General features: G+C 51.3%; 190 protein-coding genes, 6 tRNA genes, 1 other RNA gene, 4 pseudogenes and 1 riboswitch (1 of these 202 cut by a window edge). Of the genes and pseudogenes, 99 read left to right on the top strand and 102 right to left on the bottom strand.

Going from position 1 to position 230,686, the window contains the following annotated elements:
• Positions 1 to 104 precede the first annotated feature (104 nt).
• The 14 genes from PJU73_RS02600 to PJU73_RS02665 form a co-directional block, all read right to left on the bottom strand.
• Positions 105 to 1,451 carry an MFS transporter gene (locus tag PJU73_RS02600; protein WP_237090886.1) on the bottom strand — a complete coding sequence of 449 codons (1,347 nt, stop codon included), beginning with the start codon at positions 1,449 to 1,451 and terminating at the stop codon, positions 105 to 107.
• A gap of 84 nt (positions 1,452 to 1,535) precedes the next feature.
• Positions 1,536 to 2,372 (bottom strand): shikimate dehydrogenase family protein, encoded by an 837-nt coding sequence (locus PJU73_RS02605; protein ID WP_237090887.1) that lies wholly within the window; start codon positions 2,370 to 2,372, stop codon positions 1,536 to 1,538.
• A 282-nt stretch (positions 2,373 to 2,654) separates the two neighbouring features.
• On the bottom strand, positions 2,655 to 4,919 hold the full coding sequence (locus PJU73_RS02610; RefSeq protein WP_237090888.1) for an MMPL family transporter: 2,265 nt from the start codon (positions 4,917 to 4,919) through the stop codon (positions 2,655 to 2,657).
• A 4-nt stretch (positions 4,920 to 4,923) separates the two neighbouring features.
• Complete coding sequence (locus PJU73_RS02615; RefSeq protein ID WP_237090889.1) at positions 4,924 to 6,534, bottom strand: ApeI family dehydratase; 1,611 nt, start codon at positions 6,532 to 6,534, stop codon at positions 4,924 to 4,926.
• 1 nt (position 6,535) lies between these two features.
• Positions 6,536 to 7,132: a LolA family protein gene (locus PJU73_RS02620; protein ID WP_237090890.1), complete on the bottom strand. Its 597-nt coding sequence runs from the start codon at positions 7,130 to 7,132 to the stop codon at positions 6,536 to 6,538.
• A gap of 68 nt (positions 7,133 to 7,200) precedes the next feature.
• On the bottom strand, positions 7,201 to 7,647 hold the full coding sequence (locus PJU73_RS02625; protein WP_237090891.1) for an acyl-CoA thioesterase: 447 nt from the start codon (positions 7,645 to 7,647) through the stop codon (positions 7,201 to 7,203).
• 106 nt (positions 7,648 to 7,753) lie between these two features.
• Positions 7,754 to 8,680, bottom strand: a complete 927-nt coding sequence (locus tag PJU73_RS02630; protein ID WP_272607550.1) for a lysophospholipid acyltransferase family protein — start codon at positions 8,678 to 8,680, stop codon at positions 7,754 to 7,756.
• Positions 8,677 to 9,393, bottom strand: a complete 717-nt coding sequence (locus PJU73_RS02635; protein ID WP_237090893.1) for a glycosyltransferase family 2 protein — start codon at positions 9,391 to 9,393, stop codon at positions 8,677 to 8,679. Before PJU73_RS02635 ends, PJU73_RS02630 begins: the two co-directional genes overlap by 4 nt.
• Entirely contained in the window at positions 9,390 to 9,935 is a 546-nt protein-coding gene (locus PJU73_RS02640) for a COG4648 family protein (protein ID WP_237090894.1), read from the bottom strand. The genes PJU73_RS02635 and PJU73_RS02640 overlap by 4 nt, the downstream gene beginning before the upstream one ends.
• Entirely contained in the window at positions 9,928 to 10,185 is a 258-nt protein-coding gene (locus PJU73_RS02645; protein ID WP_237090895.1) for an acyl carrier protein, read from the bottom strand. Before PJU73_RS02645 ends, PJU73_RS02640 begins: the two co-directional genes overlap by 8 nt.
• A 4-nt stretch (positions 10,186 to 10,189) precedes the next feature.
• The gene (locus PJU73_RS02650; protein ID WP_237090896.1) at positions 10,190 to 10,450 is read right to left on the bottom strand and encodes a phosphopantetheine-binding protein; all 261 of its coding nucleotides are present in this window, start codon (positions 10,448 to 10,450) and stop codon (positions 10,190 to 10,192) included.
• Positions 10,451 to 10,520: 70 nt separating this feature from the next.
• On the bottom strand, positions 10,521 to 11,294 hold the full coding sequence (locus PJU73_RS02655) for a lysophospholipid acyltransferase family protein (RefSeq protein WP_371871491.1): 774 nt from the start codon (positions 11,292 to 11,294) through the stop codon (positions 10,521 to 10,523).
• Positions 11,276 to 11,992 (bottom strand): beta-ketoacyl synthase chain length factor, encoded by a 717-nt coding sequence (locus PJU73_RS02660; protein WP_237090898.1) that lies wholly within the window; start codon positions 11,990 to 11,992, stop codon positions 11,276 to 11,278. Before PJU73_RS02660 ends, PJU73_RS02655 begins: the two co-directional genes overlap by 19 nt.
• A gap of 112 nt (positions 11,993 to 12,104) precedes the next feature.
• A complete protein-coding gene (locus tag PJU73_RS02665; protein WP_237090899.1) occupies positions 12,105 to 12,755 on the bottom strand; it encodes a 4'-phosphopantetheinyl transferase family protein in 651 nt (216 codons plus the stop codon).
• 330 nt (positions 12,756 to 13,085) lie between these two features.
• Here PJU73_RS02665 and PJU73_RS02670 point away from each other — a divergent pair, with 330 nt between their 5' ends.
• From PJU73_RS02670 to PJU73_RS02750, 18 genes and pseudogenes are all read left to right on the top strand, one after another.
• On the top strand, positions 13,086 to 13,628 hold the full coding sequence (locus PJU73_RS02670; RefSeq protein WP_237090900.1) for an excinuclease: 543 nt from the start codon (positions 13,086 to 13,088) through the stop codon (positions 13,626 to 13,628).
• A gap of 180 nt (positions 13,629 to 13,808) precedes the next feature.
• Positions 13,809 to 13,991 (top strand): pentapeptide repeat-containing protein, encoded by a 183-nt coding sequence (locus PJU73_RS09575; RefSeq protein WP_371871490.1) that lies wholly within the window; start codon positions 13,809 to 13,811, stop codon positions 13,989 to 13,991.
• On the top strand, positions 13,988 to 14,401 hold the full coding sequence (locus tag PJU73_RS02675; protein WP_237090901.1) for a hypothetical protein: 414 nt from the start codon (positions 13,988 to 13,990) through the stop codon (positions 14,399 to 14,401). The genes PJU73_RS09575 and PJU73_RS02675 overlap by 4 nt, the downstream gene beginning before the upstream one ends.
• The gene (locus PJU73_RS02680) at positions 14,402 to 15,607 is read left to right on the top strand and encodes a beta-ketoacyl-ACP synthase (protein WP_237090902.1); all 1,206 of its coding nucleotides are present in this window, start codon (positions 14,402 to 14,404) and stop codon (positions 15,605 to 15,607) included.
• Positions 15,600 to 16,091 (top strand): hotdog family protein, encoded by a 492-nt coding sequence (locus tag PJU73_RS02685; RefSeq protein WP_237090903.1) that lies wholly within the window; start codon positions 15,600 to 15,602, stop codon positions 16,089 to 16,091. Before PJU73_RS02680 ends, PJU73_RS02685 begins: the two co-directional genes overlap by 8 nt.
• A gap of 86 nt (positions 16,092 to 16,177) precedes the next feature.
• A complete protein-coding gene (gene fabG / locus PJU73_RS02690; protein ID WP_237090904.1) occupies positions 16,178 to 16,915 on the top strand; it encodes a 3-oxoacyl-ACP reductase FabG in 738 nt (245 codons plus the stop codon).
• Between the two features lie 35 nt (positions 16,916 to 16,950).
• Positions 16,951 to 18,186, top strand: a complete 1,236-nt coding sequence (locus PJU73_RS02695; RefSeq protein WP_237090905.1) for a beta-ketoacyl-ACP synthase — start codon at positions 16,951 to 16,953, stop codon at positions 18,184 to 18,186.
• 1 nt (position 18,187) lies between these two features.
• Positions 18,188 to 19,099 (top strand): dialkylrecorsinol condensing enzyme, encoded by a 912-nt coding sequence (locus PJU73_RS02700; RefSeq protein ID WP_237090906.1) that lies wholly within the window; start codon positions 18,188 to 18,190, stop codon positions 19,097 to 19,099.
• Positions 19,100 to 19,122: 23 nt separating this feature from the next.
• On the top strand, positions 19,123 to 20,967 hold the full coding sequence (locus PJU73_RS02705) for a tetratricopeptide repeat protein (protein ID WP_272607553.1): 1,845 nt from the start codon (positions 19,123 to 19,125) through the stop codon (positions 20,965 to 20,967).
• A 5-nt stretch (positions 20,968 to 20,972) separates the two neighbouring features.
• Complete coding sequence (locus PJU73_RS02710) at positions 20,973 to 22,130, top strand: beta-ketoacyl-ACP synthase III (protein ID WP_237090908.1); 1,158 nt, start codon at positions 20,973 to 20,975, stop codon at positions 22,128 to 22,130.
• A gap of 123 nt (positions 22,131 to 22,253) precedes the next feature.
• Positions 22,254 to 22,793 (top strand): REP-associated tyrosine transposase, encoded by a 540-nt coding sequence (locus PJU73_RS02715; protein WP_237090909.1) that lies wholly within the window; start codon positions 22,254 to 22,256, stop codon positions 22,791 to 22,793.
• Positions 22,794 to 22,836: 43 nt separating this feature from the next.
• Entirely contained in the window at positions 22,837 to 23,223 is a 387-nt protein-coding gene (locus tag PJU73_RS02720) for a DarG family dialkylresorcinol biosynthesis protein (protein WP_237090910.1), read from the top strand.
• A complete protein-coding gene (gene darH, locus PJU73_RS02725; RefSeq protein ID WP_237090911.1) occupies positions 23,216 to 24,217 on the top strand; it encodes a BtrH-related acyltransferase DarH in 1,002 nt (333 codons plus the stop codon). Before PJU73_RS02720 ends, darH begins: the two co-directional genes overlap by 8 nt.
• Positions 24,204 to 24,854, top strand: a pseudogene (locus PJU73_RS02730) (ABC transporter ATP-binding protein); the annotation flags it as partial. The gene darH and the pseudogene PJU73_RS02730, both read left to right, overlap by 14 nt.
• A complete protein-coding gene (locus PJU73_RS02735; RefSeq protein ID WP_307727554.1) occupies positions 24,788 to 26,167 on the top strand; it encodes an ABC transporter permease in 1,380 nt (459 codons plus the stop codon). The pseudogene PJU73_RS02730 and the gene PJU73_RS02735, both read left to right, overlap by 67 nt.
• Positions 26,167 to 26,457 carry an acyl carrier protein gene (locus PJU73_RS02740; protein ID WP_237090912.1) on the top strand — a complete coding sequence of 97 codons (291 nt, stop codon included), beginning with the start codon at positions 26,167 to 26,169 and terminating at the stop codon, positions 26,455 to 26,457. The genes PJU73_RS02735 and PJU73_RS02740 overlap by 1 nt, the downstream gene beginning before the upstream one ends.
• Positions 26,454 to 27,503 carry a beta-ketoacyl synthase N-terminal-like domain-containing protein gene (locus PJU73_RS02745; RefSeq protein WP_237090913.1) on the top strand — a complete coding sequence of 350 codons (1,050 nt, stop codon included), beginning with the start codon at positions 26,454 to 26,456 and terminating at the stop codon, positions 27,501 to 27,503. Before PJU73_RS02740 ends, PJU73_RS02745 begins: the two co-directional genes overlap by 4 nt.
• Before the next feature lie 8 nt (positions 27,504 to 27,511).
• Complete coding sequence (locus PJU73_RS02750) at positions 27,512 to 28,174, top strand: hypothetical protein (protein ID WP_237090914.1); 663 nt, start codon at positions 27,512 to 27,514, stop codon at positions 28,172 to 28,174.
• A gap of 100 nt (positions 28,175 to 28,274) precedes the next feature.
• On the opposite strand, the gene rep is transcribed toward PJU73_RS02750, so the two are convergent.
• The 6 genes from rep to pmbA all read right to left on the bottom strand — a co-directional run bounded on the left by rep (position 28,275) and on the right by pmbA (position 38,472).
• On the bottom strand, positions 28,275 to 30,287 hold the full coding sequence (gene rep, locus PJU73_RS02755; protein ID WP_237090915.1) for a DNA helicase Rep: 2,013 nt from the start codon (positions 30,285 to 30,287) through the stop codon (positions 28,275 to 28,277).
• A gap of 128 nt (positions 30,288 to 30,415) precedes the next feature.
• Positions 30,416 to 31,780 (bottom strand): sodium-dependent transporter, encoded by a 1,365-nt coding sequence (locus PJU73_RS02760; protein WP_237090916.1) that lies wholly within the window; start codon positions 31,778 to 31,780, stop codon positions 30,416 to 30,418.
• 310 nt (positions 31,781 to 32,090) lie between these two features.
• A complete protein-coding gene (locus PJU73_RS02765; protein WP_237090917.1) occupies positions 32,091 to 33,656 on the bottom strand; it encodes a YdgA family protein in 1,566 nt (521 codons plus the stop codon).
• Between the two features lie 148 nt (positions 33,657 to 33,804).
• Positions 33,805 to 35,784, bottom strand: coding sequence for a transketolase (tkt, locus tag PJU73_RS02770; protein WP_237090919.1), 1,980 nt, complete (start codon positions 35,782 to 35,784; stop codon positions 33,805 to 33,807).
• 107 nt (positions 35,785 to 35,891) lie between these two features.
• On the bottom strand, positions 35,892 to 37,067 hold the full coding sequence (locus tag PJU73_RS02775; RefSeq protein WP_237090920.1) for a glycosyltransferase: 1,176 nt from the start codon (positions 37,065 to 37,067) through the stop codon (positions 35,892 to 35,894).
• Positions 37,068 to 37,143: 76 nt separating this feature from the next.
• A complete protein-coding gene (pmbA, locus tag PJU73_RS02780) occupies positions 37,144 to 38,472 on the bottom strand; it encodes a metalloprotease PmbA (protein ID WP_237090921.1) in 1,329 nt (442 codons plus the stop codon).
• A 97-nt stretch (positions 38,473 to 38,569) separates the two neighbouring features.
• Between pmbA and yjgA the strand changes: the two genes are divergently transcribed.
• The 8 genes from yjgA (at position 38,570) to PJU73_RS02820 (ending at position 46,302) form a co-directional block, all read left to right on the top strand.
• A complete protein-coding gene (gene yjgA, locus PJU73_RS02785) occupies positions 38,570 to 39,079 on the top strand; it encodes a ribosome biogenesis factor YjgA (protein ID WP_237090922.1) in 510 nt (169 codons plus the stop codon).
• 90 nt (positions 39,080 to 39,169) lie between these two features.
• Positions 39,170 to 40,870 (top strand): single-stranded-DNA-specific exonuclease RecJ, encoded by a 1,701-nt coding sequence (recJ, locus tag PJU73_RS02790; protein ID WP_237090923.1) that lies wholly within the window; start codon positions 39,170 to 39,172, stop codon positions 40,868 to 40,870.
• Positions 40,867 to 41,181: a hypothetical protein gene (locus PJU73_RS02795; protein ID WP_237090924.1), complete on the top strand. Its 315-nt coding sequence runs from the start codon at positions 40,867 to 40,869 to the stop codon at positions 41,179 to 41,181. Before recJ ends, PJU73_RS02795 begins: the two co-directional genes overlap by 4 nt.
• Before the next feature lie 50 nt (positions 41,182 to 41,231).
• Entirely contained in the window at positions 41,232 to 42,209 is a 978-nt protein-coding gene (locus PJU73_RS02800; RefSeq protein WP_237090925.1) for a DNA polymerase III subunit delta', read from the top strand.
• Positions 42,210 to 42,270: 61 nt separating this feature from the next.
• On the top strand, positions 42,271 to 43,056 hold the full coding sequence (locus PJU73_RS02805; protein WP_237090926.1) for a TatD family hydrolase: 786 nt from the start codon (positions 42,271 to 42,273) through the stop codon (positions 43,054 to 43,056).
• Positions 43,057 to 43,762: 706 nt separating this feature from the next.
• The gene (locus PJU73_RS02810) at positions 43,763 to 44,776 is read left to right on the top strand and encodes an IS110 family RNA-guided transposase (RefSeq protein WP_237090927.1); all 1,014 of its coding nucleotides are present in this window, start codon (positions 43,763 to 43,765) and stop codon (positions 44,774 to 44,776) included.
• A 99-nt stretch (positions 44,777 to 44,875) separates the two neighbouring features.
• Positions 44,876 to 46,042: an O-succinylhomoserine sulfhydrylase gene (gene metZ / locus PJU73_RS02815; RefSeq protein WP_237090928.1), complete on the top strand. Its 1,167-nt coding sequence runs from the start codon at positions 44,876 to 44,878 to the stop codon at positions 46,040 to 46,042.
• Between the two features lie 53 nt (positions 46,043 to 46,095).
• Entirely contained in the window at positions 46,096 to 46,302 is a 207-nt protein-coding gene (locus PJU73_RS02820; RefSeq protein WP_237090929.1) for a DUF2788 domain-containing protein, read from the top strand.
• An 88-nt stretch (positions 46,303 to 46,390) separates the two neighbouring features.
• Here the strand turns inward: PJU73_RS02820 and PJU73_RS02825 are convergent, their stop codons facing one another.
• Entirely contained in the window at positions 46,391 to 46,615 is a 225-nt protein-coding gene (locus PJU73_RS02825) for a tautomerase family protein (RefSeq protein WP_237090930.1), read from the bottom strand.
• A gap of 121 nt (positions 46,616 to 46,736) precedes the next feature.
• Positions 46,737 to 46,812, bottom strand: a tRNA-Glu gene (locus PJU73_RS02830).
• A 228-nt stretch (positions 46,813 to 47,040) separates the two neighbouring features.
• Between PJU73_RS02830 and PJU73_RS02835 the strand changes: the two genes are divergently transcribed.
• From PJU73_RS02835 to PJU73_RS02845, 3 genes are all read left to right on the top strand, one after another.
• On the top strand, positions 47,041 to 47,940 hold the full coding sequence (locus PJU73_RS02835) for a recombination-associated protein RdgC (RefSeq protein ID WP_237090931.1): 900 nt from the start codon (positions 47,041 to 47,043) through the stop codon (positions 47,938 to 47,940).
• A gap of 94 nt (positions 47,941 to 48,034) precedes the next feature.
• On the top strand, positions 48,035 to 48,601 hold the full coding sequence (dcd, locus tag PJU73_RS02840) for a dCTP deaminase (RefSeq protein WP_237090932.1): 567 nt from the start codon (positions 48,035 to 48,037) through the stop codon (positions 48,599 to 48,601).
• Between the two features lie 214 nt (positions 48,602 to 48,815).
• Positions 48,816 to 49,397, top strand: a complete 582-nt coding sequence (locus PJU73_RS02845) for a superoxide dismutase (RefSeq protein WP_237090933.1) — start codon at positions 48,816 to 48,818, stop codon at positions 49,395 to 49,397.
• A 77-nt stretch (positions 49,398 to 49,474) separates the two neighbouring features.
• Here PJU73_RS02845 and yfaE read toward each other — a convergent pair whose 3' ends face one another.
• From yfaE to nrdA, 3 genes are all read right to left on the bottom strand, one after another.
• Positions 49,475 to 49,786, bottom strand: coding sequence for a class I ribonucleotide reductase maintenance protein YfaE (gene yfaE, locus PJU73_RS02850; RefSeq protein ID WP_237090946.1), 312 nt, complete (start codon positions 49,784 to 49,786; stop codon positions 49,475 to 49,477).
• A gap of 87 nt (positions 49,787 to 49,873) precedes the next feature.
• Positions 49,874 to 51,007: a class Ia ribonucleoside-diphosphate reductase subunit beta gene (gene nrdB / locus PJU73_RS02855; RefSeq protein ID WP_237090947.1), complete on the bottom strand. Its 1,134-nt coding sequence runs from the start codon at positions 51,005 to 51,007 to the stop codon at positions 49,874 to 49,876.
• Positions 51,008 to 51,090: 83 nt separating this feature from the next.
• Positions 51,091 to 53,370 (bottom strand): class 1a ribonucleoside-diphosphate reductase subunit alpha, encoded by a 2,280-nt coding sequence (gene nrdA, locus PJU73_RS02860; protein WP_237090934.1) that lies wholly within the window; start codon positions 53,368 to 53,370, stop codon positions 51,091 to 51,093.
• Between the two features lie 287 nt (positions 53,371 to 53,657).
• Between nrdA and PJU73_RS02865 the strand changes: the two genes are divergently transcribed.
• Positions 53,658 to 53,852 (top strand): hypothetical protein, encoded by a 195-nt coding sequence (locus PJU73_RS02865; RefSeq protein WP_237090935.1) that lies wholly within the window; start codon positions 53,658 to 53,660, stop codon positions 53,850 to 53,852.
• Positions 53,853 to 53,879: 27 nt separating this feature from the next.
• Here the strand turns inward: PJU73_RS02865 and PJU73_RS02870 are convergent, their stop codons facing one another.
• Positions 53,880 to 54,848: a peptidoglycan DD-metalloendopeptidase family protein gene (locus PJU73_RS02870; protein ID WP_237090936.1), complete on the bottom strand. Its 969-nt coding sequence runs from the start codon at positions 54,846 to 54,848 to the stop codon at positions 53,880 to 53,882.
• A gap of 309 nt (positions 54,849 to 55,157) precedes the next feature.
• Entirely contained in the window at positions 55,158 to 55,913 is a 756-nt protein-coding gene (gene surE / locus PJU73_RS02875) for a 5'/3'-nucleotidase SurE (protein WP_237090937.1), read from the bottom strand.
• Positions 55,914 to 55,976: 63 nt separating this feature from the next.
• Between surE and PJU73_RS02880 the strand changes: the two genes are divergently transcribed.
• Entirely contained in the window at positions 55,977 to 56,216 is a 240-nt protein-coding gene (locus PJU73_RS02880; RefSeq protein ID WP_237090938.1) for a hypothetical protein, read from the top strand.
• 51 nt (positions 56,217 to 56,267) lie between these two features.
• Positions 56,268 to 57,659: a UDP-N-acetylmuramate:L-alanyl-gamma-D-glutamyl-meso-diaminopimelate ligase gene (mpl, locus tag PJU73_RS02885; protein ID WP_237090939.1), complete on the top strand. Its 1,392-nt coding sequence runs from the start codon at positions 56,268 to 56,270 to the stop codon at positions 57,657 to 57,659.
• 295 nt (positions 57,660 to 57,954) lie between these two features.
• Here mpl and PJU73_RS02890 read toward each other — a convergent pair whose 3' ends face one another.
• The 3 genes from PJU73_RS02890 to PJU73_RS02900 all read right to left on the bottom strand — a co-directional run bounded on the left by PJU73_RS02890 (position 57,955) and on the right by PJU73_RS02900 (position 61,578).
• Positions 57,955 to 60,117, bottom strand: a complete 2,163-nt coding sequence (locus tag PJU73_RS02890) for a heavy metal translocating P-type ATPase (RefSeq protein ID WP_237090940.1) — start codon at positions 60,115 to 60,117, stop codon at positions 57,955 to 57,957.
• Positions 60,118 to 60,481: 364 nt separating this feature from the next.
• Positions 60,482 to 61,147: a nitroreductase family protein gene (locus tag PJU73_RS02895; protein WP_237090948.1), complete on the bottom strand. Its 666-nt coding sequence runs from the start codon at positions 61,145 to 61,147 to the stop codon at positions 60,482 to 60,484.
• Between the two features lie 203 nt (positions 61,148 to 61,350).
• Positions 61,351 to 61,578, bottom strand: coding sequence for a heavy-metal-associated domain-containing protein (locus PJU73_RS02900; protein ID WP_237090941.1), 228 nt, complete (start codon positions 61,576 to 61,578; stop codon positions 61,351 to 61,353).
• A gap of 619 nt (positions 61,579 to 62,197) precedes the next feature.
• Here PJU73_RS02900 and PJU73_RS02905 point away from each other — a divergent pair.
• The gene (locus PJU73_RS02905) at positions 62,198 to 71,716 is read left to right on the top strand and encodes a YadA-like family protein (RefSeq protein WP_237090942.1); all 9,519 of its coding nucleotides are present in this window, start codon (positions 62,198 to 62,200) and stop codon (positions 71,714 to 71,716) included.
• 366 nt (positions 71,717 to 72,082) lie between these two features.
• On the opposite strand, the pseudogene PJU73_RS02910 reads toward PJU73_RS02905, so the two are convergent.
• A pseudogene (locus PJU73_RS02910) lies at positions 72,083 to 72,339 on the bottom strand (transposase); the annotation flags it as partial.
• 343 nt (positions 72,340 to 72,682) lie between these two features.
• Positions 72,683 to 74,554, bottom strand: coding sequence for a phosphomethylpyrimidine synthase ThiC (gene thiC / locus PJU73_RS02915; RefSeq protein ID WP_272607563.1), 1,872 nt, complete (start codon positions 74,552 to 74,554; stop codon positions 72,683 to 72,685).
• A gap of 135 nt (positions 74,555 to 74,689) precedes the next feature.
• Positions 74,690 to 74,782, bottom strand: a riboswitch (TPP riboswitch).
• 494 nt (positions 74,783 to 75,276) lie between these two features.
• On the opposite strand from thiC, the gene PJU73_RS02920 reads away from it, so the two are divergent.
• Positions 75,277 to 76,239 carry an IS110 family RNA-guided transposase gene (locus PJU73_RS02920; protein ID WP_443094076.1) on the top strand — a complete coding sequence of 321 codons (963 nt, stop codon included), beginning with the start codon at positions 75,277 to 75,279 and terminating at the stop codon, positions 76,237 to 76,239.
• Positions 76,240 to 76,789: 550 nt separating this feature from the next.
• Here the strand turns inward: PJU73_RS02920 and uvrB are convergent.
• Positions 76,790 to 78,814, bottom strand: a complete 2,025-nt coding sequence (gene uvrB / locus PJU73_RS02925; protein ID WP_237091132.1) for an excinuclease ABC subunit UvrB — start codon at positions 78,812 to 78,814, stop codon at positions 76,790 to 76,792.
• Positions 78,815 to 79,048: 234 nt separating this feature from the next.
• Positions 79,049 to 79,639: an MlaC/ttg2D family ABC transporter substrate-binding protein gene (locus PJU73_RS02930; protein ID WP_237091063.1), complete on the bottom strand. Its 591-nt coding sequence runs from the start codon at positions 79,637 to 79,639 to the stop codon at positions 79,049 to 79,051.
• Positions 79,640 to 79,785: 146 nt separating this feature from the next.
• On the opposite strand from PJU73_RS02930, the gene PJU73_RS02935 reads away from it, so the two are divergent.
• Both PJU73_RS02935 and PJU73_RS02940 read left to right on the top strand, forming a co-directional pair.
• Positions 79,786 to 79,870, top strand: a tRNA-Leu gene (locus PJU73_RS02935).
• 703 nt (positions 79,871 to 80,573) lie between these two features.
• Positions 80,574 to 88,154, top strand: a complete 7,581-nt coding sequence (locus PJU73_RS02940) for an ADP-ribosyltransferase-containing protein (RefSeq protein ID WP_237091064.1) — start codon at positions 80,574 to 80,576, stop codon at positions 88,152 to 88,154.
• A 546-nt stretch (positions 88,155 to 88,700) separates the two neighbouring features.
• On the opposite strand, the gene PJU73_RS02945 is transcribed toward PJU73_RS02940, so the two are convergent.
• Together PJU73_RS02945 and PJU73_RS02950 are read right to left on the bottom strand one after the other, a co-directional pair.
• A complete protein-coding gene (locus PJU73_RS02945) occupies positions 88,701 to 90,044 on the bottom strand; it encodes an aldehyde dehydrogenase family protein (protein ID WP_237091065.1) in 1,344 nt (447 codons plus the stop codon).
• A gap of 120 nt (positions 90,045 to 90,164) precedes the next feature.
• Positions 90,165 to 90,827, bottom strand: a complete 663-nt coding sequence (locus tag PJU73_RS02950) for a MarC family protein (RefSeq protein ID WP_237091066.1) — start codon at positions 90,825 to 90,827, stop codon at positions 90,165 to 90,167.
• A 126-nt stretch (positions 90,828 to 90,953) separates the two neighbouring features.
• Here PJU73_RS02950 and gatC point away from each other — a divergent pair, with 126 nt between their 5' ends.
• The 11 genes from gatC (at position 90,954) to PJU73_RS03000 (ending at position 104,898) form a co-directional block, all read left to right on the top strand.
• Positions 90,954 to 91,244, top strand: a complete 291-nt coding sequence (gene gatC, locus PJU73_RS02955) for an Asp-tRNA(Asn)/Glu-tRNA(Gln) amidotransferase subunit GatC (protein ID WP_237091067.1) — start codon at positions 90,954 to 90,956, stop codon at positions 91,242 to 91,244.
• A 46-nt stretch (positions 91,245 to 91,290) separates the two neighbouring features.
• Positions 91,291 to 92,739, top strand: a complete 1,449-nt coding sequence (gene gatA, locus PJU73_RS02960) for an Asp-tRNA(Asn)/Glu-tRNA(Gln) amidotransferase subunit GatA (protein WP_237091133.1) — start codon at positions 91,291 to 91,293, stop codon at positions 92,737 to 92,739.
• Between the two features lie 3 nt (positions 92,740 to 92,742).
• On the top strand, positions 92,743 to 93,654 hold the full coding sequence (locus PJU73_RS02965; RefSeq protein WP_237091068.1) for a VirK/YbjX family protein: 912 nt from the start codon (positions 92,743 to 92,745) through the stop codon (positions 93,652 to 93,654).
• 34 nt (positions 93,655 to 93,688) lie between these two features.
• A complete protein-coding gene (gatB, locus tag PJU73_RS02970) occupies positions 93,689 to 95,134 on the top strand; it encodes an Asp-tRNA(Asn)/Glu-tRNA(Gln) amidotransferase subunit GatB (protein ID WP_307727555.1) in 1,446 nt (481 codons plus the stop codon).
• 176 nt (positions 95,135 to 95,310) lie between these two features.
• Positions 95,311 to 95,493, top strand: coding sequence for a transposase (locus tag PJU73_RS09580; protein WP_371871497.1), 183 nt, complete (start codon positions 95,311 to 95,313; stop codon positions 95,491 to 95,493).
• A 133-nt stretch (positions 95,494 to 95,626) separates the two neighbouring features.
• Positions 95,627 to 97,957: a TonB-dependent hemoglobin/transferrin/lactoferrin family receptor gene (locus PJU73_RS02975; protein ID WP_237091070.1), complete on the top strand. Its 2,331-nt coding sequence runs from the start codon at positions 95,627 to 95,629 to the stop codon at positions 97,955 to 97,957.
• Between the two features lie 49 nt (positions 97,958 to 98,006).
• Positions 98,007 to 98,630 carry a biliverdin-producing heme oxygenase gene (locus PJU73_RS02980; protein ID WP_237091071.1) on the top strand — a complete coding sequence of 208 codons (624 nt, stop codon included), beginning with the start codon at positions 98,007 to 98,009 and terminating at the stop codon, positions 98,628 to 98,630.
• A gap of 261 nt (positions 98,631 to 98,891) precedes the next feature.
• Positions 98,892 to 99,782: a methylenetetrahydrofolate reductase gene (gene metF, locus PJU73_RS02985; protein WP_237091072.1), complete on the top strand. Its 891-nt coding sequence runs from the start codon at positions 98,892 to 98,894 to the stop codon at positions 99,780 to 99,782.
• A 53-nt stretch (positions 99,783 to 99,835) separates the two neighbouring features.
• Positions 99,836 to 102,112, top strand: a complete 2,277-nt coding sequence (gene metE, locus PJU73_RS02990) for a 5-methyltetrahydropteroyltriglutamate--homocysteine S-methyltransferase (RefSeq protein ID WP_237091073.1) — start codon at positions 99,836 to 99,838, stop codon at positions 102,110 to 102,112.
• 287 nt (positions 102,113 to 102,399) lie between these two features.
• Positions 102,400 to 103,551 (top strand): ATP phosphoribosyltransferase regulatory subunit, encoded by a 1,152-nt coding sequence (locus tag PJU73_RS02995; protein ID WP_237091074.1) that lies wholly within the window; start codon positions 102,400 to 102,402, stop codon positions 103,549 to 103,551.
• A 48-nt stretch (positions 103,552 to 103,599) separates the two neighbouring features.
• Entirely contained in the window at positions 103,600 to 104,898 is a 1,299-nt protein-coding gene (locus PJU73_RS03000) for an adenylosuccinate synthase (RefSeq protein ID WP_237091075.1), read from the top strand.
• Between the two features lie 168 nt (positions 104,899 to 105,066).
• Here PJU73_RS03000 and PJU73_RS03005 read toward each other — a convergent pair whose 3' ends face one another.
• Together PJU73_RS03005 and PJU73_RS03010 are read right to left on the bottom strand one after the other, a co-directional pair.
• Complete coding sequence (locus PJU73_RS03005) at positions 105,067 to 105,732, bottom strand: response regulator (RefSeq protein WP_237091076.1); 666 nt, start codon at positions 105,730 to 105,732, stop codon at positions 105,067 to 105,069.
• The gene (locus tag PJU73_RS03010) at positions 105,729 to 107,624 is read right to left on the bottom strand and encodes a histidine kinase (protein ID WP_237091077.1); all 1,896 of its coding nucleotides are present in this window, start codon (positions 107,622 to 107,624) and stop codon (positions 105,729 to 105,731) included. Before PJU73_RS03010 ends, PJU73_RS03005 begins: the two co-directional genes overlap by 4 nt.
• Positions 107,625 to 107,831: 207 nt before the next feature.
• Between PJU73_RS03010 and PJU73_RS03015 the strand changes: the two genes are divergently transcribed.
• The 4 genes from PJU73_RS03015 to PJU73_RS03030 are packed head-to-tail and all read left to right on the top strand — an operon-like array spanning position 107,832 to position 110,317.
• On the top strand, positions 107,832 to 108,080 hold the full coding sequence (locus PJU73_RS03015) for a MoaD/ThiS family protein (protein ID WP_237091078.1): 249 nt from the start codon (positions 107,832 to 107,834) through the stop codon (positions 108,078 to 108,080).
• Position 108,081: 1 nt separating this feature from the next.
• The gene (locus PJU73_RS03020) at positions 108,082 to 108,546 is read left to right on the top strand and encodes a molybdenum cofactor biosynthesis protein MoaE (RefSeq protein ID WP_237091079.1); all 465 of its coding nucleotides are present in this window, start codon (positions 108,082 to 108,084) and stop codon (positions 108,544 to 108,546) included.
• Positions 108,543 to 109,124 carry a molybdenum cofactor guanylyltransferase MobA gene (mobA, locus tag PJU73_RS03025; protein ID WP_237091080.1) on the top strand — a complete coding sequence of 194 codons (582 nt, stop codon included), beginning with the start codon at positions 108,543 to 108,545 and terminating at the stop codon, positions 109,122 to 109,124. Before PJU73_RS03020 ends, mobA begins: the two co-directional genes overlap by 4 nt.
• Positions 109,121 to 110,317 (top strand): molybdopterin molybdotransferase MoeA, encoded by a 1,197-nt coding sequence (locus tag PJU73_RS03030; protein WP_237091081.1) that lies wholly within the window; start codon positions 109,121 to 109,123, stop codon positions 110,315 to 110,317. The genes mobA and PJU73_RS03030 overlap by 4 nt, the downstream gene beginning before the upstream one ends.
• A gap of 134 nt (positions 110,318 to 110,451) precedes the next feature.
• Here PJU73_RS03030 and serS read toward each other — a convergent pair whose 3' ends face one another.
• The 3 genes from serS to PJU73_RS03045 all read right to left on the bottom strand — a co-directional run bounded on the left by serS (position 110,452) and on the right by PJU73_RS03045 (position 113,351).
• Positions 110,452 to 111,747 carry a serine--tRNA ligase gene (gene serS, locus PJU73_RS03035; protein ID WP_237091082.1) on the bottom strand — a complete coding sequence of 432 codons (1,296 nt, stop codon included), beginning with the start codon at positions 111,745 to 111,747 and terminating at the stop codon, positions 110,452 to 110,454.
• A 135-nt stretch (positions 111,748 to 111,882) separates the two neighbouring features.
• Positions 111,883 to 112,521 carry an alpha/beta hydrolase gene (locus tag PJU73_RS03040; protein WP_237091083.1) on the bottom strand — a complete coding sequence of 213 codons (639 nt, stop codon included), beginning with the start codon at positions 112,519 to 112,521 and terminating at the stop codon, positions 111,883 to 111,885.
• 38 nt (positions 112,522 to 112,559) lie between these two features.
• On the bottom strand, positions 112,560 to 113,351 hold the full coding sequence (locus PJU73_RS03045; protein ID WP_237091134.1) for a polyamine aminopropyltransferase: 792 nt from the start codon (positions 113,349 to 113,351) through the stop codon (positions 112,560 to 112,562).
• Between the two features lie 285 nt (positions 113,352 to 113,636).
• Here PJU73_RS03045 and PJU73_RS03050 point away from each other — a divergent pair.
• From PJU73_RS03050 to glnD, 3 genes are all read left to right on the top strand, one after another.
• Positions 113,637 to 113,712: transfer RNA gene (locus tag PJU73_RS03050), tRNA-Thr, on the top strand.
• 383 nt (positions 113,713 to 114,095) lie between these two features.
• Positions 114,096 to 114,383 carry a helix-turn-helix domain-containing protein gene (locus tag PJU73_RS03055; protein ID WP_237091084.1) on the top strand — a complete coding sequence of 96 codons (288 nt, stop codon included), beginning with the start codon at positions 114,096 to 114,098 and terminating at the stop codon, positions 114,381 to 114,383.
• 30 nt (positions 114,384 to 114,413) lie between these two features.
• Positions 114,414 to 116,975, top strand: a complete 2,562-nt coding sequence (gene glnD / locus PJU73_RS03060) for a [protein-PII] uridylyltransferase (protein WP_237091085.1) — start codon at positions 114,414 to 114,416, stop codon at positions 116,973 to 116,975.
• Between the two features lie 84 nt (positions 116,976 to 117,059).
• On the opposite strand, the gene PJU73_RS03065 is transcribed toward glnD, so the two are convergent.
• Together PJU73_RS03065 and PJU73_RS03070 are read right to left on the bottom strand one after the other, a co-directional pair.
• Positions 117,060 to 117,359, bottom strand: coding sequence for an AzlD family protein (locus PJU73_RS03065; protein WP_237091086.1), 300 nt, complete (start codon positions 117,357 to 117,359; stop codon positions 117,060 to 117,062).
• Positions 117,356 to 118,066, bottom strand: a complete 711-nt coding sequence (locus PJU73_RS03070) for an AzlC family ABC transporter permease (RefSeq protein WP_237091087.1) — start codon at positions 118,064 to 118,066, stop codon at positions 117,356 to 117,358. Before PJU73_RS03070 ends, PJU73_RS03065 begins: the two co-directional genes overlap by 4 nt.
• A 264-nt stretch (positions 118,067 to 118,330) precedes the next feature.
• Between PJU73_RS03070 and modA the strand changes: the two genes are divergently transcribed.
• From modA to guaB, 3 genes and pseudogenes are all read left to right on the top strand, one after another.
• A complete protein-coding gene (gene modA / locus PJU73_RS03075) occupies positions 118,331 to 119,074 on the top strand; it encodes a molybdate ABC transporter substrate-binding protein (protein ID WP_237091088.1) in 744 nt (247 codons plus the stop codon).
• Positions 119,075 to 119,199: 125 nt separating this feature from the next.
• Positions 119,200 to 119,313: pseudogene (locus PJU73_RS09635) on the top strand (IS481 family transposase); the annotation flags it as partial.
• A 209-nt stretch (positions 119,314 to 119,522) separates the two neighbouring features.
• Positions 119,523 to 120,986 carry an IMP dehydrogenase gene (guaB, locus tag PJU73_RS03080; protein ID WP_237091089.1) on the top strand — a complete coding sequence of 488 codons (1,464 nt, stop codon included), beginning with the start codon at positions 119,523 to 119,525 and terminating at the stop codon, positions 120,984 to 120,986.
• A gap of 545 nt (positions 120,987 to 121,531) precedes the next feature.
• Here the strand turns inward: guaB and PJU73_RS03085 are convergent.
• From PJU73_RS03085 to leuC, 7 genes are all read right to left on the bottom strand, one after another.
• Positions 121,532 to 122,755, bottom strand: a complete 1,224-nt coding sequence (locus tag PJU73_RS03085) for an NADH:flavin oxidoreductase/NADH oxidase family protein (RefSeq protein WP_237091090.1) — start codon at positions 122,753 to 122,755, stop codon at positions 121,532 to 121,534.
• 117 nt (positions 122,756 to 122,872) lie between these two features.
• Positions 122,873 to 123,208 (bottom strand): ArsR/SmtB family transcription factor, encoded by a 336-nt coding sequence (locus PJU73_RS03090; RefSeq protein WP_237091091.1) that lies wholly within the window; start codon positions 123,206 to 123,208, stop codon positions 122,873 to 122,875.
• Between the two features lie 219 nt (positions 123,209 to 123,427).
• Positions 123,428 to 124,498, bottom strand: coding sequence for a 3-isopropylmalate dehydrogenase (leuB, locus tag PJU73_RS03095; protein ID WP_237091092.1), 1,071 nt, complete (start codon positions 124,496 to 124,498; stop codon positions 123,428 to 123,430).
• A gap of 17 nt (positions 124,499 to 124,515) precedes the next feature.
• Positions 124,516 to 125,604 (bottom strand): site-specific DNA-methyltransferase, encoded by a 1,089-nt coding sequence (locus PJU73_RS03100; RefSeq protein ID WP_237091093.1) that lies wholly within the window; start codon positions 125,602 to 125,604, stop codon positions 124,516 to 124,518.
• A 6-nt stretch (positions 125,605 to 125,610) separates the two neighbouring features.
• Positions 125,611 to 126,423 carry a restriction endonuclease gene (locus tag PJU73_RS03105; protein ID WP_237091094.1) on the bottom strand — a complete coding sequence of 271 codons (813 nt, stop codon included), beginning with the start codon at positions 126,421 to 126,423 and terminating at the stop codon, positions 125,611 to 125,613.
• A gap of 63 nt (positions 126,424 to 126,486) precedes the next feature.
• A complete protein-coding gene (gene leuD, locus PJU73_RS03110) occupies positions 126,487 to 127,128 on the bottom strand; it encodes a 3-isopropylmalate dehydratase small subunit (protein ID WP_237091095.1) in 642 nt (213 codons plus the stop codon).
• A gap of 153 nt (positions 127,129 to 127,281) precedes the next feature.
• A complete protein-coding gene (leuC, locus tag PJU73_RS03115; protein ID WP_237091096.1) occupies positions 127,282 to 128,691 on the bottom strand; it encodes a 3-isopropylmalate dehydratase large subunit in 1,410 nt (469 codons plus the stop codon).
• 335 nt (positions 128,692 to 129,026) lie between these two features.
• On the opposite strand from leuC, the gene gshA reads away from it, so the two are divergent.
• The 11 genes from gshA to PJU73_RS03170 all read left to right on the top strand — a co-directional run bounded on the left by gshA (position 129,027) and on the right by PJU73_RS03170 (position 139,036).
• Positions 129,027 to 130,376 carry a glutamate--cysteine ligase gene (gshA, locus tag PJU73_RS03120; protein ID WP_237091097.1) on the top strand — a complete coding sequence of 450 codons (1,350 nt, stop codon included), beginning with the start codon at positions 129,027 to 129,029 and terminating at the stop codon, positions 130,374 to 130,376.
• A gap of 174 nt (positions 130,377 to 130,550) precedes the next feature.
• A complete protein-coding gene (gene gyrA, locus PJU73_RS03125) occupies positions 130,551 to 133,325 on the top strand; it encodes a DNA gyrase subunit A (protein WP_237091098.1) in 2,775 nt (924 codons plus the stop codon).
• Positions 133,326 to 133,358: 33 nt separating this feature from the next.
• Complete coding sequence (locus tag PJU73_RS03130; protein WP_237091099.1) at positions 133,359 to 133,541, top strand: hypothetical protein; 183 nt, start codon at positions 133,359 to 133,361, stop codon at positions 133,539 to 133,541.
• Between the two features lie 38 nt (positions 133,542 to 133,579).
• A complete protein-coding gene (locus PJU73_RS03135; protein WP_237091100.1) occupies positions 133,580 to 135,439 on the top strand; it encodes a tetratricopeptide repeat protein in 1,860 nt (619 codons plus the stop codon).
• Between the two features lie 99 nt (positions 135,440 to 135,538).
• On the top strand, positions 135,539 to 136,138 hold the full coding sequence (gene lolB / locus PJU73_RS03140; RefSeq protein ID WP_237091101.1) for a lipoprotein insertase outer membrane protein LolB: 600 nt from the start codon (positions 135,539 to 135,541) through the stop codon (positions 136,136 to 136,138).
• Positions 136,135 to 136,980 carry a 4-(cytidine 5'-diphospho)-2-C-methyl-D-erythritol kinase gene (ispE, locus tag PJU73_RS03145; protein ID WP_237091102.1) on the top strand — a complete coding sequence of 282 codons (846 nt, stop codon included), beginning with the start codon at positions 136,135 to 136,137 and terminating at the stop codon, positions 136,978 to 136,980. The genes lolB and ispE overlap by 4 nt, the downstream gene beginning before the upstream one ends.
• Before the next feature lie 9 nt (positions 136,981 to 136,989).
• Positions 136,990 to 137,065 (top strand) — tRNA-Gln (locus PJU73_RS03150).
• A 13-nt stretch (positions 137,066 to 137,078) separates the two neighbouring features.
• Positions 137,079 to 137,154: transfer RNA gene (locus PJU73_RS03155), tRNA-Gln, on the top strand.
• Positions 137,155 to 137,164: 10 nt separating this feature from the next.
• Positions 137,165 to 137,240: transfer RNA gene (locus tag PJU73_RS03160), tRNA-Gln, on the top strand.
• A 173-nt stretch (positions 137,241 to 137,413) separates the two neighbouring features.
• The gene (locus PJU73_RS03165) at positions 137,414 to 138,400 is read left to right on the top strand and encodes a ribose-phosphate pyrophosphokinase (RefSeq protein WP_237091103.1); all 987 of its coding nucleotides are present in this window, start codon (positions 137,414 to 137,416) and stop codon (positions 138,398 to 138,400) included.
• A gap of 63 nt (positions 138,401 to 138,463) precedes the next feature.
• A complete protein-coding gene (locus PJU73_RS03170) occupies positions 138,464 to 139,036 on the top strand; it encodes a 50S ribosomal protein L25/general stress protein Ctc (protein ID WP_237091104.1) in 573 nt (190 codons plus the stop codon).
• A gap of 105 nt (positions 139,037 to 139,141) precedes the next feature.
• On the opposite strand, the gene PJU73_RS03175 is transcribed toward PJU73_RS03170, so the two are convergent.
• The 7 genes from PJU73_RS03175 to PJU73_RS03205 all read right to left on the bottom strand — a co-directional run bounded on the left by PJU73_RS03175 (position 139,142) and on the right by PJU73_RS03205 (position 145,218).
• Positions 139,142 to 140,023: an NAD(P)H-hydrate dehydratase gene (locus PJU73_RS03175; RefSeq protein ID WP_237091105.1), complete on the bottom strand. Its 882-nt coding sequence runs from the start codon at positions 140,021 to 140,023 to the stop codon at positions 139,142 to 139,144.
• Between the two features lie 87 nt (positions 140,024 to 140,110).
• Positions 140,111 to 140,941: a symmetrical bis(5'-nucleosyl)-tetraphosphatase gene (locus PJU73_RS03180; protein ID WP_237091106.1), complete on the bottom strand. Its 831-nt coding sequence runs from the start codon at positions 140,939 to 140,941 to the stop codon at positions 140,111 to 140,113.
• Between the two features lie 84 nt (positions 140,942 to 141,025).
• A complete protein-coding gene (gene ridA / locus PJU73_RS03185; RefSeq protein ID WP_237091107.1) occupies positions 141,026 to 141,412 on the bottom strand; it encodes a deaminase RidA in 387 nt (128 codons plus the stop codon).
• A gap of 186 nt (positions 141,413 to 141,598) precedes the next feature.
• Positions 141,599 to 142,774, bottom strand: coding sequence for a radical SAM family heme chaperone HemW (hemW, locus tag PJU73_RS03190; protein ID WP_237091108.1), 1,176 nt, complete (start codon positions 142,772 to 142,774; stop codon positions 141,599 to 141,601).
• Between the two features lie 98 nt (positions 142,775 to 142,872).
• Entirely contained in the window at positions 142,873 to 143,472 is a 600-nt protein-coding gene (gene rdgB, locus PJU73_RS03195) for an RdgB/HAM1 family non-canonical purine NTP pyrophosphatase (RefSeq protein WP_237091109.1), read from the bottom strand.
• Positions 143,472 to 143,678, bottom strand: a complete 207-nt coding sequence (locus PJU73_RS03200) for an NGO_0222 family membrane protein (protein ID WP_237091110.1) — start codon at positions 143,676 to 143,678, stop codon at positions 143,472 to 143,474. Before PJU73_RS03200 ends, rdgB begins: the two co-directional genes overlap by 1 nt.
• Positions 143,679 to 143,826: 148 nt before the next feature.
• Positions 143,827 to 145,218 (bottom strand): nucleobase:cation symporter-2 family protein, encoded by a 1,392-nt coding sequence (locus PJU73_RS03205; protein WP_237091111.1) that lies wholly within the window; start codon positions 145,216 to 145,218, stop codon positions 143,827 to 143,829.
• A gap of 319 nt (positions 145,219 to 145,537) precedes the next feature.
• On the opposite strand from PJU73_RS03205, the gene dapA reads away from it, so the two are divergent.
• From dapA to PJU73_RS03220, 3 genes are all read left to right on the top strand, one after another.
• A complete protein-coding gene (gene dapA / locus PJU73_RS03210) occupies positions 145,538 to 146,413 on the top strand; it encodes a 4-hydroxy-tetrahydrodipicolinate synthase (RefSeq protein WP_237091112.1) in 876 nt (291 codons plus the stop codon).
• 23 nt (positions 146,414 to 146,436) lie between these two features.
• Positions 146,437 to 147,576, top strand: a complete 1,140-nt coding sequence (locus PJU73_RS03215; RefSeq protein WP_237091113.1) for an NlpB/DapX family lipoprotein — start codon at positions 146,437 to 146,439, stop codon at positions 147,574 to 147,576.
• Positions 147,577 to 147,714: 138 nt separating this feature from the next.
• Positions 147,715 to 148,419: a fumarylacetoacetate hydrolase family protein gene (locus PJU73_RS03220; RefSeq protein ID WP_237091114.1), complete on the top strand. Its 705-nt coding sequence runs from the start codon at positions 147,715 to 147,717 to the stop codon at positions 148,417 to 148,419.
• A gap of 109 nt (positions 148,420 to 148,528) precedes the next feature.
• On the opposite strand, the gene PJU73_RS03225 is transcribed toward PJU73_RS03220, so the two are convergent.
• From PJU73_RS03225 to PJU73_RS03240, 4 genes are all read right to left on the bottom strand, one after another.
• Positions 148,529 to 149,260 (bottom strand): phosphoadenylyl-sulfate reductase, encoded by a 732-nt coding sequence (locus tag PJU73_RS03225; RefSeq protein WP_237091115.1) that lies wholly within the window; start codon positions 149,258 to 149,260, stop codon positions 148,529 to 148,531.
• A gap of 128 nt (positions 149,261 to 149,388) precedes the next feature.
• A complete protein-coding gene (gene dinB, locus PJU73_RS03230; RefSeq protein ID WP_237091116.1) occupies positions 149,389 to 150,450 on the bottom strand; it encodes a DNA polymerase IV in 1,062 nt (353 codons plus the stop codon).
• Between the two features lie 114 nt (positions 150,451 to 150,564).
• Positions 150,565 to 151,614, bottom strand: a complete 1,050-nt coding sequence (locus tag PJU73_RS03235; RefSeq protein WP_237091117.1) for a sulfate ABC transporter substrate-binding protein — start codon at positions 151,612 to 151,614, stop codon at positions 150,565 to 150,567.
• A gap of 156 nt (positions 151,615 to 151,770) precedes the next feature.
• Positions 151,771 to 152,715 (bottom strand): GlxA family transcriptional regulator, encoded by a 945-nt coding sequence (locus PJU73_RS03240; RefSeq protein WP_237091118.1) that lies wholly within the window; start codon positions 152,713 to 152,715, stop codon positions 151,771 to 151,773.
• A 135-nt stretch (positions 152,716 to 152,850) separates the two neighbouring features.
• Here PJU73_RS03240 and PJU73_RS03245 point away from each other — a divergent pair, with 135 nt between their 5' ends.
• Positions 152,851 to 153,702 (top strand): MBL fold metallo-hydrolase, encoded by an 852-nt coding sequence (locus PJU73_RS03245; protein WP_237091119.1) that lies wholly within the window; start codon positions 152,851 to 152,853, stop codon positions 153,700 to 153,702.
• 63 nt (positions 153,703 to 153,765) lie between these two features.
• Here the strand turns inward: PJU73_RS03245 and PJU73_RS03250 are convergent, their stop codons facing one another.
• From PJU73_RS03250 to PJU73_RS03275, 6 genes are all read right to left on the bottom strand, one after another.
• Positions 153,766 to 154,248 (bottom strand): GNAT family N-acetyltransferase, encoded by a 483-nt coding sequence (locus tag PJU73_RS03250; RefSeq protein WP_237091120.1) that lies wholly within the window; start codon positions 154,246 to 154,248, stop codon positions 153,766 to 153,768.
• 100 nt (positions 154,249 to 154,348) lie between these two features.
• Complete coding sequence (locus tag PJU73_RS03255) at positions 154,349 to 155,497, bottom strand: 5-(carboxyamino)imidazole ribonucleotide synthase (RefSeq protein WP_237091121.1); 1,149 nt, start codon at positions 155,495 to 155,497, stop codon at positions 154,349 to 154,351.
• A gap of 24 nt (positions 155,498 to 155,521) precedes the next feature.
• Entirely contained in the window at positions 155,522 to 156,376 is an 855-nt protein-coding gene (locus tag PJU73_RS03260; RefSeq protein ID WP_237091122.1) for an NgoMIV family type II restriction endonuclease, read from the bottom strand.
• 1 nt (position 156,377) lies between these two features.
• Positions 156,378 to 157,316: a DNA cytosine methyltransferase gene (locus PJU73_RS03265; RefSeq protein WP_237091123.1), complete on the bottom strand. Its 939-nt coding sequence runs from the start codon at positions 157,314 to 157,316 to the stop codon at positions 156,378 to 156,380.
• Positions 157,317 to 157,381: 65 nt separating this feature from the next.
• Positions 157,382 to 158,857, bottom strand: a complete 1,476-nt coding sequence (gene trpE, locus PJU73_RS03270) for an anthranilate synthase component I (protein WP_237091124.1) — start codon at positions 158,855 to 158,857, stop codon at positions 157,382 to 157,384.
• 157 nt (positions 158,858 to 159,014) lie between these two features.
• On the bottom strand, positions 159,015 to 159,404 hold the full coding sequence (locus tag PJU73_RS03275) for a hypothetical protein (RefSeq protein WP_237091125.1): 390 nt from the start codon (positions 159,402 to 159,404) through the stop codon (positions 159,015 to 159,017).
• A gap of 157 nt (positions 159,405 to 159,561) precedes the next feature.
• Between PJU73_RS03275 and PJU73_RS03280 the strand changes: the two genes are divergently transcribed.
• The 5 genes from PJU73_RS03280 (at position 159,562) to lpdA (ending at position 167,870) form a co-directional block, all read left to right on the top strand.
• Positions 159,562 to 160,338 (top strand): SDR family NAD(P)-dependent oxidoreductase, encoded by a 777-nt coding sequence (locus PJU73_RS03280; RefSeq protein ID WP_237091126.1) that lies wholly within the window; start codon positions 159,562 to 159,564, stop codon positions 160,336 to 160,338.
• Positions 160,339 to 160,369: 31 nt separating this feature from the next.
• Positions 160,370 to 160,987 (top strand): Smr/MutS family protein, encoded by a 618-nt coding sequence (locus tag PJU73_RS03285; RefSeq protein WP_237091127.1) that lies wholly within the window; start codon positions 160,370 to 160,372, stop codon positions 160,985 to 160,987.
• 567 nt (positions 160,988 to 161,554) lie between these two features.
• Positions 161,555 to 164,224, top strand: coding sequence for a pyruvate dehydrogenase (acetyl-transferring), homodimeric type (aceE, locus tag PJU73_RS03290; protein ID WP_237091128.1), 2,670 nt, complete (start codon positions 161,555 to 161,557; stop codon positions 164,222 to 164,224).
• A 142-nt stretch (positions 164,225 to 164,366) separates the two neighbouring features.
• Positions 164,367 to 166,013, top strand: coding sequence for a dihydrolipoyllysine-residue acetyltransferase (gene aceF / locus PJU73_RS03295; RefSeq protein ID WP_237091129.1), 1,647 nt, complete (start codon positions 164,367 to 164,369; stop codon positions 166,011 to 166,013).
• A 66-nt stretch (positions 166,014 to 166,079) separates the two neighbouring features.
• Complete coding sequence (gene lpdA / locus PJU73_RS03300; protein WP_237091130.1) at positions 166,080 to 167,870, top strand: dihydrolipoyl dehydrogenase; 1,791 nt, start codon at positions 166,080 to 166,082, stop codon at positions 167,868 to 167,870.
• A 155-nt stretch (positions 167,871 to 168,025) separates the two neighbouring features.
• Here the strand turns inward: lpdA and PJU73_RS03305 are convergent, their stop codons facing one another.
• The 4 genes from PJU73_RS03305 to PJU73_RS03320 form a co-directional block, all read right to left on the bottom strand.
• Complete coding sequence (locus PJU73_RS03305) at positions 168,026 to 169,039, bottom strand: IS110 family RNA-guided transposase (protein WP_272607582.1); 1,014 nt, start codon at positions 169,037 to 169,039, stop codon at positions 168,026 to 168,028.
• Positions 169,040 to 169,395: 356 nt separating this feature from the next.
• Positions 169,396 to 170,769 carry a DNA repair protein RadA gene (radA, locus tag PJU73_RS03310; RefSeq protein WP_237091855.1) on the bottom strand — a complete coding sequence of 458 codons (1,374 nt, stop codon included), beginning with the start codon at positions 170,767 to 170,769 and terminating at the stop codon, positions 169,396 to 169,398.
• Positions 170,770 to 170,852: 83 nt separating this feature from the next.
• Entirely contained in the window at positions 170,853 to 171,212 is a 360-nt protein-coding gene (gene crcB / locus PJU73_RS03315; RefSeq protein ID WP_237091857.1) for a fluoride efflux transporter CrcB, read from the bottom strand.
• Between the two features lie 43 nt (positions 171,213 to 171,255).
• On the bottom strand, positions 171,256 to 171,933 hold the full coding sequence (locus tag PJU73_RS03320) for an energy-coupling factor ABC transporter permease (protein ID WP_237091854.1): 678 nt from the start codon (positions 171,931 to 171,933) through the stop codon (positions 171,256 to 171,258).
• Positions 171,934 to 172,085: 152 nt separating this feature from the next.
• On the opposite strand from PJU73_RS03320, the gene PJU73_RS03325 reads away from it, so the two are divergent.
• Together PJU73_RS03325 and PJU73_RS03330 are read left to right on the top strand one after the other, a co-directional pair.
• Positions 172,086 to 175,238 (top strand): DNA translocase FtsK, encoded by a 3,153-nt coding sequence (locus PJU73_RS03325; RefSeq protein WP_237091853.1) that lies wholly within the window; start codon positions 172,086 to 172,088, stop codon positions 175,236 to 175,238.
• 196 nt (positions 175,239 to 175,434) lie between these two features.
• Complete coding sequence (locus PJU73_RS03330; RefSeq protein ID WP_237091852.1) at positions 175,435 to 177,447, top strand: UDP-glucose:protein N-beta-glucosyltransferase; 2,013 nt, start codon at positions 175,435 to 175,437, stop codon at positions 177,445 to 177,447.
• A 301-nt stretch (positions 177,448 to 177,748) separates the two neighbouring features.
• Here PJU73_RS03330 and PJU73_RS03335 read toward each other — a convergent pair whose 3' ends face one another.
• The 3 genes from PJU73_RS03335 to PJU73_RS03345 all read right to left on the bottom strand — a co-directional run bounded on the left by PJU73_RS03335 (position 177,749) and on the right by PJU73_RS03345 (position 180,182).
• Positions 177,749 to 178,861, bottom strand: coding sequence for an NADH-dependent flavin oxidoreductase (locus PJU73_RS03335; protein ID WP_237091851.1), 1,113 nt, complete (start codon positions 178,859 to 178,861; stop codon positions 177,749 to 177,751).
• 92 nt (positions 178,862 to 178,953) lie between these two features.
• Positions 178,954 to 179,739, bottom strand: a complete 786-nt coding sequence (locus tag PJU73_RS03340) for an HpcH/HpaI aldolase family protein (RefSeq protein WP_237091850.1) — start codon at positions 179,737 to 179,739, stop codon at positions 178,954 to 178,956.
• Between the two features lie 11 nt (positions 179,740 to 179,750).
• Positions 179,751 to 180,182, bottom strand: coding sequence for an organic hydroperoxide resistance protein (locus PJU73_RS03345; protein ID WP_237091849.1), 432 nt, complete (start codon positions 180,180 to 180,182; stop codon positions 179,751 to 179,753).
• 106 nt (positions 180,183 to 180,288) lie between these two features.
• Here PJU73_RS03345 and PJU73_RS03350 point away from each other — a divergent pair, with 106 nt between their 5' ends.
• Entirely contained in the window at positions 180,289 to 181,191 is a 903-nt protein-coding gene (locus tag PJU73_RS03350; RefSeq protein WP_237091848.1) for an AraC family transcriptional regulator, read from the top strand.
• Between the two features lie 346 nt (positions 181,192 to 181,537).
• Here PJU73_RS03350 and PJU73_RS03355 read toward each other — a convergent pair whose 3' ends face one another.
• The 13 genes from PJU73_RS03355 to iscR form a co-directional block, all read right to left on the bottom strand.
• Complete coding sequence (locus tag PJU73_RS03355; RefSeq protein ID WP_237091847.1) at positions 181,538 to 182,413, bottom strand: DMT family transporter; 876 nt, start codon at positions 182,411 to 182,413, stop codon at positions 181,538 to 181,540.
• Between the two features lie 136 nt (positions 182,414 to 182,549).
• Positions 182,550 to 183,275: a tRNA-specific adenosine deaminase gene (locus tag PJU73_RS03360; RefSeq protein ID WP_237091856.1), complete on the bottom strand. Its 726-nt coding sequence runs from the start codon at positions 183,273 to 183,275 to the stop codon at positions 182,550 to 182,552.
• A 420-nt stretch (positions 183,276 to 183,695) separates the two neighbouring features.
• Entirely contained in the window at positions 183,696 to 184,646 is a 951-nt protein-coding gene (gene miaA / locus PJU73_RS03365; protein ID WP_237091846.1) for a tRNA (adenosine(37)-N6)-dimethylallyltransferase MiaA, read from the bottom strand.
• Positions 184,647 to 184,653: 7 nt separating this feature from the next.
• Positions 184,654 to 185,958, bottom strand: coding sequence for a 3-phosphoshikimate 1-carboxyvinyltransferase (gene aroA, locus PJU73_RS03370; RefSeq protein ID WP_237091845.1), 1,305 nt, complete (start codon positions 185,956 to 185,958; stop codon positions 184,654 to 184,656).
• A 128-nt stretch (positions 185,959 to 186,086) separates the two neighbouring features.
• Positions 186,087 to 187,091 (bottom strand): porphobilinogen synthase, encoded by a 1,005-nt coding sequence (gene hemB, locus PJU73_RS03375; protein WP_237091844.1) that lies wholly within the window; start codon positions 187,089 to 187,091, stop codon positions 186,087 to 186,089.
• Positions 187,092 to 187,340: 249 nt separating this feature from the next.
• The gene (locus PJU73_RS03380; RefSeq protein ID WP_272607586.1) at positions 187,341 to 188,078 is read right to left on the bottom strand and encodes a DUF6973 domain-containing protein; all 738 of its coding nucleotides are present in this window, start codon (positions 188,076 to 188,078) and stop codon (positions 187,341 to 187,343) included.
• A 250-nt stretch (positions 188,079 to 188,328) separates the two neighbouring features.
• Positions 188,329 to 188,829 (bottom strand): Fe-S protein assembly co-chaperone HscB, encoded by a 501-nt coding sequence (gene hscB / locus PJU73_RS03385; RefSeq protein ID WP_237091842.1) that lies wholly within the window; start codon positions 188,827 to 188,829, stop codon positions 188,329 to 188,331.
• A 17-nt stretch (positions 188,830 to 188,846) separates the two neighbouring features.
• Positions 188,847 to 189,167: an iron-sulfur cluster assembly protein IscA gene (iscA, locus tag PJU73_RS03390; protein ID WP_237091841.1), complete on the bottom strand. Its 321-nt coding sequence runs from the start codon at positions 189,165 to 189,167 to the stop codon at positions 188,847 to 188,849.
• Positions 189,168 to 189,276: 109 nt separating this feature from the next.
• A complete protein-coding gene (gene iscU, locus PJU73_RS03395) occupies positions 189,277 to 189,663 on the bottom strand; it encodes a Fe-S cluster assembly scaffold IscU (RefSeq protein ID WP_237091840.1) in 387 nt (128 codons plus the stop codon).
• A 101-nt stretch (positions 189,664 to 189,764) separates the two neighbouring features.
• Positions 189,765 to 190,031: a hypothetical protein gene (locus PJU73_RS03400; RefSeq protein ID WP_237091839.1), complete on the bottom strand. Its 267-nt coding sequence runs from the start codon at positions 190,029 to 190,031 to the stop codon at positions 189,765 to 189,767.
• A gap of 74 nt (positions 190,032 to 190,105) precedes the next feature.
• Complete coding sequence (locus PJU73_RS03405) at positions 190,106 to 190,234, bottom strand: hypothetical protein (protein ID WP_272607587.1); 129 nt, start codon at positions 190,232 to 190,234, stop codon at positions 190,106 to 190,108.
• Positions 190,235 to 190,306: 72 nt separating this feature from the next.
• Positions 190,307 to 191,521: an IscS subfamily cysteine desulfurase gene (locus tag PJU73_RS03410; RefSeq protein WP_237091838.1), complete on the bottom strand. Its 1,215-nt coding sequence runs from the start codon at positions 191,519 to 191,521 to the stop codon at positions 190,307 to 190,309.
• Between the two features lie 30 nt (positions 191,522 to 191,551).
• Complete coding sequence (gene iscR, locus PJU73_RS03415) at positions 191,552 to 191,998, bottom strand: Fe-S cluster assembly transcriptional regulator IscR (protein WP_237091837.1); 447 nt, start codon at positions 191,996 to 191,998, stop codon at positions 191,552 to 191,554.
• Between the two features lie 353 nt (positions 191,999 to 192,351).
• Between iscR and PJU73_RS03420 the strand changes: the two are divergent.
• A pseudogene (locus PJU73_RS03420) lies at positions 192,352 to 193,341 on the top strand (IS30 family transposase).
• A gap of 19 nt (positions 193,342 to 193,360) precedes the next feature.
• On the opposite strand, the gene PJU73_RS03425 reads toward PJU73_RS03420, so the two are convergent.
• Together PJU73_RS03425 and PJU73_RS03430 are read right to left on the bottom strand one after the other, a co-directional pair.
• Positions 193,361 to 194,338 (bottom strand): class 1 fructose-bisphosphatase, encoded by a 978-nt coding sequence (locus PJU73_RS03425; RefSeq protein WP_237091578.1) that lies wholly within the window; start codon positions 194,336 to 194,338, stop codon positions 193,361 to 193,363.
• A 154-nt stretch (positions 194,339 to 194,492) separates the two neighbouring features.
• On the bottom strand, positions 194,493 to 195,338 hold the full coding sequence (locus PJU73_RS03430; RefSeq protein ID WP_237091579.1) for a 23S rRNA (adenine(2030)-N(6))-methyltransferase RlmJ: 846 nt from the start codon (positions 195,336 to 195,338) through the stop codon (positions 194,493 to 194,495).
• A gap of 544 nt (positions 195,339 to 195,882) precedes the next feature.
• On the opposite strand from PJU73_RS03430, the gene PJU73_RS03435 reads away from it, so the two are divergent.
• A complete protein-coding gene (locus tag PJU73_RS03435; RefSeq protein ID WP_237091580.1) occupies positions 195,883 to 196,362 on the top strand; it encodes a DUF4189 domain-containing protein in 480 nt (159 codons plus the stop codon).
• An 80-nt stretch (positions 196,363 to 196,442) separates the two neighbouring features.
• Here PJU73_RS03435 and ung read toward each other — a convergent pair whose 3' ends face one another.
• Positions 196,443 to 197,114: a uracil-DNA glycosylase gene (gene ung, locus PJU73_RS03440; RefSeq protein WP_272607588.1), complete on the bottom strand. Its 672-nt coding sequence runs from the start codon at positions 197,112 to 197,114 to the stop codon at positions 196,443 to 196,445.
• 94 nt (positions 197,115 to 197,208) lie between these two features.
• Positions 197,209 to 198,219 carry a tryptophan--tRNA ligase gene (gene trpS, locus PJU73_RS03445; protein ID WP_237091581.1) on the bottom strand — a complete coding sequence of 337 codons (1,011 nt, stop codon included), beginning with the start codon at positions 198,217 to 198,219 and terminating at the stop codon, positions 197,209 to 197,211.
• A 255-nt stretch (positions 198,220 to 198,474) separates the two neighbouring features.
• Between trpS and clpB the strand changes: the two genes are divergently transcribed.
• The gene (gene clpB, locus PJU73_RS03450) at positions 198,475 to 201,048 is read left to right on the top strand and encodes an ATP-dependent chaperone ClpB (RefSeq protein WP_237091583.1); all 2,574 of its coding nucleotides are present in this window, start codon (positions 198,475 to 198,477) and stop codon (positions 201,046 to 201,048) included.
• Positions 201,049 to 201,257: 209 nt separating this feature from the next.
• Here clpB and glyA read toward each other — a convergent pair whose 3' ends face one another.
• A complete protein-coding gene (gene glyA, locus PJU73_RS03455) occupies positions 201,258 to 202,508 on the bottom strand; it encodes a serine hydroxymethyltransferase (RefSeq protein ID WP_237091585.1) in 1,251 nt (416 codons plus the stop codon).
• A gap of 278 nt (positions 202,509 to 202,786) precedes the next feature.
• Here glyA and PJU73_RS03460 point away from each other — a divergent pair, with 278 nt between their 5' ends.
• The 4 genes from PJU73_RS03460 (at position 202,787) to PJU73_RS09585 (ending at position 206,157) form a co-directional block, all read left to right on the top strand.
• Positions 202,787 to 203,011, top strand: coding sequence for an HP1242/YdcH family protein (locus tag PJU73_RS03460; protein WP_237091587.1), 225 nt, complete (start codon positions 202,787 to 202,789; stop codon positions 203,009 to 203,011).
• A gap of 319 nt (positions 203,012 to 203,330) precedes the next feature.
• Positions 203,331 to 204,611, top strand: a complete 1,281-nt coding sequence (locus tag PJU73_RS03465; protein WP_237091589.1) for a malic enzyme-like NAD(P)-binding protein — start codon at positions 203,331 to 203,333, stop codon at positions 204,609 to 204,611.
• 237 nt (positions 204,612 to 204,848) lie between these two features.
• Positions 204,849 to 205,844, top strand: a complete 996-nt coding sequence (bioB, locus tag PJU73_RS03470) for a biotin synthase BioB (protein ID WP_237091590.1) — start codon at positions 204,849 to 204,851, stop codon at positions 205,842 to 205,844.
• Positions 205,845 to 205,974: 130 nt separating this feature from the next.
• Entirely contained in the window at positions 205,975 to 206,157 is a 183-nt protein-coding gene (locus PJU73_RS09585) for an IS3 family transposase (protein ID WP_371871510.1), read from the top strand.
• A 55-nt stretch (positions 206,158 to 206,212) separates the two neighbouring features.
• Here PJU73_RS09585 and gloB read toward each other — a convergent pair whose 3' ends face one another.
• Both gloB and PJU73_RS03480 read right to left on the bottom strand, forming a co-directional pair.
• Entirely contained in the window at positions 206,213 to 206,962 is a 750-nt protein-coding gene (gloB, locus tag PJU73_RS03475) for a hydroxyacylglutathione hydrolase (RefSeq protein WP_237091592.1), read from the bottom strand.
• 112 nt (positions 206,963 to 207,074) lie between these two features.
• Positions 207,075 to 210,902: a DUF3683 domain-containing protein gene (locus tag PJU73_RS03480; protein ID WP_237091594.1), complete on the bottom strand. Its 3,828-nt coding sequence runs from the start codon at positions 210,900 to 210,902 to the stop codon at positions 207,075 to 207,077.
• Between the two features lie 289 nt (positions 210,903 to 211,191).
• Here PJU73_RS03480 and ffs point away from each other — a divergent pair.
• From ffs to PJU73_RS03495, 3 genes are all read left to right on the top strand, one after another.
• An RNA gene (ffs, locus tag PJU73_RS03485) (signal recognition particle sRNA small type) lies at positions 211,192 to 211,288 on the top strand.
• Between the two features lie 146 nt (positions 211,289 to 211,434).
• Positions 211,435 to 213,126, top strand: a complete 1,692-nt coding sequence (gene dld, locus PJU73_RS03490; RefSeq protein WP_237091596.1) for a D-lactate dehydrogenase — start codon at positions 211,435 to 211,437, stop codon at positions 213,124 to 213,126.
• 146 nt (positions 213,127 to 213,272) lie between these two features.
• Complete coding sequence (locus tag PJU73_RS03495; RefSeq protein WP_237091598.1) at positions 213,273 to 213,782, top strand: peptidylprolyl isomerase; 510 nt, start codon at positions 213,273 to 213,275, stop codon at positions 213,780 to 213,782.
• Between the two features lie 158 nt (positions 213,783 to 213,940).
• On the opposite strand, the gene PJU73_RS03500 is transcribed toward PJU73_RS03495, so the two are convergent.
• From PJU73_RS03500 to plsY, 3 genes are all read right to left on the bottom strand, one after another.
• Positions 213,941 to 214,651: an epoxyqueuosine reductase QueH gene (locus PJU73_RS03500; protein WP_237091599.1), complete on the bottom strand. Its 711-nt coding sequence runs from the start codon at positions 214,649 to 214,651 to the stop codon at positions 213,941 to 213,943.
• Between the two features lie 147 nt (positions 214,652 to 214,798).
• Positions 214,799 to 216,313: a patatin-like phospholipase family protein gene (locus PJU73_RS03505; RefSeq protein WP_237091600.1), complete on the bottom strand. Its 1,515-nt coding sequence runs from the start codon at positions 216,311 to 216,313 to the stop codon at positions 214,799 to 214,801.
• Positions 216,314 to 216,388: 75 nt separating this feature from the next.
• Entirely contained in the window at positions 216,389 to 216,994 is a 606-nt protein-coding gene (plsY, locus tag PJU73_RS03510; RefSeq protein WP_237091601.1) for a glycerol-3-phosphate 1-O-acyltransferase PlsY, read from the bottom strand.
• Between the two features lie 58 nt (positions 216,995 to 217,052).
• Here plsY and folB point away from each other — a divergent pair, with 58 nt between their 5' ends.
• Positions 217,053 to 217,403 (top strand): dihydroneopterin aldolase, encoded by a 351-nt coding sequence (folB, locus tag PJU73_RS03515; protein WP_237091602.1) that lies wholly within the window; start codon positions 217,053 to 217,055, stop codon positions 217,401 to 217,403.
• Positions 217,404 to 217,486: 83 nt separating this feature from the next.
• A complete protein-coding gene (locus PJU73_RS03520; RefSeq protein WP_237091603.1) occupies positions 217,487 to 218,020 on the top strand; it encodes an NUDIX hydrolase in 534 nt (177 codons plus the stop codon).
• Between the two features lie 97 nt (positions 218,021 to 218,117).
• Here PJU73_RS03520 and dut read toward each other — a convergent pair whose 3' ends face one another.
• On the bottom strand, positions 218,118 to 218,570 hold the full coding sequence (gene dut / locus PJU73_RS03525) for a dUTP diphosphatase (RefSeq protein WP_237091604.1): 453 nt from the start codon (positions 218,568 to 218,570) through the stop codon (positions 218,118 to 218,120).
• A 129-nt stretch (positions 218,571 to 218,699) separates the two neighbouring features.
• On the opposite strand from dut, the gene pdxH reads away from it, so the two are divergent.
• The 5 genes from pdxH (at position 218,700) to PJU73_RS03550 (ending at position 224,304) form a co-directional block, all read left to right on the top strand.
• A complete protein-coding gene (pdxH, locus tag PJU73_RS03530) occupies positions 218,700 to 219,332 on the top strand; it encodes a pyridoxamine 5'-phosphate oxidase (RefSeq protein WP_237091606.1) in 633 nt (210 codons plus the stop codon).
• Between the two features lie 188 nt (positions 219,333 to 219,520).
• Positions 219,521 to 220,585: a pseudouridine synthase gene (locus tag PJU73_RS03535; protein ID WP_237091607.1), complete on the top strand. Its 1,065-nt coding sequence runs from the start codon at positions 219,521 to 219,523 to the stop codon at positions 220,583 to 220,585.
• 225 nt (positions 220,586 to 220,810) lie between these two features.
• Positions 220,811 to 221,749, top strand: a complete 939-nt coding sequence (locus tag PJU73_RS03540; protein WP_237091608.1) for an aldose 1-epimerase — start codon at positions 220,811 to 220,813, stop codon at positions 221,747 to 221,749.
• Positions 221,750 to 221,909: 160 nt separating this feature from the next.
• Entirely contained in the window at positions 221,910 to 222,743 is an 834-nt protein-coding gene (gene ypfJ / locus PJU73_RS03545; RefSeq protein WP_237091621.1) for a KPN_02809 family neutral zinc metallopeptidase, read from the top strand.
• A gap of 178 nt (positions 222,744 to 222,921) precedes the next feature.
• Positions 222,922 to 224,304 (top strand): phosphomannomutase/phosphoglucomutase, encoded by a 1,383-nt coding sequence (locus PJU73_RS03550; RefSeq protein WP_237091609.1) that lies wholly within the window; start codon positions 222,922 to 222,924, stop codon positions 224,302 to 224,304.
• 41 nt (positions 224,305 to 224,345) lie between these two features.
• On the opposite strand, the gene cysG is transcribed toward PJU73_RS03550, so the two are convergent.
• From cysG to PJU73_RS03565, 3 genes are all read right to left on the bottom strand, one after another.
• The gene (gene cysG, locus PJU73_RS03555; RefSeq protein ID WP_237091610.1) at positions 224,346 to 225,728 is read right to left on the bottom strand and encodes a siroheme synthase CysG; all 1,383 of its coding nucleotides are present in this window, start codon (positions 225,726 to 225,728) and stop codon (positions 224,346 to 224,348) included.
• A gap of 210 nt (positions 225,729 to 225,938) precedes the next feature.
• Entirely contained in the window at positions 225,939 to 226,751 is an 813-nt protein-coding gene (locus PJU73_RS03560; RefSeq protein ID WP_237091611.1) for an endonuclease/exonuclease/phosphatase family protein, read from the bottom strand.
• A 30-nt stretch (positions 226,752 to 226,781) separates the two neighbouring features.
• Positions 226,782 to 227,576, bottom strand: coding sequence for a glycosyltransferase family 2 protein (locus tag PJU73_RS03565; protein ID WP_237091612.1), 795 nt, complete (start codon positions 227,574 to 227,576; stop codon positions 226,782 to 226,784).
• Positions 227,577 to 227,768: 192 nt separating this feature from the next.
• On the opposite strand from PJU73_RS03565, the gene aspA reads away from it, so the two are divergent.
• Both aspA and mutY read left to right on the top strand, forming a co-directional pair.
• Positions 227,769 to 229,166, top strand: coding sequence for an aspartate ammonia-lyase (aspA, locus tag PJU73_RS03570; protein WP_237091613.1), 1,398 nt, complete (start codon positions 227,769 to 227,771; stop codon positions 229,164 to 229,166).
• An 85-nt stretch (positions 229,167 to 229,251) separates the two neighbouring features.
• Positions 229,252 to 230,295: an A/G-specific adenine glycosylase gene (gene mutY / locus PJU73_RS03575; RefSeq protein ID WP_237091614.1), complete on the top strand. Its 1,044-nt coding sequence runs from the start codon at positions 229,252 to 229,254 to the stop codon at positions 230,293 to 230,295.
• Between the two features lie 83 nt (positions 230,296 to 230,378).
• Here the strand turns inward: mutY and PJU73_RS03580 are convergent, their stop codons facing one another.
• A protein-coding gene (locus PJU73_RS03580) for a universal stress protein (RefSeq protein ID WP_237091615.1) crosses the window boundary here: on the bottom strand, positions 230,379 to 230,686 show its 3' portion. It continues 154 nt past the right edge of the window; only the last 308 of its 462 coding nucleotides appear in the window; its start codon lies beyond the right edge, outside the window; it ends in the stop codon at positions 230,379 to 230,381.

A 230,686-nucleotide genomic window follows, 5' to 3' on the forward strand; every position in this document is an offset into this window, starting at 1 on the left:
GAGAAGCGGTTTAATCTTTATGCTAAACAGGGAAACAGGACTTTCGGTTACATTAAGGCCGTCTGAAAATCGGTTGTTTGATTTTCAGACGGCCTGTTTTCACCTTAAACCGAGGCTTCGGCTTTGTTGCGGTAAAGGAAATATTTCGCAGTCAGACATGCGGCGATGATGAGTGCGGGGACGGTCAGGGCGGTGGCGACGGTGGAGAAGTTCCAGCCTGCGTTGAGCATCCATGCACCGGCGAAGGCGGAGAGAATAGCGCCGGTGCGGCCGATGCCGTGCATCCAGCTGTTGCCGGTGGCTCGGGCGCTTAGGGGGAAGAAGTTGCTGGACAGGGCGTTCATGCCGGTGCCGCCGCCGTTGAATGCAGCGCCGATGTAGAACGAGGTCAGACACAGCAGCATGTATTCGGGACCCAAGCTGCTCATGAATACCAGCACGACAGCGCCGCTGAGGTATGAAAGTGCCAAGACGCGGTGCGGTTCGAAGCGGTCCATAAACCAGCCCAGCATAATCGAACCCAATGGGCCGCCGAGTTGGAACATTGCCGAGATAATCGATGCCTGCGCTGCAGTCATGCCTGATTCTTTAATCATGGTCGGCATCCAGCTGCCCAGTAGATACACTAAAAACAGGTGGCTGAAATAAATTGCCCACAGCAGCAGCGTACCGCCCCGATAGTGTGTGCTTAACACGGTTTTAATCGGGTTTTCGCCGGTATTTTTTACCGTAACCGCTGCGGGAATGGTGAAGGTGCTGTGTTCGGTGGTGCTGCCGGGGGCGCACCATTCGACGATTTTGCGGATTTGGGTGCGGTCGCCGCCTTTATGTACCATAAACGCCAGCGATTCGGGCAATTTGAACACCATAAATATGCTCAATAAAATCGGGATAATGCCGCCGAAATAAAACACGCTCGGCCAGCCGAATTGCGGAATCATCCACGCCGCCAAAAAGCCGCCGCCCGCTGCGCCGACGGTAAAACCGGCAAATACAATGGTGACCAGCAGGGCGCTGCGGCGTTCGGGGGAATATTCTTTTGCCAAGGTGGCCACCATCGGCATAATGCCGCCCATTGCAAATCCGGCGATAAAGCGGAAGGCAATCATGTGCCAGATTTGGCTGGCAAAGGCAACCAACAGGGTAAAAGTGCCGAATGTCAATACGCTTGCAATCAATATCTTGCGCCGACCGAAGCGGTCGCCCAGTGGACCTGCAGCCAGTGCGCCGAAGGTTAAGCCAAACAGAGCGGCGCTCAAAACCGGTGCCAAATCGTTGTTGGATAACTGCCAGGCTTCTTTCAGGCTCGGGCCGACAAAGCCCATAATCACCACATCGAAGCCGTCCATCACCACAATCAGAAAACAGAGGAAAATCACCAGTTTCTGATAGGTGCTGACGCTGCGGCTGTCAAGCAGTTCCCGTACGTTGATTTCATGTTGTTGCGACATTGTATTCTCCCGTGTAGCCGTGGATTATGATGTTTTCAGACGGCCTGCGAAATGGCCTAGGCCGTCTGAAATTCTTTGGAACAATCAATATTGGATTTTTGCCACTTGGCGCAAGTGTTCGGCGGTGGTGGTCGGCAAGCCGAAATATTCCAGATAAACCGGAATCTGTTCAAACAGCATATCGGTACCGATTTGTACTGTGCAGCCTTTGGCTTTGACAGCAGCTAAAAAAGCCGTGGTTTCGCCCTGCAGCACCACATCGCCGACATAAGCCTGCGGCGAAATGCGGGCAACATCCATCGGCATCGGATCATGTTCATACATGCCCAGCGGCGTGGCATTGACCACCAAATCGAAACCGTCAGGATCGTTGCTGCCAGTCTCGACAATCAAATCGGGATAATGGTTTTTCAGACGGCCTGCCAAGGCTTCGGCGGAAGCAGCATTTAAATCGCAAACGGCCAAGCGTGCCACACCGGCTTCGGCCAACGAAGCAGCAATGGCGCAGCCGACCCCGCCGCAGCCGACCACCAAAGCAGCCTTGCCTTGCGGCGTAAAACCTTTGCGGCGCACGCTGCGTACAAAGCCTTCGCCATCGAACATATCGCCTTCGAGTTTGCCGTCAGCACCCAGTCGCACTGCGTTGCAAGAACCGGCGATTTGTGCAGTCGGCGAGAGACGTTCGACCAAACCGATGGTGGTAACCTTGTGCGGCATGGTAATCAATGCGCCGATCACGTTGCCGCAACTGAATATGCTGCGTAAAAATTCGGGATAAACAGTCGCTTGTGAAGAAAACGGTACCACTAGCGCATTGATACCGGCGGCTTCAAAATAGGGGTTGTAAATCATCGGCGATTTGAACGTTTGCGTCGGGTAGCCGATATGGGCAATCACTTTGGTCGAGCCGTTGATGTTCATGAAGATTCTCCTGTGAAGCGTGTGTTTTCAGACGGCATGGAATAGCCAAGCGCCGGAAAGTGTAATGCAGGGTTACATTTATTTACAAGTTTTTGAAATAACCTTGCCGGATTTTAGCAGAGTGTGTCTGGTTTTATGGTGGTTTTGCTGATTTATACTGAAATAATGGCATATTCTGCTATGAAATCAATGCAGCGGAAGAGAGTTTCTGCTGAAAAAAGTGATTCATGCCGTCTGAAAAATTTCAGACGGCATGAAAATAATCCGCTTATAAAGCAGTGTTTAATCGTGCGGGAATTTTTGTATCAGCCAGACGGCGGCGAGCCAGTTGAACACTACGCCGCAAGATACGCTGATGCCGAAGGCGGCGACGGCGGGGGTGGCGCTGCCTGCGAGCAGGATAAAGGAAATGCCGGTGGTCAGGGCGGCGAGGGTGATGCCGGCAATGCGGGCGGCGGTGTGTTCGGGGGCGGTTACGGCATAGACGGCGTAGTCTGCGCCTATGGCGGCGGCCAGCAGCATGCCGAATACGGCAAACAGGCTGACGGGAATCTGCAGCCAGCCCAGCAGCCCCAGTGTGCCGATAACGGCCAGAGTCGGTACAGCAAGCATGAGTGTTCCCCGACGTTTGCCGAAGATGTACCACAATACCGCCCATGCGAAGACAAATGATGCCAGTTTCAGCCATGCGGCCTGATTGCGGGTTTGGGCAAATTGGCGGTTGAGCTGCGCCGGTTTGTCGAGTAATACGGCACCGTCAGGCAAGGCTGCGGCGAGGGCGGCGGGGTTGCGGACATGATGCAGGCGGGCAAGTGAGGCATGGCGGCCGTTGATGTTGCCCAAATACAGGCTGCGGAAGGCTTCGCCCTGCGGCGTGTTTAGGCTCTCTGCCAGAGAGACGGGGGCGGCTTGGGCGGCGGCGGTTAAGGCCGTCTGAATTTCGTGTTTGGGCACACCGATGTCGGTCAGCGGGGCATAGATTTCGGGTTGCGCCGCCAGTTCGGCGAAACGTTGCCGCAGCTGGATTTGTTCGTCTGTCGGCAAAATCCATTGGTTGAGCGATTGGATTTCGGCGAGATTGTGTTGCCGTAGCCGGGTTTCCAACTGTCTGTTTTGTTTCAGCAGGGTATCGGTATCGGGTGCGGTGAGCAGTACGGTTTGGCTGTGTTCCATGCCGCTGAGGCGGGCGATTTGGCGGCTGTCGGCGAGCAAATCGGGACGCAGCACCATCCAGCTGCGGATGTCGTCCTGCCATTGCAGTTTGAATATTCCCGACAGGCTCAAGCAGGCAAGCGGTAGCAGGATATAACGCCATTTTAACGCAGGAAGCCTGTCGGCAAAGCGTGCCGTCAGGCGGGCAAACGGTACGGGTTTGGCACGGTAACGGTGAAACAGTGCCGGTAGCAGAAAAACGGTTGCCGAAAACGAACCGGCGAGCGCTGCTACTGAAAAGACGGCGGTTTGCTGCAGAATCGGCAACGGGGTGAACCACAGCAGCAGATAGCCCAGCGCCGTAATGCCGAAGCTGACGGCAAAACCGGGCAAAACCTGCCGCATGGTGTGTCTGCCGTTCCACGGTTGAGAATTGGGAAACAGCGAGGGGGCGAGCCAATGCAGCGGGAAGTCGACCAAAACACCGATCAGGCTGGTACCGATCACCAAAGTCAGGGCGTGGATTTCGCCGCATACGGCAATCGTGGCCGCCAGTCCCCACAATATGCCCAAGCCCAGCGGTAGCAGCAGGGCGGCGGTTTTGACGGAACGGAATACCGTTCCTAGCAGCAGAAACGTTAATATCAGTCCGGCTGCCGACATCCATGAGCTTTCCCGTTCTGCCGACTGTTTGGCATCGGCGGCAAACAGTGCGCCGCCTGCGGCGGCAAAGTGGTAACCGTTTTGTTCGGCGGCGGTCTTGCTTTCCTGCCAGAGTGTCAACAGGGCGGGATTGGGGGCATTATCGGCCAGTTTGGCACGTAGCCAAACCCAAGTGATGCCGTTTTCTTCGCTGTACAGCATGGCGTGTCCGCTGTGCCATTGCGGCGAACCCGGCGGCTGTTTGTTGATAAAGCGGGAAAAGCCCAGCCAGTCTGCTTCCAAGGGCAAAAGTTGCGCAGCAAACGGATTTAATACCGCTTCGGCACGTTCGGCAAAATAGTGTTGCGGCTGCTGCCTGATTTGCTTGAGTTGGGCCTCCGGTAAGACGGCTGCGCCCAATAAACGGACGGATTGGCGCAGTTGTGCCAAATCCGGTTCGATTTTGCTGTCGATTTTTTGAAACAGGCCGCTTTGCTGCCAAGTGTCGGCAAGCTGCGAGGCCGTCTGAAAAGCGGTTTCGCTGTCAGACGAACCGACGGCAATCACAATATTCTGATTCAGTTCGGCTTCCTGCGCCTGCTCTGCTGCCTGAAAGACGGGGTCGGCGGCGGTTTCCTGCGGTAACAGCGCAGTCAGCTGCGTTTGCAGCGGGGCGTGTTGCGTAAACTGTATGCCCAAAAACACGGCCATCAGCAAACAGATGGAGAGATAAAGTGCCGTCCGCAGGTTCATGATGTCAGCCCAATACCATGCGTCCGGAAGCGCATTTACGCTCGGAAACGCTCAGAGAAAAATAGATTTTCCGTTTATCGGCATCCCATCGCAGTTGCAGCGACACTTCATCATTGGGACGGATAAAGTGCTGGTATTTCAGGTTTTCCACCTGAATCACCGGCGCTGTTGCCCAGTCAAATTGTGCCGCCAGCGACATTACCCATTGAATTTGTACCACGCCGGGAACTAAGGGAAAACGGGCAAAGTGTCCGTTGAAATAGCGCAAATCCAGCGGCACTGTGCCGGTAAAATGCCATTCGTTGTCTTGGTGAGCCGTCTGTTGCCAGTCGGGGCTGTGTGGCAATGCCGCCAAAACGGCTTCGACATCGGCGGCACGGATTTTGGCCTGTGCATTACGGGGAAGTGTGTGGGCGGCAAAGCGCCAATATCTCGGTAGGGCGGTTTTTTCCAGAGCGTCTGCCAGTGTTTGGCGCAGCAGTGCGGTCAGCGCCGTGCGGCCGTGTTCGCATAAATAGTGGATACCGACTTCGTTGAGTGCCGCCCAAACGGCAATCCGCCCCCGGTGCAGCGTGCAGTGGGCATCGGCAATGTATTCGTGCGCCAATAACAGGTGTTCGGGCGTGTGCAGCGAAATGCGTTTGTCGGCCAGCTTGACGATACGGTCGGCTCTGCCGTGCAATACCAAACGGTTGCCTTCTACATCGGCGGTATCGGCAAGTGCCTGCTCGCCGCTGCTCCACGGCGAAAGAATATGCAGGCGTTTGTCTTCATCGCAGCGGGCGGCGACGTTCGGAAACAGGGTGTGCGTTTTTCCGCCGCTGCGCCAAGCGGTTACACCGGTTTCGCTGCTGCCGTACACATCGAAAATGCTCAAACCGTGTGCTTCAAACAGGGCTTGGGTTTGCGGCGGAAGCATACCGCCGGCGCTGATGATGCCTTTAACGTTTTGCTGAAGCTGCGGCCAGTTGCGGGGGCCGTCGAAACGGTTTAAAACGGTCGGACTGGTCAGCCACACACAGGGTGTTTGTGCGGCGGCGGTAAATTCTTCGGGATATGTGCAGTTGCCCCGGTCTTGCCACGCCATTTTCAGGGCAACGAAAATCCGGAAGGTCAGCCCGTAAAGGTGTTGCGGCGAAACGCCGGCATAAACGGGCAAGTTTTGCCATTCCTGCGGCAATATGGCGGCCACGGTTTCGGCTTCGCAACACATTTGCGCACAGGTTTTGACCACGGTTTTGGCTTCACCACCCGAACCGGAAGTCTGCAGCAGCAGGCGGGCGTGTTCGGGAAGATGCAGCGGGGTGTCGTGGCGTTTGTCAGGTTCGGGAAGGTGGTCGAACAAACGATGATTGCGGTTTTCAGACGGCCTTTCGGGTAGACAGTCAGACAGCCACACATCGGCCTGTTGCGCCCAATGCTGCGCTTTGGGGCCGGGAATCAGCCACACTTCGGCACCGGCTTGCCATGCGGCAAACAGGGCGGCGGTAAATTTGCGGCTGTCTTGAAACCATAATGCCACGCTGCGGCAGCCTTGCAAGGTTTCGGCGCAGGCGTTGATCCGGCGGCGTAGGGCATGGTGTCCGGCTTGGTTGAGCAGGGTATTGATCCACATATTATTTGAAAGCGTTGCCGGCGGCGGCAGAAAGGGGTTGGTCGGTTTGGGTTTGGCTGAAGATCATCACCGTGCGGTCGCCCTGTTTTTCACGCAATTCGATTTGCTGCACGACTGCGCCGCCCTGAATGGTGATGTCTTGGAAAATCTGTTTCATCACGGCAGTTTTCGGGGTCAGCTGCATACGCCATTGGTTGGGATTGCCGTTGGCGCTGATGGTGAACTGTTTGCCCAATTCGCCGGTGTCGCCGCCCAATACCGCCATAAACAGTTTGACTTGGGCGGCTTGCCCGCTTTGGCTGCTGTTGCGCCAGATACGGGCGGCAGCGTCCCATTGGGCGATGCCCTGTTCGCGGACACGCAGCTGCAGGTCGAGCGGTTTTTGAATGTGCCAAAACAGGCCGGTGCGTTTTTTCAGGGCAAAACGGCCTTGGGTCTGCATCGGTTTGGCAAGGGATTTGATGAAACGTTGTTGGACAAATTGCCCCTGTACGGTTTCGGGGCCTTGCAGACGGGCGGTGATTTCCGCCGGTGTCAGCGCCCATGCCGGCATGGCGGCAAGCAGCAGGGACAGGGCGGCGGTTCGGATATTCGGCATGATGGTTCTCCAATCGGTAAGACGGCGTTGCAGAAACTTGCTTCACTCGTTTTTCAGACGGCCTGAATTCAGGCGGAGGCCGTCTGAAAACCGGGGTATTGCCGTATGGCGTTTTGGAAAGCGTCCGGCGTTTGAAACTGCATTTCGCCGTTGTCGATACGCACGGCAACCTGCGTGGTGGACGCACGGGTTAAGGTTGCGCCGCTGCGCTCATCGGTAATGGTGTATTCTATCCGCAGGCAGCTTTCAAATTCTACCACGGCAAGATTGACGCAGATGTGTTGTCCGAAGGTGGCGGGTTTGACATATTTGATGTCGAGCTTGACCACGGGATAGGCAAAACCGGTTTCCCGCATCACGGTGTAATCGTGGCCGAGGGCGGATAAAAAGGCGCAGCGTGCCTGCTCGAAATATTTGACGTAGTGGCCGTGCCAGACAATCATCAGGCTGTCCACATCGAAAAACGGAATCTCCAGATTCAGGCTGTGGCGGCAATAGATGTGTTTTTTCTTCATAGGGTTTCGATGGGTTTATCGTGGGTTCACGCTATTATAGCCGAGCGTGGCGCAGGCCGTCTGAAAAGCGGCAATGCTTGAGCCAATTAGATATTTTCAGACGGCCTTAAGTTTCGGAATCCGCCCAAAAATCATAAAAATTAAACCATTGCAGCGGCACATCGGCAGCACGGGCGGCAAGTTCGTCGGCATAACGCTGCACCTGCAGGGCAATCTGCTCGTTGCGTTCGCTGCGTTTCCAGTTCGGTACATCGGCAAAACGCCGCAAAATCAAATGGTAGCGTCCCTGTTTTTTGAGTACGAAAACAGTGTTGGTTTTGGCTTTCAGCAAATGCGCCATCAACCATGCACCCTGCGGCAGGCGGGCGGGGTGTCCTAAAAAATCGACAGACACGGTTTTTTCGCCTCGGACGGGAACACGGTCGGCGGCAACGGCGAGCCATTCACCGGCATCGAGACGGTTGGCGAGCGACAGCATGGCGGCTGCGTCCAAATCTTCCACCTGAATCAGATTGATGTCGCTCGCACCGGCTTCTTTCAAGGCTTGATTGAAGGCTTGGGCGTGGCGGCTGTGTACCAACACATTCATTTTAAAGCCGGTATGGTGGCCGACCAGCGCTCGACAGATTTCGATATTGCCCAAGTGCGAACAGATTAAAATCTGGCCTCGGGCGTGGTGTGTGCGGATGTCCTGATACAGATTGTCGCTGTCGTCCAACACCAAATCGCTGTAACGGATTTTGTGTTGCCAAACGGCAAAACGGTCGGCAATCGCTTCGCCAAAGGCAAGAAATTGCCGGTAAACAGGTAGGAAAGACGGCATGGCGGCATTGGGAAAAGCAGCGGCCAAACGCTGTTGGTAGTTGCGGATACAGCGGCGTTGCCGGGCGGCGGTGAGGTAGAAATAGCTGCAGACTGCGGCGGTGGCAATCCGCATCAGCGGGGGCGGCAAAAAGCGCACCATCCATGCGGTGAGCTTCAGGAAAAATTTATGCCCCCGCTCGTTTTGGCTGGCCCAGTGTTCCGCATTCATGGCTTCAATCCCAGCCGCCATTTGAGCATTTTGAAAAACAGGCGGGTGTGCATTTTGCTGATCATCAGATTGTCTTTCCATGCACGGAAATGGGAAATGCCGTCTGCTTGATAGCAAACGGGCGTGTCGTGCCAGATAATCGGCACATTGCGCCAATAAAGGTGGATTAAAATTTCGTTGTCAAAATCCATGCGATCGCCGATATGGCTGTCCCGGATAATGCCGCAGCTTTCGGCAAGCGGGTAGATTCTGAAGCCGCACATGCCGTCTTTGATGTGGAACGACCAAGTATGGACAACGTTCCAAAAATCGGTAATTTTCCGGCCGTACAAACGGGCTTTGGGCGCATCGTTGCCGTAAATCGGGCGGCCGCAGACGGTAGCGGCGGGCGTTGTGGCGCTGAGGCGGATTAATTCGGGAATATCGGTGAAACAGTGTTGGGCATCGGCATCGATTTGCAGGACGTGGCTGAAGCCTTGGGCGGCGGCTTCCTGCATACCGTATTTCATGGCATGGCCTTTGCCGCCGTTGCTCGGAAGGGCGAAAAGCTGCACATCTTCCTGCGCACAAATCTGCTGCAGCGTGCTTTGGAACGATTCGCCCGAGCCGTCGTCCACCACCATCACCGGCAAACCATGCTGCTTCAGGGCGGCAATCACTTGCGGTAATGTGGTGATGTGGCGGTAATGCGGCACAACGGCGACCAGTTTCATGTTTCGACTTTCAGTAAAAATTTCCGATACAGCCATTCGCCGCCCAGCAGTATGCCCATCAGAATATAGGCAATCACACCGGTGTAGAGCGCCCACCAGCCGTATTGGCCGGATATTGCCAAAAGGGCGGCGGTTGTGCCGTTGGCGGCGAAAAAAATGCACCAGATAACGGTTACTTTGCGGGTATAGGCAACGGCCGAGGGCGGTAGGTCGGGCGTTTGCAGACGGGCGAGTCGCTCGATGGCGGATTGTCGGGCAAACAGACTGCCACCGAATACCGCCAACATCATGCCGTTGATCCAAACCGGATACCAATACAAGCTGTCAGGCCGTCTGAAAATCAGTATGCAGACGAAAAATGCCGATAAAGCGGCGGCAATCCGGCGCTGCAGCCCTTGCTGCAACACGGCACGCAGCGCCCACAAAACAGCCATCGCCGCTGCGAGCCAAACCGCCCAGCCTCGATTGCTGCCGAAATACCACAGCAGCGGATAGCCGATGCTGGCAAGGGTCAGCAGCAGATTGGCGGTCTGTTTATTCATCAGCCTGTTGCTGTACTTTTTTCAATACGGCCTGAACGACATCGTCCACCGTGCGCACGTTGCGGAAATCTTCGGCTTGAAGTTTGTGGCCGGTGGTGCGTTTGATATGGTCGATCAAATCGATGGCATCGATGCTGTCGATTTCCAAATCTTCATACAGATTGGTATTGCCGGAAACACGGCTGATGTCGATTTCAAACAGGTTTTCCAAAGCATCGAATAAAACTTGGCGGATTTGTTGTTCGGTCATAGCGTTATCCTTTGATTTTTTGAATGAAACCGGCCAATGTGGCAACATTGGCAAAGTGTTCGCGCAATTCTTGGTTTTCCTTGTCCATTTGGAAACCGAAGTGTTTTTGTACGGCCAGACCCAGTTCCAGCGCATCTACGCTGTCCAGCCCCAAGCCGTCGTCGCCGAACAGCGGCGCTTCGTCGGCAATGTCTTCGGGGCTTAAGTCTTCCAAGTCCAGACTGTTGATGATGAGTTTTTTCAGTTCGAGTTTCAGTTCTTCCATAACGGGCTTTCTTTTTTAGGTGTGGTTATTAAGTATCAGATGTAACCGGTAATTCATCACACAGGCATTTTCAGACGGCCTCGTGTTCCGAAGTATGCCGGTTGAAATAGGCCTGCAATTCGTCGTTCAGGCGGCGGGCGGCAATCGGCAACGGTTTTTCGTTCAGGCGGCTTTGCGGGTCGATGTCGTCGCCGACGATAAAGTGATACACCGGCTTTTGTTTGGGGATTTTATACCAAGGCTGGCCTTTTTTATAATTGGGCGGCGACATTTTGACCACCACCGGCGTAATTACTTTTGCGCTGCGCAGGCCGAGGGAGACAGCGCCTCGGTGAAAGGTGATTTTGCCGTCTGCGCCGGTGCGTGTGCCTTCGGGAAAAATCAGCAGACACTCTTTGCGCAAAATGCCGTCTATCACATCGACAAAATCCAGATTTTCCTGATTGGGAACATAGCCGCAGGCACGAATCTGGCTGCTCATGGCGGGGTTGTGCTGCAAATCGGTTTTGACTACGCAGTTGGCTTCCGGAACCCGGCTGAGGATAAACACCACGTCAAGCAATGAAGGGTGGTTGGCCAAAATCAGCTGGCCCGGTTTGCCCAAACGTTCAAAACCGTGGAAATGGGCTTCGACAATGCCGGCTCCGGTCAGATAGCGGGTAAACCAACGCCATGAGGCGGTAACCAAGCGGCGGGCGGCGAGTTGGCTTTTCAGGCTGCCGTCTGAAAAGCGGATATAGGGCAACAGAATGATTTTGAACAATACGCCGAATACGCCGAACAGGGCAAAGCCTACGGCGGTGGCCAGCAGTCTGCGGTATTGGTCTAAGGTGTAGTGTGCCATTGCCATGCGTGATCGGTATAAGGGTTGCAAAAATCGGTCTGACCTGCCCACATCTGTTTTGCCCACTGCAATGCGCCCCAATAATCGCCGTTTTGTCCGGCGGGGTTGCGGCGTTCGAGCGTCCAACCGTTGCCTGCTTCAATCAGAGCGGCGACGGCATAGGGAAACGGCGCACGGCGGCAAGCGACGGGAATATCGTTTGCCAAAGGGTAATCGACCGCCAATACCAACACCCGGTCGCAGCCTTCTTCCAGCATGGCTGCGGCTTCGAGAAATGCCAGTTCCCAGCCGCTTTCACGGGCGGCAAGGGCGGTGTGTTCGCTGGTGTCGCCCTGCAGCATCGACCATTGGCCGACCAGCGCATTATGCACCGACAGCCCGAACGAGGTCGGCGACACGCTGTGTTCTTTCAGCAGGGTTTGCCATAAATCGAAACTGCGGTTGAGTTCGCCGTCGTGCGACACCAAAACAGTCGGACAATGCACGCCTTCCGTTACCTGATGGGCTGCATCAAACATCAGGCGTGCCGCCGGACTCAAACGCCGCCGCTGGATAGCGGGTAAAAACGCCAAATCGGGGCGGCTTTCGGGCAAGGTGGCGGCATCAAGTTCACCCTTCGCCCAAGCCTGCCAGTGTTCGGGCGTATTCAGGCGGGCGGAAGCGGCATGCCAGCGGGTAATTCGGAAAGAAATGCTCATTGTGCTAATAAAAGTGATAAACGGTTAGGATTATACCAGTTTGGTTAATTTTGTTTAAGTATAGCGGATTCAATCCAAACCGGTACAGCCTTGCTGCATGAATCTGCATGATTTATGGTTGAGCGGCATTGGGAAAACAGACAAGGCCGTCTGAAAACGTGCAATATTGTTGCGGCAACTGCTCTGCCCATGCGCCGAAGCCGTGGAAACGGTAGTCGGCGGCATCTTTGTGAACGCAGGCAAGCAGAAAACAATCGAGCAGCCAAACACTTCCCTGCCAATCCGTTTGCCCGCCCGCCTGCAGCAGCCAGCGGCGCTTGCGGTAACGCAGACCGACTGCGGCCAAGTCCGCCCATTCGCCGTTGGCGGCTTTAATCAGTGCTTCTTTCAAACACCACAATACATGATAATTTTCAGGGCTGTTGCTGTGCAGTTGCAGCCAGTGTTGCTCGTCGGCGTGCAGAATATCGTGCCATGCGGCAAAATTTCTCGGTTTGACTTGTTCCAAGTCCACACCGATTTGATTTGGAACATTGCAGGTAAGGTAAACGGCGCAGCCGTTGCTGTGGCTCAACACGCCGTCTGAAAGTGTGTGCTGTTGCCGTATGGCGGCTTTCAGCGCACGGCTGACCAGCCAGTCGGTTTGTCGGGATAATATTGGATGTTGCTGCAGGCGCAGCAAATCGTTGCCATCGAGCGTATCGGGGCGGTAGCGGCCGGCGAGGTCGGGACCGGCATAATAAAAATCTAAAATATTCCGCATATTTTTACCATATCGGTAAGTGATACGATTATAATGAAGTGTCTTATTTGAGAAGGCAACAGAATTTACAGCAAAAACCGAGTGGAACAACACAGAAATCTACAGCACCGCCTTGTGTCTTTCTGTGTTATAGCGGGTTCACTTCAAAAGATTACGGCGTTGGCTCACCTTGCCGTACTACCTGTACTGTCTGCGGCTCGCCGCCTTGTCCTCTTTTGAATTAAACCCACTGATTTTATGCCTCTTCCATGCGGCTCTGTTGCGCCGCTTGATTGGGAAAAACAACGTTTTTGCTGTATGTGAAACTATTTTGATTATAGGAGAGAAACCATGTTGATCCAAAAAATGCTTCCGTTGGCGGCCGTTGCCGTTTTGGGTTTGAGCGCCTGTCAGAGCAATTCACAACCGTCTCAAGCGGATAATGCTTCCGCTCAACCTGCTGCAAAAACTGCTGCGGGCAAATCTTCCGCAGGTGTTGGCAACTGTACCCTGATTCAGGGCGATACCGCCGGTGCCGGCCGCAAAGTGGTGTACCGCTGCAACGGCCAAGCCGTATTGCGTTCTTCCCAAGCTCAAGCGCTGCTCGACAGCAACGTACCGATTTCGTTCGGCGCTTCAGGCGCAGCCCTGAAGGCCGGTCTGATTACCCGTCAGGCGGCCAACCGTGTCGGCCATACTGATGAAGAGACCTGCGAACGTGCCTTCATCAATGCAGCGAAAAAATTCCAAGCCGTTACCCTGCAACACGGCGGCCGTCGAGTGAGCAATTTCTACAGCTATTACGACCGTAAACCGTTGCGCGGCGGCCAATACGAATGTGAAGTCGGCACATTCCACGGCCGTGTCGTGATGAAAGGCGACATCGCCCGCTGATTCTGCATATAGCGAAAGCTGCTTTTTTCTGAAAAACGGGCTGCGCTATATGGGAAATCTGGCATTTCCGCCATACAGCCCGAACCACTTTGCCTCCGTTTTATCTTCGGCGGCGATTGGTTCGGGCTGTCCGCCATATTTCAAAGAAATTGCAGACAAACCGCCTGATGCCGTCTGAAAATGAACGAAGTGAATTTCAGCGAAGCTAAAATGAGTAAAGCGAGTTTCAGCGAAGCTAAAATGAGCGAAGTGAATTTCAGCAAAGCTAAAACAATAAAAAGTAAGTTTCAGCGAAGCGAAAACCGCAGATTTCGTTCAAACAAATCAGGCCGGAGTGGGACAGTCAAATCATGCAAATCATGAACAAACCTTTTCTATATGCACTGTGTCTGTGTGTCTTGAGCGCCTGTGCCGGATTTCGTGCGCAGGATTTGCCCGAATTGCCGCCGCAGCAGGCGCTGTGGTTTCAAGTGGACAAATTAGACACTCAGGGCAATACCGTGCAAACCAGCCTGTTGAGCGTACAGGGCAGTGAAGACGGCTCAAGCCGCTGGGTGATGACCGATGCGTTCGGTGCGCCGCAGGCAAGGCTGTCGGCAAACAGTCGGGGCTGGCAGGCAGACGGTTTTGCACCGCCGAACCGGGCGGCGAAAAAACTGTTTACGGCAATGTTCCCGCTGTTGAAACAGGATTTCAGACGGCCTCAAACCATACATTCCGATCCGAACCACAGCTGGCGGATTACGCCGATTGCCGATCCGGAAGGAGCATAAATGCCGATTTATCTACAACAACCTGCGATGATTTCCGCCGCCGGCTGCGGTATGGAAGCGCATATCCGGGCCTTGCTCAATCCGCCGGCGCAGACGCTGCTGCAAACCAACGATACGTGGGTGCAGGGAAAAAATTTTGCCTTTGGCGCAGTACGGGAAACCTTGCGCCCGTTTGCCGAACACACCGCCGCCGCCCACCGCAGCCGCAACAACCAATTATTGTGGCACGCCTTGGAACAAATCGAGCCGCAGATTATGCAGGCGAAACAGGTTTACGGAGCGGAACGCATTGCCGTGATTATCGGTACATCGGTCAGCGGCGCAGATGAAAATATTCCGCTTTTCCGGCAGCTTGCCTACGGTGAAACGCCTACTGTTGCGTTTAACCAACAGGCGCAGCTGCATTCCGATCCTGCTGATTTTATCCGGCAGGTGTACGGTCTGTCAGGCTTGGCATATGGCGTTTCAACGGCGTGTACTTCGGGCGCACGGGCGTTAATCAGTGCCGCCAGATTGTTGAACGCAGGCGTATGCGATGCCGTGATTTGCGGCGGGGTCGATACCCTGTCGCCACTGACGATTAACGGTTTTCATGCTTTGGAAGTACTTTCAGACGGCCTAGCCAATCCGTTTTCCGCCAACCGCAACGGCATCAATATCGGCGAAGCGGCGGCGGTGTTTGTGGCGACACGGGACAAGCAGCCCGACAGTTTGCCGCTCTTGGGCTATGGCGCAAGCAGCGACGCTTATCATATGTCGTCGCCGCACCCTGACGGCGTGGGCGCAATCGCCGCCTTCAAACAGTCTTTACAGCACGCCGCTTTAAACCCCGATCAAATCGCTTGGATTAATGCCCACGGCACGGGAACTCGCCATAACGACCGCATGGAGAGCCGTGCTGTTGCCGAAGTATTCGGTATGCAGACGGCGGTAACTTCAACCAAACCGCTGACCGGACATACGCTAGGTGCAGCGGGGGCGTTGGAGGCGGCATTTTTATGGGCGGTGGTGTCCCGAAAATGGAATGAGGGCGGAATATTGCCGCCGCAGTTGTGGGACGGCGTTCGTGACGAAGAATTGCCTGAAATCATGTTGAGCGACACCGGCAGCTGCTGGCCCGCAGGCCGGCGTATCGGTGCCAGCAGTTCGTTTGCTTTCGGCGGCAACAATGCCGTGTTGATTATAGGAGAAGAGGCCGATGCCTGAATGCCCGATTATATCGCCCGAACGCCTGTTGCCGCACAGCGGAAAAATGATGCTGTTGGAGCGGGTGGTGTCGTATGACGAACACAGCCTGCTCGCCCATGCCGAGATTACGTCCGACCATATTCTGTTGCCCGACGGTGCGCAGGCCTTGCCTGCTTATCTGGCGGCGGAAATCATGGCGCAGGGCATAGGCGCATGGGCGGGGGCGCACGCTTTGGATAAGGGCGAAGCAGTGCGTTTGGGCTTTTTGCTCGGTTCGAGAAAACTGATTTTCAGACGGCCTGATATTCCGGTCGGCACCAAGCTCGCAGTTTGGGTGCAACAATCGTGGCAGGACGATTCGGGCATGGGCGTATTCGATTGCGAACTGCGCTGCAGAGAGCCGTTGGACGATTTGGCGGCGGATACTGTATTGGTCAGCGGCGCAATGAATGTGTATGCGCCCAAGCATGAAGCAGATTTAAATCAATTATTGGCATCATAAAACCGGCCTGCAGTGTGGCAGGCAAAGTGAAATCGAATGCCGTCTGAAAACCGTATTTTCAGACGGCATCGGCAGAGGACAAGGATATGACAAGCAGCAAACCAAGCATTTTAATCACCGGCTCAAACCGGGGCATCGGTAAAGCAGCGGCGCTGGCGCTGGCGGAAGACGGTTACGATATCGTGGTGCATTGCCGCAGCCGCCGTGACGAAGCAGAAGCAGTTGCCGAAACGCTGAAAGCCTTGGGCAGCAACAGCCGGATTTTGCAGTTTGACGTTGCCGACCGTGCCGCCTGTCGTGAAATTCTCACCGCAGACATCGAGCAGCACGGCGCTTATTACGGCGTGGTGCTGAATGCGGGATTGACACGGGACAACGCCTTTCCCGCTTTGAGCGATGAAGATTGGGACGGCGTATTGCGTACCAATCTCGACGGTTTTTACAATGTATTGCACCCGGTAATGATGCCGATGATCCGCCGCCGTGCGGCAGGGCGGATTGTGTGCGTGGCATCGGTGTCGGGGCTGATCGGCAATCGGGGGCAGGTGAATTACAGCGCTTCCAAAGCCGGTATTATCGGTGCCGCAAAAGCCTTGGCGCTGGAGTTGGCAAAACGCAAAATCACGGTAAACTGCGTTGCCCCCGGTTTAATTGATACCGATATGATTGACGACAATATTCCGGTGGAAGAAATCCTGAAAATGATACCGGCGCAGCGTATGGGCAAACCCGAAGAAGTGGCGCACGCCATACGCTTTCTGATGAGTGAACAGGCAGCGTATATCACCCGCCAAGTGCTGGCCGTTAATGGCGGATTGTGCTGAATCAGGCCGTCTGAAAATCAAGATAAAGGGAAAATATGCAGACAAAACGAGTTGTGATTACCGGCGTGGGCGCATTATCGGCATTCGGCCGGACATGGGCAGAGGTCAAAACCGCTTTGGCGGCCAAACAAAGTGCCGTCCGCTTTATGCCCGAATATCAGGCATTCGGCGAATTGGAAGCCTATCTTGCCGCCCCGTTGGCCGAAGAATATACCGCCCCGAAGCATTGGACGCGCAAACAGCTGCGCAGCATGGGTAAAGTGGCGCAATACTGCGTGGATGCCGCCGAACAGGCTTTGCAGCAGGCAGGATTATTAAACGACGAGTCGATTAAAGACGGCAGAATAGGCGTGGCGGCAGGCTCGTCCAGCGGCAGCCCGGCGGATATTTTAGATGTCGGCTTGCTGATGTCGCAGTTGCCCAACCGTTTTAATGCCAACACTTATGTGCGCATGATGCCGCATACCACCGCCGCCAACGTCGCCATTTTCTTCGGCCTAACCGGCCGGGTGATCCCCACATCTAGCGCCTGCACATCGGGCAGCCAAGGCATCGGCTATGCCTATGAAGCGATTAAATACGGCAAAATCCCCATGATGCTGGCAGGCGGTTCAGAAGAATTAAACGCTTCGCAAGTGGTGGTGTTTGACAGCCTGTATGCCGCCAGCCGACGCAATGAGCAGCCTGAAACCACGCCCCGCCCATACGACAGCAGTCGGGACGGCTTGGTCATCGGCGAGGGAGCGTGCATGATGGTTCTGGAAGAACTAGAACACGCCCTTGCCCGTGGGGCAAATATCATTGCCGAAATCGTGGGCTATGGTGCAAATTCAGACGGTAGCCACGTTACCCGCCCGCAAAAAGAAACGATGCAACGCTGTATGGAATTAGCGATCCAAGATGCGGGCATTCAGCCTGAACAAATCGGCTATGTCAACGGACACGGCACAGCAACGGAACAGGGCGATATTGCCGAAACCCAAGCGACTGAAGCGGTATTTGGTTCATCAATGCCGATCAGCTCGCAAAAAAGTTATTTAGGGCATACGCTCGGGGCGTGCGGGGCGTTGGAAAGTTGGTTCAGCATTGAAATGATGCGGGACGGCTGGTTCGCCCCAACCTTGAATTTGGATAACATTGACGAACGTTGTGGCAAGCTGGACTACATTCGTGGCGACGGCAAACAGATTCAGACCGATTATGTGATGAATAACAACTTCGCTTTTGGCGGGGTAAATACGTCATTGATTTTCAAACGTTGGCAGGGCTAAGATGAAAAAAATTCTGCTGGTGTCTTATTCTCAAACAGGGCAACTGACCCGCCTTGCACAATCGTTTATTTCGCCCCTGCAAAACAGAGCGGATATTTTGCTGGAACATTTGCCACTTAAACCACAGCAAGATTATCCGTTTCCGTGGTCGTTTCAACGATTTTTCAACACCTTTCCTGAAACCGTGCATTTACAGCCTGAGCCATTGGCAGAGTTTGCTTTAGCACAGGAACAATACGATCTGGTTGTAATCGCCTACAGCGTTTGGTTTTTATCGCCATCGCAACCGATCACCGCTTTTTTACAAAGTGGGCAGGCTAAAAAAATCCTGAAAAATACGCCCGTTATCACCCTGATCGGGTGTCGTAATATGTGGCTACAAGCCCAAGAAAAAATGAAAAAATTGCTGACGGACTGTCAGGCAAACCTGATCGGCAATGTGGTGAAAGTGGATCAATGCAACGACTGGGCGAGCTTTATCACCACGCCTTTATGGATGCTCACTGGCAAAAAACAGGCGGTGAATTGGTTACCAACTGCGGGCATTGCGGAAGAAGACATCGCCGATATGCAACGTTTCGGCAAACAATTATTGCAATTTTTTGCACAAAACCGACCGCTTGATCGCACCTTATTTCAAGGAATGGGGGCGGTTAAAATTGATGAAAAACTGATGATGAGCGAAAAAGTCGGGGCAAGAAGTTTTCATATTTGGGGCAAAATCCTGATAAAGAGCGGGCGATTTTTTCCGAGTTTTCGCACCATAATGCTTTATGTGTATGTGGTGTTTTTAATTGCAATGATTTTAACCGTCGTGCCGATTTCAGCCTTGCTTAAACGCCTATTAAAACCCTTGATACAGCATAAACTGGACAAGCAAAAACGTTATTTTGCCGAGCCAAGTGGGGAATAAAGTATTTTAGGAGTAAATAAAAAATGAGTATTTTTCAAGAAGCCAAGAAACAATTTGAACAAAAAAATTATGATAAGGCTATAGGACTATTCCAGCAATATCAAGCATATTTAGAAAAAGAACAAAATAAACAAGAACATATTATAAACTTAAATATCGCAACTCACTGGTTAGGGCGGTGTTATCTTAGAAAAGAAAAATTTGATGAAGCAATAAAACATTTTGAGAAATCGGAAGCATATGCACAACAAATTCAAGATAATAAAAAACGTATAGATGAATTACGCATAGCTGCTCATTGGTTAGGTAACTGTTATTTTAGAAAAGAAAAATTTGATGAAGCAATAAAACATTTTGAGAAATCGGAAGCATATGCACAACAAATTCAAGATAATAAAAAACGTATAGATAAATTATGTATAGCTGAAAACTGGTTAGGTAACTGTTATTTTAGAAAAGAAAAATTTGATGAAGCAATAAAACATTTTGAGAAATCGGAAGCATATGCACAACAAATTCAAGATAATAAAAAACGTATAGATGAATTACGCATAGCTGCTCATTGGTTAGGTAACTGTTATTTTAGAAAAGAAAAATTTGATGAAGCAATAAAACATTTTGAGAAATCGGAAGCATATGCACAACAAATTCAAGATAATAAAAAACGTATAGATAAATTATGTATAGCTGAAAACTGGTTAGGTGTCTGTTATTTTAGAAAAGAAAATTTTGATGAGGCAAGAAAATATTTTAAAAAGTCGGAAGAATATGCAAAAGAAATAAATAATATCAAGAGGGTAATTTTTAGCAAACGTCTTATTGGGCATACTTTTTATAAAAGTTACAAAAATAAAAATGAGCTAGGGGATAAAAATAAACTAGAGGAATATTTAAAGAACAAAAAAGAAATCATAAAAATTTCTATGGGGAACATAAGTAATGAAAGTATTATTGATATATTATCAATATTAACCATTGATCCTATTGAATTAGATGAAAGTATTTCTCACTATACTAATAGTAATGTTGTTAATATATTATTGGGAATAAATGGTAAGGAAAAAAGCAAAATGCGTTTAAATAGTAGTACGTATATGAATGATATCTCAGAAGGAAAAGTTTTATATAAACATTTAGATATAAATACTAATTCCTTTGAAAAAAAATATGAAATATCCAGTAGTAGTGTTGCATTTTTCACTTGTTTTTCTAAGCGAAGCAATAATCTCAATCAATTTAGATTATATGGAAAAGAGAATAATATAGAAGCTTCAGGATGCTGTATTGTAATGAAAAAATTGAGTAAGTGGGTTACTGAACTAGATCCTAGCAAGTCTTTTTTAAATGATAACTTAGAAGGTTCTATACAGAATTCGGAAGTTAAAGAATTAGAATTACCTTTATATCAGGTTGCTTATATATCAGATTTTGGAGATAAACCTATTAAGTTACCGAGTTTAGGTGATGACGATAATATCTCACAATTTAGAATTGAAAAGCTCAATGAATTCTTTAATAAACTAAAAAATGAGATGAAAAATGAGATGAAAAATGAGATGAAATATAAAAGAGAATTAGAATATATACGTTATTTATTCAAAGATATTTCATTTATAGATGAAGAAGAGTTTAGAATACTAAAAGTAGAAAAAATTACTTCTAAAAATGTTAAATTCTGTGAAGAATATAATGCTTTATATCTAGAGTATAAAGATATTTCACAATACATTGGAGAAATTATTTTAGGTACAAATTTTGAGAAAACACCTAATAAGCATAAAAATGAAACGTTTGCTCATAAAATTAATAAAGAGTACTCTGGAATTAAAGTATCTCAATCTACTTTACCAATTAATTGTCCAAAATAAAATTTATGTTATTTGAAGTTTATTTAAACCGAATTTCAACCTTCTTACCGAATAACCCTGTTTCCAACGACGAAATGGAAGGCGTATTGGGTATGGTCGGCGATGTGCCGTCCCGTGTGCGGAAAATGATTTTGCGTTCCAACGGCATTCAGCACCGCTATTACGCCATCAATCCCGACAACCGCCAAGCAACCCATACCAGTACCGAGCTTGCGGTAGAAGCCATTAAAGGGCTGATTGCACAAGGGCTGGATCCGCAACAAATTGATTTTTTAGCCTGCGGTACGTCTTACCCCGACCAAATTTTGCCGGGGCAGGGCGTGATGGTGCAAGGGCTTATTCCGAACGCCCCGTCGTGCGAAGTAATCAGCGTGGCGGGCGTGTGCGTGGCAGGAATGGGGGCGATGAAACAAGCCTTTAATGCCATTCGTACTGGCGAGCATCAAACCGCCGTAGCCGTGGCATCCGAATGTGCGTCCGCCATTATGCGGAGCGAAAATTTCCGTTCAGAAGTGGCACAAAAACAGCTGGATAACGCCAAACCAGAAATTGCCTTTGAAAAAGATTTTCTGCGTTGGATGCTTTCAGACGGTGCAGGTGCGGTGCAACTGAGCAACCGCCCGAATGCCACGGGGTTCAGTTTTAAAATTCACTGGATTGAACTGATTTCCTATGCCAACGAAATGCCAGTGTGTATGTACGCTGGGGCGGAAATTGAAGACGGGCAGTTTATCAGTTGGAAAGCAATGCCGTCTGAAAAACGGGAACAGCGTAGTGCTATGGCGATTAAACAAGATGTCAAATTATTGAACGAAAATATCGTCCGCTACACCGTAGAAAAAGCCTTGCAACGGCTTGTGCAAAAATACGATCTTAAGCCACAAGAAATTGATTATTTCTTACCGCACTATTCTTCTGAATTTTTCCGAGATAAGCTATTGTCAGGGTTGGAAAACATTGATTTTGTCATTCCGCAAAGCAAATGGTTTACCAACTTGCGTGAAAAAGGCAACACAGGTTCAGCGTCCATTTACATTATTTTGGACGAATTTAGTCGCACATTCCCACTGCAAACAGGGCAAAAAGTGCTGTGCTATGTACCAGAAAGCGGACGTTTTTCTTCCTGCTTTATGTTGTTAGAGGTAGTGAATGGACAGTCTTAATCGGTAGGGTGCGTGTAAACGCACCATAAAATTGATGATACAAACGGTGCGTTTACATTCACCCTACGAATTAGGAAAATTAATCATTTCAATAATGAACGATATTACGTTACGGAGGAAATAATGCCAAATTATCGGCGTGATTTTGTGCAAGGTGGTGTATATTTTTTTACTATCGCATTACAAGATCGCACTAAAGATTTCCTTGTCCGCTATATTGATAAATTGCGTGAAGCCTATCAAGAAACGCTATATCATTATCCTTTTGAAACCATAGCAATTTGCATTTTACCCGAACACCTTCATTTAATAATGCAACTTCCTGAAAAGGATAATAATTTTTCTCGTCGAATTCAGGTGCTAAAAACAAATTTCAGTAAAAGGTTGCCCAAAGAATGTCAGGGTAATTTTAACCAAAGTAGAGAAAAACGAGGTGAATTAGGTATTTGGCAAAGAAGATTTTGGGAGCATCGAATTAAAGATGACGAAGATTTATCCAAACATATTGATTATATTTATTATAATCCTGTGAAACATGGTTATGTTCAGAATGTAAAAAGTTGGTTGTATTCTTCATTTCATCGAGATGTTGAAAAAGGTATTTTTGAAAAAGATTGGGGAAGTAATATTCCCATTAGAATACAAAATTTATATCAAGAGTAGAGTAGAAAAATGGTGCGTTTACACGCACCCTACGGAAAAATTTATGGAAATTGACGATATTCCGCAAGACAACAGTAAAACCTATCACGGACATCAAAAAGTGATTTACGCCACCCAAAACGGACAATACCAAACCGCCACCAGTAGCGGTTGGCAAGATGAGGCATTTGCCACCGAACAAGCGGTCGCCGAGTTGGACGCTCAAACTGAGAACGCCTTACAAGCGGTCAAAAACGGCGAAAAATCGGTAATTTATTATTTAATGTACAAATACCGCTACGATGAAACCAGCCTTGCCCAAACCACTGGGCTATGGAAATGGCAAATCAGACGGCATTTCCGCCCCGAAATATTCGCTAAATTACCAGAAAAAACGCTGGCGAAATATCGGGAGGCGTTTGGTTGCAAGTTGGAAATAAACGATGAATAAGGCAAACTTCCCTCACCAACACACCGCCCATTGCGAAAGCGGGGTGATGTCCACGATGTTGAAAGCACAGGGTATTGAGCTAAATGAGGCGATGGTTTTCGGTTTGGCTCACGCCCTGACTTTTGTCTATTTACCGATCATTAAGATCAGCGGTATGCCGTTGATTTCTTACCGTATGCCACCCCGATCCATTATCAAAAATGTGTGCAAGGCGTTGGGGATCAAATTAAAAATTCAAAAATTTTCCACCGCTCTTTTGGGGCAACAAGCCTTAGATCAGGCGTTAGCGGAACAAAAATTAGTCGGTTTGCAAACGTCTGTTTTCTGGTTGCCCTATTTCCCGCCCGAAATGCGGTTTCATTTTAATGCCCATAATTTGTTGGTTTACGGTAAACAACAGCACGAGTATTTGATTAGCGATCCCGTATTTGAGAGCGTGCAACGTTGCAATGAAGACGATTTGCAAAAAGCCCGCTTTGCCAAAGGGGCGTTAGCGTCAAAGGGCTTGATGTACTACCTTGACAGTAAACCCGAACAACCGCCCGAATTGGCAACGCTCATTCATCAAGCCATTCGCAAAAATGCCAAACAGATGTTAGCCCCACTATTTTTTGTGGGCGTAAAAGGCATTTGTTCGGTTGCCAAATCCATTGAAAAACTGGCAACCAGTAAAAAATCGGAAAAATATAAAAAACTCTATCTCGGACATATTGTGCGGATGCAGGAAGAAATCGGCACAGGCGGTGCAGGGTTCCGCTATCTGTATGCCTATTTTTTAGAACAGGCAGCGGACATTTGCCAACAACCTGCATACCAACAAGCATCGGAACAAATGACCGCAATCGGCGATCAATGGCGACAATTTGCCAGTTTATGCGTAAAACAATGCCGTAAACCGACAGAACAAGGCTATGGTGAAATTGCCGTGTTTTTACGCAAGATTGCTGAGCAGGAAGAATTGTTATGGCGAAGTTTAAAAAATGTTTCAAATTAACGCATTAAACCATTTTTATCAGCAATATCAAGCATTAAGCAATATTGAATTGACTATTACACAGGGCGAATGTGTCGGTTTATTAGGCCCGAATGGGGCAGGCAAAACCACCTTGATGTCCTTGCTCGCTGGTTTGCAAAGCGTACAATCCGGGCAGATTTTATTTGACGGCGTACCCTTTGCCCGCCTGAGCGAAAAGCAACGCCAGCAAATCTCCCTTGTGCCACAGGATTTTGCGTTTTATCCCTTGCTTTCAGTGTGGGAAAATATGAAATTTTTTGCCGCACTTTATGGGATTAGCGATAAAAAATGGCTGTTGCAATTATTGGAGCAAACAGGTTTAACCGCACATAAAGCCAAATTGGCAAAACATCTTTCCGGCGGTTTGAAACGCCGTCTGAATTTTGCGATTGGTTTGATTAACCGCCCTTCGGTGATTTTTTTAGATGAAATTACCGTGGGGATTGATCCCAAATCCAGACAATTTATTTTAGATGCCGTTGCAGATTTGACCCGCCAAGGGGTAACCGTGATTTATACATCCCATTACTTGCAGGAAATTGAGCAACTTTGCTCAAAATTAATTCTGTTAAATCAAGGTCAGCTCATTTATCAAGGCACGGTACAAGCAATTTTGCAACAAAACAAACACCATTCCTTAGAGCGGTTTTATTTGGACTTCTTGGCAAATCAGGTCGGCAAATGATGTTATTAGTCTCTATTTTTAAAGAACTGCGCTTATTGAGCCGTGATTTACACGGTGTGGCAGTATTATTTATTATGCCGATTCTGTTTATGCTGATTATGTCGGCGGCATTGAGCAAAGGGAATGAATTATCACGCAGTGGCGAAATTGTGTTGCTGGCGGAAAAGAATAATACATTGAATCAATCCTTTGCTAAGGCTTTGGCGGAAGAAAATTTAAATATTCGGCAAGGCGATCTCACCGATTTAGCCTTATTTCAAAACGGATTGCAACAAGGCAAATTTGAATTATTGGTGATTAACCGCAATAGTGCGGAAACGCTTTTAGAACAGGATCAAGGGCTGGAATTGCACTTAAATCCGAGCGTGGATCTGATTTGGCTGTCCGGTATCAAAGGTATTTTGCAAAAACACTATACGCAACAACGTCTGAACGATTATTTCGCTGACAATACAATCCATTTAGAAAACAATCATCTTAAACAAGTAAAAAAAATTGAACAGCAAGTTAATCAAGAATTAGAACAAAAATTCACCCAGATTAGATCCTATTTAAACAATAATATGTGGCAGGAACGCTATCTGAACCGTCAGGGCGATAGCGTGAACAAGCCCAATTCCGTGCAACACAGCGTGCCGGCGTGGCTGATTTTCGGGATGTTTTTTATTATGATTCCGCTTTCTAATGTGATGGCAATGGAACGCCAAACCAATACCATTACCCGTTTGCGGCTGGCTCAGGCATCGGCGTGGAAACTGGTGGTAGCGAAGTTGATTCCCTATTTCCTGATTAACCAGCTCCAATTTTTAGGGATGATTGCATTGGGCTATTTTGTGTTGCCCCTGTTAGATATGCCGATGTTCCGCCTTTCCGGCGATTTTACGGCTTATGCAGTGTTGGCATCCGCCGTCAGTTTGGCGGCACTGGGCTACGGATTGCTGATCAGCGTGATTGCCCGCACAACAGAACAAGCGGTTGTGCTGGGCGGTGGCGGCATTATTATTATGGCCGCAACGGGCGGCATTATGGTGCCTGTTTATATTATGCCTGAAATTATGCAGCAAATTGCCCAATTCTCACCAATGGGCTGGGCATTGACCGGCTTTCAGAATTTATTGCTGAACCACTACCACTTGCAGCAAATCAGCCCGATATTGTGGCGCTTGGCCGCATTTGCCGCCGCCACATTGGCAACGGCGGTGTTGATTTACCGCAATCAATTAAAAAAACAGGTGCGATTTTAATGGCTTATCAATTTACTTTAGCCGCCCCGGATTTGGAGCGGGAATTAAAAAAACTGATTGTGCAAGAAACCGAAAAAGACGAATTTTTGCCCGATGAATTGAGCGATGACGAATATCTGTTTGGCGAAAAAAGCCGCATTCAGCTTGATTCTTTAGATGCACTGCAAATTACGGTTGCCCTGCAGGCGCATTTCGGCGTGCGTTTAAACGGCGACCGCATGGTGCGCAAACACATGATGACGGTGCGCGATTTGGCAGCCTTTATCCGGGAAACCCACCAATCATCATGAACAGAGTTTATCTTCATTCATGCAGTTTTCAGACGGCCTCAGGCACAAAAAAAATGGCGGCGCAGTTTTTAAACCAGCAAAACGAATTGCCGTATTTCAAAGCCTTTGACGGCATATTTACGCCGATCAAAGAAATTCACCGCCAACTGGATTTTCATATCGACCATATTCTGCAGCAGCAGGGCTGGCAGCGGCGGGAATTGCCGCAAATTCCGATTTTATTGGGTTCGACCGGCTATACGGTAACCGATTTGGAATACCGCCTCAGCCAAAACCAAACCTTGGATTTTGATTACAACCTTGCCGCCCTCGGCCGCCACCTGCAGCAGCGCTACTGCTCGCCCGTATTCCATTTCGCCACTTCCTGCACCTCATCGGCGCAAGCCGTTTATGCCGCATATCAAATGATTCGCAGCGGCGGCTGCAGCAAAGCCATAGTTATCGGTTTGGAACATTTCAACCGTTTCACTTTCGAGCATTTTTATGCCATGAATTTATTGGCGCAAGAAGAAACCTACCGCCCCTTTGTCCAGCCTCAAGGCATGATTTTGGGGGAAGGCATTGCCTGTTTGGCATTGAGCAGCACTGCAGAAACAGCGTTTGGCTGCGAAATTCTTGCCGCCGCCTCCGTTACCGACCATCACAACCTGACCAACAGTAACGTCGCCGTTTTAGAACAACTGCTGAAGCAGATAACCGGCCAAGCCCGAATCACTCCCGAAGACATTACCGCTGTCAAAACCCACGGTATCGGTGGTGCATTTGACGATGACGAACAAACCCTGTTGCGCCAAACATTGCCAAACAGCAAATGGCTGCTGGCCAAACCGTTTTTAGGCCACACCTTGGGTGCAAGCGGCGTTTTGGAAACAGCATGGCTGCTGGAAAACCTGCGTTCGGGGCATTTCCCGCCTTTGCCTTATCAAAATCAGGCGCAACATTTACCCTTGGCACACGGAACGCCGGTTTCAGACGGCCTTTATCTCAACTATTTCCTCGGCTTCGGCGGCAGCAATGTCGGCTGGCTGCTGCATTGGCAACATTAAGGCAACACATGAACACGCTTTATCTGCACGCCTACCATCATTTTTTCCCCGACCAAGCAGGTAACAATCAAAACCTGCGCCATCAACTCAAACAATACGGCATCGACAGCCGCCGTCAGGCACGGTTTACCCAGTTGGCGCTGCTTGGCGCATTACCGCTGCAACACCGGATCAACAGCCAAACCGCCGTTTACCTGTCATCGCCATACAGCTCGCCGGAAAAATTCGATAGGGCATTTGCCGCCGTCCACCAACACCAAACTCCCAGCCCCTTAGACTTTATGGCAAACACCCATAATGCCGCCGTTTTCCATCTGGCGCAGCTTTGGAACATACAGGCCGAAACCCTGTTTTTAAGCATAGATACCCATCAACACTGGCAACCCGTCTGGCTGGCACAAAATTATCTCGCCCACAATCCTGACGGACAAATCTTACTCGGCTGGGCATTTGAAGCAGGAAGCATCGGCGGACGGGAAGGAAGCTGCTGGTGGCTGCTCGGCAGCAAAGCAGACGGCGCATTGGCAGAAATCGGGTTTACCCCATCGGCAGACAACTTGGCAGCTACCGACTTTCTCGCACCATTTACACAGTTTGAACAAGATATTGTTTGGAAGAAAAAAGTGATGTTTGTGGCAGAAGGGCTGGCAGCGTTGTCAGTTTGCAAATAATCGCAGTTCTGCGGTCTATAGCTGAATATATATAAATCAGTAATTTAATGATATTTATGTATTTTTGTCTGACAAAGTGAAAAATACAACTGCTTGTATATCAGCCATCTACCGTTTTTTTGCTTTTGTCCGCTAACATCTGCATCATGTCCGCCATCATGCTGCGGCCTTCGGCTTTGCTGACGATGGGGTCGCTGTCTTTTCGGCCGAGGATTTTGATGTCTTCCTGCGGCATTTCGGCGATGAAGCGGCTGGGATCGGGGAAGTGCAGCAGCCCTTGCCGTTTGCGTTTCAGGCAATGGGTCAGGGTCAGTTGGCGTTTGGCGCGGGTAATGCCGACATACATCAGGCGGCGTTCTTCTTCGACGTTGTTTTCTTCGATGCTGTCGCTGTGCGGCAGAATGCCTTCTTCGCAGCCGATCAGGAACACATAGGGATATTCCAAACCTTTGGAGGCGTGGAGGGTGGAGAGGCGGACGCTGTCGATTTCTTCTTCGTCTTTGCCTTCTAAAAGGGTCATCAGGGCGATGGTTTGGGCGATTTCGATGATGTTTTTGCCGTCTTCTCCGCTTTTTCTCGCCAGCCAGCCGGCGAGGTCGCAGACGTTGCGCCATTTGATTTCGCCGGCTTTGCCGTCTTCGTTGTTCAGCAGGTGGGTTTCGTAGTTGATTTCTTTGAGTAAATCGTTGAGCAGTTGGCCGGCATCTTCGGTTTCGGCCATGTTGCGGTAGCGTTCCATCATGGTCATAAATGCCTGCAGGTGGGTTTGGTTGGCGGTGGCGAGCAGGCTTTGGGCGTTGCCGTTTAATGCTGCTTCATACAGGCTGCATTCGTGTTCTTTGGCATAGTGGTTGAGTTTGCCCAAGGTTACGTCGCCTATGCCCCGTTTGGGTGAGGTGGCGGCACGCAGAAAGGCGGGGTCGTCATTCGGGTTGGCGAGCAGGCGGATATAGGCCAAGATGTCTTTGATTTCGGCTTTGTCGAAAAAGCTCTGTCCGCCCGATAATTGGTAGGGGACACGGGCGGAGCGCAGGGCTTCTTCCAGCAGGCGTGCTTGATGGTTGCCCCGATAGAGTACGGCAAAATCGGCGTATCGGGTTTTGTCGCCGCCGACCAGTTTTTGTTTGACAATCTGGCTGACCACCCATTCAGCTTCGTGCTGTTCGTTTTGGCAGGCAACGACTTTGACAATTTCGCCTGCGCCCAGTTGCGACCACAAGGTTTTGGGGAACAGTTTGGGATTGTTGGCAATTACTTGGTTGGCGATTTTCAAAATGCGGGCGGTGGAACGGTAGTTTTGTTCCAACTTGATGATTTTCATCTGCGGATAGTCTTCCTGCATTTTACGCAGGTTTTCCATATTCGCACCGCGCCAAGCGTAAATAGACTGGTCGTCGTCGCCGACGGCGGTAAACATGCCTTCCAAGCCGGTGAGCAGTTTCATCAGGGTAAACTGGCAGGTGTTGGTGTCTTGGCATTCGTCCACCAACAGATAGCGCAGGCGGCGTTGCCATTTGTTGCGCACCTCGCTGTTGTTTTGCAGCAGCATGGCGGGCAGGCGGATTAAGTCGTCAAAATCCACCGCCTGATAGTTTTCTAAGGTTGCCTGATAACCGGCATACAGGCGGGCGGTTTGCTTTTCCCATTCGTTTGAGGCCGTCTGAAAAACCGCTTCGGGCATTTTTAAATCGTTTTTCCACAATGAGATCTGGTGTTGGGCTTTAAACAGCGCTTCTTTGCCCGTCATTTCGGCCAGTTCGCCGATGATTTTGGCACTGTCGGTCGAGTCGAGAATCGAGAAGTTTTTTTTGTAACCGATATGTTTGGCCTCTTCCCGCAAAATCCGCATTCCCAGCGAGTGAAACGTGCAGATGGTCAGGCCGCGGGTCTGATTGCGGGGCAGCATTTTGGCAATGCGTTCCTGCATTTCCTTGGCCGCTTTATTGGTAAAAGTAATCGCCGCAATCTGATGGGCGGGGTAGCCGATGTGGGTAATCAGATGTTTGATTTTTTGGGTAATCACACCGGTTTTGCCGCTACCGGCACCGGCCAGCACCAATAAAGGGCCGCCCAAATATTGAACCGCCGCCAGCTGTTGGGGATTGAGTTTCATGGAGAAATCGGAATGGGAAAAGAAGACGGTTATTATAACGGAGAACGGTGTATCTGCGGCAATGTCGTTTAAAAGCGAGGCCGTCTGAAAATCAGGTTTTCAGACGGCCTCGCTTTCACACAGTATGCTTAAAACAGGTTGCTGACAAAAATCAGCAGAATTACCAGCGGCACCAGATATTTGACATACATAAACCAAATATTCACCGTAGTATGATTACCCTTATACAGCAGCTCGTCTTTGGCTTCGTCTTTCATCACAAAGCCGACAAACAGCGCCGAGCCGAGGGCGGTCAGCATAAACAGAATATTGCCGCTGATATAGTCGAACGCATCAAAAATATTGCGTCCCAAAACCGACACGTCTTTCCACGGGCCGTAGCTCAGGATAGACGGCAGGTTGCCCAAAACGAAAATACCCGCCAACACCAGCGTAATCGCCATACTGCGGCGGATTTTGGTTTTTTCCTGAATGGTGGTAATCAACACTTCATAAATCGTCAGCGAAGTCGTCAGCGCCGCAATCAGCAGCAGCGAGAAAAAAATCACCGCAAACAGCGGGCCGGCCCACATATTGGAGAACACAATCGGCAGGCTTTGGAACACCAAAGTCGGGCCGGAATTGGGCGCAACGCCGAAGCTGAACAGCGACGGGAAAATCATAAAACCGGCCAACACCGCAATCAGCGTATTGGTAATCGCAGTAATCACCGCCGTCTGCACCAAATCTTCGTTTTTATCCAAATAGCTCGACAGCGTAATCATCACACCAAAGCCCAAGCTCAGAGCAAAAAACACCTGTCCCAATACAAACACAAACAGTTGCGGCGTAATTTTGCTAAAGTCCGGTTTCAGATAAAAAGTAATCCCTTCCATCGCCCCCGGCAGCGTAACATTGCGCACCACCATCGCAATCAGGAACACAAACAGCAGCGGCATCAGATATTTCGCCGCCTTTTCAATCCCGCCAATCACACCCTTAACCAAAATCCATTGATTAACAAGCACAAACAGCAAAGTATAAAACGCAATTTCCCACGGGCTGTTTTCAATATGTTCCACAAAAAACGCCTTCGTCAATTCACCGCTGACCGGCTGCGAAATATCCAAACCGCCGCCGATAATATTGACGATATAGCTGATGACCCAGCCGCCCAGCACCATATAATAAGCCATAATCCCGAACGCACCGAGCAGGCTGCTCCAGCCGACCAGCTTCCAAAATTTGGCAACCGGTTTACCGTTCATCGTACCGGCAAACGCATCCAAAGTATTCACACCCTTGCGGCGGCCGATAACGTTCTCCACCAAAATCATCGGAATACCGATAACAAACATGGCAATACAAAACAAAAACACATAAGCCCCGCCGCCGTTTTCACCAACAAGATACGGAAAGCGCCAAGTCGCACCAAAGCCGACAGTCGCACCGGCCACGGTCAAAATATAAGTCAAACGGCTGGACCACGTTTGACGGGAAGGTTGGGAGGACATAAATCACTCACTCCTGTTAAATTAAGTAAAGCCCTGATTATACGCCGCCTTTAGCATTGATGATAACTGAATATTAAAAATGATAGCAGTGAAATTTACTGAATTTATGGAGATAAATAGGGAATTATTCTAAAAATTGTACTGTAATAAAAATACAAACAGGGGAAATCGCTAAAACAGGATTTTGTAGGTGAATGAAAAAATGGCGGGTAAGAAAGGCGGCAGGATTGCCGGAAAAAATACAGTCAGGCCGTCTGAAAATTAATTTTCAGACGGCCTAACTACTTGTCGGACAGATGTTCCTAAATCCTTATTGAGCAGCTTGTGTTTCGCTGTCTTCCGGCAGCAGGTCGCTTTCGGGAATTTCCGGTTCGGGTGTGCGTTCGAGAACTTTGCCGTTGAGTTTCAAAGTGTTGTCTTGCAAGGTCAGGCGGGTGCGGACGTTGTTTTTATCCAGCGTCAGATATTGGTCGCGCGCCATCACCTGCAGGGTGTTGTCCACCATCAGCCGCAGGGTTTCGTTGATGTCGTCGATATTGGCACGGCCGGCGGCTTCGTCTTCGGGATTGACGCTGAAAATGCTGCGGGCTTGGTTTACGGCAAGTTGTTCGAGCATTTTTTGCGGTACTCGGATATCGAAATCGGCATGGGTTTTGCCCAGCATATCGGCCAAGTTGTCCATATCTTTGACGGTCAGACCTTTGAAGGCGAGCGAACCTTTAACATCCACTTCGCCCTGCGGCATGGAAAAGGTAAAGGTTTTGACGTTTAACACCGGATCTTGGGTAAACAAACCGGAGGCTTCGGTTTTGGCCGTCTGAATTAAGGTGTTTTGAATTTCGCTTTCGCTCATATTGCGGCCGGCGATTTCTGCCAGTTTGTTTTTCAGCGCCAGCAGGCTCGGTGCGTCTAAGTGTTCGGCGGCGATGTGGATATCGAGCGGACCGTATTGCTCGTTGCCGTAAGCCAGTTTTTCGAATTGGAAACGGCCTTCGCTGTTGATAAAGCGGTCGGCTTCACGGGTGTCGGTAGCAAATTTGAGTTTGCCGACTTCGATTTTGGACGGGGCAACAGTTCCGGTCGGGTTGATAAAGGCACCGATTTGCAAATCGGTAACCAAATTCACCAGCTCGTTGAGTTTGACATTGTAATCAATGCCTTCTTTCCACTGCATCAGGAAATTATCGAGCATCAGGCTGCTTTTGCCCAGCGACAGACGGTTGCTGCCGTCGGTGGTTTCAGATTGGAAGTGCAGGCCGTTGAAGGCAATATCGCCCTTGTCCGCCAGTTTGACCTGCAACGCAGGCGCAAGATAGTCGTGACGGTAGGTATCGAAATTGTTGCCGTAGGCGGTTGTGCCGCCGAGGCCTTTCCAGTTGAGCTTGATGCCGGAAAGTTCTTCATAATCGAATGCGGGAACATTCAGACTGATTTCGCCGCTGCCGTTGAAATACACGGTATTGGTCATATTAACCGGCGTTTGCCCGCCGAAGAAGCGGGAAAGGACTTTTTCGGCTTCAGGGTGGTATTTAAATTCGGTTTCGATATATGCCCGAGTACCGACCCCGCCGGCAAACGGACCGTGCTTGATATGATTGACGATGGTAACCGGCTGTTGCAGCACGGTTTTCAGATTGTCGGGCAGATATTTTTCGGTATTGTGAAGCAGCGTCGGTTTCAGACGGATAACCGTGGTTTCGGTAGAAGTAAACCAGCCCCGCTCGTATTGGCGGGATTCAACGGTTAGAAAACCGGATTCCTGCAGGAGTTTTTGTTGGGCGGTGAGGCTTTCTTCCGCTTTGATACCGAGATAATAGGGCGTACCCAGCGCAGCGGCGGCAACGGCAGCCGCAGTCGGGATAAGAAACTTTTTCATTGCTTCAGACAATCAGATAAAGGATTGAAAGTGCCAAGCATAGCATTTTTTAGAGGATTTGTCTTGGACGATGGGACGCTGCAAAATCAGGCCGTCTGAAAACTCGATTTTCAGACGGCCTGATTTTTTGCGTTTGTCGGTTTGGCCGTTACAGCACGGATTTGACGGCGGCGACAACGTTGTCGGCGGTGAAGCCGAACAGTTTGAACAGTTCTTCCGCAGGGGCGGATTCGCCGAAGCGGTCGATGCCGACGACTGCGCCGTTGAGTCCGACATATTTGTACCAGCCGTCGCTTGCGCCGGCTTCTACGGCGATGCGCGGCAAGCCTTCGGGGAGGACGGTGGTTTTGTAGGCGGTATCTTGGCGGTCGAATACGTTGGTGGAGGGCATGGATACGACATTTACGCCGATGCCTTGTTCTGCCAGTTTGGTTTGGGCTTCCAGCGCTAATGCGACTTCTGAACCGGTGGCGATAATCACGGCACGGGCTTGGCCTTGGGCTTCACGCAAAACGTAGCCGCCCCGTTTGATGTTGTCCAACTGTTGTTGGCTGCGGTTTTGGAACGGGAGGTTTTGGCGGCTGAAAATCAGGCTGGACGGGCTGCTTGGGGCTTTGGCGGCTTCTGCCCATGCGACCAGTGATTCGGCGGTGTCGCAAGGCCGCCATACGTTCATGTTCGGAATCAGGCGCAGGGTGGCGGTTTGTTCGATCGGTTGGTGGGTCGGGCCGTCTTCGCCCAAGCCGATGGAGTCGTGGGTAAAGACGAAAATCGGGTTGATTTTCATCAGGGCGGCCATGCGCAGGGCGTTGCGTTCGTATTCGCTGAACATCAGGAAAGTGGCACCGAACGGTTTGATGCCGCCGTGCAGCGCCATGCCGTTCATCACTGCGCCCATGCCGAATTCGCGTACGCCGTAGTGAATGTAGTTGCCGCCTTGTTCGCGGGTTACGGACACACTGTTTGACCAGTCGGTGAGGTTGGAGGGGGTGAGGTCTGCCGAGCCGCCGACAAATTCGGGTAATACTTTTGCCAGCATTTCAATGCTGTTTTGGCTGGCTTTGCGGGTGGCGACGGTTTCGGCTTTGCTGCACACTTCCTGCAATGCGGCTTGGACGGCGGCATCGAAGTTGTCCGGCAAGGCTTTGTTCATGCGGCGGATAAATTCGGCGGCAAGTTCGGGGAATTGGGCTTGGTAGCGGGCGAAGAGTTCGTTCCACTGGTTTTCCAGTTTGGCACCTTTTTCTTTGGCATTCCATGCGTCGTAAATATCTTGCGGGATTTCAAACGCAGGATGATTCCAGCCCAGATGTTTGCGGGTGGCTTCGATTTCTTCCGCACCCAGCGGTGCGCCGTGGGTTTTGTGGCTGCCTTCTTTGTTGGCTGCGCCTTTGCCGATCAGGGTTTTGCAGCAGATTAGCGAGGGTTTGCCGGTTTCGGCATGGGCGGCTTCGATGGCGGCTTTCAGTTCACCGGTGTCGTGGCCGTTTACGTTGGGGACAACGTGCCAGCCGTAGCTTTCAAAGCGTTGCGGGATATTTTCGGTGAACCAGCCGTCCACTTTGCCGTCGATGGAGATGTTGTTGTCGTCGTATAACACAATCAGTTTGCCCAAGCCCAGTGTGCCGGCCAGCGAGCAGGCTTCGTGGGATACGCCTTCCATCATGCAGCCGTCGCCCATAAATACGTAGGTGTGGTGGTCGACGATATTGAAACCGTCTTTGTTAAATTCGGCGGCGAGGATTTTTTCTGCCAGTGCCATGCCCACGGCGTTGGCAATGCCTTGTCCCAGCGGGCCGGTGGTGGTTTCTACGCCGTCGGTGTAGCCGTATTCGGGGTGGCCGGGGGTTTTGCTGTGCAGTTGGCGGAAGTTTTTCAAGTCGTCAATCGACAAATCGTAGCCGGTCAGGTGCAGCAGGCTGTAGAGAATCATCGAGGCGTGGCCGTTGGAGAGAATGAAACGGTCCCGGTTGTAGAATTTCGGGTTGGCCGGATTGTGTTTGAGAAACTGCGTCCATAATACTTCGGCCATTTCTGCCATGCCCATCGGAGCGCCGGGGTGGCCGGAGTTGGCTTTTTGTACGGCATCGACTGAGAGGAAGCGGATTGCGTTTGCCAGTTGCGACATAGTATGTGTACCTTTCTTGCGGCCTTGCGGTAAGGCCGTCTGAAAATGATGTGTTGGTCGGGAAAATAAAACAGCTTCCGAATTATCGCCTGTTTCGCCGTGCCGAATCAAGGCTTGTTGTTGGCAATCAGGCGGGAAAATGTGTTTTTCAGACGGCCTGTAACGGCTGCTTCGCCAAATTCTGCCAAGCAGTTTTGCCGCAGGGTGTCGGGAGAATAGCGGTTTGGGTTGTCGTGCATATCGATGAGGGCTTGGGCGAGGGCGGCGGGATTGTCGGTCGGAACGAGCAGGCCGTTGTTGGGATTGACGATGGATTCCGGCCCGCCGCAGCGGGTGGCAATCAGGGGCAAGCCTTGCGACAGGGCTTCGATAAAGACAACGCCGAATGTTTCGGTGCGGCTGGCCAATACAAAAGCATGGCTCTGCCGCATCAGGGACAATACTTCGTCGGTTTTCAGACGGTCTGCAAACGAGACGGCACGGGCAATGCCCAAATCTGCCGCCATTTGCCGCAGTTTGGCGGCTTCCGGCCCGTCGCCGCCGATGTTCAAACGCATATTCGGACGTTGCTGCAGGGCTTGGGCGAAGGCGGGCAACAGAATGTCGAAGCCTTTGAGCTGCCGCAGATGGGCGACCGAGCAAAAGGTGAAAGGCTGCTGCGTTTTATCGGGAAAGGTAAACGCTTCGGCGAAGTTGCTGCCCAAAATATTCGGCAAATACTGCCAGTCCAATCCGTATTTTTGCTGGAGCAGGGCGCATAAATCACGGCTGACGGCGAAACGTGCGCTGCAGTTTTGTGCCGCTGCGTGCATGGACGGCCATTGGTTGCGGCGCACCAGATTGCGGGCAAAAATGCTGCTGTGTTCGGTAATTACGTAGGGAATGCCGTAGCGGCGGTAGATGGCGTGCGCCAGAATGCCGCCGTAGTTCATGGCGTGGGCGTGGACGGCATCGGGGCGGCCGTTGTCGGCGATATAGCGTTCAAACGCCGCCAGTCCGGCATTCACCCAGCGGATGCGGTCGATATCGACAATCGGACAGCGGGGGAAAAAATACATGCTGTCGTAGGCATAAGTGTTCAGTCCGCCTTGGCGGTGGCGGCGCAATCCGTAAGGGCCGGCGAACACGCTGGCCGGTTCGCTGCGCAGGTAGCGGAACATCGGGGCGATTACGCCGACAGTGCATCCGGCCCGCTGCAAGGCCTGCGCCTGATTGCGGAAGAATATACCGTCCACATCGTGTTCGGATTTGGGATACCAAGAGGGGATAACGACAATGTGCATGGCGGTTTCGGAATGGAAAGCGGAAAGGGCGTTTTTCAGACGGCGTGAGGCCGTCTGAAAAACGGTTGCAGGGAATTTATTCTCCGGCGACGGTCATCTCGCTGATGAGAATCGAGCCGATTTTGTTGGATGAGCGTTTCAGGGCATCGTCGGCTACGCCGCTGATGTTGCGGTACATATCCTGCAGGCGGCCGGCTACGGTTATGCCCTGCACAGGATAGGCAATCACGCCGTTTTCCACCCAAAATCCGGCGGCTCCGCGCGAATAGTCGCCGGTAATGGTATTGACACCCTGTCCCATCAATTCGGTAATCAACAGGCCGCTGCCCATTTCTTTGAGCAGGGCGGCTTGGTTGTTGTGGGTGTGGCTCAAATAGAGATTGTGTGCGCCGCCGGCGTTGGCGGTGGTCTGCATACCGAGTTTGCGGGCGCTGTAGCTGCTGAGGAAATAGCCGCAAATCACGCCGTTTTCCACCACAAAGCGGGGGGCGGTCGCCACGCCTTCGGAATCGAAATAAGTGCTGCCGAAAGCGCGGGGAATGTGCGGCTCTTCCCGCAGGTGGATAAAGTCGGGCAAGACCTGTTTGCCGATGCTGTCGATCAGAAAGCTGCTTTGGCGGTAGAGGGCGCTGCCGCTGAGTGCGCCGACCAAATGGCCGATCAGGCTGCCGGACAGCGTGGTGTCGAAAATGACCGGATAGCTGCCGGTCGGCACGCTGCGGCTGCCCAAACGGCGGGCGGTGCGTTCGGCGGCGGTGCGGCCGATGTCGGCGGCGGCTGCCATATCGCTGTGGCAACAGGCGCTGTCGTACCAATAATCCCGCTGCATGCCGTCTGAATCGGCGGCGACCACGCTGCAGGAAATGCTGTGGCGTGTGCCTTGCTGGTGTGCCAGAAAGCCGTGGGTGTTGCCATACACATATTGGTAATGGCTGTTTTGCACGCAGGCACCTTCGGAATTGCTGATGCGGCTGTCGGCTTCCAGCGCTGCCTGTTCGCATTCTTTGGCAAGGGCGACGGCATCTTCGGTGGAAATGTCCCATTCGTGGTAGCGGTCGAGATTGCCGCATTCGCCCGCCATTAATTCCGCTTCTGCCAAGCCGTTGCATTCGTCTTCGGCGGTGTAGCGGGCAATATCGACAGCGGCTTTGACGGTGTCGCTCAGGGCTTGGGCGGAAAAGTCTGCCGTGCTGGCACGCCCTTTGCGTTTGCCGACATAAACGGTGATGTCGAGCGATTTGTCCTGCTGGAATTCGATTTGTTCGATTTCGTTGAGGCGGACGCTGACGTTTTGCCCCAGCGATTCGCTGAAGTCCGCCGCTGCGGCATCGGCACCCATTTCTTGGGCCAGTCGGAGCGTGCGGCGGCACAAGTCTGATAATTCTTCCCGTGCGTGGTGAAACATGGTGGTAAAGTTCCGGATTTTGCTTGGCTGCATTGTAACTGTTTTCAGACGGCTCGTGTTAAAATACCCCGATTTGACACGATAACGGTAGAAAACCATGTTTGAGCAGGAAGACGAATGGGTCAGCAAAACCCAAATGAAAAAGCAGATGAACGATTTGCAGGATTTGGGTATGGCGCTGACCAAGCTTTCAAGCGACACGCTGAAAAAAATCGGTTTGGCCGACGATTTGCTCGAAGCGGTGCAGACGTATAAAAAAATCACCTCCAACAGCGCCCTCAAACGTCAGGCGCAATATATCGGCCGCCTGATGCGGGATACCGATCCCGAACCGATTGAACAGTTTTTGGCAAAACTGCGGGGCGACAATGCGGCACACAATGCCTTTTTGCAGCGTGTCGAGCAGGCACGGGAACGGCTGATTGCCGACGATGAAGCGTTTACCCGCTTTATGGCGGATTATCCGCACGCCGATGCCGGCAAAATCCGCACCCTGATCCGCAATACCCGCAAAGAGCAGGAACAAAACAAACCGCCGAAAAACTTCCGTGCGCTGTTTCAGGAAATCAAAACCGTAATGGAAAACGGCACAGCGGCGGAAGAATAATCAGTCAGCGGAGTAACGATTTTCAGACGGCCTGCTGTCTGATATTTTTATCCAAAATCAAAACACAAGAACAAGAAATTTAAGAAACTTATGTCCGTAAAAATCCAAACCCGTTCCGTCAATCAAGAAGTCTGTCAGGCGCTGGTGGCGGCAGGCACTGATCCGCTGATTGCCCGCCTGTGCGCCGCACGGCAGGTGAAGTCGGCCGCCGAATTGCAAGACCGGCTCGACAGCCTGTTGCCGTATCAGACGCTCACGCATTGCGAAGCGGCGGCGGTGCGGCTGGCGGATGCCGTGCAGCGGCAGGAAAAAATCCTGATTGTGGCGGACTACGATGCCGACGGTGCAACAGCGTGTTCGGTCGGCATCAAAGGCCTGTCGGCAATGGGCGGCGTGGTCGATTTTCTCGTTCCCAACCGTTTTGAACACGGCTACGGCTTAACCCCCGAGCTGGCGGAACTGGCGGCGGCGCAGAATGTGGATTTGCTGGTTACGGTCGATAACGGCATCGCCAGTCTGGCGGGCGTGGCACGGGCCAAAGCATTGGGTTTGGACGTGGTGGTAACCGATCACCATTTGCCGGCAGAAAGCACGCCCGACTGCATTATCGTCAATCCCAACCAAAAAGGCTGCGGCTTTGCCAGCAAAAGTCTGGCGGGCGTGGGCGTGATTTTTTACGTTTTGATTGCACTGCGTGCCGAATTGGAACGCCGGGGCCATTTTTCAGACGGCCTTGCCAAGCCGAATCTGGCCGAATTGTTGGATTTGGTGGCATTGGGAACCGTGGCCGACGTGGTGCCGCTGGATCACAACAACCGCATTTTGGTATCGCAGGGGCTGAAGCGGATACGTTCCGGCAAAATGCGGCCGGGCATACGGGCATTGTTCGACATCGCCCGCAGAGACTGGCGTAAAGCCCAGCCGTTTGATATGGGGTTTGCACTCGGACCGAGAATCAACGCCGCCGGACGCTTGGACGATATGTCGGTCGGCATTGCCTGCTTGCTGGCGGAAAACGATGCCGAAGCCCAAACGCTGGCGGCGCAGCTCAACCAGCTTAATATCGAGCGGCGGGAAATCGAACAATCCATGCTGCAGGACGCACTCAACGCCTTTCCCGAAACCTTGCCGGCAGGGCAGACCACGCTGGTTGCCTATCGGGACGACTTCCATCAGGGCGTGGTCGGCATTGTCGCCAGCCGTCTGAAAGACCGTTTTTACCGCCCAACCATCGTATTTGCACCGGCAGACAACGGCGAAATCCGGGGATCGGGGCGATCCATTCCCAATCTGCACCTGCGGGACGCTTTGGATTTGGTCAGCAAACGCCACCCCGATTTAATCATCAAATTCGGCGGCCATGCGATGGCGGCGGGTTTGAGCATATACGAAAACCGGATTGCCGATTTTCAGACGGCCTTTGAAGCCGCCGTTCAAGAAATGTTGGACGAAGAAGACCTGTCGCAAACCTTTATCACCGACGGCAGCCTTGCCGCCGCCGACATTACCCTCGAACAGGCGCAAAACCTTGCCCGCCAAGTATGGGGACAGGGCTTCGCCCCGCCGAGTTTTACCGACAAATTCCGTGTGCGCCGCCAGCAGCCGATGGGTGCGGAAGGCAAACACACCAAAGCCTGGCTGGAAAAAGACGGCTGCGAATTTGAAGCCATGTTCTGGCGTTGCAACGACGAATTGCCGCCGTTTATCCGCACCGTTTACCGCCCCGTCGCCAACGAATGGCGCAACCAGACCGAACTGCAACTTTATATCGATTATTGGGAAGCGGCGTGAAGCTGCGGGATATTCGGCTGTATATTCCGACTTTAATTGGTATTTTATTGCTGGGCATGGCAGTATGGATGAAAATCGATGCGCTGGCAGAAGCGGCATTGTGTGCAGATTTGACCTGTATGGGCAAAGACTATATCCCGCCGCTGTCTAATCTGTACGGAATAATATTGGTCGTGTTGATGTGGCTGCTTCAGGCACGGTTTTTTTTGATTGATAAAAAAACTGATCAATACCGTAGGCAAATTTGGCTGGTTTGGCTGGTGTACGGTATTTTGGCAGCGGCATTGTTGTCGGTTATTGTGCCGATTTGATTTTCAGACGGCTTATTTCTGAAACGCTATTCTAAAGAAATGAACAGATCATGATTTACCCTTGGCACGAACAGGCATGGCGGCAGCTTGCCGAACATTGGCACAGCCGACCGAATGCGTGGCTGATTGCGGGGCGGGAAAACACCGGTAAAACCGCATTTGCCCGACATTTGGCGCAGGCATTATTGTGCGAATCGCCCGACAGCCGCCACCAAGCCTGCGGACATTGCCCCTCGTGTCATCTGTTTGCCCAAGGCGGACACCCCGATTTTTACGAGCTTGCGCCCGAAGCCGCCGAAGGCGAAACAGCGGCACGCAAACTGCAGCAGATTAAAATCGATGCTGTGCGCGATGTGGTGGACAAACTCTATCTGAGCGCCGTACGCGGCGGCTTGCGGGTGATTTTAATCCACCCCGCCGAAAGCATGAACACACAGGCAGCAAATGCTTTATTGAAAGTTTTGGAAGAACCGCCGCAAGACGTGGTGTTCCTGCTGGTGTGCCACGCACGGGACAAACTCTTGCCGACCGTCAAAAGCCGTTGCCGCCAACTGCTGTTGCCCGCCCCCGATTATGCCCAAGCACTGGCGTTTCTGCAGGCGCAGGGTGTGGACAATGCCGCCGCCAAACTGGCGTTTCACAGTGGCGCTCCATTGTTTGAAACAGATGAATTTTCAGACGGCCTGCGTGCCGGTTTGCTCGACCTGCTGGCGCAGCCCCGCCTGCTGGCGATTTTGGACTATGCCGCCGAGTTCGACAAACACAAACAACCCTTGGCGGCGGGCATAGACTGGCTGCAGAAATGGCTGCTCGATGTCGGCTTGGCGCAGCAGAATATGCCGCCGCTGTATTACCCCGATTACGCCGATGCCGGCCGCCAAGTCGCCGGACGCACCCGCCCCGACAAACTGTTCCGCCTGATGGATACTTTGAACAAACTCGCTCCCTACGGCCGCCACACGCTCAACGTCAGAATGCAGATGGAATCGCTGCTGATTGACTATCTGGCGTTTTGGCAGAATAAATAAGGGCAGCGGGCAGGCGTTGCAGGGAAAATAAGCATTTGAAACACACACCACGGATTACACCATGTATTTAATCGATTCACACTGTCATTTGAATTTTGAAGGCCTTGCCGGACGGTTGGGCGAAGTGTTCGCCAATATGGCGGAACAAGATGTGCGGCAGGCGCTGGCAATCAGCGTCAGCCGTGAGAGTTTTCAGGAAGTTTTGGCGATTGCCGAGCAAAACGAGCAGGTTTATTGCACCGTCGGTGTCCACCCCGACAGCCAAGAAGCAGCGGAATTTACGGTCGCCGAAATGGTGGCGGCGGCGCAGCACCCCAAAGTGGTCGGAATCGGCGAAACCGGTTTGGATTATTACTGGTGCAAAGGCGATTTGGCATGGCAGCACCAACGTTTTGCCGACCATATCCAAGCCGCCAACGAAAGCGGTTTGCCGGTGATTGTGCATACCCGCGATGCAGCGCAGGATACGCTGCGGATTTTAAAGGAATGCAACACCAATTCCGGCGTAATCCACTGTTTTTCCGAAGATATTGCCTTTGCTAAAGCTGCATTGGATTTGGGACTGTATATTTCGTTTTCCGGCATTGTAACCTTTAAAAATGCACCGCTGATTCAGGAGGCGGCGAAATATGTGCCGCAAGACCGGATGCTGGTGGAGACCGATGCACCGTTTCTTGCCCCTGTGCCGAAGCGGGGCAAGCCCAACGAACCGGCGTATGTGCGCCATACGGCGGAATTTGTCGCCAAGTTGCGGGGCGAAACTCTGGAAGAGTTGGCGGCCTATACCACCGAAAATTTCTACCGCCTGTTTGCCAAAGTAAAACCGTGGCAGGGCGAGGCTGTCTGAAAAACGGCGGTAAACTTGAAAGCCGTCTGAAATAGGTGCAGAATGTTTACTTATTAACTTTTGTGCCACTATAGTGGATTAACTGAATAATCCATACAATTTAATCCGGCACTTGTAGGATGCGAGCCAAAGCACGCACCTGTTCTGTGAGTTTTATGTCGAAGCCGTCTGAAAATCTGATTTTAGCCACGCAGAAACTCGCTTTACTCATTTTCAGACGGCATTCATGTGGAATTTAAAGAACACGTGCATGCTTAGGCAAGCACACTACACACCGCTCCCCGTCCCGCTGGCGGGAAGGGTGGTTCACTTTGGTTGTAATATTTTTTTGGTTAATTCATTATATGTGGAAAAACCTGATTTTCAGACGACCTCATATAGTTAAAACACTGAATTTCCCATACCAAAGCAGGCGTAGGTTGTGGTTGGCGAGGCACGAGCGTAACCCAACAAAATCTTATGTTTCAAGGTTTTTTAAATTAATGTTGGGTCTCGACCCAACCTTGTATAAGAAACACCAACCACAAGATAAAATAAAAAGCCCCCGATAGAAGCAGCTATCAGGGGCGGGATTGAAAACAGAGTTGTACGCCAACCTTGGGCTTCAAAGCCCGCGACGTAGATAAAAGCCTGTTTTCAATGTCCAAACACCCCGAATAGTATCATAGACATGCTGTGCATAGTCTGCATTCACAAGGTTAGGAGCATGATGGACACCCCATTTTATTTTATCGGCATCGATATTGCCAAGTTAAAGTTCGATGTCGCGGTCAAAAAATCCGCAAAAGTGTATCAACACCACCAGTTTGAGAACCATCCGCAAGGATTTGCTGCTTTGAGCGAATGGCTGAACAGCTTTTCGGATAAGCCGCTCTATATCGTGATGGAGGCGACAAACGTCTATCACGAAAGGTTGTGCGAATACTTATATGCGGCCGGACATTCGGTAGTCGTGATTAATCCCAAATGTGCCGCCAACTTTGCCAAAGGTTTGAACTTACGTTCCAAAACCGACAAAGCGGATGCCAAATTACTTGCCCGCTTAGCCGAAAGCTATATTCATGAGTTTGACCTGTGGCAACCGAAAGGCAATAACGAACAAGCCTTATTGCGCCAACTTCGCCATCTCGAACATTTAAAAGCAGCGCTGGCGAAAGAAAAAGTCCGGCTGCAGATGCTGTTGGACGAGTATGCAATGGTTTCATCCGAACGTCTGATTGCTTTTCTTGAGTGCGAAGTCAAAACCGTTGAAGCGCATATTCATCAGTTGGTGAAACAGGATGAGCAGTTGAAACACAACCATCGTCTGCTGAGCAGTATTCCCGCCATCGGCAAAAACACAGCCTGTTGGCTGCTCGCCATACTGGGCGACGGCACTCGTTTTAAAAACGGAAGGGCTGCTGCGACCTACGCCGGACTGACCCCGATGGTCAGACAATCGGGAACGAGTGTAGATAAGCGGGTCGGTATCTCCCGTATCGGACAGAGTGATTTGAGGAAGATACTCTATATGCCGGCCGTGTCGTTTTGCTTTGGCAAATATAAGGACAGTATTTACAGCCCGTTTGTCCAACGCTTGCTGGAGCGTAATAAACTGGCGAAAAAAGCCGTGATTGTGGCTCTGATGCGTAAACTCGTGACCATTGCCCAATCTGTATTGAAGTACCAACAACCCTTTAATGAAGAACGCTATGCGAAAATGTGTCTGGATAAGGCTTGATTTATTGGGGGGCTTATAGTATCTACGCCTTGTTTAAAAACCGTATGGATTATTAGGTTAATTCACAATAGACGAAACAATATACTGGAGAGAACGGACATGACAAAAAAACTGCACCCGCAAACGCTGGCAATCCGGGGCGGCAAAGAAGAAACGCAATATCGGGAACACAATCAGGCGCTGTTTATGACCAGCAGCTTTATGTGGGAAAGCGCCGCCCACGCCGCCGACCTGTTTTCCAAAAAAGTCAAAGGCTTCACCTATACCCGCACCGCCAACCCGACCACCGCCGCTTTTGAAAAACGTTTGGCGCAGTTGGAGGGAGCGGAGCGGGCTGTTGCCACGTCCAGCGGCATGTCGGCGATTCAGGCAGCGTTTTTCACCTTTTTGCAGGCGGGCGACCATATTGTTTCCGGTCGCGGTCTGTTCGGCACCACCGCCGGTTTTATCGATACCGTTGTCCGCAAATTCGGCATTGAAGTCAGCTATGTTTCGACCACCGACATCGGCGAATGGCAGGCAGCAATCCGCCCGAATACCAAACTGTTTTTCTTAGAGACCCCGTCCAACCCCTTGGGCGAAGTCGCCGATTTGCGTGCCTTGGCGGATTTGGCGCACCGGCACGGCGCACTCTTGGCAGTGGACAACAGCCTGATGTCGCCTTACGGCCAACGGCCGCTGGAGCAGGGAGCCGATATTTCCGTACAGTCCGCCACCAAAGCCTTGGACGGCCACGGCCGTGTTGCCGGCGGCGTATTGGCAGGTTCGGAAGCCCTGATGGCGCAGGTAGCAGTGTATTGCAACTCCTGCGGCTTGGCGATTTCCCCGTTTAATTCATGGGAACTGTTGAGCGGCATCGAAACTCTGTCGCTGCGCATGGAAAAACAGTTCGCCCAAGCGCTCGCCGTCGCCCAATGGCTGCAAACCCAACCGCAGGTCAAAGCCGTTTACTATTCCGGCCTGCCCGAACACCCGCAACGTGAGTTGGTTGAACGCCAGCAAAACGGCGGCGGCATCGTTATCGGTTTCGAGCTGGAAGATCAGGCGGCCGCATGGAAAGTGATCGACAGCGTGGAAGTATTTTCCCGCACCGCCAATCTGGGCGATGTCCGTTCCACCATCACCCACCCGTGGACCACCACCCACGCCCGCATGTCGCCTGAAGACAAATTAGCCGCCGGCATCACCCAAGGCCTCGTGCGCCTGTCAGTTGGCTTGGAAGTTGTGGAAGATTTGATTGACGATTTAAAACAGGCATTTGCCTGATTTTCAGACGGCCTTAACCGCCGTTGTTTAAACGATAAAAGGAAACACACATCATGGATGAAGCCGTATTCTCCACCTGGGCGCTGCGTATCTGCCTAACAGTATTGATTGTTTTTTTAGGATTTATTGTTTGGAACTTAGGTAAAGAATCCCAAGCCGGCAAATTCGGCATGGCCATGCTCTTCCTCGTATTAGGACTGGGCGTGTTCGGCTTTATCTTCAAAGAAATCCTGATCAACTTTTTGGTATTGCCGAAATAACAGTGTTTTGAATTGAAACCAAGCCGTCTGAAAACGGGAAAACCCGATTTTCAGACGGCATGTTTCTGTTTTGCTGTAAAAAATCGGCCTAAGGTTGCTTGGATTTAGCCGCTTCGGCGCGTCTAACGCTGACGCTTTTGCCGCCTATGCCCCAGTTGTCCATATCGACTTCATCAATCACGACGACGGTGGTTTCGGGATTTTTGTTGAGTACCCGTGATAATAATTCGGTTACGCCCTGAATTAGTTCGGCTTTTTGTTCGACACTCGGCGCTTCGCTGCCGCCGGTTACTTTGATATTGACGTAAGGCATGGTTTTTTTCCTTAATTGTTGAACAAACGGGAAGAATAAAGGATTTGGGCTGATTTGAAAAGGCGGGCGGGAAGTAGGGAAGACAGAAAAACAAAAATCTGCCGTTTGGCAGATTTTGGGGTGGCACGCCCACGGGGATTCGAACCCCGGTTGCCGCCGTGAAAGGGCAGTGTCCTAGGCCTCTAGACGATGGGCGCATACCGAAGAAGCCGAGATTATGCCGAGGTTTGAAACGGCTGTCAAGCGTTTTGGGAATTATTTTGCCTTAAAACCCGCGGTTTTAGCTTTGCAGAAACTCGGTTTACTCGTTTTAGCTTCGCAGAAACTCGCTTCGCTCGTTTTCAGACGGCCTGTGGTGCTTCGGGCGATGGTACGGTCGGCGACAATCTGTGTATAATAGCGGGGTTTTAAGGAAAGGATTGACGATGTGGTTTAAGCAGATCAGTTTTTATCCGCTCAATCGGGAAAAGTTACCTGATTTGGAGTTGCTGGCGGACAAGTTGGCGGCGGCGGAATTTGTGCCTTGTCAGGGTTTGGACTGGTTTAGCGAGGGCTTTGCTGCGCCGGTGGCGTTTTCGCCGGAAGCGGTGTTTCCTGCCGACTATACTTGGCGGGTTGCCTTGAAAAAAGAGGAAAAAGTGTTGCCTGCCGGTGTGATTCGGGATATTTTGGACGAAAAAGTGCTGGAAATCCAAAATAACGAGGGTCGGAATGTCGGCCGCAAGGAAAAGCAGGAATTAAAAGATATTATCACCGATGATTTGCTGCCGAGGGCATTTACCCGCAGCAGCCGTGTTCAGGCGGTGTTTGATACCCGGCGGGGTTTTTTGCTGGTGAATCATGCGGCGCAGAGCAAGGCTGAAAATGTGCTGACCAAGCTGCGCGAAGCCTTGGGCGGTTTGGAGGCGGCGCTGCCGCAAACCAAACAGTCGCCTTCGTCGCTGATGACATCGTGGTTGCTCAACGGCGGTTGCGAGGGCGGTTTTGAGTTGGACAGCGATTGTGAATTAAAAGGCAGCGGCGATGTTGCGCCGACGGTGAAAATTTCCAAGCAGGATTTAACGGCTGATGAGGTGGTGCAACACGTTAAAAACGGCAAAACCGTTACCCAGCTTGGTTTGGTGTGGCGCGACCAAATTGCGTTTGTGCTGACGCAGGATTTTACCCTCAAGCGTATCCAGTATTTGGATGTTTTGCAGGAAGAGGCCGAAAGCAGCGGTGATGATGCCGCCAGCCTGATGTTTGCTTCGCAGATTTTGATGACCGAAGCGCTGGGCAGTATGCTGGAAGAGCTGGTATCGCTGTTGGGCGGCTGGCAGGCATGATTTTCAGACGGCCTGACACACAAAGCCGTCTGAAAACGGAGATTATATTGTATTGCCGCCAAGCGGCGAACCGTCAAATCAAAAAGGAATTTTCATGAGCATTAAATCCGACAAATGGATACGCCGCATGAGCGAGCAGCACGGCATGATTGAGCCGTTTGAGCCGAACCAGATTAAAGAAGTCAACGGCCAGCGGATTATTTCCTACGGCACATCAAGCTACGGCTACGATATCCGTTGCGCCAACGAGTTTAAAATCTTTACCAATATCAACAGCACCATTGTCGATCCGAAAAATTTCGACCCGAAAAACTTTGTTACTGTGGAAGACGACTGCTGCATTATTCCGCCCAATTCCTTTGCTTTGGCGCGGACGGTGGAATATTTCCGCATCCCCCGCAACGTATTGACCGTTTGTCTCGGCAAATCGACTTACGCCCGCTGCGGCATTATTGTCAATGTAACTCCGTTTGAGCCGGAATGGGAAGGCTATGTAACCCTTGAATTTTCCAATACCACACCGCTTCCGGCGAAAATCTACGCCGGCGAAGGCGTGGCGCAGGTACTGTTTTTTGAAAGCGATGAAACCTGCGAAACTTCGTATAAAGACCGTAACGGCAAATATATGGGTCAAACCGGCGTAACCTTGCCGAAAACCTGACACGCCCGATTTTCAGACGGCCTGAATGCCCTGTTTTTATTCCCGCTATTTGAATAAAAACAGGGCATTTTTTGTGAAAGTTGAGCAGAACGGATAACAAGGGTAGAATAACGGGATTGCCTTTTAGGGCAATAAGAAACCATTTCCGGCAAAGCGCCCGAACTGTTTCTTCACAAAACACACCAAAGAAAGCAACGATATCAGGAGCATCAACATGGAACATAAATTACCGCAATTACCATACGAATTGGACGCTTTAGAGCCGCATTTGTCTAAAGAAACCTTGGAATACCACTACGGCAAACACCATCAAACCTACATCACCAACCTGAACAACCAAATCAAAGGCACTGAATTTGAAGAACTGTCTTTGGAAGAAATCGTGAAAAAATCCAGCGGCGGCGTGTTCAACAACGCAGCCCAAACTTGGAACCACACGTTCTACTGGCTGGGCTTCACGCCTAAAGGCCAAGGCAAACCGGCGGGCGAACTGGCAGCCGCTATCGATGCCAAATGGGGCAGCTTCGAGCAATTCCAAGAAGCCTTCGGTGCTTGCGCCGCCGGTACATTCGGTTCAGGCTGGGCTTGGCTGGTGAAAACTCCTGCGGGCGAATTGGATTTGGTATCGACTTCCAACGCCGCTACGCCGCTGACAACCGAAAACACTCCACTGCTGACCTGCGACGTATGGGAACACGCCTACTACATCGACTACCGCAACAGCCGTCCTAACTACTTGAAAGGTTTCTGGGAAATCGTGAATTGGGACGAAGTGGCCAAACGCTTTGCTGCTTAATGTGAAGTGGAACAAGACATCGTTGTGATGTTTTAAGCTGTTGAAAGCCGTCTGAAAAATCAATTTTCAGACGGCTTTTATATGGTTTGCGCCGCTTCGTCAAACAAATCCGTCTCAAACAAATCCGACTGTTCGCTTTTCAGACGGCAGTCCAAGCTGAGGTTTTCGCTGACTTGGCAGCAGCAGGGCAGGATTTCGCCACGGCTGACAAAAGCCAGCGGCGGATCGGGATAGGACACTTTGCCGCTGAGGATTTTCAGACGGCATGAACCGCAATAACCGCTGCGGCATTGGTATTCGACTTCGTGGCCGGTGCGCTCCAAACCTTCGAGCAGGGTTTCGCCCGGTTGCAACTCGAAGATTTTATCGTGTGTGGTAATCAGCGGCATGGCGGTCGGAACAGTGGGGAAATGAAAAACGGTTTGGGCGGAAGGCCGTCTGAAAATACGTTTTTCAGACGGCATGGTTTGCGGGGATTACAGCTCGAAATCGCCCAAATCGTCGGCATTGACTTCCGAATCAATCTGGCCGATAAGATAAGAGGAAATCTCGACTTCCTGCGGCGCAACCTGAACATTATCGGACGAGAGCCAAGCGTTAATCCACGGAATCGGATTTTGGTTGGCTTTTTCAAAGGCAGGTTTCAGTCCGACCGCCTGCATACGCAGATTGGTGATATATTCGACATATTGTCCCAAAATTTCTTTATTCAGGCCGATCATCGAGCCGTCTTTAAAGAGGTAGGCCGCCCATTCTTTTTCCTGCTCGGCCGCTTTTTTGAACAATTCAAAACAATCGTTTTCCAATTCGGCGGCGATTTCCGCCATTTCCGGATCGTCTTCGCCGGCACGCATCAGATTCAGCATATGCTGGGTGCTGGTAAGGTGCAGGGCTTCGTCGCGGGCGATGAGTTTGATGATTTTGGCATTGCCTTCCATCAATTCCCGTTCGGCAAAGGCAAACGAGCAGGCAAAAGAAACGTAAAAGCGGATGGCTTCCAACACATTCACGCACATCAGACACAGATACAGCTTTTTCTTCAACTCCCGCAGGCTGACCGTGATGCTGTTGCCGTTAACGGTATGTCGGCCTTCGCCCAACAGATTGTAATATTGGGTATATTCGATTAAATCGTCATAATAGCAGGCGATGTCTTCGGCACGGGCGATAATGTATTGATTTTGTACAATATCATCAAACACAATCGACGGGTCGTTGACGATATTGCGGATAATGTGGGTGTAGCTGCGGGAATGAATGGTCTCGGAAAACGACCATGTTTCAATCCATGTTTCCAGTTCGGGAATGGACACCAGCGGCAGCAGCGCTACGTTCGGGCTGCGCCCCTGAATCGAATCGAGCAGGGTTTGATATTTTAAATTACTGATAAAAATATGTTTTTCATGTTCCGGTAGGTTGGCGTAGTCGATACGGTCGCGCGAAACGTCAATTTCTTCCGGCCGCCAAAAGAAAGAAAGCTGCTTTTCAATCAGTTTTTCAAAGATTTCGTATTTCTGCTGGTCATAACGGGCCACATTGACCGACTGGCCGAAAAACATCGGCTCTTTCAGCGCATCATTGGCGGTTTTCGGGAAAGTGCTGTAGGACATGGTTAGATGTTCGCAAGACATAATGTTCTCTTTGAGGAAAGGTTTCGTTTTTCAGACGGCCTAGGCCGTCTGAAAATGCCGGTTTAGATTTTACACGCTCCGCCTGCGCAGCCGTCGTCCTGCAAATCGGTTTGGGTATCGTCGGCACCGTCTCGGGTGTTGTGGTAATACAGAGTTTTCACGCCGTATTTGTAGGCGGTCAGCAAGTCTTTGAGCATTTGTTTCATCGGCACTTTGCCACCTTCGAATTTGGCCGGATCGTAGCTGGTGTTGGCGGAAATCGCCTGATCGACAAACTTCTGCATAATGCCGACCAGTTTCAGATAGCCGTCGTTGCCCGGCAGTTGCCACAGGGTTTCGTATTGGCGGTTGAGCGTTTCAAATTCCGGCACGACCTGTTTTAAAATACCGTCTTTCGAGGCTTTGACAGCGACCAAACCGCGCGGCGGCTCGATACCGTTGGTGGCGTTGGCGATTTGCGAGCTGGTTTCAGACGGCATCAATGCGGTCAGGGTGGAGTTGCGCAGGCCGTATTTCACGATGTCGGCACGCAGGCTTTCCCAATCGTAGTGCAGCGTTTCGCTGCAGATGGTGTCCAAATCTTTTTTGTAGGTATCAATCGGCAGTTTGCCTTGCGAATAAACGGTTTCGTTAAACAATGGGCAAGCGCCGTATTCTTTGGCCAGATTCACCGAGGCTTTGAGCAGGTAATACTGCATGGCTTCAAAGGTGCGGTGAGTCAGCGCAAGAGCGGAATCGTCGCTGTAGCGCACGCCGTTTTTCGCCAGATAATAAGCATAGTTAATCACGCCGATACCCAAAGTGCGGCGGTTCATGGTGGCAATGCGGGCCGCCGGAACGGGGTAATCCTGATAATCGAGCAGGGCATCCAAGGCACGCACGGTCAAATCGGCGAGTTCTTCAAATTCGTCCAAATGCTGCAATGCACCGAGATTGAATGCGGAAAGGGTGCATAGGGCGATTTCGCCGTTTTCATCGTTGATATGTTCCAGCGGCTTGGTCGGCAGGGCAATTTCCAAACACAGGTTGGACTGGCGCACCGGCGCAACGCTCGGGTCAAACGGGCTGTGGGTGTTGCAGTGATCGACGTTTTGAATGTAAATCCGTCCGGTACCGGCACGTTCCTGCATTAATGATGAAAACAGTTCGGTCGCCGGAATGCTGCGTTTGCGTATGTTTTCGTCTTGCTCGTATTGGGTGTACAGCCGCTCAAACTCGTCTTGATCGGCAAAAAATGCGTCATACAGCCCCGGCACTTCGTTGGGAGAAAACAGGGTAATATTGCCGCCTTTAATCAGGCGGGTATAGAGCAGGCGGTTGATTTGCACGCCGTAGTCCAAATGGCGCACGCGGTTGTCTTCCACGCCCCGGTTGTTTTTCAGCACCAGCAGATTTTCGACTTCCCAGTGCCACATCGGGTAAAACAGCGTTGCCGCTCCGCCCCGTACGCCGCCTTGCGAGCAGGATTTCACCGCTGCTTGGAACATTTTGAAAAACGGAATACAGCCGGTATGCTGCGCTTCGCCGCCACGGATTTCGCTACCCAAACCACGGATTCGGCCGGCATTGATGCCGATGCCGGCGCGTTGCGAAACATATTTCACAATCGCACTGGTAGTAGCGTTAATCGAATCCAGACTGTCGTCGCACTCAATCAATACGCAGCTTGAGAATTGGCGGGTCGGTGTCCGCACGCCGCTCATAATCGGGGTCGGCAGCGAGACTTTGAAAGTCGAAACCGCATCGTAGAAACGTTTGACGTAGCTTAAACGGGTGGTTTTCGGATATTTGCTGAACAGGCACATTGCCACCAAAATATACAGAAACTGCGGCGTTTCGTAGATTTGGCGGGTAACACGGTTTTGCACCAGATACTTGCCTTCCAGCTGCTTCACGGCAGCGTAAGAGAAGGTCATATCCCGTTTGTGGTCGATATAGGCGTTTAACTCGTCAAACTCTTCACGGCTGTAGTCTTCCAAAATATGGCGGTCGTATTTGCCCGCCTGCGTGAGTTTCTGCACATGGTCGTACAGATGAGGCGGCTCGAATTCACCGTAGGCAATTTTGCGCAGATGGAAAATCGCTAGACGTGCGGCGAGATACTGGTAATCAGGGGATTCCTGAGAAATCAGGTCGGCGGCCGCTTTGATGATGGTTTCGTGAATATCGTCGGTGCGGATGCCGTTGTAAAACTGGATATGCGATTTCAGTTCGACTTGGGAAACGGAAACATTGTTCAAACCCTCGGCCGCCCAAGTAACCACACGGTGGATTTTGTCCAAATCAATCGGCTCTAAGCGTCCGTCTCGTTTGGTTACTTTCAAGTTTGTTGCGTTCGTCATCGTTCCAGCCTTCCCATTTGAAAACACAAGATACAGTATTAAATCGGTTTGAGCGACACAATATAAAGTATATCGGCCGAATAATCCAGTCTTGACAAGCGGCGCTTTTTCGCATTGCCAACCCCCGATGTTGATTTTCAGACGGCTTGGTTTGATGTTTATCAAATCCGAGGTGGTAAATTGATTTTATTTTAAATCCAAACGCTTAGTCGGCAGGGAATTTTTGCAGTATTTGCTTCCCTGTTTGCCGAGGCTTATAAAATCAGGCGCTTCTGTATGGCAGCCAAATGCCGTCTGAAAATGAATCAGTCATATTTTGGCGGGTGTGTGCAGTCGGTATGAAAGTGTTAAGTTTTGCAAACAATCTTTTTTTGCCACACCGGTTGAGGCCGTCTGAAAAGCGGGGAATATTTTTTGTCGCTGAGAAAGAGGCGGGTGGAACGTTTTTTGTTTTAAGTAATGCTAAAAAAAAAGCCGTCTGAATATTTCAGACGGCTTCAGTTTGCTGTTTAGAATGCTACGTATGATGCCGGATTGACCGGCTTGCCGTTTTGGCGCACTTCAAAGTGCAGCTGGGTGCGGCTGGCATCGGTGTTGCCCATTTTGGCGATGGTCTGACCCCGTTTCACGCTTTGGCCTTCGCTGACCAGCAGGCTTTGGTTGTGGCCGTAGGCGCTCAGGAAAGTGGGGTTGTGTTGGATGATCACCAAGTTGCCGTAGCCTCTCAAGCCTGAACCGGCATACACAACTTTGCCGTCTGCTGCGGCGACAACCGGCTGTCCGGCCGTACCGGCGATGTCCACGCCTTTGCTGCTACCGCCGAATTGGGTAATGACGTTACCGGTGGTCGGGCGTTGCCAAGTAATACTGCTGACGGTACGGGTCGCACCGGTGGCAACGGTCGGTGTGCTTGCCGGTGCTGCGGCAGGAGCGGTTGCAGCCGGTTTGGTTGCCGGAGCAGGGGTGCTGACAGGATTGGCCGGAGCGGCAGGCACAGCAGCGGCAACAACAGGGGCTGCGGTAACGGTCGGGGCGACATAGCCCGCCGGTTTCACCCGTAAAACTTGGCCGATGCTGATGGTGTTATCGCTCAAATTGTTCCAAGCACGCAGATTGTCTTGGGTAATGTGGTAACGTTTGGAAATATTGTAAACGGTGTCGCCGCGGACAACGCTGTGGGTGGCGGCGTTAATGTCTACCGGAGCGTATGACGGAACGTAGCTTCCGGTGTAGGCAGGAGTATTTGCTGCAGGGGCGCTCGGTGTGTAGGCAGGCGGCGTGTAAGGTGCGGTATCCGCAGCGGCGGCTGCATTGGGTTCGTAAGGTGCTGCACCGTATGGATTACCCGTGCTGTTGGCAGCGGTTGAACCTGTGGAAGCCGTACCGGAAATCACCGGTGCCGGCTGTTGTCCGGCGCAGGCGCAGAGCATCAGGGTCAGGGCAAGAGATCCGGCATGGAATGCGGTTTTTTTCAACATATTGTGAGACCTTTTTGTTTCAGGGTTTGTTTATCGGCATAATCATAAATCAAAATGTGCTTGCTTCTCAAGTGTTACGGGGCAGATGGGGCAAAAAAAGCCGTGTTCGGACCGGTGTTCGGTCGGCTTCGGCGGGGATTTTGTTTCCAGTTTAACAAATGCCGTCTGAAAATATCATGTTCCTGCTTTTCGTGATGATGTCAAATTTGCCAAAACTTGTTTCACTCATTTTAGCTTTGCCAAAACCTACTTTGCTCGTTTTAGCTTCGCTGAAATTCGTTGCACTCATTTTCAGACGGCATGGCAAAGCTATTTAAATGCCGCCTGCGCCCAGAATCGGGCAACAGCTTCGGTTTCTTGGTAGGCGGTGAGGTCGATTTGCAGCGGGGTAACGGTGATGAAACCGGCTTCGCATTCGCCGAAATCGGTACCGGCCAGATTATCGGAAACATCGCCGACCGGTCCGATCCAATAAACCGCTTCGCCACGCGGATTTTTTGCCGGAACAATGCTTTGTGCGTGATGGCGGCGGCCGAGGCGGGTAATTTTAATGCCCTGAATGTCTTCGGGGGCGACGGCAGGGATATTGATGTTCCATAAAATCGGTGTTTGCGGCGGCTGCTTTAATAAATGTTCCAGCAGCAGCCAGACCGCTTTTTCGGCAGTGGCCCAATAGCGGCCGCTGCTGTCGTTTAAGGACAGGGCAACGGCGGGAATGCCCATCAGATAGGCTTCGGTGGCGGCGGCCACGGTGCCGGAATAGAGGGTATCGTCGCCCATATTGGCACCGTTGTTGATGCCGGACAAAACCAAATCGGGGCGGAACTCGGGCAGGGCGTGCAGCCCCAGATGAATGCAGTCGGTCGGTGTGCCGCTGACATAATAAAACCCGTTTTCCGCCTGTTTGATCCGCAGTGGACGGTCGAGAGTCAGGGAATTGCTGACACCGCTGCGGTCCCGTTCGGGGGCAACCACTCGGACATTGGCAAACTCGGCGGCAGTGCGTGCCAAAATCGCCAGACCGGGGGCGAGATAGCCGTCGTCGTTGGAAATCAGAATATTCATATTGTTTCGGTTCTTAAAATCGGGTTGGGCAGACGATTGTAAGAACAGCTGCTGCATTTGTCTATGAAAGATTGGGTTTTGCTGAAATTTGCTATGCTTGTTTTAGCTTCGCAGAAAACTTACTTCGCTCGTTTTAGCTTCGCAGAAACCTTTGGTTTTAGCTTCGCAGAAACCTTTGGTTTTAGCTTCGCAGAAACTCGCTTCGCTCGTTTTAGCTTCGCTGAAACCTTCGGTTTTCAGACGGCATGGCGGGTTTTGGGTTTGGCAAAAAGCAGCGGCGTGCCTGAACCGTATGGAAAATAAACGGGTTCGGCTATATAATTCCGCTTTTATTATTGTACAAAGAAATTCATCATGAAGCATATCCACATTATCGGCATCGGTGGGACATTTATGGGCGGAATCGCTGCGATTGCCAAAGAGGCAGGGTTTAAAGTCAGCGGTTGCGATGCCAAAATGTATCCGCCGATGAGTACGCAGTTGGAAGCCTTGGGCATTGATGTCCACGAGGGTTTTGATGCGGCGCAGCTTGATGAATTTCAAGCCGATATTTATGTTATCGGCAATGTTGCCAAGCGGGGCATGGAGGTGGTGGAAGCCGTGTTGAACCGCAATTTGCCTTATACGTCCGGCCCGCAGTGGCTGGCGGAAAATGTGCTGCACCAGCATTGGGTGTTGGGCGTGGCGGGAACGCACGGTAAAACCACCACTGCATCTATGCTGGCGTGGGTATTGGAATACGCAGGTTTGGCACCCGGTTTCCTGATCGGCGGCGTGCCGCAGAATTTCAGCATGTCGGCACGCTTGCCGCAAACGCCGGCGCAAGACCCAAACAGCAAATCGCCGTTTTTTGTGATTGAAGCCGATGAATACGATACGGCATTTTTCGACAAACGCTCAAAATTCGTCCACTACCGCCCGCGTACGGCAATTTTGAACAATCTGGAATTTGACCACGCCGATATTTTCGCCGATTTAGCGGCGATTCAGACCCAGTTCCATCATTTGGTGCGCACCGTTCCGGCGCAGGGGTTGGTGGTGTGCAACGGCAAAGAACGCAGTCTGAGCGAAACTTTAGATAAAGGCTGCTGGACACCGGTCGAATTGTTCGGCTGCACCGAAGGCTGGGAAGTGGCCGATGTGGCGGCGGACGGCTCGTTTGACGTGTTGTTCAAAGGTGAAAAAGCCGGACGGGTTGCGTGGGATTTAATCGGCGAACACAACCGCATGAACGCTTTGGCGGTGATCGCCGCCGCCCGCCATGTCGGTGTTGCCGTCGCCACCGCCTGCGAGGCTTTGGGCGCATTTAAAAACGTCAAACGCCGAATGGAAATCAAAGGAACGGTTAAAGGCATAACCGTTTATGACGATTTCGCCCACCACCCGACCGCCATCGACACCACCATCGCCGGTTTGCGCCAAAAAGTCGGCAGCGGGCGGATTTTGGCGGTATTAGAACCCCGTTCCAACACCATGAAACTGGGTACAATGAAAGCCGCCTTGCCCGACAGCCTGAAAGCCGCCGACCAAGTATTCTGCTATGCCGGCGGCGTGGATTGGGATGTTGCCGAAGCCCTGTCGCCATTGGGCGGCAAACTGCACATCGGCAAGGATTTTGATGCTTTCGTTGCCGAAATCATCCGCCAAGCCCGAAGCGGCGACCATATTTTGGTGATGAGCAACGGCGGCTTCGGCGGCATTCACGACAAACTGCTGCAAGGCTTGGCAGACAGCGAGGCCGTCTGAACATTAAGCAACCCGCAGCCTGTATGAAGGTATATAGTGAAAATACCGAATTTTCTGTACAAATCGGCAAGCTAATGGCAGTCGGAATATGTGGTGTCCACCTGCACTCTGTTCCCCGTCCCGCTGGCGGGAAGGGGCTAGGGGAAGGGTGGCTCGCTGTGGTGTCATATTTTTTCGGTTGATTTACTATATTCAGGGATAGGGCGTTTCCCATTCAACAAACATTCCTGCTTATAAAACAAAGCCGTCTGAAAACATGATTTTCAGACGGCTTCATTTTATTCTACAACGCCGTTCAGCGGATTTTAATCCGTTTCAAACGCAGGGCGTTGGTCAGAACGGAGATGGAGCTGAGCGCCATGGCGGCACCGGCGATAACGGGGCTGAGCAGGCCGACGGCGGCGAGCGGTATGCCGAGCAGGTTGTAAAACAGGGCGAAAAACAGGTTTTGTTTGATGTTTTTCAGCGTAGCTCGGGCAATCAACAGGGCATCGGCAAGTTGATTGACCGACTGTTTCATCAGCGTGGCGGCGGCGCTATGTTCGGCGATGTCGGCTCCGCCTTTGATGGCAAAACCGACATCGGCGGCGGCAAGGGCAGGGGCATCGTTGATGCCGTCGCCGCTCATGGCAACGGTTTTGCCTTGCTGCTGCAGTCGGCGGACGGCTTCGGCTTTGTCGCGCGGACTCATGTTGCCGTATGCGTGTGTGATACCGAGAATGCGGGCAATGTGATCAACGGTGGCCTGATGGTCGCCGCTCATGATATGCACTTCGATGCCTCTGTTTTTCAGACGGCTGATGGCGGTTTGGCTGTCGGCTTTCAGCGAGTCGGCAAGGGCGAATGCGCCGATGGGGCGGCCGTTGAGCGAAACGGCGGCAATGCTGGCGATTTGCCACACGGGGTCGGGCAGTTCGGGCAGCGTCAGGCCGCAGAAATCGGGTTTGCCGATTTTGACTTCGCCCCAACCGGCAACATCGGCAATCATACCGGCACCGCTTTCGCTGCGGATATTATCGGCAGCGGGCAGAGGCAAGCGGCGTTCGTGTGCAGCACGGGTAAGGGCGTTTGCCAGCGGGTGGGCGGCGTGTTGTTCGACTGCGGCGGCAAGCAGATACAGCGTGTCTTCATCGATATGGCGTTCATTTTCAGACGGCCTCAGCCAGACGGCGGCGACTTTGGGTTTGCCTTCGGTCAGCGTGCCGGTTTTGTCGAGTACAACCGTATCGACACGGGCGGCAGTTTCCATGGCGGCGGCATCCTTAAACCAAATGCCGTGCTGCACCGCCTTACCCATGCCCGCCATAATGGCCGCCGGTGTTGCCAAACCGAGGGCGCAGGGGCAGGCAATCACCAATACGGCGGCGGCGTGTATCAAGGCGGTTTCGGCGTTGCCCTTCAGCCACCACGTCAGGGCAAACGTCAGCAGAGCAACGCTCACGACTGCGGGAACAAATACCGCAGCGGCTTTATCGGCCATGCGGGCAATCGGGGCTTTGCTTCCTTGGGCTTCGGAAAGCGCCGTCATCATATCGCCGAGCAGGGTTTGGCTTCCGAGCCGTTCGGCACGGTAGGTCAGGCTTCCGTCAGTGAGCAGCGCCCCCGCCAGCACCCGGCTGCCCGCCTGTTTGATTTCGGGACGGGATTCGCCGGTCAGATGGCTTTCGTCTGCCCAACCGCTGCCGCTTTCTACCACGCCGTCAGCGGCAATCCGCCCGCCGTGGACAGTGCGGATTAATTCGCCGGTTTGAATTTCATTAAGAGCGATTTGCTGCCATGTACCATTGCGGAACACATTCACCTGCTGCGGCGTGAGTTTGAGCAGCAGGCCGAGGCTGTTGAGGCTGGTATGTTTGGTGCGCTGTTCGAGAAACTTACCCAGCGACACCAACCCGATTACCATCACCGCCGCCTCAAAATAAATATGGTGCGCCGCATGGTTGCCATGGCGGAACATCATATACGCCGAATAAAGATAAACCGACAGCGTCCCCATGCTGACCAACACATCCATATTCGCCAGCCCGCCCCGAATGGACGAATACGCCCCCCGATAAAACGGCAACGCCAGATAAAGCTGCACCACACTGGCCAACACCAGTTGCCACAGCGGCGGCAACATCCAATCATGCCGTCCGACCATCATACCGAGCATACCGAAAGCAAACGGCAGATTGATGGCCCACAGCAGCCACAAACGCCAGCCGATACGGTTTTCAGACGGCCTTTCCGCAGCGGCATCGTGTTTTTCCTCCGCACCGAAACCGGTTTTTTCAATGATGGAACGGATTGCCGCCGCATCGGTTTGCGTGTCGTCAAATTCAATTTGGGCTTCTTCGCCGGCAAAATTAACCGAGGCCGTCTGAATAAAGTCTTTTTTATTCAAAACCTTTTCAATGCGGGTAGCACATGCCTGACAAGTCATGCCGTGAATATGGAAGCGGATTTTCTGTTGCATGGCGTAAAGATGGGGGAAGTTGGCGGAGAATTCACTATAAACCTGAACAACGGGTACGTCAAAACACAGACAGGCCAACCGGCATAATCATCAGGACTTTGCTGAAGAAAATAAACCAAGGCCGTCTGAAAACCGCTTTCCGTTATAGTGAAATAGCCTCAAAGCACTCCAGCGTTGGCTTCGCCCGGCTCAAAGAGGACGGTTTTATAACCGGATGAAACGACCATCCGGATAAAACCTGTCCTGTACTATTTGTACTGTCTGCGGCTTGCCGCCTTGTATTGCTTTGGGGTTATTTCACTATAAATCAAATCAGGAAAATGCAGTTTTCAGACGGCCTTACCTTCATTTTAAAAATCAAGATTTATTCCGCCCACACAACCACTTCTTCCGCTGCTTTGCGGTTTTTATCGGCGATGTCCCGGGTGCGGTAGCCGAAGGTTACGGCAACGGATACGCCCCATTCGGCGGGGTCAAACAGGCCTTGTCCGGCGAGCAGGCGGTTCATGGCTTCGTAGTTGAAACCCTCGATGGGGCAGGAATCGATACCCGCCATAGCGGCACCGGTCATCATATTCGCCAGTGCGATATAGGTTTGGCGGCACGCCCAGTCAAACAGGCTGCGTTCGCTGTTCAAAATATCGATGTCGGTTTGCTGGAAATTACGGTATTTTTCCAAAGTGGCGGCGATTTGTTCAGGGTCGGTAACGCCCCGCCGCACCATGCTTTCACGCAGAAATTCAGAATCGTAGCGGGCGTTTTTCTTGGCAAGAATCACCACAATATGGCTGGCGGTGTCCAAAGCATTGAGCATACCCCAAGCAAAAGGCTTCATCGCTTGGCGCAACTCGGGATTCTGAATTACCAAAAATTGCCAAGGCTCACTACCGACCGAGCTGGGCGAAAGGCGGCCGAGTTCCAAAATAAAATTGAAATCCTCTTGGCTGATTTTGCGTTCGGGGTCGTAATGGCGGCAGGACTTGCGGTATTTAAAAGCGGCTAAAATCTGTTTTGGGGTTAAAGTCGTCATCGTGTATTCCTTGGTTGAGACGGGCAAGGCCGTCTGAAAATCACTTGCGCCGTTTTCAGACGGCATATAGTTAAAACACCGAATTTTCTGTACAAATCGGCAAGCTAAGTTGGCTCACCTGCACTTTGTTCCCCGTCCCGCTGGCGGGAAGGGGTTAGGGGAAGGGTGGCTCGCTGTGGCATCATATTTTTTCGGTTGATTTACTATAGCATATACTTTTCAGCCGCATCAAAACCCGCCTCTTCAATGGCCGCAATCAAAGCGGCAGCATCGGTTTGCGACGGGTCGAAACGGATAATGCTCTGCTGCTCGGCAAGGCTGGTGTCGGCTTGGATCACACCGGCAGCAGCGTTCAAAATACGGTTAACGCTGTTCACGCAGCCGTTGCAGGTCATGCCTTCGATTTTAAGAGTCAGAGTTTGCGTAGTCATCAATCAATTCCTTTCGGTTGGGGAAGTGTTTTATATAAATGCGAACGGGGAATAGGTCAAGTTTTTTGTTTGGTCTGCACGCTGCGATTATGGCGGATTAACCCAAAAACAGAGTACCGCAGCAATCCTTCTTATTTGACGACATTTTTGCTAAATTAAGTGAGGAAATGTAAACCAACAACAATAAATAACAACCATTCTTATTTCTGTTTTATCAGATTGAGTATAAACAGAAAAAATCCTTCAAATTGATGAATTGAAAGTCGTACAAATACAACAAAACCGCTTTTATTTAAAGCAATTATTCTACGATAACAATATGAAAAACAAAGAAATTATTGATTGGCATAAAAGAGGAATGTGCGTAGCGGCAAATATGCGGGTAAAGCCCGCAAATTAAGTTTACTTGCTGCATGATTTTTGGGGACAATAGGAAGATTTTTATCAAAATCTATCAAAGTATTCAGATTTTTTGAATTTGAATAACAAAGAAATCGATTGAAGAGGCAGGCTGTAAGCCGAGAGGCGGGCGGTCTGTAAAAAGATAATAAAGATAATAGCGATCCTATCAATACCTTTAAAATAGGAATATTTTAATTTCATCTAAAGGATGTGAATCATGAATAAAGTGTTCAAAGTGATTTGGAACCATGTTACCCAAACCTGGGTGGCGGCTTCTGAATTGAGCAAAGCACACGGCAAAACCAAATCAAGCGCAGCGCAAAAAGCGGCGGCAGTAGCAGTTTCCGCATTGGCGGCAACATCAGGCATTGCCTCGGCAGCGGTGGGTGATCCAGTTCTACAAGGCACAACCGATGGCGCTCGTACATTAGCAGTTGGTACTAATTCAAAAGCGACTGGAGCGGATACGACTGCGGTTGGTTATGGTGCTATTGCGGGTACTAACACTTCTACCGTCAGTGCCACTGCGATTGGTTCAGCTGCTAGTGCCTCTGCTAAACATGCCCTTGCCATTGGTGGTAAAACAAAAGCCAGTGGAGATGGTGCGATTGCTATTGGTTTTGGTAGTGAGGCAACTGGGACGGAAGCGGTTGCGATTGGTGGCTCGAACTGGAGTGCTGGTGTTGCCTCTCGAGCGCAAGGTGACCAATCCATTGCCATTGGTCCGAATACCAAGGCGGTGGGTCATTCTTCGGTTGTGATTGGTAACGATGATCTTGTTAGTGCATTAAGAAGTAATTTGTCAGCAAATTCTAATATTTTGATTGGTGACTATGAAATTAAAGCGGGTAAAGATAAAGAAGGTAATGCCGTTACTCTTGCTACGGCATTAGAAAAACTTACCGGTATTGTGAGTTCTGGAAATCCTGAGATTGCGGGTGGAAACCCAACAGGCTTAATGGTGTATAGAGGTTCTGAAGTATCACACGGTTCTGTGGCAGTGGGTGTACAGAGTATTGCCAAAGGTGAGCTTGCCACAGCTATCGGTACATCATCAAATGCCAGTGCCGTGGGTTCAGTAGCGCTGGGTGTGGCAGCTGAAACAGATATTGGTAACTCGGTAGCAATCGGTGCAGGTTCAACCACCAAAGAAGCACATGGTGAGAAAGAAATTTCCCGTACTATTTTTGGTAAAACCTACAACTTTGCCGGTGGTAGCAATACTGACGCAGGTGACGTAGTTTCATTCGGTACAGCAAACTACGAACGCCAACTTAAAAACGTGGCAGCAGGTAAGATTGCATCAGATTCAACGGACGGCATCAACGGTTCACAACTTTATGCGGTGTTAAATAGTATTCAAAAAATCAAATACTTATCGGTAAATTCAACCGTGGGTGATGCAGCCGAAGAAGATGACGGTTCAAATATCAATAACAACGGTGCAAAAGGCACGAACTCTATTGCAATCGGTCCGAACACCACCACAGGTGAAAAAGCCGAAAATGCCGTGGTAATGGGTTTCAACTCTACAACCACAGCGGCGAATGCAACCGTATTGGGTGCAAACGCTAACGCAAGTGTCGCCGGCGGTATTGCCTTAGGTAACAGCTCTGTGGCAAGCGTGGATAAAGGCGTTACAGGTGCGAAACCATTTGATGAAGGCCGAACCAATAAATATGAAAATTTAACCAATAATACTGATAATGCGTTAAATTCAACCTTAGCCGCAGTTTCTCTTGGTGGTGGTGATGCGAAAAATACTCGCCAAATCACCGGTCTTGCCGCAGGTACAAACGACACCGATGCGGTGAACGTGGCACAATTAAAATCCGTAAACTTGAAAATTGCTGGTAATAACGGCAAAGGCGATGTTCTCTTAACAAATCAAACCTTAACCGTTGATGGTAACGCTAGCTATATCACTTCAACTGCAAGCGGTAATAAAGTTACCTTTGATTTAACCGAAGAAACCAAGAAAAAACTTGAAAAAGATGTTGTTGTCGCAGCAGGTAAAAATGTAACTGTTGATAAAGCTGCACCAGCAGACAGCAATACCACCACTTATACCGTTAATGCGTGGGATACTACGGTATCAACTTCTGATGCGTTGAAATTAACCAATACTACTACCGATGCTGATAAAACGCGTGCTTATAACATTGATTTAAGCGATGCGACTAAAGCACAGCTTAAGAAAGAAGAAACCGTTGTAGCGAAATCTGGTGAAACCAATATCACTATTAACAATACAACGAAAAACTCAACTGGTGGTACTGAGTTTGAAGTTAGCTTAAATAAAGATATTAATTTAACCGAGAATGGTAGCTTAACCGTTGGACCGGTAAAAGTTAATAAAAATGGTATTGATGCAGGTAACCAAAAAATTACCAATCTCGGCGATCCAACAGCCGATGGCGATGCGGTTAACTTAAAAACCTTGAAAGCAAAAGAATTGCATATCAAACAAGGTGAGTATGCAATTACTGACGGCAAAGTTGAATTAAGCTATGTTGATGGCAATGATACGGCAGTAGCTGATAAAAAAGTAACCATTACAGGCTTTAATGCTGAAAAAGTGGTTGCAAAAACCGATGCTGACAATATCGCTAGCGTGGCGACTAAATCAAACAAAGCTGCTGGTGAAATTGGCGAAACCTATGAGGTTTCTGTGTCTAAAAATGCTGTGAAAGATGCGGCAAGAGAAGCAGTGATTGTTAAATCAGGCAAAAATACCACAGTTACCCCAACAAAAGATGAAACTAACCACACTGCTACTTATGTAGTGGATACTGATTTCACCCCTATTATCGACAGCAATCCGTTTGAATATGTAAACAAAGAGGGTAAACCAGTTGTTAAAGCAACGGACGGTAACTATTACCCAGCGGATCAGTTAGATGCGAATGGTGCGCCAATCGAAAACGCAATAGGTAAAACTGAGCCGAAAGATTTAGTGGTTCATGCTAAAGGCGATGAAGCAAAACCGATCACCAATGTGGCAAGCAATTTGACCACTTATCCTGATCCAACTAAAGCACCAGGTGCAACTCCTGAAACCCCTGCTGATCCAAAAGCGGGCTTGTTGAATTTAACCAAACCAACAGATCCAAATGACACCAGCGACAACAATGTTGCCACCGTTGGCGATCTCAGAAATATGGGTTGGGTAGTTTCATCAGATAAGAAAACTGGCGAAGAAGGCAAAGAATTTAGCAACCAAGTGAAAAATGCTGGCGAAGTGAAATTCGTTGGTAAAAATGATGCCAAAGTCAGTGCGAATGTTACTGATAAAGGCGTAAATGTAGTCACTATTGATGTGGTTGTACCAAAACCAGCTCAATCACCAATCGCTTACACCGATGCCGAAGGCAATAAATTGGTGCAAGAAGGCGATAAATTCTACAAAGTTGATCCAAATACTGGTGAAAAAACTGAAACAGAAGTGCCAAAAGAAGACGTTATCGCATCGTTAAACAGCGCTGGTGATAAAACAAATGCACCAACCACATTGGCAAATGTGAAGTCTAACTTGCCAGAAACTCGCAATACCGTAGATGGCGATAAAACTGTAACCAAATCACAAACAGCACCTGACAATGTAGCGAATATCACCAACAACGCTGCAACGGTGGGCGACGTGTTGAATGCTGGTTGGAACTTAAAAGGCAACGGCACAGATGTTGATTTCGTTAAACCTTATGACACCGTAGATTTTGTAAACGGTAAAAACACCACTGTAACCGTTTCTACCGATGACAACAAAGTCAGCAAGGTTAAAGTTGATGTAAACGATCAATTAACCTTAGGTAAGCCGTCTGAAACTAAAGATGGTAAAACTGTTGAGGGTACTGATGGTAAATTAACCATTCAAGGTAAAGACGGTAAAGACGGCGTAACCCTTGCTGCGAAAGACGGCGAAGGCACAATCGGCTTGAACGGTAAAGATGGCGCAAGCGCAGATTTCAAAGTGATCAAAGGTAAAGATGGCGTTGATGGTAAACCTGCTAACGGCGAAGCGGACAAGAAAGATCGTTTAGCCTATACACCGAAGAACCCAGATGGCACACCAGTGACAGACGATAAGGGTAATCCAGTTGTTGAAGAAGTCGCTACCTTAAATGATGGTCTTGCATTCACTGGTAACAACGAAAGCACCACGAACAAACACAAGTTAAATACTTTAGTGAAAGTTCAAGGTCAAGGTTTAACTGAAGACGAAGCTAAATCATTCACAGGTACTGATGGCAATATCAATGTAACTGCCGATGGCACAGATAAACTAACCATTGCCTTATCTAAAGACTTAAAAGACATCAATAGCGTTGAGTTAGTGGCGTATAAAGATGGTCCTGCAGGTCCAAATGGTGAGAAAGGCAAACCAGTTGTTGATAATTCAAAACCGAAAACCACGATAAACAACGATGGTATTGAAATTACCCCAGTGGCTGAAGATAGTAGCGAATTGCCTAACCAATCAGTTTCTTTAACCAAAGACGGCTTAAACAACGGCGATAACAATATCACCAATGTGAAAGGCAACTTAGCGCCGACTTATAACAACGGTGATAAGACAGAAGTTAATGGCAAACCGAGTGAAACGGAAGTAGCCGCTGCACCAACCAAATCAGCAGAAGCACCAGATGCAACGAATGTATCGAAAATCTACAACAACGCTGCAACTGTGGGCGATGTGTTGAATGCAGGCTGGAACTTGAAAGAAAACGGTGCTGAAAAAGACTTCGTGAAACCATACGACACCGTGAACTTTGTAAACGGCGTGGGTACTGTGGCGAGCGTGGTAACCGATGCGGCGGGTAAAGTATCAGATGTAACCTTTAACATTGATAAAGCCGAAGTTGCAACAACAGACGGCAAAATCGCAGAGCCAGTTGATCCAGCTAAGGTAAAAGAATTAGAAGCTGCTGTAACAGCTGCGGAAGAAGCTAAAAATGCGTTAGCTCCAGATGCATCTGATGAAGATAAAAAAGCAGCAGATGATAAATTAGCTGATGCGAAAAAAGTATTAAAAGACGAGCAATCAAAAGCAGACCAAGTGGTTACTGCTGATCAACTTGCTAAAGCGGTGAACAACACAGGTTGGTACACCAATGCTAATGGTGGTAACTTAGGTGCTGCAAAATCTGATAAAGATGTTTTAGTGAAACCAGGCGACAAAGTCTTCTTTGAAGCGGGCAAAAACTTAACCTTAACCCCAACATTTGACACCACTAACGGTACAACTATCTACAACTACGCTTTAGCGGATACGATCAGCTTTGGTCAGCCAGTGGATAGCCAAGGTAATCCATTAACTAAAGTGGGCGATAAATACTATCCAGCAAATAAAGTTGAAAATGGTCAGCCTGTTGAGGGTGCAACCCCTGTTGAGCCAGCTAAGACCGAAGTAACCTTAGGTAAAGATGGTTTAGACAACGGTGGTAATACCATTACTAACGTAGGTAGCGATTTACCGACTTACAATGATAAAAACAAACCAACTAATGGCTTAGTTAATCTCAATCCGAAAGATGAAAATAACCAACCATTAGTAAGCGACAGCAATGCCGCAACCGTTGGCGACCTGCGTAAAATGGGTTGGATCGTTTCATCAGATAAAACCACTGGCGATTTAGGCACAGCGTACAACGACAAAGTACAAAATGCGAACGAAGTGAAATTCGTTGGCACAAATCTTGCGACTGTAAGTGGTAAAACAGACGACAAAGGTGTACGCACTATCACTGTTGATGTAGATGCACAAAAAACAGCTGAAGCGGCGCAATTGCCTGTAGTTTATACCGATGCCAAAAACAACAAATTGGTGAAAGAAGGTAACAAGTTCTACCGTGTCAATGAAAACGGCGACAAGATCGATGCTGAAGGCAACAAGATCGACTTAACTAACGTGCCAGCAGATAAACAAGCTGAAGAGTTAGCGAAAGCCGAAGTGCCAAAAACTGATGTAATTGCCTCATTGAACAATGGTGACAATGAAACAACCAAAACACCAACTTCATTGGCGAATGTAAAAGGTAACTTAAATTCGACTTACAATGCGGGTGATACCACCATCAATAATGATACTCAGCCAAACACTGAGAATAAAACAGAGGCAGCACCAACAACCTCACAAACCGCACCAGATGCGAAAAAACTTGCTGAGATCTACAACAACGCTGCAACGGTGGGTGATGTGTTGAATGCAGGCTGGAACTTAAAAGAGAACAACACTGCAAAAGACTTCGTGAAACCGTATGACACTGTAGGCTTTGTAGACGGCGTGGGTACGCTTGCGAACGTAACCGTAAGCGAAGATGGTAAAGTATCGAATGTGACCTTTAACATCGATAAAGCTAAAGTTGAAACAGCTGAAGGCAAAATTACAGAGCCAGCTTCTGCGGATAAACTAGCCAACTTAAATGAAGCAGTGAAAGATGCAGAAAAAGCTAAACAAGAATTAGCTGCTAACCCAGATGCCACTGAAGAAATGAAACAAGCGGCAGATGAAAACTTAGCCAAGGCACAAAAAGCTTTGAGCGATGCGAAAAAAGCAGGCGATCAAGTGGTTACTGCACAAGAGCTTGCTAATGCAGTGAATAACACGGGTTGGAAAACTAACGCAGTTGGTGCTAATAAACGTAGCGAAGATGTATTGGTTAAACCAGGCGACAAAGTTGAATTTGCGGCAGATGGTAACTTAAATGTTGGCATCAAGTCAGACAACGGCACCACCACTTATACCTATGGCTTGAACGATCAAGTAACCTTAGGTAAAGAAGGTCCTGATGGCGAACCAGGTACTGACGGTAAATTAACCGTGAAAGACGCTAACGGCAAAGACGGTGTAACCGTTACTGCCAAAGACGGCGAAGGTTCAATCGGCTTGAACGGTAAAGACGGTGCGAATGCGAATATTACTGTGGCGAAAGCGGAAGGTGATATCACTGATCCGACTAATGCAAAAGCGAAAGATCGTATTCAATATACCTCTACCGTTACTACACCAGTGGTAGATAAAGACGGTAAACCAGTGCTTGATGAAAACGGTCAGCCGAAAACAGAAACTAAGACTGTAACCGAAAGCGTTGCAACCTTAAATGACGGTTTACGTTTCACCGGTAACAACTCTGATACCGAGAACAAACATAAACTCAATACCTTAGTGACTATTAAAGGTGAAGGCGTTGATAAAGAGAAGTCTAAAGACTTTAAATCAGCAACTGGTAACATCAATGTTAAAGCAGATGGTGACTCAACATTAGAAATCCAATTAGCGAAAGATGTGAACTTGGGTAAAGATGGCAGTGTGACTACTGGCAAAACTAAAGTTGATGATAAGGGCGTAACCATTACCCCTGTTGATGAGCAAGGTAACCCTGTAACTGATCCGAACAAGGTTGTATCTTTGACTGATAAGGGCTTGAACAATGGCGGTAACAAAATTACCAATGTTGCAGCAGGTGAAGCACCAACTGATGGTGTGAATGTCAGCCAGTTGAACAATGTGAAAGACAGTTTCCCATTTGAAACGGTTGATAACCCGAATGCAGTGAAAGTAGGCGATCAATATTATGCTAAGAATGATATTGACCCGGCTACAGGTAAACCAAAAGAGGGGGCTAAACCAGTTAATGGTACGGTGATTACAGCCAAAGGTAACACACCGCAAACCATCAACAATGTAGCATCTAACTTGCCAGAAACCCGCAACACTGCAAATGGTGAAGCCAACCCTGTTACTACATCACAAGCAGCACCTGCAAACGTAGGCGACATTGCCAACAATGCAGCGACTGTGTCTGATGTGTTAAATGCAGGCTTTAACCTGAAAGGTAACGGAGAAGCAGTTGACTTTGTTAAACCTTACGACACCTTAGACTTTGTAAACGGTAAAAACACTACGGTAACTGTTTCTACCGATGATAATAAAGTCAGCACAATTAAAGTTGATGTAAACAATGACTTGACATTGGGTACTGCAGGTGAAGACGGCAAACCAGGTGAAGACGGCAAACTGACCATCAAAGACGCTGCTGGTAAAGAAGGTGTAACCATCGGTATGAAAGATGGAGCAGGTGCAATCGGTTTGAACGGCAAAGACGGCGTTAATGCAGATATTAGCGTTGAAAAAGGTCCGAACAACGTAGAAGGCACAGAGCCAACCCGCATTACCTACACTGATGCTGATGGTAACAAAGAAAGCGTTGCTACTCTGAACGATGGTCTGAAATTTGCCGGTGATAACGGTGAAACCGTAATCAACAAAAAACTCAATGAAAAACTTGAGATTGTTGGTGGAGCAGATAAAGCGAAATTGTCTGACAACAACATCGGTGTGAACGCTGAAAACGGTAAGTTGGAAGTTAAACTGGCGAAAGAGCTGCAAGACTTGACCAGCGCTGAATTCAAAAATGAAGCAGGCGATGTGACTAAAGTTGGTGGTAATGGCGTTACCATTACTCCGGCTGAAGAAGGCAAAGCTCCGGTAACCTTGAGCAACAACGGCTTAAACAACGGCGGTAACAAAGTAACCGGTGTGGCCGACGGCGATATTTCACCTAATAGCACAGACGCAGTAAATGGTGGTCAAATTTATGCCTTAACTGGTGGTGCTGCACTTACTGCGGGTGATTATAAGGCGGTGAACCCTCAAACTGGGGAGGAAACAGTCTATGAAAACGTTGTGCTTGGTGAAGATGGTCAACCGATCTTGAAGACCTATAACGTTGAAGGTCAAACTGAATACATCACTCACTCTGTATTAACTGCAATACGTAATATGAATGAGCAAGGTATTAAGTTCTTCCATACCAACGATAGCCAAGTAAGACCAATACCTCAAACGCAAAATAGCATTGACTCGAGTGCATCAGGTGCTTATGCAACCGCAATTGGTGCAAAAGCGAAAGCATCTGGTAATGAGTCTGTTGCAATTGGTTACGGTTCAGAAGCAACGGGTAAACAATCCATTGCGATTGGTACGGGTAACAAAGTAACTGGCAACCATTCCGGCGCAATCGGTGACCCGAATACTGTATCTGGTCAAGCAAGCTATGCTTTGGGTAACAACAACAACGTTGCAACCGACAATACCTTTGTTGTAGGTAACGATGTGACTGTAACCGAAGCCAACTCTGTGGCGTTAGGTAACAAATCTGCAATTACCGGTGGTAATGCAGTAGGTACCAAAAACAAAACAGCTACCGGTGCTGAAGGCGTAACGACTACTGCCGGTACAACCGGTACAGTTGAAACTGCAACCGTGGGTAACTTGAACTATGGTGGCTTTGCCGGTGCAACCGCTTCTGGTGCAGTCTCTGTTGGTGCGGCTGATGCTGAGCGTCGTATCCAAAACGTAGCTGCAGGTGAAATTTCTGCAACTAGCACCGATGCGATCAACGGTAGCCAGCTGTATAGCGTAGCAAGCAACGTTAACAATAAACTGGGTGACATCAACAATAGACTTGGTGATGTGAATAACCGAGTGAATGACCTCGATAAACGAGTTCGCGGTATCGGTGCTAATGCTGCTGCAACAGCTTCACTTCCACAAGTGATTCTGCCGGGTAAATCCATGATGGCTGCTGCTGTCGGCGGCTATGGTGGTGCATCTGCCTTGGCAGTAGGTTACTCACGAGCCAGCGATAACGGTAAATTGATCTTGAAGATTCAAGGTACCGCCAATACCGAGGGCAACCTCTCCGGTGGTGTAGGTATGGGTTACCAATGGTAATCGTATCGACTTGAGCATCAAGTAAGTAAAAGGTCCGGCCTGATGGTCGGGCCTTTTTTGTGATTTATCATGAATTTTCGGACTACAGTGAATACATCTAATAATCTATACAATTTTCAAATACACTCGTCATTCCGACGAAAGTCGGGATCCATCTATCAGATTCAGAACTGTAAAGAAAAACAGTTACCTAAGCCGCTAAAATGGATTCTGACTTTCGCCGGAATAATGGGCGTGTTGGGTTTGGAATGTACTAGAAATTTGGTTAATTCACTATATGAGTAATACGGCTAGGCGAGCCAACGCCGTCATACTTTTAAAGTGAATTTAGGACTAATGGACATTTGGGATGATTTTCAGACGGCCTTACTTTCTATTTCCAAGTGCAACATCAGTTAACAAAGATTGGAAGATATTCAAGAATAAAACACTTGGCGTTTCACAGCCAAGTGTTTTTCTTGGCCGGTGGTTCAGTTCATCCTGAACCTGCTGATTTTCCTGAAATCCGTCTGTTTCGGGAAGTATTGGCGTATCAATCCATTGGTATTTTCATTCGTTCCCTTTTTCCAAGAGCGGTACGGGCGGCAGAAATAGGTTTCCGCTTTCAATCCATCAGCGATTTTGATGGTGCTTTTGTGGCGGCCGGGCGTTTGTGCGATTTGTGTGATGGTTTGCCGGCGGTAATGATGCTGAATGTGGTATCGTTCGTCTTGGGTCAGTTGTGTGCAGCTCATTGCAATCTTTCTTGTCAGGAAAGGCAGTATGCTACCGCATACTGACCTTTTCTGTTTTGCAATGTTGCGCTTGGTAGGCGAATCCGCTAATTTATATATAGTGAATCAACCGAGTTTCCAGCACATTCCCAGCCAAACACGCCCGTCATTCCGACTTTCGTCGGAATGACGGGCGTATTTGCAAATCGCACGGTTTATTAAGTGGATTTACTATCTCTGAACTTTTCCCTTTTCAGCGGTAAATCTCCGCTCCGTTTTTCACAAATTCAACGGCTTTTTCCGCCATGCCTTGTGCGGCGGCATAGTCCCGCACTTCCTGCGTGATTTTCATCGAGCAGAATTTCGGACCGCACATTGAGCAGAAATGGGCAGTTTTAGCGCCCTCGGCAGGCAGGGTTGCGTCGTGGAAACTTTCGGCACGTTCGGGATCAAGGCTTAGGCGGAACTGGTCGCGCCAGCGGAACTCGAAGCGGGCTTTGGATAAAGCGTTGTCCCTAAGCTGAGCACCCGGCCAGCCTTTGGCAAGATCGGCGGCGTGGGCGGCGAGTTTGTAGGTGATAATGCCGGTGCGCACGTCTTCTTTGTCGGGCAGGCCCAAATGTTCTTTTGGGGTAACGTAGCAGAGCATGGCCGTGCCGTACCAGCCGATATTGGCAGCGCCGATGCCGGAAGTGATGTGGTCGTAACCCGGAGCGATGTCGGTTACCAACGGGCCGAGCGTGTAAAACGGGGCTTCAAAGCAGTGGGACAATTCTTCGTCCATATTGGCACGAATCCGTTGCAGCGGCACATGGCCGGGGCCTTCGATCATTACCTGCACATCGTGCCGCCATGCTTTGGCGGTGAGTTCGCCCAAAGTGCGCAACTCGCTGAACTGGGCTTCATCGTTGGCATCGGCAATGCAGCCCGGCCGCAGGCCGTCGCCCAAGCTGAAGGATACATCGTATGCCTTCATGATTTCGCAGATTTCGTCAAAATGCGTGTAAAGGAAATTTTCCTGATGATGCGCCAGACACCATTTCGCCATAATCGAACCACCCCGGGAAACAATGCCGGTGAGCCGGTTGGCGGTCAGCGGCACATAACGCAGCAACACGCCCGCATGAATGGTGAAATAATCCACACCCTGTTCCGCCTGCTCGATTAATGTATCCCGAAACAGTTCCCACGTTAAATCCTCGGCAATGCCGCCGGTTTTTTCCAGCGCCTGATAAATCGGCACCGTACCGATCGGCACAGGCGCATTGCGGATAATCCATTCACGGGTTTCGTGAATATGTTTGCCGGTGGACAAATCCATCACCGTATCCGTTCCCCAGCGCAGCGACCACACCATTTTCTCCACTTCCTCCGTCAGGCTCGAAGTAACGGCGGAATTACCGAGATTACCGTTGATTTTCACACGGAAATTGCGGCCGATAATCATCGGTTCCAGTTCGGGGTGATTGATATTCGCAGGAATAATCGCCCGACCGGCGGCAATTTCCTGACGCACAAATTCAGGCGTAATCTGATCGGGGTGGGTCGGCAGACGAGCGCCGAAACTTTGCCCCTCATGTTGACGCAACAATTTACGATAACGCTCGTCCCGACATAGTTCGTCCAACTTCATCCGCTCCCGCAGCGCAACAAACTCCATTTCCGGCGTAATGATGCCTTGGCGGGCATAGTGCATCTGAGTAACATTTTTCCCCGCTTTGGCACGGCGGGGCTGCGTAATATGCTTAAACCGCAAATGCGCCGTTTTCGGATCGGCGGCACGCTCCCTACCGTAGCGGCTGCTCAATTCCGGCAAAATATCCGTATCCCCACGCTCATCCAACCACGCTTGGCGCAGCGGCGGCAAACCCTGTTTCAAATCAATGGCGGCAGACGGATCACCATATGCCCCGCCGGTATCGTACACCGGAATCGGCGGATTTTCCTCACGCCCTCTATCCGTCAACGTATCGTCCTGATAAATCTGACGCAGCGGCACCCGAAGATCCGGGCGGCTACCCTGTAAATAAATACGCTCCGAATTCGGATAAGCAAAGCGGATATTAATGTCCCGGCTCAAATCGGCAAGCTGCTCCGACTCATGGCGGATTTCTTGAATCGTCATAAAAAATGCTCCTGTTTCTCATTATCGAAAGAAACAGGAGCGTTTTGCATTTTTCAGACGGCCTCAAGCCGCAGCCAAGCCGTCTGAAAAACAGATTTTGCCCCACCGCCCCAAAGCAGCCGCAAGCAAAACCGCAACAAAACTTCCGAAACTCCCCACGCAGGTATTATCCTGATCGGGTGCAAGGGTAACTCTCAGCCGCTTCACGCAGCACCCCTGTTTCGCCAGATTAAACGATTAAAACATAAATTCAGCACTTTGTGAAGCAGAAAAAAACAATGTCATTCCACCCGATTTTCAGTAGGGTGCGGGTTACCGCACCGCTTTGTTATCGAAACCTTAATTCAATATAGTGAATTAACCAAAAAAATATTACAACCCAAGTGAATCCCCTTTCCCGCCAGCAGGACGGGGAACGGTGTGTAGCGTGCTTGCCTAAGCATGCACGTGTACTTTAAATTCCACATGAATGCCGTCTGAAAACGAGCAAAGTGAGTTTCTGCGCAGCTAAAATCAGATTTTCAGACGGCTTCGGCATAAAACTCACAGAACAGGTGCGTGCTTTGGCTCGCACCCTTGTATATCCAACTTCCAGTATCATAACAAGCAACACCCGCCCGGCCGCCACCCGTGCGCACCCAAGGTTCAACAACCGCTGTGTAGCTTAGGGAAGCCGGGCAACCCATCAACACAACCGGACAGTTGCCCGACAACACAACCGAATGCAAGACAGGTTTATGATGAGTACCCAAAACTACGGCGGTATCGACATCGCCAAACGAAACTTCGTTATCGGCATCACGTCTTCCAAAAAGACCAAAACCGAGACCAACAACCAAAAAGGCTTTCTCCACACCATCGAATACCTGAAAAAACATCAGGCCTCACTGGTTGTGATGGAAAGCACCGGCGGACTGGAAATCCCATTGGCCAAAGCACTGCACCGGGCAGGATTCAAAGTCATCATTGCCAATCCCCGTCAGACGCACCAATTCGCACAGTCGCAATCACTCACCAAAACCGATGCGGCCGATGCCAAAATGTTGGCGTTTTACGCACAGGTAATCACACAAAAGCCCGATTGGGAACGGCAGCTCTATACGCCGCCGAGTGAGGCAGAAGAAATCCTCGAAGCCTTAATCAGCCGCCGCACTCAACTGGTTGAAATGCGCAGTGCCGAAAAAAACCGTTTGCAGCAGGTACATGAAACACAGATTCAAAGTGTTGAAGCACTGATCGCACATTTCGACATACTGATTGCTGCTTTGGACAAACAGATCGAAGAACATAACGACACTCATTTTGGCGACAAAAGCAGTCTGCTGCAAAGCATCAAAGGTATCGGCCCGACTACTGCGGCGACCTTATGTGCGATGTTGCCGGAATTGGGCAAAGTATCGCATAAACAGATTGCCGGTTTGGTAGGTGTCGCCCCTTATGTGAAAGAAAGCGGCACAATGAAGTTTAAAAGCCGCTGTTTCGGCGGGCGCAGTGCTGTACGCAAAACGCTGTATATGGCGGCGATGGTGGCGGCACACTACGAACCGAGGATTAAGGACTTCTACCAACGTCTGCGTTTGCGGGGTAAGCCGTACAAAGTGGCGGTAACGGCCTGTATGCGTAAGCTGCTGACGATTCTGAATGCGATGATGCGGGATCGTTTGGCGGCAGTGAGTGCTGTTTGATCATGTTGAAGTATTGCCGGTTTTGTTTAGACCGGCCTTCAGACTAACCGTTTTTGTATTTTTACCCGACGGGGTGAAAAATACAGTTGCTACAAGTGCCGGATTAAATTGTATGGATTATTCAGTTATTTCACTATATAGTAAATCAACCGAAAAATATGACACCGTAGCAAGCCACCCGTCCCCTAACCCCTTCCCGCCAGCGGGACGGGGAACAAAGTGCAGGTGGACACCACATATTCCGACTGCCATTAGCTTGCCGATTTGTACAGAAAATTCGGTGTTTTAACTATAAGGGAATAGAAGGCCGTCTGAAAACGAATGTAATGAGTTTCTGTGCAGCTAAAATTGGGTTTTAATTCAATATAGTGCGCTTACCCACACCCCACCCTGTTTTCAGACGGCTTTGTTTCTTTTAATTTCAAGGGCAAAATGTTTTTAGGATTAGTTTGCGCTGTTTCATCAATAACCCCGTGCATACTTGGGGCTGCGCGCTACGTTGGTTTTCGATTTATATTGTGGCCAAACCGAAAACCATTTTTCAGAAAAACTATTCCGCTCCAAACAGCAGCCCTTCTTTAATCCCCCGTATTTTATCCCGCAATACGGCGGCTTCTTCAAACTGTAAATCCCGTGCTGCCTGCTGCATGGCTTTTTCGAGTTTGGCGATTTCTTTGAGGGCATCGTCTTCGGTGCGGATTTCGCCGATTTTGACTTTGTTTTTCAGACGGCCTTTGCTGCTGCCTGAATCGTCGTGGTACACGCCGTCGATGATGTCTTTGACCTGTTTTTTGATTTGCTGCGGAACAATACCGTGTTCGATGTTGAATTTAATCTGTTTTTCCCGCCGGCGTTCGGTTTCGTCGATGGCGGCTTTCATGGAATCGGTGATTTTGTCGGCATACAGAATGGCTACGCCGTTTACATTGCGGGCGGCTCGGCCTATGGTTTGGATCAGGCTGCGGTGGCTGCGCAGGAAGCCTTCTTTATCGGCATCGAGAATGGCGACTAGAGAAACTTCGGGAATGTCCAAGCCTTCACGCAAGAGGTTGATGCCAACCAATACGTCAAACAGGCCTAAACGTAAATCTCTAATGATTTCAACTCGTTCTACGGTGTCGATGTCGCTGTGCAGATAGCGGACTTTTACGCCTAATTCGCTGTAATAGTCGGTGAGCTGCTCGGCCATGCGTTTGGTGAGGGTGGTAACGAGGGTACGTTCGCCTTTTTTGATGCGTTCGTTGATTTCGGAAAGTAAATCATCAACTTGGGTGGCAACGGGTCGGATTTCGATAATGGGATCGACCAGCCCTGTGGGGCGGACAACTTGTTCGACAACCTGCCCGGCGTGTTCTTCTTCGTATTTGGCGGGGGTGGCGGAAACGAAGATGGTTTGCGGCATGATTTTTTCAAATTCGTGGAATTTGAGCGGGCGGTTGTCTCGGGCGGATGGTAGGCGGAAGCCGTAATCTACGAGGTTTTGTTTGCGGCTGGCATCGCCTTTGTACATGCCGCCGATTTGGGTTACGGTTACATGGCTTTCGTCGATAAACATGATGGCGTTGTCGGGCAAATAGTCCATCAGTGTCGGCGGCGGTTCGCCTTCTTTTTTGCCGGAAAAGTGGCGGGAATAGTTTTCAATGCCTTTGCAGAAGCCCATTTCGTAGAGCATTTCCAAGTCAAAACGGGTGCGCTGCTCAATCCGCTGCTGCTCGACATGGCGCAATTCTTTGCCGAAAAAGGCCACCCGTTCCCGCAACTCTTCTTTAATCCGTTCGCAGGCACGCAAGACAGTTTCCCTCGGCGTAACGTAATGGCTGGACGGGAACACGGTATAGCGTCCGACACGCTGCACATTGCCGCCGGTGAGCGGGTCGAATAAGTCCAAACGGTCGATTTCATCATCAAACAGGCTGATGCGCAGGGCATTGTCGGAACTTTCCGCCGGATAAACGTCAATCACATCGCCCCGCACCCGAAACGAACCCCGTTTGAAATCCAAATCGCCCCGTTCATACTGCATGGCAACCAAAGTGGCGATAATGTCCCGCTGCTCAAGGGTATCGCCCTCTTTGACCGACAACACCATCTGCTGATACTCGGTCGGGTCGCCGATACCGTAAATCGCCGATACGGTCGCCACGATAATCACATCGTTGCGGGTCATCAGGTTTTTGGTGGCACTCAAACGCATTTGTTCGATATGTTCGTTAATCGCCGAATCTTTTTCGATAAATAAATCACGGCTGGGAACATAGGCTTCGGGCTGGTAATAATCATAGTAGGATACGAAATATTCCACCGCATTTTCGGGGAAAAACTCCCGCATTTCGGCATAAAGTTGCGCCGCCAGAGTTTTATTGTGCGCCATAATAATCGCCGGTCGGCCGCTTTGGGCAATCACATTGGCCATGGTATAGGTTTTGCCCGAACCGGTTACGCCCAGCAGCGTTTGGTAGGCAAGGCCGTCTGAAAGTCCCTCCAAAAGCCCGGCAATCGCCGTAGGCTGGTCGCCCGCCGGCGGAAACGGCTGATGAAGTTTGAACGGGGAATTTTCGTATTGGATAACCTGCATTTTCAGACGGCCTAAAATATCGGTGAAAACAGCCATTATAGCAAAACCCGCCAGCCGCCGTTTGCCCGTTTTAAGTGTTTTAAACATATAGTGAAATAACCCAAAAGCAATACAAGGCGGCAAGCCGCAGACAGTATGGGTAATACAGCAAGGCGAAGCCAACGATATAGTGCTTGGGGGTTGTTTCACTATAAAATGAAAACGGCGCAAACCGCCGTTTTCCCTGCCAGATAATTACTGCTTTTTCAAGCCTTTGGCTTTCACCGCCGCAATCGTACCGTCAATACCTTTCTGTTTAATCAACTCATTAAACTGATTGCGGTAAATCGTTACCAAGCTCGCACCGTCCACCCGGAAATTATAGATTTTATACACCGGCCCGATTTTATAAAGCTGATACGCTACTTCATATTTATTGCCGCTTTTGGTCTGAATTTCCGAAAACACATCAAATTTATTGGCATTTTCCGTCATCTTCGGCAACAGCTTCACCTTTGCGTCTGCCGCCCCGACCAAAGCCGAATGCGCATACATCGACACCACCATTTCTTTAAATGCAGCAATAAAATCCGTTTTCTGTTTTGCTGTAAACTGCCGCCAAGGTGCGCCCACCGCCAAGGCCGAAATGCGTTCGTAGTCTAAATAACGGTCGGCATACTGCTCAACCTGCTTCACCTTCTGCGCTTCGCTCAAAGCATTATTGCGGGCGATTTTCAACACCGCATCAATATTCTGCTGCATCTGCTCCTGCGCCGGGTGTGCCGCCGCATAAGCCGATGCCATCACCGGTGCTGCCAAAACAATAGCCGGAATCAAACGGTTCATCAGATTTTCCTTTCATCAACAAATCGCCAACAGCATACGCCGATATTCTGTAAAACAAACCATGTTTCAGGCAATATTTGGATATTTTTCCCCAAACACGCTTTACAAAAAAACACCGCCCAACTATAATGCCGACCTTACCCACCGCCCAGGTGGCGAAATTGGTAGACGCAGGGGACTCAAAATCCCCCGCCGCAAGGTGTGTCGGTTCGAGTCCGACCCTGGGCACCAGATTAAAAAAAACCGTATAAACTAAACAATGTTTATACGGTTTTTTGTTTTTGCTGCATGAAGAGTAACTTATTTTCGACTGCTATTTGCAGAGTGTATGCTCAAAATATGGTATGGGTTTATTGCTAAAATAGTCCGACTGTATTTATCCAGCCATCTCTCATTTTTCAAATACCCCCGTAGTTCCGACTTTCGTCGGAACTACGGGGGTATTAAGTTTAAAATGTGCTAGAAATTCGGTTGATTTACTATATCTTAAGCACTGTCTTCGGCTCACCGCCTTATCCTACTTTTATATGTCGTCTAAATCGGTTTTCAAGACGGAATTTTTTTCCATTGTTACTTTTTGACAATAAAACCGTTTTTATTGTCTTAAATATAAAACGTTCCGCAAAATCATGTTATTGGTCTCAATACTTTATCCTTTTTGATGTATCGTTTTGTCATGGTCTAGCTGGTGCGGCCAAGCTGTTTTAGGGCTTCTTTCTGGTCGGATTTCAGGTAAAAATCTGCGCCGGATATTGCCAGTAGGTCCTTAAATTGGAAGTTCTCCAATTCTTCTGTCCGTTCTAGAGTCGTTTGATGATTTTTCTTCGCAGGGTTTGGAAATTGTCGCCGAGTATGCGTCGGGACAGTTTTGTTCCTTCGTGTTTCAGAACAAAAATTCTGTCCGGCCTTTGCGTCAATCTAGGATTTCCGCTAAGTGGCTGTAAATGCTGCTGCGGCCGCAGGCGGTGTGCGCGGGCAAATCTATGATGAGGTGAAGGCGGCGGATGATAAGGAGCTGATGGCAATCAATCCTGAATACCGCCAACTGCGCCAAAGTATGGACGAGGCGGCGAAAGAGGAAATCGGCACCCGTTTGGTGCAGCATTTGCCGGAAATGGCGGCGGCTTCGTTGGGTTATCTGACGGGGGCGAGCGGTTTTGAGGCGGCACTGGCGAAAAGCGGTGCGGCCAAGCCTTTGATGACGGCATTCAAAGAAACGGCGGGTGAGGCGTTTGAGGAGGGGGGCGAGCAGCTTGCCGCCAACTATGGTTACAGCCGGATTGACCCCCGCAAGGATTTGGCGGAAGGGGTGGACGGCGCCGCTTTGATGAGTGCGGCTTACGGTGCGCCTTTGGGCGGCGCGGCGGGCGGTATGGATTATGCACGGCTGCGGCAGCAGCAGAAAGCGGGCAGTATTGCCGAACAGGTGGTTGAGGCGGCACGGGAGCGGGTGCTGGCGGATTATCGGCCGCAGCCTGAAACGGCAACGGGATTTTCAGACGGCCTTGAAGAGAATGCGGCACAACGTCCGAATATTGCGCCGGTGAACCAACGGGCGGCACGTCCGGAAACGGTATCGCTGCGGGAACAGCGGGCGGCGGCAACGACCGATACGGGTTTGGTTGCCCGAGGCAGTGAGCATGATGTGGTGATTGGTGAGCGAACCGAGCCGCTGCAATGGGAAATCCGCGAGGCTTCGGATATGGGGGCGACGGTTGCCAAGGCAGATAACCAATACCGAGACCGTAACCGTGCGGCAAGCGAAGCGCAGATTAACAGCATTGCCGCCAATCTGAATTACCGCCGTTTGAACGATTCGCCGGAAATGGACAGCGGTGCGCCGACTTTGGCGAGCGACGGTAAAACGGTTATCGGCGGTAACGGGCGGATTGCGGCCATCAAACAGGCTTACGACAACGGCACGGCGGGGCAGTATCGGGCGGATTTGACGGCTGATGCGGTACGCTTCGGTTTTACGCCCGAGGATTTGGCGCAATTCAAACAGCCGGTGTTGGTACGCCGTCTGAAAAATGATGTCGATATCAAAGAGGCGGCGATTGCGTCCAACGAAGGCGGCAGCATGGTAATGAGTGCGTTGGAGCAGGCCAAGGTAGACGCAGGCCGTTTACCTGATTTGAGCAGTTTTACGTTTAACGATGAGGGCAATCTCAATACGCCTGAAAACCGCCATGCGATTGCGCATTTTGTCGGTAATTTCCCACCTAACCAGCGGGCGGCTCTGATGACGAAAGACGGTCTGTTGAGCCGCCAAGGTGTGCAGCGTTTGGAAAACGCCATGAATTATCAGGCATTGGGCGACAGCGAAGCATTGGGGCGGGTGATTGAATCCACTGCACCGCAAAGCCGCAATGTTACCAAGGCATTGGCACAGGCCAGCGGCACGATTGCGGAAGCTCGCAACGATATTGCACGGGGTGATTTGCACGGGTTGGATATTGCCGATGACTTAATGACGGCGGCGGATTTAATCGAGCAGATTAAGGCACATGGCGGCGATGTTGGAACTTATCTGGCGCAGATGGGCTTGGTGGCGGATGATGTAACGCCTGTGGCACGGGAATTGTTGCGCTTTATCGACCGCAATATCCGCAGCCCGAAGAAAATCCGCGAGTTAATCCGCAACTATTACGCAGAGCTTCGGGCTTTGGGTAATCCGAAACAGGCGGATATTTTGGGCGGCAATGAGGATATCGGCCGCGAACAGCTTTTAGAAAGGGCAAGACGGAATGTCGAAGATGACGCAGCAGCAGAAACAGAATTTGGAAATCAGGGCGGGAATGCAGCCGCAGACGGAAACGCAGAAGCAGACGGCGCTGCTGCGGCTGATTTTGGGCTTGAAGCACAATCCGGAAATGGCAAAGGCGATGGAGGCGGCGTTGAAGAAAACGCAGGGCTGAATGAAGATGCTGAAGATTCAGACGGCCTGACGGAAGATGAGCGGGCGGCAAACGGGGATTTGTTCAGCCGGGCCGATGACGGCGGTACATTTAAACAGAACAATGACGATATCCGTTTCAGCTTAAACGAGGCGGAAGATTCGGCATTTGCTCGGGCGGTGGATCGTGTGGCAAACGGTTATAAAGGTAGTGAGAAACGTTTTGTGCAGATGGGTACGACGCCTGATGTGTTGAAAATGTTGGGATTGCCTGATACAAAAGTGTCCTTGCGTGAATCTGTGCTGAACAAGGTTATGGGTGGTAAACATCATCTGACGGCTGCTGATATGAAACAGTTGCCGCATCAGTTGAATAATCCGGTGGCTGTGATGAAGTCAGCAGCGCAAGCCAGCCGAGACGGTTATGTGGTCTTAACCGAGATTCAGGAACATGGCGAGCCTGTTATTGCAGCTTTGCATGTGAATAGAACGGCGAATGGCTTAGAGGTTGTCAATATTGCTAGTGTTTACGGCAAAAATTTAAGCGGACTGCAAAACATGTTAAATCATGATTTGTTGTATTGGAACAAAGCAAAAGGTTTGCAAACCGTTCGGGCTTTCGGGCTCTCTTTGCCTTCAACATTCGCCACAGACGGTGCAAACCTTTCAATCAATATTAAAACAGAATCCGATTTGACGCAATACCGGAAAGCCAAAGTGGGTAAAGCTCACCTTGGTAAGCATGATGTTCGGGCGGCTACTGAAAAGGCGGATAAGGTCAAGCGGCATGGTGAAATCGAAGCTGCTATACGCCAAGCCTTGCCGCAACATGCCGACAAGGTGCGGGTATTGTCGGCAGGCGAAGCCATGCCCGATTATGCGGCGGATTTGATTTCAGACGGCATTGAGGGCTGGTATCACCCGAAAGACGGCAGCATTAACCTTGTTGCCGAAAACCTGACACCGGAGCGGGCGGTATGGGTGGCTTGGCATGAGTTGGGGCATCGGGGCTTTGCGAATGCGGGCTTTACCGATTACCGCAATCAGTTGCGCCGTATCGGGCAGAACAGCCATGTGAGCAAGATTGCGGACAAAATCATGCAGGGTCGGGACGGGGCGAAGATTGCCGACCGTGCGGCCGCCGAACGGGATGTGGCGGTTGAGGAAGCATTGGCGGAACTGTATGCAGCACAGCAGACGGGCGATTGGGCAGCGTTGGAGCGCAGCTACGGGGTAGCGGCGACACCGGCCTTAAAACGCAGCGGCAGGCGTTTGCTGGCACAGATTGCCGAGACGCTGAAAACGGCATTCAATAAGCTGTTTGGCCGCCGGGCGGGTGATAGCGAAGTGTTGTCGGCACTGGCGAAGCTGCATCGCCATATTGATGTGGGCAGGGACGGGCAGGACGGGGGCGAACCCCGCTTCAGCCGCCGCCCGAAAGAGGAGAGCTTGGAGAAGCTGCGCCAAGCGGAGAGTATCCGTATTTCGGGTAGGGATATTGAGCCGAGCGATGATTTGCGCCAATACAAACGCAATGCTTTGGAATACGGTAAGGCGTTGCGGGGAACTTATGTGAATAGGGATACGGGGCAGGCGATTGAGTTGGGTGCAAAAGGGGTAAAAGAGGTATTGCAGCACGATTACAAAGACCCTGATCATCTGCAAAGTATTGCCGCTATTCCGCAGATTATTGAGAATGCGGTTTATATTGATACGTTGCCAAATGACGATAAAGCCAAACGTCCTGATATTAACAGTTATGACTATTATCTTGCTGGTTTAAAAATTGGGAATGATGATTACACGGTTAGAGCAGCAATCGCAAATTCAAATATGGGCGAGAGGTATTATGATCATAAATTGACAGATATTGAAAAAGGCGATTTATTATCAATTACCCAGAGGATAACAAATCCAAGGATTGATAACTCATCGCCTTTATCAGATAAGGGCGACTTGTTATCTACCGCAGGGATAACAAATCCAAGTTTCGATAATTCATCGCCTTTATCAGATAAGGGCGACTTGCTTTCAATGACCTCGCGCGTATCAACTACGGAGATTGAAAACTCATCGCCTTTATCAGATTTTGATGATAAGCGTTTGTTGCAGATTTTGCAAGATAAAAATCAGGCACAATCTTCACAAACCGATTCCGAAAACTTTAAACGCTGGTTTGGCAGCAGTAAAGTAGTCGATGAAAACGGTCATCCTTTGGTGGTGTATCACGGTTCGAATGCGGATTTTACTGTTTTCGATAAAGCCAAAATTGCGGTGGATAATTTGGGAGCGGGCTTTTATTTTTCAAATGAAGAAATTGCCGGCAGTTATGCAACCCGCCGCAAGATGGAACGGGGCGGAGAGGAAAAAACTTATGCAGTTTATTTGAAAATGGAAAACCCGTTGGATTTTCGCAATGTTACACGGGAGCAGGCGGTTAAAGCCAATAAGCTGGATCTGATGGCTTCCGGCTTTTCCGAGGCGCAGGCGCAGGAGGAAGCTGTAGAATTGGTTGATGACTTTGTGTCTGATACGGACAGATTCGGGGAAGAAACAGATTTTGCTGCGGCGTTGCCGGACAGTCATTCCGAAGGTATGCGGCGCTTTATTGAAAACGAAGGTATCGATGGGCTGATTGTGCCGGGAAGGGATAAAGCCAGCGGCAAGGACGGCGTGGCGTATGTAGTGTTTGAACCGAGCCAAATCAAATCGGCAACCGATAATAACGGTGGCTTTAGTTTGGATAATCCGGATATCCGTTTCAGCCGCAAATCCGCCGAAGAGGTGAAGGCTTTTTCGGAAACGGGGAAACTCACGTCTGAAAGCTCGCTGGTCGGGGATATTTGGGAAACGCTTAAGGCGGATAATGAGGCGGCAGGCCGTCTGAAAGATAAAGCAGAAGGGACTTGGGATAAGGTAACGGAAGCGGTGGAGGATATGCTGATTCAGTTTACCCGCTGGACGGAGTCTCTTCCTGACGAGGTTGCCGATGCGCCGCAGCGGCAGCGTATCGAGCAGTCGTTGCGCCGTGCGCCGAATATCCGCCGCAGCCGCAATGAATATTTGATGACGCAGTTTTTTGAGCCGTTCGGACGGGAATTGTCGAAGATGGCGGCGAAATCGGGCGGCGAATATTCGGAAGCGGAATTGCAGGAGATGGTGGGCTATTGGATGAGCGCCAAGTATGCGCCGACGGCCAACAGGCGTTTGGTTGAGCGGGCGGAGGCGGCGGTTGATGAAGCCCGTGCGGCTTTGGAGAAAGACGATACGCCTGCGAATAAGGCGGCGCTGACCCGTGCTGAAAATGATTTAGGCCGTCTGAAACAGGCGGTGGCGGGTAAGGTTGAAGGTAAGGTGGCCGGCGGTTATTCCGATCCGATGGCCTCGGAAGTGAAAGCCAATATCGAGAAACTGTTGGGGCGTGCGGATTTGGAGGCGGCGGCGAAGCATATTTACGGGGCGTTGGATTACGGTTTGGATTTGCGGTATCAGTCGGGCTTGATTGATGAGGCGATGTATCGCGAGTTTAAGGCGAACCGAGATTATGTACCGTTTACGGGCGAGCCGGATAATCCTTTGGGCGATTCCGACAATGATGTGGTTACGGCGGGCAACGGGATTAATCAGGCAAAAGACAAACGTATGAAAGGGCGGGTGTCGCTGGCTGAAAACGCTGTTGCGGCGGCGATGAGGTCGGTAAGTAAGGCAACGGCTTATTATGCCTACAATGATTTCCGCAATCATCTGAATGCGGTGTATGAGGATTCGGTGAACCATTATCAGGCGATGGGGCATGATTTGAATGAGGCACGCCATCTGACGGCGGAAGAAATCGGGATTGCCCGCAGCGGCCGTTCGCCGTTCAGCCGTACGTCTGACCCGGTGGTGTTTCACCGCCACAACGGGCAGGATGTTGAGTTTCGTTTGCGGCCGCAGGTGATGAAGGGTTTGGCGGGGATGAACCGTGAGGATACGCCGGCTTTTTTGAAACCGATTGCGCAATTGACCCGCCTGTATGCACGGGGCGTAACCCAGTTTACTTTGCAGTTTGCGCCGATTAATGCGGTGCGGGATATTTGGGAGAAGAGCGAGAATATCCGCACCCGCGAGGTGTTTGACCGCAACGGCAAAAGGGTGGACGCTGATAAGGTGGGACGTGGTGCTGTGGCAAATTTCTTTACGGTAATGCGGACGACCAAGGCTGCGGCCAAGGGCAATTTCGATTCGGCAGACGGTAAGCTGTTGAAGGACTTGCTGGACTTGGGCGGGGTATCGACTTACGGTACGTTTTTTGCCAAGACTGAAGAAGATATGCTGAAAAAAATCAGCTCGTCTCACGGTTTGCCGCTGACGGCTTTGAAAAAGGCGGTGGGCTGGGTGGAACGCTACAATATGATGTTTGACCTGATGCCTTCGTTTGCGCTCTATAAATCGTTGATTGAAAACGGCGTGGAAGCGAAAGCGGCGGCGGGCTTGGTGTTGGCGACGACCGACTTTAACAAGCGGGGGGCGAAGATGGGAATTGTGCGTTCGCTGTATATGTTTGCCCAGCCGACGGCGATTGGCGGCTTTAACTTCATCCGCCAGTTGGGAACACGTACGGGCAAAATCCGTTTTGCGGGCTATATGGCGGCGGGTTTGGTGCTGTATGCGGCGCTGCGGGCGATGGATGATGACGATGAGGGCGGCAATAAGCTCGACCAGTTGGGCGATGTGTCCCGCTTTATTCCGATTAAGGTTGGCGACAGTTATCTGAAAGTGCCGGTGGGCTTCGGTATGCCGCAGGCGGCGTGGAATATGGCAAGCAATACGGCACGTTGGATTGCGGGGGATATTACGGCTTCGGAGGCGTTTGCGAATATGGCTTCGCATTGGGCGGGGGCGGTGGTGCCGGTGTCGCCGTCTGAAATTTCGGCGGCGAAATATCCGGGGGCAAAAGCCTTGCTGACGGCTGCGCCGACGATGTTGCAGCCGGTGGTGCAGAATGTGTTGAACCGCAATGCGTTCGGCTCGCAGATTACCAAGGGTTATGTGCGTGAGGATATGCTGAAGGCGGAGCAGTCTAAAACGACAACGGCGCAGGAATGGCGGGATTTGGCGTTGTGGCTGCAACGTAAGACGGGAATCGATATGCACCCCGAACAGATTCAGAATCTGGTCAACGGCTACAGCGTAAGTCTGGTGCGGGAGGCGGTAACGATGCTGATTGAAAATCCGAACCGGGAGCTGCTCGGCCGCCATACTAAAACGCCGCTGCTCAATTCGATTTACAGCCCCGGCAATGAGTTTGCCATTCAGGGGCGGTATTATGAGGCTTTTGACGAGGCGGCGGCGGTGTATCGGGAGTATGAGAGCCGCAAGCGCAGCGGGGAGCTTGGGGGCTGGATGGACGATGAGAAGCGGCAGGTGCTGGCTTGGTATAAGCGGGCAAAAGCGGACGAATCTCGGGTATCCCGCCAGCAGGCACGGGCAAGCAGGCTCTTTAAGAAAGGCGGTTTGAGCGATGAGAAAATGCAGCAGGTTACGCTCAATACCATAGGCCGACGGGGCGAAATTCAGGCAAAACTGTTGCATGAATGGCGCAAACGGGAGGGCTTGCATACGGCTGAAGGCAATTAGTTACCTAATCATTTTTTTTGAAATGCGCGGCGGTATATAATCGGCGGCAAATGATGGGTTAAAAGCCGTCTGAAATTTTAGGGTTGGCGGGTGCGCCGGCCGGTTTCAGACGGCTTTTTATATGGCGAAACGCCGTGAAGTGGGCAAACTTCACGGCGTTCTTTGCATTCACTTATTATAGGTAAGTCAATGAATGGAAATGATTATAGTAAATCAATCGAAAAAGTATGACACCGCAGCGAGTCACTCTTCCCCTAACCTTTTTCCACCAGCAGGACGGGGAACAGTGTGTAGAGTGGTTCAACTTGTTGCCCACCAATCCTATTCCGATTGTCATTAGCTTGCCGACGTATACAGAAAATTCGGTGTTTTAACTATAACAAAAATGTTTTGGTTTGATGTTAAGTGAGTATATTTTAACCGGCTGCTCTATTTCCTTCACATACCAAACAAGGCCGTCTGAAAATCGGGGGGGCTGCTATAGTGAATTCACGATAAAAAAACCCGATTTTCAGACGGCCTTGCCGACAAGTTCAGATGAAGATTTTATTTCTGCCAATAGGTCTTGACATTAACAAATTCGTATAAGCCGAATTCCGACAATTCTCTGCCGTAGCCGGAGGCTTTGACTCCGCCGAAGGGTAGGCGCAGGTCGCTGCTGGTGTGGCGGTTGATAAAGACAGAACCGGCTTGGATTTTTTCGGCGGCACGCCATGCGTGTTCGGTGTCGGCGGTGTAGATGCACGCTCCTAAGCCGAACGGGCTGTCGTTGGTGAGTTCTACGGCGTGCTGACCGTCTTTGGCACGCAGTAAGATGGCGACTGGGCCGAAGACTTCTTCGTGATAAACCCGACATTGCGGATTGACATTATCTAAGACGGTGGCGGGATAAAACCAGCCGCTGCCTTGGGGGATTTCTCCGCCGATCAAGCAGCTTGCGCCGTTGGCGACGGCGTTTTCGACTTGGCTGTGTACCCGTCGGCGCAGGTCTTCACGGTGCAGCGATGCCAGCGTGGTTTGCGGATTTTTCGGGTCGCCGGTTTTGAGTTTGGCGCATTCTTGGAGAAAGAGAGGGATAAATTGTTCGGCCACGGCTTCGGTTACGATAATCCGTTTGGCGGCATTGCAGGATTGTCCGGCATCTCGGAAGCGGGAATAGCAGGCATCTTTTGCGGCTTGCGCCAAGTCGGCATCGGGCATGACGATAAAGGCATTGCTGCCGCCCAGCTCTAATACGGTTTTTTTTAGATGCAATCCGGCGTGGGCCGCTAAGATTCTGCCGGTTTCGGTCGAACCGGTAAACGCCAGCGCATCGGCGGCTTCGATGGCTTTGAGGGTGTCTGGATTGTCGAGCCATGCGGCGGCAAACGGTAGTTCGTTGCCGATCAGGTCGAACAGTTCGGTACTGACACGGGCGACGCTGGGGGCGGGTTTGACGGCACAGGCATTGCCGGCGCACCAAGCGGGAACGGCGAAACGCAAAACCTGCCACACGGGATAGTTCCACGGCATTACTGCCAAGACAATGCCCAGCGGTTCGAAGCGTACTTGGCTCAGGCTGGCTTGGGTGGCAATGGTTTTAGGTGCCAAAAATTCGGGGGCGAGTTTGGCGTAGTAGCGGATTAATTCGATGGATTTATTGACTTCTGCCTGACATTCCCGCAAGCAGCGGCCGACTTCTTCGCAAATCATTTCGGCGAGTATGTCTTTGCGGTTTTCCAAGCGGTCGGCGAGGCGGTGCAGGTATTCGCTGCGCTGCAATATGCCGACTCCGGCAAAGATGCGCTGTTTGTCTTTCAGCGCTGCCAGTTCGGCTTGAAAAGCCTGCCACGGTTGCGCCGGTCGGCGGTAGATTTCCCGCCCCTGCGCCACATCGATACTGTGAAACATGGGTTTGCCTTTGTGAGGCCGTCTGAAAACGGCATTTTATAGTGAAATAATGAGATATTTTGATATGGCTATGCCGTCTGAAAAATGCGGTTTTCAGACGGCATGATTAAATTGCGCCGATCAGCCCAACAGTTGCGGGAAAATGCTTTTCAGACCGGCAACGATAATTTCAATCGACACTGCGGCCAACATCATGCCCATAATCCGGTTGAGAATCGTCAGGCCGGTATCGCCCAGCCATTTGCTGACTTTGGCCGAGGCAATCAGGGTCAGGTAACACATTAAGCTGATCAGGAAACCGGCGGCGATAATGCTGATAATGTCCCAATAATGCTGCGCTGCCGAGGCGTAAATAATCACGGTGGAAATGCCGCCCGGACCGATCATCATCGGAAGCGCAATCGGCACGACCGCCATCGCCATGCCGTTGTCTTTCGGTTTGGCGGTAATCGTGATTTCGTGTTCGTCGGTCATGCCGACATCGGGTTTAGCGGGATTGTCTTTGCCGCTGACCATCGAAATCGCAATCATCAACACCAAAATCCCGCCGCCCACTTGGAACGAGCCGACGCTGATGCCCAGCAGTTTCAGCAGCGTGCCGCCGCAGATGGCAAACACGGAAACCACGATAAACACGGTCAGCGCAGCGATTCGGGCGATTTTGCGCCGCTCTTTGGTACTGTGTTCCCGAGTTAAATCCAGATACAGCGACAAGGCGCTGAACGGGTTAATCAGCACCATAAACGCCAGAATCAATTTGGTAATTTCAACACCCAAACCCATCTCTCTCCTCCATTGAAAATCATCATGTCTTCACTGCGATTTTCAGTTATAATCGACCATTTAATAAATAATGAACGCAATGATACCCGAATGAAGGTATCTTTGCCATTCAGACAAGGATTTTTTATGGCACTGAGCTTACAAGATGTAGAAAAAATCGCCCGTCTCTCCCGCCTGCACCTGACCGAAGAAGAAAAAACACAGACCCTGCAGGAATTAAACGATATTTTCAGCATGGTGGAAAAAATGCAGAGCGTCGATACCGACGGTATCGAGCCGATGGCGCACCCGCACGAAGCCGCCCTGCGCCTGCGTGCCGACGAAGTAACCGAAACCGACTGCGCCGCCGCATACCAAGCCGTAGCGCCGGAAGTGCGCAACCGTCTGTATATCGTTCCGCAAGTTATCGAAGAATAAACCCCGCCGGCAAACGATGCCGTCTGAAAACCGTTTGGAAAGCGTTATGACCCCATACACTTTGAAACAGGCCGCCGAGCTTTTACAAAGCAAAAAAATCTCCGCCGTAGAATTGGCAACCGAATACCTGAATGCGATTGATGTGCGCAATCCCGCCATCAACGGCTACATCACTCTGGATAAAGAACTGACCTTGGCCGAAGCCCAAGCCGCCGACGAGCGCATCGCCCAAGGCAATGCCTCCGCCCTAACCGGCGTACCCATCGCCTACAAAGACATTTTCTGTCAACAAAACTGGCGCAGCGCGTGCAGTTCCAAAATGCTGGATAACTTCGTTTCGCCTTACACCGCCACTGTGGTGCAAAACCTGCTAAACGAAGGTATGGTAACACTCGGCCGCACCAATATGGACGAATTTGCCATGGGTTCGACCAACGAAACCTCGTTCTACGGCGCAACCAAAAATCCGTGGAATCTTGACAATGTTCCCGGCGGCTCGTCAGGCGGCTCGGCCGCCGTTGTCGCAGCCCGCCTCGCTCCCGCCGCATTGGGTTCGGACACCGGCGGCTCCATCCGCCAACCGGCTTCCCACTGCGGCATTACCGGCATCAAACCGACTTACGGCACGGTTTCCCGCTTCGGCATGGTCGCCTACGCTTCCAGCTTCGACCAAGCCGGTCCGATGGCGCAAACCGCCGAAGACTGCGCCCTTCTGCTCAACGCCATGGCAAGTTTCGATCCCAAAGATTCCACCAGCCTCGAGCGTGAACAGGAAGACTATACCCGTGATTTAAACCGACCACTCACAGGCCTGAAAATCGGTTTGCCGAAAGAATATTTCGGCAGCGGCAACAGTGCAGACGTACAAACCGCCCTGCAAAACACCATCAACCTACTCAAAGCCCAAGGCGCAGAATTGGTTGATGTTTCCCTACCGCAAACCGAACTTTCCATTCCCGCCTATTACGTTCTCGCCTCCGCCGAAGCCAGCACCAACCTTTCCCGTTACGACGGCGTGCGCTACGGCCACCGTGCCGCCCAATTCGGCGACTTGGAAGAAATGTACAGCAACACCCGTGCCGAAGGTTTCGGCAGCGAAGTGAAACGCCGCATTATGATCGGCACTTATGTATTGAGCCACGGCTACTACGATGCCTATTATCTGAAAGCGCAAAAACTGCGCCGCATGGTTGCCAACGATTTTCAGACGGCCTTCGCCCAATGCGACCTGATTTTAGCACCGACCGCACCGACCGCCGCACCGAAACTGGGCGAGTTGAACAACGACCCTGTGCAGGCCTATCTGTCGGACATCTACACCATCGCCGTCAATCTCGCCGGCCTTCCGGCGCTGACCCTACCGGCCGGATTCTCCGCCGAAAAAATGCCGATCGGCGTACAGTTAATCGGCAACTACTTCAGTGAAGCGAAGATTTTGGGCGCAGCACACCAAATCCAGCAGCACAGCGATTGGCATACTCACGCACCGGAATAAGCCATGGCGGATTTCAGTTTTCCGGATTTTCGGGCGGTGTACAACTATGCACCCAAATATCAGATTCAACACCTGAAATTTGCCCTGCGCACCCTGTTTCACCGCCGCCAGATCCGTGCATTTGAACGTTTCGTCAATTCATCGGCAGCCTATCAGCATTTCTTCACCGCCTTGCCGCAAGATGCCTATCCGCTGCTGCATACCTATATCGACAAACGTTTTCGTGCGGCAGACAGGCTCAAACACATGAGCGCCGATCTCGCCACCGCCAAAGCCGCATTCGGCGAAGATATTTTTTCCCGCCTGAACCTGCGTGAAAACAGCATTGCCCTGTCGCCGCTTTCAGACGGCCTTATTCTCTGTCTGAACCGCAACACCAACTGCATGGACGAAGGCTGGTGGGCAGTGTCGCTGCGCAACGACGACAACCGGATACTGTACAGCGCCACGTTTGCCTTTATCGACGGCCGCATCATCATCGCCTCCGTACAAGGTCCGGCAGGCGCAGAAGCCAAAGACCAAGTCCGCCGCCTGACCAAACAACTGCACGGCCTGCGCCCGCAAAACCTGATGACCGTTGCCCTGCAATATTTGGCGGCCGCCCTGACCGGCACCCACGCAGCCGGAATTGCCCACGATCATCAAGTCAAACTGCGTTGGCGGCTGAAAAAACGGGTACAGATGAACTACGACAGCTTCTGGCAGGAAGCCGGCGGCACGCTGCAAAGCGACGGCTACTGGCATCTTCCCGAACAACCAGCCCGCAAACCCTTAACCGAAATCGAAAGCAAAAAACGCTCGATGTACCGCAAACGCTACGAAATGCTGGATATATTGGCGGAAAATATCCGGCAACGGTTTGCAGCAAATATAAGGCCGTCTGAAAACCGGCCACTTGCAAATAGTGCGGATTGAATTAAAAACATATTCATTTTATTAATAGTTTATTTTGAAAGATTCACGAATGACTTGGGAAACCGTAATCGGACTGGAAATCCATGTCCAACTGAACACCAAATCCAAAATTTTCAGCGGCGCTTCGACTGCTTTCGGTGCTGAACCGAATGCCCATGCGAGCGTGGTTGAATGTGCCTTGCCGGGCGTGTTGCCGGTGATGAACCGGGAAGTGGTAGACAAAGCCATCAAACTGGGTTTGGCGCTGAATGCGAAAATCAATCAGAAAAACGTGTTCGACCGCAAAAACTATTTCTATCCCGATTTGCCCAAAGGCTATCAAATCAGCCAGTTGGATTTGCCGATTGTGGAACACGGCAAACTGGAAATCGTGGTTGGCGACGAAGTAAAAACCATCAATGTTACCCGTGCGCATATGGAAGAAGATGCGGGTAAATCAGTGCATGAAGGTTTGAACGGTGCAACCGGCATTGACTTGAACCGTGCCGGTACGCCGCTGTTGGAAGTGGTTTCCGAACCGGAAATGCGTTCCGCCGCTGAGGCGGTCGCCTATGCCAAAGCCCTGCACAGCTTGGTAACGTGGCTGGATATTTGCGACGGCAATATGGCGGAAGGTTCGTTCCGTGTCGATGCCAACGTGTCCGTGCGCCCGAAAGGCCAAGCCGAGTTCGGCACCCGCCGGGAAATCAAAAACCTCAATTCGTTCCGCTTCTTAGAGCAAGCCATCAATTATGAAGTAGAAAGCCAAATCGAAATCATCGAAGACGGCGGAAAAGTGCAGCAGGCCACCATGCTGTTTGACCCGGAAAAAGGCGAAACCCGTGTGATGCGTTTGAAAGAAGATGCACACGACTACCGCTACTTCCCCGACCCTGATTTGCTTCCCGTGATTATTTCCGATGAACAATTGGAAAAAGCCAAAGCCGCCATGCCGGAATTGCCGTCTGAAATGGCCGCCCGCTTCGTTGCCGATTTCGGCGTATCCGAATACGATGCCCGCCTGCTGACTGCAAGCCGCAGCCAAGCCGCCTATTTTGAAGCGGCCGCCGCCGATAAAAAACAAGGCAAACTGGTTGCCAACTGGATCAACGGCGAACTGGCCGCTGCTCTCAACAAAGAAGGCATCGAACTGGCACAAAGCCCGATTACCGCCCCCCGTTTGGCATCGCTGGTCGCCAAAATTGCCGACGGCACATTAAGCAGCAAACTGGCGAAAAAAGCCTTCGAAGCCATGTGGGCTGAACCCGAAGCCACGATTGAGCAAATCATCGAGAAACACGGTTTGCAGCAAATCACCGACACCGGCGCCATCGAAGCGATGGTCGATGAAGTATTGGCAAACAATGCCAAAGCAGTCGAGCAATTCAAATCCGGCAACGAAAAAGCCCTGAATGCGATTGTCGGCCAAGTGATGAAAGCCTCACGCGGCAAAGCCAATCCGGCACAGGTTCAGGATTTGATTAAAGCCAAACTGGGTTAAACGTCGATATTAAAAACCAAGCCGTCTGAAAATCGAGTTTTCAGACGGCTTTAATATTTTGATATGTTTCTTAAATATAGGCATATATAGTCAATCCACTTAATAAACCGTACGATTTATTAAAGAGCAGCTGCTGATACCGCAGCTTCCGGATAACAGTGTGGTGGTCATGGATAATGCGGCGTTTCATTAAGGGTAAGGCCGAAGCGTTGTTGAAGGATAAGGGACACACTGTCTTGTGGCTTCCTCCTTACAGTCCCGACTTAAATCCGATTGAGAAGAAAAGGGCTTGGTTAAAGGCTAGACGGAGGAAGTTTGGGGTGATGTCTGTGGATGAGTTGTTTAGGGGTGTTATTTAAATTTGGTGGATTGACTATAAATACGGAAGTAACGATTGCATTAATAAAGTAAATGATTTATATTCTCATTTTTCTATTAAAAATAAAAAGCAGCATAGGCTGCTGCATGATTGCTGTTTGGAAAATGAAAGCTATGAAACCGTTACGCCTTTTGCCGCTTGCCGCCTTAGTCAGCGGAATATTCAGCCAGTCCATTGCTTTTGCAGAAGAAAATGCCGTTGTGCCAGATGGTGCTGCGACGCATGAATTGACACAGGTAAACGTTACCGCCCGCCGCAAAATGCCGACAGCAGCGGAACGGGTCAATGCCCAAACCATTCAGGAACAAATGATTCGGGATGTGCGGGATTTGGTACGCTATTCGCCCGATGTCGGTATTGTCGATAACGGCAGGCACATAAAAGGTTTTGCCATGAGGGGCGTAGAGGGCAACCGTGTCGGTATCAGCGTGGACGGTGTCAGCTTGCCGGATTCTGAAGAAAATACACTTTATGCCCGCTATGGCAATTTCAATCCGTCCCGTATGTCGATTGATCCGGAATTGGTCGGCAGCATCGAGCTTGCCAAAGGTTCGGATTCTTTCCAGTCGGGCAGCGGCGCATTGGGCGGCAATGTCAATTACCGTACTTTGGAAGCGGGCGATATTGTACAGCCGGATCGGAAAACAGGTATGCTGCTGCGCAGCGGCTATGCCGGTAAAAACCGTGAATGGACCAATACAGCGGCTTTCGGCGTGCAAAACGATACGGTTGATGCTGTGGTCTTGTATTCGCAACGCTACGGCCATGAGATGAAGAGCAATGGCAGCGGGCCGGAATATTTCCACAATCAAAGCCAACACCCCGATCCGGCGCAGCACCGCCAGCACAGTTATTTGGCAAAAATGAATTGGCAGCTTGCCGATGCCCACCGAATAGGGGGGGGCTTTACCGGACAAACCGGCAGTAATTTCACAGACGAGCGTTCTTATACGTCTTACGGTTCGCAATGGCGTGAAGCGGACGACAAACACAAGCGTTTTAATTTCAATACATTTTACGAATACACGCCGGAATCGTCTTGGCTGGCGTTGCTGCGTGCTGATTACGACCGACAGCATACCGATTTGAGGGCGGTTAATTATTCGGGCGCACGCCACTGGCGAACCAATGAAAAAGAGTTGGACGAAATTAAAGACCGCAGCATGAAAACCCGTTTTCAAAGACTGACGCTGCGTTTGGACAGTCGGCCGTTTACAGCGGCAGGGCAGCACACGCTGAGTGCCAAAGCCTTTTTGTCGCAACGGCGTTTTGAAACCTTAAATGAAGACCAAATCAATGTTTCTGCTAATGCCGAAAACGGCAAAGCACCGGACTTTCTTCGGGAAACCATTCAGTATCCGGTGGAAAGTGTCCGCTACGGCTTTTCTCTGAAAGACAATATCATTTGGAATCCTGTATTTTCCGGCGTGTTCGGTGTCCGCTACGATCGGGAAACACTCAAGCCGCATGATTTGAATGCACCATGCAGCAAGGCTTGTCAGGCAGAAGGTAAGCCCGGACAAGCACGTTTTTCAGATTGGAACGGCGTTGTCGGCGTATTTGCCCAGCTTAATCCGACTTGGAAAACCGGTTACCAACTGGCAACTGGCTACCGTGTGCCGACTGCTTCGGAAATGTATTTCACCTTCAAGAATCCTTACGGCACTTGGAAGTCAAACCGTGATTTGAAAACCGAGCGCAGCTTGAACCACACGCTGTCTTTACAGGCAAAAAACGATGCCGGTTTACTGGATTTGAGCGTTTACCACAGCCGCTATCGTGATTTCCTGTTTGAGCAGACCAGCCTGATTGAAGCCAATGAACACGGCAGAAGCTGGCAAACGCCGGTTTCGCAAACCGTCAATATCGATAAAGCCCGTATTTCCGGTTTGGAAGCCAAAGGCCGTCTGAATTTGGGCGAAGGCTGGAAATTGTCGGGTGCGCTGGGATACAGCCGCGGCAAACTTTCAGACGAACGCAGCCTGCTGTCGATTCAGCCATTAAAAGCAGTGATTGGTTTGGATTATGAACAGGCCGACGGCAAATGGGGCATTTTTTCCCGCCTGACTTATTTGGGCGGAAAAAAGCCGAAAGATGCCAAAGTGGACGAAATCAAGAGCCGCTGTCTGAAAACCGAATATGATTATTGGACAGATGAGGAAATCTGTACCCAATCCGAACAATATAAAGATGTCGTACCGTATAAATATTTAAATAAACGGGCGTATATCTTCGATGTGTACGGCTTTTACCGTCCGGTAAAAAATCTGACACTGCGTGCCGGTATTTACAATTTCTTCAACCGAAAATACCACACTTGGGACGCTTTGAGAGGCATTAATGCCAACAGCACCACCAATACGGTTGATCGTGCAGGAAAAGGTTTGGAGCGGTTTTATGCACCGGGCCGCAATTATGCCGTATCGCTAGAGTGGAAGTTTTAATGATTGAAGCTGTAATGCCGTCTGAAAATCCTATATGAAAGGAAATGATATGAGCGATAAAATGCTGACTTTTGCGCAACGCCTGAAAGAAGAAAACCGTACGACCCATGACAGCGTGGACAATCTGGTGATGTCGGTGAATCCGTTTGCCACGCCGGAAAATTACGTTAAGTTTTTGAAATTGCAATCAGTATTCCATAAAATCGTTGATCCGGTTTACCGTGATGAAGCCTTAAACCGAGCCATTCCCGATTTGGCACAGATGGCCCGTTATGAGGCGGTGGTGCAGGATTTGGCGGATTTGAACGATACGCCGTATGTGTTTGACGGAGAATTGCCGCAGCCGCAGGGAAACCGTGCCATCGGCTGGCTGTATTGTGCCGAAGGCTCGAATTTGGGTGCTGCTTTTTTGTTTAAAGACGTGCAGAAGCTGGCGTTTGACGAACACCACGGAGCCAGCCACCTTGCGCCGCATCCTGACGGAAGGGGCAAGCATTGGCGTGCATTTGTCGAGCGTTTGAACCTGCTTAGTTTGAGTGAAGAGGCACAAGTTGAAGCAGTTGAGGGGGCAAAAGATGCTTTTGCATTTTATAAAGTCGTATTGCGCCGTATTTTCGGTTTGCCGGAAGGGGCGGAAGCCGAGGCGAAACCGCTTGTTGATTACGGGATTTGAGCCGAGTTATTGAATTGTTTTGATGATAGGCCGTCTGAAAATCGGGTTTTTTAGCAGCCCCCGATTTTCAGACGGCCTTGTTTTGTTTATCTGTTTAATCATTTCGATTTTCTTGTTGAATTTTATGGTTTTTTCAAATTTACTTCTAATCATTAAAATAATTCATGTTAGTTTATAAAAAAATGAATTTGAATCATGATTAAAAAGGGGCTATGATGCAATCACACTGAAGACAACAGAAAAACAAGAAAGGTTTCCATCATGAGTTATGCAAAAGAAATTAATGCGTTAAACAACAGTTTGGCCGATTTGAAAGATGATATTAATGTGTCTTTTGAGTTTTTCCCGCCAAAAAACGAGCAGATGGAAACCATGTTGTGGGATTCGATTGACCGTTTGAAAACCCTGCATCCGAAATTTGTATCGGTAACCTACGGCGCAAATTCCGGCGAGCGCGACCGTACGCACAGTATTGTGAAAAACATCAAGCAGCACACTGGTTTGGAAGCGGCACCGCATTTGACCGGTATTGATGCAACGCCTGACGAATTGCGCCAGATTGCCCGTGATTATTGGGATAGCGGTATCCGCCGCATTGTGGCACTGCGGGGCGACAAGCCGGCCGGTTATAATAAAGAACCGTTTTACGCTTCCGATTTGGTGGCTTTGCTGCGTTCGGTTGCCGACTTTGATATTTCGGTGGCGGCGTATCCGGAAATCCACCCCGAAGCCAAGTCTGCGCAGGCGGATTTGATTAATTTGAAACGCAAAATCGATGCCGGTGCCAATCATGTGATTACCCAGTTTTTCTTTGATGTCGAAAGCTATCTGCGTTTCCGGGATCGTTGTGTGATGGTCGGTATCGATGCCGAAATCGTGCCGGGTATTCTGCCCGTTACAAATTTCAAACAATTGGGTAAAATGGCACAGGTAACCAATGTTAAAATTCCGAACTGGCTGGCAAGAATGTATGACGGTTTGGATGACGACCAAGGCACCCGCAATCTGGTGGCGGCGAGCATTGCCATTGATATGGTGAAGGTATTGTCTCGTGAGGGCGTGAAAGATTTCCATTTTTACACGCTCAACCGCAGCGAGCTGACTTATGCCATCTGCCATACTTTGGGCGTGCGTCCGATTAGTGCAGCATAAAGTTTTAAGTTTTTGATTTTAAATTTAATCATCTATCCGACAGGAGAGTTAATATGGCCACATTACATTTTTCAGGTTTCCCGCGTGTGGGTGCCTTCCGTGAATTGAAATTTGCTCAGGAAAAATATTGGCGCAAAGAAGTCAGCGAACAGGAGTTGCTGGACGTTGCCAAAGATTTGCGTGAAAAAAACTGGAAACACCAAGCAGCGGCTGATGCCGATTTTGTGGCGGTTGCCGATTTCACTTTCTACGACCACATTTTGGACTTGCAAGTGGCTACCGGTGCGATTCCGGCACGTTTCGGCTTCGACAGCCAAAACCTGACTTTGGAACAATATTTCCAACTGGCACGAGGCAATAAAGACCAGTTTGCCATCGAAATGACCAAATGGTTCGACACTAACTATCACTACTTGGTACCTGAGTTCCACGCCGATACCGAATTTAAAGCCAATGCTGCGCATTATGTGCAGCAACTGAAAGAAGCCCAAGCCTTGGGCTTGAAAGCCAAACCGACCATCGTCGGCCCGCTGACTTTCCTGTGGGTAGGTAAAGAAAAAGGTGCAGCCGCATTCAACCGTTTGGATTTGCTGCCGAAACTGCTGCCGGTTTATGTAGAGCTGCTGACCGAATTGGCGCAAGCCGGTGCCGAATGGATTCAAATCGACGAGCCTGCTTTAGCGGTTGATTTGCCTAAAGAATGGGTTGCCGCTTACCAAGAAGTGTATGCTGCATTGAGCAAAGTAAACGCCAAAATCCTGTTGAGCACTTACTTCGGTTCGGTTGCCGAACACGCCGCTTTGCTGAAATCCCTGCCGGTTGACGGTCTGCATATCGACCTTGTCCGTGCGCCCGAGCAGTTGGCTGCATTTGCCGATTACGACAAAGTATTGTCTGCCGGTGTGATTGACGGCCGCAACATCTGGCGTGCCAACCTGAACCAAGTATTGGACACCGTAGAACCGCTGAAAGCCAAATTGGGCGACCGTTTGTGGATTTCCAGCTCATGCTCGCTGCTGCACACGCCTTACGACTTGTCGGTTGAAGAAAAACTGAAAGCCAACAAACCCGATTTATACTCATGGTTGGCATTCACCCTGCAGAAAACCCAAGAGCTGCGTGTATTGAAAACCGCATTGAACCAAGGCCGTGAAGCCGTTGCCGAAGAACTTGCCGCCAGCCAAGCTGCCGCCGATTCCCGTGCCAACAGCAGCGAAATCCACCGTGCGGACGTTGCCAAACGTCTGGCCGACCTGCCTGCCGATGCCGACAAACGCAAATCGCCGTTTGCCGACCGTATCAAAGCGCAACAAGCATGGTTGAACCTGCCGCTGCTGCCGACAACCAATATCGGTTCGTTCCCGCAAACCACCGAAATCCGCCAAGCCCGTGCTGCCTTCAAAAAAGGTGAACTGTCCGCCGCCGATTACGAAGCTGCGATGAAAAAAGAAATCGCTTTGGTGGTTGAAGAGCAGGAAAAACTGGATTTGGACGTATTGGTACACGGCGAAGCCGAGCGTAACGATATGGTGGAATACTTCGGCGAATTGCTGAGCGGCTTTGCCTTTACCCAATACGGCTGGGTACAAAGCTACGGTTCCCGTTGCGTGAAACCGCCTGTAATTTTCGGCGACGTAAGCCGTCCGAATGCCATGACCGTTGCTTGGTCAACCTATGCCCAAACCCTGACCAAACGTCCGATGAAAGGTATGCTGACCGGCCCGGTAACCATTCTGCAATGGTCTTTTGTGCGCAACGACATTCCACGTTCGACCGTCTGCAAACAAATCGCATTGGCTCTGAACGATGAAGTATTGGATTTGGAAAAAGCCGGCATTAAAATTATCCAAATCGACGAACCGGCCATCCGTGAAGGTCTGCCGCTGAAACGTGCCGATTGGGACGCATATCTGGATTGGGCGGGCGAATCTTTCCGCCTGTCATCAACCGGTTGTGAAGACAGCACCCAAATCCACACCCATATGTGCTATTCCGAGTTCAACGACATTCTGCCTGCGATTGCCGCTATGGATGCCGACGTAATCACCATCGAAACTTCACGTTCCGATATGGAATTGCTGACAGCCTTTGGCGAGTTCAAATACCCGAACGACATCGGCCCGGGTGTGTACGATATTCACAGCCCACGTGTACCGACCGAAGCAGAAGTAGAACACCTGCTGCGCAAAGCCATCGAAGTCGTACCGGTAGAACGCCTGTGGGTAAACCCGGACTGCGGTCTGAAAACCCGTGGTTGGAAAGAAACCATCGAACAGCTGCAAGTGATGATGAACGTTACCCAAAAACTGCGTGCCGAATTGGCAAAATAACAGTTTGAAGTAAGATTAAGCCGTCTGAAAAGCGATTTTCAGACGGCTTTGTTTTGTCTTGATGTTATTACTGAATTTCCTATAACAGCCGCTTTGTGCCTGAAGCTATTCAGCTTCGGCGCTTTTTATGGTAAAGTTTGGTTTTAATAACTCGGCGGATTAAACCGTCATCAGGAGCTGCTTTAATTTAAAATCAGTTTGCGCAGTGCGGGCTTGGTGAAACAGGCCGTCTGAAAAATGATTTTAAATTCGGGCAGCTTCGTCATGTTTATAAAGGGACGATACTCATGCAGTCTTGGCAATTACCCGAACATATTGCCGATATTTTGCCGACGACGGCACGGCAGCTGGAAAGTGCGAGAGAGAAACTGTTGGCGCTTTTCCGTGTTCATGGTTATGAATTGGTGCAGCCGCCGCTGATGGAATACAGCAATTCGCTGCTGACTTATATCGATGCCGGTTTGTCGCTGAAAACCATCCGGGTGGTCGATCAGCTAAGCGGCCGTCAGTTGGGCATTCGTGCCGACATAACGCCGCAGGTGGCAAGGATTGATGCGCATTTGCTGTCGGCAAACAACGGCATCAACCGTTTGTGTTATGCCGGTTCGGTGCTGCATGCCCGCCCCGACGGTTTGCTGAGTACCCGTGAGCCGTTGCAGATCGGTGCAGAATTATACGGCCATGCGGATGTGGCAGCGGATATCGAGCTGATTGATTTAATGCTCAAAAGCATGGCGGTTGCCGACATCGGCGAAGTATTGCTGTCGCTGGGGCATATCGGCGTGTTCCGTGCATTGGCGGAAGCGGCGAAACTGAACGAACAGCAGTCTCTGCAATTATTGTCGCTGATGCAGGATAAAGATGCCGATGCCGTTGCCGAGCAGGTTCGGGTGTGGCAGCTTGACGGCATGTGGGCAAAAGCGCTGACGCTGTTGCCGAGTTTATACGGCTCTCGCGAAGTTTTGGCGGAAGCCCGTGCCAAATTGCCGGAACTGAGCGCCGTCAGCAAAGCCTTGGACGAATTGGAAGCCGTGTGCAATGCATTTGCCGAACAGGCGGTTCACATCGATTTGTCCGAACTGCGGGTGGACAATTACCATACCGGCCTGCTTTACGCAGCGTACGGCAAAGACTGTCATGATGCCGTTGCCCGAGGCGGCCGCTATGATGGTTTGGGCGCACATTTCGGCAGAAGCCGCCCCGCAACCGGATTCAGCTTCGATTTGCGTACCTTTATCGGCAGATTGCCCGCTATTGAGCGTTTGCCGGTGGTGATGGTGGCGCAGCAGGATGCCGAAGCGGCAGCCGAAGCGGTTGAAAAACTGCGTGCGGCAGGGCAGAGCGTGATAATTGATTACGGTGTGGAACACAACGGATCGAAAGAAGTAGCAGGCCGTCTGAAAAATGCGGACGGCGTTTGGCAGGTTGTTCAAGATTAAATCATTTGAAGATAATCCTTTCATTTAACAGATAAAAAGGTTGGATTTATGGCTAAAAACGTGGTAGTAATCGGCGCTCAGTGGGGCGACGAAGGCAAAGGTAAAATTGTTGACTGGCTGGCGGAAGAAACCGCCGGTGTGGTGCGTTTCCAAGGCGGCCACAATGCCGGTCATACATTGGTGGTCGGCGGCAAAAAAACCATTTTGCGCCTGATTCCGAGCGGCATTCTGCACGAATCGCTGGACTGCTTTATCGGTTCGGGCGTGGTGGTTTCTCCGGAAGCGCTGCTGGGCGAAATCGATGAATTGAACGCCGCCGGTGTGAAAAACGTCGCAGGCCGTCTGAAAATTGCGCCGACCTGTCCGCTGATTTTACCTTACCATATCGCCCTCGACCAAGCCCGTGAAGCCTCGCGGGGCAAGGGCAAAATCGGTACGACCGGCCGAGGCATCGGTCCGGCTTATGAAGATAAGGTTGCCCGTCGAGCCATTCGAGCTGTGGATTTGCTCAACCCAGAGGCCTTGAAGGAAAAACTCGAAGCCGTGTTGGCGTATTACAATGTCCAACTGCAACATCTGCACCAAGCCGAACCGGTGAAACTGGAAGACGTAATGGCGGTGATTGAAAAAGTTGCCCCACGAATGACACCGATGATTGCCGATGTATCCCGTATCCTCAACGAAAAACACCAAAGCGGCGAAAAACTGCTGTTTGAAGGCGCTCAAGGTACGCTGTTGGATATCGACTACGGCACTTATCCGTTTGTTACCTCGTCCAACTGCTTGGCCGGTGCCGCTTCCGCCGGTGCCGGTGTCGGCCCGCAAATGCTGCATTATGTATTGGGCATTGTTAAAGCCTACACCACCCGTGTCGGCTCGGGCCCGTTCCCAACCGAACTGTTTGACGAAGTCGGCGCAGGTTTGGCAGAACGGGGGCATGAATTCGGTTCAGTAACCGGCCGCGCCCGCCGCTGCGGCTGGTTTGATGCCGCAGCCTTGAAACGCTCGATTCAGGTGAACGGCATTTCCGGCATGTGCATCACCAAGCTGGACGTAATGGACGGCATCGAAGAAATCAAAGTCTGCGTGGGCTACGAATTGCCGGACGGCAGCAAAACCGACATTTTACCGTGCGGTTCGGACAGCGTTGCCCAGTGCAAACCGATTTACGAAACCTTGCCGGGCTGGAGCGAATCGACTTTCGGCGTGAAAGAATACGACGCTTTGCCGGAAAACGCCAAAGCCTATCTGAAACGCATCGAAGAAATCTGCGGCGCGCCGGTTGCCATCGTCTCTACCGGTCCTGACCGTGAAGAAACGATTGTTCTGCATCATCCGTTTGCATAATGTAGATGATTAGATGAAAAAATCCTGAAAACCAAACAGTTTTCAGGATTTTTTATGCGAATGATGAATGATGGCAGCAAAATTTTCCGCTAAAGGTCGTCTGAAAACGGCAAATTTCGCTAAAACCGATTTTCAGACGGCCTGTTTTCCCGTTTTACCGATAATTGATTATCCGGCAACCACGCCTTCGGGCTGGGCGACTTTGTGTTGAACTGCATACACGGCGGCTTGAACCCGGCTGCTGAGATTGAGCTTGCGCAAGATGTTTTGAACGTGGACTTTGATGGTGGATTCCGCCAAATCGAGATGGCGGGCGATGACTTTGTTGCTGTGGCCGGCGGCAAGGTAGCCGAGGATTTCCAATTCTCTCGGCGTGAGCGCTGCGAGTGCCTGTTCGCTGCGGGAAGCGGCGGGGGCTATCAGCGATTGAACCAGTCGGGAAGTCATTTCCGGCGAAAACACATTGTCGCCGTCCACGGCTTTGCGGATGCTGTCGAGCAGGAAATCAGCGTTGATATTTTTGAGCAAAAATCCCTTGGCACCGATTTTGATACATTCGGTCAAATCGTCGCTGTCTTCGGATACGGTAAGCATAACAACCGTTTGGGCGGGGTTGGCGCTGAGGATTTGTGCCAGCGTTTCACGGCCGTTCATCACCGGCATATCCAAGTCCAGCAAAACAATATCGGGGCGTTGCTGCTCAACCAGCTTCACGCCGGAAAAGCCGTCAGCAGCTTCGCCGATGACTTCAAATCCTTCCTGACGGGAAAGCAGGGCTTTGATGCCGCTGCGAAACAGGGTGTGGTCGTCGATTAAGATAATTTTTATACTCATGATGCGGTTCTCTTTTGTTGCGGCAATATCAAGGTAACGGTTGTACCGTGTCCGAGTTGTGATTGTACACTTAATCCGGCGTTAATGCGGCGGGCGCGTTCCTGCATAATGCCCAAGCCGACATGCTCGCCGGAAATACTGCTCAGGCCGCCGGTGTCGAAGCCGATGCCGTCGTCGCTGATTTGCAGGGTAAAATCCCGCTTGTTGATCAGGCGGACATCAACTTGGCGGGCGTGGGCGTGTTTGCGGATATTCGACAGGCTTTCCTGCAAGATGAAAATCACCTGCAACTGCTCTTCATTGTCCAGCCGCAACCCTTCGTCCAGCCATACGGTATTGACTTCGATTTGTGTTTGCTGTTCAAAGCGGGTCAGCAGGGTGCTGACGGCTTCGGGGAAATCTTTATTGCTGATTTTGGTACGGAAATTCAGCAGCAGCTCGCGTACATCGTCGTAACACTCCTGAACGCCGTCTTTGATGAAGCGGATGTTTTCTTCGACCTGATCTTTTTTGTCGGCATCAAATGCACTTTCCAGCATTTGAACTTGCAGATTGAGGAATGTCAAGGTTTGGGCAATACTGTCGTGCAGGCCTTGGGCAATCAGGTTGCGTTCCTGCAAAACCGCCAACTGGCGGCGCTCTTGGGCAAAACGGCCGTTGGCAATCGATACGCCGAGCTGGCTGCACAGAGTCAGTAGCAGTTCGTGGTCGTTGTCGGCCAAGGTAATGCCGTCTGAAAAATAGAGGGTCAGCAGGCCGAGGTTTTCTGCTTTATAGCGGATCGGAAACACGGCAATATGGGCAAACGGGCAGTCTTGGTCGGGCAGACTGTCGCCGTGCTGGGCGAAAAATGCGGCGGCATTGCCGAGGTAGGCGCTGCGTTCGGCGGAACGGGTGTGCAGAAAACGCTGGAAATCAAAACGCTGCTCGGCCTGCTGCAAGGCTTCGGGCAAGCCGATGACCGCAATCGGGTCAGTGCGCCTACCATTCGTATCAATCAGGCGGATACAGCCGGCGGCGGCAGAAAAAGCGGGCAGGGTGCGGGTTAGAAATTCTTCGGCGGCGGTTTTGGCTTTGTGGATTTGGTGCAAATCCCGGGTGGTTTGGTAGAGCAGCGCCAAATCACGGTTTTGCCGTTCCAAATCCTGCGTTTGGCGGGCAACTTGGCCTTCCAAATCGGTGTAGAGCGTTTTCAGGCTGGCGCTCATCTGGTTGAAGCCTTTGCTCACTTGGGCAAATTCCCGGATGTGTTCGGTATCGATTTCCACACCGAAACCGCCCCGGCTGATGGTACGCACGCCTTCGCGCAGCGTTTCCAGCGGGTGGATAATCCACGCATAGTGCAGCATAATCATAAAACCGGCGGCAACAAAAATCATTAAAATCAATGCCATTTGAAAACGCCGCAGCCATTGGGTGTTTTTATTGTTGGCATTTTCCAAGGCTTGGACAAACAGTTCCAAATTGCCGGTAAAGCGGTAGAGGTCGATTTGGTCGGGGCGGCGGTATTCGCTGATTACCGGGCGGATGCTGCGTTCCCAATCCTGCGTGAGCATGGACTGAATCAGTTCGTACACCATCGGAATATCCGAAGGAATCAGCGGATGCACCATATCGCTGTTGCTGATTTTTTGGAAAGTTTTGTCAAACAGGTGGATTTGATGGTTGATCTGCTGCGGCGGGCTTCCCTGTTCGCTCATGTAGGCGAGGTGGTAAATCTGGGTTTTCAGACGGCCTGCATCATTGATGGCAGTGCCGGTGTTTTCCAGCCGCCAAGAAAGCTGCAGGGTGAGGATAACGGAAAAAAGCGCCGAGCTGACCCAGAAAAAGGTCAGCCATTTAAGCCTTGCCGAGAGGCTGAGGCCGTCTGAAAATCGGGAAAACAGTTTCATCGTTATCGCCATCGGAGTGAAAGGGGGAAACAGGGCGGATATTGCCGAACAAAATTGCAGCCAAATGTACGGATTTTGTGTAAAATCCGCAGATAATAAATTCAATTCATTCAATTAAGATGAATATTTTGCAAGCCATTTGTTTGGGGCAGGCTGCAAACAGGCGTATTATACACATTTCATTCGTAAACCGATAAAGGCAGACTGATGATTACCGTTTTATATTTCGGTGTATTGAAACAAAAACTCGGTGTCGAGTGCGAACAGATTGCGTGGTCCGGCGGCAGCGGCAGCGATTTGCTTTCGCTGCTGGGCAAACGGGGCGAAACATGGCAGGAAGCCTTGTCGGAAGAACAATTATTCCGGTTGGTTATCAATAAAAAAATCAGCCGCCGGGCAGACGATATTCCCGAGGGCGCAGAAGTCGGCCTGTTGCCGCCGGTAACGGGGGGCTGAAATGCACACGGAAATCCGGATTCAGCATGAAGATTTCGATATGGCGCAGGAATACCGCCGACTGCTGGCGCATACGGAAAATACCGGTGCGGTGGTGTCGTTTTGCGGGCTGGTACGCGACCGGGACAGCGATGTGCGGCTGGAATCCCTGTTCCTCGAACATTATCCCGAAGTAACCGAAAACGAAATCGCCCGCATTGTATCGCAGGCCGCCGAACGCTGGCCGATTAGCGCCTGCACGGTGATTCACCGTGTCGGCACGCTTTCGGCCGACGAACAGATTGTGTTGGTGCTGGCGGCATCCGCCCACCGCAAAGCCGCTTTTGCCGCCGCCGAATATATAATGGATTATTTGAAAACCGAAGCGCCGTTTTGGAAAAAAGAGCGGTTTTCAGACGGCCTCGAACGTTGGGTTGAGGCCAAAGCCGCAGACCAAACGGCGGCGGAACAATGGAAACAGCCATGAAAATCTACGCATTGATTCTGGCGGGCGGCATGGGTTCCCGTATGGATAATGCCGATAAAGGTTTGGTACATTGGCACAACCGGCCGCTGATCGACCACGTTATCGAGCGCATCCGCCCGCAGGTTGACCGCATTGCCGTGAGCGCCAACCGCAATATCGAAGAATACGCCGCCCGCACGCCGCACGTTTTCCCCGATGCCCGCCAATGGCAGCATTGCGGGCCGCTGGCGGCGTTGTGTACGGCGGCCAACGATTTGCTGCTGGCGCAGGCCGACTGGCTGCTGATTGTCCCTTGCGATATGCCGCTGTTGCCCGAAAATCTGGTCAGCCGCTGTCTGGCAATGGCAAAACGCACCCCCTTGAGCAACGCCTTTTATGTTGAAACGCCGGTGCGCCAGCAATACGGCGTGATGTTTATCCGGCCGCAGATTCTGCAAAGCGCCGTTCCGTATCTATACAGCGGTATGCGCACAATACGGGGCTGGCTGCAGCAGCAGCGTGCCAGAGTCGTCCCGTTTGACGATGAGGCAGCGTTTGCCAACTACAACACCCCCGAAGATTTGAAAGAAATGCCATGATTGATTTTGATATTGCCCTGCAGCAATTATTGGAAGGCAGCGTATGCCGTCTGAAAACCGTCCGTTTGCCCTTGGCGCAGGCAGCAGGGCGGATTTTGGCAGAAGATTTGAACGCCCGTTATCCCAGCCCGATGTTTGACAACAGCGCTATGGACGGTTACGCCGTGTGCGATCCCGATGGCGTATTGAACGAATTTCACATCATCGACCGCATACAGGCAGGCGATCCCGCCGCCGTTTGCCTTGCCGCAGGCGAAGCCGCCCGCATTTTTACCGGCGCACCCTTGCCAAAAAATACCACCGCCGTGGTTATGCAGGAACAAACTCAAGTATCGGGCGACAAAGTTCAGGTAAACGCCGAAATTAAGGCCGGACAAAATATGCGGTTGCAGGCAGAAGAAATCCAAATCGGGCAGCAGCTGCTGGAAAAAGGCAACCGCTTGGACAGCGCCGCCTTAGGTTTGGCCGCCTCACAAGGCTATGCCGAATTAACAGTTTATCAACCGCTGAAAGTATGGCTGGTGTCCACCGGCAACGAATTGGCCGAACCCGGAACCCCGCTTTCAGACGGCATGATTTACGACAGCAACCGCTACCAACTGCTCGCATGGCTGCTTGATTTGGGCTTTGAAGTAACAGATGGCGGCATCCTTGCCGATAACTTGGCGCAAACGGGCGAAGCCGTAGAAAAAGCGGCGCAAACATACGATGTCATCATCAGCAGCGGCGGCGCATCCGTCGGCGAAGCCGATTATATGAAACAGGCTGTCGAACAAAGCGGCCGCCTGATTACCCAAACCCTTGCCATCAAACCCGGCAAACCGTTTGCTTGGGGCGAAATCGGCAACAGCACCGTTTTTATCCTTCCGGGCAACCCCGTCGCCGCATTCGTAACCGCCCACATGCTGCTTTTACCCGCCCTCAAACGTTTGTCCGGCAGTAAAAACACACAAGGCCTACCCACCGTCCCAGTCTGCGCCGCATTCGATACCCGAAAAGCCATCAAACGCCGGGAATTTCTACGGGTCAAACTCGAACATAGCGAAGGACAAACCACCGCTCACCTGCTACCCAACCAAGGCAGCGCCATGCTTACCACCTGCCACACCGCCGATGCCCTGTGCGAAGTCCCCGTAGGACAGACAGTAACAGCAGGCATGAAACTGACAGCGTATTTATTGCCGAAAGGGTGAGTAGCGTAAAGCCGTCTGAAAATCGGGTTTTCACTAGTAAGAAATCCTAGCATTGTCTGTACTTTTCATACAAAAAAGAAAAAAGTGCAAACAACGTTAGGATTTCTTACATTTTAAGGCCGTCTGAAAACGGCTTATTCGGCTGCCAAGCGGGTGATGCCGCCCATATAGGGTTGCAGGGCGGCGGGGATGTTGATGCTGCCATCGGCATTTTGGTGGTTTTCCAATACGGCAACCAAAGTGCGGCCAACGGCCAAGCCGGAGCCGTTGAGGGTGTGAACCAAACGGTTTTTGCCGTTTTCGTCTTTGAAACGGGCTTTCATGCGGCGGGCTTGGAAATCTTCGCAGTTGGAGCAGCTGGAAATTTCACGGTAGGTATTTTGCGCCGGTACCCATACTTCCAAATCGTAGGTTTTGGTTGCGCCAAAGCCCATATCGCCGGTACACAGGGTAATCACACGGTAAGGCAGTTCCAAGGCTTTCAGGATATTTTCGGCATGGCCGACCATTTCTTCCAAGGCTTGGTATGATTGTTCTGGGTGGACGATTTGCACCATTTCCACTTTGTCAAACTGGTGTTGGCGGATTAAGCCCCGCACATCTTTGCCGTAGGCTCCGGCTTCGGAACGGAAACACGGTGAGTGGGCGGTCAGCTTCAGTGGCAGGCCGCTTTCGGCGAGGATGGTATCGGCAACTGTGTTGGTCAGGGTAACTTCGGCAGTCGGAATCAGATATTGCGATTTTTTGCTTTCATCGCCGCCGCGGGTAACATGGAACAGGTCTTCGGCAAATTTCGGCAGCTGGCCGGTTCCCTGCAATGTGCTGTCGTCCACGATATAGGGCGTGTAATGCTCGGTGTAGCCGTGTTTCAGCGTATGCGTATCCAGCATAAACTGCGCCAGCGCACGGTGCAGGCGGGCGATTTGGCCTTTCATCACGGTAAAGCGTGCGCCCGAAAGTTTGGCACCGCCTTCAAAATCCAAGCCCAGCGGCTCACCCAAATCGACATGGTCTTTGATTTCAAAATCAAAGCTGCGTGGTGTGCCGACTTTGCGTACTTCCACGTTTTCGGTTTCGTCCGCACCGGCCGGCACGCTTTCATGCGGCAGGTTCGGAATGGTCAAGAGCCAAGCGTCTAATTCAGCCTGCACGGCTTCCAAATCCGCCGCCGTCTGTTCCAAACCGGCTTTGATTTCGGCAACCTGTGCCATCGCCGCCTGCGCTTCATCATGCTTGCCTTGGCCTTTCAATGCGCCGATTTGCTTGGAAATGCTGTTGCGTGCCGCCTGCATTTCTTCGGTTTGCACCTGCAAAGCCTTGCGTTTTTCTTCTAACGCATGGAAACGCTCGGTATCGAATGCGTAGCCTCGCTGCGCCAGACGTTCGGCAACTGCGGCTGTGTTGCTGCGGAGTAATTGGATATCCAACATAGTTTATTCTTTCACAAAAAATGATTCAAAATGGGCATATTGTAAACCATCTGCGGGACAGTGTTAATTTTGTTATGTGTTATGCCGCAGATATGGATTTTAATTATATGTCAAACAGTAATTTATCTGAAAAAGTCAGCCGGCCAAAACCGGTGGGGCGAAACGCAGGATGGCATCGCGCAATACAATCAGTTTGCCGTGGAAAAAATGGCTGGAACCGGCAATGGCAATCACCGGAATATTCTGCGGTTCGGCCCACGACAAGACTTTTTCGATGGCGACCACTTCGTCTTCAGCACCGTGGATAATCAGCGTTTTATCGGCATCGGGTGCAGCTTTGGGTTCGGGGCGGTCGGTGTAGTGGTTGAGTGCGGCACCCAACAGCAGCAGCATATCCGGTCGGCGTTCTTGGGCGGTATAGTTGGCAACATAGCCGCCGAAGGAAAAACCGGCTAAAACAAATTTCGCTGCTTCGGGATGGCGGTTTCGGGCAAAATCAATCACGCTGATGCAGTCTTGGGTTTCGCCGCAGCCGTAGTCGTGTTCGCCACCGCTGTTGCCCACGCCCCGCAGATTGGGCAGATAGCAGTGAAAACCGAGTTGGCACAGGGCTTTGGCGGCGGTTTGAATCACTTTGTTGGTGTTGGTGCCGCCCTGAAGCGGGTTAGGGTGGTTGATTACTGCTACGCCGACAGCTTCGCCTTTGGGCGGCAGGTAAATGGTTTCCAGCAAACCGGCAGGGCCGGTGATATTGAGTATTTCGGGTTTCTGCATGATGTTTCTTTCTGGGCAGGCCGTCTGAAAATCGGTGTTTACAGATAAAAATGCTTGCCGTTATTCGGATTGGCGGCTTTTAAATCGGCAAGCATACGGGTGAAATTCAAATCGTAGCGCTCGGCGAGTTTTTCGGCACGTTTTTTCAGATTGGCAAGATTTTGTTCTTTAGGGCTGTTTTGAAACGCCATCACCGCCATATTGCCGTGGCTCTCGGCAGGCAGCTCCAACACCCGACCTTCAAAAACATTGAGCAGCCGCTCGACAAACTGGCGGTAGCGTTTGTCGCCGCTCCACCAGTTGGTAACAAACACGCCGTCCGGCGACAGGGCGTTGCGGCAGTCGGCAAAAAACGGTTCGCCGACCAGCGCATCGATAATCTGTTCGCCGTCAAAACCGTCCACCAAAATCACATCGGTGCTGTGGCGCAGGGTTTTGATGTATTCCGCACCGTCGGCCTCAATAATTTCAAAGCGTTCGCCTTCAAACGGCAGCTCAAACAGGCTGCGTGCCACCGCAATCACCTGCGGATTGATGTCCACTGCGGTTTGGCGGGTGTCGGGCAGATAAGCGTCTATCCAGCGGGCAAACGAGCCGCCGCCCAAGCCGATTTGGGTAATGTGTTGCGGCGGCGTATCGGCAAACAGCAGCCATGCCATCATCGCACGGCTGTATGATAGCACCAGTTCTGCAGGGTGGTCGGTATTCATCGAGCTTTGAATGGTGGCGCTGCCCAAATGCAGCGAACGGATATTGCCTTCTTCGGAAATGCCCACTTCGGGCAGTTGCGGCTTGGCAGTGCGTAGTCGGCGGTAGGGGTGGGCCATAATCGGTGTCTGACAAAGGAAAAGCGTTTATTTTAACAGATTTTGCGGGGATTTTAGTGCAGATTGTGTGCAGCGGCCGGTTTATCGTAAATTCGCTATAAGATGTTATGTGAAAGCAAAATGTTAGTGAAAAATCTGATTTTAAATCAGATGTTTTTCATATTTTCATCAATTTGGTTGAAAAAATACTTGTCAGGCATACCGTTTTTCAGCATAATTACGTTTTCCTTTCTTGTTGGTTTGGCTGAGTCGGACGGTTTGCCGGATTGAGTCAATATTGTTTGATATGCCGGTATAGCTCAGTTGGTAGAGCACCTGACTTGTAATCAGGGGGTCCCGAGTTCGACTCTTGGTGCCGGCACCAAATTTTGAAGCCGTCTGAAAATGCGATTTTCAGACGGCCTTTTTCTATTTAAGCATTAGCGTTTGGTTTTTATCTTTCTACCATAAATTGACTTGAATCAAAGCATGAATATCATTTTCATCTATAATCGCCTGCAATGGTGAAAACGATTGCGGTGCAACAGCGCTGCAAACAGTTTTACCGTGCTGCAGCCTTCGGGCTGCTGCGGAGATTGTGTTGCCAATAGCAATATTGACTTTATGATTTCGACCTTGATGTAAGTTTTATTATCTCTTTCCTCTTGATGTGTGTGTGTTAGGGCGTGGCCGTTGCGGCCACCCCTTTTTTTTGCCTTTTTTATAAACGTGAAGTAAAATCCGTGATAATAAATACAGGAGCGTATCATGGGTAATAAACTGACGGCACCGGCGCAGTTGCCGGACGAAAACGATTTGCGGGGTGTGTTGGCATACAATATGCGGCTGTTTCGGGTCAATAAAGGCTGGTCGCAGGAAGAACTGGCACGGCAGTGCGGCTTGGACCGGACTTATGTTTCCGCCGTGGAGCGCAAACGCTGGAACATCGCTTTGTCGAATATCGAAAAAATGGCATCGGCTTTGGGCGTGCCGGCGTATCAGCTGTTGATGCCGCCGCAGCATTTGGTGGATTTGTTGGACGCTGAGGCCGTCTGAAAACGGGTAGCAGAATCGGGGAGAACAATCATGCAGGAACAGATTTTAGCGGCGCAGCGGCGTTTTGCTGCAGAACGGCAGGAAGCGGAAGCGCTGTTTTTAAAAAGAAAACAACCGGCGGTTTTTTTCAAACGCTATGCCCGTGCCGCCGAGCAGTTGTTGGCGGCATTGTGGGAGGTTTATTTTTCCGACCGCAAGCTGTGTCTGTTGGCAACCGGAGGCTTCGGGCGGGGAGAGCTGTATCCGTATTCCGATTTGGATTTGGCGCTGGTGTCGCCCGCAACGCTTGACGAAGACGATCAGCAGCAGATTGCAGCATTTGTGCAGACTTTGTGGGACATGAAACTGATTCCCTCGCTGAAAAGCGGTAGCGTGGCGGAATTGTGCGGCAGCGTGAAAGACGATATTTCCGGCGATACGGCTTTTTTGGAAGCCCGTTTGCTGGCGGGCGATGCGGCATTGGCAGCGGCATTGTCGGCAAAAATCAGCGCCCAGAGAGACGTGGCAACCTTTACCGAAGCGAAAATTTTGGAAATGCAGCAGCGGCAGGCAAAATCGCAGGGTTCGGGAACACTGCTTGAGCCGAATATCAAAAGCGGTTCGGGCGGTTTGCGGGACCTGCATACCATGCTGTGGATTGCCAAGGCGCAGGGCTTGGATACCCGGTTTCCGTCTTTAATCCGCCACGGCATTCTGACTTCCGCCGAAGCGGGCATGTTGGCGGAAAGTTACAAGCAGCTGGCGGCGATTCGGATTCACCTGCATTTGTGCGCCAAGCGTGCCGAAGACCGCCTGATTTTCGATTTGCAGGGGCAGGTTGCCGAAAGCATGGGCTGGCAGGACGACAGCCGCCAGCGTAAAAGCGAAAAACTGATGCGGCTGTTTTACCGCACGGTAAAAACCATCAAGCAGCTGCACGGTATTCTGTTGCCGGTATTGCAGGAGCGTATCGACACCAATCCGTATCCGATTACGCTGCGGATTGATGACGACTATATCCAAGTCAATCATCAGATTGCCGCCCGCAATCCGGATATTTTTCTGAATAATCCCGAACATATTTTCAAAATTGTTTCGATTTGGCAAAGCCGCAACGACATTACTTCGCTCGAACCGAAAACCCTGCGGGCATGGTGGGGCGCAAGCCGCAAAATCAAACGCAGTTTTTACCAAAATCCGGCCAACCGCCGCCGCTTTGTCGAATTTTTCCGCAACGGCAACGGCTTGACCCATGTGTTGCGTTTTCTCAATCTTTACGGCGTATTGGGCTGTTATTTGCCGGCATGGGAGAAAATCGTCGGGCTGTTGCAACATGATTTGTTCCATATTTATCCGGTTGACGACCATATTTTGACCGTTGTACACAATATGCGGCGGCTGGCGCTCGACAAACACACCCACGAACACCCGTTTGCCTCTTCCCTGATGCAGGGTTTCGAGCATAAAGCCGTATTGTATATGGCGGCGTTTTTTCACGATATTGCCAAAGGACGGGGCGGCGACCATGCCGTTTTGGGTGTGGACGATGCCCGTGCATTTTCAGACGGCCACGGCTTGAGCAGCCATGAAGCCGATTTGTTGGCATGGCTGGTGGAAGAACATCTGCTGATGTCGGCCGTGGCGCAGAAAGAAGATATTCAAAATCCCGAAGTGATACGGGCATTTTGCCGCAAAGTGAAAACTTATGAGCGGCTGACGGCGCTGTATCTGCTGACCGTTGCCGATATTCGGGGAACCAACCCCAAATTGTGGAACACTTGGCGCGCCAGCTTGCTGGAAAACCTGTTCCACGCCGCCGTGTATCACCTTTCCAGCAACGGCAATACGCCGAATCTGCTGTATAACCGCCGCCAGCAGCGTGCCGCCGATTTTCTGACCCGCAGCGGCGCACCGGAAAAACAGCAGAAAAAACTGTTTCAGATGCTGGGTTCGGACTACTTCGCCAGCCATCAGACACGGGAAATTCTGTGGCACAGCACCAATCTGGTGTATGACTTTGAAACCCCACGAATCCGCAGCCGCATATTGCCCAAAAGCAACAGCTTTCAAGTGATGATTTTCATGCCCAACGGCCCCCGCCTGTTTGCCCGATTGTGCCGCATTTTCAGCCGCCACGGTTTCGATATTCTGGCAGCCAGAGCATTTGTTACCGCGCATAACTATATCTTGGATACCTTCATTGTGCAGATTCCCGAACAGCACGACCCCGAAGATTATCCCAACATTCAAAGCGCATTAGAAGCCGAACTCAACAGTTTCATCCACGGCTACGACCTTTCCGAACAGCAGTACCACACCGGCAGAATCAGCCGCCGCAGCCGCTATATGCCGATTGCCCCCGGCGTGATGATTGCACAGGAAGAAGATTTCCCCGGCTGGTACACCATCGACATCGTCGCCGTAAACCGTCCACTGCTGCTTGCCGACATCGCCGAAGTGTTTTTTGCCCACGACGTGCGGATACGCTACGCCAAAATCGCCACACTGGACGAGCGCATCGAAGACAGCTTCCGAGTGTTCAGCGAACAGCTTGCCGATCCGAAAAAACAGTCTGCTTTAAAACAGGCGCTGCTGGCGCAACTGGCGGTTTAAGAGGAGAAATATGGAGGTGAACATCTGTGATACGTTAATGTGATGACAATCTGTATTGCAGATTGTCTTGTAATACACGGAATTTCAGCGGAACAGATAGCCGAACAGCCCCGATGAACCGACACCGATTAAAACGGTAATCAACATGGAAAAGCGGGAGGCGGCCCAAACCGTCAAGGTGATGGCAATCAGTTCGTGGGGTTTGTCGGACACAAAATAAGGGGCGATAACCGAAATCAAAACGCAGCCGGGCGCAGCTTCCATCACGGTTTGCGCACGGCGGCTCAAGGTTCGGTTGCGCAGGGCGAAAAAACCGAGCAGGCGGGTAGAGTAGGTAACGCCGAGCATGGCGCAGAATACAATGAATGAATCCCACGAAATCATCGGCGTTCCCCAAAACCGTAAGCCGTTAGCAGCCCCGCCAGTGTACCGGCAGGCACATACCATGCGCCGTCCACGCTCAAATAGGTTGCGGCGGCGACCAGCAGGCTGACCAACCACGGGCGGGCGGCGGCAAAGCCTTTCCACATACCTTTGAGCAGCACCAGAAATACCGCCGGAAACGCCATGCCGAAACCCCATGCGGCCACATCGCCGAACAGCGGGCCGAGAGCGGCACCGAAAGCGGCAAAACCGATCCAAGTGATATACAGAATAAAGCACACACCGGCATAAAACGGCAGATTCAGACTGCCCAAGCCCGCAGCCTTGCGTTTTTGTGCTTCAGCCAAACCCATCGCCCAGCTTTCATCGCACATAAAAAACAGTACCGCCATCGCCTTTTTCAGCGGCAGATGTTTCAGATAAGGCGCAAACGCCGCCCCCATCAGAATATGACGGGAATTAATCATCAGGGTTACCGTGGCAATCAGCAAAACCGGCAGCGGGTGTACCCATAGATTAACCGTGGCAAATTCCGAGCCGCCGGCAAAATTCATGCCGGTCATCAACAGCATTTCCAGCCAGCTCATGCCTTTTTGTCCGCCCTGTACGCCCAAAATCAGCGCCCACGGCAGCAAACCGATCAACATCGGCGAACTTTCTTTAATACCGCGTAAAAATTCGGCTCGTGGCGAAGGAAGCGAAGTCATGGGAATGGGGGGATATCGGGAAAAACCGTTATTATAGCCGAAATGTCGGGAACGAAAAGAAGGAACCTACCGTGTCGTTCAGCCTTGTGTTTTTCTTATTTGATTTCATGATTTACGCTTTCGCTCTATAATCCGATTTTATAGTTTGTTTTTTCATCCATGGTTTATGCCGTCTGAAAACGAGCTAAAACTCGTTCCCCTCGTTTTCAGACGGCATTGCGGCTATGGTATCGCCGTTTTTTATGCAATCTTCAGAGAGACATCATGAACAAACCGTTATTGTCTGCTTTCGCCGCTGTTTTGTTTGCCGCACAGGTGCAGGCGGGGGAAATTACCGTGTCGGCAGCGGCAAGCCTGAAAGATGCGTTCGGGCAGATGATTGCGCAATATCAGGCACGTTTTCCGCAAAGCCGGGTTAAGCTGAATACTGCCGGTTCGGGCGCTTTGCTGCAGCAGGTGGCGCAGGGTGCGCCGGTCGATGTGGTGGCGTTTGCCGATGAAGAAACCATGAATCAGGCGCAGAAAAAAGGATTGATTGTGCCGCAAAGCCGCAAAACCTTTGCCCGTAATGCCTTGGTGGTGGCAGCGCCGATTGGCCGCAGCGTGCCGTTTCACGGTTTGGCAGACTTGAGCGGCAGCCGTTTTCAACGCATTGCCCTGAGTCAGCCGCAAAGCGTTCCCGTGGGGCGTTATGCCAAAGCGGCATTGGAAACGGCTGGCGTGTGGCAGCAGCTTCAGCCGAAAATCATTACCACGCAGAATGTGCGCCAGTCGCTGGACTATATCGCCCGTGGCGAGGTAGATGCCGGTTTTGTGTACCGCACCGATGCGTTGCTGATGAAAAATAAAATCAAAGTGTTGCAGATTGTACCGACTGCACAGGCAGTCAGTTATCCGTTGGCGCTGACCCGACACAGCGGCGGCAATCGGGAAGCGGCACAGTTTGCCGCCTATGTCTTGTCGCCGCAGGGGCAGCAGGTGTTGAAACGCTATGGGTTTGGTAGTTGAAACGGTTTTGGGGCGGTATAGTGAATTAACTGAATTTTCTTCGTACTCTAAATTCAACCGAAATGGTCCGTTTCGACACCAATTTGCCTGACTGTACAGCTGTCAGTGCGGCCAAGTTTCTTTTGAAGGAATTGTGCCGTTTTGTGAATTTTTATAATACAATTAAGCCACATAAGGTTTTAAAAGGTGATACACCTTTTGATGTTTCACAGGCTTATTTTTTTCAACCTGTTGTGTAAACAACGCAGTTGTTTTTTTACACGTGCCTTGTCTTGATGTAACTTTAATTTACTAGATATTTTTCGGCTATAGTCAATTAACTACATCAAATCCGCCACCTTTACTGTTTCTGTAAAAAAATTTCATCGCCTGCTTAAAAAACTGTTTTTTGCGGGAAAATCCATGTTATAATGCCCTGCATCTTGCACAAACTGGAAAGCCGAGCATTATGCGTATCGTAGAAAAAGCCTATACTTTTGACGATGTTTTGTTGGTTCCTGCACATTCAACTGTGCTGCCTCGAGATGTCAAACTTCAAACCAAGCTCACCAAAGAAATCACTCTGAATCTTCCCCTGCTTTCTGCCGCTATGGATACTGTAACCGAAGCCCGTCTGGCCATTTCGATGGCGCAGGAAGGCGGTATCGGCATTATCCATAAAAATATGCCGCCTGAAGCGCAGGCGAGGGCGGTGTCTAAGGTTAAGCGGCATGAAAGCGGTGTGGTGAAAGACCCGGTTACGGTTGCGCCTGATGTGTTGATTGGCGATTTGCTGAGAATGCGTGCCGAGCGCAAACGCAAAATGTCCGGCTTGCCGGTGGTGGAAAACGGAAAAGTGGTGGGGATTGTTACCAACCGCGATTTGCGTTTTGAAAACCGCTTGGACTTGCCGGTTTCTGCCATTATGACCCCTCGTGAGCGTTTGGTTACGGTATCGGAGGGTACGAGCATTGAAGAGGCACGCGAGCTGATGCATACGCATAAGGTCGAGCGGGTGCTGGTGCTGAACGAAAAAGACGAGCTTAAGGGCTTGATTACGGTTAAAGATATTGTGAAAACCACTGAGTTTCCGAATGCCAACAAAGATGCCGAAGGCCGTCTGCGGGTCGGTGCGGCGGTGGGAACCGGCGGCGATACCGAAGAGCGTATCAAAGCCTTGGTTGCTGCGGGCGTGGATGTGATTGTAGTGGATACGGCCCACGGCCACAGCCAAGGTGTGATTGACCGTGTGCGGTGGGTGAAAGAAAACTTCCCGCAAGTGCAGGTAATCGGCGGTAATATTGCCACTGCCCAAGCGGCTTTGGACTTGGTGGCGGCGGGTGCGGATGCGGTGAAAGTCGGTATCGGTCCGGGTTCGATTTGTACCACCCGTATCGTTGCCGGTGTCGGTGTGCCGCAGCTGACGGCTATTCATAATGTTGCCGAAGCCTTGAAAGGCACGGGCGTTCCGCTGATTGCCGACGGCGGTATCCGCTTCTCCGGCGATATTGCCAAAGCCTTGGCTGCCGGCGCATACAGCGTGATGTTGGGCGGTATGTTTGCGGGTACAGAAGAAGCGCCGGGCGAAATTGAGCTTTATCAAGGCCGTTCGTACAAATCTTATCGGGGCATGGGTTCGCTGGGTGCGATGAGCCAAGGCTCTGCCGACCGTTATTTCCAAGACAAAACCGACAGTGCCGATAAATATGTGCCGGAGGGCATCGAGGGTCGTGTGCCGTATAAAGGCCCGATTGTGAACATTATCCACCAACTGATGGGCGGTCTGCGTTCCAGCATGGGCTATCTGGGCTGCGCCAATATCGGTGAAATGCACGAAAAAGCGGAATTTGTGGAAATTACTTCCGCCGGTATGAACGAATCGCATGTTCACGATGTGCAGATTACCAAAGAAGCGCCAAACTACCACCGCTGATTTGGATAGTGAAGTAACCTCAAAGCACTACAGTGTTGGCTTTGCCTTGCCGTATTACTCATACTGTTTGCGGCTTGCCGCCTTGTATTGCTTTGGGATTATTTCACTATACAGTAACCCCCTGATGCCTATCTGTCCGAAATCGCATTTTTTGGGGTTTTGATGGGGTATTGATGTCTCATTTTTGGGTTAAGTGAGTATAACTGATGTTGCCCTTGAAAATAGAAAGTAAGGCCGTCTGAAAATTACTTTCCGGACAGCATCTATAGTTAAAATACCGAATTTTCTGTACAAATCGGCAAGCTAAGTTGGTCCACCTGCACTTTGTTCCCTATCCCGCTGGCGGGAAGGGGTTAGGGGAAGGGTGGCTCGCTGTGGTGTCATATTTTTTTGGTTGATTTACTATATTATTAAAAACTCTCAAAAACCCGCCCGCTCTTTTGTGTAAGCGACGGGAATCTTAAATTTTCGCAAATGCCGTCTGAAAAATGAGATTTTCAGACGGCATTTGTCGGTTCAAAAAACTTAGAAACTTTTATCCGCTCTTACGCCCGTTCTTTGCGTAATCCCGCCGTGCCTTTTTCCCATAAAATTGAGAATAACAACCTCCATGCTGTTAAATTTGGGTTGGGGTTTTTGCCTTGGCTGAGGCGTTTCATTTGGTGCATATACCACGCCATTTCCAGCACGGAACCGAGCGTTTGATCAATTTTGTTCACGCCGGTGCGGATCGGTTTGGTTTGTACGGCTTGATAGCGTTTTTCCGCAATCTGGTTGGGTAAATCTGGCACAAGGGCAAAGGGTTTGGCGATGCCGACAAAATCCAACATTTCGCTGTTTACGGCATCGTTCATTGCCTGTTCGCTACGGAAACCGCCCGTAACCACAAGGGGAATGTCGCACACTTGGCGTACTTTTTCGGCAAAGGAAAGGAAATAGGCTTCACGCTGGGCGGTGCTGGCTTTCACGCCTTCCAACATTGTTGGGCTTTCGTAGTTACCGCCCGAAATTTCCAGTAAATCTACGCCCAATTCGGCAAGTTTTTGGGCGACTTGCAAGGCATCGTGTTCGTCAAAACCGCCTTTTTGGAAATCCGCCGAATTGAGTTTGACCGACACAATAAAATCCTTGCTCGTGGCTTGGCGGATGGCGTGGTAGACTTCCACTAAAAAACGCATACGGTTTTCCAACGTTCCGCCCCATTTGTCGGTGCGTTGGTTGTGGTGTGGCGATAAAAACTGGCTGATTAAATAACCGTGGGCAGCGTGGATCTGCACTCCGGAAAAGCCTGCTTTTTCGGCGATTTGGGCAACGGTGGCAAAGCGTTGAATGAGATCTAAAATCTCCGTTTCGCTCAAAGCTCGGGGCGGATTAAAAAACGCACCGACATTTCCGCTCAACGGCACGGCACTCGGGGCAACGGGTTTGGGCGATAAATCTTTCGGCGACTGTTTGCCAGGGTGATTGATCTGCATGAGCAACAGCGTGTCGTTTTGCGTGCCAGCGGTTGCCCAGCGTTGCAACATCGGCAAATCCCGCTCGTCTTCAATCACCACATCATCAGCCGATCCTAACGCCCGATAATCTACCATCACATTGCCCGTAACCAACACGCCAGCACCGCCTTTCGCCCAGCGGTCGTAAAGGGTAACGTAGGCATCGCTTGGGTTGTTGCCCCGTGAAATTTGTTCCGACATCGCACCTTTTAAGATGCGGTTTTTGCTGATTTTGCCGTTTTTTAAGGTAAAAGGGGTTAAAAACGCAGACATTTTACGCTCCATAAGTTGATAGGTTTAAGAATATAAACGCATTAAGCCATTAAAAAAGCCGACATCGGCTTTTGAATGATAGTGAAATAAAATAAGCAAGATACAAGGCGGGCTTGCTTATTTTAGTTCGCTGGATTTTGCTTGATTAAGCGGACAATGCACACCCATCAATTCAACTAACTGCTGCAACAAGCCAAAGGATTTTTCAAAAGACAGCGAATAAAACCGCTCTTTGCCTTGTTGCTCAACCCGCACCACTTCCACCGACAACAACAGCTTGAGATGATGGGATACCGCAGGGCGGGACAAATGCAGCCGTTCGGTCAGCTCATTCACATTCAACCGCCCTTGTTCAAACAGCAACTGAATGATTTTATGACGGTTTTCATCGCTTAACACCGTAAACGTCGGGATACATTCCCGCAAAGTGTCCATGATTGGCAGGTTGCTCATTTTAAATTGGTTTATGAGTTTAAAAATTTGAACGAATTTTAGTGGGGAAGGGCGACGGTGTCAAGAGTGGGGAAGTTTGCCGCTGGTTTTCGATGATTTTTGAAGCAGAAAGAAGGGAATATTTTCAGGATAATTAAACCAAGGCCGTCTGAAAACCGGTTTTCAGACGGCCTCGCTGCTGTAAATAAAAATGCGTGAAGGGTTTCACGCATTTTGGGTTTACAGGGCGGCTAATACGGCATCTCCCATTTCGCTGCAGGATACCAATGTCGTGCCTTCTTCGTAGATGTCGGCGGTACGTTTGCCTTGCTGCAAAACGGTTTGAACGGCTTGCTCGACCTGTTTGGCCCGTGCTTCATCGTTCAGACTGTAGCGCAACAACATAGCGAGGGATAAAATGGTTGCCAGCGGGTTGGCTTTGTTTTGGCCGGCGATGTCGGGCGCAGAGCCGTGCGACGGTTCATACAGGCCTTTGCCGTTTTCGTCTAGAGACGCAGAGGGCAGCATGCCGATAGAGCCGGTCAGCATGGAGGCTTGGTCGCTGAGAATGTCGCCGAAGATGTTGCCGGTGGCAATCACGTCAAATTGTTTCGGCGCACGCACCAGCTGCATGGCGGCGTTATCGACATACATATGGCTCAGTTGTACATCCGGATAGTTTTTAGCAGTTTCGTTGAAAATTTCTTTCCACAATTCGGTGGTTTCCAAAACATTGGCTTTATCGACCGAACAGAGTTTTTTGCCCCGTTTTTGGGCGGCTTCAAATGAAACTTTGGCAATGCGGCGGATTTCGCTTTCGCTATATTTCATGGTGTTGAAGCCTTCACGCTCGCCGTTTTCCAAGGTACGGATGCCGCGCGGCTCGCCGAAATAGATGTCGCCGGTTAATTCCCGCACGATCAACACATCCAAGCCCGCCACGACTTCGGGTTTCAGCGTGGAAGCATTAGCCAATTCGGGGTAGAGTACGGCAGGGCGCAGGTTGGCGAACAGATTTAAATCTTTGCGGATTGCCAGCAAACCGCGTTCAGGGCGCAGCGGACGGTCGAGATTGTCGTATTGCGGCGAACCGACTGCACCGAGCAAGACGGCATCGGCTTTGTGGCAGAGGTTTTGGGTAAATTCAGGATAGGGCGAGCCGTATTGGTCGTAGGCTTCGCCGCCCAATGGGGCATATTCGTAGGCGGCATCCAAGCCCTGTTCGATTAATTTGTCTAAAACACGGACGGTTTCACGCACGATTTCCGGGCCGATACCGTCGCCTCGTAAGATTGCGATTTGTTTGGTCATGAGATTTCCTTTTTACATTAGGGAAGATTGATAAACTGGTAAGGGGTAATGCCTAATCTGGTCTGAATGGTTTTCATTGCAACAGGGGAAATATCTGAACCAATCCAGCGGCGTTGTAAAGATTGGGCTGCCAGCAGAGTACTGCCGCCACCTGAAAAACAATCTAAGATAATTGAATCCGGATTAGAGGATTGGGCGATAATCATTTCTAACATTTCAGCGTTTTTTTCAGTCGGATAATTCGGATATTGAGGGTCTTTATACCGCCAGACATCTTGCATTTTTTTACCTTTATGCTCGTCTGCATACTTTTTGATACGGGGAACGCCGTTTTTAGACCATTCAATCAATCCTTGATTATCCAATGTTTCCAGTTCGGTAGGAGAGCAGCGCCAGTGTCTGCCTTGTGGCGGCATGATGTTTCGCCATGGTTTTCCGGTATCACCGTTTTGTGTTTCTCCCGGAGCATGGGCGGGAACGGTATTATAGCGGCGGCCGTCAATACCGACTTTTTGAAACATTTCTTTTTTTTCGGTTTCACTTAGAGGAACGGTAATCTGGTTAAAAATATTTTTTTTTGCATTCTTGGCATAAAAAAGCACCATATCTTTTTCATTGCCATAGGCCCGGCGGCTGAAATTTTTAGGATTGGATTTAATGCGGGCAATGTCATTTTTGAAATTTTCAATATCAAAAATTTCATCCATAATAATTTTTAAATAGTGTCCCATTTTGGAATCGATATGGACATAGATTGAACCTTGCTCCGATAATAATTCGCGCATTAAAACCAACCGTTCACGCATAAACTCTAAATACTCTTCGGTAGTCCAGTGATCATGATATGCGGTAACGCCTTTTTTGCTGCGGCTGATGGTGGAAATCCGATTTTCTGTTACAGTAAATTGCTGTTGTGTATTGTAAGGAGGGTCGATATATATCAAATCGATTTTACCTCGATAACCATTGTTCAGCAGAATACTTAGTACTGTAAAATTATCGCCTTGAAATAAGATAGGCAGCGTATTATCCAAGTTTTGTAAGGGCGCAGCAGCTAAATTTAGGATTTCAGTTTCAGTCTTTTTTAAAGGATAGGTCAGTTGCATACAGACTCAAAGAGAATAGAGATAATCACGCAGCAATATAGCAGATAAAACTGTTTCAGTCGGCTTAAAAGCTGAAATTGCTTCAAATAATTTATGTTTGCCGGGAATGTATAATACACCGTCTAGAATGGCGATAATGTGTACATGATGTTTGGAAGGTTTTAATTTTGATTGCATTGTTGAAACAGCATCGGCGAATTGTGCATTTTGATGCCCGCCAAAATCAGATAAGAATTTGGCTTCACCGATGATATATTGATGATTGAAACGGGCGATAAAGTCTAAACCTTTGTTATGATTATAGCCTAAATGCTCTTCAGCAAAGTGTTTCATGGCAGCATCGCTTGCATTGAAGATCATATTTTCAGCAGAGGCCATAAATACATCGGCTTGATCGGTTATAGGCGCACCTAATATCCCGCTATCTACCCATCGTTTGAATAGTGGCCCAATTTGTCGGTTGGTTTCTTTGGGAATACTGGTCTTATTAATAATTTCCTCAAACCCCATTTCAAGTAACATTCCGCCAAGACGTGCAACAGTAGCCGGATTACGGTCAATCGCAGTTTTATCACGTTTAAGATATGCAACGTAAGAGTCTTTAATGGGAAATACTTCTTGTTTGAGCAAGATTCTGATGAGTTCTTTATGGTTTTTGCTGTTTAAAGCGTTTTGGATATTATGTTGAGTGTCTGCACTTACTTCTCGGCGAAGATTGACTGACATTGGGTAAACTCGGAAAAGTTGATCCAGATAATCTTTTTGATTAGCTAAATCGATACTTTTTTGTGTCCAGAGATTAGTTATTTTCTTGCTCATTTTTATTCCACATTTATGGGGAGAGCCGTCTGAACCTTAAGAATTCAGACGGCCTAATAAATTTTAACCATTGAATAACCAAGGCTGCGCCTGTCTGCGGTTTTCTTCAAAGGCTTTGATTTCATCAGCGTGCTGAAGTGTTAAGCCGATTTCGTCTAAACCGTTTAAGAGGCAGTGTTTGCGGTGTTCGGTGATGTCGAAACGGAATACGTCGCCGCTCGGGGTGGTTACGGTTTGGGCAGCCAAGTCGATGGCGAGCGAGTAGCCTTCGGCGGCTTCGGTTTCTTTAAATAATTGTTCGACTTCTTCTTCGCTTAAGACAATCGGCAAGAGGCCGTTTTTGTAGCAGTTGTTGAAGAAGATGTCGGCAAACGAGGGGGCGATCACGGCACGGAAACCGTAGTCGTCCAATGCCCACGGGGCATGTTCGCGGGAGGAGCCGCAGCCGAAGTTTTTGCGGGTGAGCAGGATTTGTGCGCCTTGGTAGCGGGGCTGGTTTAATGAAAAATCGGGGTTGAGCGGGCGTTTGCTGTTGTCCATGCCCGGTTCGCCGTGGTCGAGATAGCGCCATTCGTCAAAGGCATTCGGGCCGAAACCGCTGCGTTTGATGGATTTTAAAAACTGTTTGGGAATGATGGCATCGGTATCGACGTTGCTGCGGTCGAGCGGGGCAACGAGGGCGGTAATCTGGGTAAATGCTTTCATAATGGTTTGTCTTTTTGTGTGGCCGTCGGGAAACGGGCTGTTACTTGTTTTCAGACGGCATCAGGCCGTCTGAAAAGTGGGTTGGGAAAGGCGGATTGTTACCGCCCATAGTTTAACCGAAACGGAATGAATGGTGATATGTCGCAAAGGCAATCAGTTCAAACAGCGTACATCGGTAAAATGGCCGCTGACGGCTGCGGCTGCGGCCATGGCGGGGCTGACAAGGTGGGTGCGTCCGCCGTTGCCTTGACGGCCTTCGAAGTTGCGGTTGGAGGTGGAAGCACAGCGCTGGCCGGGAGTCAGGCGGTCGGCATTCATTGCCAGACACATCGAGCAGCCCGGTTCGCGCCATTCAAATCCTGCTTCGGTGAAGATTTTGTCCAAGCCTTCCTGTTCGGCCTGTTCTTTTACCAAGCCCGAACCGGGTACGACCAGAACACGGGAAACGTTGTCTGCTTTTTTGCGGCCTTTGGCAACGGCGGCGGCTTCGCGCAAGTCTTCGATGCGGCTGTTGGTGCATGAGCCGATAAAGACGATGTCCACCGGAATTTCGTTCAGCGGGGTATCGGCGGTCAGCCCCATATATTCTAAGGCACGTTCCATGCCACTGCGTTTTACGGGGTCGCTTTCGTTGGCCGGATTCGGTACTTTGCCGTTGATGTCGAGTACCATTTCCGGCGATGTTCCCCAAGTTACCTGCGGTTCGATGTCGGCGGCGTTAAAGCGGTATTCTTTGTCGAACACAGCGCCTTCGTCCGAAACCAGTGTGCGCCAGTATGCAACGGCTTTGTCCCATGCTTCGCCTTTCGGGGCAAACGGTTTGCCTTCGACATAATCGATGGTAGTTTGATCGACGGCGACCATGCCCGAGCGTGCGCCGGCTTCGATGGCCATGTTGCACAGGGTCATTCGGCCTTCCATGGAGAGGCTGCTGATGGCTTCGCCGGCAAATTCGATGGCGTAGCCGGTACCGCCGGCGGTGCCGATTTGGCCGATGATGTAGAGGGCAACGTCTTTGGCGGTAACGCCGGTTTTCAGACGGCCTTCAACAGCAATACGCATGGATTTGGATTTTTTCGCAGTGATGCACTGGGTGGCCATGGTGTGTTCGACTTCAGATGTGCCGATACCGTGTGCCAATGCACCGAATGCGCCGTGGGTGGACGTATGCGAGTCGCCGCAAACCACGGTCATGCCCGGCAGGGTTGCGCCTTGTTCCGGCCCCATCACATGCACGATGCCCTGACCTTTGTCCATAAACGGGAAATAGGCCAATGCGCCGAATTCTTTGATGTTTTTGTCTAAAGTATCCACTTGCAGTTTGGAAATCGGGTCTTGAATACCTTTATCCCAATCGCCGGTCGGCGTGTTGTGGTCGGCGGTGGATACCACGCTGTCGATGCGCCACAGTTTGCGGCCAGCCATTTTCAGGCCTTCAAATGCCTGCGGGCTGGTTACTTCGTGTACCAAATGGCGGTCGATATAGAGCAATACCGTGCCGTCTTCTTCTTGGCGGACAATATGGCTGTTCCACAGCTTGTCGTAGAGGGTTTGTGCGTTCATGATTGATTGTTCTTTGTATTGGGATTAAGCAGATGAATAGGTTGATATTAGACGGATTAGCGTTTTCTTGCAACTTAATTTGTCTAATTTTTGCAAAAATCTTTAGGCAAGGGTAGGTTTGGGTTATAAAATTAGACAATATGTACAATTTTTGAGCTTTATCCGATTTTTCGGCAGTTAAGGCCGTCTGAAAAACGAGTTTTGTGCATTTTCAGACGGCCAAAGCGGTATCAAACTGTTGCGGCAAAGCGGCTGCGTCCGGTCGGGCTTGTCTAACTTATCAAAATAGCACTATGATACGGGTTTTGTTTTTATCCGATAAAAGGTCAGTTATTATGAAATTGCCGGTTATTGCTCAAGAACACATGGCGCAACTGCAAGATTTTGAGGCCGCCGTTTTGGCGAACCACGCTAAGATTGAGGCATGGTTCCGCACGCAGTGGCAGCAGCACAAACCGCCGTTTTACGGCTCGGTCGATATCCGCAATGCCGGTTATAAAATTTCCTCTATCGACATGAATCTGTTTCCGGGCGGGTTTAACAATCTGAACCCGAACTTTATTCCGCTGGCAGCGGTGGCGGCGCAAGATGCGGTGCAGCGTGCCTGCGATACGGCGAAATCGGTGCTGATTATTCCCGAAAACCACACCCGCAATACATTTTATCTGCAAAACGTTTATGCCTTGTCGAATATTTTACAGTCGGCAGGTTATGAAGTGCGTTTGGGTAGCCTGAATCCCGAAATCACCGAACCAACCGAGCTGGCAACCGCTTTGGGCGACACCATCTTGCTTGAACCGCTGCTGCGCACTCGTGATCGGGTTCATCTTTCAGACGGCTTCTCGCCATGCGTGGTATTGCTGAACAACGACTTGTCGGCAGGCGTACCGGAAATTCTGCAGGGCATCAGCCAAACGCTGTTGCCGCCGCTGCACGGAGGGTGGACGACCCGCCGCAAAACCGCCCATTTTGCCGCTTATAACGAAGTCGCCGCCGATTTTGCCGCTTTGCTCGGTATTGATGAATGGCAGATTAATCCGTATTTCGAACAAATCAGCGGCTTGGATTTCCAAGAACGTGAAGGCGAAGACGCTTTGGCGGAAGCGGTGGAACGGATGTTGGCAAAAATTCAGGCCAAATACGATGAAAAAGGCATCAGCGACAAACCGTTTGTGATTGTGAAGGCCGATGCCGGAACATACGGCATGGGCGTGATGAGCGTGAAGTCGGCAGACGAAGTGCGCGGCCTGAACCGCAAAAACCGCAACAAAATGGCGAAAGTCAAAGAAGGTCTGGAAGTAACGGAAGTGATTGTTCAGGAAGGTATTTATACCTATGAAACGCTGGATGGCGCAGTTTCCGAGCCGGTGGTATATATGATGGACCGCTTCGTAATCGGCGGTTTTTACCGAGTACACGAAGGGCGGGGCGCTGATGAGAATCTGAACGCCGGCGGTATGGTGTTTGTGCCGCTGCAAAACAGTATCCCAACCGGCAACGGCGACAATTCCCAAGAAGCCCCTGAAGCCTGCAAGCGGGTATTCGAGCAATGGGATTCGCTGGGTATGCCCAGAGCGCAGACCGACTGCACCATCGACAACGAACACAACCGCCTGTATGTCTATAGCGTAATGGCGCGCCTGTCGCTGCTGGCCGCTTCCATCGAGCTGGAACGCACCGCCTGACGGGTTGCGGCAAAGGCCGCAAAACAGAGTAGTTGTCAAGATGCCGTCTGAAAACCGCTGTTGCCGGTTTTCAGACGGCATTTCTGCATTTTCAGGGCGGACGAATAATGGCGTACCACCCCGTTTTTGTGGTAAAATCAACGCTCATTTTTGCTTGTACGAACACGGAATATCATGACTGACGCAACTGTACGCAACGACCATAAGTTTGCACTGGAAACCTTACCGGTAAGTCTCGAAGACGAAATGCGCAAAAGCTACCTCGATTACGCCATGAGCGTGATTGTGGGGCGGGCGTTGCCCGATGTGCGCGACGGTTTGAAACCGGTTCACCGCCGTGTGCTGTATGCCATGCACGAGTTGAAAAACAACTGGAATTCGGCATACAAAAAATCAGCCCGTATTGTCGGCGACGTAATCGGTAAATACCACCCGCACGGCGATTCCGCCGTTTACGATACCATCGTGCGCATGGCGCAGGATTTTTCCATGCGCTATATGCTGGTGGACGGTCAGGGCAACTTCGGCTCGGTAGACGGCGACGGCGCAGCGGCCATGCGTTATACCGAAATCCGTATGGCGAAAATCGCCCACGAGATGCTGGCAGACATCGAAGAAGACACCGTAAATTTCGGCCCGAACTATGACGGCAGCGAACATGAGCCGCTGGTGTTGCCGACCCGCTTCCCGACTTTGCTGGTCAACGGTTCGTCAGGTATTGCCGTCGGTATGGCGACCAATATTCCGCCGCACAATTTAAGCGACACAGTTCAAGCCTGTCTGCGGCTGTTGGACGAGCCTGAAACCGATATCGATGCGTTAATCGACATTATCCAAGCCCCCGATTTTCCGACCGGTGCGACCATTTACGGCTTGAGCGGCGTACGGGAAGGCTATAAAACCGGCCGCGGCAGAGTGGTAATGCGGGGCAAAACCCACATCGAAACCATCGGCAAAAACAGCGAGCGTGAAGCCATCATCATTGATGAAATTCCGTATCAGGTAAACAAAGCCAAATTGGTGGAAAAAATCGGCGAGCTGGTGCGTGAAAAAACGCTGGAAGGCGTAGCGGATTTGCGGGACGAATCCGACAAATCCGGTATGCGTGTCGTGATTGAACTGAAACGCAACGAAAACGCCGAAGTGGTGTTGAACCAGCTCTACAAACTGACCCAACTGCAAGACAGTTTCGGTATCAATATGGTGGCGTTGGTGGACGGTCAGCCCCGCCTGCTCAATCTGAAACAGATTTTGAGCGAATTTTTGCGCCACCGCAGGGAAGTCGTTACCCGCCGCACCCTGTTCCGTCTGAAAAAAGCCCGCCATGAAGGCCATATCGCCGAAGGTAAAGCGGTGGCCTTGTCGAATATCGATGAAATGATTCGTCTGATTAAAGAATCTGCAGATGCGCCGGAAGCCAAAGAAAAACTGCTGTCCCGTGCGTGGCAGTCGCTTCTGGTGTCGGAAATGCTGTCCCGTACCGATTTGGATATGAAAATGGCACGCCCAGAAGGGCTGGCGGCTGGATTGGGGCTGCAAAGCCAAGGTTATTATTTGAGCGAAATTCAGGCGGATGCCATCTTGCGCATGAGCCTGCGCAACCTGACCGGCTTGGATCAGGAAGAAATCGTCGGCGACTATAAAAACATCATGGCGAAAATCATCGATTATCTGGATATTTTGGCCAAACCGGAACGGATTACCCAAATTATCCGTGAAGAATTGGAAGAAATCCGCAGCGGTTTCGGCGACGGCCGCCGCAGCGAAATCAATCCGTTCGGTGGCGACATTGCCGATGAGGACCTGATTCCGCAGCGTGAAATGGTGGTAACGCTGACCCACAGCGGTTATATCAAAACCCAACCGACCACCGATTATCAGGCACAGCGCCGGGGCGGACGGGGCAAACAGGCGGCAGCAACCAAAGACGAAGACTTTATCGAAACGCTGTTTGTCGCCAATACCCACGATTATTTGATGTGTTTCACCAATTTGGGCAAATGCCACTGGATTAAAGTCTATAAATTGCCCGAAGGCGGCCGCAACAGCCGTGGCCGTCCGATCAACAACGTGATTCAGTTGGAAGAAAACGAAAAAGTCAGCGCCATTCTGGCGGTGCGGGAGTTCCCGGAAGACCAATATGTGTTCTTTGCCACGGCACAAGGCATGGTGAAAAAAGTTCAGCTTTCCGCCTTTAAAAACGTGCGCGCGCAGGGCATTAAAGCGATTGCCTTGAAAGAAGGCGATTATCTGGTCGGCGTGGCGAAAACCGGCGGAGCAGACGACATTATGCTGTTTTCCAACTTGGGTAAAGCAATCCGCTTTAACGAATACTGGGAAAAATCCGGCCAAGACGATGCCGCCGATGTTGAGGCGGAAAACGAAACCGAATTTTCAGACGGCCTTGACGACGAAGAAGCCGAAAACGCTTTGCCGAGCGGTAAACACGGCGTACGTCCGAGCGGACGGGGCAGCGGCGGTATGCGGGGTATGCGTTTGCCGCAAGACGGTAAAATCGTCAGCCTGATTACCTTTGCGCCCGAATGCGAACAGAGCAGCCTGCAGGTATTGACCGCCACCGCCAACGGCTACGGCAAACGCACGCCGATTGCGGATTACAGCCGCAAAAACAAAGGCGGGCAGGGCAATATCGCCATCAATACCGGCGAGCGCAACGGCGATTTGGTCGCAGCAACATTGGTGGATGAAAGCGACGATTTGATGCTGATTACCAGCGGCGGCGTGTTGATCCGTACCAAAGTCGAACAAATTCGTGAAACCGGCCGTGCCGCCGCCGGCGTGAAACTGATTAATTTGGATCAGGGCGAAACGCTGGTGAGCTTGGAGCGAGTAGCGGAAGAGCCTGACGAAGAAGCGGAGGGCATGGAAACAGAGCTTGCTGCTGATGAAACCGTTGCCTCTGAAGCAGAAATTGCGCAGCCGGAATAAGATATGCCTGAATAAATCGCGATCAAGCAAACCATGCCGTCTGAAAACCGGTTTTCAGACGGCATTATTGTCGGCGGACGGGCGGGAAAGATTATGGTACAGTTACGTTTTACCGAAAACATTTTCCCTTTTTGCCGCCGAATAGGCCGTCTGAAAAACGGGTTGAATCAAAACCGAAGCATACAGGGTTTCACACGGCGTTGCCCGCCGGATTGAAAATCTTTGTTTCGGTACAGAACATCAGAGGAAATTTCATGTTTTTGAATGCGTCCCACAAACTTCGTACATTGGTCTTCAGCTTGGCGCTGGCGTTTGCCGTTCCTGCTTATGCAGCGCCCGAGCAGCCGGCGGACCAATCTTCGTTCAGCAGCGACAGTGCGCAGCCGAAAAAACGCCGCCGCATTCCCTTAGACGAAATGGAGCGGGCGCGGCGGGAAGCAGTATCCGAACGTGCCAGCCGCATTTTTTCCTTATTGTCTGCGGAAATGATTTTGAGCGAAGGGCAGGGTTATCCCGCTTTGCAGGTGTATGCGGACACTTTAAAGAAAACCCGTTCGCCCGAAGTAGCGGAACGTGCGGTAGAAATTGCCCTGTCGCTGAACCAAATCCGGCAGGCGCAGAATTTTTATGCTTCGTGGAAAGCATTCGAACCCGAAGCGGGCAATGCCCAAAAACGCACGCAATGGCTGCTGGCTCTGTTGCCTGAGAGCCGTATAGAAACGTCGGGAAATCTGAAAAACCTGTTGGACAAAGCCGATGAAGAAGATATCAAACGCACTTTTCTGCTGGCGGCGCAAATGATTTTCCGTCAGCCGAAGCCGTCTGAAAACACGGCGGCACAAATCCATCAGGCGGCGAAACAGTATCCTGACTTGGCTGAAGCGGCGGTTGCCGATGCGGTGTACAGTGCCGAAACCGGTAATAGCAAAAATGTGCAGGCAGCGTTGCAGCGGCTGGCCGCCGAAAAGGCGCAAAATCTGTACCCGACACATTCGACATTGAGGTTTCTGACCCTGCGCCATCCGGAAACATTGGCCGCATTTTTCGATACACACAACGCCCCCTTGCCGCCGGCGTGGGCAAAAGCAGAAACCGCTGTTCTGCTGAAGTTGGGGCGTGTCGAGCAGGCTTACGAACGCAGGCTGACCCGTTTGCAGGAACAGGCAGCTTCGGAAGATTATCTGGAAGCGGCGATATTGGCGGAGCGTCTGCAAAAAGACAAGCCGGCCATCAAACATTATTTGCAAAAAGCATTTGAAACCGGCAGCGGCGAACAGAAAAGCCAAGTAGCGGCGATGGCGGCAATCCGAGCCATCGACCAACGCAGTTATACCGAAGCGGCGCAATGGGCGGGGAAAATCGACTCACCCGCCTACCGCTACGATCGCTTGCTGATTCAGGCTAATCTTGAAGTGGCGCAGAAACAGTTTGCCCAAGCCTTGAAAACCATCCGCCTTGCCAAGCAGTCGGCAGACAAGCAGGGCAGGTTTTTCGGCGAAAGCGATGAGCAGCGGATTTATCTTTATACCTTAAGTATGCAGTTGCCGCAGCAGGCTTTGGCAGAATTGAATACTTTGGCGGCAAAAACCAAAAAACAGGGCAATGAGCAGCAGTTGGCAGAAATTTATTATCAGCGGGGCTTGGTGCATGAACGTTTGGGCCGTTATGCCGCCGCTATTGCCGATTTGCGTGCCTATTATGCCGCCAATCCCGACAGCGCTTCGGCGATGAATGCTTTGGGCTATACGCTGCTTTCTCAGCCGCAGCTGCAAAACACACCCGATGAAGCGTTTACCCTGATTCAGACGGCCTACAACCTGTCGCCGCAGTCCGAAGAAATCAACGACAGCCTCGGTTGGGCCTATTATCTCAAAGGCGACACCGCAGCGGCGTTGCCGTATCTGCAATATGCTTACCGGCATTATCAAGATGCCGAAATAGCCGCCCACTTGGGCGAAGTATTGTGGCAGTCGGGCGAGCAAGAACAAGCGAAACAGGTTTGGCAGCAGGGATTGAAATTGCAGGGCAATACTGAACTGCTGAAAAACACCATGAAAAAATTCGGCGTATTGCCGATAAATGCCGAACCCAAACGCAAAACCGGAAAACGTTAAGCCTTAAGGCCGTCTGAAAACACCGTTTTACCGCAAGCCGCATTTTAGCTTCGCAGAAACCCGTTCCCCTCGTTTTCAGACGGCATCAGAGAGAGATTGATGATGACACGCAAAATTTTACCCTTTGCCGCCGCCGTTTTACTGGCAGCATGTGCGCAAAACAACTATACCGAACAAAGCGAATGGCCGCAGGCGCAGGAAATTGACGACTTCGCCGCCGACGGCAGACTGGCTGTTAAAATCGAAGAAAAAGGCTCGTATGCCAATTTCGACTGGCGTTATCAGGGGCAGATGCAGACCGTGGATGTCAATACGCCGCTGGGCAATACGGTGGGCAGATTGTGCCAAGATAGCTTGGGCGTATTGGCGGTTGATGCCAAAGGCAGAGTATATCAGGCACAAAATGCCGCCGAACTCAGCAGCAGCCTGTTGGGGTTTGAATTGCCGCTGCAATATCTGCACCTGTGGGCATCGGGCAAACGGGCGGCAGGCGAGCCGTATCAAATCCTTGCCGACGGCCGTTTGCAGCAATCGGGCTGGAACATCCGGCGTTCGGTGGGCGAGCAAAACGAAGCCAAAATCTTATTTTTGGAAAACAGCAAATTAAGTATCCGTTTGGTATTTGACGATTGGGACAAATTGCCGAAGTCCGAGCGCAAAATGCAGTGTGCCGAACGCAGCGGAGCCGAGCAGCCATGAATATTCCCGCCGATGCGCAGGCATTTCCAGCCCCCGCCAAACTAAATCTCGACTTGCGCATTATCGGGCGCAGGGCAGACGGTTATCACGAACTGGAAAGCATTTTTTGCCTGATCGGGCTGTATGATACTGTATATCTGCGGTTGCGGCAGGACGGCAAAATCATTTTGCACAATCCTGTAGAAATCGGCGCACCGGAACGGGATTTGGCCTATCGTGCGGCACAATCCCTGCAGCAACGCAGCCAAACCGCTTTGGGCGTTGAGATTTGGTTGGATAAAAAAATCCCGACCGGCGGCGGCTTGGGCGGCGGCAGTTCGGATGCGGCAACGGTTTTACTGGCATTAAACCGCCTGTGGCAGTTGGATTACGGTTTTGACACATTGGCGGGTTTGGGTGTTCGGTTGGGAGCGGATGTGCCGTTTTTTCTCTTTGGACGCAGTGCGTTTGCCCAAGGTGTCGGCGAGAAACTGAGGGCGATTGATGTGCCGAAACAATGGTATGTGGTAGTGAAGCCTGAGGTTCATGTTGCCACGGCGAAAATTTTTTCGCACCCTCGCTTGACACGGGATTCAAAACCTAGCATAATGCCGACTTTCCAAAGCATACAGCCTTTCAGAAACGATATGCAGGCAGTGGTATTTCAGGAATATCCTGAAGTGGCGCAGGCATATAAAGATTTGGCAGTTTATGGAAAAGTCTTGATGACCGGTTCGGGAGCATGTTTGTTTTTAGCAACCCAATCTCATCAGGAAGCAAATACAATATACCGGCAGATTTCGGAAATATATGAAGCATATTGTGTAGAAGGTTTAGACTTCCACCCCTTGTTTCGTGTATAAAGAAAATGTTGGGGAGTCGTCAAGCGGTTAAGACACTGGATTTTGATTCCAGCATGCGAAGGTTCGAATCCTTCCTCCCCAGCCATACAGTTTTCTGCTGGGGAGTCGTCAAGCGGTTAAGACACTGGATTTTGATTCCAGCATGCGAAGGTTCGAATCCTTCCTCCCCAGCCACACCCTTTGTTGGGGAGTCGTCAAGCGGTTAAGACACTGGATTTTGATTCCAGCATGCGAAGGTTCGAATCCTTCCTCCCCAGCCAGACAAAAGCGTGTAAGATTACCTTACACGCTTTTTTAATGCCGGTTTTGCCATATCATATTGGTTTTCTCTGCTATTGTGCGTATAATGTCGGCCGGATAACCGAACATTCAAGCAGAGGCTGATATGGCGTTCTCTGAGCAAAAATCAAATCTACAATCAAATGGTGAAGATATGGCTGCATACGATGGTTTAATGGTGTTTACCGGCAATGCCAATCCCGAATTGGCACAACGGGTTGTCAAACATTTGGATATTTCTTTGGGCGGCGCTTCCGTCAGCAAATTTTCAGACGGCGAAGTGGCTGTCGAACTGCTGGAAAACGTGCGCGGCCGAGATGTGTTTATTCTGCAACCAACCTGCGCACCGACCAACGACAACCTGATGGAAATCCTGACCATGGCAGATGCGTTGAAACGGGCTTCTGCAGGCCGGATTACCGCAGCCATTCCTTACTTCGGCTATGCCCGCCAAGACCGCCGTCCCCGTTCGGTACGGGTGCCGATTTCGGCAAAACTGGTGGCCAATATGCTGTATTCGGCAGGCATCGACCGTGTCTTGACTGTAGATTTGCATGCCGACCAAATTCAGGGCTTTTTCGATATTCCGGTGGACAATATTTACGCCACCCCGATTTTGTTGAACGATATTGCCCAACAGCGCATCGACAACCTGATGGTGGTCAGCCCCGATGTCGGCGGCGTAGTACGCGCCCGTGCGGTGGCCAAATCATTAAACGTGGACTTGGCAATTATCGACAAACGCCGCCCGAAAGCCAATGTTGCCGAAGTCATGAACATCATCGGCGATGTACAAGACCGCACCTGCTTGATTGTGGACGATATGATCGATACCGCCAACACCTTGTGCAAAGCCGCTTCGGCGCTCAAAGCCCGTGGTGCAGCCCGAGTATTGGCCTACGCAACCCACCCTGTATTTTCCGGTGAAGCAATTTCCCGCATTGCTTCTTCCGATATCGACCAAGTAGTCGTAACCGATACCATTCCATTATCGGAAGCCGCACGCAACTGCGACCGCATCCGTCAGGTAACGATTGCCGGTCTGTTGGCTGAAACGGTACGCCGTATCAGCAATGAAGAATCTGTTTCATATCTTTTCAACGAAGATGTGTTAAACGGTGGCGGCGTTTTGCTGCCTTAACCCCAAACCGCCTAAGCTGGTCGCGGCCGACGGCGGATTATTCATTTACTGGAGTATTTAACTATGTCATACGAAATTCAAGCATCTGTTCGCGAAGATAAAGGCACTGGTGCGAGCCGCCGCCTGCGTCGCGAAGGACAAATCCCTGCCATTTTGTACGGTGAAGGCCAAGACGCAGTAGCGATTGCCGTTGACCACAAAACCGTATTCTACGCATTGGAAAAAGAATCTTTCCACACTGCACTGATTAATCTGGTTGTAGACGGCAAAGCACAACAAGTTATCGTACGCGATTTCCAAATGCACCCGTTCCGCCAACAAGTGCAACACATCGACTTCCAAGCCGTTCAAGCCGATCTGCCGATCCGTATCCGTGTTCCGCTGCACATCGTAAACGCTGAAAACTCTCAAGCCGTTAAACTGCAAGGCGGCCGTGTTTCTCTGTTGAACACCACCGTAGAAGTATTGGCTCTGCCTGCCAACATTCCGGCATTCTTGGAACTGGATTGCGCTGCCGTAGTAGCCGGCGACATTCTGCACCTGAGCGATGTTAAATTCCCAGAAGGCGTGGAAAGCGTTTCTCTGAAACGTAACGAAAACTTGGCGATTGCAACCGTTACCGGTAAAAAACGCTAATTAAACTCAAATTTCCGATATTTCGGAAATCATATCAAAAACGGATTTTGTCTCGGCAAAATCCGTTTTTTATTGAATATTATGGTATGGTTAGGTCTAAATATTTCAGTTATCCGTAATCAACCGGTTGCGCAGCCATCTGGCTGCGGGGGCGATTTCTCCGGCGAGCATGCCGATTTCGCCTTGTCGGGTTTTCAGTAAATCGGCGGCGGTGCCGTGCAGCCAGACTGCGGCGCAGGTGGCTTGCCATAAGTCGATCGTTTGTGCGGTCAGGCTGCCGATGATGCCGCTTAATACGTCGCCGCTGCCGGCGGTTGCTAATCCTGCATTGCCGCTGAAATTGGTTTCGATGTCTCCGTCAGGTGCGGCAATCAGGGTATGATGGCCTTTTAATACGGTTACGGCTTGGAATGTTTGGCTGATTTCTGCTGCGGCTTGCGGGCGGTTGTTTTGGATTTCGGTGGTGGATACATTCAATAGTCGGGCGGCTTCGGCGGGGTGCGGGGTTAAGATGAGTTGCGGGTGGCGGATGGCTGCCTGTCGGTTTTCAGACGGCCTTGCTAACAGGGTGAGTGCGTCTGCGTCGAGCAGCAGCGGGGTATGGGCGGCTTGTTTCAGCACTTGCGATAATGTCTGTTCGGCGGCTTCGTCCAGTCCTAAGCCGCAGCCTGCTACCCAAGCTGTGATGTCGTTGCGTTGCAGCAGCTTTTCGGCTGTTGCCAGCATGATTTCGGGGCGTTCGGGAATCATGGCAAATGGTAGTGAATGTTGCCGAAATCCTGCCCAAACTTTGCCGCAACCCAGATACAGTGCGGCGCTTGCTGCCAATACGAGCGCACCGCTCATGCCTTCTGAGCCGCCGATGATGCCGAGCGTGCCGTAGGTGCCTTTGTGGCTGTCGGCTTTTCGGGGACGGAAAACATCGGGAAAGCGTGAGGCCGTCTGAAAATAGTGGTCAGGTAAAATGGGATTGGAATCGGCAATCATATTTGACACTTGGAGATGGTAAATTCAATTCTAGTAAATTCACTTTAGTAAAAATGGAATAACACGGCCGCTGTTGCCAAGTTGCTTTTATTTCAACACGGTTTTCCAGTTGAGGCCGTTGATGGCATCGACTTGGGTAATGTGTTGGGTATCGAGGTCGATGGCGGTGAGCTTGCCGCCCCAGAGTGCGCCGGTGTCGAGGGAAATGATGTTGTTTGTGTTGAGGTGGCCCAGTGCCGACCAGTGGCCGAAGACAACGGTATGGCTGAGGTGGCGGCGGTCGGGAACTTGGAACCATGCACGCAGGTAGAGGGGCATTTTGTCGAGACCGGCTTTGAAGTCGAATTCGAGTTCGTTGGTAAAGGTCAGCGCCCGCATTCGGGTAAAAACGTTGGTGATGAAGCGCAGGCGTTTGTAGCCGCCCAAGTCTTCTTTCCAAGCGGTCGGGGTGTTGCCGTACATTTTGCTGAAAAAGGTTTCGACTCGTTTGCCTTGCAGTTCGTGTTCGACTTCTTCGGCAAGGCTTTGGGCTTGTTCGACGCTCCATTGGGGCAAAATGCCGGCGTGAGCCATAACATAGCGGTCGGTTTGAATCAGCAGGCTTTGGCGGCGCAGCCAGTCGAGCATGGTTTTGCTTTGGGGGTGTTTGAGGATAGGGCTGAGGGTGTCGCTGCGTTTGAGCGATCCGTGTCCGTAGCCGACGGCGAGCAGATGCAGGTCGTGGTTACCGAGAACGATGCGGACGCTGCTTTCGTGTTTCATGGCAAATTGCAGCGCTTCCAGAGATTTGGGGCCGCGATTGACGATGTCGCCGGTGAGCCAGAGGGTGTCGTTGCCGTGGTTGAAGCCGATTTTGTGCAATAAGGCGGTTAATTCGTCATAACAGCCTTGAATATCGCCGATTGCGTAGTGTGCCATGTGGGAAAATCCGTCGAATAGGTTTTCAGACGGCCTGTTGCCGGAATATTGACAACAGGCCGTCTGAAAACGGGGGTGATGTGATTAAGCGAGTACCAATACGGCTTCTGCTTCAACCTGTACGCCTTTCGGCAGGGCGGCTACGCCGACGGCGGCGCGCGCCGGAAAGGGCTGCTCGATAAATTCGGCCATTACTTCGTTGAAGATGGCGAAGTTGGACAGGTCGGTCAGGTAGGCGTTGAGTTTGACGATGTCTTTCAGCGATCCGCCGGCGGCTTCAGCAACGGCTTGCAGGTTTTTAAAGACTTGCACGGCTTCGGTACGGAAATCGCCGTTGCCGGCTACAGTCATGGTTTCAGGGTCTAAAGGAATTTGGCCGCTCAGGTAAACAGTATTGCCGGCACGCACGGCTTGGCTGTATGCGCCGATGGCGGCGGGGGCTTTGTCGGTATGAATGATGGTTTTTGACATGAGTATTCTCCTTGAAGTGTCATCGTAAAATAAGCGTTCTGCTGTGGCTTATTATCTTATAATCGGCGGCGTTGGGCAATGTGTCGTTGTACTCAAGCCTGTTTTAACTTGCCTTGCTTAATTTTAGTGAAACCTGCGTTTTTCAGACGGCCTAGCCAAGCCGTCTGAAAAACGCAGGTTCAGGGGTTACAGAAAACATTGCAGCAAATCATTGAGAAACAGCTTGCCTTGCTCGGTCGGGCGGAATACGGTCGGGTCGGTTTCGAGCAGGCCTTTTCGGCGGGCAGTTTCGAGTTGGGGCAGGATTGATGCGGCGCTCAGTCCGGTACGCTGCGGCAGCAGGGCGGCGGGTACGCCGTCGTGCAGGCGCAGGGCGTTCATCATAAATTCAAATGCCAAATCTTCAGCGGCAATGTTTTTGCGTTCAACAGCTTCTTGCGGCTGATTTTGCATGGCGGCGAGATAGTCGTTGGGGTGGCGGCGGCGGACGGTGCGTTCGATGCGGTCGGGATAAGAGATTTTACCGTGTGCGCCGGCACCGATGCCGAGATAGTCGCCGAATTGCCAATAATTCAGATTGTGGCGGCACTGTTTGCCCGCTTGCGCAAATGCGGAAGTTTCGTAATGGATAAATCCGGCTTGTGCTAAGGTTTGGTGGACGGCATCTTCAATGTCCAAAGCGGCTTCATCATCTGGCAGGCCTTTGGGCGGCGTGTGGCCGAACGGGGTATTCGGTTCCATGGTCAGATGATAGGCGCTGATGTGGCTTGCGCCGGTGGCGATAGCGGTCTGCACATCATTTAATGCTCCATCTAAGGTTTGCTGCGGCAGGGCATACATCAAGTCGATATTGACTTTATCAAACAATTTTAATGCAGTATCGATGGCGGCAAGGGCTTCTTTGCCGTTATGCACCCGCCCCAAGCGTTGTAGCATGGTGTCATCGAAACTTTGTACGCCGACCGACAGGCGGGTAATGCCGGCATCTTTGAAACCTTGGAATTTTTCGATTTCAAACGTCCCCGGATTGGCTTCAAGGGTGATTTCGGCATCGGGTTGCAGCCGCAGCAGCGAGCGTATGCCGCTGAGCAGGCGGTCGATGGATTGCGCCTGAAACAGGCTGGGCGTGCCGCCGCCGATAAAAACGGTTTCGACAGGCCGCCCCCAGATATTCGGCAACTCGGTCTGCAAATCGGTGAGCAGGGCATCGATGTATGCGTTTTCGGGCAGACCGTTTTTCAGGCTGTGGGAATTAAAATCGCAATACGGGCATTTTTTCAGACACCACGGAATATGGATATACAGCGACAAAGGCGGCAGGCTGGTCAGGGTTGGAGCGGTTGCAAAGCTGATGGGCGGCATGGTTGTGTTTGGAGTGGGATAATTTTGGTGAGGCCGTCTGAAAACCCGCTCCGCTTGTTTGGGCTTGGTTTTCAGACGGCATGGATTGATGTGATGATTTATGCGGAACAGGTTTCCAGCTTTTCCAGCAACTGTTGCAGCGCCTGTCCTCGGTGGCTGACGGCGTTTTTCACATCGGCACTCAATTCGGCGGCGGTGCAGCCGTGGTCGGGCAGATAAAAATGCGGGTCATAGCCGAAACCGCCGTCGCCTGCGGCGGTGTCTTGCCATTGTCCGTGCCAAATGCCTTCGGCGATAATCGGCTGCGGGTCGTGTTCGTGGCGGACCAAAACCAATACGCAGACGTAATAACAGTTTTTATCATTGTGTGCCGCCAAATCGGCGCAGAGTTTGGCATTGTTGGCGCTATCCGATTTCGGGTTGCTTCCGGCATAGCGTGCCGATAAAACGCCCGGTGCGCCGCCCAATGCGGGAACGCAGATGCCGCTGTCGTCAGCCAAGGCGGGCAGACCGCTGTGTTTGGCGGCGTGGCGGGCTTTGGCAAGGGCGTTTTCGACAAAGGTGAAATAAGGCTCGGGACATTCCGGCGTGTCAAACTGCGATTGCGGTAAAACTTCAATCTGTTTGGCAGCAAAGAGGCGTGAAAATTCTCTGAGTTTGCCGGCGTTGCCGCTGGCTAAAACGATTTTTTCCAACATTATCGGTTTCCTTCTTGGGGCGGACGGCGGGCATACAGTGCCAAGGCGGCAATTTGCCCGAAAACGGCGGCAAACGAAAACAGAAAAGCCGCCACGGCATAGGCTTTTTCGCCGTGGGCGAGCAGATAACTACCCAGCAGAATCAGTGCCATAAACAGCAGGGTAAAAAAGATGATGCAGAGCAGATAAATGCGGCGGCGGTTCATGCGGCGGCCTTTTCAGTGCAAAGGGGTAAGTATATAGCGGAACGCACTGATTTGCCAGCAGACCGCTTGGCGAGAAAAAAGCCTTGTCGGGCAGACAAGGCTGGTGTTTTGTACCGCAAGGCCGTCTGAAAACGGCGTTTTGGTAAATTTAATGTTCTAAGTGGTCGGTATCGACATATACCGCCGGATCGGTTTTGTCTTCGGGCAAGACTAAGTTCAGAATCACCGCCATAATGCCGCCGGCGGAAATTGAGTTTTGAAACAGAACCGGCAGGTTTTTAAACACTTCCGGTTCAAACGCCACACCCAAGCCGATGCCGACCGAAGTGGCGGCGATAATCGCTTCCCGGCGGCGGATGCCGTTGCTTACCAAAATCCGTACGCCCGCAATCGCAATCAGGCCGAACATCAACACCATTGCGCCGCCCAAAACCGGTGCCGGAATGGTGGTAAACGCCCGCCCGATAACGGGAAACAGCCCGAGCAGTACCAAAATCACGGCAATATATTTGCCGACATGGCGAGAAGCCACGCCGGTCATTTGAATTACGCCGTTGTTTTGCGCAAAAGTGGTCAGCGGCAGCGAACCCAAGGCGGTGGCAATCACGGAAACCAAGCCGTCCGCCAATACGCCGCCTTTCAGACGGCCGGTGTATTCCTTGCCCTCAATCGGCTGGTCGGACACCATCGCCGTAGCGGTCAAATCGCCGACCGCTTCAAACACGCTTAACAGATAAATCGCACCGGCCACGATAAAAGCGTGCCAGTCAAACGCAAAACCGTATTTGAACGGCACGGGAACGGTAATCAGCGGCAGGTTTTCCAGTGCGGAAAAATCCACTTTGCCCAAGAGCAGGGCGGCGATGTAGCCGACAATCAGGCCGACGGCAATACCGCTCATGCGCAGCAGCGGGTTTTTCAGGCAGTTGAACAGCAACACAATCAGCAACACCAGCGAAGCCAGTCCCAAGTTTTCCAGCGAGCCGAACGAGCCGTCGGCCTTGGCAGCAAAACCGCCGCCGAAATCGGTAATGCCGACATGAATCAGGCTCAAACCGATCAACATCACCACCACGCCGCTGACGGTCGGGGTAATCACTTTTTTCAGATAAGGCAGCAGATAGGCGGAAAAACACACCAAAAATGCGCCGACAAACGACACACCCAGCAAAGTGGAAATCATGGCGTTTTCATCCAAGCCGCCTTCTTTCATGCCCACGCCCAGCGCAATCATCACGGTTACAAATGAAAAATTGACCGATTGGATCGACAACATGCCCGACCCGACCGGCCCGAAACGGTTTACCTGCAAATAAGTGCCGATACCCGATGCCACCATCGCCATCGACACCAGATAGGCGGTCATGTCCACCGGCAGATTCAAAGCGCCGCCGACAATCAGCGCCGGAGTAATCATCGGCACAAAAATCGCCAGCAAATGCGTTACCGCACTCAATAAAGCATTGCCGAAAGGCGGTTTGTCTTCTAAACGGTATAATAAATCCGGCGATTGCGCCGGTTGGTGAGATGATTCAGCCATGTTGGATTCCTTGTAAAAATATTTAAAGATGAAGCGGGAGAATCAGTAAAAATAGGTAATTCTGTCGGGCGGATTGTATAGAATTTACGGCGTATCGGCAATTTTCAGACGGCCTTGATTCGGGTTTTGCATATTTTAATATTCTTCCCGAAAGCAAAGTCGGATAATTCAATATACTGTTTTTTAAAAATAAATGCAGATTTTGCAAAATATGCGGCCGCCAAACGGCAGGCGGCATGAGTACACAATGTTTCACACGGGCAACAAACTAGGCTACAATCTCCACCATTACCGCCCTCTACACAATAAAGGTTTCATTATGTTACAAGGTAGCTTGGTTGCCCTGATTACCCCGATGAATCAAGACGGCAGCATCAATTTCGAACAACTCCGCAGTCTCATCGACTGGCATATCGAAAACGGCACCGACGGCATTGTTGCTGTCGGCACGACAGGCGAAAGTGCGACATTATCGGTAGCCGAGCATTTGTCTGTGATTGAAGAAACCGTCAAACACACCAACAAACGCGTGCCGGTGATTGCCGGTACCGGTGCCAACAACACTCAAGAAGCCATCGAGCTTTCCAAAGCCGCCGAGAAGGCGGGCGCAGATTACACCCTGTCTGTTGTGCCTTACTACAACAAACCTTCCCAAGAAGGCATTTACCGCCATTTCAAAGCCATTGCCGAAGCCGTGGCCATTCCGATGATTATTTATAATGTACCGGGCCGCACCGTTGTCAGCATGAGCAATGAAACCATACTGCGTCTGGCGGAAATCCCGAACATTGTCGGCGTAAAAGAAGCCAGCGGCAACATCGCCGCCAATATCGAACTGATTAACCAAGCGCCTGAAGATTTTGTGGTATTGTCGGGCGACGACCCGACCGGCATGGTGTTTATGCTCGCCGGCGGACGGGGCGTGATTACCGTAGCGGCAAACGTTGCCCCCAGACTGTTTGCCGATATGTGCCGTGCGTCTCTGGCTGGTAATATCGCTGAAGCACGCCGTCTGAATCAGCAGCTGATTCCGATCTACAACACCATGTTCTGCGAACCAAGTCCAGCCGCACCGAAATGGGGCGTAGCTGCTTTGGGCAAATGCGAACCTTACGTCCGCCTACCTTTGGTAGAGCTGAGCGAAGCCGGTCAGCAGAAAGTACGCAGTGCCTTGCAGGCTGCGCAACAGATTTGAGCAAATTGATACAGGAAGTTTATATGAAATATATCAAACCGGCGGTTTTAGCCGTTTCTTTGATGAGTATCGCCGCCTGTTCGAGCAATAAAGCAGAACAGCCGAAGCTGGATTATCAGAGCCAAAACCGGAAAATCGTCAATCTGGAAGTCCCACCGGATTTAAACGATCCTGCTCAGGGCAATCTGTATCAAGTGCCTGCAGGCAGCGGCGCAGTGCGTGCCAGCGAATTGAGCGGCAGCAAAAACCGCACACCGGCAGTGCAGCAGCCTGCAAACCAAACCGTATTGCAAGCCGTTAAAGGCGTTCGCTTGGAGCGGGACGGCAGCCAGCGCTGGGTAGCCGTAGAGGGCAAAAAACCGGCAGAATTGTGGCCGCTCTTGAAAGCCTTCTGGCAGGAAAACGGCTTTGACATCAAATCCGAAGAACCGGCCATCGGCCAAATGGAAACCGAATGGGCGGAAAACCGGGCAAAAGTGCCGCAAGATGTGGTACGCCGCCTGTTTGACAAAGTCGGCTTGGGCGGCATTTATTCCACCAGCGAGCGGGATAAATTCATTATCCGTATCGAGCAGGGAAAAAACGGCGTAACCGATGTCTTCTTTGCCCACAAAGGTCTGCAGGAAGTGTATGGCGAGAAAAGCAAAGACACCACCGTATGGCAGCCCCGTCCGAACGATCCGAACCTCGAAGCCGCATTCCTAGCCCGCTTTATGCAGTATCTCGGCGTAGATGAAAAACAGGCCGAAAACGCCCTGAGCGAGAGCGTTGCCCAACGCAGCAGCACTTCCGAACTGGCGAAACTGGACGGCAACACCTTGCTGCTTTCCGGCGATTACGATCGCAACTGGCGCCGCACCGCCTTAGCACTCGACCGCATCGGCCTGACCGTGGTCGGACAAAACGATGAGCGCCATGCCTTTTTAGTGCAACCGGCGCTGACCGAAAGCGAAGCCGTCCGCAACCAACAACCGGGCATATTCAGCCGCTGGTTCAGCAAAGGCAGCAATAAAAAAGCCGACGCTGCACAACCTGAAATCATCGTCTATGTCGAGCCGCTGAAAAACGCCACCCGTGTCAGCCTGTTGAATAAAGACGGCAGCAGCTACAAAGGCAAAGATGCCGCCACCTTTATCAGCCGCCTGCACGCCGAACTGCGTTAAACCGAGTGCCGAAAACAGCTTTTGATGGTTTCAAAAGCTGTTTTTTCATTTATTTTGTTTTGAACGAGACAAGAAGGCCGTCTGAAAATCGGTATATTAAAGTAAACACCAATAAAGTTATGCTACAAGGAGTTTGATATGGCTTATGTTTTTCCGCCGCACCAAAATGCGGCCTTGTCGGTTTACGGCAGCGATGAACTGTATCCCGTCCGCCGGATTTACTGCGTGGGGCGCAACTATGCGGAACACGCACGGGAAATGGGTTCCGATCCCGATAAAGAGCCGCCGTTTTTCTTTTGCAAGCCGAACGACTGCGAATCGGTGGTGGCAGCCAAACAGGAGGAAACGCTGCACATTCCGTATCCGCCGCTGACACAGAATTTTCATTATGAAGCGGAATTAGTCGTTGCCATCGGCAAGGGCGGCGCAAATATTTCGGCGGTGCAGGCCAAAGAACATATTTTCGGCTATGCGGTCGGCTTGGACATGACCCGACGGGATTTGCAGAAAACCATGAAAGATACCGGCAGACCGTGGGAAATCGGCAAAGCGTTCGACTATTCCGCCCCCATCAGCCCGCTGCGCCGCCGTGAAGAAGCAGTTAATGTCGGGCAGGCGGCAATCCGTTTACAGGTGAATGATGTTGAAAAACAGAATAGCAACATCGGTAATTTGATTTGGTCGGTGGAAGAAGTTATCAGCAAATTATCCGAACTGTTTACCCTTCACCCCGGCGATTTGATCTTCACCGGCACGCCCGAAGGTGTCGGCGCTGTGGTATCCGGCGACAGCTTGAATGCCGAAGTTGAAGAAATAGGCCGTCTGAATGTGGTGATTGACTGAGTTTCAGCGTACAACTTATTTCATCATATTTTTGTTGAACACTGATATTCTTATACAGTAAATGCCGTCTGAAAATCGATTTTCAGACGGCATGATTATTGGTGTCTGCTTATTTGTGCAAGCCGCATTCTTTGCTGTCTTTGTTTTCCCACCACCAGCGGCCGGCGCGGATGTCTTCACCGAGTTTGACGGGGCGGGTGCAGGGTTCGCAGCCTATGCTGGGGTAGCCTTGGCGGTATAAGTCGTTGAGCGGAATGTTGTAGGTTTGGGCGTAGGCCCAGACATCGTGTTCTTCCCAGTCGAAAATCGGGTTGAATTTGGCGATGTTGCGGCTGCCGTCGTGTTCTTCAAAGGCCAGTTCGCTGCGGGTGGCGGATTGGCTGCGGCGTTGTCCGGTCAGCCATGCGGGGGCTTGGGACAGGGCTCGGTTGAGCGGTTCGATTTTGCGGATATGGCAACATTGGCGGCGGTTTTCCACGCTTTCGTAAATGGCGGACGTGCCAAACTGCTGTTCGAAAGCGGCGGCGGCTTCGGGCTGCGGCCGGTACACTTCCAAGGCAATGCCGTATTGCTTTTGGGTGGCGGCAATCAGGGCTTCGGTTTCGGGATTGAGTTTGCCGGTATTCAGGGTGATGATGCGCACCGGTAATTTCAGACGGCATAAGGCATCGGTAATCACCATGTCTTCGGCGGCAAGGCTGGAGGCGAAAACGGCTTGGGGAAAGCGGCGGGCGATTTCTACCAGCCGTTGTTCCAGATTTTGTACCAAAGCCGGTAGGTTTTGCATGTGTTCGGGGCTGATTTCGGGAATCTGCCAAAGCTGCGGGCGGAATAATGACATCGGGCGTGTTCCTGTGAGTTGGGCGGCATTTGGGTTGTAGTGAATATTGTGATGATGCCGTCTGAAAATGATGTTTTGGAATTGTCCGCCCAATCGCAGGTAATGGGAAATAATGCTTTTCTATTTTCTTATAACCAAAGTGCGGGCTGTTGGTTTTTGGGAAACAGGCGGCTGACACCGATGCCGATCAGGCGGTAGGTGTCGTGTTCCTGTTGCGGCGGTAGGCGTTGCAGCAGGGTTTGGGCGGCGCACAGCAGCGATTGGCAATCGGGAAAGGGTGAGGAATAGGTCAGCGAGCGGGTGAGGGTACGGAAATCGTGGGTTTTCAGTTTGAGGGTGATGCTTTTGGCTTCGGTGTGTTTGCGTTCGATTTGCTGCCACAAATCTTCGGCTAGGTGCGGCAAATGGGCGGCGGCTTCGTGCAGCGGCAAATCTTCAGGTAGGGTGATTTCGGTGGAAATCTGCAGGCGTTCCCGCTCGGCTTTGACGGGGCGCTCGTCCACGCCGCGTGCCAAATCGTAGAGACGGTAGCCATAGCGGCCGAAGAGGTTGAGCAATTCGCCGCGGGCAAAGGTTTTCAGGTCGCCGGCGGTCTGCATACCCAGCGACTGCATTTTTTTCAGGGTTACTTTGCCGACACCGGGGATTTTGGTCAGCGGCAAAGTTTCCAAAAATGCGGCGACTTTTTGCGGCGGCAAGACAAATTGTCCGTTCGGCTTGCGCCAGTCGGAATCGATTTTGGCGAGAAATTTGTTGGGTGCAATGCCTGCCGAGGCGGTAAGGCCGGTTTCGGTGAAAATGTCGGCACGAATACTTCGGGCAACGTCGCTGGCATAGGCGATATTCTGCTTATTTCGGGTAACGTCCAGATAGGCTTCGTCTAAAGAAAGCGGCTCGATTAAATCGGTATGCCGTCTGAAAACGGCATGGATTTGCGCCGAAACTTCACGATAAAGTGCAAAATGCGGCGGAATATACACTGCCTGCGGACACAACCGCTTGGCTTTGGCAACCGACATCGCCGAATGCAGCCCGAAGCGGCGGGCTTCGTAAGAGGCGGCACAAATCACCGAACGGCTGCCTTCCCAAGCCACCACCACGGGCTTGCCTTTCAGGTGCGGCTGTTCGCGCAATTCTACGGAAGCGTAAAAAGCGTCCATATCGATGTGAATGATTTTGCGGTCGGACATGATGGCAAATGCGGATAAAAGCGATATTGTACGTCAAAATAAACATGCCGTCTGAAAACGGCTGATCGCTGTTTTCAGACGGCATCTGCGTGTGAAGCGTGTGTGTGTCGGGGCTTATTTTTTATTGGATAATTGATCTACCAAGCCGCCGTCGGCGAAGAAGGTTTTCATAATTTCTTCCCAAGTACCGAATTTTTCATTCGGATCAAAGGTTTCGATGTTTGGGAAATCCGCTTGGTGTTTGGCCAGCACATCGTTGTTTTTCGGACGCAGATACAGTTTGGCCGCCAATTCCTGAGCCGGTTCGCTCCACAGATAGCTCAGATATTCTTCAGCCGCCGCCTGCGTGCCTTTTTTCTCAACGACACTGTCCACCACGGCAACCGGGCTTTGCGAAACCACGGTGTAGCTCGGATACACAATGTCGAATTGGTCTTTGGTCAGATGTTTGCTGACAAAATTGGCTTCGTTTTCAAACGTAATCAACACATCGCCGATATTGCGCTGGGTAAACGTGGTGGTGGCTGCACGGCCGCCGTTTTCAAAAGTCGGAGCGTTTTTCAGCAACGCAGCGGCAAAATTTTGGGCTTGGGTTTCATCGCCGTTGTTGGCTTTCAGGCCATAACCGTATGCACCGAGGAAGGCATAGCGGCCGTTGCCGGTGGTTTTCGGATTGGCCAGCACAATCTGCACGCCGTCTTTAGCCAAGTCGCTCCAGTCTTGAATCTGTTTGGGATTTCCTTTGCGTACCAAAAATACAGTGGTGCTGGTAAACGGAATCGCATTGTCCGGCAAGCGTTGCTGCCAGTCGGCTTTAACCAGCCCTTTTTTCTCCAACAATTCGATGTCGGAAGTCTGGTTCATGGTAACCACATCCGCCGCCAAACCGTTGGCAACCGATAAAGCCTGCTTGCTCGAACCGCCGTGCGATTGCTGAATGCTGATGCCGGTACCATCATGTTTGGCTTGATATTCTTTGATAAACAATGGGTTGTATTCTTTATAAAAGTCCCGTGCCACATCGTAGGATACGTTCAGCAGTTTTACCGCTGCACTGCTATCGGCTTGCGCCTCGGAAGCCGCCGCCGGCGTGTCGGATTTCGGCGAGCAGGCCGCCAGTGTCAACGCAGCACCGGCCGAGAGTAGGATTTTGGCAAATTTCATATCATGATTCCTTATGGATTGAAGTGTTGCCGATACTGTATATCGAATGCGGGTAAGGCGGAAATAATGTTTTCTTTGCCGGTTATCAGTTTTGGTTATAAGAAATGCGGGAGGTTGAAACGGTAGGCCGTCTGAAAACCGCATTTTCAGGCGGCATTATTCATTCCCCCTAAATGCCTTGCGCCATTCATTCGGGCTTAAGTGATACTGTTTTTTGAAATGTTGGCGGAAGCTAACGGCGTTGTTAAAGCCGATTTGTTCGCTGATTTGTTCAATAGACAGCGTGCCACTTTCCAGCAGTTCAAGGCTTTTTTGTAGGCGTTGTTGGATCAGCCACTGGGTGAAACTCGTGCCTGTGAGCTTGTGAAAATGGCGAGTGAAGGTGCGTCGGCTAAGGTGTAGTTGATCGGCGAGATCGTCAATGTGGTGCGGTTCGGCAAGGTGTTGTTGTAGCCATTGCAACAGGTCCTGCCATTTTTGTTGGCGGGTTGTGGGAATGATCGGCTGTTGGATAAATTGTGCCTGATCGCCTTCTCGGTGCGGGGCGGTAACCATTATGCGAGCCACGTTGTTGGCGGTTTTGACCCCGTAGAATTTGCGGATGAGATATAGGCAACAATCCAAACTGGCGCTGGTGCCTGCGGATGTGATGATCCGCTCGTCTTCAATATACAGGGCGTTGGCGTTAAGCCGAACCTGCGGGAAACGCTGGCGGAAATCGGTTTCAGCCAGCCAGTGGGTTGTGGCTTGTTTGCCGTCCAGTAAGCCAGCGTAGGCAAAAGCGTAAGTGCCGTAGCACAGGCTGACCAGATAAGCCCCCCGCTGATAGGCGTGGTGCAAGGCTTCGGCAAGGGCGGGGCTGGGCGGTTGGGTTAAATCCGTCCAACCTGCAATCATCACAATATCGGCTTGCGTAAGGTAGCTTAAATCCTGTTCCGCCTGCACCTGCAACCGCCCGCTTTGCACGCACGACTGTTCGGCGACAAGGGTAAATTCAAACAAACCTTGCCCCGCCAGCACTTCGCTAAAAATGGTGTAAGGTACGGAAAATTGAAAGAAATTCAGTGTCGGTTGTAGCACCAGTGCAATTTTTATCGGCATCGTTTTCTCCTTAAAATTGTCCTAATTCTTTCGTTTAATGGTAAAAAAGTCAATTTTTGGTGGGCAAATTTTTTCGCATAATAACGCCGTGGTCATCACTGTGATGGCTTTGTAATTGATTTAAACGAGGAAACAATGAAATTAAACAAACTCTTATTTGGTATGGCATTAACATCTATGGCGACATCGGCGATGGCATTTGACTATCAACACATCCGCAACGCAACGGCGAAAATTCACTACGGCAACAACACGTTTTTGGTTGATCCCTATTTAGCCCCGAAAGGCAGTTATGAAGGTTTTGCAGGCACGCCGAACAGCCAACTGCGTAATCCGTTGATTGAGATGAAACAGCCTGCCGAAGAGGTGATTAAAGGCATTGACGCCGTGATCGTTACCCATACCCACGACGATCACTGGGACAAAAAAGCTCAGGAAGTCTTGCCGAAAAATATCCCGATTTTTGTACAAAATGCAGGCGACGCTCAGTTAATCCGCTCGCAAGGTTTTAAAGATGTGCGGGTGATGGGGGCAAATACCGATTTCAATGGCGTAAAATTGACCCGCATTAAAGGCGGTCAGCACGGTTCGGACGAAATGTACGCCAACCCGCAACTTGCCGAATTGCTGGGCGATGCGATGGGCTTTGTGATGCAAGGCAAAGATGAAAAGAGCCTGTATATTGTCGGCGATACCGTGTGGAATGAGGCGGTAGAACAGGCGGTTAATCAGTTCAAACCCGATGTGATTGTGATGAACACGGGCTACGCCCAAATTAACGGCTCAACCGACGGCATTATTATGGGCAAAGATGACGTGGCAAAAATGGCAAAATTCCGCCCGCAGGCTGAGATCGTTACCGTGCATATGGATGCAGTGAACCACGGTGCAGTAACTAGCGATGAAATGCGTCAATTTGTCAAACAACAACAGCTTGAAAAACAAGTCGCCGTGCCAAAAGAAGGGCAAGTGGTGAGTTTTAAATAAGACAAGCGGGGTGAAATTTTAAAAGAAAACCGTCTGAAAATCAGATTTTCAGACGGCCTTTGTTTACAGATATTTACGCAGTAGCTCGCATTTGATTTTTATAGTTTTGTTGAGCGGTAAAACGGCTTCGCCTAATGATTCGTAACGGTTGATGTGATAAAAGGGAAGGGAATTGAGCGAGGCGTAGAGTTTTAAGAAATACAGCCCCGCATGGCGTGCCAAGTCTTCGGCTTTTTGCAGCAGCGCTGTGCCGAGTCCCCGATTGTGCAGCAGCGGGTGGACGTAGAGGGCATCGAGTTGGGCTTCTTTAAAGTCGATTTGGAAAAAACCCTGAATAATGTTGCGGTATTCCAAAACCCATAAGGCTTTGTTGCTGTCGGACATGGCTTCGAGGTAGCTTTGGTTGTCGAGCAGGGCTTCCCATGCCTGCAGCGCCTGTTCGTTGTAGCTGTGGATACAGGTATATTGTACGGCGTGCAAGTGGACGTTGTGGATGGCGGCGCAGTCTTGTTCGGTTGCGGGGCGGAGCAGGGTCAGCAGGGGCATGGTTCGGTTTTCTGAAACGGTCTTGAAAAATAGCGGCGGACGGGCGGCAACCGCAATTTTCAGACGGCCTAAGGCCGTCTGAAAATACAGTTTTTTTGAATTACGGCTGCACGCTCAGGCTTTGGTGCAACTGTTGTGCTTCGGTTAAGGCTGTGTTGCTGTCGGCGGCAAGCGTTACAAAATGGCCCATTTTTCTGCCTTTGCGGGCGCTTTTTTTGCCGTAAAGGTGCAGATGGCTGCGGCTGTGGTTTTGTAGCGGCTGCCAATCGGGTTCGCTGCCGTCGCCGCCCCATACGTCGCCGAGAATATTTGCCATACAGCAGGCGGAAAGCAGGCGGGTATCAGCGGGGGCAAGGCCGCACATAATCCGCACCTGCTGTTGAAATTGGTCGGCGGCGCAGGCATCGATGGTGTGGTGGCCGGAATTGTGCGGACGGGGGGCGATTTCGTTGACCACCAATTCATGCGTATCGCCGACTACGAACATTTCCACCGCCAACACACCGACATAATCCAGTTCGTCCGCCAAGCGTTGCGCCATCTGGCGCGCCTGCTGCTGCACGTCGGCACTCAGGCGGGCGGGAACGATGGAGTAGGCTAAGATACCGTTTTCGTGGATATTTTCAGCCGGATCAAAGGTTTGAATATGCTGATTGTCCAGACGACAGACAATCACGGAAATTTCACCGCGCAAATCAACCATTTTTTCCAGCACGCAATCCACGCCGCCGTGTTCGGCAAAAGCAGCTTTGAGTTCGTCTAAAGTTTTGACCCGAATCTGCCCTTTGCCGTCGTAGCCCAAGGTGGCGGTTTTCAAAATGCCCGGCAAAAATGCCGCACTCGCTTCGGTAATATCGTCAGCCCCGCAGACTGCCTGATACGGCGCAGTCTGCAATCCGGCCTTGCGTATCCACGCTTTTTCCTGAATGCGGTTTTGTGCGATTGCCACACAATCACCGCTTGGGGAAACACGGGTATGCTGTGCCAAAAAACGCATGGCATCAGCATTGACGTTTTCAAATTCGGTGGTTACGGCGGCACATTGTGCCAGTTCGTTTAAAGCGGCTTCATCGTCAAACGGCGCACATAAATGGCGGTCGGCAAACTCGGCTGCCGGCGCATTCGGATCGGGATCAAGTACGGTTACTTTATAGCCCATGGTTTTGGCGGCAACGGCAAACATGCGTCCGAGCTGACCGCCGCCAAGGATACCGAGGTTGGCGGGAGGGAGGATGGGGGTGTTTTGCATGGTGTTATTCTTAATAATATAAAATCAGATAGCCAAATCAAGAGGTAAGTCGGAAATATCTTTTAATCGTTTTCCATTTACCATAATGTTAAATAAATCTAAAGCATCTTCATAACCGGAGGCTTGTAAAGTTTTTTCCAGTTCGTATAACGCAAAATGGTAAACGCAGTCGATTTCGCCCGTACCCAAAGCAATAGATGAAATCCGACTTGGTGTTGGTTCAGCAGTAACAACGACAACATGAGGTAAGCGGTCTTTACGATTTCGAACCAGATTTAAGCCTTCAGAACGGGCATTTTGAGCACGGTCGCTGCGTATTGTCCATTTGCATGAAATGCTGGCATGAAGTAGGGGCAGAGTATTGCTTTTTCGAAGACTGGCAAGTGTAGCGATATTGTCATTTACCAAAAATTCATAGCGATTGATTTCTTCATCACCAACTAAATCACGGGTAACAATAATATCGGGCGTAATGGTGTAATCACTGCCTAATGCTGCGGCTAATTCAGGATTGTTTTCTGCCGCTTGGGCAAGTGCGACTAAATGTTCATATTGTTGGTAATGGGCAATTTCCAAGCGGTTTCGCGAACCGACTTGATGCACATTCCAATTTCCGGGGCGTAAATGGTTTAATTTTCTGAATGCTGATTCGACAAACTGGCTGCAAAGTGCTTCAAATTTATTTCCTGAAGTTTGTCCTGCCGCACGTTCAGTAACTGTTTCAGCTTCCAGTAATTCCGCAATACCTTTAGCGATGGCGCAGCTTCTACCGTTGCTCCCGTCTGCATTACTGACTACGCCTTTGCTATTAGTGGTCAGAATGCTGCCTAATAATTTTTGATGGAATATTTTACGTTCAAGCTCAAAAATCGGACTCATATCAGCTTTCTTTCTTTAAAGCTTTGATAATTTGCTTACCGACGGCTTCTGCCACAGGAGGTGGGAAAGCATTGCCAATTTGTCGGTAGGCTGGCGTTTTTTTCCCAAAAAACTGCCAAGTGTCGGGAAAGCCCTGTATCCGAGCTGCCATACGTGCTGTCAGACGGGGCATACCGGTAAAGTCTTTAGGAGGCGGACTGTCCCATAATCCTGAACCGTCTATGCCTAATTCTGCCCATGCCCGTTTCGAGCGTGTCGGTCCTAAGTCTGCACCGCCGTGTTTTTTAGAGCCGCCTACCAATGTAGGTGCAATTTGGTTTGCTCCTAAATGCCATTTATATGCTTGAGACCAACCATCTTGCTCCATTAAATCCAGCAGTAACTCGCCTACAGTCGGCGGAGCAATGCCGATACTTTCAGGCCATTTGAAAAATGGAGCGTATTCTTGCTGTAAAGCAACAAAAATCACCCGAGGGCGTAATTGGGACACACCAAAATCAGCGGCATACAGTAATTTCCAATCGCCTAAATACCCTAAATCGGCAAACTGTTGTGTGATGTGTTCTCGGTATTCTTTAAATTTTGGGTCCAGCAAACCACGAACATTTTCCAGCATAATTGCTTTTGGGGCGGTTTCTTTCGCTAAACGGATGGCTTCGGGGAATAAATCACGTTCGTCTTCTGCGCCTAATTGTTTGCCGGCTTTAGAAAACGGAGGGCAAGGTACACCACCGGCCAATAAATCGATATTCTGATAAGCAGAGCCGTCAAATTGGCGGACATCGGTTTCGATAACATTCCAATGCGGGCGGTTAAGGCGTAATGTTTGACAAGCGGGCGGCTCGATTTCCACTAAGGCCGTATGCACAAATCCTGCCCGTTCCAAACCTAAAGCCTGCCCGCCAGCACCGGCACAAATTTCTAATGAATTAAATTGCATATTTTCTTATAGTGTTGGTAAATATTTCAGACGGCCTATGGTTCATGCCGTCTGAAAACTGCGGTTCAATTATCCAACCCTTCCTGCACCATCTGCGCCGCCCGGATGACGGCTCGGGCTTTGTTTTGGGTTTCGTTCCATTCGGATTGCGGGTCGGAATCGGCGACGATGCCTGCGCCGCTTTGGACGTATAAGGTATTGTTTTTAATCACGGCGGTACGGATGGCGATGGCTAAGTCCATATCGTTGTTGAAGCTCCATACGCCGACTGCGCCGCCGTAAATGCCCCGTTTGCTCGGTTCGACTTCTTCGATGATTTCCATGGCGCGTACTTTGGGTGCGCCGGAAAGGGTGCCGGCGGGGAAGGTGGCGGCGAGGATGTCCATATTGGAAACGCCGTTTTTCAGACGGCCTTCAACGTTGGAAACGATGTGCATTACATGGGAATATTTTTCAATCACCATTTTGTCGGTTACTTTGACTTCGCCGGTTTGGCTGATACGGCCTACGTCGTTTCGCCCCAAGTCGATGAGCATGACGTGTTCGGCGATTTCTTTGGCATCGTTTAATAAATCCTGTTCGTTGGCAAGATCTTCAGCGGGGGTTTTGCCGCGCAAGCGGGTGCCGGCAATCGGGCGCACGATAACGTTGTCCTGTTCTCTGCGGACGAGGATTTCGGGCGACGAGCCGACGATGTGGAAGTCGTCGAAATCGTAGTAAAACATATACGGCGAGGGGTTAAGCGTGCGCAATGCCCGATAGAGCGAGAGCGGGCTGTCGTGGTAAGGCATGCTCATGCGCTGGCTGGGGACGACCTGCATACAGTCGCCGGCAAAAATATAGTCTTTGACTTTGTCCACGCAGGCTTTAAACGGTTCTTCGCCGAATTCGCTGACGGCTTCGGTGCGGCTGTTGCCCAGCGACAGGGGAATGGCGCAGCTTTGGCGCAGTTGGGTGCGCAGGTCTTCCAAGCGTTCGCGGGCGGTTTCGTAGCCGTTGGTTTGGTTGGGGTCGGCATAGACAATCAGGTAGATTTTGCCGGAAAGATTGTCGATGACCGCCAATTCCTGCGAGAGCATCAGGAAAATATCGGGGGTGCCGATAGGGTCGGGTTTGGCGGTGTTTTTCAGGCGGTGGGCGAAATGTTCGAAATTGTAAATGGTTTCGTAACCGAAATAGCCGACCAAGCCGCCGGTAAAACGGGGCAGACTGGGGATTTCGGGAGAACGGAAGCGATTGTGGAAGGCTTCGATAAAGGGCAGCGGGTTGCCGTCGTATTGTTCGGTGATTTTGCCGTTTTCATACACATCGACGTGTTTGCCGTCGGCTTTTAAAAATGTACTGCAGGGCAGGCCGATAAAGGAATAGCGGCCGAAGCGTTCGCCGCCGACTACGGATTCGAGCAGATAGCTGTAGGGCTTGTTGGCGAGTTTGAGATAAAGGGAGAGCGGGGTATCCAAGTCGGCCAAGAGTTCTTGAACCAGCGGGATGCGGTTGTAGCCTTGTTGCGCCTGTGCCTGATATTCTTGTCTGCTGATCATGGTTTGCTCCCGCCTGCTTGGGATTGGGTTAAGAAGAGTGAAGAATATAACAGTTTATGGGGGGAAAATCCAGCCTGTGATGCCGTCTGAAAACGGCTTGGCAATGGATTGGCGTGAAAAAAACGCACCCTGCAAAAAGTAGGGTGCGGCATTGGGATTATTTGAAGTTGCGGGCGTTTTCGATTTTCAGACGGCGTGCCTTTTTCCATTTATAGGCATAGCCTGCAGCAGCCGGAATCAGGGCGAGTATCAGTTTGAATGTCCAACCGGCATACCATGCGGCTTCTCCTGAAGTGTTGCCGCCGTCAAGCCGGTTTAAAAGCGGCCACCAGCAGGCGGTTAATGTGCCGAGAAACAGCGGCCAGACGTGGCGGCTGAGGTTGCGTTGCCAAATCAAAAAGCAGACGGCCGCCCAAACGGCGGTTGAGATGGTAATCAGCAACACAGTGTAAGCATCACCGCTGAATGCGGCAGCGGCAAAATAGCTTAACGCCGTCCAAGCCAGCGCTAAAATCAAAACAATCAGTTCTTCGGGGCGTTTAAACATTCCGGTTCTCCAAAATTTTTGGGCGGGCGTGAGTTGGGCATTATACCTGAAATTATGGTTTCGGTATCTTTAACCAACAGTTTCGCCCGCTGCATTCATTTTCAGACGGCATGGCTTGTGGCACAATAAACCGTTTGCGGCAGAAAGGACAGCGTTTATGCAGAAAATCATCATCAGCGGCCACAGCCGGGGCTTGGGAAAAGCCTTGGCGGAACATTATTTGGCGCAGGGCGTGCAAGTATTGGGCTTATCGAGAACCCTGTTGCCCGAACAGGTAGGGCTGACGCAAATTGCGCTTGATTTGCAGCAGACGGATACTTTATCGGCTTGGCTGGCACAAGGCGGTTTGCAGCACTTTATCGCCGAGGCTTCGGAAGTGGTGCTGATTAACAATGCGGCAACGGTCGAACCGTGTGCCGTGGCGGGACGGCAGAGGCCGTCTGAAATTACCGCTGCAGTGCAGCTCAACATTGCAGCACCGCTGATGTTGAGCAACACATTGCTGCACATCCGGCAGGCGGGGCAAACCGTTAAAATCATCCATATCGGCAGCGGTGCAGGCCGAAAAGCCTATGCCGGTTGGAGCGTGTACGGCGCAACCAAAGCCGCCTTGGATCATCATGCCCGCTGTCTTGCCGCCGAGCAGCATGAGCGGCTGAACATTGCCAGCATCGCTCCCGGCGTGGTCGATACCGAAATGCAGGCGCAAATCCGCAGTCAGAACGAACAGGATTTTCCGCTGCTGAACCGTTTCCAACAGCTTCAAGCCGACGGCGGCCTCACTTCGCCGCAAACAGCGGCTGAAACCATCGCACACATGATTGCCGACGACGATTTCGGCTTGGAACCGATTCAAGATGTCCGCACATGGCAGGCACTGCAAGACAGTTTACACTGTGCAGACGCAATCAGAATATCGTCAGAGGCCGTCTGAAAATCATTAATCAAGAAAACAGGAACAAGAAATGAAGCAGGATTTCCAATCCCTTTTAAAAGATTTGGGCAAACAGGCCAAACAGGCGGCGCAGCAGCAGGCCGCCGCCGAAGCCGAAGCACGTAAAAAAGCCGAAGAAAGCATCAGTTTCGCCCAAGCCGTCGGTGGCGTACAACCTTTAAAAAACAGTCAGCGCTACCACGCTCCGCAGGATAAAACGCCGCTCAAACCCCGCCCGCAGCAGCCGGAAACGCTGGCGGAAGAAGACTATTTCTATGTCGGCAGCGGCGGCTGGGACGAACCGCCGGCCACGTTCAGCAAAAACGGACAGGGTAAAAACGATATTCAGCGGCTGCGCAACGGACATTATCCAGTGGTGGCCGATGTCGATTTGCACGGCTACACGCAGGAAGAAGCGCAGCAGGTGCTGAACGAATTTATCGAATTTACCAAAAAACGGGGCGTGTGCGGCGAAATCGTCCACGGCAGCGGCTTGGGTTCGTCCGGCTACAAACCGGTCTTGAAAACCATGACCCGCCGCTGGCTGATGCAGCATCCCGATGTATTGGCGTATGTCGAACCCAAAGCAGGCAATGACGGTGCCGTCCGTTTCCTGCTGAAACGCCGCCGTACGGAAGATTTTGAATAGACCGGTATGCCGCAGGCAAAACTGTGTGCGGTGTATGGTGAAATAATCTTAAAAAGGCCGTCTGAAAATGCGGAAACAGGCATTTTCAGACGGCCTGTTTGACAGGGCGATTGGGAAAAGTAATTTTCTTCATTGATTGTGTCAAATGAAGTAATTATCTGAAGCTGAGTTTCAGCAAAAAAGTTGAAAATATTCGTTTTATATTTGAAAAGTTCATTATTTTGTTGAAAATTGTATTTATTGGTTCGATTATGAAATATTATTTGATTGAATATGAAATTTTTAAGATTGGGTGCAGGTCGGGCGGCGGCGGTTTGTCGGATAAATACGCTTTGACCGTTTGCAAGACGTTTTAATTGCTGATACGATTTCACATGACGAAAAGTGTCATCAAAATCTGCGGTATTCCTATACCGGTAAGGATGTTTATAAATTGCTGATATTCGGAAATATTTCAGATTTTGTGATGATTTGTTTTCTTTTTTGAAAATACAATGTTTGAAAAAGAAAGAATATGAATCGGCCTGAACAGGCCGGTATTTGTAACTCGATAGAAGGATAATTGATATGTCCACCCAAATGCACGATATTGATCCGATTGAAACACAGGAATGGTTGGATGCGTTGAGCTCGGTATTGGAAGGTGAAGGCACAGAGCGTGCGCACTTCCTGCTGGAAAACTTAGTGAAATACACCCGCCGCCGCGGCGTTCATATGCCGTTTGATGCCACCACGGCTTATTTGAACACCATTCCGGTCGGTCAGGAGAAAAAATCGCCGGGCAACCATGAGTTGGAACACCGTATCCGTTCGGCAATCCGCTGGAATGCTGCGGCGATGGTATTGCGTGCCGGCAAAAAAGATTTGGAATTGGGCGGCCATATCGCATCTTTCCAATCTTCCGCCACGTTGTATGATGTCGGTTTCAACCATTTCTGGAAAGCCAAAGGCGAAGGCGAAGAAGGCGATTTGATTTTCGCCCAAGGCCACATCGCCCCCGGCATTTATTCCCGTGCCTTTATCGAAGGCCGTCTGACTGAAGAGCAGTTGGACAACTTCCGCCAAGAAGTGGACGGCAAAGGCCTGTCTTCTTATCCGCACCCGCACCTGATGCCTGATTTCTGGCAATTCCCGACCGTATCTATGGGTTTGGGCCCGCTGATGGCGATTTATCAGGCACGTTTCCTGAAATATTTGGATTCCCGCGGTCTGAGCAAAACCAAAGGCCGTAAGGTTTGGTGTTTCTGCGGCGACGGCGAGATGGACGAACCTGAGTCCCAAGGTGCTATTGCGCTGGCGGCACGCGAAGGTTTGGACAACCTGATTTTCGTCATCAACTGTAACCTGCAACGCTTGGACGGTCCGGTACGGGGCAACGGCAAAATCATTCAAGAACTGGAAGGCAACTTCCGCGGTGCCGGTTGGAATGTGTTGAAAGTGATCTGGGGCAGCAAATGGGACGCATTGCTGGCACGGGACACCAACAATGCACTGAAACAGCGTATGGAAGAAGTCAATGACGGCGACTACCAAACCTACAAATCCAAAGACGGCGCTTATGTCCGCGATCATTTCTTCAATACGCCTGAACTGAAAGCCATGGTTGCCAATATGTCCGACGAAGAAGTATGGGCATTGAACCGCGGCGGCCACGACCCGCACAAAGTGTATGCCGCATACTACGAAGCGGTAAACAACGCCGGCGGCCGTCCGACCGTGATTCTGGCCAAAACCATTAAAGGCTACGGCATGGGCGCATCAGGCGAAGGCCAAAACATTGCCCACCAAGCCAAAAAAATGGACACCAAATCATTGAAAGGCTTCCGCGACCGTTTTGATATTCCGGTAACCGACGAGCAAATCGAAAGCGGCGACTTGCCTTACTTCCGTTTTTCAGAAGACAGCGCCGAAATGCAATATCTGCGCGAACGCCGCAATGCCTTGGGCGGTTATTTGCCGCAACGCAATCCGAACAACGAAGCCTTGCCGGTGCCTGAATTGTCCGTATTCGATGCGCAACTGCAATCGAGCGGCGACCGCGAGTTTTCAACCACCATGGCATTCGTACGCATTTTGGCGACCTTGCTGAAAGACAAACAAATCGGCAAACGTGTCGTACCGATTGTGCCGGACGAAAGCCGTACTTTCGGTATGGAAGGCATGTTCCGCCAATACGGTATTTGGAATCCGAAAGGCCAGCAATACACCCCGCAGGACAAAGACCAGTTGATGTTCTACAAAGAATCGGTTGATGGCCAGATTCTGCAGGAAGGCATTAACGAACCGGGTGCAATGGCAGACTGGATTGCGGCGGCAACTTCATACGCCAACAACCGCTATGCCATGATTCCGTTTTACATTTACTACTCTATGTTCGGTTTCCAACGTATCGGCGACTTGGCATGGGCGGCCGGCGATATGCACGCACGGGGCTTCCTGCTGGGCGGTACGGCAGGCCGTACCACACTGAACGGCGAAGGTCTGCAACACGAAGACGGCCACAGCCAAATCCAAGCCGATCTGATTCCGAACTGCGTTTCTTACGATCCGACTTTCCAATACGAATTGGCGGTGATTATCCAAGACGGTCTGCGCCGCATGTATGTAGAAAACCAAGATGTGTTCTACTACCTGACGCTGATGAACGAAAACTATACCCATCCTGCATTGCCGCAGCGCAAAGGCATCGAGCAGGAAATTCTGAACGGTATGTACCTGCTGCAGGAAGGCGGCAAGTCCGACAAGAAAGTACAGCTGATGGGTTCGGGTACGATTCTGCAGGAAGTGATCGCCGCCGCCGACTTGCTGAAAGCCGATTTCGGTGTTGAAGCCGATGTATGGTCTTGCCCGTCGTTCAACCAACTGCACCGCGATGCCATCGAAGCAGAACGCTACAACCGTCTGCATCCGTTGGAAGAAGCCAAAGTGCCGTTCGTTACCCGTCAGCTGCAAGGTCACGAAGGCCCGGTGATTGCTTCTACCGACTACATTCGCAGCTTCGCCGACCGTATCCGTGCCTATATCCCGAACGATTACCACGTTCTGGGTACAGACGGTTTCGGCCGCTCCGACAGCCGTGCCAACCTGCGCCGCTTCTTTGAAGTGGACCGCTACAACGTAGCCGTAGCCGCATTGAACGCTTTGGCACAACAAGGCAAAGTGAGCAAAGAAACCGTACAGCAAGCCATCGAGAAATACGGCATTGCAACGGATACTGCACCTAGCTGGAAACGTTAATCCGCATTTTCAGACGGCCTCCATCATGGTAAGGCCGTCTGAAAACCGCATTAACCGTTTGCTTGCAAGCAATACGGCAAAACGCTTTTTCTTATCGGAAACAGCGTTTTGCCCACCCGAATTCGTTTCATAAGGAAGCAAAATGAGTATCGTAGAAATCAAAGTACCCGATATCGGCGGTCATGAAAACGTAGACATCATCGCCGTAGAAGTCAAAGCAGGCGACACGATTGCCGTTGACGACACCCTGATTACACTGGAAACCGACAAAGCCACCATGGACGTGCCTGCTGACGCTGCGGGCGTAGTGAAAGAAGTCAAAGTCAAAGTCGGCGACAAAATTTCCGAAGGCGGCGTGATTCTGCTGGTAGAAACCGCTGCAGGCGCAGCCGAAACTCCGGCAGCCGCTCCGGCTGAAGCACCGAAAGCAGCCGAAGCCGCACCTGCACCGGCGGCCGCTGCGCCGGCTTCAGGCAGCGCAAGCGTAACCGTGGTCGTGCCGGACATCGGCGGCCACAGCAATGTAGACGTAATTGCGGTTGAAATCAAAGTCGGCGACACCGTCGCTGTTGATGACACCCTGATTACTTTGGAAACCGACAAAGCCACCATGGACGTACCGTCCACCGCAGCCGGTGTGGTCAAAGCCGTGTTGCTGAAAGTCGGCGACAAAGTATCCGAAGGCAGCGCCATTATCGAAGTGGAAAGCGCCGCCGCTGCAGCCGCACCTGCTGCACCTAAAGCCGAAGCCGCTCCGACACCTGCACCTGCTGCAGCACCGGTTCAGGCTGTTCCGGCCACTGCACCAGCACCTGCTGCTCCGGTTGCCGCATTCGGCAATACACCGATTAACGAAACCGGTTTTGCCAAAGCCCACGCCGGCCCGTCCGCCCGCAAACTGGCACGTGAACTGGGCGTGGATCTGACTTTGGTCAAAGGTACCGGCTTGAAAGGCCGTATCGTCGGCGACGACATCAAAGCATTTGTAAAAGCCGCTATGCAGGGCGGCGCAGGCAAAGCAGCTCCTGCTGCGGTCGGTGCTTCTTTGGGCGGCGGTTTGGACTTGTTGCCATGGCCGAAAGTGGACTTCAGCAAATTCGGTCCGGTCGAAGTGAAAGAATTGTCCCGCATTAAGAAAATTTCCGGTCAAAACCTGTCCCGCAACTGGGTGGTGATTCCGCACGTTACCGTTCACGAAGAAGCGGATATGACCGAATTGGAAGAATTCCGCAAACAGTTGAACAAAGAATGGGAACGCGAAGGCGTGAAACTGTCGCCGCTGGCGTTCATCATCAAAGCCTCGGTTGCCGCACTGAAAGCCTTCCCAGAGTTTAATGCCTCTTTGGACGGCGATAATCTGGTGCTGAAAAACTACTTCAACATCGGTTTTGCCGCCGACACGCCAAACGGCTTGGTGGTTCCGGTGATTAAAGACGTGGATCAAAAAGGCCTGAAACAAATCAGCCAAGAATTGACCGAATTGAGCAAAAAAGCCCGCGAAGGCAAGCTCAAACCGCAGGAAATGCAGGGCGCATGCTTCACCATTTCCAGCCTCGGCGGCATCGGCGGCACCGGCTTTACGCCGATTGTAAACGCTCCGGAAGTGGCCATTTTGGGCGTGTGCAAATCGCAAATCAAACCGGTTTGGAACGGCAAAGAATTTGCCCCACGCCTGATGTGTCCGTTGAGCCTGTCGTTCGACCACCGTGTGATTGACGGTGCGGCCGGTATGCGTTTCACCGTATTCTTGGCTAATCTGTTGAAAGACTTCCGCCGTATTACCCTGTAAACGGCCGTTTTCAGACGGCCTCGCATGATGAGGCCGTCTGAAAACCGACCATAAGAAAGGTTAGAAATGAGCTTGATCGAATTAAAAGTGCCGGACATCGGCGGTCATGAAAATGTAGATATTATTGCGGTCGAAATCAAAGCGGGCGACACAATTGCTATTGACGACACCCTGATTACACTGGAAACCGACAAAGCCACCATGGACGTGCCTGCGGAAGCGGCGGGCGTGGTGAAAGAAGTCAAAGTCAAAGTCGGCGACAAAATCTCCGAAGGCGGCGTGATTGTGGTGATTGAGGCCGAAGGTGCGGCAGCCGCAGCCGAAACACCGAAAACCGAAGCTGCTCCGGCAGCGGAAGCCCCTAAAGCAGCGCCAACCGCTGCACCGCAAGCCGCACAGTTTGCTGGTACGGCAGATGCCGAATACGATGTGGTCGTATTGGGCGGCGGTCCGGGTGGCTATTCGGCCGCTTTCGCCGCAGCAGACGAAGGTCTGAAAGTCGCAATTATCGAGCGTTACAGCACCTTGGGCGGCGTGTGCCTGAATGTCGGCTGCATTCCTTCCAAAGCCCTGCTGCACAATGCCGCAGTGATTGACGAAGTGCGCCATTTGGCAGCCAACGGCATCAAATACCCTGAGCCTGAAGTCGATATCGATATGCTGCGCGGCTACAAAGAAGGCGTGGTAAACCGCCTGACCACCGGCCTGAAAGGCATGGCCAAAGGCCGTAAAGTGGACATCATCCAAGGCGAAGGTCAATTTGTCGGCCCGAACCACATGGAAGTAGCGCTGACCACCAGCGACGAATACGAAACCGCTACCCCAACCGGTGAGAAAAAAACCGTTGCCTTCAAAAACTGCATTATCGCAGCGGGCAGCCGTGTTACCAAATTGCCGTTTATCCCTGAAGACCCGCGCATTTTCGACTCGACCGGTGCGCTGGCACTGAAAGAAGTTCCGGGCAAAATGCTGATTATCGGCGGCGGCATTATCGGTTTGGAAATGGGTACGGTGTACAGCACACTCGGCACCCGCTTGGACGTGGTCGAAATGATGGACGGCCTGATGCAGGGCGCTGACCGGGATTTGGTAAAAGTATGGCAAAAAGCCAACGAATACCGTTTCGACAACATCATGCTCAACACCAAAACCGTTGCCGTAGAGCCGAAAGCAGACGGCGTGTACGTTACCTTTGAAGGCGCAAACGCACCGAAAGAGCCGCAACGCTACGATGCCGTTTTGGTGGCCGCAGGCCGTGCGCCCAACGGCAAACTGATCGGCGCAGAAAAAGCCGGCGTTGCCGTAACCGACCGCGGCTTTATCGAAGTGGACAAACAAATGCGCACCAACGTGCCGCACATTTACGCCATCGGCGATATTGTCGGCCAACCGATGCTGGCGCACAAAGCCGTACACGAAGGCCATGTTGCCGCCGAAAACTGCGCCGGCCACAAAGCCTACTTCGATGCCCGAGTGATTCCGGGCGTTGCCTACACCGCTCCCGAAGTGGCTTGGGTGGGCGTAACCGAACTGTCAGCCAAAGCCGACGGCATCAAAATCACCAAAGCCACCTTCCCGTGGGCCGCTTCCGGCCGGGCCATTGCCAACGGTTGCGACAACGGCTTTACCAAACTGATTTTTGATGCCGAAAGCGGCAAAATCATCGGCGGCGGTATCGTCGGCCCGAACGGCGGCGACATGATCGGCGAAATCTGTCTGGCCATCGAAATGGGCTGCGATGCAGAAGACATCGGCAAAACCATTCACCCACACCCGACCTTGGGCGAATCCATCGGCATGGCCGCCGAAGTCGCACTGGGCGTATGTACCGACCTGCCTGCCCAAAAGAAAAAATAAGCTGATTGTTTAGCTGATTGACTCAGGCCGTCTGAAAATCCGATTTTCAGACGGCCTTTTGATTGGTAGGACGGGATTGGGGGTATATAGTGAATTAACCTAATAATCCATACAGTTTTTAAACAAGGCGTAGATACTATAAGCCCCCCAACAAATCAAGCCTTATCCAGACACATTTTCGCATAGCGTTCTTCGTTAAAGGGTTGTTGGTACTTCAATACAGATTGGGCAATGGTTACGAGTTTACGCATCAGAGCCACAATCACGGCTTTTTTCGCCAGTTTATTACGCTCCAGCAAGCGTTGGACAAACGAGCTGTAAATACTGTCCTTATATTTGCCAAAGCAAAACGACACGGCCGGCATATAGAGTATCTTCCTCAAATCACTCTGTCCGATACGGGAGATACCGACCCGCTTATCTACACTCGTTCCCGATTGTCTGACCATCGGGGTCAGTCCGGCGTAGGTCGCAGCAGCACGTCCGTTTTTAAACCGAGTGCCGTCGCCCAGTATGGCGAGCAGCCAACAGGCTGTGGTTTTGCTGATGGCGGGAATACTGCTCAGCAGATGATGGTTGTGTTTCAACTGATCATCCTGTTTCACCAACTGATGAATATGCGTTTCAACGGTTTTGACTTCGCACTCAAGAAAAGCAATCAGACGTTCGGACGAAGCCATCGCATACTCGTCCAACAGCATCTGCAGCCGGACTTTTTCTTTGGTCAGCGCTGCTTTTAAATGTTCGAGATGACGAAGTTGGCGCAATAAGGCTTTTTCGTTATTGCCCTTCGGTTGCCACAGGTCAAACTCATGAACATAGCTTTCGGCTAAGCGGGCAAGTAATTTGGCATCCGCTTTGTCGGTTTTGGAACGTAAGTTCAAACCTTTGGCAAAGTTGGCGGCACATTTGGGATTAATCACGACTACCGAATGTCCGGCCGCATATAAGTATTCGCACAACCTTTCGTGATAGACGTTTGTCGCTTCCATCACGATATAGAGCGGCTTATCCGAAAAGCTGTTCAGCCATTCGCTCAAAGCAGCAAAACCTTGCGGATGGTTCTCAAACTGGTGGTGTTGATACACTTTTGCGGATTTTTTAACCGCAACATCGAACTTTAACTTGGCAATATCGATGCCGATAAAATAAAATGGGGTGTCCATCATGCTCCTAACCTTGTGAATGCAGACTATGCACAGCATGTCTATGATACTATTCGGGGTGTTTGGACATTGAAAACAGGCTTTTATCTACGTCGCGGGCTTTGAAGCCCAAGGTTGGCGTACAACTCTGTTTTCAATCCCGCCCCTGATAGCTGCTTCTGTCGGGGGCTTTTTATTTTATCTTGTGGTTGGTGTTTCTTATACAAGGTTGGGTCGAGACCCAACACGATTGAAATACCTTGAAACATAAGGTTTGTTGGGTTACGCTCGTGCCTCGCTAACCACAATCTACACCTGCTTTTGTATGGAAAATTCGGTGTTCTAACTATATAGCAAATCTACTGAATTTTTAGTACATCCTAACTTTCCCGACAAATGTCAATTGCTTCCTGCAAACTGCTGATGCCGTAGATTTTCAGGTTGGGAAATTCGGAGCGTTGGCGGGGGAGGTTGGCTTTGGGGACGATGGCCTGTTTGAAGCCGAGTTTTTCTGCTTCTTTCAGGCGTTCTTGGCCGCGGGCGACGGGGCGGACTTCGCCGCTGAGGCCGATTTCGCCGAAGGCGACCATTTTTTCGGGCAGCGGGCGGTTGCGGAAGCTGGAGAGCATGGCGAGAATCACGGCCAAGTCGGCGGCCGGTTCGCCGATTTTGACACCGCCGACGGCGTTGAGAAAGACATCTTGGTCGAAACAGGCAATGCCGCCGTGGCGGTTTAATACGGCCAAGAGCATGGCGAGGCGGTTTTGTTCGAGACCGACGGTGAGGCGTTTGGGGGTGAAGCCGTGGGCATCGTCCACCAAGGCTTGGATTTCGACCAGCAGCGGGCGGCTGCCTTCCTGCGTAACCAAGACGCACGATCCGGAAACGTCGTCCCGATAGCTGGCAAGGAAGATGGCGGAGGGGTTGGACACGCCTTTGAGGCCGGTTTCGGTCATGGCGAAAACGCCCAATTCGTTGGCGGCGCCGAAGCGGTTTTTAATTGCCCGTATCATGCGGTAGTTGGAATGTTGGTCGCCCTCGAAATAGAGGACGGTATCGACCATGTGTTCCAATACCCGCGGGCCGGCGATGGCACCGTCTTTGGTAACGTGGCCGACTAAAATCATGGCAATGCCCATTTGTTTGGCAATGCGGGTCAGTTGCGCCGCACATTCGCGTACCTGCGATACCGAGCCGGGGGCGGAGGTAATCTGGTCGGAATACATGGTTTGAATCGAGTCGATCACCACTACTTCGGGCAAATGCTGTTTTAAGGCCGTCTGAATGGCTTCCATGCGGATTTCCGCCAGCAGGTTTACGCCTTCGGTCGGCAAGTCCAAACGTTGCGCCCGCAGGGCAACCTGTTGCGCCGATTCTTCGCCGGAAACATACAGCACTTTGCGTTTTTGCGCCATTTTGGCAATCGTTTGCAGCAGCAGCGTTGATTTGCCGATACCGGGGTCGCCGCCGAGCAGAATCACGGCACCGTCCACCAAGCCGCCGCCCAATACCCGATCCAGTTCGCCGATTCCGGTCGGATTGCGGGGAACTTCGGTGGCGGTTACTTCCGACAGCGACTGCACGCTGGAGGTATCCGCCGCCCATGATTGGAAACGGGCGTTTTTCGGTTCGGGGGCGGCAAGGCTTTCCTGCAGGGTGTTCCATTCGCCGCAATGCGGACATTTTCCCTGCCATTTCGGCGATGTGCCGCCGCATTCGCTGCACTGATAAACGGTTTTAGATGCTTTTGCCATGATGTTATGCTTTGGTGGTGGATGAAGGCCGTCTGAAAATCCGATGTTCGGTTTTCAGACGGCCTTCATTATAGCCGAAACCGTTATTTCCCCAAACCGGCGAGCCACAAGCCGAGTGCCGTCAGGGCGAATGAACCGAAAACGTGCAGGCATACGGTCAGCAGGGCGGCGGCGAAACGGTGTTGCTGAAGCAGGGAAACGGTTTCGAGCGACAGGCCGGAGAGGGTGGTCAGGCTGCCGAGAAAACCGGTAATCAGCAGCAGTTTCCAATGCGGGTCGCTGATTAGGGGCGCAGCGATGCCGATACAGAATGCGCCGATCCAGTTTGCCGCCAGCGTGGCGGGAACAAAGGGGAAGGCGTGCCACGGAAGCAGGGTGAGCAGCCAGCGGCTGACTGCACCGGCGGCGGCTCCGATGGAAAGAATGAATACGGACGACATGATAGAAAATTTATAAAAACAGCCGTTTTCAGACGGCCTTGAGTATTTATTGCCAAATACTGCGTTTGCTGCGCAGATAGCGGTTGTCTTCAAATGTATTGATCCAGTGCGGGCGCAGGGCGACGAATACGGCGGTACTCAAGCCGCTTAAAAAGGCTTCCGCCCAAGCAATCAGGAAAAATACGGGAAAAGCGGTGTTCCACAATAGGCCGTCTGAAAATGCGCCGACCCCGTGCCAAATGCAGACCAACACTGCGCCGGTCAGCAGCATGGAAGCGGCGGAAGCCAAAAAGCCGTTGGCAAAAATAAAAATAAAGATATTGGCGGGCAAGCGTTTAACCAGCGTGCGGGCGGAAAAATTCACCAAAAGCGGCGGCAACAGCAGCGCCAAGGCATTGACGGGATAAGCCTGCCAGTCGCCGTTGAGCCACAAATAAGGCAACAGCAGACAGGCGGCAAGCCAGAAAGCGGCGGGAATACCGATCATCAATGCCACCAGATTGACCGCCAGCAGATGATAATTAATGCCCGCCAACTGGCCTTGGTCGGGTGCGGCCGACAAACTCCATGCCGAAGCAAAAATCAGGGCGGCAAGCAGACCTGCCGAACGGTAGCGGCAAAATGCGGCAAAGGCACGGCGGGCAAAAACGCCCAGCAGCAGAATGGTGCAGCACCATGCGGCGGCAAGCGTTGTATGGCTGAACCATTCGGCTTGGAAAATCATCGGTTTATCAAGAAATACGGTTTTCAGACGGCCTTATTATACGCCGAATACGCAAAATCTGCCCCGAATGCGGCCAAGATTATTTTGTTTGCCGCTGAAACACGTTAAAATAGGCGTTTTTGCTGTTGGAAGTCAAATAAGGCTGCGTATTTATGTTGTGGAATATCCTGATTTTTGTATTGTTGTGTGCCATCGGCGGCGTGTGGTGGTGGCAAGTCCGCCAAGACAGGCTGTGGCGGCAAAAGAAAAATATGCCGGTGCAGCAGCCGACCACCGAAAATCCACCGCCGGCTTTTTATCTGCACTGCCGCCGCTGGCTGGCACATTTGAGCAGCCGCCTGCCGAATGCGGAAAACAACAGCAAAAACGCTGCGTTCAAACGTTTGCTGGCGGTGCGTCAGGAACGCCCGCCGGTGCAGCCGCAGCCCGAAACTTGGCAATATGTGGACGATTCGCAGCAGTTTTCCGAGCATTCGGAAGCGTTTGCCGAAACGCAAACGCCCGAACATCCGCTGCCTGAACCACACATTCCGCAGCCTGTCCGCAAAACCATTATCGGCTGCAACGGCCGCCGCCGTTTGTCGCAGGCGGCTGACCCTGAGATTGTGCCGTTTGAAGAATTTGGCGAACCCGAATACCGCCCGCAAAAAGTCGGCCGTGTCGATTGGGAAGAAATCACCTTGCAGGATGCGACCCGCTCGCTTCATGAGGCTGCCCTTCAGGAATGGGCGGCGGCTGCCCGAACACTTGCGGAAGCCGCACCCGCTCCGATTAAAGCCTCGGCCCAGCCGATGGCGGATTTGGAAATCATCGATTTAAACGATCCGCTGCTGCAGAGGACACGGGAAAAAGTATTTGCCGAACGGGAGCAGAACCACCGCCTCCCAAGCGCTGCCCGCTATGCCGATTTGTCTTTTACCGCAAACCGCAAACCGCATGTTATTAGCAGCGCAGAAACTCACTTCGCTCGTTTTAGCGAAACCTGCGGTTTTAGCTGCGCAGAAACTCACTTCGCTCGTTTTAGCGAAACCTGCGGTTTTAGCTGCGCAGAAACTCACTTCGCTCGTTTTCAGACGGCCTCACAAGCCTTTTCTCCAAACGAAACCGCCCACCGCTGGCAACCGGAAATGGACATTGCCGGTATTCAGGACGATTTGGCGCGCCGTGTTGCCGCCATGCAGAAAGTGCGCCGTTTTGATAGCGAAACGCCGGCGGTTAATCTGCAACGTCCTGCCGTAACACGCCGCAACGCAACCGCCGAAGCTGTGCCGCTGCTGCGTTCCAACCGTGGTACTGGCACATCGGGCAATACACCAGCCGAACCTGAATATATTCCGGCACGCCCCCGTATCCGTCCGACCATGCCGCAAACCGCTGTAGAAAATACAATGCCAAACGAAGCGCCGACGATTCAAGCTGAAACAGTGCAAACGCCGACCAATCCGCCCGTGGCGCAAGTGATTGAAGTTCAACCTGTTATCCATACACCGCCGCAGGCGGAAACGCCGGTGGTGCGTACGGTGCAGCCGCAGTTTGCCGAAACCGTGTTGCGGCCGCTGAACGATTTTCTGATTCGTGAATCGGTGGATGAAGCATACGAGCCGCAAAGGCCGTCTGAAAACCGCCATATACAGGCGGAACACAGCGGGTATGCAGACACGGTTCGCACCGATATGCCGCAGCCTGCCTATCCTGCGGCATTTGCCACGCCTGCCGCTGCGCCTGCACCAAGCGTTGCGGCGGCAACGGCTCAAACAGCTCAAGTAACTCAAACGGTGCAAACCGATTATGTTCCGTCTGTATCGTCAGTGCCGCCGACACATTACACGCTGCCGGACGTAAATCTGCTGCTGCCGCCGCAATTTGACCCGAGTGCGGCGCAAACCGAAGAGGCTTTGCTGGAAAACAGCATTACCATCGAAGAAAAACTGGCGGAATTTAAAGTCAAAGTCAATGTGGTGGATTCGTATTCCGGGCCGGTGATTACCCGTTATGAAATCGAACCCGATGTCGGTGTGCGGGGATCGGCGGTTCTGAATCTGGAAAAAGATTTGGCACGCTCGCTGGGCGTGGCATCAATTCGGGTGGTGGAAACCATACCGGGCAAAACCTGCATGGGCTTGGAACTGCCGAATCCGAAACGCCAAATGATCCGCTTGAGCGAGATTTTCAATTCGCAGGCATTCCGCCAGTCGCAATCCAAGCTGACGCTGGCGCTGGGTCAGGACATTACCGGCGAGCCGGTAGTAACCGATTTGGCAAAAGCGCCGCACCTACTGGTGGCGGGTACAACCGGTTCGGGCAAATCGGTTGGTGTGAATGCGATGATTCTGTCTATGCTGTTTAAAGCCACGCCGGAAGAAGTGCGCATGATTATGATTGACCCGAAAATGCTTGAGTTGAGCATTTACGAGGGCATTCCGCACCTGCTGGCGCCGGTGGTAACCGATATGAAGCTGGCGGCCAATGCGTTGAACTGGTGCGTCAATGAAATGGAAAAACGCTACAATCTGATGAGCCATGCGGGGGTGCGCAATCTGGCGGGCTATAATGAAAAAATCGTTGAAGCTGCCCGCAGGGGCGAGAAAATAGTCAATCCGTTTACGCTCACGCCGGATAATCCCGAATATCTGGAAAAACTGCCGTATATCGTGGTGGTGGTGGACGAATTTGCCGATTTGATGATGACTGCCGGTAAGAAAATCGAAGAGCTGATTGCCCGTTTGGCGCAAAAAGCCCGTGCCGCCGGTATTCATCTGATTCTGGCAACCCAGCGTCCGAGCGTGGACGTGATTACCGGCCTGATTAAAGCGAATATTCCGACCCGCATTGCGTTCCAAGTGTCGAGCAAAATCGACAGCCGCACCATTCTCGACCAAATGGGTGCGGAAAACCTGCTCGGTCAGGGCGATATGCTGTTTCTGCCGCCGGGTACGGGCTATCCGCAACGGGTACACGGCGCTTTTGCTTCGGATAACGAAGTGCATCATGTGGTGGAATATCTCAAGCAGTTCGGCGAACCGGATTATGTGGACGATATTCTCGGCGGCGGTAGCAGCGATGAGTTTTCAGCTTTCAGCCGCAGCGGCGACAGCGATACCGATCCGATGTATGACGAAGCCGTCGCCCATGTGGTGAAAACCCGCAAAGCCAGCATTTCCGGCGTTCAGCGAGCCTTGCGTATCGGCTACAACCGTGCCGCCCGCCTAATCGAACAAATGGAAACCGACGGCATCGTTTCGCCGCCCGAAGCCAACGGCAACCGGAATGTCTTGGCACCGAGCAGCAGCCACTTGGACGATTGAGTGAGGTATGTTGAGGCCGTCTGAAAACTGTATGTAAAAAGGTGCAGTTTTCAGACGGCCTGTTGCTCTGAAATGCGGGTTTGATTTATTTTTTGTCCTGTTCAATGGTATAATTTTGCCCGATTTCATTTTTGTTACGGTTTGAATAGTGTTCCAAACCGGATTTATTCCTAATAATTTTTTAAAAGCCACTGATATGACTCAAGCAACCAATCCGAGTGTGATTCGTTTTGAACGTGAAATCCATGCTAAAAACCACGAAGCAGCCTGTAACGAGCTGCTGGCGATTCTGCAACAGATCGACAGCAACTTTGGCGGTATCGACAATATCGAATGCGATATCCCGCAGCAGCTGAATAATCCCGAATTGGGACAAGAGAAAATTGTTTATTTCTGTACCCGTTTGGCTTCGGCGATTACCACGCTGTTTACCGATCCCAACCTGCAAATCAGCGACGACGGCGCATTGCGTTTCTTGGTGCTGCAACGCTGGTTGAACATGGTATTCGCCAGCTCGCCGTATTACAATGCCGACCATATTTTGGCCGCCTACCACGCCGGTGCGCCGGAAGATTTGTACACCAACTTCCTGCTGCGTCCTGATCCGCTGGTGTTGAACAAATTCTGCATTTTCTATCTGCCCGAATCCAATATCAACATCAACTTGGATTTACTGTGGGAACGCAATCCCGAATTGACCGCATCGCTAGCATTTGCCCTGCAGTCGCCACGCTTTATCGGCACTCCTGCCGCATTCAATAAGCGGGGTGTTTTGCTGCAATGGTTCCCTGAAAAACTGGCACAACTGCCGAACCTGAACCGTGTTCCGTCCGGCATCAGCCACGATGTCTATATGCACTGCAGCTACGATATTGCCGCCAATAAACACGATGTTAAAGGTGCGTTGAACAAAGTTATCCGCGGGCATTTGCTGGGCAACGGCTGGCAAGATTGCGATGTGAGCAAACTCGGCGAAGTAAACGGCAAACCGGTGATGTTTGTATTGCTTGAGCATTTCCACGCCGCACACTCGATTTACCGCACCCATTCCACGTCTATGATTGCCGCCCGAGAACATTTCCATATTATCGGTTTCGGCGGTAAAGACGTTGATCAGGCGGGTCGCAACGTATTTGATGAATTTATCGAATTGTCTTCCGGCAACATCTTCGACAGCCTGCGGGAAATCCGCAACCGTGTTGAAGAATACCACCCGGCCGTGTTCTATATGCCGAGCATCGGTATGGATTTGAAAACCATTTTTGCTTCCAATACCCGACTGGCACCGGTTCAAGTTATCGCCTTAGGCCACCCCGGCACCACCCATTCCGAATTTATCGAATATGTGATTGTGGAAGACGATTACGTCGGTAGCGAAGAGTGCTTCAGCGAAACCCTGCTGCGCCTGCCGAAAGATGCACTGCCGTATGTACCGTCCGCACTGGCCCCCGAAAGCGTAGAATACCGTCTGATTGAAAATCCGGAAGTGGTCAATATCGGCGTTGCCGCAACCACCATGAAACTGAATCCGTACTTCCTTGATGCCTGTCGGGTGATTCGAGACCGTGCCAAAGTGAAAGTACATTTCCATTTCGCACTGGGCCAATCCAGCGGCGTTACCCACCCGTATGTAGAGAAATTTATCCGTTCCTACTTGGGCAAAGACGCTACCGTCCACCAACACGCACCATACCACGATTACCTGCGCACGCTGTACGGTTGCGACATGATGATCAACCCGTTCCCATTCGGCAACACCAACGGCATTATCGATATGGTAACGCTGGGCTTGGTCGGCGTATGCAAAACAGGTCCTGAAGTACACGAACACATCGACGAAGGCCTGTTCAAACGCTTGGGTCTGCCGGAATGGCTGATTACCCACACCGCAGACGAATACGTCGATTGCGCCGTGCGCTTGGCGGAAAACCACGAAGAACGTTTGGCACTGCGCCGTCACATCATCGAAAACAACGGTCTGCAAACCCTGTTCAGCGGTAATCCAAAACCAATGGGCGAAGTATTGCTGAAAAAAGTGCAAGAGCTGCCGCAATTCCAAGCGAAAGCCAAACCGACACGCAAAAAAGCAGCACCCAAAACCGATGCCAAAGCCGCCCCGAAAACAGCGAAAAAATCCCCTGCCAAAAAAGCAGAGCCGAAAACCGCTGCTCCACGCACCCGTAAAACAGCGAAAAAAGACAGCCAGTAATCTGCGATAAACAGTCTGACTGAATAAAACAAGCCGTCTGAAAACCAAGTTTTCAGACGGCTTGTTTCGCTATATATATTTTCAGACAGCTTGGGTAAAATTAACGTATAGTGAATTCACTGAATAATTCATACGTTTTTTAAACAGGGCGTAAGTTGGGTCGAGACCCAACATTATTTAAAAACCTTGAAACATAAGATTTTGTTGGGTTACGATCGTACCTCGCTACCCACAACCTGCGCCTGCTTTTGTATGGAAAATTCGATGTTTGAACTATAGAATTAATTTTATCAATCCAACTTTAAATATCCATCGCAACCCAGTCTTTATCTTTCACAGGCGGTAGCCACGCTTGATCTTGACCGCACAGATACCATAAGCGATCGGGCATACCGTACTGATCTGCTCGGCTTAAATCTAAGACGGTGATGATTTTATCCTGCTCGCCGTTTTTCATCAGTGTGGCAAAATTCGGGTTCATCATCACGGTTTTGCCCACGGCGATCAGTTCCGCCCAGCCCGTTTGATAGGCGTTCAGCACATCATCGGCACTGAACAGACTACCCACGCCGATCAGCGGTAATTTGCCGTTAATCCGTTCGTGAATAAGCTTAATTCGCTCAAGGTTCGTGTCCGCCCCACGTTTGGCTTTTTTGTAGAAATCCCACAATGAAACGTGCAAGTATTGCAACGGCTTATCCAGCAAGGCATCAATTAAGCTGAAACAATCGCTCATCGTCAAACCATCGTCGCCCGCTTCTTCTGGGCTGAAACGATAGCCGATAATAAAATCAGGGCGTTGCAGTTGTTCACGCACAGCACTTACGGCATCCACAACCGCAAGCGGAAACGCCAAACGCTCGCCCCAGCGATCTTGACGGCGGTTGCTTTGTGCCGAATAGAACTGCTGGATTAAATAGCCATTCGCCCCGTGGATTTCCACGCCGTCAAACCCCGCTTGAATGGCAAGTTTTGTCGCATTGGCAAAGGCTTGCACCAAATCGGCAACTTCTTGCTCGGTCAAGGCTCGCACGCCTTCGCTTGCGGACGGTGCAACCACGTCATCATTCAATTCTGGCAGGGAACGATTACCGCCGTGATGAATTTGCAACACCGCTTTTGCCCCTTGCGATTTGATGATCTCGGCAACTTCCTGCAAGCTAGGCAAATCTTTTTCGCCCACGGCTTCAGGTTGCCCGTGAAATGCCTTACCGCCTTTGGCAACTAACGTCGCCGCAGTAATAAATAACCCGAAATCTTCGGCACGGTTGGCAATAAATTTGCGTTCCTGTTCGCCCAACGAGCCATCATCATTTGAACCCAAATGGGTCATCGGTGCGACCACTAAGCGGTTTTTTAGGCTCACACCATTATTAAAGGTTAAGGGTTGGAAGAGAGGTTGATAGTTGTTCATTTGCTTTCCTTATTATGAAGCGTACAAGCGGTCAAAAATCTTAAATTTTCTGCAAAAATGCCGTCTGAAAACCACGTTCAGACGGCATTATTTTATAAAACTGCTTTATAACTTGCTAATGTATCATCCGCCATTTTGGTTAAAAATGCGGTATCTGCACCAACGCCAAGGAACGTTACGCCCATTTCGGCATAATGTTTGGCTTGCTCTGGGGTTGCAGCGATAGTGCCGACAGGCACGCCGAGTTCTTGAATACGTTTAATCGCATATTCCATTTTCTCTACCACTTCAGGATGGAAAATGTTCAAACCGTGTCCCATATCAACGGCGAGATCCACAGGTCCAAGGAAAATCGCTCCCACGCCCGGGGTTTTGACGATTGCGTCAAGGTTTTCCATCCCTTTTTTGCTTTCAATTTGCAACATAATCATTGTTTCGTTTTCAATGCGTTGCTGATAATCAGGGTAACGCCCAAAGCGTGAAGCACGCACCACGCCAGCCCCCATTCCACGATTACCACGAGATGGATAGCTCGCCCAGTACATAATTTGCTCGGCTTCTTCGCCACTTTCCACTTTCGGCACGATAATGTTTTGAATGCCCGCATCCATTAACTGTTTGAAAATGCCTGTTCCCGCTTCGGCAACACGCACCACTGGGGTCATTTCATAAGGGGCGATGGCACGAGCAACGTCTAAAATGGTTTGCACCGTATGCGGGCCGTGTTCGCCATCAATAAACAACCAGTCGTAATCCGTGGTTGCCAAGGCTTCCGCCACGTCAGCGGATGTGGTTTCCAAGCCCACACCAAACTGCATTTTGCCTGCTTCAACGTTATGTTTAAAACTATTGTGTAAAAAATCTTTAACTATTGCCATCGCATTTATCCTTATAAATCAAAAGAATTAACAACCTTAACGTGCAAACGCACATCTACGTTGCCACGGGTTGCGTTGGAATATGGGCAAACTTCGTGGGCACGGGTGATTAAGGTTTTGGCATCGGCTTCGCTCAAGCCTTCCACGGTGATGGTGATGTCTAAATCTAGGCTAAACGCACCGTCTGCTTTTTGACCGATCCCCACGCCAACGGTGGTTGAAGATTTAGTTGGTTTTAAGCCTAAGGTTGGGGCAACGTGGTTCATTGCACTGTCAAAGCACGCCGCATAGCCCATCGCAAATAACTGTTCTGGGTTAGTGCCGACTTTACCGCTTTCGTTTTGAAAGCCCACTAAATCAAAGCCGATTGAACCGTCATCCACTTGTGTACGTCCATCACGACCGCCAGTTGCTGTTGCGCTTGTTTGGTAAAAAATTTTCATAATTTGCTCTCTTCTAGGATTGTTAAAAGTGCGGTTATTATATTGAAATGTTGTCCAATAGCCTATATTATTTCTACAAATATTTTGCCTAATTCTCTAAAATTTTATGCTATCCGAACAAACTATCCAAACTTTATTACAACTCGCCCCCAAAAATGAAGTCTGGCAAACGCCAATCAAAGGGCTGTTCGTCCATCAATGCGATAAACCGCAACATTTTGAAAGTTATATCCAAGAGCCGAGCGTTTGTATTGTGTTACAAGGGGAACGACAAATTTGCTTAGGCGATGAATGTACGGTCTTTTCGCAGCCGCACTTTATGTTCTGCCCTGTGAATATGCCTGTTACCATGCAAGTTCAGCACGCCAATGCCGAAAAGCCCTATTTATCGGTATCCATGAAACTGGATTTAGAAGAAGTTTCCCGCTTGCTGTTGCGTTTGCCGAGCCATTATCCGACTGCTACGAATGATCACACTTTTAATCAATGGCATTTAGAACAAGGCTTAAGTGAGGCATTTGAACGCTTATTAAATTTACTCAAAACGCCAAATGAGATTGATTTTCTTGCACCTTTATATCAGCAGGAAATTTATTATCGTTTATTGCAAGGGAAAGCAGGCGAAAAATTGCGAGCTTTACTCAGCTTTGGTAGCCATACCCAACGCATCGCCCAAGCCACACAATGGATACAGAACCATTTCGCCGAACCCTTGAGCGTAGAAAGCCTTGCAACACAATGCGGTATGTCTGTGTCAGGTTTTCATCATCATTTCAAAAAAATCACCCATTTATCACCGCTACAATACCAAAAATCGCTACGCCTTACCGAAGCCCGCAAGCAACTGCAAGCCAAGCCCGAAAGCATCGCCGCCGTCGCCTTTGCCGTCGGCTACGAAAGCCCCAGCCAGTTTAGCCGAGAATATAACCGTTATTTTGGGTATTCGCCGAGGGGGGAGTTAGGGGGGATAAATCTTAAGAATCATTTGTATATAGTGGATTCATTTTAAAATAATAACAGCCAATCTCTATCCGTCATTCCGATGAAAGTCGGAATGATGGGCGTGTTTGAAAATCGTACGGTTTATTAAGTGGATTCACTATAGTAAATCAACTGAAAAAATATGACACTACAGCGAGCCACCCTTCCCCTAGCCCCTTCCCGCCAGCGGGACGGGGAACAAAGTGCAGGTGGAGCAACTTAGCTTGTTGCCCACCACATATTCCGACTGTCATCAGCTTGCCGATTTGTACAGAAAATTCGGTGTTTTAACCATATATATTAAAAAATTCAGCCGCTTTCGGGCGGCTGAATTTATTGAGATTTTCAATTTATCTATTTGTTTCCAATTAGTTTTATTTGCTTTTCTTTAACGATCCCAAATAAATTGCGGTCAGGGTGCAGGTGGCGCCAAGCCATTGGAGGGTGTTGATGTTTTTGCCGAGCAGGAAGGTGTCGATGATCAGGGCGGCGACGGGTTCAGTGAGCAACAGAAGGCCGGTGAGGGCGAGGGAGAGCATGGGGATTGAGTAGGCAATCAGCCCCCATGCAAGGCACTGCATGACTGCGCCGTACACCAGAATCCAGCCGACTTGCTGCCATGTGGTGGGTAGGATTTTGCCGGTGTCGAGCAGGAGCATGGGGGCGATCAGGGTGATGATGCCGCCGATGCTGATCAGCAGCATCAGGGGAAAAATGGGGGTGGGTTCGGCTTCGTGGGTTTTGCGTACGAAAACCATGGATAATGCCAGACACAGGCCGGAGAGTGTGCCGGAAGTGAAGCCCCATAAGGCGTTGCCGTTGTGGCTGAATTCGGGGCTGCCGATCAGAACCACGCCGAGGGTGGCAAGTAACATGCTGAACAGTTGCAGCGGTGTTTGGCGTTCGCGGTACAACATAAAGCCGATGGCGGAGAGCCAGAAAATCTGCAGGCTGTTGAGCAGGGTGGAAATGCCGGGGCCGACGGCGTAGATACTTTCGTGCCACAGGGCAAGGTCGAATGCGAGAAACAGACCGGCAATCAGTGCGCAGCGGCGGGCTTGGCTGCTGCGGGGAAAGCGCTGGCGGAACAGGCGTGCCAAAATCAGGAAAATAACCGAGGCAACGGCAAGCCGCCAAAAGGCGATGGCGTAAGCACCAATGGGGAGATGGGCGACAATAATGCTGCCCAAGCCGAACAGTATGCAGCCAACCACCAGCCCGGCGGAGGCGCTGTTTTCCGAGAGTTTCATAAGAAGCCCAGTATATTTAGAAAAGGGCTTAACATAGCATAAGGGTAATGGGGATTCAAGTTGGCGAGGCCGTCTGAAAATCGGGTGTAGTTAGTTTTCAGACGGCATGGATGTGGAATTTATCAAACATGTGTACTTATGGGCATTGCCGCCGTTGTTGGAAAAATTGTTGCAGGATATGGCGGCATGGTTCTTCGGATACGCCGCCGAGTATGGCGGTGTGGGGGTTGATGGTGGGATTGGCGAACAGGTTGAGTACGCTTCCGGCGGCGCCGCTTTTTGGCTCGGCGACACCGAAAATCACTCTGGCGACTCTTGCCTGAATCAGGGCGGAGGCGCACATGGGGCAAGGTTCGAGGGTGATATAGACATCGCAGCCGTCGAGGCGGTAGTTTTGCAGGGCTTTGCCGGCGGCGGCGAGGGCGCGGATTTCGGCATGGCGGCTGATGTCGCAGTCGCTGACGCAGGTATTGTGGGCGGCGGCAATCAGTTTGCCGTTTTTGACGACCACTGCGCCGACGGGGATTTCGCCGAGTGCTGCGGCCTGCGCTGCCTGTTTTAATGCTTCGTTCATCCAGCCTGCCATTTCTTCTTTGCTTGGAAATACGGCAACCGGCGGGTGGTTTTTCAGGGCTTGGCGCAGGGCGTTTTTTTGTTCGTCGTCGAGAGAATGCGGCGGTAAGTTGCGGCACAGGCATTCAAGCTGCCACAGGGTGCTGAGGGTCAGTGTGCAACCGGCGGCTTTGAGCAGCAGAAACGCCCGTACTGCGCCGGTTTGCTGCAAATCGTGCAGCGTGGCAATGCCGAGGGCTTGGAGGGTGGTCAGTGTTTTGGGGGCGACGGGCGGCGTGGTGAGCGGCATGATATGGAGGACTGGGGTTTTATGGAACATTTTTCTATCGTGAATTTACTTTAAAAGTATGGCAACACAAACTACCTTTTCCCGATTTTAGTTTTAGCTTCGCAGAAACTCGCTATGCTCGTTTTCAGACGGCGTTCATGTGAAATTAAAGAACCCATGCATGCTTAGGCATGCACGCTACACCCTGAGAAGAGCACGCTACCGGTGAACTTGGTGTAGCGTGTGTGCCAAAGCACGCACGAATTCAGTGAGTCCACATAGTGAATATCACATTCCAAATTCACGATAGAAGCAAACTCGTGCATGCATAGGCATGCACGCTACACACGGTTTTCTGTCCCGTCTGCGGGAAGGTGGCTTGCTGAAGTGTCGTATTTTTTCAGTTCATTCACGATATATTCGTTTTCAAGCAGCCTGTTTTCAGACGGCCTCAAAATGTTGCTTGACCTGCTGCAGGGCGGTTTGGGCGTAGTCGTTTTGGCGGTAGGGGTCGAGGGCTTGGTCGATGAGGATTTTCCGCAGCCAAGTGAGTTGGCGTTTGGCAAGTTGGCGGGTGGCGGCAATGCCTTTTTCGACAAAGGTCGGGTAGTCGTACACGCCGTCGAGGTAGTCCCATGCCTGACGGTAGCCTACGCAGCGCATGGACGGGGTGTCGCTGTGCAGTTCGGGGTAGCGTTGTTTTAGAGACTGCATTTCGTCTAAAAAACCCTGCGCCAGCATTTGCTCGAAACGGTAGGCAATTTGCCGGTGGAGGTCGGCACGGTTTTCGGGAAGTAGGGCGATGGTGTGCAAATCCAGCGGTGTTTGTCGGGTTTGCTGTTGCGAGAAATGTCGGCTCAGGGGTTTGCCGGTCAGCATAAATACTTCCAGCGCCCGTTCAATCCGCTGGCTGTCGCTGCTTTTCAGACGGCCTGCGGTTTCGGGGTCGATGCGTTGCAGTTGTTCGTAAAGATATGCCAAACCGTGTTGCGCTTTTTCGGCTTGCAGTCGGAGGCGGATTTCGGGATCGGCCTGCGGCAAATCGTTCAGCCCGGCGGTGAGGGCGTGGTAATACATCATGGTGCCGCCGACAATCAGCGGATAATTGCCCCGCCCGTGAATTTCGCTGACCAACCGGATGCAGTCATCAACAAATTCAGCGGCGCTGTAGCTTTCCGGCGGCGAAATAATGTTAATCAGATGATGCGGCACGGCGGCGAGTTCGGCGGCACTCGGTTTGGCGGTGCCGATGTCCATATCCCGATAAACCAAGGCGGAATCGAGACTGATGATTTCAACCGGTAGGCGTTCGGCGATTTGGAGCGCTAAGCCGGTTTTGCCGCTGGCGGTCGGGCCGAGCAGGGCAAAGGCTTTGGGCAATGGTGCGGGCATGGCGGCTTTACTCGGCGGCTTGGGTTAATCCGGCGAACACGTCGAAATAGGTCGGGAAGGTTTTATGGGTGCATTTGGGGTCGTTGATAACAACGGGTACGCCCAGCAGCGAAACCAGCGAGAAACACATGGCGATGCGGTGGTCGTCATAAGTGTCGATGGCGACTTCTGCTTTGAGGTTTGCCGGCGGGGTAATGTGAATGGCTTCGGCTTCTTCCCGCACATCTGCGCCTAATTTGCGCAATTCGGTCGCCATGGCGTGAATGCGGTCGGTTTCTTTGACCCGCCATGAGCCGATATTTTTCAGGGTACAGGTTTGGCCGCTCGCCAGCGCCACCACCGCCAGTGTCATCGCTGCGTCGGGAATGTGGTTGGCATCCAAATCAAACGGGGCGACGGGGCGGCCTGTGGGGCGGGAAACTTCGATAAAATGGTCGCCCCATACCACATCTGCCCCGATTTTTTCCAGTTCCCGTGCAAAGGCAACGTCGCCCTGAATGCTGTTCAAACCGATGCCGGTAACCCGTATCGGCGTGTTTTCCGCCAAGAGACCGGCGGCGAGGAAATAGGAAGCGCTGGAAGCGTCGCCCTCGACATGCAGCACTTCCGGCGCATGGTAGCGGCTGCCTGCGGGAATCTTAAAGCTGCGGTATTGCCGGTTTTCCACTTCTACGCCGAACTGCGCCATCAGTTTTAAAGTGATGGCGATATAAGGCTTGGAAATCAGTTCGCCGACCATTTCGATTTCAAATGCTTCGCCGGTCAGCGGCAAGGCCATCAAGAGGGCGGTCAGAAACTGGCTGGACACATTGCCTTTAATCGGAATGGTGCGGACACCGCTGCTTCGGTATGCGCCGATTTGCAGCGGCGGATAGTTCGGATTACCCAAATAGCGGACATCGGCACCGGCCACCGCCAATGCGTCTGCCAAGTCGCCGATCGGCCGCTCGTGCATACGGGGTACGCCGTGCAGATGGTAATTGCCGCCGAGGATGGCAAGCACGGCGGTCAGCGGGCGGAAGGCGGTTCCGGCATTGCCGAGAAACAAATCGGCTTCCCGATTGGGAAAGCTGCCGCCGCAGCCGTGTACTTTCAGACGGCCTTCCGACAGATGTTCGATCTGCACGCCGAGTTTTTCCAGCGCTTCGAGCATACGGTCGGTATCGTCTGATTTGAGCAGCGAACGGATTTCGCAGGTATTATCGGACAACGCCGCCAGCAGCAGGGTACGGTTGCTGATGCTTTTCGAACCGGGAAGGGCAACGGTGGCGGACTGGAGGCGGGCGGCTTGCAGGCGGATGTGTTCGGTCATAATCGGGTGCTTGTTAAAATGTGGGGAAACGGGAAATGTTGAGGCCGTCTGAAAAATGGGTGTTTTGTTGGGCGGGAAGCGAGTCGCCCGTTTTTACTCGTTTTTCAGACGGCATGGTCAGTGTATTGTTATCGGTTTTTCAGTTGTTTGGCGGCTTCGATGGCGTAATAGGTCAGAATACCGTCGGCACCGGCCCGCTTGAACGCCAGCAGGCTTTCTAAAATCACTTTGTCGCCGTCGAGCCAGCCGTTTTGAATGGCGGCTTGCAGCATGGCGTATTCGCCGGAAACCTGATAGGCATAAGTCGGCACGCCGAATTCGTCTTTGACACGGCGCACCACGTCTAAATACGGCAAGCCCGGTTTCACCATCACCATATCCGCACCTTCCTGAATATCCAGCGCCACTTCGTGCAGCGCTTCGTTGGTGTTGGCGGGATCCATTTGGTAGGTTTTTTTGTCGGCCTTGCCGAGATTGCCGCTGCTGCCGACGGCATCCCGGAACGGGCCGTAGAAGGCGGAGGCGTATTTGGCGGAATAGGCCATAATGCGGGTGTGGATATGGCCGGCATCTTCCAAGGCTTCCCGAATGGCCAAAATCCTGCCGTCCATCATATCGGACGGAGCGACGACTTGTGCGCCGGCTTCGGCGTGGCACAATGCCTGTTTGACCAAAACCTCGATGGTTTCGTCGTTCAGTACATAGCCGCCGGTATCGGTAAGGCCGTCTTGTCCGTGGCTGGTGTAGGGATCGAGCGCCACATCGGTCATAATGCCCAACTCAGGGAATTTTTCCCGCAGCGTACGCACGGTTTGCGGCACCAAACCTTCGGGATTATAGGCTTCTTCGGCGGTTTCGGTTTTGTTGCGGGTAACCACGGGAAACAGTGCCAACATCGGAATGCCGAGGTTTAAGGCTTCTTCGGCGGTAAACAGCAGTTTGTCCAAGCTCTGGCGCTTCACGCCCGGCATGGAGGCGATTTCCTGTTCCTGATTGCTGCCTTCCAACACAAACACCGGATAAATCAAATCGTCGGCACTAAGCGTATGCTCGCGCATCAGGCGGCGGGAAAAATCGTCTTTACGCATACGGCGCATACGGGTATTGGCAACATAACGTGGCGGGAAGTTCATGGGCTAACCTTTCTGTAAAACCATGCCGTCTGAAAAGCGGATTTGCGGATTTGATAGTGGAATAAGCTCAAAGCACTACAGCGTTGGCTTCGCCTTGCCGTATTATTCATACTGTCTGCGGCCTGCCGCCTTGTATTGCTTTGAGCTTATTCCACTATGGCATAGCTGAAGCGGGCAAAACGGGTTTCAGACGGCGTTCATCGCAAGATGGCGTTAGTGTACGCTTTTTTCGGCGGGCGTTAAAGGGTTTCAGTCTTCGATTTTGCTGATGGCGCTGATGCCGTTTTTGATTTCACGCAAGGTGTTTGCGGAATCGGCGTAGCGGGCGGCTTCTTCGGCGGTCATGCCGTTTGGGTTTAAAGGTTCGAGATTGCGCAATGCTTGGCGGTAGGCTTTTTCGTCCAACTTGGTTTGGGCAATCCGCCAAATGGTGCGGCCGCCTTCGTTTGCCTGCTGAACCGTCCACAAACCTTCTTCACGGTAATAGTCCAACACCAAAAACGCCAACTGTTTGATGCTGCGGCGGGGATTTTCGCTGCCGATGCTGCGGCCTAAGGCATTATTGTACAAATCCACCGCCTGATCGGCGGCAAGACGGCTGAAATAATCGGTTTTGCCCCAGCGCCATTCGGTATCGCTCAGGTTGGCATGGCCGATTTTGCGGGCAAGTTTACGGTTGAATTGGGCGGTGATGGCGGCCTGCCACAAGGTATTGCGCACGGCATTAACCTGCGTACCCCGACCATCGCCGTTGGCACTGTCGTCCAAACCGGTACGCAGCGCAAAGCGAGCCGCATTGCTGCTGATGTTGGCGGCGGCTTCGTCCGGCACGCCGATGGCTTGGGCGGCGGACGGGTGGCTGATAACAAATTGCGCCAGCTTGCTGCGGCGGCTTTGGTTTTCTTGATAAGACTGGCAACCGCTCAACAGGGCGGCCGCCACGGCACACAGAATAAGTTTGCTGTTCATCATGTGGGGAAAAATCATCAATGGAAACGGTTGCAGCGGATATTTACCATAAAAAGCCCGCTGCGGATAGGGTGAGGCGGAAAAAAACGGCATTTTGGCCGAAAAGTTGTGGCGGTTTATTGTTTTGTTTGAATTGGTGTCAGACAGTGGAGGCAATGATTGGTTCAAATATTTATCTGCCGCCAAATCGGTTTTCAGACGGCCTGTGGCGGGCTGCTGTTGCCCAAAGGCCGTCTGAAAATGCGGCTTGGCAAACCGCCTGATTTGATCAGAGGGCGGCGGCAAGTTCGCTGCCGATTTTGTTTAAAAAACGCCCTTGGCGAACCAGTTGCGCCGCCTGCTGCCAATCGTGCTGCCGCAAAGCCTGCGACAATGCCTGATACAGCGAGGCCTGTTCGCCGGAAATTTCCTGCTGCAAGCGGTTCAGCGCAGCTTGATCCTGCTCGAATTGGGCTTCCATTAAGGCTTCCCGCCATTCCATCTGCTGGGTCAGAAATTCGGTGGAAAACTGCGTATGTTCCGGCGCATCGGCATCAATGCCCTGCATTTGCAGCAGGTGGGCGGCACGGTCAATCGGATTTTTCAGCACCCGATAGGCTTCGTTAATCGTCGCCGACATCATCACTGCCTGTTTTTGCTCGAAAGACGAGGCGGAAGCGAATTTGTCGGGGTGGAAGCGGGCGGAAAAATCACGGTAGGCCTGTTCCAAACGGGCTTCGTCAAGGTCGAATACCGGCTCGATTTGGAATAGGGTAAAGTATTGGCTCATAAGGGAAAACTTCCTGTTTAAACGTGGAAACTTTCGCCGCAGCCGCAAGAGTCTTTGACATTCGGATTGTCGAATTTAAAGCCTTCTTGCAAGCCTTCTTTGGTGTAGTCCACCTGCGTGCCGTCGAGATAAACCAGACTTTTGGGATCGACAAAAATTTTGGCACCGAATTGTTCGAATACGGTGTCTTCGGCCTGCGCTTCATCAACAAATTCAAGATTATACGCCATGCCCGAACAGCCGCTGGTTTTCACGCCCAAGCGTACGCCCAAGCCTTTGCCCCGATTGGCCAGATAGCCGTTGATGTGTTTGGCGGCATTTTCTGTGAGGGTAATCATCGGTATCTCCTAACAATATTTCCAGATTTCCGGATTGAAGCGGTTTTTGCGAAACTTGCTGTTTTCAGACGGCCTGTGTCAATGAGGCCGTCTGAAAACGGATTGCGGTTTATTGCGCTTCTTTTTTCTTGCGGTAGTCGGCAACGGCGGCTTTGACTGCGTCTTCCGCCAAAATCGAACAGTGGATTTTTACCGGCGGAAGTTCCAATTCTTCGGCGATGTCGCTGTTTTTAATCGCCAAAGCATCATCCAAACTTTTGCCTTTGACCCATTCGGTAATCAGGCTGGAAGAGGCGATGGCCGAGCCGCAGCCGTAGGTTTTGAATTTTGCGTCTTCGATGATGCCTTCATCATTAACTTTGATTTGCAGACGCATTACGTCGCCGCAGGCCGGTGCGCCGACCATGCCGGTGCCGACAGATTCATCGCCTTTGTCGAACGTGCCGACGTTGCGCGGGTTTTCGTAGTGGTCAATCACTTTATCGCTGTATGCCATGATGTGTATTCCTTGTATTGTGATTATAAAAAAGTTAAAAGTTTCAAACGGCCTTGAATGGCGTGGTTTTATTATGGGAAAATTTAACCATCCATCCGATTTCAGTCGCGGCGGCGGCCTACTACCACCGCTGCGCATGTCGGAGACGTGCCGACATCACCCACGTAAGTTCTGTCTCCTTGACGGCATTCTTCTAATATGCTGACATTAATTGGGACGACATTGACCACATCATAACCGGCCTGATCGAACCAATTATATAGATTCGCCAGTGTCTGTGAATATTGTTCCATATCGACTATTTGCTGATGGCGATCATAGTCAGCCATAAAGTATCTGGCATGGAATTTCGGTCGTTGCTGAGACATACGGTGTTCCTGTCATTTAATTAAAAAAATAAAGGAAGACGGTGTTTCACGCCTTGTTTTCAGACGGCCTTGAATCAGATTTTGCAGGCACCGCCTTCGCAGCCTTCATCGTTTTCACTGTCCACGCCGCCTTCAACGGTTATGCCGTCGAAGCTGTCGAGCAGACTGTCTAAATTATCGAGGTCTAGGTCTTGTTCGCTCATTTTGTTTTCCTGCGGGGTAAGCCGTCTGAAAATATATTTTATCGTTTTTCAGACGGCCTGCTTCAACACAAATCAGTGTGCCGCCCATTCGATTGAGTCTAAGTCAATGCCGTCTTTAAACATTTCCCACAGCGGCGACAATTCCCGCAGTTTGCCGATTTTGGATTTGATGAGTTCGGCGGCGTAGGCAACTTCTTCTTCGGTGGTCATGCGGCCGAAGGTGATGCGCAGGGAAGAGTGTGCCAATTCGTCGTTGCGGCCCAAGGCACGCAGAACGTAAGACGGTTCGAGCGAGGCGGAGGTACACGCCGAGCCGCTGGATACGGCAAGTTCTTTCACTGCCATAATCAGGCTTTCGCCTTCGACAAAGTTGAAGCTGACGTTGAGGTTGTTGGGCGAACGTTGTTCCAAATCGCCGTTGATGTACACTTCTTCAATGTCTTTAATGCCGTTTAAGAAGATTTCACGCAGTTTCAGATAGTGTTCGGTATCTTTTTGCAGCTCTTCTTTGGCAAGACGGAAGGCTTCACCCATGCCGACGATTTGGTGGGTCGGCAGCGTGCCGGAACGGAAACCGCGTTCGTGGCCGCCGCCGTGCATTTGGGCTTCGAGGCGGACACGGGGTTTGCGGCGGACGTAGAGTGCGCCGATGCCTTTCGGACCGTACACTTTGTGGGCGGACATCGAAAGCAGATCGACTTTGGCGGCTTCTACATCAACCGGCACTTTGCCGCAGGCTTGGGCGGCATCAACGTGGAAAATGATTTTGCGTTCACGACAGATTTCGCCGATGGCGGGAATATTCTGCACCACACCGATTTCGTTATTAACCCACATGCAGGATACCAAAATGGTGTCTTCCCGAATGGCAGCTTTCAACACGTCCAAATCAACCAAGCCGTTTTCCTGTACGTCTAAATAGGTAACATCGTAGCCTTGGCGTTCCAATTCCCGCATGGTATCCAAAACCGCTTTATGTTCGGTTTTGACGGTAATCAGATGTTTGCCTTTGCTTTTGTAGAAATTGGCTGCGCCTTTGATGGCAAGGTTGTTGGATTCGGTAGCGCCGCTGGTGAAAACGATTTCTTTCGAGTCGGCGTTAATCAGAGCGGCGATGTCGGCCCGTGCCTGTTCGACGGCTTCTTCAGCGGTCCAGCCGAAGCTGTGGCTGTTGGAGGCGGGGTTGCCGAACTGTTCGCACAGATACGGAATCATTTTCTCGGCAACACGTTTGTCAACCGGAGTAGTGGCGGCATAGTCCAAGTAAACGGGGGTTTGAACGGTCATGGTCGGTTCTTTCCTGATTATAGTTATGGATTAGTGAATGTGTGTCAAAGTAACGACTTTATGGTCGGCATCGTTGTTTTTCTGCTCGATAATGCTTTGCAGGGTAACGCTGCTGAGGTAGCGGTTAATGGTTTGGTTGAGATTTTCCCATAAATCGTGGGTCAGACAGGGCGTACCGTGATGGCAGTTTGCCTGACTGCTGCACTGGGTGGCATCGAGTTTGTCTTCGGCGGCGCAGATGATTTGGGCGATGTTGATTTGTGCAGCAGGTGCCGCCAGAATATAACCGCCGCCGGGGCCGCGCAGACTTTCAACCAAACGGGCGCGGCGCAGCTTGCTGAACAGCTGCTCGAGATAAGATAGGGAAATATTTTGGCGTTCGCTGATGGCGCTCAGTTTGACAGCACCGTGTTGGGCGTTCATCGCCAAATCAATCATGGCGGTAACGGCGAAGCGGCCTTTGGTAGTCAGTCTCATATTATTTTCAGACGGCCTGCATGGTTTTGTGTTTCGGAATTGTCTAATATCTGAGTTTTTCAGTCAAGTATTATATTAGAAAAGGGAGCTATTTTTAGGGCATCTGAGAGATATTAATAGCTACTGATTGAAAATATTTATAGGAAAATATGGATAGCAAGAATGGGGGGGCTTCAAAATTCTTTGTACCTGATTGAAACATCGAAATTTAGTTCGTCATTGCTAATAAAATCGAAGCCGTCTGAAAATTTAGTTTTCGGACGGCAGCGGATTCGCCTATCAAGTGCAACATTGCAAAACAGAAAAGGCCAGTATGCGGTAGCATACTGCCTTTCCTGACAAGAAAGATTGCAATGAGCTACACACAACTGACCCAAGACGAACGATACCACATTCAGCATCATTACCGCCACCAACCCATCACACAAATCGCACAAACGCTCGGTCGCCACAAAAGCACCATCAGCCGTGAAATCAAACGCTACAGCCAAAACCAAGACTATCGCGCCGCCTCAGCACAACAGCAAAGCTGCCAAAGCAAACAGAAAAAGCGTTCCCCCTACAAAATGACCGGACAACTCATCGGCCACATCAACACCCTTGTCTGTCAAAAACTCAGCCCACAGCAAATATGCGGATACCTCGAAAAACACCACCAGACTAAGCTCTACCACAGCACTGTTTACCGCTACCTGCACCAAAACAGGAACAATGGCAGGACATTGTGGCAACACCTCAGAATATGCAGCAAACCCTACCGTAAAAAATACGGCGGCAAAACATGGGTCAAAGGCAAAGTTCCTGACCGTGTCGGTATCGAACACCGTCCCGAAACCGTCAACAAAAGGATGCGCATCGGCGATTGGGAAGCTGACACCATCATCAGCAAAGACTAAAAAAGTGCATTACTGACCTTAATCGAACGTGTTACCCGTTACACCATTATCTGTAAGTTGAAGAACTTCAAAGCCGAAGATACTGCCAACGCTGTCATCAGGGTATTGAAGGCGCATAAAGACAGGGTACACACGATTACGATGGATAACGGTAAGGAGTTTTACCGGCACAAGAAAATCGCTGATGGATTGAAAGCGGAAACCTATTTCTGCCGTCCGTACCGCTCTTGGGAAAAGGGAACGAATGAAAATACCAATGGATTGATACGCCAATACTTCCCGAAACAGACGGATTTCAGGAAAATCAGTGGGAAGGAAATACGGCAGGTTCAGGATGAACTGAACCATCGACCAAGAAAAACACTTGGCTATGAAACGCCAAGTGTTTTATTCTTGAATATCTTCCAACCTTTGTTAACTAATGTTGCACTTGGAAATCGAAAGTAAGGGCTTCGGCTTTGTTATCTCAATCGTTTTGGTGCAGGTTGTTGATGTATGCGACTTCTTCGCTGCTTCCCATAAACACGGCGACTCGTTGGTGCAGGCCTTCGGGTTGGATATCGAGCATGGCTTGGTGGGCGTTGGAGGCTGCGCCGCCGGCCTGTTCTAAAATCAGGCTCATTGGGTTGGCTTCGTACATCAGCCGCAGTTTGCCCGGTTTGCTTGGGTCCCGTTTGTCTTGCGGATACATGAATACGCCGCCGCGCATCAGAATGCGGTGGATTTCGGCGACCATGCTGGCGACCCAGCGCATATTGTAGTTTTTGCCGCGTACGCCTTCTTTGCCGGCCAGCAGTTCGGCGATATATTGCTGCACCGGTGGTTGCCAGTGGCGTTGGTTGGACATATTGACGGCAAATTCTTGGGTTGCTGCGGCGATTTTGGGCTGGGACTGGGTTTCGACAAATTCGCCTTGTTCATTGAGGGTAAAGACGAATACGCCGTGTTTGAGGGTTAAAACCAGTTGGGTTTGCGGGCCGTATAAAACATAACCGGCGGCGACTTGATTGCGGCCTTTTTGCAGGAATGATTCGGTGGTCAGCGTGCCTTCCGGTTTGGCAAGAATGGAAAAAATAGTGCCGACTGAAATATTGACATCAATATTGGACGAGCCGTCCAACGGGTCAAACAAAACCAGATAGCCGCCGTTTTCGTGGCAGGCAACGAAAGAATCTTCTTCTTCGCTTGCCAAACCGCCGACATTGGGGTTGTTTTTCAGGGCTTCAATCAGAATATCGTTGGCGATCACGTCTAATTTTTTCTGATCTTCGCCTTGAACATTGCCAGTCCCCGCCATGCCTAAAACGCCGGCGAGTGCGCCCAGTCGGACTTTGTTGTTGATGGCGCAGCAGGCGGCGGTAACGGTTTCTAAAACGTTGCCCAATTCGGCAGGCAGGTTATGTTGTTGCAGATGTTGGGGAAGAAAGTTGGCTAAGGTGTTCATTTTTCGCTCGTTTATCATAAATAGGGCAGACGGTTAAAAATTATCGGCTGCTAAGAAACAATGTAACAGATTGTAATTCAAAATCGGATGGGAGGCTAGGTGTGCAGAGGCCGTCTGAAAATACGTTTGCTGATTTTCAGACGGCCTTTCGGATTTACGGGATTTTAGCGTCCAACACCCATTTGGCACTATCGTCCTGCGCCAGCAGTCGGGCGAGGGCGGGTAGGTTTTCCTGAAGTTGTTGCGCCAAAAGATAGGGCGGATTGATGACAAACATTCCGCTACCGTGCATACCGAAACCGTCGCTGCGGGGGTGGTGGACGTGTAATTCGGCGTGAAGATAATTTTCCGGCGAGAGTTTTTGCAACTGTTCGGGCAGTTTTTGGCTGGCTTCTTTGCTCAAACACGGATACCACACCAGATAGCAGCCGGAGGCAAACCGTTTTTGCGCTTCTTTCAGCGTCTGCACCACCCGCTGATAATCCTGTTTTTCTTCATACGGCGGATCAATCAGCACCACTGCACGGCGGGTTGGCGGCGGCAGCAGCGAAATCAGACCTTGAAAACCGTCGCTGCGGCTGATTTGTCCGCGCCGCTTCAAACCCGCTTCGTCCATATTGTTTTGCAGATGGGCATAATCGGCAGGATGCAGCTCAAACAGCCGCAGCTTGTCGTTTTGTCGGCACAAAGCCTGCGCCAGCCAAGGCGATCCGCAATACAAATCAGGCTTCGGCAGCACTTGATTGAGATAAGCGGTAAAATCCGCCAAGCCTTGCGGCAAATCCGCCGCCTGACGCAGCAGCGCAATGCCTTGCCGGTATTCTCCGACTTTCTGCGCTTCTTCGCCGCCCAAATCATACAGCCCGGCACCGCTGTGGGTGTCGATATACCAATAAGGCTTGTCTTTGCGGTTGAAATATTCCAGCGTTAAAAACAAGATAAAATGCTTGAGCATATCGGCATGATTGCCGGCGTGAAAGGCGTGGCGGTAACTGAGCATGGTCGGCTGCGCAAAAGTTGGAAACAGCGGCTATTATAGCCGAAATCCTGTGTTTTCCATACGGTGGGAGCAATGCGGACAAGCGGATTTTTGGGAATTAAATACACCGAGGCCGTCTGAAAATCAGGTTTTCAGACGGCCTTTGCGGATTCAGTTAATCGGTTTGATCATTAATTATCAACGGGCAGCGGCGATGGGCTGCTGCTCAGGTTTGCGGGTAAAAGAAGCACGCTTTGCGGCTTGAAAAATGGCCAAACGGCGGCGGTGTTGCATAAGAAATCCTTTCTACTTTGTTGCTTGTGATGGAATATGGTTTCCATACTGTGCGGCGGCCAATTGGCCTGCGCTGTTTATTGTGAGATGTTTGAGCGGTTGATAATAGGCTTTTTCTATCTTTTTGTATAGGTTGATTGTGTAAATACTATGTTGTTTTATGTAATCACACCGGCGGGTTGGGTGTGAAAAAACTGGTAATGGTGCTTAAGCCGACATATTTTTAATTTATAATAGCAGCATGAAAACAATAAATCGGGAATGTTCACCCATGCAGAAAATGTTATGCACACTGATGATGGCGTTTGCTTTTTCGGCTGCTCAGGCGGCGGATTCTTACGGACGCTTGGTTTTTTGGACCAATCCGAATGATGCTGCGGAAGCCGTCAGCATTAAAACGACGCAGGAAAATCTGACACAGGCGCAGGCCGATGAGGAGGCGGAGGCGTTTTGCCGGGGGAAAGACAGCTTGGCGGGCGTGGTGTCGGGGCAGACCGGCTGCAGCCTGAATATGCCGTTGCACAATACCTGTGTCGCCGTGGCGTATCCCAAATCCCAGCCGGGCGGCATTTCGGCGGCCAATGCGGTGGTGATTACATCGCCGTTGTTTAAAAATGTTCATCAGATTGCCTTGAAACAGTGTCTGGCGAAGTTCGGTACGCAGGGACAATGTGCCTTGCAAACGGTATATTGCACCGCCAGCGATTATTACGGCGGGACATTTAAAACGTTGCTGAACCGTTTGAAATAATTTGATTGTGTCTGATAGAACATGCCGTCTGAAAATGGGTGATGCTCATTTTCAGACGGCATTTTTGTGATGAAAACGGCTTAAATCTGCCAGTCGATTTCGGCAATGCCGTGTTGCTGCAGATAACGGTTGGCCTGTGAAAAGTGTTTGCAGCCGAAGAAACCCCGATAGGCGGAAAGCGGCGAGGGGTGGGGCGCAGTCAGTACCAAATGGCGGCTGCGGTCGATAAATGCGCCTTTTTTCTGGGCATGGCTGCCCCACAGCATAAAGACAAGGTGTTGCCGCTGGTCGTTCAGACGGGCGATAACACGGTCGGTGAATTGTTCCCAACCCAGCGGGGCGTGGGAATGGGCGGCTCCGTCCCGGACGGTCAGGACGGTGTTGAGCAGCAATACGCCTTGTTCCGCCCAATATTGCAGGCAGCCGTGCGGCGGGATTTGGAAGCCGGGAATGTCGTCCGACAATTCTTTGTAAATATTGACCAGCGAGGGCGGAATCTGGATGTCGGGGCGGACGGAAAACGCCAAGCCGTGCGCCTGTCCTGCGCCGTGATAGGGGTCTTGCCCCAAAATCACGACTTTGACCTGCGAGAATTCGGTGGCTTTAAAGGCGTTGAATACGTCTGCGGCGGGCGGGTAAATGATTTGCCCTTGTTCCCGCTCTTGGCGGACGCTTTGGATAATGTGTTGGAAATAGGGCTGTTCTTTTTCGTTGCCGATGGCTTCGTGCCAAGTGTGTATGGTCTGTTCCATTGGGGTTGCCGGATTTGCTGATGCCGTCTGAAAAACAGTTTTTGCGTTGCGGAAACGGTGTTTTCAGACGGCATGGGTTTTTAATGCGGGCGGATCAGCCCAGTTTGCGGATACCGACTGCGTCCCGTACCTGCGCCAAAAATTCTTTGGCTTCGACACGGGCTTTGGCGGCACCGGCCTGCAGAATGTCTTCGATTTGCGCCGGGTTGGCGGTCAGCTCGTTGTAGCGTTCCCGAGGCTGCGCCAATTCGGCATTGATTTTTGCCGCCAGCAGTTTTTTGGCTTCGCCCCACGCCAGACCTTCGGCAAGCATTTGGGTGAACGCTTCGGTTTCAGACGGCGTGGCAAAGGCTTTGTAGATTTCAAACAGCGGGCTTTCGTCGGGCTGTTTCGGTTCGCCCGGCTCTTTTATATTGGTGATGATTTTATTGACCGATTTTTGGGTTTTTTTGTCGCTTTCCCACAAAGGAATGGTGTTGCCGTAGGATTTGGACATTTTCCGTCCGTCCAAACCGACCAAGAGTTCGACGTTTTCATCGATTTTGACTTCGGGTAAAACAAACAGCTCTTTGAAGCGGTGGTTGAATCGTCCGGCAATATCCCGTGCCATTTCAACGTGTTGGATTTGATCGCGGCCGACCGGCACTTCGTTGGCTTTAAACATCAAAATATCGGCGGTCATCAGAATCGGGTAGCTGTATAAACCCATTTCCACGCCGAAATCTTGGTCTTCCTGACCGTTTTCCAAATTTGCCTGTACGGCGGCTTTATAGGCGTGCGCACGGTTCATCAGGCCTTTGGCGGTAATGCAGGTCAGAATCCAGTTTAATTCCATGATTTCAGGAATGTCGCTCTGACGGTAAAACGTGGTGCGTTCGGGGTCGAGGCCGCAGGCAAGCCAAGTGGCGGCAACGGCTTGGGTGGATTCGTGTATCAGCTGCGGCTCGTGGCATTTGATGATGCCGTGGTAATCCGCCAAAAACAGGAAAGATTCGGTGTTACTTTCTTGCGCTGCACGAATGGCCGGGCGGATTGCGCCGACATAGTTGCCGAGATGGGGAATGCCGGTGGTGGTTACGCCGGTGAGGACACGTTTTTTCGTCATGTTTTTTCCTTGTCGAGACGGCAGGCCGTCTGAAAATCTAAAAAATAATAGCCTGATTATACCTGATTCCGTTCAATTTTTCAGACGGCATTTGTGGCTTGTGGCGAAAAGTTATTCACAGATGGAATTGAAATAAATAACGTTGATAAACAATATATTAAATAAAATACAGGCAAAATCGGAAAAATCGGGTGTTGAGTTATCCACAGATGTACCTATATAGGGATTAACGAAAAACACACGAGGATACGCAAAATGAGATTGGACAAATTAACCGCAAAATTCCAACAGGCGCTGGCCGACGGCCAGAGTTTGGCCTTGGCTTCCGATAGCGCCTATTTGGAAGCCGCCCATGTATTGAAAGCCCTGCTGGACAACAACGACAGCGGCGCAGCCGCCCTGCTGGCACACGCAGGCGTGAATGTGGCGCAGGTGAAAAACCGGCTGCAGCAGTTGCTGAGCGCATTGCCGAAAATATCCGGCAACGGCGGCGACATCATGCCGAGCCGTGAATTGCAGGCGGTGCTGAACCTGACCGACAAAGCCGCCGCCAAGCGGGGCGATGCCTATATTGCCAGCGAATTATTTTTGTTGGCACTGGTTCAGCAAAACGATACCGCCGGCAAACTGTTAAAAGAGGCCGGCGCTACCGAACAGAATATCAATGCAGCGATTGACAGCATCAGAGGAGGACAAACCGTGAACGATGCCAATGCGGAAGATCAACGTGAAGCGCTGAAAAAATATACTTTGGATTTAACCCAACGGGCCAGAGACGGCAAACTTGATCCGGTAATCGGGCGTGATGACGAAATCCGTCGGGCGATTCAGGTATTGCAACGCCGCACCAAAAACAATCCGGTGTTAATTGGCGAGCCGGGCGTGGGCAAAACGGCGATTGTCGAAGGTTTGGCACAACGAATGGTTAATGGAGAAGTACCGGAAAGTCTGCGCAACAAACGCCTGCTGGTGTTGGATTTGGCGGCTCTGATTGCCGGTGCCAAATACCGCGGCGAATTTGAAGAACGCCTGAAAAGTGTGCTGAATGATTTGGCGAAAGATGACGGCAACACATTAATTTTTATCGATGAAATCCACACTCTGGTCGGTGCGGGCAAAAGCGACGGCGCAATGGATGCCGGCAACATGCTGAAACCGGCGCTGGCACGGGGCGAATTGCACTGTATCGGTGCGACCACTTTGGACGAATACCGCCAATACATTGAAAAAGACGCCGCACTCGAACGCCGCTTCCAAAAAGTATTGGTTGGCGAACCGAGCGTGGAAGACACCGTTGCCATTTTGCGCGGGCTGCAGGAGCGTTACGAAATCCACCACGGCATTGACATTACCGACCCGGCGATTGTCGCCGCCGCCGAATTGAGCGACCGCTACATTACCGACCGCTTTTTGCCTGATAAAGCGATTGATTTGATTGACGAAGCCGCTAGCCGCATCAAAATGGAACTGGATTCCAAACCGGAGCAGATGGACAAACTCGACCGCCGCATTATCCAGTTGAAAATGGAAAAAATGCACGTTGAGAAAGAAAGCGACGAAGCCAGCAAAAAACGTTTGGAATTGATTGACAGCGAAATCGACACCCTGCAAAAAGAATATGCCGATTTGGACGAAATCTGGAAAGCCGAAAAAGCCGCATCTTCCAGTTCTGCGGATATTAAAAAACAACTCGATGATTTGAAAGTGAAAATCGAGCAGGCCAAACGCAGCGGCGATTATGCCAAAGCGTCCGAACTGGAATACGGCGAATTACCGAAACTGAGTGCGCAGCTTCAGGCAGCGGAAAGCAGCCAGCAAGGCAAAAAAGCCAACACACTGTTCCGAACCGAAGTCGGCGCAGACGAAGTGGCCGAAATCGTGTCCCGCATGACCGGCATTCCCGTTGCCAAAATGATGGAAGGCGAACGTGAAAAACTGCTGAAAATGGAAGAAGTATTGCACCAACGTGTGGTCGGACAAGACGAAGCCGTGCGCGCTGTTGCCGATGCCATCCGCCGCAGCCGCAGCGGTTTGGCAGACCCGAATAAACCTTACGGCAGCTTCCTGTTTTTAGGTCCGACCGGCGTGGGCAAAACCGAATTGTGCAAAACGCTGGCAGGCTTTCTGTTTGACAGCGAAGACCATTTAATCCGCATCGATATGTCGGAATATATGGAAAAACACAGCATCGCCCGCCTGATTGGTGCGCCTCCGGGCTATGTCGGCTACGAAGAGGGCGGTTATCTCACCGAACAAGTGCGCCGCAAACCATACAGCGTAATTCTGCTTGATGAAGTAGAAAAAGCCCACCCTGATGTGTTCAACATCCTGCTGCAAGTATTGGACGACGGCCGCCTGACCGACGGACAAGGCCGCACGGTGGATTTCAAAAACACCGTGGTGGTGATGACTTCCAACATCGGCAGCCAACATATCCAGCAAATGGGTACCGCCGATTATGCCGCACTCAAAGAGGTGGTGATGGACGACGTGAAAGAACATTTCCGTCCCGAACTGATTAACCGCATTGACGAAGTGGTCGTGTTCCACGGTTTGGGTCAGGAACACATCCGCAGCATCGCCCGAATCCAACTGCGCAGCCTGCAAAAACGCCTTGCCGCACAAAACCTGAACTTAAACGTTTCCGATGCCGCACTCGACATCATCGCCCAAGCCGGTTTCGACCCAATTTACGGCGCCCGCCCGCTCAAACGGGCGATTCAGTCCGAAATCGAAAACCCACTCGCCAAAGCCCTGCTCTCCGGCCGCTACGCACCGGAAAGCGACATCAAAGTAGAAGCCGACAATGGCAGACTGGTATTTGCCTGAAATCCGGCGTGAAACGGGTTAAAGAGAAACCGATAAAAAATCCCGCCCGAAAGAGCGGGATTTTTTTGGGTTGATGGTTTGGGTAGAAATTTCTTTGATGATTGTGAAAACAGGCCGTCTGAAAATAGCTAAACCAAGCATTTTCAGACGGCTTTGTTTGCCGGTTTAATCCGGTTTTATCATAAGTGGAAGGATATCCGGCTGTGTTTTTATGCGCCGTAAACCGGATTTTTTTCGCAGAGTTCGGCGATTTGTTCGCGGACTTTGCTCAGGTTGGCTTCGTCTTCCGGATTGTCCAAGACATCGGCTACCAAGTTTGCCAGTTTGCGGGCATCGTCTTCGTTGAAGCCCCGGCTGGTGATGGCGGAAGCGCCGATGCGGATGCCGGAGGTAATGAACGGTTTTTCAGGGTCGTTCGGAATGGCGTTTTTGTTGACGGTGATGTGTGCCAGACCTAAAGCGGCTTCGGCGGCTTTGCCGGTGATTTTTTTCGGTTGCAAATCAACTAGGAAAACGTGGCTTTCGGTGCGGCCGGATACGATGCGCAGACCCCGTTTGAGCAGTTCTTCCGCCATGGCTGCGGCGTTGATTTTGACCTGTTTGGCGTATTCTTTGAATTCGGGTTGCAGCGCTTCTTTGAAGGCAACGGCTTTGGCGGCGATAACGTGCATCAGCGGGCCGCCTTGCAGGCTTGGGAAGATGGAAGAATTGAGTGCTTTGGCGTGTTCTTCGCTGCGGCACAAAATCACGCCGCCGCGGGGGCCGCGCAGGGTTTTGTGGGTGGTGGTGGTCACGAAATCGGCAAACGGTACGGGGCTTGGGTATTCGCCGCCTGCAATCAGGCCGGCGTAGTGTGCCATATCGACGAAGAGGTATGCGCCTACTTTGTCGGCGATTTCTCGGAATTTGCCCCAGTCGATTTCCAAGGCGTAGGAAGATGCGCCGGCGACAATCATTTTTGGTTTGTGTTCGAGCGCCAGGCGTTCTACTTCGGCGTAGTCCAACACTTCGTTTTCGTCCAAGCCGTAGGTAATGGCATTATAGAGTTTGCCGGAAATATTGACGCTGGCTCCGTGGGTGAGGTGGCCGCCGTGTGCCAGACTCATGCCTAAAATGGTATCGCCCGGTTTCAATACGGCGGCGTAAACGGCTTGGTTGGCTTGCGATCCGGAATGGGGTTGGACGTTGGCGTATTCTGCGCCGAACAGTTTTTTCACTCGGTCGATGGCGAGCTGTTCGACTACATCGACGTGTTCGCAGCCGCCGTAGTAGCGTTTGCCCGGGTAGCCTTCGGCGTATTTGTTGGTTAGTTGTGAGCCTTGGGCTTCCATCACGGCGCAGCTGACGTAGTTTTCCGAAGCAATCAGTTCAACGTGGTCTTGCTGGCGCTGTACTTCATCGGCAATGGCGGCGGCCAGTTCCGGATCGTATTTTTCGATGGTTACGCTTTTTGAAAACATATTTCGGTATCCTTTGCAGGTGGGATAGGGTCGGAGAAACGCCGGAGGGTTGCGGCAAGCGCAGTCCGGGGCGGAAAATTGACAATGTACCAAATCCGCCGAAATTGTCAATAATAAAAAGGCGTGCCGGATGGCGGTGCGTCTGTCGGCGGGAAAACGTTGGAATAAACGGCGCTCTTTGCTATAATGAATGCAGACAATGATTTTAATTTTTGCGTGGCGATGGTTCACGACAATATTTTTGTTGTTTTTTCTTTAACTTTGAGAGGAAGACGATTATGTTTCCAGAATACCGCGAATTGATCAGCAAATTAAAACAAGAAGATGCGCATTTTGCTCGCTTGTTTAACGAGCATAATGAGTTGGACGACAAAATTACCGGTTTGGAAAACAATCCGGTAACTGCCAGCACGGTAGAAGCCGGCATTGAAGAGCTGAAAAAAGCCAAGCTGAAGCTGAAAGACGAGCTGTATGCTTTGCTGCTGAAGGCTTCCGGTAAATAAGCCGAATGTTTTTGAAAACCGCTTCTTTTTAAGAGGCGGTTTTTGTTTGTCAGGCCGTCTGAAAAACGGGGGTTGGTTTTCAGACGGCCTTTTACTGTATTTGTATTTTGTTTGAAATTGAACTATTTTTGCCGGATAGGGCGGGGATAGGTTTGCGCTGCGGCAAAAAAGTCCGCAATCATGCCTGTTTCACGCAATTTGCGGTAGGCAGCGTTTCCCAATGCGTGTTAGAATAAATACCCTTGTTATCCCGACCTTTTGTGGCTGGGCAGCCACACGGATACTCGGATTGGATACTTATTGTCATGAGGACGAATACATGGAAAACTCACTGAAAGAAGCTGCACTGCATTTTCACGAATTTCCGGTAGCGGGCAAAATTTCCGTTACCCCGACCAAATCGCTGGCAACCGCCCAAGATTTGGCGCTGGCCTATTCGCCGGGTGTGGCCGCCCCTTGTCTGGAAATCCACGACAATCCTGCCAATGCCTATAAATACACTGCAAAAGGCAATCTGGTTGCCGTAATTTCCAACGGCACGGCGGTATTGGGCTTGGGCAACATCGGTGCGCTGGCGGGCAAGCCGGTTATGGAAGGCAAAGGCGTTTTGTTTAAAAAATTCGCCGGTGTTGATGTGTTCGACATCGAAATCGACGAAAAAGATCCGCAAAAACTGGTGGACATCATCGCCGCATTAGAGCCGACTTTCGGCGGCATCAATTTGGAAGACATCAAAGCGCCGGAATGTTTCTTTATCGAGCAGGAATTGAAAAAACGCTGCAAAATTCCGGTATTCCACGACGACCAACACGGTACGGCCATCATCACTGCCGCTGCGGTACTCAACGCCCTGCGTCTGACCGGCCGAAACATCGCCGAAGCCACGCTGGTATGTTCCGGTGCCGGTGCCGCTGCGATTGCCTGCCTGAACCAGTTGCTGGCATTGGGTCTGAAACGTGAAAACGTAACCGTTTGCGATTCCAAAGGCGTGATTTACAAAACCCGTGAAGACAAAGACCGTATGGACGAGTCTAAACAGTTTTATGCGATTGACGACAACGGCCAACGCAACCTCGCCGATGCCGTGCAAGGCAAAGACATTTTCCTTGGCTTGTCGGGCGCTAATCTGCTGACTCCGGAAATGCTCAACACCATGAATGCCAAACCGATTGTGTTTGCCATGGCCAACCCGAATCCTGAAATTCTGCCGCCGCTGGCAAAAGCGACCCGTGCCGATGTGGTGATCGGTACCGGCCGTTCAGATTTCCCGAACCAAGTCAATAATGTATTGTGCTTCCCGTTTATCTTCCGCGGTGCGTTAGATGTCGGCGCAACCACCATTAACGAAGAAATGAAACTTGCCTGCGTACACGCATTGGCGGATTTGGCAACCGAAGAGGTCAGCGAAGAAGTGATTGCTGCTTACGGTAAAAAATTCGAATTCGGCGCAGATTATCTGATTCCGACTCCGTTCGATTCCCGCCTGCTGCCCCGTGTTGCCGCTGCAACCGCCAAAGCAGCCATGGAAAGCGGCGTTGCGACCCGTCCGATCGAAGACTTGGACGCTTACCAAGCCCGCTTGGCCGAGATGAAACTGTAAAACCGCATTTGGCGGAAACTATACGCCGAAACCGCAGCAATGCCTGCCGTTTCGGCGTTTTTCAATAAATCATGCCGCCTGTATTTTAATTTGTGATAAAAATCGGTACACTAGCAAGGCCGTCTGAAAATATTGTTTTTCAGACGGCCTTCAAACAATAGCTGCTGCCGTCATTGCGCCGGTAGTGTGAGCCGTCAGCGTCATTGCGCCGCTGTCAAATGAAAAGAATGGATAAAAATGACTGTTTCTCCGATTGCATTGCGCCGCAAGGTCGAGCGCAAGCCGCATCCTACTGCCCGTTATTGGAAAAAATGCGATGTTGAGGCATTGTTTGCCCAACCTTTTTTGGACTTGGTGTATCAGGCCGCCGAAATCCACCGTGCGCATTTTAATCCCCGTGAAATCCAACTCTCTACGCTGATTTCCATCAAAACCGGCGGCTGTCCGGAAGATTGCGCCTATTGTCCGCAGTCGGCGCACCACAACACCGGTTTGGAACAGGAAAAAATACTGGATGTTGATGAAATCATTGAAAAAGCCAGAATCGCCCAATCCCGAGGCGCAAGCCGTTTCTGTATGGGGGCGGCGTGGCGGGGGCCGAAGCCGAAAGATGTCGAAGCCGTCGGCAAAATCATCTCGGCGGTCAAAGGTTTGGGTTTGGAAACCTGCGGCACATTCGGAATTTTGGAAGACGGTATGGCGGAAGATTTGAAGGCCGCCGGTCTGGATTATTACAACCATAATCTCGATACCGATCCCGAATATTACAACGATATTATCCATACCCGCCTGCATGAAGACCGCATGGACACGCTGGGCAAGGTGCGCCATGCCGGATTGAAAGTCTGTTGCGGCGGCATTGTCGGCATGAACGAAGGGCGGGCGGAACGTGCCGGACTGATTGCCAGTCTTGCCAATCTCGACCCGCAGCCGGAGAGCGTGCCGATTAATCAATTAGTCAAAGTAGAGGGAACGCCGCTGGCCGATGCGGAAGATTTGGATTGGACGGAATTTGTGCGCACGATTGCGGTGGCACGCATTACTATGCCGGACAGTTTTGTCCGCCTGAGCGCAGGCCGTACGGAAATGCCCGAAGCCATGCAGGCAATGTGTTTTCTGGCCGGTGCCAATTCGATTTTCTACGGCGACAAACTGCTGACGACCGAAAACCCCGATGAAGACGGCGACCGTCTGCTGATGGCAAAATTGGATTTGCTGCCGCTGGGTGCTTAAAGCCACAGCAGGCCGTCTGAAAATGTGAACTGCACCCCAAAAGTTGGACACTCCCTCCAACTCTAAAAGGTGCAGTTTTCTTATGTTCAAATATAACCCTGTATTGCTTTCACGTTGGGACAATGCGACGATGGGGTGTTTCTTCGGGACACTGAAATCGGAGAGCTTCTATCGGGAAGGTACGCTGTCGATGGCGGAGCTGACAACAGTGATCGATGATTACATACATTATTACAATCATGATTGGATGAGTTTAAACTTTAAAAGGCTGAATTCTGTGGCGTACAGAACCCAGCTTGAACAGGCTGTTTGAGAAAAATTCTTAAGTTGTCCAAGTTTTGGGGAACAGTTCATATTTTCAGACGGCATTAAAAACTGTTTTTCAACGTTCTTAATGCGGCAAACACCGATAATTCATCGTCTAATTCAATTCCCGAAAGCGTTTCGGCACGTTGGCGGATGTGCGGCAGATGGGTACGCAGAAAGGGATTGATACGCCGCTCGTGTTCAAGAGTAACAGGCAGCGTTGGCGTGTGAGTTGCGTCGGACAGGGCGGCTTGAATATCGGGATTGTCGGGTTCGATGTGGGCGGCGAAACGCAGGTTGGCGGCGGTGTATTCGTGCGCCGGATAAAACAGCGTATCGTCGGGCAACTGTTTGAAACGTTGGAAACTGTCGAAAAGCTGCTGTATCGTGCCGGTAAACACCCGACCGCAACCGCCGCTGAACAGCGTGTCGCCGCAAAAAACGTGCAGACGGTTTTGGTGCGCCAGCAGATAGCAGATATGATGGGCGGTGTGGCCGGGCGTGAGCCAAACTTCGGCAGCGAGTTGGCCGAAAGTGAGCTGCATACCGTCTCGAATTGGGCAGTCGGCTTCGGGAATATCGCTGTTGCCGTACACTTTCACCTGCGGAAACGCCAGTTTCAACGCCGCCACGCCACCACGGTGGTCATCGTGATGGTGGGTAATCCAGATTTGGTGCAGATTTTGCCGGTGTTGCTGTAAAAATCCGATCATCGGCACTGCATCACCGGGATCAATACAGATATTGCCCTGTGTGGTTTGAATCAGCCAAATGTAATTGTCGCCAAAAGCGGGAATGGGGGTAATTTGCATGATATGTTGGTTTGAGTGAGGTTAAGTGTAGGGGATAATAATATCGTTATGTGAAACCATGCCGTCTGAAAATCGGATTTTCAGACGGTATGGTTTTATTGTCGGAAGGGTTTTACAGCAACACTTTTTCTACGCCGCCGTTGTTGGCTTTTTGGACGAAGTCGTTGAGCCAGTTGTCGCCGAGCAGGTGTTTGGCCATTTCGATGACGATGTAGTCGGCAGGCATATTGTTGTCGTCGGCGTAGCGGCTCAGACCTTGCAGGCAGGCGGGGCAGGAGGTGAGCATTTTGACTGGTTCGCCCTTCGGCAGGGCTTTGAGGTTTTTCTCGATTTCTTCCTGTTTGCGGAATTTGACCTGAGTGGCGATGTCGGGGCGTTTGACGGCGAACATGCCGGATTCGCCGCAGCAGCGGTCGCTTAAAACGACTTTCTGGCCCAAAAGTTCACCGGCCATTTGGGTGGCGTTCATGGTTTTAATCGGGCTGTGGCACGGGTCGTGGTAGAGGTATTGCTGGCCTTTGATACCGTCGAGTTTTACGCCTTTTTCGAGCAGGTATTCGTGGATGTCGATGATGCGGCAGCCGGGGAAGATTTCTTCAAAACGGTATTTTTCGAGTTGGTCGTAACAGGTGCCGCAGCTGACGACGACGGTTTTGATGTCGAGGTAGTTGAGGGTGTTGGCCATGCGGTGGAAAGATACGCGGTTGTCGGTACTCATCTGTTCGGCTTTGGCTTTGTTACCGCCGGCTTCCTGCGGGTAGCCGCAGCACATATAGCCCGGCGGTAAGACGGTTTGTACGCCGACGTGCCACAGCATGGCCTGCACGGCGAGACCGATTTGGGAGAACAGGCGTTCTGAGCCGCAGCCGGGGAAGTAGAACACGGCTTCGCTGTCTTCCGGCGTTTGTGGGTTGCGGATAATCGGAATGCTTTTGTTGTCTTCGATACCGAGCAGGGAGCGGGGCGTTTTGGCGGGGACGTTTTTCGGCAAAGGCCGGTTGATAAAGTGGATAATCTGTTCTTTTATCGGAGCGGCACCGGTGGTGGCTTTGGGTTCGGCTTTTTGTTTTTTGGTACCCAACGGCAACAGTTTGCCGATTTTGTAGGCGAAATTCTGCGCCGGAAAGCCGGTTTGAATCATGGCGGTACGCAGGGCTTTGATGGCTTTCGGATTGGTGGCGTTGAGAAATGCCATGCCCAGCGAGGCGGCGGGGGCGAAATTTTTGTGGCCGGAATCGGCAAGGTAGTTGCGGATGGCAACGGTTACATCGCCGAAGTCGATATTGACCGGACACGGTTTGACGCAGCGGTGGCACACGGTGCAGTGGTCGCCCAAGTCCGTCAGTTCTTCAAAGTGTTTGAGGGATACGCCCCGGCGGGTTTGTTCTTCGTACAAAAATGCTTCGGTCAGCAGGCCGACACCGAGGATTTTGTTACGGGGGCTGTATAACAGGTTGGCGCGGGGAACGTGGGTGGAGCAGACGGGTTTGCACTTGCCGCAGCGCAGACAGTCTTTGACCGAGTCGGCGATGGTGCCGAGGTCGGATTTTTCCATAATCAGCGATTCTGCGCCGAGTAATTCGAAAGACGGCGTGTAGGCGTTGCGCAGGTCGCTGCCTTTCATCAGTTTGTGGCGGTTGAAACGGCTGTCGGGATCGACTTTGGCTTTGTAGTCCCAAAACGGCTGCATTTCTTCGTTGCTCAAAAACTCGAGTTTGGTAATGCCGATACCGTGTTCGCCGGAAATCACGCCGTTGAGGTCTCGGGCGATTTTCATAATGCGTTCGACGGTTTTGTAGGCGGTTTGCAGCATTTCGCTGTCATCAGAATTGACCGGAATATTGGTGTGAACGTTGCCGTCGCCGGCGTGCATGTGCAGGGCGACAAACAGGCGGCTGCGCACGGTTTTGCTGTGGATTTTAGCCAAACCTTCGATGATTTTGGTGTCGGTTTTGCCGCTGAAGATTTCTGAAAGCGGTTTCATTACATCTTCTTTTACCGATACCCGCAGACGGAAATCCCGGAAGGCAATAAAGCTGCTGCGTTCGTTTTCGGCTTCGGGGGCGGCGACAACGGCGCTGCCGTAGCGCTCACGGTACAGGCTCAAAGGCTCGTCGAGATGGTCGAGCAGCCATTCCCAACGTTCTTTGACGGCGGCAACGTGTGCCAAAGCGTGTTTGGCACGGTCGCCCAATAATTCGTGGCTCGGCAAGTCGGTACCGAGGGCATCGACCGGTAGTTTGCCTTGCAGATAGTCGAGTAGGGAGCGGCACAATGCCAGTTTGTTCTGAATCGACAATTCGATGTTGATACGTTCGATGCCGTCTGAATATTCGCCCAAGCGTTCCAGCGGAATCACCACGTCTTCGTTGATTTTAAAGGCGTTGGTGTGTTTGGCGATGGCGGCGGTGCGGCTGCGGTCGAGCCAGAAGGTTTTGCGGGCTTCGGGGGTAACGGCGATAAAGCCTTCGCCTTCACGTTTGCGGGTCATGGCGACAATGTGTTCGGCGGCTTCCTGCACGGCGGCTTCGTCGTCGGAAACGATGTCGGCGAGCAGCACCATTTTCGGCCGGCCTTTGCCCGCTGCTTTGGTGGCATAGCCGACGGCACGCACATAACGCCAGTCGAGATGTTCCAAACCGGCGAGTTTGACCGAATCGTGTCCCAGCAGATAATCGCGGATTTCGACAATCGAAGGGGTGGCGTTGGCGACAGTGCCGAAAAATTCCATACACACGGTGCGGATGTATTTCGGCATACGGTGCAGCACAAACGCTACGCTGGTAATGATGCCGTCTGTGCCTTCTTTCTGCACGCCGGGTAGGCCGCTGAGGAATTTGTCGGTAACGTCTTTACCCAAACCGACTTTGCGGAATTTGTGTCCCGGAATTTCCAAACGCTCGGTTTTGACGATGTTGAGGCCGTCTGAATCCAGCGTATGCACGTCAAACACGGCGGTTGCTTCGTCGTGGATTTTGCCGAAATTATGGCGGACACGTTCGATTTTCAGCCATTCGCCTTGCGGATTGACCATTTTCCAATAGGCGAGGTTGTCGAGCGCAGTCCCCCACAAAACGGCTTTTTTACCGCCGGCATTCATCGCCACATTGCCGCCCACGCAGGAAGCATCGGCGGAAGTCGGATCGACGGCAAATACCAGCCCGGCCTGATGGGCGGTTTCTTCGACACGGCGGGTAACCACGCCGGCACCGCAGTGGATAATCGGATGTTTGCCCTCCAAGCCCGGGAGATTGACAAATTCTACGCCGTTGTGGCGGTCGAGTTTTTCAGTGTTGATAACGGCACTGTTGGCATCCAGCGGAATCGCCCCGCCGGTGTAGCCCGTACCGCCTCCGCGGGGGATAATTACCAAATCCAGCTCGATTAAGGCTTTGACCAGCGGCGCTACTTCGGCTTCGCTGTCGGGATTAATCACCACAAACGGATATTCGACCCGCCAGTCGGTAGCATCGGTAACGTGGGTAACACGTGCCAAACCGTCAAACATAATATTGTGCGGTTTGGTGATGCTGCTCAGGCGTTCAAGGATTTGGCGGCGTTTCTGTTTGGTGGTTTCAAAACTGTCGTCAAAGTCTCCGACCGCCGTTTCCGCCGCCGCCACCAATGCGCCGACTTGGGCATTGTCGTCCCGCCGTTTTTGGATTTCGTTCAAACGGTGGCGCATTTCCCGCACCAAAGCCTCCCGGCGTTTCGGGTGTTCGAGCAAATCGTCCACCAGATACGGGTTGCGCATGACCACCCAAATATCGCCCAATACTTCAAACAGCATTCGTGCCGAGCGGCCGGTTTTGCGTTGGCTGCGCAAATCCTGCAGAATTTGCCAAGCGTTTTCGCCCAAGAGGCGGATCACGATTTCTTTATCGGTGTAGGAAGTATAGTTGTAGGGAATTTCGCGGAGGCGTTGGTTGGTGGTAGTCATATCAGCGTTCCGTTGGTGTGTCGTTCAGCTTTGTGTGCTGTGTTTATTGTATCGAGGCCGTCTGAAAAACGCTGTGGTCTGGTTTTCAGACGGCATGAATGATTGTGGTGGTAAAATTGATGAAAATAAGTGTTTATTATACCGAAAATCAAGCAGTGTAGGCTAGGTTTTGATTTGTTTTGTTGACAATTTTACATTTTATATCGGCGGTTTGGTGCGGATACTCGGGAAGATTTCGGCGGCGGGGCTTGTATTTTGGCAAAAAAACGCTATAATCAGCACTCTCAATGGCGGGTCTCTCCGCATGGTTATTCGGAACACCGGGTCAGGGGCGGAAGCCAGCAGCCCACTCTGATGCGCCAGTGCCGGAGGTTCGGCTCGCCGCCTTATTCTGAAGCACCGAAGATAAGCTCTTCGGTGTTTTTTATTATCCATAATCCGCAAAACTCATTTTCAGACGGCCTGTTCGGGCAAAAAAAGCATTTTTGCTATACAATGGAGTGCAGACACTTTTCGATGAATGGAGAACGCCATGAATGCGACACAACTGATTCAGACCCTGACCCGGATTGTCGGTGAAAAATACATCATCACCGACCCCAACAAAACCGAGCAATACCGCCAAGGCTACCGTTTCGGCGAGGGCAATGCGCTGGCGGTGGTGCGGCCGGGAACGGTTTGGGAGCAGTGGCAGATTTTGCAGGCCTGCGTAGAAGCCGATGTGATTGTGATTACGCAGGCGGCGAATACCGGCCTGACCGGCGGTTCGACCCCCGACGGCAACGATTACGATCGGGATATCGTGATTGTCAATACCATGCGCATGGACATTATCCAGCCGATTAACAACAACGAACAAGTCGTGTGCCTTCCCGGTTCGACCCTTAATCAGTTGGAACTGCTGCTCAAACCGCTGGGGCGGGAACCACATTCTGTGATTGGCTCATCGTGTATCGGCGCTTCCGTATTGGGCGGCGTGTGCAACAATTCCGGCGGCGCACTGGTGCAGCGGGGGCCGGCTTATACCGAAATGGCGCTGTATGCCCAAATCGATGAACACGGCAAGCTGGAATTGGTCAATCATCTGGGTATCGAATTGGGCGACACGCCGGAAGAAATCCTCACCAATTTGCAGGGCCGCCATTATCAAAAGAAAGACATTCAGCAAAACGTCGGCAAAGGCCACGATCATGCCTATTGCAACCATGTGCGCCAAGTGGACGAGCCGAGTGCGGCACGCTTCAACGCCGACCCGAGCCGCCACTACGAAGCCTCGGGCTGCGCCGGCAAACTGATGGTGTTTGCCGTGCGGCTCGATACCTTCCCGCAGGAAAAACACACCGCCGTATTCTATATCGGCACCAACGACATCAACGAACTGACCGACATCCGCCGAGCCGCCCTGAGCCAGTTCCAATCGCTGCCGATTTCAGGCGAATACATCCATCGGGACGCATTCGACGTTGCCGATGCCTACGGCAAAGACACGTTCTATGTGATTAAAAAATTCGGTACGCACCAACTACCGAAACTGTTTGACATGAAAGCACGGGTGGACCGCTTCGGCAAAAAAGTCCGCTTCCTGCCGAAACACTTTTCCGACAAATGCCTGCAGTTTGTCAGCAAATTCCTGCCCGACCATTTACCAAAATCCATGCGGGACTACCGCAACCGTTACGAACACCATTTAATCCTGAAAATGGGCGGTGTCGGCGTAGAAGAAGCCCGAGCATTTTTAAAAGACTATTTTGCCGAACACAGCGGCAGCTATTTCGAATGCAGCGCCGAAGAAACCCAAGCCGCCATGCTGCACCGCTTTGCCGTTGCTTCCGCCGCCATCCGCTATCGAGCCGTGCATGACGACGAAGTAGAAGACATCGTCGCCCTCGACATCGCCCTGCGTCGGGACGACCGGGATTGGTACGAACACCTGCCGTCTGAAATCGACGACAAAATCATCTACAAACTCTACTACGGCCACTTCATGTGCCACGTTTTCCATCAGGACTACATCATCAAAAAAGGCCACGACTGCATGGCCTTGGAACACGAAATGCTGCACCTTTTGGATCAGCGGGGCGCACAATATCCCGCCGAACACAACGTCGGCCACCTTTACGAAGCCAAACCGGCGCTCAAACAGTTTTACCGCAAGCTCGACCCGACCAACAGCTTCAATCCCGGCATCGGTAAAACGTCCAAGAAAAAACATTGGGCGGAGTAAAGCAGGATTGCTGATTGTGATGTGAAGTTTGGAGTAGTAAGACAGCAAGGCCGTCTGAAAAATAGTTTTCAGACGGCCTTGAATTTTGCCCGAACCGCCTTATCTAAGCCGAAACCGTTTTCCAATCAAACAAAGGATACAAAATCATGATTATTCTGCACACCAACAAAGGCGACATCAAAATCGAATTGGATTTTGACAAAGCCCCTGTTACCGCCAAAAACTTCGAGCAATACGTTCAAGACGGCTTTTACGACGGCGTAATTTTCCACCGTGTAATCAAAGGCTTTATGATTCAGGGCGGCGGTATGGACGAAAACATGAATGAAAAAGACACCCGTGATCCGATTCAAAACGAAGCGGGCAACGGTTTGTCCAACGACAAATACACCATTGCCATGGCACGCACTTCCGATCCGCATTCCGCCAGCGCCCAATTCTTTATTAATACTGCCGACAACGGCTTTTTGAACCACCGTTCCAAAGAAATGTACGGCCGCACCGTGGTGCAGGACTGGGGCTACGCCGTATTCGGCAAAGTGGTTGAGGGCTTTGAGGTAGTGGATGCTATTGAAGGCGTTGCCACCAAACGCCACGGTTTTCACGATGATGTGCCGACCGAGGCAATTGTGATTACCAAGGCCGAAGCGGTGTAAAACCGTTCTATCCGATACCTTGGATAAAGCCAATGCCGTCTGAAAATGGGAAAACCCGGTTTTCAGACGGCATTGGTTTGTTTGTAAAGTGAACTTGCTAAAAGTAGGACAAGGCGATCATCTAACGCCGTAATCTTTTAAAGCAAATTCATGATGGTTTATTTATTTTCGTATTGAGTGGACTCATCGCCGTAATAAAGCACACCCAGCTTAATCGGAATCCGGCCCTGCGATTTGCGGTGTTTGTTGGAATCACGCAGCGAATAGGCGCAGCCGCAGTATTCCTGCTGGTAGAAGTTTTCCCGTTTGCTGATTTCAATCATGCGGGCGCTGCCGCCGCCTTTGCGCCAGTTGAAATCCCAATAGACCACATCATCATACGGTGCGGCGGCACGGTGGCCGCAGTCGTTGATTTGTGCCATGTTTTTCCAGCGTGAAATGCCCAGCGAGCTGGTGAACACGGGAAAGCCGTGTTCGTGGGCATATTGGGCGGCTTTTTCAAAGCGCATATCGAAACACATGGTGCAGCGTATGCCCCGTTCCGGCTCGAATTCCATGCCTTTGGCCTTGTCGAACCATTCTTTGCGGTCGTTTTCGTAGTCGTCGTCTTTATCGACAAACGGGATACCGAATTTTTCGGCAAAACGCAGGTTTTCTTCTTTGCGCAACAGATATTCTTTGAGCGGGTGGATATTGGGGTTGTAGAAATAAATGGTGTAGTCGATGCCGCTGGCGAGCATGGCTTCCATCACTTCGCCGGAACAGGGGGCGCAGCAGGAATGCAGCAAAACTTTTTTATGGCCGCCCGGCGGAACGAGTACGGGGCGGTCGATGTCGGTAACAAGCGGTGTCTGTGTTGAATGTGTCATGATTTTGGTTTTTCGGTACGGCAAAACAGGCGACAGTTTAGCAGATGCCGCTGAAATTGGGAAACGGGGAGGCCGTCTGAAAACGGGCAAAGCGGGTTTTTACGCAGCTAAAACCCGTTGCACTCATTTTTCAGACGGCCTCAAGTGTTAAGGCTGGATTGAAAATGTTTCGTCAGGCATTTGGTTGACCGCATTAAATTCTTCTGCATCGGGCAAGGTGGCGGGTGGTAGGGATTTTAAGTCGTCTTCGGATACTTTTTCGAGCGGTGCCAGCAAAATTTCTTCATTCGGACGAGCGGACAGGGTTTGCAGCAGTCGGCGGTATTCTTGGGAATGTTTCATCAGCTCGGCGGCGGCGTGGCGCAGGTCGTCCACATCTTGCGGCGGCAAATAGAAGCTGGTCGGAATGTTCAACACTTTTTGGCGGAACGCAGGGTCGGGCAAGTCCTTGAGATTGAGGCTGACAAACGAGAGCGAAATCGGTTGCCCGTCCGGGCCTTTGTAACCGTCGGCATTCCAGCGGTCGGTAAACTCACGGAAGCGGCGCAGCGATTCCTGCGAATATTTGGCAATCGGAATATCGATGACAGCATTGACCACGTCGCGCAGGCCGGGGACGGCTGCGGTTTCGTCCAAAGTGCGGGACTCTCGGTTTTGGGCATTGACGCTGATCACAACAATACGGCGGATTTTCCGGTTCGCCATCTGCTGCACCAGCATATTGCCGGAATAAAGATCGTTCATGTCCAGCAGGCTGCGCATACCGAGGTTGTCGGTCAGGCCGCCGTCAAGCAGGTGGATATAGGGGCGTTTGCTGCTGTCGCTGTATTGCTTGATGTTGTTGCCGAGTTCCTGACGGGTTTTGTTCTGCTGCTGGGTGTTGCCTTGCGCCATCGCCGCCTGCATTCTTTGCGGCAAGGTGTAGTTGCAGTTGCCGCCGTGGTTGTTGAGCGTAATCGGCGAGAAAATCATCGGCACGGCGCTGGAAGCGGCAACTGCCCTTGCCAGCCGCAGTTTGCTCAGGTTCAGACACATCGGGTCGAAATATTCCTGCGTAAAATTCAGCCGCTCGCCCAAGCCCATATCGGTGGCGGTGATGATGGCAAACGGGCCTTTGCGCCGTTTTTCCAAATCTTCGAAAGTGGCTTTGCCGAAAAGATAGAGTTCAAACTGCTCTTGCAGCAAATCGCCCCGCCCGAATTCAGGCGAGGTCAGGCGGGGAATGTTGGCGAGGGAAAACGCTTGTTTCAATACCTGTTTTTGGAAATTCTGCCGCAAAAAGCGTTTGTAAAACAGCGGAATGGTTTGACTGCCCTGCAGTGAGAAATAGGTTGCCAATACCGAACCGCCCGATACGCCGACCACCAAATCGACATTTTCCAGCAGGGATTTTTCTTCGCCGCTGATGGTTACTTTCTGCTGGTTGAGCTGTTCCAACACGCCGTAGCCCAAAGCCGCCGCCCGTGTGCCGCCGCCGGAAAACATCAACACGATAAAGGTATCGTCCTGACGGCGGTTTTTTTGGGCGGTTTCCAAACGGTAGCCCTGATCGGGCGTGATTTTGCTGATGGTCGGCAAGGGCTGGTAGCGGATGGCGGAACACGCCGAGAGCAGGGCGGTACTCAACGCAGCAATCAGTAATGCAGAACGGCGGGGAAACATGGTTGCTCTTTCGGAAAAAAGGATGGGACAATAAGTTGGTAAAAAGACCCGAAATCATCGGGCCTGAAACATTAACTATTCGGCTTTGTCGCCGATTTTGCTTTCTCTGCCTTGCAGCAGGTTCAGAATATTGCTTTTGTGCCGCCACAACACCAGCAGCGCAATCACCGCCGTGGCCGCTGCCCATGAGGCGTGGGGCATCAGGATATAGGCAATCAGCGGGCTGGCAACGGTGGCAGCGAGTGCGGCGAGGGAAGAGACTTTGAAACCGAACGCCATCACCAGCCAAATCAGGGCGCAAAGTAGGGCGGTCGGCCATGATAAGGCCAGCAGTACGCCCAATGCGGTCGCCACGCCTTTGCCGCCTTTAAAGCCGAAAAACACCGGCCACATATGTCCGACCAGCGCCGCTATGGCTGCCACGGCGACGGTATCGTGGTGCAAATCGAGCGGTGTTTGCAGCAGGCGTACCAAAGCCACCGCCGCCACGCCTTTGAGTGCATCGCCCAAGAGCGTCAGCGCCGCCGCCGATTTTTTGCCGCTGCGCAAGACATTGGTGGCACCGGGATTGCCCGAGCCGTAAGTGCGGGGGTCGGCCATGCCGTAGCATTTGGAAACCACCACTGCAAACGAAACCGAACCGATTAAATAGGCGGAAGTTACCGCTAATATGTTGTACATTCTGTATGCTTTGCTTACAATAAAGACCTTATTCTATCCAAAAAAACGGATACTGGAAATGGATAAAATCTTTTTGCACGGGATGAAAGCCGATACGCTGATTGGTGTGTATGACTGGGAACGGGAACACCGCCAGACGCTGGTAATCGATTTGGACATCGGCATTGCCGAAAAACAGGCGCTCAGTGATGATATTGCCGATACGGTTCACTACGGCGAAGTGTGCGAAGCCGTGCGCAGCAGTTTGCGGAATCAGGATTTTCTGCTGCTGGAAATGCTGGCGGAACACATTGCCGCTTTGGTGTTGAACGATTTCAAGGCATTATGGGTGCGGGTAAAAGTGGTGAAACCGGGGATTTTGCCCGATGTAAAAGAAGTCGGTGTGGAAATCGAACGCAGCGCCGATTAACGGATTAATCAGGCCGTCTGAAAATTTAGATAAATTTAGATAGATGACACTCATTTTTCAGACGGCCTTACTAGGGGAAAAATATGGATTTGACTGAAACCAAATTAAGCAGCGAACCGATTTACCAAGGTTCGTTTGTTACCATCAGTCGGGACAGCGTACGCCTGCCCAACGGCAACGAAAGCAGCCGCATTGTCATCCGCCACCCCGGAGCGGCGTGTGTGTTGGCGGTTACCGATGACGACTGCGTCGTTTTGGTGCGACAGTGGCGTTATGCGGCGGATCGGGCGGTGTTGGAACTGCCGGCGGGCAAGCTCGATGCGGGCGAAGACCCTGCCGTTTGCGCTTTGCGGGAATTGGGCGAAGAAACGCCGTACACCGCCGACAGCGTGAAGCTGCTGCACACGTTTTACACGGCGGTTGGTTTTTGCGATGAAAAAATGTATCTCTACCAAGCCCAAGGCGTGCGCCTCGGTAGCACCTTGTCCCCCGATGAAGACGAGTTTACCGAAACGGTATTGATGAGCCGGGAAGAAGTGAAAGCGGCTTTGGCAAACAATCAGATTGAAGACGGGAAAACGCTGGCGGGTCTGCAATATTGGTTGTTGAACAGCTAAATATTTATACAGTCAATACAAAACATCCGCCCACCCGCTGTTCTGAATTTTTCAGGAATAACGGGTAGTCGGATGTTTGTGTATTTTTCAGACGGCCTCAACCCCGTCCGGTGCTGCCGAAGCCGCCTTCGCCCCGCTCGCTGGCGGCAAATTCGTCCACCACTTTAAATGCCGCCTGCACCACAGGCACAATCACCATCTGTGCAATGCGTTCCATCGGCTCGACCGTAAACGCTTCTTTGCCCCGATTCCACAGCGACACTTTCAATTCGCCCTGATAATCCGAATCAATCAGCCCCACCAAATTGCCCAATACGATGCCGTGTTTGTGTCCCAAACCGGAGCGGGGAAGCAGAACGGCGGCGTAGTCGGGATTGGCAAGGTAAACTGCCAGACCGGTCGGCACCAAATAAGTATCGCCCGGCTGAAGCACCACGGCTTCGTCCAAGCAGGCACGCAGATCCAAGCCGGCCGAGCCGGGCGTGGCGTATGCGGGCAAATGTTGCGCCATTTTCGGATTTAAGATTTTCAGTTCCACTTCGGTTTGCATGATGTTTTCCGTTTTCCAATAATCAAACTTCGGATTATAGCCGAAATCTTAGGCATGATGCCGTCTGAAAAGTGCAAAATGCCGCTCTGCTCTGTTATCATAGCCGTGATTGATGACTGGAGAATAAAAATGAATTTGCACGATATTCGGGAAGATTACAGCAAACAGGAATTATCGGAAGCGCAATGCCATGCCGATCCGATTGTTCAGTTTGAACAATGGCTCAACGAAGCGGTTCAGGCGCAGGTAAACGAGCCGACGGCGGTCAATGTGGCGGCGGTGGGCGAAGACGGCCGCCCCAACAGCCGCATGGTGCTGCTCAAAGAAGTCAATCCGCAGGGCTTTGTGTTTTTTACCAATTACAACAGCCGCAAAGGCAAATCGTATGCCGCCCATCCGTTTGCGGCGATGACGTTTTTCTGGCCGGAGTTGGAACGGCAAGTGCGGGTGGAAGGGCGGATTGAAAAACTGTCTGCCGAGGCTTCGGACGAATATTTCGACAGCCGCCCCTATACCAGCCGCATCGGTGCGTGGGCGAGCGATCAGAGCGAAGTGATTTCCGGCAAGGCGGTTTTGGTGGCCAAAGCTGCGGCTATCGGCGCACGCCATCCGCTGCATGTTCCCCGTCCGCCGCATTGGGGCGGCTATCTGGTGCTGCCCGACCGCATCGAATTTTGGCAAGGCCGCCCGAGCCGTCTGCACGACCGTATCCAATACCGTTTGGAAAACGGCATGTGGATTCGGGAACGTTTGTCGCCTTAAGCGATAAATATTTAGAAATAATGCACGTTTTTAATAAAATCAGGTAGAATGCCGCCCTTATGCCGTCTGAAAATGCTGTTTCAGCGGATCAAACCGATTAACTGTCCTGCCGCATGATGATTGCCGCAGAAGAACCATTGCCCGATTGTGTGCTTAAGCTGTTCGGGAAATGCGTTAGGAGTAAAACCATGTCTAAAAAACAACCTACCAGCAAACGTGAATGGCGCGACGGCGCTGCTTCGGCGGGTGTGAAAAAACCGGCTGCGGCTTCCGCCAAAAAAGCGGCACATCCGTTCAAAGGCGAAGCAAAACGCCAATCTTCAGACAAACGCAAGGCGTTTTCAGACGGCCTGCAGACGCAGGGGCGTGAAAAAGCGGTGAAACAGCGTGCCGATAAGGCGAAAAAACTGGTGGTGCGCAATCCGAACCAGAAAATTCTGGAACACGCCCGTGATTTGAAAGAGCGGCGCAGCGATTTGTCCCGTTTCGAGCCGGAGCGTCTGCAAAAAGTGCTGGCGGCTTCGGGTGTCGGTTCGCGCCGGGAAATGGAAGAATGGATTACCAACGGTTGGGTAACGGTAAACGGCCGTGTGGCGCAGTTGGGCGAAAAAGTAACGCCCGACGACCACGTTACCGTAAAAGGCAACATCATCAAGCTGAAATGGGCCGACCGTTTGCCGAGAATCATTCTGTATTACAAACAGGAAGGCGAAATCGTTTCTCGGGACGACCCTCAGGGGCGGGTGAGTATTTTCGACCGTCTTCCGCAGGCGGCAAGCAGCCGCTGGGTTGCCATCGGGCGTTTGGACATCAACACCAGCGGCCTACTGATTATCACCACTTCGGGCGAACTGGTGCAGCGTTTTGCCCACCCGAGTTTTGAAGTGGAACGGGAATACGCCGTGCGGGTGCTGGGCGAATTGACGACCGAACAAATGCGTATGCTGACCGAAGAGGGCGTGATGCTGGAAGACGGTTTGGCGAAAGTCGAGCGGATTTACGAGCAGGGCGGCGAGGGCGCAAACAAATGGTATAACGTGGTGATTAAAGAAGGCCGCAATCGGGAAGTACGCCGCATTTTTGAAAGTCAGGGTTTGACCGTCAGCCGCTTGGTGCGGGTCGGTTTCGGCCCGATCGGCTTGCCGAACCGCCTGAAGCGGGGACAGTTTTACGAACTCAATCCGGCGGAAGTCGCCAATATCATCAAATGGGCGGATATGCTGCTTCCGGGCGAACGCCGCCGCCGTTCTTAAACCGTAAAAGCCGTCTGAAAACAGGAATTATCGTTTTTCAGACGGCCTGAGACCTTTGCAAAACCCTAGATTTGAGTACAGTTCGAAGTTATAGCAGCACAAAAATCGAAGACATATCATGAAGATAGGCAAGATTTTGAGCAGCGCATAACAAAGAAATGTACCAAAGATAGGGAATTTGCAAAGGTCTCGGCCTTTTTCTTTTGTGCTTGTGAAACATCAACCATGTTCGACATACAAACCGACAACAGCCGCATCATATTAAATCATCAGGGCAGACGGCGGGCGGAAATTTACCTGTTCGGCGCATTGCTCAACCGTTATGAAATCGAACTTACCGACGGCAGCCGCTTCAACGCCGTGCAGGGCTATGAAAACCCGCAGCAGGCGAGGGAAACGCTGACAGCAGGCTTTCACAGCGCCAAACTCAGCCCGTTTGCCTGTCGTATCCGCTGCGGGCAATACCGTTTTGACGGGCAGGAATATTGTGTCGGTAAACACCAAATTGCCGGACACGCCGCCCACGGTTTGATGTATGACGCTGATTTTGCACTGATCGGCAGCGGCAGCAATGCAGAATCGGCATGGGCAGAACTGGCGGCGGATTATCGGGCGCAGGAAGCCGGTTTCCCGTTTGCCTACCGTCTGCAAATCCGCTATTGCCTGACGGCGCAGGGCTTGGAAACCGTAACGCTGGTACGCAATACCGGCCGCAGCGCCATGCCGCTGGCAGACGGCTGGCATCCTTATTTCACCTTGGGCGGCAGTGTCGATGAATGGACGCTGCAACTCAACAGCCGCAGCAGGCTGGTGTTTGACCAAGATTTGGTTGCCAACGGCGAAATACTTGCCGACAACCGGTTTGCAAATGCCCGCAGTTTAGCGGGTATCGAACTGGACAACAGTTTTATTCTCGACAGCTTCGACCGACCCGCCTGCATTTTGCGCAGCAGCAACTACCGCCTGAGCATTTTCCCCGAACCCTCTTACCCGTATCTGCAAATCTACATTCCGCCCGCAAGGCAGTCGCTGGCGCTGGAAAACCTCAGCGGTGCGCCCGACTGCTTTAACAACGGCTTAGGTTTGACGGTATTGGCAGCCGGGGAAGAAAAACGGTTTGCCACACGGTATGTCTTGGAAACTTGCGAAAGCGAGGCAGCATAGCAAAGCCTTACTGACTGAAAAATTTCCCTGATTTTCAGCAAATATATTCTTTAAGGCCGTCTGAAAAATGCCACAATCCGGTTTTTCAGACGGCCTTGCTTTCTGCAGAACAGATAACTTGGCGTATAATACCGGCATTTATATTCAGGAACACATCACTATGGATTGGCAGGGACGCAGACAAAGTTCTAATGTAGAAGACCGTCGGGGTGCTTCGGGCGGAGGCGGCGGCAAAACGCCGGGGATTCTCGGCATTATCGTGCTGCTGGTCGGCGCATATTACGGCGTGGATTTGTCCGGCATTGTCGGTACGCCGAGCTTGGGAACATCGGTTTCCCAACAATCTACGCTTGATCCGCAGCAGGAAAACCAGTTGAACGAGTTGGCAAGAGTGGTGTTGGCGGATACCGAAGCGACATGGAGCGAATATTTCGCCCGCGACGGCCGCCAATACACGCCGACAACCATGGTGCTGTACACCGGCGGCACCCAAACCGCCTGCGGCATGGGCCAAGCGGCGATGGGCCCGTTTTATTGTCCGGGCGACCGCAAAGTCTATCTGGATTTGTCGTTTTACGAAGACATGCGCACCAAGCTCAAATCCGCCAGCGACGCAGCGTTTGCCTATGTGATCGCCCACGAAGTCGGCCACCATATCCAAAACCTGCTCGGCATCTTGCCTAAAGTGAACCAAATGCAGCAGCGTGCGTCCAAAAGCGAAGCCAATGCACTTTCTGTAAAACTCGAATTGCAGGCCGACTGCTTCGCCGGCGTATGGGGACACTTCGCCGTCGGCAAAAAACTCTTTGAAGCAGGCGATATTGAAAAAGCCATGCTGGCGGCAGAATCAGTGGGCGACGACCGTCTGCAGCATGAAGCGCAGGGCTATGTCGTTCCCGACAGCTTCACCCACGGCTCGTCCGCCGACCGCATGAAATGGCTGCAAACCGGCCTGCAAAGCGGCGACATCAACCAATGCAACACATTCCGCTGACCCAACCCGCAAAGCCCGTTTTCAGACGGCCTTTGAATCAGGCGATACACTAAAAAATAGTGGATTCACTTTAAAAGAAGACAAGGCGGCGAGCCGCAGACAGTATAAATAATACGGCAAGGCAAGCCAACGCCGTATTATTTTAAAGTGAATTCACTATATTAGAGAAGGAACAATCATGGCACGCATTGCACAAGACATTTTCAAAGCCTACGATATTCGGGGCATTGTCGGCAAAACCCTGACCAACGAAGCCGCCTATTTAATCGGCAAAGCCATTGCCGCCAAAGCTGTTGAGCAAGGCATTAAATGCATTGCCGTCGGCAGAGACGGCCGCCTGAGCGGGCCGGAACTGATGAAACACCTGCAGCAGGGGCTGACCGACAGCGGCATCGACGTTTTGAATGTCGGCATGGTTGCCACGCCGATGCTGTATTTTGCAGCGATTAACGAATGCGGCGGCAGCGGCGTGATGATTACCGGCAGCCACAACCCGCCTGATTACAACGGTTTCAAAATGATGCTCGGCGGCAAAACGCTGGCGGGTGATTTGATTCAGGAACTGCTGGCGGTAATTGAAAACAATGCTTTCGCCGCAGCAGAAGAAAGCGGCGAAGTGCTTGAAAAAAACATCGCCGACGATTACCGCAACCACATTCTCGGCCATATCAAACTCAAACGCCCGATGAAGATTGTGATTGACGCAGGCAACGGTGTCGGCGGCGCATTTGCCGGCAAACTCTATCGTGATTTGGGCTGTCAAACGCAGGAACTGTTTTGCGATGTGGACGGCACTTTCCCCAACCACCACCCCGATCCGAGCAAACCGGAAAACCTGCAAGACCTGATTCAGGCGCTGCAAAACAGCGATGCCGAAATCGGCTTGGCATTTGACGGCGATGCCGACCGCTTGGGCGTGGTTACCAAAGACGGCAACATCATTTATCCCGACCGCCAACTGATGCTGTTTGCCCAAGACGTTTTGAGCCGCAATCCCAATGCCAAAGTGATTTTCGATGTCAAATCCACCCGACTGCTGACCCCGTGGATTCAGCAGCACGGCGGCGAAGCCGTTATGGAAAAAACCGGCCACAGCTTTATCAAAGCCGCTATGAAAAAAACCGGCGCACTGCTGGCAGGCGAAATGAGCGGCCATATTTTCTTTAAAGAACGCTGGTTCGGCTTCGATGACGGCCTCTACGCCGGTGTCCGCCTGCTGGAAATCCTTTCCGCCTGCGATAACCCATCGGCAATCCTGAACGCATTGCCGCAAAGCATTGCCACCCCCGAACTCAACATCCGTTTACCCGAAAGCAGCAACGGCCACCAAGTGATTGCCGAATTGGCCGCCAACGCCGAATTTTCAGGTGCGACCGAAATCATCACCATCGACGGCCTGCGGGTCGAATTTTCAGACGGCTTCGGTCTGATGCGGGCTTCCAACACCACCCCGATTCTGGTACTGCGCTTCGAAGCCGACAACCAAGCCGCCATCGAACGGATTCAGCAGCAGTTTAAAACCATTATCGAAAGCAATCCTGCTCTGAAATGGCCGCTGTGAGATGATATAGATCATTGTAATGATGCCGGATAATAACGGAATCATTCTACTTTATCATTCTGAAACCACCCCAATTCGCCGCCCAATGCGGCAACTTCGCCAATCACCATCAATGCCGGGCGGGGAGCTTCTGCGGCGAGTTCGGGCAGGTTTTTCAGACGGCCTGTCCGCACCTGCTGCTGTGGCAGCGTGCCGTTGGAAATCACCGCTACCGGCGTGTTTTCGCTGCGGCCGTATTCAATCAGTTTTTCGGCAATCAGCGAGGCTTGCAGTGTGCCCATATAAATCACCAGCGTCTGATTGCCCAGTGCCAGCGTGCGCCAGTCGGGCTGTTCGCCGTCGTGTTTGCTGTGGCCGGTAACAAACAGAGCGCTTTGGGCGCAGTCCCGGTGGGTCAGCGGAATACCGGCGTAGGCGGTTGCCCCCAAAGCGGCGGTAACGCCCGGTACGATGCGGTAAGGAATTCCGGCCTGCTTCAACACCTGCGCTTCCTCGCCGCCCCTGCCGAATACAAACGGATCGCCGCCTTTCAGCCGCACCACACGTCTGCCCGCCAAAGCGTGTTCCACCAGCAGGCGGTTGGTGGTTTCCTGCTGCACATGATGATTGCCCGCACGCTTACCAACGCTGATTTTCTCGGCATCTTGGCGCACCATCGCCATAATGCCGTCTGAAACCAGCGCATCGTAAAACACCACATCCGCCGCCTGAATTGCCTGCAGAGCGTGAATAGTCAGCAAACCCGGATCGCCGGGGCCGGCACCGACCAACACCACTTCGCCTTTTGCGGCTTGGAAACTGTCCAACTGCGTTACCAGTTCGGCTTCCGCAGCGGCGGTATTGTTCTGCGCCGCCAACGTGGCAAAGCGGCTGTCAAACAGGTTTTCCCAAAAACGGCGGCGGTTTTCCGTGCCGCTGATTTCGGCTTTGACCCGCTGCCGCCAACGTCCGGCAATTTCCGCCATTTTCCCGCTTTCCAACGGAATCAGCGTCTCAATCATCTGCCGCCATTTGCGTGCCAACACCGGTGCCGTACCGCCGCTGGAGACGGCGATTTTCATCGGGCTGCGGTCGATTACCGCCGGCACGATAAAGGAACATAAATCGGCGGTATCGACCGTATTGCAGAATTTTCCTTTGGCTTCGGCGGCACGGAATACCTGCTCGTTCAGGCTGCGGTTGTCGGTGGCGGCAACGGCTAAAAACACATCGTTTAAAAAATCTTCGTCAAACTGCCCGCCCAAATAAACGATTTTTCCCTCGTCCAACCATTGTGAAAACAGTGGATTCAGCCGCTCGGCCACCACCCGCACCTGCGCACCGGCACGCAGCAGCGCAGCAGCTTTGCGTTCGGCAACCGTTCCGGCACCGACCAGCAAGACAGGGCGGTTTTCAAGATGGGTAAAAATCGGATAATGGTTCATAGTAACTCGTTACGGGAAAGGGTCAGAATAGCGGCTATGCTACAGGCCGTCTGAAAAAAGCGGAAAGAATGGATTTTGCTTATCTTATGGGGTTTGGTTATATGTGGCTAAAATAAATGATTTTCTTTAAAAATAAATCGCTTATATCTATGATAACTGAGCGAATATTTCCATTATTCCAACTTTTATGGGATAACAAGCAGAATAAATTTAAAAATTCAGTACTGCGTTGTCTTGCTGTCTTGTATTGTTTTGGGGGGGTATTTCGCTATATTTTGGACGCACGGTTACGCTGAGCGGTAGATGGTCGGACAGTTTTTGCCAGTGCTTATCATTGTGAATCTGCGTGCTGACAATATCCAGATTGCGGGTATAAATGCGGTCGAGGCTGAGTAGGGGGAGGCGGGCGGGGAAGGTTTTGGGGTGGGTGCCGTTGCGGGAAAAGGCTTCGGTCAGCCCCAGCATATTGCCCAATAAGGGGGCGGATTTGTGCCGCCAGTCGTTAAAGTCGCCGGCGATAATCAGCGGGCTGTGTTCGTCGATATGGCGGCTGACGTAATCAAAAATGGTTTGATACTGTTTGCAGCGGTCGGGTTCGAGCAGATTTAAATGGGCGCACAGGCATACTAGCGGCTGTGTCCAGCCTTCGGGGTGGATTTCGCAATGCAGCATGCCTCTTTGTTCCCGTTTGTTGACGCTGATATTGAGGTTGTGGCGGGTGTCGATGGGTAGATGGCTGAGAATCGCATTGCCGTGGTGGCGTTGCGGGTAAACTGCATTTTTGCCGTAGCTGCGGTTAAACGACAGCCGTTCGCCGAGAAAATCATAATGCGGCAAATCGGGAAAATCTGCCAAGCGGCTGCTGCGCCCGCGGTGCTGCCCTTGGACTTCCTGAAGAAACAAAATATCAGAATCCAGCTGCTGCAAAGCCTCTGCCATATGCTCAAGCTGGACTTTCCGATTCAGGGCGGACATGCCTTTGTGCATATTGTAGGAAGTAACGGTAATCGCTCGCGGAAGCATGGGTTTGGTCTTTTGAGATACTTTACATGATTATGGTTGATTGGAATGATTTTGGTTTAACAGCCATAATTGTGCATATTTAGCAAATGTATAAAAACCATTCATTACTGAAATAATCAAACCCGCATAACCATCTAAGAATCCCCGTTTAAGAATGTAGGTTCGAAAAAAGGCTACAATACCCCGTAACAATGCACCTGCCGGATTACTGTATTTCCTATTTTTAAATTGCTGCGCCCAATCGTAAGCATAACGTTGCATTTTTATAATGTGTTGCCCCAGCGAAGAATAAGTTAAATGTACAATATCACCGTTAATATTTTCAATCTTCCAGCCTTCGGGAACAATCACTGATTCGTGTACTAAATCGTTGTTATACCGAGTATGGGTAACAGGATACATACGCACGACCCTGTCGGGATACCAGCCGCAATAGCGGATTTTTTTGCCGTACACAATAGTAGATCGGTTAAGGGTGTAAACGGTTTTCGGCTGAGTACCTTGGGAAAAAATCCGGCGGATACCGTTAACCGTTTCATTACTCAGCCGCTCGTCTGCGTCCAGCCACAATACCCATTCACTGCGGATAAATTCATGCGCTCGGTTGCGCTGTATTCCAAAACCTTGCCAGTCAGAAAAAACATGGCATGCTGCGCCGTATTGCTCTGCAATTTTGCAGGTAGCATCACTGCTTCCGGCATCGATGATTACAATCGGGCAATGTAACGGCTGCACGCTTTGCAGGCATTCGACAAGCATGGCTTCTTCGTTTTTGGTAATAATGGCAACTGTGAGCGGTAGTGCGGTATCGGAAATTGGATTCATATCAATCAGGCCGTCTGAAAATCGGTCAAACACATTCGGGCGTTCTATTTTACCCGATATCTGCTAAAGCAATGTATTTTTATTCCGAATATATGGACTTCTCGGGCAAAGTGGGCTATTGTTGCACCCGTGCCGGAGGCTTTGTGCCGGCGGTTGCAAAATCAGTATTTATTCGATGAAGAGGAGTCAGAGATGGCGGTTCGCATAGAACACGATCTGCTGGGTGAACGTGAGATTCCGGCGGAGGTTTATTGGGGTATCCACACGCTGCGGGCGGTGGAAAATTTTAAGATTTCAACGCAGAAAATTTCTGATGTGCCGCTGTTTGTGCGGGGCATGGTGATGGTGAAAAAGGCGACGGCGCAGGCCAACGGCGAGTTGGGGGCGGTGAAGCCTGAAATTGCAGCGGCGATTGAGCGTGCCTGTGATGAAATTTTGGAAAAAGGCCGCTGTCTCGACCAGTTTCCGTCTGACGTTTACCAAGGCGGGGCGGGTACTTCGGTGAATATGAACACCAATGAAGTGGTGGCGAATCTGGCTCTGGAACTGTTGGGCTATGAAAAAGGCCGCTATGATATTGTTAATCCGATGGATGATGTGAATGCCAGCCAATCGACCAATGATGCGTATCCGACCGGCTTCCGGCTGGCGGTGTATTACAGCGTGGGCGAATTGCTGGAAAAACTGGCGGTATTGAAAGCCTCGTTTGCCGCCAAAGCCGAGGAATTTAAAGATGTTTTGAAAATGGGGCGCACCCAGCTTCAAGATGCTGTGCCGATGACGGTCGGCCAAGAGTTTAAATCGTTTGAAGTGCTGCTGGAAGAGGAAATTTTAAACCTTGACCGCACCCGCCAGCTTTTGCTGGAAGTCAATCTCGGCGCAACGGCAATCGGCACCGGTGTGAACACGCCGAAAGGCTATGCGCCTTTGGTGGTGTCGAAACTGGCGGCAATCAGCGGTTTGAACTGTACGCTGACTTCCAATCTGATTGAGGCGACTTCCGACTGCGGCGCTTATGTGATGGTACACGGTGCTTTGAAACGCACGGCGGTGAAACTGTCGAAAATCTGCAATGACCTGCGCCTGCTCTCATCTGGCCCGCGTGCGGGTTTGAAAGAAATCAACTTGCCGGAATTGCAGGCGGGTTCTTCGATTATGCCGGCGAAAGTCAATCCGGTGATTCCCGAAGTGGTCAATCAAGTCTGCTTCAAGGTAATCGGCAACGATACCACTATTACGTTTGCCGCCGAAGCAGGCCAGCTTCAGTTGAACGTGATGGAGCCGGTGATTGCCCAATGTATGTTTGAAACCATTTCGCTGCTGGGCAATGCCTCGGTGAAACTGGCGGAAAAATGTGTGGACGGTATTACCGTAAACCGTGAAATCTGCGAGCGTTATGTGTTTAATTCCATCGGTTTGGTTACTTATCTCAATCCGTATATCGGCCATCACAACGGCGATATTATCGGCAAAATCTGCGCTCAAACCGGCAAAGGCGTGCGGGAAGTGGTGTTGGAACAAGGCTTGTTGAGCGAAGAAGAACTCGACCGGATTCTGTCGCCGCAAAACCTGATGAATCCGCATTCGTAAGTGCCGTAATCTACTGCAAAGGCCGTCTGAAAATCGCAAATACAGTTTTCAGACGGCCTCAAAACGTTTATTTTTCAAAAATATAATGAATCATACCCAATTTGCCCCCATTCTAATCAACTGGCAGCGGCAACACGGCCGCCGCAACCTACCTTGGCAGGTGCAAGACCCTTATCGGATTTGGCTTTCAGAAATCATGTTGCAGCAAACGCAGGTTGCCACCGTTTGCGGCTATTACCCCCGTTTTATCGAAAAATTCCCCACCGTAGCAGATCTGGCAGCGGCAGAGCAAGACGAAGTGTTGGCATTGTGGGCAGGCTTGGGCTATTACAGTCGGGCGCGCAATCTGCACAAAGCCGCCCGCCAAGTGGTAGAACAATTCGGCGGCCGCTTTCCGCAAAGCAGGCAGGAATTGGAAACCCTGTGCGGTGTTGGCAGAAGCACCGCCGCCGCCATTTCCGCCTTTGCCTTCGGGCAGCGGGAAACCATTTTAGACGGCAACGTCAAGCGTATTCTGTGCCGCATTTTCGCTCGGGACGGCAATCCGGCAGACAAAAAATTCGAGCAGTCGCTGTGGACACTCGCCGAAAGCCTGATGCCGTCTGAAAATCAGGATATGCCGGCTTATACGCAGGGATTGATGGATTTGGGTGCAACTGTTTGCAAACGCAGCAAGCCCTTGTGCGGCGAATGCCCGATGAGCAGCATGTGCGAAGCCAAAAAGCAAAACCGCATTGACGAATTGCCCCGCAGAAAAGCCGCCGTCAACGTGCAAACCCTCCCGCTTTATTGGCTGACCGTACGCAATCAGGACAACAAGATATGGCTGCACAAACGGGAGCAGGGCGGCATTTGGGGCGGGCTGTATTGCGTTCCCTGTTTTGAAAGCCTTGACGAACTGCACCGTTTTGCCGATGATTTGGGGCTGAATGAGGGCGATTTAAGCGAAGACACACCGTTTACCCACCGCCTGACCCACCGACTGTTATTGATTACACCGTTTACCGCCACTTGCCCGAATCCCCCGTTTTCAGACGGCCTGTGGGTCGCCCCGCAGGACTTGGCGGATTACGGCTTGCCCAAACCTTTGCAGGATTATTTGCATCGCAAGCAGGGAAGGTTGTTTTAGGATATATATATTAATACAACAATGCCGTCTGAAAACCGCAGTTTTCAGACGGCATATTGTTCAATATTCAAGCCAAAACGGTTTTAGTCTTCGGCTTTGCTGCGGATCACCAGCAGCGGCAGGTGGCTTTGACGCATTACGGTTTCGGCGAAGCTTCCCATTAAAAGGTGCATCAGACCGGTGCGGCCGTGTGTACCCAACACCAGCAAATCTGCGCCGTTGGCATCGGCATAGTCCACCAGTTCTTGAGCCATTTCCCGTGCGCCTTTGTTGGCAACCAGCAAATGCTTGACAATGTTGGCAACGCCTTCTTTTTGCGCCGCCTGTTCGGCAAATTCCAAAACTTCCGTACCCTGCGCCACAGCAGCGGCTTCGTAGCTGTCATGCTGCA

The sequence above is a fragment of the Neisseria lisongii genome (genome assembly GCF_028463985.1).
Lineage (GTDB): Bacteria > Pseudomonadota > Gammaproteobacteria > Burkholderiales > Neisseriaceae > Neisseria > Neisseria lisongii.

Coding starts and splice junctions, on each gene's coding strand:
- PJU73_RS02600 (WP_237090886.1), bottom strand. CDS start 1,451: ATGTCGCAACAACATGAAATCAACGTACGGGAACTGCTTGACAGCCGC.
- PJU73_RS02605 (WP_237090887.1), bottom strand. CDS start 2,372: ATGAACATCAACGGCTCGACCAAAGTGATTGCCCATATCGGCTACCCG.
- PJU73_RS02610 (WP_237090888.1), bottom strand. CDS start 4,919: ATGAACCTGCGGACGGCACTTTATCTCTCCATCTGTTTGCTGATGGCC.
- PJU73_RS02615 (WP_237090889.1), bottom strand. CDS start 6,534: ATGTGGATCAATACCCTGCTCAACCAAGCCGGACACCATGCCCTACGC.
- PJU73_RS02620 (WP_237090890.1), bottom strand. CDS start 7,132: ATGCCGAATATCCGAACCGCCGCCCTGTCCCTGCTGCTTGCCGCCATG.
- PJU73_RS02625 (WP_237090891.1), bottom strand. CDS start 7,647: ATGAAGAAAAAACACATCTATTGCCGCCACAGCCTGAATCTGGAGATT.
- PJU73_RS02630 (WP_272607550.1), bottom strand. CDS start 8,680: ATGAATGCGGAACACTGGGCCAGCCAAAACGAGCGGGGGCATAAATTT.
- PJU73_RS02635 (WP_237090893.1), bottom strand. CDS start 9,393: ATGAAACTGGTCGCCGTTGTGCCGCATTACCGCCACATCACCACATTA.
- PJU73_RS02640 (WP_237090894.1), bottom strand. CDS start 9,935: ATGAATAAACAGACCGCCAATCTGCTGCTGACCCTTGCCAGCATCGGC.
- PJU73_RS02645 (WP_237090895.1), bottom strand. CDS start 10,185: ATGACCGAACAACAAATCCGCCAAGTTTTATTCGATGCTTTGGAAAAC.
- PJU73_RS02650 (WP_237090896.1), bottom strand. CDS start 10,450: ATGGAAGAACTGAAACTCGAACTGAAAAAACTCATCATCAACAGTCTG.
- PJU73_RS02655 (WP_371871491.1), bottom strand. CDS start 11,294: ATGGCACACTACACCTTAGACCAATACCGCAGACTGCTGGCCACCGCC.
- PJU73_RS02660 (WP_237090898.1), bottom strand. CDS start 11,992: ATGAGCATTTCTTTCCGAATTACCCGCTGGCATGCCGCTTCCGCCCGC.
- PJU73_RS02665 (WP_237090899.1), bottom strand. CDS start 12,755: ATGCGGAATATTTTAGATTTTTATTATGCCGGTCCCGACCTCGCCGGC.
- PJU73_RS02670 (WP_237090900.1), top strand. CDS start 13,086: ATGTTGATCCAAAAAATGCTTCCGTTGGCGGCCGTTGCCGTTTTGGGT.
- PJU73_RS09575 (WP_371871490.1), top strand. CDS start 13,809: ATGAACGAAGTGAATTTCAGCGAAGCTAAAATGAGTAAAGCGAGTTTC.
- PJU73_RS02675 (WP_237090901.1), top strand. CDS start 13,988: ATGAACAAACCTTTTCTATATGCACTGTGTCTGTGTGTCTTGAGCGCC.
- PJU73_RS02680 (WP_237090902.1), top strand. CDS start 14,402: ATGCCGATTTATCTACAACAACCTGCGATGATTTCCGCCGCCGGCTGC.
- PJU73_RS02685 (WP_237090903.1), top strand. CDS start 15,600: ATGCCTGAATGCCCGATTATATCGCCCGAACGCCTGTTGCCGCACAGC.
- fabG (WP_237090904.1), top strand. CDS start 16,178: ATGACAAGCAGCAAACCAAGCATTTTAATCACCGGCTCAAACCGGGGC.
- PJU73_RS02695 (WP_237090905.1), top strand. CDS start 16,951: ATGCAGACAAAACGAGTTGTGATTACCGGCGTGGGCGCATTATCGGCA.
- PJU73_RS02700 (WP_237090906.1), top strand. CDS start 18,188: ATGAAAAAAATTCTGCTGGTGTCTTATTCTCAAACAGGGCAACTGACC.
- PJU73_RS02705 (WP_272607553.1), top strand. CDS start 19,123: ATGAGTATTTTTCAAGAAGCCAAGAAACAATTTGAACAAAAAAATTAT.
- PJU73_RS02710 (WP_237090908.1), top strand. CDS start 20,973: ATGTTATTTGAAGTTTATTTAAACCGAATTTCAACCTTCTTACCGAAT.
- PJU73_RS02715 (WP_237090909.1), top strand. CDS start 22,254: ATGCCAAATTATCGGCGTGATTTTGTGCAAGGTGGTGTATATTTTTTT.
- PJU73_RS02720 (WP_237090910.1), top strand. CDS start 22,837: ATGGAAATTGACGATATTCCGCAAGACAACAGTAAAACCTATCACGGA.
- darH (WP_237090911.1), top strand. CDS start 23,216: ATGAATAAGGCAAACTTCCCTCACCAACACACCGCCCATTGCGAAAGC.
- PJU73_RS02740 (WP_237090912.1), top strand. CDS start 26,167: ATGGCTTATCAATTTACTTTAGCCGCCCCGGATTTGGAGCGGGAATTA.
- PJU73_RS02745 (WP_237090913.1), top strand. CDS start 26,454: ATGAACAGAGTTTATCTTCATTCATGCAGTTTTCAGACGGCCTCAGGC.
- PJU73_RS02750 (WP_237090914.1), top strand. CDS start 27,512: ATGAACACGCTTTATCTGCACGCCTACCATCATTTTTTCCCCGACCAA.
- rep (WP_237090915.1), bottom strand. CDS start 30,287: ATGAAACTCAATCCCCAACAGCTGGCGGCGGTTCAATATTTGGGCGGC.
- PJU73_RS02760 (WP_237090916.1), bottom strand. CDS start 31,780: ATGTCCTCCCAACCTTCCCGTCAAACGTGGTCCAGCCGTTTGACTTAT.
- PJU73_RS02765 (WP_237090917.1), bottom strand. CDS start 33,656: ATGAAAAAGTTTCTTATCCCGACTGCGGCTGCCGTTGCCGCCGCTGCG.
- tkt (WP_237090919.1), bottom strand. CDS start 35,784: ATGTCGCAACTGGCAAACGCAATCCGCTTCCTCTCAGTCGATGCCGTA.
- PJU73_RS02775 (WP_237090920.1), bottom strand. CDS start 37,067: ATGCACATTGTCGTTATCCCCTCTTGGTATCCCAAATCCGAACACGAT.
- pmbA (WP_237090921.1), bottom strand. CDS start 38,472: ATGTTTCACCACGCACGGGAAGAATTATCAGACTTGTGCCGCCGCACG.
- yjgA (WP_237090922.1), top strand. CDS start 38,570: ATGTTTGAGCAGGAAGACGAATGGGTCAGCAAAACCCAAATGAAAAAG.
- recJ (WP_237090923.1), top strand. CDS start 39,170: ATGTCCGTAAAAATCCAAACCCGTTCCGTCAATCAAGAAGTCTGTCAG.
- PJU73_RS02800 (WP_237090925.1), top strand. CDS start 41,232: ATGATTTACCCTTGGCACGAACAGGCATGGCGGCAGCTTGCCGAACAT.
- PJU73_RS02805 (WP_237090926.1), top strand. CDS start 42,271: ATGTATTTAATCGATTCACACTGTCATTTGAATTTTGAAGGCCTTGCC.
- PJU73_RS02810 (WP_237090927.1), top strand. CDS start 43,763: ATGATGGACACCCCATTTTATTTTATCGGCATCGATATTGCCAAGTTA.
- metZ (WP_237090928.1), top strand. CDS start 44,876: ATGACAAAAAAACTGCACCCGCAAACGCTGGCAATCCGGGGCGGCAAA.
- PJU73_RS02820 (WP_237090929.1), top strand. CDS start 46,096: ATGGATGAAGCCGTATTCTCCACCTGGGCGCTGCGTATCTGCCTAACA.
- PJU73_RS02825 (WP_237090930.1), bottom strand. CDS start 46,615: ATGCCTTACGTCAATATCAAAGTAACCGGCGGCAGCGAAGCGCCGAGT.
- PJU73_RS02835 (WP_237090931.1), top strand. CDS start 47,041: ATGTGGTTTAAGCAGATCAGTTTTTATCCGCTCAATCGGGAAAAGTTA.
- dcd (WP_237090932.1), top strand. CDS start 48,035: ATGAGCATTAAATCCGACAAATGGATACGCCGCATGAGCGAGCAGCAC.
- PJU73_RS02845 (WP_237090933.1), top strand. CDS start 48,816: ATGGAACATAAATTACCGCAATTACCATACGAATTGGACGCTTTAGAG.
- yfaE (WP_237090946.1), bottom strand. CDS start 49,786: ATGCCGCTGATTACCACACACGATAAAATCTTCGAGTTGCAACCGGGC.
- nrdB (WP_237090947.1), bottom strand. CDS start 51,007: ATGTCCTACAGCACTTTCCCGAAAACCGCCAATGATGCGCTGAAAGAG.
- nrdA (WP_237090934.1), bottom strand. CDS start 53,370: ATGACGAACGCAACAAACTTGAAAGTAACCAAACGAGACGGACGCTTA.
- PJU73_RS02865 (WP_237090935.1), top strand. CDS start 53,658: ATGCCGTCTGAAAATGAATCAGTCATATTTTGGCGGGTGTGTGCAGTC.
- PJU73_RS02870 (WP_237090936.1), bottom strand. CDS start 54,848: ATGTTGAAAAAAACCGCATTCCATGCCGGATCTCTTGCCCTGACCCTG.
- surE (WP_237090937.1), bottom strand. CDS start 55,913: ATGAATATTCTGATTTCCAACGACGACGGCTATCTCGCCCCCGGTCTG.
- PJU73_RS02880 (WP_237090938.1), top strand. CDS start 55,977: ATGAAAGATTGGGTTTTGCTGAAATTTGCTATGCTTGTTTTAGCTTCG.
- mpl (WP_237090939.1), top strand. CDS start 56,268: ATGAAGCATATCCACATTATCGGCATCGGTGGGACATTTATGGGCGGA.
- PJU73_RS02890 (WP_237090940.1), bottom strand. CDS start 60,117: ATGCAACAGAAAATCCGCTTCCATATTCACGGCATGACTTGTCAGGCA.
- PJU73_RS02895 (WP_237090948.1), bottom strand. CDS start 61,147: ATGACGACTTTAACCCCAAAACAGATTTTAGCCGCTTTTAAATACCGC.
- PJU73_RS02900 (WP_237090941.1), bottom strand. CDS start 61,578: ATGACTACGCAAACTCTGACTCTTAAAATCGAAGGCATGACCTGCAAC.
- PJU73_RS02905 (WP_237090942.1), top strand. CDS start 62,198: ATGAATAAAGTGTTCAAAGTGATTTGGAACCATGTTACCCAAACCTGG.
- thiC (WP_272607563.1), bottom strand. CDS start 74,554: ATGACGATTCAAGAAATCCGCCATGAGTCGGAGCAGCTTGCCGATTTG.
- PJU73_RS02920 (WP_443094076.1), top strand. CDS start 75,277: ATGCAAGACAGGTTTATGATGAGTACCCAAAACTACGGCGGTATCGAC.
- uvrB (WP_237091132.1), bottom strand. CDS start 78,814: ATGCAGGTTATCCAATACGAAAATTCCCCGTTCAAACTTCATCAGCCG.
- PJU73_RS02930 (WP_237091063.1), bottom strand. CDS start 79,639: ATGAACCGTTTGATTCCGGCTATTGTTTTGGCAGCACCGGTGATGGCA.
- PJU73_RS02945 (WP_237091065.1), bottom strand. CDS start 90,044: ATGTTTCACAGTATCGATGTGGCGCAGGGGCGGGAAATCTACCGCCGA.
- PJU73_RS02950 (WP_237091066.1), bottom strand. CDS start 90,827: ATGGGTTTGGGTGTTGAAATTACCAAATTGATTCTGGCGTTTATGGTG.
- gatC (WP_237091067.1), top strand. CDS start 90,954: ATGGCACTGAGCTTACAAGATGTAGAAAAAATCGCCCGTCTCTCCCGC.
- gatA (WP_237091133.1), top strand. CDS start 91,291: ATGACCCCATACACTTTGAAACAGGCCGCCGAGCTTTTACAAAGCAAA.
- PJU73_RS02965 (WP_237091068.1), top strand. CDS start 92,743: ATGGCGGATTTCAGTTTTCCGGATTTTCGGGCGGTGTACAACTATGCA.
- PJU73_RS09580 (WP_371871497.1), top strand. CDS start 95,311: ATGCGGCGTTTCATTAAGGGTAAGGCCGAAGCGTTGTTGAAGGATAAG.
- PJU73_RS02975 (WP_237091070.1), top strand. CDS start 95,627: ATGAAACCGTTACGCCTTTTGCCGCTTGCCGCCTTAGTCAGCGGAATA.
- PJU73_RS02980 (WP_237091071.1), top strand. CDS start 98,007: ATGAGCGATAAAATGCTGACTTTTGCGCAACGCCTGAAAGAAGAAAAC.
- metF (WP_237091072.1), top strand. CDS start 98,892: ATGAGTTATGCAAAAGAAATTAATGCGTTAAACAACAGTTTGGCCGAT.
- metE (WP_237091073.1), top strand. CDS start 99,836: ATGGCCACATTACATTTTTCAGGTTTCCCGCGTGTGGGTGCCTTCCGT.
- PJU73_RS02995 (WP_237091074.1), top strand. CDS start 102,400: ATGCAGTCTTGGCAATTACCCGAACATATTGCCGATATTTTGCCGACG.
- PJU73_RS03000 (WP_237091075.1), top strand. CDS start 103,600: ATGGCTAAAAACGTGGTAGTAATCGGCGCTCAGTGGGGCGACGAAGGC.
- PJU73_RS03005 (WP_237091076.1), bottom strand. CDS start 105,732: ATGAGTATAAAAATTATCTTAATCGACGACCACACCCTGTTTCGCAGC.
- PJU73_RS03010 (WP_237091077.1), bottom strand. CDS start 107,624: ATGAAACTGTTTTCCCGATTTTCAGACGGCCTCAGCCTCTCGGCAAGG.
- PJU73_RS03015 (WP_237091078.1), top strand. CDS start 107,832: ATGATTACCGTTTTATATTTCGGTGTATTGAAACAAAAACTCGGTGTC.
- PJU73_RS03020 (WP_237091079.1), top strand. CDS start 108,082: ATGCACACGGAAATCCGGATTCAGCATGAAGATTTCGATATGGCGCAG.
- mobA (WP_237091080.1), top strand. CDS start 108,543: ATGAAAATCTACGCATTGATTCTGGCGGGCGGCATGGGTTCCCGTATG.
- PJU73_RS03030 (WP_237091081.1), top strand. CDS start 109,121: ATGATTGATTTTGATATTGCCCTGCAGCAATTATTGGAAGGCAGCGTA.
- serS (WP_237091082.1), bottom strand. CDS start 111,747: ATGTTGGATATCCAATTACTCCGCAGCAACACAGCCGCAGTTGCCGAA.
- PJU73_RS03040 (WP_237091083.1), bottom strand. CDS start 112,521: ATGCAGAAACCCGAAATACTCAATATCACCGGCCCTGCCGGTTTGCTG.
- PJU73_RS03055 (WP_237091084.1), top strand. CDS start 114,096: ATGGGTAATAAACTGACGGCACCGGCGCAGTTGCCGGACGAAAACGAT.
- glnD (WP_237091085.1), top strand. CDS start 114,414: ATGCAGGAACAGATTTTAGCGGCGCAGCGGCGTTTTGCTGCAGAACGG.
- PJU73_RS03065 (WP_237091086.1), bottom strand. CDS start 117,359: ATGATTTCGTGGGATTCATTCATTGTATTCTGCGCCATGCTCGGCGTT.
- PJU73_RS03070 (WP_237091087.1), bottom strand. CDS start 118,066: ATGACTTCGCTTCCTTCGCCACGAGCCGAATTTTTACGCGGTATTAAA.
- modA (WP_237091088.1), top strand. CDS start 118,331: ATGAACAAACCGTTATTGTCTGCTTTCGCCGCTGTTTTGTTTGCCGCA.
- guaB (WP_237091089.1), top strand. CDS start 119,523: ATGCGTATCGTAGAAAAAGCCTATACTTTTGACGATGTTTTGTTGGTT.
- PJU73_RS03085 (WP_237091090.1), bottom strand. CDS start 122,755: ATGTCTGCGTTTTTAACCCCTTTTACCTTAAAAAACGGCAAAATCAGC.
- PJU73_RS03090 (WP_237091091.1), bottom strand. CDS start 123,208: ATGAGCAACCTGCCAATCATGGACACTTTGCGGGAATGTATCCCGACG.
- leuB (WP_237091092.1), bottom strand. CDS start 124,498: ATGACCAAACAAATCGCAATCTTACGAGGCGACGGTATCGGCCCGGAA.
- PJU73_RS03100 (WP_237091093.1), bottom strand. CDS start 125,604: ATGCAACTGACCTATCCTTTAAAAAAGACTGAAACTGAAATCCTAAAT.
- PJU73_RS03105 (WP_237091094.1), bottom strand. CDS start 126,423: ATGAGCAAGAAAATAACTAATCTCTGGACACAAAAAAGTATCGATTTA.
- leuD (WP_237091095.1), bottom strand. CDS start 127,128: ATGAAAGCATTTACCCAGATTACCGCCCTCGTTGCCCCGCTCGACCGC.
- leuC (WP_237091096.1), bottom strand. CDS start 128,691: ATGAACGCACAAACCCTCTACGACAAGCTGTGGAACAGCCATATTGTC.
- gshA (WP_237091097.1), top strand. CDS start 129,027: ATGAAATTGCCGGTTATTGCTCAAGAACACATGGCGCAACTGCAAGAT.
- gyrA (WP_237091098.1), top strand. CDS start 130,551: ATGACTGACGCAACTGTACGCAACGACCATAAGTTTGCACTGGAAACC.
- PJU73_RS03130 (WP_237091099.1), top strand. CDS start 133,359: ATGCCGTCTGAAAACCGGTTTTCAGACGGCATTATTGTCGGCGGACGG.
- PJU73_RS03135 (WP_237091100.1), top strand. CDS start 133,580: ATGTTTTTGAATGCGTCCCACAAACTTCGTACATTGGTCTTCAGCTTG.
- lolB (WP_237091101.1), top strand. CDS start 135,539: ATGATGACACGCAAAATTTTACCCTTTGCCGCCGCCGTTTTACTGGCA.
- ispE (WP_237091102.1), top strand. CDS start 136,135: ATGAATATTCCCGCCGATGCGCAGGCATTTCCAGCCCCCGCCAAACTA.
- PJU73_RS03165 (WP_237091103.1), top strand. CDS start 137,414: ATGGCTGCATACGATGGTTTAATGGTGTTTACCGGCAATGCCAATCCC.
- PJU73_RS03170 (WP_237091104.1), top strand. CDS start 138,464: ATGTCATACGAAATTCAAGCATCTGTTCGCGAAGATAAAGGCACTGGT.
- PJU73_RS03175 (WP_237091105.1), bottom strand. CDS start 140,023: ATGATTGCCGATTCCAATCCCATTTTACCTGACCACTATTTTCAGACG.
- PJU73_RS03180 (WP_237091106.1), bottom strand. CDS start 140,941: ATGGCACACTACGCAATCGGCGATATTCAAGGCTGTTATGACGAATTA.
- ridA (WP_237091107.1), bottom strand. CDS start 141,412: ATGTCAAAAACCATCATTCATACCGACAAAGCCCCCGCCGCCATCGGC.
- hemW (WP_237091108.1), bottom strand. CDS start 142,774: ATGCCGCCCATCAGCTTTGCAACCGCTCCAACCCTGACCAGCCTGCCG.
- rdgB (WP_237091109.1), bottom strand. CDS start 143,472: ATGTTGGAAAAAATCGTTTTAGCCAGCGGCAACGCCGGCAAACTCAGA.
- PJU73_RS03200 (WP_237091110.1), bottom strand. CDS start 143,678: ATGAACCGCCGCCGCATTTATCTGCTCTGCATCATCTTTTTTACCCTG.
- PJU73_RS03205 (WP_237091111.1), bottom strand. CDS start 145,218: ATGGCTGAATCATCTCACCAACCGGCGCAATCGCCGGATTTATTATAC.
- dapA (WP_237091112.1), top strand. CDS start 145,538: ATGTTACAAGGTAGCTTGGTTGCCCTGATTACCCCGATGAATCAAGAC.
- PJU73_RS03215 (WP_237091113.1), top strand. CDS start 146,437: ATGAAATATATCAAACCGGCGGTTTTAGCCGTTTCTTTGATGAGTATC.
- PJU73_RS03220 (WP_237091114.1), top strand. CDS start 147,715: ATGGCTTATGTTTTTCCGCCGCACCAAAATGCGGCCTTGTCGGTTTAC.
- PJU73_RS03225 (WP_237091115.1), bottom strand. CDS start 149,260: ATGTCATTATTCCGCCCGCAGCTTTGGCAGATTCCCGAAATCAGCCCC.
- dinB (WP_237091116.1), bottom strand. CDS start 150,450: ATGTCCGACCGCAAAATCATTCACATCGATATGGACGCTTTTTACGCT.
- PJU73_RS03235 (WP_237091117.1), bottom strand. CDS start 151,614: ATGAAATTTGCCAAAATCCTACTCTCGGCCGGTGCTGCGTTGACACTG.
- PJU73_RS03240 (WP_237091118.1), bottom strand. CDS start 152,715: ATGCCGATAAAAATTGCACTGGTGCTACAACCGACACTGAATTTCTTT.
- PJU73_RS03245 (WP_237091119.1), top strand. CDS start 152,851: ATGAAATTAAACAAACTCTTATTTGGTATGGCATTAACATCTATGGCG.
- PJU73_RS03250 (WP_237091120.1), bottom strand. CDS start 154,248: ATGCCCCTGCTGACCCTGCTCCGCCCCGCAACCGAACAAGACTGCGCC.
- PJU73_RS03255 (WP_237091121.1), bottom strand. CDS start 155,497: ATGCAAAACACCCCCATCCTCCCTCCCGCCAACCTCGGTATCCTTGGC.
- PJU73_RS03260 (WP_237091122.1), bottom strand. CDS start 156,376: ATGAGTCCGATTTTTGAGCTTGAACGTAAAATATTCCATCAAAAATTA.
- PJU73_RS03265 (WP_237091123.1), bottom strand. CDS start 157,316: ATGCAATTTAATTCATTAGAAATTTGTGCCGGTGCTGGCGGGCAGGCT.
- trpE (WP_237091124.1), bottom strand. CDS start 158,857: ATGATCAGCAGACAAGAATATCAGGCACAGGCGCAACAAGGCTACAAC.
- PJU73_RS03275 (WP_237091125.1), bottom strand. CDS start 159,404: ATGTTTAAACGCCCCGAAGAACTGATTGTTTTGATTTTAGCGCTGGCT.
- PJU73_RS03280 (WP_237091126.1), top strand. CDS start 159,562: ATGCAGAAAATCATCATCAGCGGCCACAGCCGGGGCTTGGGAAAAGCC.
- PJU73_RS03285 (WP_237091127.1), top strand. CDS start 160,370: ATGAAGCAGGATTTCCAATCCCTTTTAAAAGATTTGGGCAAACAGGCC.
- aceE (WP_237091128.1), top strand. CDS start 161,555: ATGTCCACCCAAATGCACGATATTGATCCGATTGAAACACAGGAATGG.
- aceF (WP_237091129.1), top strand. CDS start 164,367: ATGAGTATCGTAGAAATCAAAGTACCCGATATCGGCGGTCATGAAAAC.
- lpdA (WP_237091130.1), top strand. CDS start 166,080: ATGAGCTTGATCGAATTAAAAGTGCCGGACATCGGCGGTCATGAAAAT.
- PJU73_RS03305 (WP_272607582.1), bottom strand. CDS start 169,039: ATGATGGACACCCCATTTTATTTTATCGGCATCGATATTGCCAAGTTA.
- radA (WP_237091855.1), bottom strand. CDS start 170,769: ATGGCAAAAGCATCTAAAACCGTTTATCAGTGCAGCGAATGCGGCGGC.
- PJU73_RS03320 (WP_237091854.1), bottom strand. CDS start 171,933: ATGATTTTCCAAGCCGAATGGTTCAGCCATACAACGCTTGCCGCCGCA.
- PJU73_RS03325 (WP_237091853.1), top strand. CDS start 172,086: ATGTTGTGGAATATCCTGATTTTTGTATTGTTGTGTGCCATCGGCGGC.
- PJU73_RS03330 (WP_237091852.1), top strand. CDS start 175,435: ATGACTCAAGCAACCAATCCGAGTGTGATTCGTTTTGAACGTGAAATC.
- PJU73_RS03335 (WP_237091851.1), bottom strand. CDS start 178,861: ATGAACAACTATCAACCTCTCTTCCAACCCTTAACCTTTAATAATGGT.
- PJU73_RS03340 (WP_237091850.1), bottom strand. CDS start 179,739: ATGGCAATAGTTAAAGATTTTTTACACAATAGTTTTAAACATAACGTT.
- PJU73_RS03345 (WP_237091849.1), bottom strand. CDS start 180,182: ATGAAAATTTTTTACCAAACAAGCGCAACAGCAACTGGCGGTCGTGAT.
- PJU73_RS03350 (WP_237091848.1), top strand. CDS start 180,289: ATGCTATCCGAACAAACTATCCAAACTTTATTACAACTCGCCCCCAAA.
- PJU73_RS03355 (WP_237091847.1), bottom strand. CDS start 182,413: ATGAAACTCTCGGAAAACAGCGCCTCCGCCGGGCTGGTGGTTGGCTGC.
- PJU73_RS03360 (WP_237091856.1), bottom strand. CDS start 183,275: ATGCCGCTCACCACGCCGCCCGTCGCCCCCAAAACACTGACCACCCTC.
- miaA (WP_237091846.1), bottom strand. CDS start 184,646: ATGCCCGCACCATTGCCCAAAGCCTTTGCCCTGCTCGGCCCGACCGCC.
- aroA (WP_237091845.1), bottom strand. CDS start 185,958: ATGACCGAACACATCCGCCTGCAAGCCGCCCGCCTCCAGTCCGCCACC.
- hemB (WP_237091844.1), bottom strand. CDS start 187,091: ATGAACTTCCCGCCACGTTATGTTGCCAATACCCGTATGCGCCGTATG.
- PJU73_RS03380 (WP_272607586.1), bottom strand. CDS start 188,078: ATGATTTTTCCCCACATGATGAACAGCAAACTTATTCTGTGTGCCGTG.
- hscB (WP_237091842.1), bottom strand. CDS start 188,829: ATGAGCCAATACTTTACCCTATTCCAAATCGAGCCGGTATTCGACCTT.
- iscA (WP_237091841.1), bottom strand. CDS start 189,167: ATGATTACCCTCACAGAAAATGCCGCCAAACACATCAACGGCTATCTG.
- iscU (WP_237091840.1), bottom strand. CDS start 189,663: ATGGCATACAGCGATAAAGTGATTGACCACTACGAAAACCCGCGCAAC.
- PJU73_RS03400 (WP_237091839.1), bottom strand. CDS start 190,031: ATGTCTCAGCAACGACCGAAATTCCATGCCAGATACTTTATGGCTGAC.
- PJU73_RS03405 (WP_272607587.1), bottom strand. CDS start 190,234: ATGAGCGAACAAGACCTAGACCTCGATAATTTAGACAGTCTGCTCGAC.
- PJU73_RS03410 (WP_237091838.1), bottom strand. CDS start 191,521: ATGACCGTTCAAACCCCCGTTTACTTGGACTATGCCGCCACTACTCCG.
- iscR (WP_237091837.1), bottom strand. CDS start 191,998: ATGAGACTGACTACCAAAGGCCGCTTCGCCGTTACCGCCATGATTGAT.
- PJU73_RS03425 (WP_237091578.1), bottom strand. CDS start 194,338: ATGAACACCTTAGCCAACTTTCTTCCCCAACATCTGCAACAACATAAC.
- PJU73_RS03430 (WP_237091579.1), bottom strand. CDS start 195,338: ATGCTCAGTTACCGCCACGCCTTTCACGCCGGCAATCATGCCGATATG.
- PJU73_RS03435 (WP_237091580.1), top strand. CDS start 195,883: ATGCAGAAAATGTTATGCACACTGATGATGGCGTTTGCTTTTTCGGCT.
- ung (WP_272607588.1), bottom strand. CDS start 197,114: ATGGAACAGACCATACACACTTGGCACGAAGCCATCGGCAACGAAAAA.
- trpS (WP_237091581.1), bottom strand. CDS start 198,219: ATGACGAAAAAACGTGTCCTCACCGGCGTAACCACCACCGGCATTCCC.
- clpB (WP_237091583.1), top strand. CDS start 198,475: ATGAGATTGGACAAATTAACCGCAAAATTCCAACAGGCGCTGGCCGAC.
- glyA (WP_237091585.1), bottom strand. CDS start 202,508: ATGTTTTCAAAAAGCGTAACCATCGAAAAATACGATCCGGAACTGGCC.
- PJU73_RS03460 (WP_237091587.1), top strand. CDS start 202,787: ATGTTTCCAGAATACCGCGAATTGATCAGCAAATTAAAACAAGAAGAT.
- PJU73_RS03465 (WP_237091589.1), top strand. CDS start 203,331: ATGGAAAACTCACTGAAAGAAGCTGCACTGCATTTTCACGAATTTCCG.
- bioB (WP_237091590.1), top strand. CDS start 204,849: ATGACTGTTTCTCCGATTGCATTGCGCCGCAAGGTCGAGCGCAAGCCG.
- PJU73_RS09585 (WP_371871510.1), top strand. CDS start 205,975: ATGGGGTGTTTCTTCGGGACACTGAAATCGGAGAGCTTCTATCGGGAA.
- gloB (WP_237091592.1), bottom strand. CDS start 206,962: ATGCAAATTACCCCCATTCCCGCTTTTGGCGACAATTACATTTGGCTG.
- PJU73_RS03480 (WP_237091594.1), bottom strand. CDS start 210,902: ATGACTACCACCAACCAACGCCTCCGCGAAATTCCCTACAACTATACT.
- dld (WP_237091596.1), top strand. CDS start 211,435: ATGAATGCGACACAACTGATTCAGACCCTGACCCGGATTGTCGGTGAA.
- PJU73_RS03495 (WP_237091598.1), top strand. CDS start 213,273: ATGATTATTCTGCACACCAACAAAGGCGACATCAAAATCGAATTGGAT.
- PJU73_RS03500 (WP_237091599.1), bottom strand. CDS start 214,651: ATGACACATTCAACACAGACACCGCTTGTTACCGACATCGACCGCCCC.
- PJU73_RS03505 (WP_237091600.1), bottom strand. CDS start 216,313: ATGTTTCCCCGCCGTTCTGCATTACTGATTGCTGCGTTGAGTACCGCC.
- plsY (WP_237091601.1), bottom strand. CDS start 216,994: ATGTACAACATATTAGCGGTAACTTCCGCCTATTTAATCGGTTCGGTT.
- folB (WP_237091602.1), top strand. CDS start 217,053: ATGGATAAAATCTTTTTGCACGGGATGAAAGCCGATACGCTGATTGGT.
- PJU73_RS03520 (WP_237091603.1), top strand. CDS start 217,487: ATGGATTTGACTGAAACCAAATTAAGCAGCGAACCGATTTACCAAGGT.
- dut (WP_237091604.1), bottom strand. CDS start 218,570: ATGCAAACCGAAGTGGAACTGAAAATCTTAAATCCGAAAATGGCGCAA.
- pdxH (WP_237091606.1), top strand. CDS start 218,700: ATGAATTTGCACGATATTCGGGAAGATTACAGCAAACAGGAATTATCG.
- PJU73_RS03535 (WP_237091607.1), top strand. CDS start 219,521: ATGTCTAAAAAACAACCTACCAGCAAACGTGAATGGCGCGACGGCGCT.
- PJU73_RS03540 (WP_237091608.1), top strand. CDS start 220,811: ATGTTCGACATACAAACCGACAACAGCCGCATCATATTAAATCATCAG.
- ypfJ (WP_237091621.1), top strand. CDS start 221,910: ATGGATTGGCAGGGACGCAGACAAAGTTCTAATGTAGAAGACCGTCGG.
- PJU73_RS03550 (WP_237091609.1), top strand. CDS start 222,922: ATGGCACGCATTGCACAAGACATTTTCAAAGCCTACGATATTCGGGGC.
- cysG (WP_237091610.1), bottom strand. CDS start 225,728: ATGAACCATTATCCGATTTTTACCCATCTTGAAAACCGCCCTGTCTTG.
- PJU73_RS03560 (WP_237091611.1), bottom strand. CDS start 226,751: ATGCTTCCGCGAGCGATTACCGTTACTTCCTACAATATGCACAAAGGC.
- PJU73_RS03565 (WP_237091612.1), bottom strand. CDS start 227,576: ATGAATCCAATTTCCGATACCGCACTACCGCTCACAGTTGCCATTATT.
- aspA (WP_237091613.1), top strand. CDS start 227,769: ATGGCGGTTCGCATAGAACACGATCTGCTGGGTGAACGTGAGATTCCG.
- mutY (WP_237091614.1), top strand. CDS start 229,252: ATGAATCATACCCAATTTGCCCCCATTCTAATCAACTGGCAGCGGCAA.